Source organism: Bacillus sp. FSL M8-0266 (assembly GCF_038613425.1).
Taxonomy (GTDB): Bacteria; Bacillota; Bacilli; order Bacillales; family Bacillaceae; genus Bacillus; species Bacillus pumilus.
This window is the reverse complement of record NZ_CP152015.1, coordinates 3,278,965-3,509,650: the sequence shown is the minus strand read 5'-3', so window position 1 is coordinate 3,509,650 and position 230,686 is coordinate 3,278,965. Positions and strand designations below refer to the sequence as shown.

Annotated in this window: 227 protein-coding genes and 2 pseudogenes (2 of these 229 running past the window's edge); 161 read left to right on the top strand and 68 right to left on the bottom strand. The window is 41.5% G+C overall.

Features of this window, described 5'->3' with window-relative positions:
- Positions 1 to 446 carry the 5' portion of a YIP1 family protein gene (locus MKY83_RS18110; protein ID WP_260564464.1) on the bottom strand. 220 nt of this gene lie to the left of the window's left edge, so only the first 446 of its 666 coding nucleotides appear in the window; the start codon lies at positions 444 to 446; the stop codon falls past the left edge of the window.
- Positions 447 to 630: 184 nt separating this feature from the next.
- On the opposite strand from MKY83_RS18110, the gene MKY83_RS18105 reads away from it, so the two are divergent.
- From MKY83_RS18105 to MKY83_RS18050, 12 genes are all read left to right on the top strand, one after another.
- Positions 631 to 1,401, top strand: a complete 771-nt coding sequence (locus MKY83_RS18105) for a glycosyltransferase family 2 protein (RefSeq protein WP_065098076.1) — start codon at positions 631 to 633, stop codon at positions 1,399 to 1,401.
- 6 nt (positions 1,402 to 1,407) lie between these two features.
- Positions 1,408 to 2,820 (top strand): CDP-glycerol glycerophosphotransferase family protein, encoded by a 1,413-nt coding sequence (locus tag MKY83_RS18100; RefSeq protein ID WP_342487546.1) that lies wholly within the window; start codon positions 1,408 to 1,410, stop codon positions 2,818 to 2,820.
- Positions 2,821 to 2,841: 21 nt separating this feature from the next.
- Positions 2,842 to 4,020: a DegT/DnrJ/EryC1/StrS family aminotransferase gene (locus tag MKY83_RS18095; protein ID WP_342487545.1), complete on the top strand. Its 1,179-nt coding sequence runs from the start codon at positions 2,842 to 2,844 to the stop codon at positions 4,018 to 4,020.
- On the top strand, positions 4,017 to 4,892 hold the full coding sequence (locus MKY83_RS18090; RefSeq protein WP_268453498.1) for a GNAT family N-acetyltransferase: 876 nt from the start codon (positions 4,017 to 4,019) through the stop codon (positions 4,890 to 4,892). Before MKY83_RS18095 ends, MKY83_RS18090 begins: the two co-directional genes overlap by 4 nt.
- 1 nt (position 4,893) lies before the next feature.
- Complete coding sequence (locus tag MKY83_RS18085; protein WP_342487543.1) at positions 4,894 to 6,018, top strand: N-acetylneuraminate synthase family protein; 1,125 nt, start codon at positions 4,894 to 4,896, stop codon at positions 6,016 to 6,018.
- A complete protein-coding gene (locus tag MKY83_RS18080) occupies positions 6,008 to 6,748 on the top strand; it encodes a glycosyltransferase family protein (protein ID WP_065097809.1) in 741 nt (246 codons plus the stop codon). Before MKY83_RS18085 ends, MKY83_RS18080 begins: the two co-directional genes overlap by 11 nt.
- Positions 6,745 to 7,773 (top strand): glycosyltransferase, encoded by a 1,029-nt coding sequence (locus MKY83_RS18075; RefSeq protein ID WP_342487542.1) that lies wholly within the window; start codon positions 6,745 to 6,747, stop codon positions 7,771 to 7,773. Before MKY83_RS18080 ends, MKY83_RS18075 begins: the two co-directional genes overlap by 4 nt.
- Positions 7,774 to 7,775: 2 nt before the next feature.
- The gene (locus tag MKY83_RS18070; protein WP_113767837.1) at positions 7,776 to 8,516 is read left to right on the top strand and encodes a sugar phosphate nucleotidyltransferase; all 741 of its coding nucleotides are present in this window, start codon (positions 7,776 to 7,778) and stop codon (positions 8,514 to 8,516) included.
- Complete coding sequence (rfbB, locus tag MKY83_RS18065; RefSeq protein WP_065097812.1) at positions 8,513 to 9,478, top strand: dTDP-glucose 4,6-dehydratase; 966 nt, start codon at positions 8,513 to 8,515, stop codon at positions 9,476 to 9,478. Before MKY83_RS18070 ends, rfbB begins: the two co-directional genes overlap by 4 nt.
- 3 nt (positions 9,479 to 9,481) lie before the next feature.
- Entirely contained in the window at positions 9,482 to 10,336 is an 855-nt protein-coding gene (rfbD, locus tag MKY83_RS18060; RefSeq protein ID WP_113767836.1) for a dTDP-4-dehydrorhamnose reductase, read from the top strand.
- A complete protein-coding gene (locus tag MKY83_RS18055; RefSeq protein WP_003215275.1) occupies positions 10,329 to 10,784 on the top strand; it encodes a dTDP-4-dehydrorhamnose 3,5-epimerase family protein in 456 nt (151 codons plus the stop codon). Before rfbD ends, MKY83_RS18055 begins: the two co-directional genes overlap by 8 nt.
- A gap of 102 nt (positions 10,785 to 10,886) precedes the next feature.
- Positions 10,887 to 11,678: an SDR family oxidoreductase gene (locus MKY83_RS18050; RefSeq protein WP_269199666.1), complete on the top strand. Its 792-nt coding sequence runs from the start codon at positions 10,887 to 10,889 to the stop codon at positions 11,676 to 11,678.
- A 14-nt stretch (positions 11,679 to 11,692) separates the two neighbouring features.
- Here the strand turns inward: MKY83_RS18050 and MKY83_RS18045 are convergent, their stop codons facing one another.
- The 6 genes from MKY83_RS18045 to MKY83_RS18020 form a co-directional block, all read right to left on the bottom strand.
- Complete coding sequence (locus MKY83_RS18045; RefSeq protein WP_065098078.1) at positions 11,693 to 12,886, bottom strand: aminotransferase class I/II-fold pyridoxal phosphate-dependent enzyme; 1,194 nt, start codon at positions 12,884 to 12,886, stop codon at positions 11,693 to 11,695.
- Between the two features lie 18 nt (positions 12,887 to 12,904).
- Positions 12,905 to 14,326: an ATP-grasp domain-containing protein gene (locus MKY83_RS18040; protein WP_342487541.1), complete on the bottom strand. Its 1,422-nt coding sequence runs from the start codon at positions 14,324 to 14,326 to the stop codon at positions 12,905 to 12,907.
- Between the two features lie 15 nt (positions 14,327 to 14,341).
- On the bottom strand, positions 14,342 to 15,103 hold the full coding sequence (locus MKY83_RS18035; RefSeq protein ID WP_050944484.1) for a glucose 1-dehydrogenase: 762 nt from the start codon (positions 15,101 to 15,103) through the stop codon (positions 14,342 to 14,344).
- On the bottom strand, positions 15,100 to 15,807 hold the full coding sequence (locus MKY83_RS18030; protein ID WP_342487539.1) for a cupin domain-containing protein: 708 nt from the start codon (positions 15,805 to 15,807) through the stop codon (positions 15,100 to 15,102). The genes MKY83_RS18035 and MKY83_RS18030 overlap by 4 nt, the downstream gene beginning before the upstream one ends.
- 1 nt (position 15,808) lies before the next feature.
- A complete protein-coding gene (locus MKY83_RS18025; RefSeq protein WP_003215386.1) occupies positions 15,809 to 16,411 on the bottom strand; it encodes a hypothetical protein in 603 nt (200 codons plus the stop codon).
- Between the two features lie 149 nt (positions 16,412 to 16,560).
- Positions 16,561 to 17,793, bottom strand: coding sequence for an MFS transporter (locus tag MKY83_RS18020; protein WP_050944482.1), 1,233 nt, complete (start codon positions 17,791 to 17,793; stop codon positions 16,561 to 16,563).
- Between the two features lie 145 nt (positions 17,794 to 17,938).
- Between MKY83_RS18020 and MKY83_RS18015 the strand changes: the two genes are divergently transcribed.
- Together MKY83_RS18015 and MKY83_RS18010 are read left to right on the top strand one after the other, a co-directional pair.
- On the top strand, positions 17,939 to 18,418 hold the full coding sequence (locus MKY83_RS18015; protein WP_185107670.1) for an Lrp/AsnC family transcriptional regulator: 480 nt from the start codon (positions 17,939 to 17,941) through the stop codon (positions 18,416 to 18,418).
- Positions 18,419 to 18,705: 287 nt separating this feature from the next.
- Positions 18,706 to 19,675, top strand: a pseudogene (locus MKY83_RS18010) (alpha/beta hydrolase family protein).
- A gap of 632 nt (positions 19,676 to 20,307) precedes the next feature.
- Here the strand turns inward: MKY83_RS18010 and hemQ are convergent.
- Entirely contained in the window at positions 20,308 to 21,078 is a 771-nt protein-coding gene (gene hemQ / locus MKY83_RS18005) for a hydrogen peroxide-dependent heme synthase (RefSeq protein WP_185107676.1), read from the bottom strand.
- Positions 21,079 to 21,318: 240 nt separating this feature from the next.
- On the opposite strand from hemQ, the gene pta reads away from it, so the two are divergent.
- The 11 genes from pta to MKY83_RS17950 all read left to right on the top strand — a co-directional run bounded on the left by pta (position 21,319) and on the right by MKY83_RS17950 (position 30,295).
- The gene (gene pta, locus MKY83_RS18000) at positions 21,319 to 22,290 is read left to right on the top strand and encodes a phosphate acetyltransferase (protein ID WP_003215086.1); all 972 of its coding nucleotides are present in this window, start codon (positions 21,319 to 21,321) and stop codon (positions 22,288 to 22,290) included.
- Between the two features lie 133 nt (positions 22,291 to 22,423).
- The gene (locus MKY83_RS17995; protein ID WP_268453531.1) at positions 22,424 to 23,275 is read left to right on the top strand and encodes a MurR/RpiR family transcriptional regulator; all 852 of its coding nucleotides are present in this window, start codon (positions 22,424 to 22,426) and stop codon (positions 23,273 to 23,275) included.
- Positions 23,276 to 23,417: 142 nt separating this feature from the next.
- Positions 23,418 to 24,089, top strand: a complete 672-nt coding sequence (locus MKY83_RS17990; RefSeq protein WP_342487537.1) for an RraA family protein — start codon at positions 23,418 to 23,420, stop codon at positions 24,087 to 24,089.
- Positions 24,090 to 24,100: 11 nt separating this feature from the next.
- Positions 24,101 to 24,976: a prephenate dehydrogenase/arogenate dehydrogenase family protein gene (locus tag MKY83_RS17985; protein ID WP_268485356.1), complete on the top strand. Its 876-nt coding sequence runs from the start codon at positions 24,101 to 24,103 to the stop codon at positions 24,974 to 24,976.
- Positions 24,977 to 25,021: 45 nt separating this feature from the next.
- Positions 25,022 to 26,356, top strand: coding sequence for a TRAP transporter large permease subunit (locus MKY83_RS17980; RefSeq protein WP_278177002.1), 1,335 nt, complete (start codon positions 25,022 to 25,024; stop codon positions 26,354 to 26,356).
- Positions 26,357 to 26,369: 13 nt separating this feature from the next.
- Complete coding sequence (locus MKY83_RS17975; RefSeq protein WP_126740941.1) at positions 26,370 to 26,636, top strand: hypothetical protein; 267 nt, start codon at positions 26,370 to 26,372, stop codon at positions 26,634 to 26,636.
- Between the two features lie 174 nt (positions 26,637 to 26,810).
- Positions 26,811 to 27,221, top strand: coding sequence for a DUF5082 family protein (locus tag MKY83_RS17970; RefSeq protein WP_283924015.1), 411 nt, complete (start codon positions 26,811 to 26,813; stop codon positions 27,219 to 27,221).
- Positions 27,214 to 27,492, top strand: coding sequence for a YwqI/YxiC family protein (locus MKY83_RS17965; protein ID WP_185107688.1), 279 nt, complete (start codon positions 27,214 to 27,216; stop codon positions 27,490 to 27,492). The genes MKY83_RS17970 and MKY83_RS17965 overlap by 8 nt, the downstream gene beginning before the upstream one ends.
- Before the next feature lie 11 nt (positions 27,493 to 27,503).
- Positions 27,504 to 29,294 carry a T7SS effector LXG polymorphic toxin gene (locus MKY83_RS17960; protein WP_342487536.1) on the top strand — a complete coding sequence of 597 codons (1,791 nt, stop codon included), beginning with the start codon at positions 27,504 to 27,506 and terminating at the stop codon, positions 29,292 to 29,294.
- Complete coding sequence (locus MKY83_RS17955; protein WP_340913372.1) at positions 29,294 to 29,737, top strand: SMI1/KNR4 family protein; 444 nt, start codon at positions 29,294 to 29,296, stop codon at positions 29,735 to 29,737. Before MKY83_RS17960 ends, MKY83_RS17955 begins: the two co-directional genes overlap by 1 nt.
- A 162-nt stretch (positions 29,738 to 29,899) precedes the next feature.
- Positions 29,900 to 30,295, top strand: a complete 396-nt coding sequence (locus tag MKY83_RS17950) for an SMI1/KNR4 family protein (RefSeq protein WP_340913369.1) — start codon at positions 29,900 to 29,902, stop codon at positions 30,293 to 30,295.
- Between the two features lie 194 nt (positions 30,296 to 30,489).
- Here MKY83_RS17950 and MKY83_RS17945 read toward each other — a convergent pair whose 3' ends face one another.
- Positions 30,490 to 31,365, bottom strand: coding sequence for a fumarylacetoacetate hydrolase family protein (locus MKY83_RS17945; protein ID WP_340913365.1), 876 nt, complete (start codon positions 31,363 to 31,365; stop codon positions 30,490 to 30,492).
- Positions 31,362 to 32,087 (bottom strand): hypothetical protein, encoded by a 726-nt coding sequence (locus MKY83_RS17940; RefSeq protein ID WP_340913362.1) that lies wholly within the window; start codon positions 32,085 to 32,087, stop codon positions 31,362 to 31,364. The genes MKY83_RS17945 and MKY83_RS17940 overlap by 4 nt, the downstream gene beginning before the upstream one ends.
- Before the next feature lie 151 nt (positions 32,088 to 32,238).
- Between MKY83_RS17940 and MKY83_RS17935 the strand changes: the two genes are divergently transcribed.
- From MKY83_RS17935 to MKY83_RS17905, 7 genes are all read left to right on the top strand, one after another.
- A complete protein-coding gene (locus MKY83_RS17935) occupies positions 32,239 to 33,105 on the top strand; it encodes a LysR family transcriptional regulator (protein WP_342487535.1) in 867 nt (288 codons plus the stop codon).
- Positions 33,106 to 33,291: 186 nt separating this feature from the next.
- The gene (locus tag MKY83_RS17930; protein ID WP_340913358.1) at positions 33,292 to 35,157 is read left to right on the top strand and encodes a beta-glucoside-specific PTS transporter subunit IIABC; all 1,866 of its coding nucleotides are present in this window, start codon (positions 33,292 to 33,294) and stop codon (positions 35,155 to 35,157) included.
- Positions 35,158 to 35,182: 25 nt separating this feature from the next.
- Positions 35,183 to 36,592 carry a glycoside hydrolase family 1 protein gene (locus MKY83_RS17925; RefSeq protein ID WP_340913356.1) on the top strand — a complete coding sequence of 470 codons (1,410 nt, stop codon included), beginning with the start codon at positions 35,183 to 35,185 and terminating at the stop codon, positions 36,590 to 36,592.
- A gap of 164 nt (positions 36,593 to 36,756) precedes the next feature.
- Complete coding sequence (locus MKY83_RS17920; RefSeq protein ID WP_342487534.1) at positions 36,757 to 37,602, top strand: lipoate--protein ligase family protein; 846 nt, start codon at positions 36,757 to 36,759, stop codon at positions 37,600 to 37,602.
- Positions 37,603 to 37,642: 40 nt separating this feature from the next.
- On the top strand, positions 37,643 to 38,128 hold the full coding sequence (locus tag MKY83_RS17915; protein ID WP_268453547.1) for a tetratricopeptide repeat protein: 486 nt from the start codon (positions 37,643 to 37,645) through the stop codon (positions 38,126 to 38,128).
- A gap of 118 nt (positions 38,129 to 38,246) precedes the next feature.
- Positions 38,247 to 40,523: a glycosyltransferase gene (locus tag MKY83_RS17910; RefSeq protein WP_342487533.1), complete on the top strand. Its 2,277-nt coding sequence runs from the start codon at positions 38,247 to 38,249 to the stop codon at positions 40,521 to 40,523.
- Positions 40,520 to 40,753, top strand: a complete 234-nt coding sequence (locus MKY83_RS17905; RefSeq protein ID WP_113767824.1) for a DUF5970 family protein — start codon at positions 40,520 to 40,522, stop codon at positions 40,751 to 40,753. The genes MKY83_RS17910 and MKY83_RS17905 overlap by 4 nt, the downstream gene beginning before the upstream one ends.
- Positions 40,754 to 40,787: 34 nt before the next feature.
- Here the strand turns inward: MKY83_RS17905 and MKY83_RS17900 are convergent, their stop codons facing one another.
- Positions 40,788 to 41,588, bottom strand: coding sequence for an RsfA family transcriptional regulator (locus MKY83_RS17900; RefSeq protein ID WP_034660339.1), 801 nt, complete (start codon positions 41,586 to 41,588; stop codon positions 40,788 to 40,790).
- Positions 41,589 to 41,826: 238 nt separating this feature from the next.
- Between MKY83_RS17900 and MKY83_RS17895 the strand changes: the two genes are divergently transcribed.
- The 4 genes from MKY83_RS17895 (at position 41,827) to MKY83_RS17880 (ending at position 45,089) form a co-directional block, all read left to right on the top strand.
- Positions 41,827 to 42,048, top strand: a complete 222-nt coding sequence (locus MKY83_RS17895; protein ID WP_003215259.1) for a DUF1450 domain-containing protein — start codon at positions 41,827 to 41,829, stop codon at positions 42,046 to 42,048.
- A gap of 170 nt (positions 42,049 to 42,218) precedes the next feature.
- Positions 42,219 to 43,520, top strand: coding sequence for an HD domain-containing protein (locus tag MKY83_RS17890; RefSeq protein WP_007497716.1), 1,302 nt, complete (start codon positions 42,219 to 42,221; stop codon positions 43,518 to 43,520).
- A gap of 30 nt (positions 43,521 to 43,550) precedes the next feature.
- On the top strand, positions 43,551 to 44,051 hold the full coding sequence (locus tag MKY83_RS17885; protein WP_106029513.1) for a YwgA family protein: 501 nt from the start codon (positions 43,551 to 43,553) through the stop codon (positions 44,049 to 44,051).
- 225 nt (positions 44,052 to 44,276) lie between these two features.
- Positions 44,277 to 45,089, top strand: a complete 813-nt coding sequence (locus MKY83_RS17880; RefSeq protein WP_003215273.1) for a zinc-dependent metalloprotease — start codon at positions 44,277 to 44,279, stop codon at positions 45,087 to 45,089.
- A 49-nt stretch (positions 45,090 to 45,138) separates the two neighbouring features.
- On the opposite strand, the gene MKY83_RS17875 is transcribed toward MKY83_RS17880, so the two are convergent.
- Positions 45,139 to 45,324: a 2-hydroxymuconate tautomerase gene (locus MKY83_RS17875; RefSeq protein ID WP_003214939.1), complete on the bottom strand. Its 186-nt coding sequence runs from the start codon at positions 45,322 to 45,324 to the stop codon at positions 45,139 to 45,141.
- Between the two features lie 113 nt (positions 45,325 to 45,437).
- On the opposite strand from MKY83_RS17875, the gene MKY83_RS17870 reads away from it, so the two are divergent.
- Together MKY83_RS17870 and MKY83_RS17865 are read left to right on the top strand one after the other, a co-directional pair.
- Positions 45,438 to 46,094 carry a site-2 protease family protein gene (locus MKY83_RS17870; RefSeq protein ID WP_223251196.1) on the top strand — a complete coding sequence of 219 codons (657 nt, stop codon included), beginning with the start codon at positions 45,438 to 45,440 and terminating at the stop codon, positions 46,092 to 46,094.
- 12 nt (positions 46,095 to 46,106) lie between these two features.
- The gene (locus MKY83_RS17865; protein WP_065097836.1) at positions 46,107 to 46,625 is read left to right on the top strand and encodes a YwhD family protein; all 519 of its coding nucleotides are present in this window, start codon (positions 46,107 to 46,109) and stop codon (positions 46,623 to 46,625) included.
- Positions 46,626 to 46,749: 124 nt separating this feature from the next.
- On the opposite strand, the gene MKY83_RS17860 is transcribed toward MKY83_RS17865, so the two are convergent.
- Positions 46,750 to 48,819: a transglycosylase domain-containing protein gene (locus MKY83_RS17860; RefSeq protein WP_065097837.1), complete on the bottom strand. Its 2,070-nt coding sequence runs from the start codon at positions 48,817 to 48,819 to the stop codon at positions 46,750 to 46,752.
- 224 nt (positions 48,820 to 49,043) lie between these two features.
- Here MKY83_RS17860 and speE point away from each other — a divergent pair, with 224 nt between their 5' ends.
- The 5 genes from speE to argS all read left to right on the top strand — a co-directional run bounded on the left by speE (position 49,044) and on the right by argS (position 53,459).
- A complete protein-coding gene (gene speE / locus MKY83_RS17855; protein WP_003214614.1) occupies positions 49,044 to 49,874 on the top strand; it encodes a spermidine synthase in 831 nt (276 codons plus the stop codon).
- Between the two features lie 69 nt (positions 49,875 to 49,943).
- Positions 49,944 to 50,816, top strand: a complete 873-nt coding sequence (speB, locus tag MKY83_RS17850; protein ID WP_065097838.1) for an agmatinase — start codon at positions 49,944 to 49,946, stop codon at positions 50,814 to 50,816.
- A gap of 78 nt (positions 50,817 to 50,894) precedes the next feature.
- Positions 50,895 to 51,242, top strand: coding sequence for a hypothetical protein (locus MKY83_RS17845; protein ID WP_044140187.1), 348 nt, complete (start codon positions 50,895 to 50,897; stop codon positions 51,240 to 51,242).
- A gap of 124 nt (positions 51,243 to 51,366) precedes the next feature.
- Complete coding sequence (locus tag MKY83_RS17840) at positions 51,367 to 51,789, top strand: DUF1934 family protein (protein ID WP_044140186.1); 423 nt, start codon at positions 51,367 to 51,369, stop codon at positions 51,787 to 51,789.
- Entirely contained in the window at positions 51,786 to 53,459 is a 1,674-nt protein-coding gene (argS, locus tag MKY83_RS17835; RefSeq protein WP_044140185.1) for an arginine--tRNA ligase, read from the top strand. The genes MKY83_RS17840 and argS overlap by 4 nt, the downstream gene beginning before the upstream one ends.
- Before the next feature lie 48 nt (positions 53,460 to 53,507).
- On the opposite strand, the gene MKY83_RS17830 is transcribed toward argS, so the two are convergent.
- Together MKY83_RS17830 and MKY83_RS17825 are read right to left on the bottom strand one after the other, a co-directional pair.
- Entirely contained in the window at positions 53,508 to 53,825 is a 318-nt protein-coding gene (locus MKY83_RS17830; RefSeq protein ID WP_065097839.1) for a hypothetical protein, read from the bottom strand.
- A gap of 536 nt (positions 53,826 to 54,361) precedes the next feature.
- Positions 54,362 to 55,333: a S66 peptidase family protein gene (locus MKY83_RS17825; protein ID WP_342487530.1), complete on the bottom strand. Its 972-nt coding sequence runs from the start codon at positions 55,331 to 55,333 to the stop codon at positions 54,362 to 54,364.
- 156 nt (positions 55,334 to 55,489) lie between these two features.
- On the opposite strand from MKY83_RS17825, the gene cls (MKY83_RS17820) reads away from it, so the two are divergent.
- The 3 genes from cls (MKY83_RS17820) to MKY83_RS17810 all read left to right on the top strand — a co-directional run bounded on the left by cls (MKY83_RS17820) (position 55,490) and on the right by MKY83_RS17810 (position 59,884).
- Positions 55,490 to 56,992 (top strand): cardiolipin synthase, encoded by a 1,503-nt coding sequence (gene cls / locus MKY83_RS17820; RefSeq protein WP_342487529.1) that lies wholly within the window; start codon positions 55,490 to 55,492, stop codon positions 56,990 to 56,992.
- Positions 56,993 to 57,097: 105 nt separating this feature from the next.
- Positions 57,098 to 58,813 (top strand): ABC transporter ATP-binding protein, encoded by a 1,716-nt coding sequence (locus MKY83_RS17815; RefSeq protein ID WP_034620332.1) that lies wholly within the window; start codon positions 57,098 to 57,100, stop codon positions 58,811 to 58,813.
- Between the two features lie 72 nt (positions 58,814 to 58,885).
- Positions 58,886 to 59,884, top strand: a complete 999-nt coding sequence (locus MKY83_RS17810) for a S66 peptidase family protein (protein WP_265208920.1) — start codon at positions 58,886 to 58,888, stop codon at positions 59,882 to 59,884.
- Between the two features lie 30 nt (positions 59,885 to 59,914).
- Here the strand turns inward: MKY83_RS17810 and MKY83_RS17805 are convergent, their stop codons facing one another.
- From MKY83_RS17805 to cls (MKY83_RS17795), 3 genes are all read right to left on the bottom strand, one after another.
- A complete protein-coding gene (locus MKY83_RS17805; protein ID WP_113767816.1) occupies positions 59,915 to 60,169 on the bottom strand; it encodes a general stress protein in 255 nt (84 codons plus the stop codon).
- A gap of 73 nt (positions 60,170 to 60,242) precedes the next feature.
- On the bottom strand, positions 60,243 to 61,205 hold the full coding sequence (uvsE, locus tag MKY83_RS17800; RefSeq protein ID WP_065097844.1) for a UV DNA damage repair endonuclease UvsE: 963 nt from the start codon (positions 61,203 to 61,205) through the stop codon (positions 60,243 to 60,245).
- 12 nt (positions 61,206 to 61,217) lie between these two features.
- Positions 61,218 to 62,414, bottom strand: coding sequence for a cardiolipin synthase (cls, locus tag MKY83_RS17795; protein WP_065097845.1), 1,197 nt, complete (start codon positions 62,412 to 62,414; stop codon positions 61,218 to 61,220).
- A gap of 143 nt (positions 62,415 to 62,557) precedes the next feature.
- Here cls (MKY83_RS17795) and MKY83_RS17790 point away from each other — a divergent pair, with 143 nt between their 5' ends.
- From MKY83_RS17790 to pyrG, 14 genes are all read left to right on the top strand, one after another.
- Positions 62,558 to 64,669, top strand: coding sequence for a heterodisulfide reductase-related iron-sulfur binding cluster (locus MKY83_RS17790; RefSeq protein WP_065097846.1), 2,112 nt, complete (start codon positions 62,558 to 62,560; stop codon positions 64,667 to 64,669).
- Positions 64,670 to 64,771: 102 nt separating this feature from the next.
- Positions 64,772 to 65,947, top strand: a complete 1,176-nt coding sequence (locus MKY83_RS17785; RefSeq protein ID WP_065097847.1) for an acetyl-CoA C-acetyltransferase — start codon at positions 64,772 to 64,774, stop codon at positions 65,945 to 65,947.
- Between the two features lie 19 nt (positions 65,948 to 65,966).
- Positions 65,967 to 66,830 (top strand): 3-hydroxybutyryl-CoA dehydrogenase, encoded by an 864-nt coding sequence (locus MKY83_RS17780; protein ID WP_265208914.1) that lies wholly within the window; start codon positions 65,967 to 65,969, stop codon positions 66,828 to 66,830.
- Positions 66,831 to 66,841: 11 nt separating this feature from the next.
- Entirely contained in the window at positions 66,842 to 67,954 is a 1,113-nt protein-coding gene (locus tag MKY83_RS17775) for an acyl-CoA dehydrogenase family protein (protein ID WP_065097848.1), read from the top strand.
- 16 nt (positions 67,955 to 67,970) lie between these two features.
- Complete coding sequence (locus MKY83_RS17770; protein WP_065097849.1) at positions 67,971 to 69,113, top strand: acyl-CoA dehydrogenase; 1,143 nt, start codon at positions 67,971 to 67,973, stop codon at positions 69,111 to 69,113.
- A gap of 346 nt (positions 69,114 to 69,459) precedes the next feature.
- Positions 69,460 to 69,651, top strand: a complete 192-nt coding sequence (locus tag MKY83_RS17765) for a hypothetical protein (protein ID WP_034620267.1) — start codon at positions 69,460 to 69,462, stop codon at positions 69,649 to 69,651.
- A 1,071-nt stretch (positions 69,652 to 70,722) separates the two neighbouring features.
- Positions 70,723 to 71,013, top strand: a complete 291-nt coding sequence (locus MKY83_RS17760) for an uberolysin/carnocyclin family circular bacteriocin (RefSeq protein ID WP_003214902.1) — start codon at positions 70,723 to 70,725, stop codon at positions 71,011 to 71,013.
- Between the two features lie 158 nt (positions 71,014 to 71,171).
- Entirely contained in the window at positions 71,172 to 71,351 is a 180-nt protein-coding gene (locus MKY83_RS17755) for a hypothetical protein (RefSeq protein WP_126741250.1), read from the top strand.
- Positions 71,352 to 72,046: 695 nt separating this feature from the next.
- Entirely contained in the window at positions 72,047 to 72,493 is a 447-nt protein-coding gene (locus MKY83_RS17750) for a hypothetical protein (RefSeq protein ID WP_223250666.1), read from the top strand.
- Between the two features lie 13 nt (positions 72,494 to 72,506).
- Positions 72,507 to 73,037: a stage II sporulation protein M gene (locus MKY83_RS17745; protein WP_065097851.1), complete on the top strand. Its 531-nt coding sequence runs from the start codon at positions 72,507 to 72,509 to the stop codon at positions 73,035 to 73,037.
- A 30-nt stretch (positions 73,038 to 73,067) separates the two neighbouring features.
- The gene (locus MKY83_RS17740; RefSeq protein WP_058013461.1) at positions 73,068 to 73,682 is read left to right on the top strand and encodes an ATP-binding cassette domain-containing protein; all 615 of its coding nucleotides are present in this window, start codon (positions 73,068 to 73,070) and stop codon (positions 73,680 to 73,682) included.
- On the top strand, positions 73,661 to 74,164 hold the full coding sequence (locus MKY83_RS17735; RefSeq protein WP_113767807.1) for a hypothetical protein: 504 nt from the start codon (positions 73,661 to 73,663) through the stop codon (positions 74,162 to 74,164). Before MKY83_RS17740 ends, MKY83_RS17735 begins: the two co-directional genes overlap by 22 nt.
- A gap of 489 nt (positions 74,165 to 74,653) precedes the next feature.
- A complete protein-coding gene (gene rpoE / locus MKY83_RS17730; RefSeq protein ID WP_065097853.1) occupies positions 74,654 to 75,193 on the top strand; it encodes a DNA-directed RNA polymerase subunit delta in 540 nt (179 codons plus the stop codon).
- 238 nt (positions 75,194 to 75,431) lie between these two features.
- On the top strand, positions 75,432 to 77,039 hold the full coding sequence (gene pyrG / locus MKY83_RS17725; protein ID WP_185107712.1) for a CTP synthase (glutamine hydrolyzing): 1,608 nt from the start codon (positions 75,432 to 75,434) through the stop codon (positions 77,037 to 77,039).
- A 42-nt stretch (positions 77,040 to 77,081) separates the two neighbouring features.
- On the opposite strand, the gene MKY83_RS17720 is transcribed toward pyrG, so the two are convergent.
- Positions 77,082 to 77,612 (bottom strand): DUF2529 domain-containing protein, encoded by a 531-nt coding sequence (locus tag MKY83_RS17720; RefSeq protein ID WP_342487528.1) that lies wholly within the window; start codon positions 77,610 to 77,612, stop codon positions 77,082 to 77,084.
- Between the two features lie 180 nt (positions 77,613 to 77,792).
- Here MKY83_RS17720 and MKY83_RS17715 point away from each other — a divergent pair, with 180 nt between their 5' ends.
- From MKY83_RS17715 to MKY83_RS17670, 10 genes are all read left to right on the top strand, one after another.
- A complete protein-coding gene (locus tag MKY83_RS17715) occupies positions 77,793 to 78,167 on the top strand; it encodes a response regulator (RefSeq protein ID WP_003214681.1) in 375 nt (124 codons plus the stop codon).
- A gap of 178 nt (positions 78,168 to 78,345) precedes the next feature.
- Positions 78,346 to 79,203: a class II fructose-bisphosphate aldolase gene (locus MKY83_RS17710; protein WP_003214879.1), complete on the top strand. Its 858-nt coding sequence runs from the start codon at positions 78,346 to 78,348 to the stop codon at positions 79,201 to 79,203.
- A 112-nt stretch (positions 79,204 to 79,315) separates the two neighbouring features.
- Positions 79,316 to 79,954 (top strand): fructose-6-phosphate aldolase, encoded by a 639-nt coding sequence (gene fsa / locus MKY83_RS17705; RefSeq protein WP_003215343.1) that lies wholly within the window; start codon positions 79,316 to 79,318, stop codon positions 79,952 to 79,954.
- A 247-nt stretch (positions 79,955 to 80,201) separates the two neighbouring features.
- The gene (locus MKY83_RS17700; RefSeq protein WP_003214820.1) at positions 80,202 to 81,491 is read left to right on the top strand and encodes a UDP-N-acetylglucosamine 1-carboxyvinyltransferase; all 1,290 of its coding nucleotides are present in this window, start codon (positions 80,202 to 80,204) and stop codon (positions 81,489 to 81,491) included.
- A 32-nt stretch (positions 81,492 to 81,523) separates the two neighbouring features.
- Positions 81,524 to 82,489, top strand: coding sequence for a class II fructose-bisphosphatase (gene glpX, locus MKY83_RS17695; RefSeq protein WP_065097854.1), 966 nt, complete (start codon positions 81,524 to 81,526; stop codon positions 82,487 to 82,489).
- A gap of 364 nt (positions 82,490 to 82,853) precedes the next feature.
- On the top strand, positions 82,854 to 84,137 hold the full coding sequence (rho, locus tag MKY83_RS17690; protein WP_003215202.1) for a transcription termination factor Rho: 1,284 nt from the start codon (positions 82,854 to 82,856) through the stop codon (positions 84,135 to 84,137).
- A 130-nt stretch (positions 84,138 to 84,267) separates the two neighbouring features.
- Complete coding sequence (gene rpmE, locus MKY83_RS17685) at positions 84,268 to 84,468, top strand: 50S ribosomal protein L31 (protein ID WP_003215407.1); 201 nt, start codon at positions 84,268 to 84,270, stop codon at positions 84,466 to 84,468.
- Positions 84,469 to 84,555: 87 nt separating this feature from the next.
- Positions 84,556 to 85,158 (top strand): thymidine kinase, encoded by a 603-nt coding sequence (locus MKY83_RS17680; RefSeq protein WP_342487527.1) that lies wholly within the window; start codon positions 84,556 to 84,558, stop codon positions 85,156 to 85,158.
- A gap of 279 nt (positions 85,159 to 85,437) precedes the next feature.
- Positions 85,438 to 87,138, top strand: a complete 1,701-nt coding sequence (gene malS, locus MKY83_RS17675; RefSeq protein WP_342487526.1) for an oxaloacetate-decarboxylating malate dehydrogenase — start codon at positions 85,438 to 85,440, stop codon at positions 87,136 to 87,138.
- Between the two features lie 88 nt (positions 87,139 to 87,226).
- Positions 87,227 to 88,183 (top strand): AEC family transporter, encoded by a 957-nt coding sequence (locus tag MKY83_RS17670; protein WP_113767802.1) that lies wholly within the window; start codon positions 87,227 to 87,229, stop codon positions 88,181 to 88,183.
- 35 nt (positions 88,184 to 88,218) lie between these two features.
- On the opposite strand, the gene racA is transcribed toward MKY83_RS17670, so the two are convergent.
- Positions 88,219 to 88,767 carry a chromosome-anchoring protein RacA gene (racA, locus tag MKY83_RS17665; protein WP_113767801.1) on the bottom strand — a complete coding sequence of 183 codons (549 nt, stop codon included), beginning with the start codon at positions 88,765 to 88,767 and terminating at the stop codon, positions 88,219 to 88,221.
- Positions 88,768 to 88,977: 210 nt separating this feature from the next.
- Here racA and prfA point away from each other — a divergent pair, with 210 nt between their 5' ends.
- From prfA to MKY83_RS17560, 21 genes are all read left to right on the top strand, one after another.
- On the top strand, positions 88,978 to 90,045 hold the full coding sequence (gene prfA / locus MKY83_RS17660; protein ID WP_044140158.1) for a peptide chain release factor 1: 1,068 nt from the start codon (positions 88,978 to 88,980) through the stop codon (positions 90,043 to 90,045).
- Positions 90,035 to 90,919 (top strand): peptide chain release factor N(5)-glutamine methyltransferase, encoded by an 885-nt coding sequence (gene prmC / locus MKY83_RS17655; RefSeq protein ID WP_342487525.1) that lies wholly within the window; start codon positions 90,035 to 90,037, stop codon positions 90,917 to 90,919. Before prfA ends, prmC begins: the two co-directional genes overlap by 11 nt.
- 142 nt (positions 90,920 to 91,061) lie before the next feature.
- Entirely contained in the window at positions 91,062 to 91,541 is a 480-nt protein-coding gene (locus MKY83_RS17650) for a hypothetical protein (protein WP_340913879.1), read from the top strand.
- A gap of 121 nt (positions 91,542 to 91,662) precedes the next feature.
- On the top strand, positions 91,663 to 92,319 hold the full coding sequence (gene spoIIR, locus MKY83_RS17645; RefSeq protein WP_265208903.1) for a stage II sporulation protein R: 657 nt from the start codon (positions 91,663 to 91,665) through the stop codon (positions 92,317 to 92,319).
- 63 nt (positions 92,320 to 92,382) lie between these two features.
- Positions 92,383 to 92,826, top strand: a complete 444-nt coding sequence (locus tag MKY83_RS17640; protein WP_003215151.1) for a hypothetical protein — start codon at positions 92,383 to 92,385, stop codon at positions 92,824 to 92,826.
- 161 nt (positions 92,827 to 92,987) lie between these two features.
- Complete coding sequence (locus MKY83_RS17635) at positions 92,988 to 94,040, top strand: L-threonylcarbamoyladenylate synthase (RefSeq protein ID WP_340962013.1); 1,053 nt, start codon at positions 92,988 to 92,990, stop codon at positions 94,038 to 94,040.
- A gap of 60 nt (positions 94,041 to 94,100) precedes the next feature.
- A complete protein-coding gene (locus MKY83_RS17630) occupies positions 94,101 to 94,655 on the top strand; it encodes a manganese efflux pump MntP family protein (protein WP_335351373.1) in 555 nt (184 codons plus the stop codon).
- A gap of 63 nt (positions 94,656 to 94,718) precedes the next feature.
- Positions 94,719 to 95,177, top strand: coding sequence for a low molecular weight protein arginine phosphatase (locus MKY83_RS17625; RefSeq protein WP_340962008.1), 459 nt, complete (start codon positions 94,719 to 94,721; stop codon positions 95,175 to 95,177).
- 140 nt (positions 95,178 to 95,317) lie between these two features.
- On the top strand, positions 95,318 to 95,767 hold the full coding sequence (gene rpiB, locus MKY83_RS17620; protein WP_044140151.1) for a ribose 5-phosphate isomerase B: 450 nt from the start codon (positions 95,318 to 95,320) through the stop codon (positions 95,765 to 95,767).
- 12 nt (positions 95,768 to 95,779) lie between these two features.
- Entirely contained in the window at positions 95,780 to 96,319 is a 540-nt protein-coding gene (locus tag MKY83_RS17615; protein WP_340962006.1) for a TIGR01440 family protein, read from the top strand.
- 177 nt (positions 96,320 to 96,496) lie between these two features.
- Positions 96,497 to 97,744, top strand: coding sequence for a serine hydroxymethyltransferase (gene glyA, locus MKY83_RS17610; RefSeq protein WP_065097863.1), 1,248 nt, complete (start codon positions 96,497 to 96,499; stop codon positions 97,742 to 97,744).
- A gap of 146 nt (positions 97,745 to 97,890) precedes the next feature.
- Positions 97,891 to 98,520, top strand: a complete 630-nt coding sequence (gene upp, locus MKY83_RS17605) for a uracil phosphoribosyltransferase (protein ID WP_003214553.1) — start codon at positions 97,891 to 97,893, stop codon at positions 98,518 to 98,520.
- A 496-nt stretch (positions 98,521 to 99,016) separates the two neighbouring features.
- Positions 99,017 to 99,400 (top strand): ATP synthase subunit I, encoded by a 384-nt coding sequence (locus MKY83_RS17600; protein WP_003215321.1) that lies wholly within the window; start codon positions 99,017 to 99,019, stop codon positions 99,398 to 99,400.
- Positions 99,401 to 99,407: 7 nt separating this feature from the next.
- A complete protein-coding gene (gene atpB / locus MKY83_RS17595; RefSeq protein WP_065097864.1) occupies positions 99,408 to 100,142 on the top strand; it encodes a F0F1 ATP synthase subunit A in 735 nt (244 codons plus the stop codon).
- Between the two features lie 48 nt (positions 100,143 to 100,190).
- Positions 100,191 to 100,403: a F0F1 ATP synthase subunit C gene (gene atpE / locus MKY83_RS17590; RefSeq protein ID WP_003214968.1), complete on the top strand. Its 213-nt coding sequence runs from the start codon at positions 100,191 to 100,193 to the stop codon at positions 100,401 to 100,403.
- 120 nt (positions 100,404 to 100,523) lie between these two features.
- Positions 100,524 to 101,045: a F0F1 ATP synthase subunit B gene (atpF, locus tag MKY83_RS17585; protein ID WP_065097865.1), complete on the top strand. Its 522-nt coding sequence runs from the start codon at positions 100,524 to 100,526 to the stop codon at positions 101,043 to 101,045.
- The gene (locus MKY83_RS17580; protein ID WP_034660287.1) at positions 101,042 to 101,587 is read left to right on the top strand and encodes a F0F1 ATP synthase subunit delta; all 546 of its coding nucleotides are present in this window, start codon (positions 101,042 to 101,044) and stop codon (positions 101,585 to 101,587) included. Before atpF ends, MKY83_RS17580 begins: the two co-directional genes overlap by 4 nt.
- Positions 101,588 to 101,603: 16 nt before the next feature.
- A complete protein-coding gene (atpA, locus tag MKY83_RS17575; RefSeq protein ID WP_034660286.1) occupies positions 101,604 to 103,112 on the top strand; it encodes a F0F1 ATP synthase subunit alpha in 1,509 nt (502 codons plus the stop codon).
- Between the two features lie 88 nt (positions 103,113 to 103,200).
- Positions 103,201 to 104,067: a F0F1 ATP synthase subunit gamma gene (locus MKY83_RS17570; RefSeq protein WP_044140144.1), complete on the top strand. Its 867-nt coding sequence runs from the start codon at positions 103,201 to 103,203 to the stop codon at positions 104,065 to 104,067.
- 24 nt (positions 104,068 to 104,091) lie between these two features.
- Positions 104,092 to 105,513 (top strand): F0F1 ATP synthase subunit beta, encoded by a 1,422-nt coding sequence (atpD, locus tag MKY83_RS17565; RefSeq protein WP_034660283.1) that lies wholly within the window; start codon positions 104,092 to 104,094, stop codon positions 105,511 to 105,513.
- Between the two features lie 24 nt (positions 105,514 to 105,537).
- Positions 105,538 to 105,933, top strand: a complete 396-nt coding sequence (locus MKY83_RS17560) for a F0F1 ATP synthase subunit epsilon (RefSeq protein WP_044140142.1) — start codon at positions 105,538 to 105,540, stop codon at positions 105,931 to 105,933.
- Positions 105,934 to 105,974: 41 nt separating this feature from the next.
- Here MKY83_RS17560 and MKY83_RS17555 read toward each other — a convergent pair whose 3' ends face one another.
- The gene (locus MKY83_RS17555) at positions 105,975 to 106,448 is read right to left on the bottom strand and encodes a hypothetical protein (protein ID WP_268453588.1); all 474 of its coding nucleotides are present in this window, start codon (positions 106,446 to 106,448) and stop codon (positions 105,975 to 105,977) included.
- 170 nt (positions 106,449 to 106,618) lie between these two features.
- Here MKY83_RS17555 and MKY83_RS17550 point away from each other — a divergent pair, with 170 nt between their 5' ends.
- The 6 genes from MKY83_RS17550 to MKY83_RS17525 all read left to right on the top strand — a co-directional run bounded on the left by MKY83_RS17550 (position 106,619) and on the right by MKY83_RS17525 (position 112,117).
- Positions 106,619 to 106,849, top strand: coding sequence for a DUF1146 family protein (locus tag MKY83_RS17550; RefSeq protein ID WP_044140141.1), 231 nt, complete (start codon positions 106,619 to 106,621; stop codon positions 106,847 to 106,849).
- 128 nt (positions 106,850 to 106,977) lie between these two features.
- Positions 106,978 to 107,712 carry a YwmB family TATA-box binding protein gene (locus MKY83_RS17545; RefSeq protein ID WP_044140140.1) on the top strand — a complete coding sequence of 245 codons (735 nt, stop codon included), beginning with the start codon at positions 106,978 to 106,980 and terminating at the stop codon, positions 107,710 to 107,712.
- A 32-nt stretch (positions 107,713 to 107,744) separates the two neighbouring features.
- Positions 107,745 to 109,052, top strand: coding sequence for a UDP-N-acetylglucosamine 1-carboxyvinyltransferase (murA, locus tag MKY83_RS17540; protein ID WP_044140139.1), 1,308 nt, complete (start codon positions 107,745 to 107,747; stop codon positions 109,050 to 109,052).
- A 255-nt stretch (positions 109,053 to 109,307) separates the two neighbouring features.
- The gene (gene spoIID / locus MKY83_RS17535) at positions 109,308 to 110,333 is read left to right on the top strand and encodes a stage II sporulation protein D (RefSeq protein ID WP_342487524.1); all 1,026 of its coding nucleotides are present in this window, start codon (positions 109,308 to 109,310) and stop codon (positions 110,331 to 110,333) included.
- Between the two features lie 325 nt (positions 110,334 to 110,658).
- Positions 110,659 to 111,357 carry a VWA domain-containing protein gene (locus MKY83_RS17530; protein WP_080772972.1) on the top strand — a complete coding sequence of 233 codons (699 nt, stop codon included), beginning with the start codon at positions 110,659 to 110,661 and terminating at the stop codon, positions 111,355 to 111,357.
- Positions 111,358 to 111,439: 82 nt separating this feature from the next.
- Positions 111,440 to 112,117: a VWA domain-containing protein gene (locus MKY83_RS17525; RefSeq protein ID WP_065097868.1), complete on the top strand. Its 678-nt coding sequence runs from the start codon at positions 111,440 to 111,442 to the stop codon at positions 112,115 to 112,117.
- 52 nt (positions 112,118 to 112,169) lie between these two features.
- Here the strand turns inward: MKY83_RS17525 and MKY83_RS17520 are convergent, their stop codons facing one another.
- Together MKY83_RS17520 and MKY83_RS17515 are read right to left on the bottom strand one after the other, a co-directional pair.
- Positions 112,170 to 114,518, bottom strand: coding sequence for an FdhF/YdeP family oxidoreductase (locus MKY83_RS17520; RefSeq protein WP_113767793.1), 2,349 nt, complete (start codon positions 114,516 to 114,518; stop codon positions 112,170 to 112,172).
- 82 nt (positions 114,519 to 114,600) lie between these two features.
- Positions 114,601 to 115,866, bottom strand: coding sequence for an OFA family MFS transporter (locus tag MKY83_RS17515; RefSeq protein ID WP_106067003.1), 1,266 nt, complete (start codon positions 115,864 to 115,866; stop codon positions 114,601 to 114,603).
- Positions 115,867 to 116,000: 134 nt separating this feature from the next.
- Here MKY83_RS17515 and fdhD point away from each other — a divergent pair, with 134 nt between their 5' ends.
- Both fdhD and moaA read left to right on the top strand, forming a co-directional pair.
- Positions 116,001 to 116,789 carry a formate dehydrogenase accessory sulfurtransferase FdhD gene (gene fdhD, locus MKY83_RS17510; RefSeq protein WP_185107723.1) on the top strand — a complete coding sequence of 263 codons (789 nt, stop codon included), beginning with the start codon at positions 116,001 to 116,003 and terminating at the stop codon, positions 116,787 to 116,789.
- A 10-nt stretch (positions 116,790 to 116,799) separates the two neighbouring features.
- On the top strand, positions 116,800 to 117,807 hold the full coding sequence (gene moaA, locus MKY83_RS17505; RefSeq protein ID WP_065097872.1) for a GTP 3',8-cyclase MoaA: 1,008 nt from the start codon (positions 116,800 to 116,802) through the stop codon (positions 117,805 to 117,807).
- Between the two features lie 253 nt (positions 117,808 to 118,060).
- Here moaA and rpsN read toward each other — a convergent pair whose 3' ends face one another.
- The 4 genes from rpsN to MKY83_RS17485 form a co-directional block, all read right to left on the bottom strand.
- Positions 118,061 to 118,330: a 30S ribosomal protein S14 gene (rpsN, locus tag MKY83_RS17500; RefSeq protein WP_106067004.1), complete on the bottom strand. Its 270-nt coding sequence runs from the start codon at positions 118,328 to 118,330 to the stop codon at positions 118,061 to 118,063.
- A gap of 16 nt (positions 118,331 to 118,346) precedes the next feature.
- Positions 118,347 to 119,543 (bottom strand): GTP-binding protein, encoded by a 1,197-nt coding sequence (locus MKY83_RS17495; RefSeq protein WP_113767791.1) that lies wholly within the window; start codon positions 119,541 to 119,543, stop codon positions 118,347 to 118,349.
- An 80-nt stretch (positions 119,544 to 119,623) separates the two neighbouring features.
- Positions 119,624 to 119,773 (bottom strand): 50S ribosomal protein L33, encoded by a 150-nt coding sequence (rpmG, locus tag MKY83_RS17490; RefSeq protein WP_003214771.1) that lies wholly within the window; start codon positions 119,771 to 119,773, stop codon positions 119,624 to 119,626.
- A gap of 143 nt (positions 119,774 to 119,916) precedes the next feature.
- Complete coding sequence (locus MKY83_RS17485) at positions 119,917 to 120,339, bottom strand: DUF5362 family protein (protein ID WP_044140130.1); 423 nt, start codon at positions 120,337 to 120,339, stop codon at positions 119,917 to 119,919.
- 299 nt (positions 120,340 to 120,638) lie between these two features.
- Between MKY83_RS17485 and MKY83_RS17480 the strand changes: the two genes are divergently transcribed.
- Positions 120,639 to 120,833 (top strand): hypothetical protein, encoded by a 195-nt coding sequence (locus tag MKY83_RS17480; protein WP_003215165.1) that lies wholly within the window; start codon positions 120,639 to 120,641, stop codon positions 120,831 to 120,833.
- A 33-nt stretch (positions 120,834 to 120,866) separates the two neighbouring features.
- Positions 120,867 to 121,268: a hypothetical protein gene (locus tag MKY83_RS17475; RefSeq protein ID WP_185107725.1), complete on the top strand. Its 402-nt coding sequence runs from the start codon at positions 120,867 to 120,869 to the stop codon at positions 121,266 to 121,268.
- A 48-nt stretch (positions 121,269 to 121,316) separates the two neighbouring features.
- Here MKY83_RS17475 and MKY83_RS17470 read toward each other — a convergent pair whose 3' ends face one another.
- On the bottom strand, positions 121,317 to 121,826 hold the full coding sequence (locus MKY83_RS17470) for a thiol:disulfide interchange protein (protein ID WP_126741268.1): 510 nt from the start codon (positions 121,824 to 121,826) through the stop codon (positions 121,317 to 121,319).
- 98 nt (positions 121,827 to 121,924) lie between these two features.
- On the opposite strand from MKY83_RS17470, the gene MKY83_RS17465 reads away from it, so the two are divergent.
- From MKY83_RS17465 to MKY83_RS17455, 3 genes are read left to right on the top strand one after another with little or no spacing between them, the layout of a single operon-like run.
- Positions 121,925 to 123,724: an ABC transporter ATP-binding protein gene (locus MKY83_RS17465; protein ID WP_065097878.1), complete on the top strand. Its 1,800-nt coding sequence runs from the start codon at positions 121,925 to 121,927 to the stop codon at positions 123,722 to 123,724.
- 1 nt (position 123,725) lies between these two features.
- Positions 123,726 to 124,283 carry a MauE/DoxX family redox-associated membrane protein gene (locus tag MKY83_RS17460; protein ID WP_065097879.1) on the top strand — a complete coding sequence of 186 codons (558 nt, stop codon included), beginning with the start codon at positions 123,726 to 123,728 and terminating at the stop codon, positions 124,281 to 124,283.
- Positions 124,280 to 124,810: a thioredoxin fold domain-containing protein gene (locus MKY83_RS17455; RefSeq protein WP_106067008.1), complete on the top strand. Its 531-nt coding sequence runs from the start codon at positions 124,280 to 124,282 to the stop codon at positions 124,808 to 124,810. Before MKY83_RS17460 ends, MKY83_RS17455 begins: the two co-directional genes overlap by 4 nt.
- A 32-nt stretch (positions 124,811 to 124,842) precedes the next feature.
- Here MKY83_RS17455 and MKY83_RS17450 read toward each other — a convergent pair whose 3' ends face one another.
- Entirely contained in the window at positions 124,843 to 125,352 is a 510-nt protein-coding gene (locus MKY83_RS17450; RefSeq protein WP_065097881.1) for a GNAT family N-acetyltransferase, read from the bottom strand.
- Positions 125,353 to 125,468: 116 nt separating this feature from the next.
- On the opposite strand from MKY83_RS17450, the gene MKY83_RS17445 reads away from it, so the two are divergent.
- Complete coding sequence (locus MKY83_RS17445) at positions 125,469 to 126,365, top strand: peptidoglycan DD-metalloendopeptidase family protein (RefSeq protein WP_003214850.1); 897 nt, start codon at positions 125,469 to 125,471, stop codon at positions 126,363 to 126,365.
- Between the two features lie 80 nt (positions 126,366 to 126,445).
- Here MKY83_RS17445 and MKY83_RS17440 read toward each other — a convergent pair whose 3' ends face one another.
- The 5 genes from MKY83_RS17440 to MKY83_RS17420 all read right to left on the bottom strand — a co-directional run bounded on the left by MKY83_RS17440 (position 126,446) and on the right by MKY83_RS17420 (position 130,570).
- Positions 126,446 to 126,793, bottom strand: coding sequence for a P-II family nitrogen regulator (locus MKY83_RS17440; protein WP_335351368.1), 348 nt, complete (start codon positions 126,791 to 126,793; stop codon positions 126,446 to 126,448).
- Between the two features lie 18 nt (positions 126,794 to 126,811).
- Positions 126,812 to 128,020, bottom strand: coding sequence for an ammonium transporter (locus tag MKY83_RS17435; RefSeq protein ID WP_044140123.1), 1,209 nt, complete (start codon positions 128,018 to 128,020; stop codon positions 126,812 to 126,814).
- 193 nt (positions 128,021 to 128,213) lie between these two features.
- On the bottom strand, positions 128,214 to 128,954 hold the full coding sequence (locus tag MKY83_RS17430; RefSeq protein WP_113767789.1) for an amino acid ABC transporter ATP-binding protein: 741 nt from the start codon (positions 128,952 to 128,954) through the stop codon (positions 128,214 to 128,216).
- A gap of 10 nt (positions 128,955 to 128,964) precedes the next feature.
- A complete protein-coding gene (locus MKY83_RS17425) occupies positions 128,965 to 129,642 on the bottom strand; it encodes an amino acid ABC transporter permease (RefSeq protein WP_080772963.1) in 678 nt (225 codons plus the stop codon).
- A gap of 40 nt (positions 129,643 to 129,682) precedes the next feature.
- Positions 129,683 to 130,570 (bottom strand): transporter substrate-binding domain-containing protein, encoded by an 888-nt coding sequence (locus MKY83_RS17420; RefSeq protein WP_044140120.1) that lies wholly within the window; start codon positions 130,568 to 130,570, stop codon positions 129,683 to 129,685.
- Between the two features lie 168 nt (positions 130,571 to 130,738).
- Between MKY83_RS17420 and MKY83_RS17415 the strand changes: the two genes are divergently transcribed.
- Positions 130,739 to 132,127 (top strand): MFS transporter, encoded by a 1,389-nt coding sequence (locus MKY83_RS17415; protein WP_044140118.1) that lies wholly within the window; start codon positions 130,739 to 130,741, stop codon positions 132,125 to 132,127.
- A 37-nt stretch (positions 132,128 to 132,164) separates the two neighbouring features.
- Here the strand turns inward: MKY83_RS17415 and MKY83_RS17410 are convergent, their stop codons facing one another.
- The 3 genes from MKY83_RS17410 to MKY83_RS17400 all read right to left on the bottom strand — a co-directional run bounded on the left by MKY83_RS17410 (position 132,165) and on the right by MKY83_RS17400 (position 134,485).
- Positions 132,165 to 132,764, bottom strand: coding sequence for an undecaprenyl-diphosphatase (locus MKY83_RS17410; protein WP_044140370.1), 600 nt, complete (start codon positions 132,762 to 132,764; stop codon positions 132,165 to 132,167).
- Positions 132,765 to 132,868: 104 nt separating this feature from the next.
- Positions 132,869 to 134,056 (bottom strand): MFS transporter, encoded by a 1,188-nt coding sequence (locus tag MKY83_RS17405; RefSeq protein ID WP_044140116.1) that lies wholly within the window; start codon positions 134,054 to 134,056, stop codon positions 132,869 to 132,871.
- 15 nt (positions 134,057 to 134,071) lie between these two features.
- Positions 134,072 to 134,485: a MarR family transcriptional regulator gene (locus tag MKY83_RS17400; RefSeq protein ID WP_044140115.1), complete on the bottom strand. Its 414-nt coding sequence runs from the start codon at positions 134,483 to 134,485 to the stop codon at positions 134,072 to 134,074.
- A gap of 338 nt (positions 134,486 to 134,823) precedes the next feature.
- Between MKY83_RS17400 and spoIIID the strand changes: the two genes are divergently transcribed.
- From spoIIID to MKY83_RS17380, 4 genes are all read left to right on the top strand, one after another.
- Positions 134,824 to 135,102, top strand: a complete 279-nt coding sequence (gene spoIIID, locus MKY83_RS17395) for a sporulation transcriptional regulator SpoIIID (protein WP_008343327.1) — start codon at positions 134,824 to 134,826, stop codon at positions 135,100 to 135,102.
- A gap of 184 nt (positions 135,103 to 135,286) precedes the next feature.
- A complete protein-coding gene (gene mbl, locus MKY83_RS17390; RefSeq protein WP_012011515.1) occupies positions 135,287 to 136,288 on the top strand; it encodes a cell shape-determining protein Mbl in 1,002 nt (333 codons plus the stop codon).
- Between the two features lie 124 nt (positions 136,289 to 136,412).
- Positions 136,413 to 137,252: a flagellar hook-basal body protein gene (locus MKY83_RS17385; RefSeq protein ID WP_106067013.1), complete on the top strand. Its 840-nt coding sequence runs from the start codon at positions 136,413 to 136,415 to the stop codon at positions 137,250 to 137,252.
- A gap of 30 nt (positions 137,253 to 137,282) precedes the next feature.
- The gene (locus MKY83_RS17380) at positions 137,283 to 138,101 is read left to right on the top strand and encodes a flagellar hook-basal body protein (protein WP_003215031.1); all 819 of its coding nucleotides are present in this window, start codon (positions 137,283 to 137,285) and stop codon (positions 138,099 to 138,101) included.
- A gap of 14 nt (positions 138,102 to 138,115) precedes the next feature.
- Here MKY83_RS17380 and MKY83_RS17375 read toward each other — a convergent pair whose 3' ends face one another.
- Positions 138,116 to 139,171, bottom strand: coding sequence for a tetratricopeptide repeat protein (locus MKY83_RS17375; protein WP_065097884.1), 1,056 nt, complete (start codon positions 139,169 to 139,171; stop codon positions 138,116 to 138,118).
- A 218-nt stretch (positions 139,172 to 139,389) separates the two neighbouring features.
- Between MKY83_RS17375 and fabZ the strand changes: the two genes are divergently transcribed.
- Positions 139,390 to 139,824, top strand: a complete 435-nt coding sequence (fabZ, locus tag MKY83_RS17370; protein ID WP_012011512.1) for a 3-hydroxyacyl-ACP dehydratase FabZ — start codon at positions 139,390 to 139,392, stop codon at positions 139,822 to 139,824.
- Between the two features lie 125 nt (positions 139,825 to 139,949).
- Positions 139,950 to 140,345: a large conductance mechanosensitive channel protein MscL gene (gene mscL, locus MKY83_RS17365; RefSeq protein WP_044140111.1), complete on the top strand. Its 396-nt coding sequence runs from the start codon at positions 139,950 to 139,952 to the stop codon at positions 140,343 to 140,345.
- A gap of 221 nt (positions 140,346 to 140,566) precedes the next feature.
- Here mscL and MKY83_RS17360 read toward each other — a convergent pair whose 3' ends face one another.
- The gene (locus tag MKY83_RS17360; protein ID WP_003215215.1) at positions 140,567 to 140,977 is read right to left on the bottom strand and encodes a YwpF-like family protein; all 411 of its coding nucleotides are present in this window, start codon (positions 140,975 to 140,977) and stop codon (positions 140,567 to 140,569) included.
- Between the two features lie 117 nt (positions 140,978 to 141,094).
- Here MKY83_RS17360 and MKY83_RS17355 point away from each other — a divergent pair, with 117 nt between their 5' ends.
- The 3 genes from MKY83_RS17355 (at position 141,095) to MKY83_RS17345 (ending at position 143,627) form a co-directional block, all read left to right on the top strand.
- On the top strand, positions 141,095 to 141,451 hold the full coding sequence (locus MKY83_RS17355) for a hypothetical protein (RefSeq protein WP_065097885.1): 357 nt from the start codon (positions 141,095 to 141,097) through the stop codon (positions 141,449 to 141,451).
- A 373-nt stretch (positions 141,452 to 141,824) separates the two neighbouring features.
- The gene (locus MKY83_RS17350) at positions 141,825 to 142,685 is read left to right on the top strand and encodes a Cof-type HAD-IIB family hydrolase (RefSeq protein WP_044140369.1); all 861 of its coding nucleotides are present in this window, start codon (positions 141,825 to 141,827) and stop codon (positions 142,683 to 142,685) included.
- A gap of 153 nt (positions 142,686 to 142,838) precedes the next feature.
- Positions 142,839 to 143,627: an STAS domain-containing protein gene (locus tag MKY83_RS17345; RefSeq protein ID WP_106066110.1), complete on the top strand. Its 789-nt coding sequence runs from the start codon at positions 142,839 to 142,841 to the stop codon at positions 143,625 to 143,627.
- A 69-nt stretch (positions 143,628 to 143,696) separates the two neighbouring features.
- Here MKY83_RS17345 and MKY83_RS17340 read toward each other — a convergent pair whose 3' ends face one another.
- Together MKY83_RS17340 and MKY83_RS17335 are read right to left on the bottom strand one after the other, a co-directional pair.
- Complete coding sequence (locus tag MKY83_RS17340) at positions 143,697 to 146,474, bottom strand: DEAD/DEAH box helicase (protein WP_342487521.1); 2,778 nt, start codon at positions 146,472 to 146,474, stop codon at positions 143,697 to 143,699.
- Complete coding sequence (locus MKY83_RS17335; RefSeq protein ID WP_113767787.1) at positions 146,461 to 148,068, bottom strand: SWIM zinc finger family protein; 1,608 nt, start codon at positions 148,066 to 148,068, stop codon at positions 146,461 to 146,463. The genes MKY83_RS17340 and MKY83_RS17335 overlap by 14 nt, the downstream gene beginning before the upstream one ends.
- Positions 148,069 to 148,254: 186 nt before the next feature.
- On the opposite strand from MKY83_RS17335, the gene MKY83_RS17330 reads away from it, so the two are divergent.
- Positions 148,255 to 148,398, top strand: a complete 144-nt coding sequence (locus MKY83_RS17330; RefSeq protein WP_003214884.1) for a hypothetical protein — start codon at positions 148,255 to 148,257, stop codon at positions 148,396 to 148,398.
- Between the two features lie 116 nt (positions 148,399 to 148,514).
- Complete coding sequence (locus MKY83_RS17325) at positions 148,515 to 149,834, top strand: UDP-glucose/GDP-mannose dehydrogenase family protein (protein WP_106067018.1); 1,320 nt, start codon at positions 148,515 to 148,517, stop codon at positions 149,832 to 149,834.
- Between the two features lie 239 nt (positions 149,835 to 150,073).
- On the opposite strand, the gene MKY83_RS17320 is transcribed toward MKY83_RS17325, so the two are convergent.
- The 5 genes from MKY83_RS17320 to alsS all read right to left on the bottom strand — a co-directional run bounded on the left by MKY83_RS17320 (position 150,074) and on the right by alsS (position 154,339).
- A complete protein-coding gene (locus tag MKY83_RS17320) occupies positions 150,074 to 150,607 on the bottom strand; it encodes a chromate transporter (RefSeq protein ID WP_106067059.1) in 534 nt (177 codons plus the stop codon).
- Positions 150,607 to 151,197 (bottom strand): chromate transporter, encoded by a 591-nt coding sequence (locus MKY83_RS17315; RefSeq protein ID WP_192878362.1) that lies wholly within the window; start codon positions 151,195 to 151,197, stop codon positions 150,607 to 150,609. Before MKY83_RS17315 ends, MKY83_RS17320 begins: the two co-directional genes overlap by 1 nt.
- 7 nt (positions 151,198 to 151,204) lie before the next feature.
- The gene (locus MKY83_RS17310) at positions 151,205 to 151,681 is read right to left on the bottom strand and encodes an Lrp/AsnC family transcriptional regulator (RefSeq protein ID WP_044140105.1); all 477 of its coding nucleotides are present in this window, start codon (positions 151,679 to 151,681) and stop codon (positions 151,205 to 151,207) included.
- Positions 151,682 to 151,832: 151 nt separating this feature from the next.
- Positions 151,833 to 152,603 carry an acetolactate decarboxylase gene (gene budA, locus MKY83_RS17305; protein ID WP_319610148.1) on the bottom strand — a complete coding sequence of 257 codons (771 nt, stop codon included), beginning with the start codon at positions 152,601 to 152,603 and terminating at the stop codon, positions 151,833 to 151,835.
- A 38-nt stretch (positions 152,604 to 152,641) separates the two neighbouring features.
- Positions 152,642 to 154,339, bottom strand: coding sequence for an acetolactate synthase AlsS (gene alsS, locus MKY83_RS17300; protein WP_065097892.1), 1,698 nt, complete (start codon positions 154,337 to 154,339; stop codon positions 152,642 to 152,644).
- 150 nt (positions 154,340 to 154,489) lie between these two features.
- On the opposite strand from alsS, the gene alsR reads away from it, so the two are divergent.
- Positions 154,490 to 155,386: an acetoin biosynthesis transcriptional regulator AlsR gene (alsR, locus tag MKY83_RS17295; RefSeq protein ID WP_342487520.1), complete on the top strand. Its 897-nt coding sequence runs from the start codon at positions 154,490 to 154,492 to the stop codon at positions 155,384 to 155,386.
- Positions 155,387 to 155,436: 50 nt separating this feature from the next.
- Positions 155,437 to 156,054: a flavin reductase family protein gene (locus tag MKY83_RS17290; protein WP_003214878.1), complete on the top strand. Its 618-nt coding sequence runs from the start codon at positions 155,437 to 155,439 to the stop codon at positions 156,052 to 156,054.
- Between the two features lie 74 nt (positions 156,055 to 156,128).
- Here the strand turns inward: MKY83_RS17290 and rbsB are convergent, their stop codons facing one another.
- From rbsB to MKY83_RS17245, 9 genes are all read right to left on the bottom strand, one after another.
- Positions 156,129 to 157,046, bottom strand: coding sequence for a ribose ABC transporter substrate-binding protein RbsB (gene rbsB / locus MKY83_RS17285; RefSeq protein WP_012011498.1), 918 nt, complete (start codon positions 157,044 to 157,046; stop codon positions 156,129 to 156,131).
- Positions 157,047 to 157,059: 13 nt separating this feature from the next.
- Positions 157,060 to 158,013 carry a ribose ABC transporter permease RbsC gene (gene rbsC, locus MKY83_RS17280; protein WP_044140093.1) on the bottom strand — a complete coding sequence of 318 codons (954 nt, stop codon included), beginning with the start codon at positions 158,011 to 158,013 and terminating at the stop codon, positions 157,060 to 157,062.
- A 1-nt stretch (position 158,014) separates the two neighbouring features.
- Positions 158,015 to 159,496, bottom strand: a complete 1,482-nt coding sequence (locus tag MKY83_RS17275) for a sugar ABC transporter ATP-binding protein (protein ID WP_106067022.1) — start codon at positions 159,494 to 159,496, stop codon at positions 158,015 to 158,017.
- A gap of 15 nt (positions 159,497 to 159,511) precedes the next feature.
- The gene (rbsD, locus tag MKY83_RS17270; protein ID WP_065097896.1) at positions 159,512 to 159,904 is read right to left on the bottom strand and encodes a D-ribose pyranase; all 393 of its coding nucleotides are present in this window, start codon (positions 159,902 to 159,904) and stop codon (positions 159,512 to 159,514) included.
- Positions 159,901 to 160,779, bottom strand: a complete 879-nt coding sequence (gene rbsK, locus MKY83_RS17265; protein WP_106067023.1) for a ribokinase — start codon at positions 160,777 to 160,779, stop codon at positions 159,901 to 159,903. Before rbsK ends, rbsD begins: the two co-directional genes overlap by 4 nt.
- Positions 160,776 to 161,762 carry a LacI family DNA-binding transcriptional regulator gene (locus MKY83_RS17260; RefSeq protein ID WP_044140089.1) on the bottom strand — a complete coding sequence of 329 codons (987 nt, stop codon included), beginning with the start codon at positions 161,760 to 161,762 and terminating at the stop codon, positions 160,776 to 160,778. The genes rbsK and MKY83_RS17260 overlap by 4 nt, the downstream gene beginning before the upstream one ends.
- 117 nt (positions 161,763 to 161,879) lie before the next feature.
- Positions 161,880 to 163,022 carry a Ger(x)C family spore germination protein gene (locus MKY83_RS17255; protein ID WP_113767783.1) on the bottom strand — a complete coding sequence of 381 codons (1,143 nt, stop codon included), beginning with the start codon at positions 163,020 to 163,022 and terminating at the stop codon, positions 161,880 to 161,882.
- Entirely contained in the window at positions 163,012 to 164,109 is a 1,098-nt protein-coding gene (locus MKY83_RS17250) for an endospore germination permease (protein ID WP_342487519.1), read from the bottom strand. The genes MKY83_RS17255 and MKY83_RS17250 overlap by 11 nt, the downstream gene beginning before the upstream one ends.
- Positions 164,099 to 165,580: a spore germination protein gene (locus tag MKY83_RS17245; RefSeq protein WP_342487518.1), complete on the bottom strand. Its 1,482-nt coding sequence runs from the start codon at positions 165,578 to 165,580 to the stop codon at positions 164,099 to 164,101. Before MKY83_RS17245 ends, MKY83_RS17250 begins: the two co-directional genes overlap by 11 nt.
- Positions 165,581 to 166,327: 747 nt before the next feature.
- On the opposite strand from MKY83_RS17245, the gene pgsB reads away from it, so the two are divergent.
- The 5 genes from pgsB to MKY83_RS17220 all read left to right on the top strand — a co-directional run bounded on the left by pgsB (position 166,328) and on the right by MKY83_RS17220 (position 170,657).
- Positions 166,328 to 167,509, top strand: coding sequence for a poly-gamma-glutamate synthase PgsB (pgsB, locus tag MKY83_RS17240; protein ID WP_012011489.1), 1,182 nt, complete (start codon positions 166,328 to 166,330; stop codon positions 167,507 to 167,509).
- A gap of 15 nt (positions 167,510 to 167,524) precedes the next feature.
- A complete protein-coding gene (gene pgsC, locus MKY83_RS17235; protein WP_012011488.1) occupies positions 167,525 to 167,974 on the top strand; it encodes a poly-gamma-glutamate biosynthesis protein PgsC in 450 nt (149 codons plus the stop codon).
- Positions 167,975 to 167,992: 18 nt separating this feature from the next.
- Entirely contained in the window at positions 167,993 to 169,159 is a 1,167-nt protein-coding gene (locus tag MKY83_RS17230) for a CapA family protein (RefSeq protein ID WP_342487517.1), read from the top strand.
- Entirely contained in the window at positions 169,156 to 169,326 is a 171-nt protein-coding gene (locus tag MKY83_RS17225) for a hypothetical protein (protein WP_003213661.1), read from the top strand. Before MKY83_RS17230 ends, MKY83_RS17225 begins: the two co-directional genes overlap by 4 nt.
- A gap of 107 nt (positions 169,327 to 169,433) precedes the next feature.
- Positions 169,434 to 170,657, top strand: coding sequence for a C40 family peptidase (locus MKY83_RS17220; protein WP_217012651.1), 1,224 nt, complete (start codon positions 169,434 to 169,436; stop codon positions 170,655 to 170,657).
- A gap of 56 nt (positions 170,658 to 170,713) precedes the next feature.
- Here the strand turns inward: MKY83_RS17220 and MKY83_RS17215 are convergent, their stop codons facing one another.
- The gene (locus MKY83_RS17215) at positions 170,714 to 171,595 is read right to left on the bottom strand and encodes a Cof-type HAD-IIB family hydrolase (protein WP_342487516.1); all 882 of its coding nucleotides are present in this window, start codon (positions 171,593 to 171,595) and stop codon (positions 170,714 to 170,716) included.
- Positions 171,596 to 171,985: 390 nt separating this feature from the next.
- Positions 171,986 to 172,951, bottom strand: coding sequence for an LCP family protein (locus MKY83_RS17210; RefSeq protein WP_044140082.1), 966 nt, complete (start codon positions 172,949 to 172,951; stop codon positions 171,986 to 171,988).
- 271 nt (positions 172,952 to 173,222) lie between these two features.
- On the opposite strand from MKY83_RS17210, the gene MKY83_RS17205 reads away from it, so the two are divergent.
- Together MKY83_RS17205 and MKY83_RS17200 are read left to right on the top strand one after the other, a co-directional pair.
- On the top strand, positions 173,223 to 174,587 hold the full coding sequence (locus MKY83_RS17205) for a sugar porter family MFS transporter (protein WP_095117897.1): 1,365 nt from the start codon (positions 173,223 to 173,225) through the stop codon (positions 174,585 to 174,587).
- 137 nt (positions 174,588 to 174,724) lie between these two features.
- Complete coding sequence (locus MKY83_RS17200; protein ID WP_342487515.1) at positions 174,725 to 176,122, top strand: bifunctional glycosyltransferase family 2 protein/class I SAM-dependent methyltransferase; 1,398 nt, start codon at positions 174,725 to 174,727, stop codon at positions 176,120 to 176,122.
- Positions 176,123 to 176,135: 13 nt separating this feature from the next.
- Here MKY83_RS17200 and MKY83_RS17195 read toward each other — a convergent pair whose 3' ends face one another.
- From MKY83_RS17195 to kduI, 5 genes are all read right to left on the bottom strand, one after another.
- Positions 176,136 to 177,281, bottom strand: coding sequence for a Ger(x)C family spore germination protein (locus tag MKY83_RS17195; protein ID WP_106067030.1), 1,146 nt, complete (start codon positions 177,279 to 177,281; stop codon positions 176,136 to 176,138).
- Positions 177,278 to 178,378 carry a GerAB/ArcD/ProY family transporter gene (locus MKY83_RS17190; RefSeq protein WP_113767778.1) on the bottom strand — a complete coding sequence of 367 codons (1,101 nt, stop codon included), beginning with the start codon at positions 178,376 to 178,378 and terminating at the stop codon, positions 177,278 to 177,280. The genes MKY83_RS17195 and MKY83_RS17190 overlap by 4 nt, the downstream gene beginning before the upstream one ends.
- Before the next feature lie 3 nt (positions 178,379 to 178,381).
- Positions 178,382 to 179,848: a spore germination protein gene (locus MKY83_RS17185; protein ID WP_113767777.1), complete on the bottom strand. Its 1,467-nt coding sequence runs from the start codon at positions 179,846 to 179,848 to the stop codon at positions 178,382 to 178,384.
- A 105-nt stretch (positions 179,849 to 179,953) separates the two neighbouring features.
- The gene (gene kduD, locus MKY83_RS17180; RefSeq protein ID WP_113767776.1) at positions 179,954 to 180,727 is read right to left on the bottom strand and encodes a 2-dehydro-3-deoxy-D-gluconate 5-dehydrogenase KduD; all 774 of its coding nucleotides are present in this window, start codon (positions 180,725 to 180,727) and stop codon (positions 179,954 to 179,956) included.
- Between the two features lie 4 nt (positions 180,728 to 180,731).
- Positions 180,732 to 181,559, bottom strand: a complete 828-nt coding sequence (gene kduI, locus MKY83_RS17175; RefSeq protein WP_106067034.1) for a 5-dehydro-4-deoxy-D-glucuronate isomerase — start codon at positions 181,557 to 181,559, stop codon at positions 180,732 to 180,734.
- A gap of 262 nt (positions 181,560 to 181,821) precedes the next feature.
- On the opposite strand from kduI, the gene MKY83_RS17170 reads away from it, so the two are divergent.
- The 12 genes and pseudogenes from MKY83_RS17170 (at position 181,822) to MKY83_RS17115 (ending at position 195,721) form a co-directional block, all read left to right on the top strand.
- A complete protein-coding gene (locus MKY83_RS17170; RefSeq protein WP_106067035.1) occupies positions 181,822 to 182,832 on the top strand; it encodes a LacI family DNA-binding transcriptional regulator in 1,011 nt (336 codons plus the stop codon).
- A gap of 86 nt (positions 182,833 to 182,918) precedes the next feature.
- Positions 182,919 to 183,935 carry a sugar kinase gene (locus MKY83_RS17165; protein WP_113767775.1) on the top strand — a complete coding sequence of 339 codons (1,017 nt, stop codon included), beginning with the start codon at positions 182,919 to 182,921 and terminating at the stop codon, positions 183,933 to 183,935.
- On the top strand, positions 183,907 to 184,506 hold the full coding sequence (locus MKY83_RS17160; RefSeq protein ID WP_106067037.1) for a bifunctional 4-hydroxy-2-oxoglutarate aldolase/2-dehydro-3-deoxy-phosphogluconate aldolase: 600 nt from the start codon (positions 183,907 to 183,909) through the stop codon (positions 184,504 to 184,506). Before MKY83_RS17165 ends, MKY83_RS17160 begins: the two co-directional genes overlap by 29 nt.
- Before the next feature lie 89 nt (positions 184,507 to 184,595).
- A pseudogene (locus MKY83_RS17155) lies at positions 184,596 to 184,736 on the top strand (GNAT family N-acetyltransferase); the annotation flags it as partial.
- Positions 184,737 to 184,803: 67 nt separating this feature from the next.
- Positions 184,804 to 185,805 (top strand): sugar-binding protein, encoded by a 1,002-nt coding sequence (locus MKY83_RS17150; protein WP_044140070.1) that lies wholly within the window; start codon positions 184,804 to 184,806, stop codon positions 185,803 to 185,805.
- Complete coding sequence (locus tag MKY83_RS17145; RefSeq protein WP_342487514.1) at positions 185,802 to 187,244, top strand: histidine kinase; 1,443 nt, start codon at positions 185,802 to 185,804, stop codon at positions 187,242 to 187,244. Before MKY83_RS17150 ends, MKY83_RS17145 begins: the two co-directional genes overlap by 4 nt.
- Complete coding sequence (locus tag MKY83_RS17140; protein WP_065097913.1) at positions 187,238 to 188,656, top strand: response regulator; 1,419 nt, start codon at positions 187,238 to 187,240, stop codon at positions 188,654 to 188,656. The genes MKY83_RS17145 and MKY83_RS17140 overlap by 7 nt, the downstream gene beginning before the upstream one ends.
- 102 nt (positions 188,657 to 188,758) lie before the next feature.
- A complete protein-coding gene (locus MKY83_RS17135) occupies positions 188,759 to 190,024 on the top strand; it encodes an ABC transporter substrate-binding protein (RefSeq protein WP_342487513.1) in 1,266 nt (421 codons plus the stop codon).
- A 55-nt stretch (positions 190,025 to 190,079) separates the two neighbouring features.
- On the top strand, positions 190,080 to 191,051 hold the full coding sequence (locus MKY83_RS17130; RefSeq protein WP_342487512.1) for a sugar ABC transporter permease: 972 nt from the start codon (positions 190,080 to 190,082) through the stop codon (positions 191,049 to 191,051).
- Positions 191,048 to 191,869 carry a carbohydrate ABC transporter permease gene (locus tag MKY83_RS17125; RefSeq protein ID WP_342487511.1) on the top strand — a complete coding sequence of 274 codons (822 nt, stop codon included), beginning with the start codon at positions 191,048 to 191,050 and terminating at the stop codon, positions 191,867 to 191,869. The genes MKY83_RS17130 and MKY83_RS17125 overlap by 4 nt, the downstream gene beginning before the upstream one ends.
- Before the next feature lie 146 nt (positions 191,870 to 192,015).
- Positions 192,016 to 192,966, top strand: a complete 951-nt coding sequence (gene manA / locus MKY83_RS17120; protein WP_106067041.1) for a mannose-6-phosphate isomerase, class I — start codon at positions 192,016 to 192,018, stop codon at positions 192,964 to 192,966.
- A gap of 124 nt (positions 192,967 to 193,090) precedes the next feature.
- Entirely contained in the window at positions 193,091 to 195,721 is a 2,631-nt protein-coding gene (locus MKY83_RS17115) for a glucosaminidase domain-containing protein (RefSeq protein ID WP_106067061.1), read from the top strand.
- 17 nt (positions 195,722 to 195,738) lie between these two features.
- Here the strand turns inward: MKY83_RS17115 and MKY83_RS17110 are convergent, their stop codons facing one another.
- Together MKY83_RS17110 and MKY83_RS17105 are read right to left on the bottom strand one after the other, a co-directional pair.
- The gene (locus MKY83_RS17110; RefSeq protein WP_106067042.1) at positions 195,739 to 196,926 is read right to left on the bottom strand and encodes a CDP-glycerol glycerophosphotransferase family protein; all 1,188 of its coding nucleotides are present in this window, start codon (positions 196,924 to 196,926) and stop codon (positions 195,739 to 195,741) included.
- Between the two features lie 11 nt (positions 196,927 to 196,937).
- Entirely contained in the window at positions 196,938 to 197,708 is a 771-nt protein-coding gene (locus tag MKY83_RS17105; RefSeq protein WP_044140062.1) for a WecB/TagA/CpsF family glycosyltransferase, read from the bottom strand.
- A gap of 371 nt (positions 197,709 to 198,079) precedes the next feature.
- Between MKY83_RS17105 and tagD the strand changes: the two genes are divergently transcribed.
- The 6 genes from tagD (at position 198,080) to tagH (ending at position 207,509) form a co-directional block, all read left to right on the top strand.
- Complete coding sequence (gene tagD / locus MKY83_RS17100; protein ID WP_008343212.1) at positions 198,080 to 198,469, top strand: glycerol-3-phosphate cytidylyltransferase; 390 nt, start codon at positions 198,080 to 198,082, stop codon at positions 198,467 to 198,469.
- A 90-nt stretch (positions 198,470 to 198,559) separates the two neighbouring features.
- The gene (locus MKY83_RS17095) at positions 198,560 to 200,026 is read left to right on the top strand and encodes an alpha-glucosyltransferase N-terminal domain-containing protein (protein ID WP_106067043.1); all 1,467 of its coding nucleotides are present in this window, start codon (positions 198,560 to 198,562) and stop codon (positions 200,024 to 200,026) included.
- A 48-nt stretch (positions 200,027 to 200,074) separates the two neighbouring features.
- Positions 200,075 to 202,336 carry a CDP-glycerol glycerophosphotransferase family protein gene (locus tag MKY83_RS17090; protein WP_342487509.1) on the top strand — a complete coding sequence of 754 codons (2,262 nt, stop codon included), beginning with the start codon at positions 200,075 to 200,077 and terminating at the stop codon, positions 202,334 to 202,336.
- 181 nt (positions 202,337 to 202,517) lie between these two features.
- Positions 202,518 to 204,884, top strand: a complete 2,367-nt coding sequence (locus tag MKY83_RS17085) for a CDP-glycerol glycerophosphotransferase family protein (protein WP_342487508.1) — start codon at positions 202,518 to 202,520, stop codon at positions 204,882 to 204,884.
- 173 nt (positions 204,885 to 205,057) lie between these two features.
- Positions 205,058 to 205,885 carry an ABC transporter permease gene (locus MKY83_RS17080; protein WP_065097920.1) on the top strand — a complete coding sequence of 276 codons (828 nt, stop codon included), beginning with the start codon at positions 205,058 to 205,060 and terminating at the stop codon, positions 205,883 to 205,885.
- Positions 205,886 to 205,904: 19 nt separating this feature from the next.
- Positions 205,905 to 207,509: a teichoic acids export ABC transporter ATP-binding subunit TagH gene (gene tagH / locus MKY83_RS17075; RefSeq protein ID WP_185107769.1), complete on the top strand. Its 1,605-nt coding sequence runs from the start codon at positions 205,905 to 205,907 to the stop codon at positions 207,507 to 207,509.
- A 224-nt stretch (positions 207,510 to 207,733) separates the two neighbouring features.
- On the opposite strand, the gene galU is transcribed toward tagH, so the two are convergent.
- Positions 207,734 to 208,615, bottom strand: coding sequence for a UTP--glucose-1-phosphate uridylyltransferase GalU (gene galU, locus MKY83_RS17070; RefSeq protein ID WP_034660174.1), 882 nt, complete (start codon positions 208,613 to 208,615; stop codon positions 207,734 to 207,736).
- Positions 208,616 to 208,884: 269 nt separating this feature from the next.
- Between galU and wecB the strand changes: the two genes are divergently transcribed.
- Positions 208,885 to 210,024 (top strand): UDP-N-acetylglucosamine 2-epimerase (non-hydrolyzing), encoded by a 1,140-nt coding sequence (wecB, locus tag MKY83_RS17065; RefSeq protein ID WP_342487507.1) that lies wholly within the window; start codon positions 208,885 to 208,887, stop codon positions 210,022 to 210,024.
- Between the two features lie 83 nt (positions 210,025 to 210,107).
- Here the strand turns inward: wecB and MKY83_RS17060 are convergent, their stop codons facing one another.
- Positions 210,108 to 211,028 (bottom strand): LytR family transcriptional regulator, encoded by a 921-nt coding sequence (locus MKY83_RS17060; protein ID WP_065097923.1) that lies wholly within the window; start codon positions 211,026 to 211,028, stop codon positions 210,108 to 210,110.
- A gap of 182 nt (positions 211,029 to 211,210) precedes the next feature.
- On the opposite strand from MKY83_RS17060, the gene MKY83_RS17055 reads away from it, so the two are divergent.
- The 14 genes from MKY83_RS17055 (at position 211,211) to MKY83_RS16990 (ending at position 227,303) form a co-directional block, all read left to right on the top strand.
- Positions 211,211 to 211,534 (top strand): hypothetical protein, encoded by a 324-nt coding sequence (locus tag MKY83_RS17055; RefSeq protein WP_003212891.1) that lies wholly within the window; start codon positions 211,211 to 211,213, stop codon positions 211,532 to 211,534.
- A gap of 24 nt (positions 211,535 to 211,558) precedes the next feature.
- On the top strand, positions 211,559 to 213,667 hold the full coding sequence (locus tag MKY83_RS17050) for a SpoIID/LytB domain-containing protein (protein ID WP_340961924.1): 2,109 nt from the start codon (positions 211,559 to 211,561) through the stop codon (positions 213,665 to 213,667).
- Between the two features lie 23 nt (positions 213,668 to 213,690).
- Positions 213,691 to 215,181: an N-acetylmuramoyl-L-alanine amidase gene (locus MKY83_RS17045; RefSeq protein WP_044140362.1), complete on the top strand. Its 1,491-nt coding sequence runs from the start codon at positions 213,691 to 213,693 to the stop codon at positions 215,179 to 215,181.
- Positions 215,182 to 215,412: 231 nt separating this feature from the next.
- On the top strand, positions 215,413 to 215,991 hold the full coding sequence (locus MKY83_RS17040; RefSeq protein WP_113767767.1) for a hypothetical protein: 579 nt from the start codon (positions 215,413 to 215,415) through the stop codon (positions 215,989 to 215,991).
- A 199-nt stretch (positions 215,992 to 216,190) separates the two neighbouring features.
- Positions 216,191 to 216,850: an exopolysaccharide biosynthesis polyprenyl glycosylphosphotransferase gene (locus MKY83_RS17035; protein WP_003213432.1), complete on the top strand. Its 660-nt coding sequence runs from the start codon at positions 216,191 to 216,193 to the stop codon at positions 216,848 to 216,850.
- A gap of 18 nt (positions 216,851 to 216,868) precedes the next feature.
- Positions 216,869 to 218,320 (top strand): MOP flippase family protein, encoded by a 1,452-nt coding sequence (locus MKY83_RS17030; protein ID WP_265208603.1) that lies wholly within the window; start codon positions 216,869 to 216,871, stop codon positions 218,318 to 218,320.
- Entirely contained in the window at positions 218,317 to 219,501 is a 1,185-nt protein-coding gene (locus MKY83_RS17025) for a glycosyltransferase (protein WP_342487506.1), read from the top strand. Before MKY83_RS17030 ends, MKY83_RS17025 begins: the two co-directional genes overlap by 4 nt.
- 79 nt (positions 219,502 to 219,580) lie before the next feature.
- Complete coding sequence (locus MKY83_RS17020; protein WP_003212916.1) at positions 219,581 to 220,918, top strand: UDP-glucose/GDP-mannose dehydrogenase family protein; 1,338 nt, start codon at positions 219,581 to 219,583, stop codon at positions 220,916 to 220,918.
- A gap of 14 nt (positions 220,919 to 220,932) precedes the next feature.
- Positions 220,933 to 221,862 (top strand): NAD-dependent epimerase/dehydratase family protein, encoded by a 930-nt coding sequence (locus MKY83_RS17015; RefSeq protein ID WP_003212787.1) that lies wholly within the window; start codon positions 220,933 to 220,935, stop codon positions 221,860 to 221,862.
- A 39-nt stretch (positions 221,863 to 221,901) separates the two neighbouring features.
- Positions 221,902 to 223,359 (top strand): O-antigen ligase family protein, encoded by a 1,458-nt coding sequence (locus MKY83_RS17010; protein ID WP_342487505.1) that lies wholly within the window; start codon positions 221,902 to 221,904, stop codon positions 223,357 to 223,359.
- Positions 223,360 to 223,431: 72 nt separating this feature from the next.
- Positions 223,432 to 224,109, top strand: coding sequence for a sulfur relay protein TusF (locus tag MKY83_RS17005; RefSeq protein ID WP_065097929.1), 678 nt, complete (start codon positions 223,432 to 223,434; stop codon positions 224,107 to 224,109).
- Positions 224,110 to 224,132: 23 nt separating this feature from the next.
- Positions 224,133 to 224,888, top strand: coding sequence for a glycosyltransferase family 2 protein (locus tag MKY83_RS17000; protein ID WP_044140043.1), 756 nt, complete (start codon positions 224,133 to 224,135; stop codon positions 224,886 to 224,888).
- Between the two features lie 19 nt (positions 224,889 to 224,907).
- A complete protein-coding gene (locus tag MKY83_RS16995; RefSeq protein ID WP_342488696.1) occupies positions 224,908 to 226,104 on the top strand; it encodes a glycosyltransferase in 1,197 nt (398 codons plus the stop codon).
- 131 nt (positions 226,105 to 226,235) lie between these two features.
- On the top strand, positions 226,236 to 227,303 hold the full coding sequence (locus tag MKY83_RS16990; RefSeq protein ID WP_126741304.1) for an MraY family glycosyltransferase: 1,068 nt from the start codon (positions 226,236 to 226,238) through the stop codon (positions 227,301 to 227,303).
- Positions 227,304 to 227,339: 36 nt separating this feature from the next.
- Here the strand turns inward: MKY83_RS16990 and MKY83_RS16985 are convergent, their stop codons facing one another.
- Together MKY83_RS16985 and MKY83_RS16980 are read right to left on the bottom strand one after the other, a co-directional pair.
- On the bottom strand, positions 227,340 to 228,428 hold the full coding sequence (locus tag MKY83_RS16985) for an LCP family protein (protein WP_217012105.1): 1,089 nt from the start codon (positions 228,426 to 228,428) through the stop codon (positions 227,340 to 227,342).
- Positions 228,413 to 229,081, bottom strand: coding sequence for a YigZ family protein (locus tag MKY83_RS16980; RefSeq protein WP_003212936.1), 669 nt, complete (start codon positions 229,079 to 229,081; stop codon positions 228,413 to 228,415). The genes MKY83_RS16985 and MKY83_RS16980 overlap by 16 nt, the downstream gene beginning before the upstream one ends.
- Positions 229,082 to 229,302: 221 nt before the next feature.
- Between MKY83_RS16980 and MKY83_RS16975 the strand changes: the two genes are divergently transcribed.
- Together MKY83_RS16975 and degU are read left to right on the top strand one after the other, a co-directional pair.
- Positions 229,303 to 230,478: a sensor histidine kinase gene (locus MKY83_RS16975; protein ID WP_003213166.1), complete on the top strand. Its 1,176-nt coding sequence runs from the start codon at positions 229,303 to 229,305 to the stop codon at positions 230,476 to 230,478.
- Between the two features lie 64 nt (positions 230,479 to 230,542).
- Positions 230,543 to 230,686: the beginning of a two-component system response regulator DegU gene (gene degU, locus MKY83_RS16970; protein ID WP_008348273.1), read on the top strand. It continues 546 nt past the right edge of the window; 144 of the gene's 690 nt are visible here — the first part of the coding sequence; its start codon is at positions 230,543 to 230,545; its stop codon lies off the right edge, out of view.

The window sequence follows — 230,686 nt, the reverse complement described above, 5'->3', positions numbered from 1 at the left end:
AAATAGGGTGAGATTTTGACAAACGTATACGGACCGAGCATTCCAATCGTGAAAATCCAACTGAGTGCAAATAAAGCAGAAGGGAAAAAGACCGACAGCGTGCAGGCTTTCAGTACATCTCGATACGCGGTTTGACTGCCGAAAAAAAGACGACCTAACCACTTTAGGATGAGTACACCGAAAAATAGACCGAGATTGCCTGCGAGAATACCATATCCCGCACCTTGTAACAGAATAAAAGGAAATGGAATATGATTGCCCATATACTCGCTAAAATACCCTTCGTAGACCCAGCCTGTACCAGCGATACTTGCAAGGAGCATCATCAGCCAAATGGGAATAGAGGAATGTTGATATGAGCGAATAATCGTTTTTGTCGCCACGAAAATTTTGAAAAATCGAAAAAAACCTTTTACTTCCTCTTGTTGGGAGTGATCATTCTTCATAGCTTCCAATGTTCTTTACTCCTTTAATACATATAAATGATTACTTATATTACCAAAAAGTTCGCGTTTTTCAAAGATAGATCATTAAAAAGATACAATTTTATAAAAAATAGGTCACTCTACAGTCTCTTTAAGAGGAGACACATATGATAAACATAGTTTGAAAGAGACCGAGGTGAAAACTTTGACAAAAGTAACTGTCATTATGACGAGCTTCAACAAGGCGGCTTACGTCGGCAGATCGATTGAAGCGATTTTGCAGCAGACGCTGTCAGATTTTGAACTATTTATCATGGACGATGGTTCAAACGAAAAAACCCTTGCCGCGATTGAGCCCTTTCGCAAAGATCCCCGTGTTCATTTTATCCAAAGTGGTGTCAAATCGCTGGAGGAGAGAACAGCGAAAACCCGATACGCCGTCCTCATTAATCAAGCATTAGAACTAGCAAAGGGCGAGTATATTTCCTATGCCACAGATGACAATGTCTATGCCCCGGACCGTTTAGAGAAGCTCACACATTATCTAGATGCTCGACCAAGTGAAGATATTGTCTATTCTGCATCGAAAGTAATCTATTTAAATAGCAATAAAGAGCCAGTAAAGGAAACGATTCGACCTGCGCAAACGGTGCAATGGAATGCACCTTGTGCCATAGATCATTGCTCGGTCGTTCATCGTGCTTCTATTTTAACAAAAATTCATACTGAATTTGGGTCTTACTGGGACGAGAGTCCGCATTTTTATCGAATAGGGGATGCCCGGTTCTTTTTTCGATTAAATCATTTTTATCCGTTCTATCCCTATGATGAAGTTTTAGATACAAATTACATCACAGAACAGTCGATTCACTATCAATTGGCGGAAGAAGAGAAAAGTGCCTTTATTCAAGCACTTCCTGAGCAGTCTACCTGCTGGGAGCTCCGCCATATATTAAAACAAAGACATGGGAGGTGACCTTAAGTGTCGCACTATATTCATCATTATTGGCAGGTGTACTTTGAGTATGTGAATCTTATGAAGGATTTGTCCTATCAACAAATTCCCCTTGGGTTGATCAGCAATTTCTATCAATATATCAGTCCTGAGGTAAGGGAACGTATGGAGGATGAAGCATTCGGTCAAGAATTGACAACCGATTGTCCGTTGCCGGAAGAGATTCAGCCATTTTTTGATCAACATAAGCAGCAGATCAAGCGTATTGCTTATCGTCCGGCGAATGGAAAGGTCCTGCTTCACTTTGAACATCTGCGTTTTACTGAACAAAATTACATGCGGTTCCATCCGAGTCAAACGGTGGTGCTTGCTCGCTGGAAGAAGGCAGATTATTTCGGTTTACCGGTCATCAGCAAGCCGGAATTAGCAGGAGAGGTTAATAAAGAAGCCCATGCTGAATATATTGAGAAAGCAAATGCTCTCCTTAAACCTTACGCAAAGCATCCGGTCTTTGGCAATGTCTTTTTTAGAGAAAAGCTTCGGAAGGACATTGTGCAATTTATTGATGTGATTGACCAGACAGAAGTGCTATTTCAGATGGAGCCAATTGCAGCCATCATTGTGGGGACAACGGAGGATGCTTACAGCCGCGTACTTGCACTGCAAACTGTGAAACGCCAGCTCACGAGTATCTGTCTTCAGCACGGCGCACTGATGGGAGACGAAGCCTTTTTGCCGATTTTCACGACGTGCCACGGGGTGTTTGGAAAGTATGAAAAAGACTGGTATGTAGACAAAGGCTGTCAGCTGGAACAGGTGGAGATCACAGGTCATCCGAGGTTTGATTTGGTGAAGGATCGAACGCCGCTTCAGCAGGAACTCATCTTTCGTAAATTGAACTTCAATCCTGCCAAAAAGACCGTGCTTGTGGCAACGCAGCCGTTTTCAGAAGCCTTCTATGGTGATGTGCTTAAAACGATTGCAAAACGGAAAGACATTCAGTTGATCATGAAGCCGCATCCGTGGGAAATTGCCCGCAACCGATTAAATGAGTATGTGTCCATTGAACGAGCAGGAAATCATGTGAGATTGATTAAAAAAGAGATCGACTTGTATGACCTATTGCCATATATGGATATGGTCATTACGCTCACATCAACCGTCGGTCTTGAAGCGATGCTCTTTGAAAAGAGTGTGCTGATCGGGAAAATGACAGAAGGCAGAAGATACCCTTATTACGAGTCGCTTGGCAGCTATCATATGAAAAACCCTGTTGAACTGGCTGAGAAAGCCATTCGTATTTTGTCGGATGATCAAGAGATGAAGCTGGCAAAGAGGCAAGGAGTTGAGTTCATTAAACAACATTATCCGCATGCGCGATCGACCGATGTTCTGCTTTCTCTGCTTCAAACAAAAACAGGTGTGGATTTTCAGAGATGAAGATAGGGGTGTGCAAGCGATATGGAAAAAAAGAGAGAACAATTTCTTCCTTATGCCCTGCCGTTGATTGAGCAGGAAGAAATTGACGAAGTCATTGGAACATTAAAATCCGGCTGGCTGTCAACCGGACCAAAAGTCAGACAGTTTGAAGAAGAGTTTCGGCAGCTGACCGGTGCAAAACATGCGATCGCTGTCAATTCATGTACGGCTGCTTTATTTTTAGCCTTAAAAGCTAAAGGGATTGGGAATGGGGATGAGGTGATCACAACGCCTCTGACATTCTGCGCAACAGCCAATACGATCATTCATACAGGGGCAGCACCTGTATTTGTCGATATTGACCCAGCGACACTCAACCTCGATGTAGAGAAACTAGAAGCGGCGATTACACCACACACAAAAGCGATTGTCCCTGTTCATTTTGCTGGTCAATCGTGCGATATGGAACGGATTTTAGCCATTGCCAAAAAGTACGATCTCTTTGTGCTTGAGGATGCCGCTCATGCTCTGCATACAACGTATCACGGGCAGCCGATTGGTTCGATTGGTGATGCGACTGCCTTTAGTTTTTATGCGACGAAAAATATAGCGACCGGAGAAGGTGGCATGCTGACGACAAATGATGATGCACTTGCCGCTCGGATCAGAAGACTAGCACTCCATGGGATGAGCAAGGGAGCATGGAATCGTTATGGAGAAAAAGGAACGTGGTACTACGAGGTCGAGGAACCTGGCTATAAAATGAACATGTTTGATGTGCAGGCATCGTTAGGGCTTGTTCAGCTAAGCCGTTTAGATGATATGCAGGCACGGAGAGAACAAATTGCGAAAGCATACAATCAAGCATTTCAAAAGGAAGCAGGGCTGATCCTGCCGCCAGTCCATCATGAGGGAAGACATGCATGGCATTTATATGTACTGCAAGTGGACCCGAAAGAAGCATTCATCACACGCAATGAGCTGATTGATCAGCTGCAAAAGGACTATAAAATCGGCACGAGTGTTCACTTTATCCCTGTTCATGTGCATCCATACTATCAACAAACCTACCACTATTCACCAGAGGATTTCCCTGAGTCACTCGCGTACTACAAGCGAACCCTCTCACTGCCTCTTTATCCCAGTATGACAGATGAAGATGTGCAGGATGTCATCACTGCGGTGCTGTCTATTTTAAAAGAACAGAAGGCATCTTCATGAAGACCGTTCATGCACTAGACGATCAGGTGCTGTCCGCTTGGATTGAGAAATACGGTCAACAAATTGAACAAATGAAAGGCTTCAAACAGTTTGGTCTTGTCAGTGGCGCCCAGCTCAAAGCAGTGCTGTTATACGACTGGTCAAAATGGGAAAGCGGTATATTTGATCAGCATATTTTTCATGTGAAGTTTGCGGAAGCTGAGTCAGCATCTGCTTTTCAGGAATTGATGGAGCGCTTCATCAATTGGATGAGAACAGAAAAATGCGATTTTTTCTTTTTACGTCTTGAAGCGGCGGATGTTGAAAAAAACCGCATCGTCCAAAAGCTGTCACATGTGTACTATGTGGGCGGTCTCACTCGTCTTGAAGCGCCGCCTGTTCACTTGGAAATGCCATCAACAGTTGAAGATGTGATCATCAGTCTGCCGAATGAAAAGGAATACGATGAGGCGGTGTCACTCGCTTATCAGGCTTTTGTGAAAAGCCGGTATGCCCTCGATCCATTTTTAGACCAGAACGTCGTCCAGCATTTCTATCAAGAATGGATGAGAAATAATGTTCTCGGACGTGCAGATATCAATATCGTAGCAAAGGTGAACGATGAAGTCGTGGGCTTGATACAAGGGATGACCAAGGGCGATGAGCTGGCGCTTGAGCTGTTTGCGATTAGACCGGATGTACAAGGAAAAGGGATCGGGAAAAAGCTGTTTATTGAGATGATGAAGGTCTCTTATGAGAGAGGGCATCGTTTTATTTCTGCCGGAACGCAGCTGCATAACACAACCGCCATTCAGCTGTATGAAAAGATGGGCTTTAGAACAACAAATGCCTTCTTGTATTACCATGTATGGCCGAAAAAAGGAGAGAGGTAAGATGGCGCATTTCTACATTGGAGATCGCAAAGTGGGGGATGGTGCGCCTGTCTTTATCATTGCAGAGGCAGGCATTAACCATGATGGAAAGCTGGATCAGGCGCTTGCTTTAATTGATGTGGCAAAAGAAGCAGGTGCCGATGCAGTGAAGTTTCAAATGTTCCAAGCTGATCGGATGTATCAAAAGGAACCAGGTTTATACGAAACAGCCAAGGGAGAAGAGGTGTCCATTTTTTCCTTAGTGGAACAAATGGAACTGCCGCCAGAATGGCTCCCGGTATTATTAACCCGCTGTGAGGAAAAAGGGCTAATATTTTTAAGCACAGTGTGTGATGAAGAATCGGCGGATTTATTAAATCAAACCGATCCGAAAGCTTTCAAACTGGCATCCTATGAAATCAATCATTTGCCTCTTTTGCGACATACAGCTTCTTTTCAAAAGCCCATCATTTTCTCAACTGCCGGGGCCACTATTGCAGATGTTCATGAAGCATATGAGGCGATTACAAGCGTGCAAAACGATCAGGTTGCCATCATGCATTGCGTCGCAAAGTATCCAGCACCTAGAGCTTACACGAATCTTCGTGTGCTCCAAACCTTAGCTTCCGCTTTTCCTGAGGCAGTCATCGGTTTTTCCGATCATAGTGAGCATCCTACTGAAGCCCCTGTTGCTGCTGTGAAGCTTGGGGCAGCCATGATTGAAAAGCATTTTACGATAGATAAGACGCTGCCTGGCGCCGATCATTCCTTTGCGCTCGATCCCGAAGAATTAAAGGAAATGGTTCAGCATATTCGAGCGGCGGAAAAGGACCGAAATCAATCAGAAACAGACGCTTATTCTGTGTCAGAGGAGCTCCTTGGCAGTTCTTTTAAAACGACAACAGCCATTGAAGGGCAGATTCGTGAATTTGCGTATCGAGGGATTTTTACGACAAAAGATATTGCAAAGGGCGAGACATTGACCGAAGAAAATCTAGCCGTATTACGTCCAGGACAAAAAAGCCAAGGTCTGCATCCGCGGTACATGGAGATTTTAATTGGCGTCAAGGCTGTCAGAGACATTCCAGCCCATACAGGGGTTTCGTGGAAAGATGTGCTCATGCAGGAGTCTACAAATGATCAATGATGTGCTCTTTGTCATACAGGCTAGAATGGGCTCAACAAGACTGCCAAAAAAGGTGATGAAACCAATCGGTGGTATGGCGTTGATCGATTTTATCGTTGAACGGGTAAAGCAATCAACTTATTATAATCACAAAACGCAGAACCTCATGATCGCCACAACAGTCGAAGCAGAAGATGATCTATTGGCTCATTATTGTTTATCAAAGGGCTATAAGGTATTTCGTGGCAGTGAGATGGATGTATTGCAGCGATTCGCAAAGATAGCTCAACATTTTGAACCACAAACCATTGTACGTTTAACGGGAGATAATCCATTTATAGATCCAGCGCTTTTGTCGAAAATGCTTGAAGAACATAGACAGAAGAAGGCTGATTACACGTATACGACCGGAACACCACTCGGTATTTCCGGGGAAATGATCAACGCAACTATTTTACGTAAAATCGACAATTTCCCCCTTACGCAGCCGGAGCGTGAGCATGTCACGCTGTATATCCGAAAGCACCCTGAGCAATTTCAACTGCAATTATTCACACCGCCCAAAGAACTCGCATATCCTGCTTATCGATTCACGATTGATACAGAAGAAGATTATGTATTTGCCACCCGTTTACTTGAAAAAGCCGGTGGGTCTAATGCAGTGCCTACAGCTGAGCTCATCACCATTTGTGAACAAGATCCTAATATGGTTCGGTTGAATCAATTTGTGAGACAGAAGGATGCTGAATGAATAAAAAAATCATGATTGTTGTGTACGGTGGTTTTTTAAGAGGAATGGGGCATATCGTTAGAATGAAACGTCTGGCAAAGGAACTGATTCAAGAAGGAAACGACTTATATTTCTATACAAATGAACAGATTTGTGTAGAAATGCTCTCGCATCCAGCATGGCACGTTCATTTGGTGCAGGAATCAAACGTATTCCTTCAAATGGATCAGGACATAAAAGAGCTAAATCCTAATCTTCTGCTAATCGATGTCCTTGATTGTGACCTTCAGTTCCTTCGATCGATCAAAGCGTCCTCCAGAAATGCAAAACTGGTCTTATTTGAAGAAGAAAGAACAGAAGCTTGCCAGCTTGCTGATGCTGTCGTAAACGGCATTTATGGTGGACTAGATGAAAAGCACCTGCAAGTAAATGGAACGGACTACTTTTATGGAACACCTTATTTATTGTTAGATCACGAGATCAGCAAATTAAAAGACACATATGAGGTTCGCAAAGAATGTAAGAAGGTGGTGATCAGCCTTGGGGGCAGTGATCCAGGCGGATTATTATTAAAGGCTGTATCAGCCCTTCTCGAAGCAGGCCATTTACACATTCTAGCGGTTACAGGAAAAGCCTCTCGCATCGAAGAAGAAATCGAGGCTGCACATATTCAATTCATTCGTCATACGGATCAATTACCTACCCGTCTTGCAGAAGCCGATCTAGCGATTGTTGCTGGCGGGATGACGTTATATGAGGCCGTTTGTATCGGGGTGCCCAGCATTGTCCTTTCACAAGTAGACCACCAAGCAGTGACAGCCACTCGTTTTGCACAAAGGGGAGCCTGTCACCATCTTGGATTAGGTAGCCTTGTGGATGAAAAGGATATATGGCGTGCTGTTCGAAGGCTGTCCGGCAGCTACTTTCTCCGCAGGAGCATTCATCTCAATGGACGGTCACTCATTGATGGAAAAGGAACCGAACGAGTGAAAAACATTCTTATATACCTCATGAATCATCACCAAAAAGAACATAAGGATGTGTAGATGTGAAGGGAGTTATTTTAGCAGGAGGAAAGGGATCACGACTGGCACCTTTAACAAAGATTTTCAATAAGCATTTATTGCCGGTTGGCCCATATCCGATGATTTATTGTTCATTGTTCAAATTGAAAGAAGCGGGAATTTTAGAAGTAATGGTCATATCACAAGCAGAACAAATCCCGCTGTTTCAAAAGCTGCTTGAAGGCGATCAGGAACTGGGGATGAACATCGTGTATCAGGTCCAGCCAGAAGCTTCTGGAATTTCAGACGGCTTATCCTACGCAAAGCCCTTTGTAGAAGGGGAAAAGTTTGTGCTCATGCTTGGTGATAATGTATTTGAGGATTCGCTAACCCCTTTTGTTGAAGCCTTTCAGCAGCAAGAAAGTGGTGCGAAGGTTCTGTTGAAAGAAGTGGCAGATCCAAAGCGGTTTGGCATTGCAGAAATTGATGCCACCCACCACCGAATTGTATCAATTGAGGAAAAACCGGAGTATCCGCGTTCATCCTACTGCGTCACGGGCATCTATTTTTATGATCAAGAAGTCTTTCAATATATTGAGAAAATCTCGCCGTCAGATCGAGGCGAATTAGAGATTACAGATGTAAACAATCTCTATATCTCAAATAGCCAGCTGACCTATGATATGTTAAAAGGGTGGTGGATTGATGCAGGAACACATGAATCTCTCCACCAAGCATCGACGAAAATGTTTGAAACGATGAAGAAAAAAGAGGGATACGAATGACGAAGTCTTATTTCATTACAGGCGGAGCGGGATTTATTGGACTGAATTTTGTGAAGCTGCTGCTTCAGGAGACAGATGTCCGGCTCACTGTTTTTGACAAGTTAACATATGCTAGTCATCCAGAGGAGATGGATGAATTATTAAAGCTGTCTCATTTTCGTTTTATTCAAGGGGATATCACCCTTCAACATGAGCTGGATCAAGCGTTTGATGAAGTCTATGATGCTATCATTCATTTTGCAGCGGAATCCCATGTTGATCGCAGTATTGAATCGGCAGAGCCCTTTATTCAAACCAATGTCCTCGGTACCTATCGTATGCTGGAGGCAGTCTTAAAGGGCAAGGCGAAAAAACTTATTCATATTTCAACAGACGAAGTATATGGAGATTTGGAACTGAATGATCCGGCTTTCACAGAACAAACACCACTTTCACCGAATAATCCTTATTCAGCAAGCAAGGCAAGCTCAGACCTGCTTGTAAAATCTTATATCCACACTCACCAATTACCCGCAATGATCACACGATGCAGCAACAACTACGGACCGCATCAGCATGAAGAGAAATTAATACCGACGATTATTAGAAAAGCAATCAATGGAGAAAAAATCCCGATTTATGGAGATGGCCAGCAGATTCGCGATTGGCTGTATGTAGAGGATCATGCGAGAGCTGTAAAGCAGGTCCTTGAAAACGGAACAGCTGGGCAGGTGTACAATATCGGCGGTGGCAACGAGAAAACGAATCTCGATTTGACCAAAACCATTCTGACGCAGCTCGGGATCAGTCATGACCGTATTGCGTTTGTTGAAGACCGTAAAGGACATGACAGACGGTATGCGATTGACGCCAGTAAGCTAAAACGGGAGCTTGGCTGGACGCAGGAGACGTCATTTGAAGCAGGTATTGAAAAAACGATCAATTGGTATCGTGCCAAATATGATCAGAGCGAAGAAGGGTGACCGATGAAAGTTTTAATCACCGGTGCAGGCGGGCAACTAGGGAAGGAATTGAGCAGACAGCTTAAGGAGAAAGACATCACCGTCATTTCCTTAACGAGGAGCATGCTCAATATCGCAGATCAGCAAGCAGTCAGACATGCGATGAGACACTTTCGTCCTAATATTGTTGTCAGTGCAGCAGCATATACCTCAGTAGATCAGTGTGAAACAGAAACGGAAAAGGCGTATCTTGTTAATGGCATTGGCGCCTACTATACAGCGCTGGAGGCAAAGAACGTAGGGGCTGATGTGTTACATGTCAGTACAGATTATGTGTTTGACGGGCAAGCAGACACGCCTTACCAAGTCGATGCACAGCCAGATCCTCACACCATTTATGGAAAAAGTAAAAAGCTTGGTGAGGAATTGATTCATCTTGTATCAGACGAAGTGAAAATCATCCGTACATCGTGGCTATACGGACATGAGGGACATAATTTTGTGAATACCATCCTTCGGCTCGCAGAAACAAAGGATCATTTGCGCATCGTGAATGACCAAATAGGCTCACCTACTTATACAAAAGATGTCGCAGAGGCCATCATTCATTTATTTGATCAACAGGCAGGAATTTATCATGTCAGTAACCGAGAAAGCTGTTCCTGGTTTGACTTTGCGTCAGAAATTGTGACAAAAAGCGGCCTGTCTACGACCATTGAGCCAATTTCCACAGAAGAGTACGGCTTCCAAACACCTCGTCCAGCCTATTCTGTGTTAGACCTTCAAGCGATTGAAGCCACAGGTTGGAAGCCGAGACATTGGAAGGATGCGCTTCACGAATTTTTGCAGAAAGAAGGGAGATGGCATCAGCATGATTGATGGTGTACAAACGAAAAAACTCATGAAACATTGTGATGATCGCGGCTTTTTTGCAGAGCTCATTCGAGATGATGAGCCCATGCTGCAACGTTTTGGGCAGGCATCGTGGTCGAAAAGCTTTCCAGGTGTGATCAAAGCCTTTCATTATCATGAAAAGCAAGATGATGTTTGGTTTTTCCCAGCAGGTCATGCTCAGGTCGTTTTATACGATTTGCGTGAGGACTCTCCTACAAAGGGTCAAACCGATGTGTATTATATGGGGGAAGACAATCCAATGCTCCTCCTCATCCCAAAGGGTGTCGCACATGGCTACCGGGTACTAGGCGAGACGCCGCTGCAAATTGTCTATTTCACGACAGAATCCTATGACCCGAAAAACCCAGATGAAAAGAGAATCGCTTGGAATGACGAGACAATCGGATTTGATTGGGAAACGACATTTAAATAAAGAACAAAGGCCTTTCGCAGGAGAAAGGTCTTTTTTTGTTGAAATACATTCTATAAGTGTCATTTTATGTATTTTTCTAAGTTAAGCAGAAAAGGGATGTGGATGAGTTTGTCTAAAAGAATTGCATTTGTAACAGGGGCAAGTACAGGGATTGGAAAGGCAATCGCCATAAAGCTTGCCGCCCAGGACCATGTAAAGGTCATCATCAATTCTAGAAATCAATCCTTACTAGAAGATGCGCGGCAGCATATTGAGCGTATGGCAGAAACAAAGGAGCCGGTGTCTCTTTTCTGTGGTGATATGTCGCATGAAGGAGTGCGAGCTGAGGCCTTTGCGGCAATAGATCAAGAGTTTGGCAGACTGGATGTGTTGATTAATAACATTCCAGGAGGGAAGCCAGATACTTTTAATTCATGTGAAAGTGAGCAGATGCTGGCAGCATTTTCTCAGAAAGCCCTAGCGTACATTGATATGATGAAACGTGCGGCAGCGATGATGAAAAGACATGAATATGGCCGGATCATTCAAATTGTCGGGAACCTTTGGAAGGAACCTGGTGATCAAATGTTTACGAACAGTATGATGAATGCAGCGATTATCAATGCTAGTAAAAATGCAGCCACACAGCTTGCGCCTTCAGGGATCACAGTGAATTGTTTAAACCCAGGATTTATTGCTACAGATCGATATGAACAGTTTATCGAAAACATGATGCGTGAGCAGTCATTATCACGGGAAGAAGCTGTACAGGCTGTTGCGTCAGGGATCCCGATGCAAAGAGTAGGTTCAGCGAGTGAAATGGCTTCATTGGCGGCATTTATCGCATCAGAGGAAGCCTCCTATGTCACCGGACAGCAAATATCTGTCGATGGTGGTTCGATGAAAAGTATATAAATATGAAAAACCCGCTATATGCGGGTTTTTTGTTGAAAACGAATCGGCAGTATATGCAGCCGATCGATAAAAAGGGCAAGCTGTTCAATTGGCGCCACCATTGAGATGCGGACATGATGTCTTCCATGTGTTCCAAACACACCCCCAGGCGTCACGACGACATTTGCATGCTCGAGTAAATAGTCGGCAAATGCATGAGAATCCTCGAAATCATCAGGAATCGGTGCCCACAAATAAAAGGCGCCGGCTGGACGTTCAATGGTCCAGCCAAGCTGCTTCTCCGCTTGACGGATGAAGAAAGCCATTCGTTCAATGTAGACTTCTTTCAATGATTGAATATGACAGTCATCACTTTGTAAAGCGACGGTGGCGGCATGTTGAAATCCACCATACATACTGACAAACACATGATCCTGGAAGGCGTTAATGGCATGAATGATGTCCTCATTGCCTACAGCAAAAGCGACTCTCCATCCTGCCATATTGAATGTTTTGGATAAAGAATATAATTCCACTCCTACGTTTTTCCCAAGAGGAGCCTTTAGAAAGCTCACTGGTTTTTGCTCATAATGAAAGGAACCATAAGCAAAATCATGAATCACATGCAGATCGTGAGCGGACGCAAATTCTGCAGCCTCTTCAAAAAAAGCTTCATTCGCCACAGCACCAGTTGGGTTATTCGGATAATTTAAGAAAAGCACCTTTGCCTTTTTTAACACGTCTGGATCAATTGAAGAGAAATTCGGCAAATAGCCATTTTTCTTTTCAAGCTGGATGCAATGTGGCTTTGCGTCCGCCATCAAGATACCTGAATGATATTCTGGGTATCCCGGATCGGGGACGAGGGCAATATTCCCTGGATCAAGCAGGCACTGACTCATCACATAAAGCCCTGTTTTTCCTCCATTGAAAAGGGCAATTTCCTTCTTCCGGTCAACCTCAATGCCGAATTCCTTTCTGTAGAAATCTGCAATGGCTTGCTTGAAAAAGTCAAAGCCTCTAAAAGGTGCATATTGCTGAAATTGCAAAGAGCCTGCTGCCTCTTGAAGGGCATTCACAATGTGCGCCGGAGTAGGAAGATCAGGATTTCCCTGACCAAGGTTCACAATGTTCGCTCCGTGTTGTGTTTTATGCGCAATTTTCTCAAATACGGTTCCAAATTTTTGTTCTGGCAGCCGTTCAATCATGTTAGATGGTAAGATCTTCACCACGACATCCTCTCTTTCTTATCCCTTCACTAATTCATCCATTAACTGAATGGCTGCCTGCTTTTGAATGTTACGGATGGAGGCGGCAACATCCTGAGAAGACGACCCTTTTAATTCAAGAGACACGATGCCATTAAATGCTTCAAATAAAGATAGATCTACAAAGGTTCCTTTAGGTGGGACAGATTCGCTGATGATGACAGTATCTCCAACTAAAGTGTCCTGCGGAATATGCACATGATCAATGGTGATGTGTGTGGCCTCAGGCGGAATGTGTCCGCTCTCTTTGAAATGCTGAGGGTATAAATGACAGTCTGCTACATAATGCGTATGTCCAGAAAGTAGTTCTTTTGGCAAATTAGCTTTTTTTCCATCGACTAATACATCAATCAGCAACTTAGCCATATCCACCCCAAAGACCTTTTTGATATTCGGAATCATATTCCAGCCAGCAAATCTAGCTGCTGATTCGATCAGTCCGGTTTCTCGATGTTTCATAAGCTTGATTTCTGTATGAGTGGCACAGTTTTCAAGACCTAATCCTTCATTTGCTTTCCTCGCTGCCTCAATGATGATTTGCTGGGCTTCATTGTCTAGGATCGACGGAGTGATATGAGCCGTTTCTGTAAAGCCGATTTGAGGGGTCTTATCATGAATGACAAAAGGGATATATTCACCCTCAACAACTAATCCTTCTACACTGACATAATCAGAATAGCCGTCGTCTTGATACCAATCCTCGTAAGCCCCCTCTAAGTACGTTTCAGCGACAAACGGTGCTTCATACGTCACAGCGTTTGGAACGGGAATGGTTTGCAAATAGGATTGTACGTTTAAAAAGAGATCATCACTGCCGGATCGGTCATGAAAAAGGGTCACGCCAATGGAGCTTGCTAAATATGTAGGCTTTAAAATAAGCGGTGTACCAATATGTTCAATGGCTTGCTGAAAATCAGCTAAAGTCGTGACAGGCTGAGTTTTTACTGCTTTGACCCCAGCTGCGTTGAATGCAGCCCTCATTTGGCTTTTATCACGCGCTAATTCAGCTGCCTTTACCCCAGCGCCGCGCAGCCCAAGTCGCTCAGCGGCTTTTGCCATTGGTGCAATGAATAATTCATTATTGGTGGTGATCGCATCCGCTTTGAAAAAGGAAGCGACGCGAACTAGGTCGTCCACCACCTCTTCCTCGGATTTTAGATAATCATCATGTGCCCAGTAAATCGAATCTGGGTGTTCAAAAGAAGGGTTTTTGTCAAAATAATCTCGATCTTTGATGACCGCAATAGAGTATTTTTCGATTAGCTCAGTGTGTCCCTTTGTAATAGCAAAAGGTCTCAGGATATAAGAAACGATATGATACGATGCAGCCACGCTTTCGTAAAACATATGGGGCGGGCATCCTCCTAGATCAGCAATGACAAGTACGGTTTTTTTACTCAATGAAAGCACTCCTTTTTATCTAGCGGTGTAACCGCCATCTGCTGTGACAACACTTCCAGTCATATAGCTGGATAGATCAGAGGCGAGAAACAGCATGACGCTCGCAATTTCTTCGGGTTTTCCGAGACGAAGTAATGGGTTCACCTTTGCTTTTTCCTTTTTAACAACCTCAAGGCTTTCTGAATGATTGTCTGAAAAGGATTTTTCATTTAATGGTGTATCAATAATGCCTGGGGCGATACAGTTCACTCTGATTTGATGGGCGGCATAGTCGACCGCCATCGATTTGGTGAGCTGGATGACACCGCCCTTTGTTGCGTTATAGGCAGGGATGTCAGGCCAGCCGACAAGACCCCCGACAGATCCGGTATTGATAATACTTCCGCTTTTCTTTTCAAGCATATGCGGCAAAGCATGCTTACTCATGAGAAATACACCCGTCAGGTTGACCTGTACAATGTGATTCCAATCCTCCAGCGTCATCTCGTGAACGGGAGAGACAATTTCAATGCCTGCATTGTTAATCAGCACATCGATTGTCCCAAACTGGGTCAGCACAGACTGAACGGTTTTTTGACAGTCAGACTCATTCGTAATATCTGTTTTGAAAAACGCAACATGCTCGTGCGCCAATGATTCGACGAGCTGTTTGCCGCTTTTTTCATTGATGTCAGCCACTGCGACTTTTGCTCCGTGCTCAAGGAAAAGCTTGACTGCGGCAAGCCCAATTCCCGATGCACCTCCTGTAATCAGGACGACTTTTCCGTCGAGGTTCATTTCTTCACCTTAGACGTTTTTGGCTTCAACCGATTATAGCGGGGAGGGAAGAAGAGATTAATAGACTTTGATGCTTCCGGCTTTGGATTTATCGCACCGTGGTCTTCCCTAGGGTCACAAAAGTAGGTAGTACCAAATTCCATTTTCTCTGTAAAGCCTTCAATCGTCATATCATAACCTCCGCTAATGCAAATGCCGATTTGTTCATTCTGGTGTTTGTGAAAAGGCATTTCTCCGCCATTTCCAGGAATGTTGGCTATCATGAGCTCCATCCAATCCTCAACAAAAAAGGTCACTTCCATGCCAGGAAGTAAATCTCGTGTTTTGAAAATGTCTAAGAAATAAGTAGGAGGCGCCGTGTATTCTTCGCCATCTTTTAATCTCTTAATATCAATAGCAATCACTTCTTCATCTGTCAGGTTAGAAGCGCCGTGAGGGACAAAAGGTGGTGCGATATACGCTGATTCTAAAGGGGTAAGCAATTGGGTCGATGGGCCGACTGTCATTTGAAGCTCGCCTTTTAATACGATGCCGATTTGTGCTTCGGGATGCTCGTGAGGTTTAATGATCGTGTGAGGAGGGATGTATGAGATGAGCACTTCCGTATCACCTCTGACCGTGGAATATTGTGTGACACCATTCTCCCATTCTATTTTTTTGGCTTGTGGAAAATATCGTTCTTGCGTTTTTTGTTCAGTTTGCATATTATATCTCTCCTTTTCCGAATATGGACCAGCTCATAGGAATACTTTTAAACGTTCGAACGAAGGTGAGGCCATATGTGGCTCTGGCTACCTCATTGGTTAAAGCGAAATCAAATTCGCCGTCTCTTACTTTTTGTGCGGCAGTACTTGTCGAATTGACTAGCTCAAATTCAGCATTTTGGTGAATGAAATATTGAATCAAATTGACAGGTGCAGGGTGAGAGACAATTTTTAAATGGTGGAGCATTTGTTCTTGAAATGGAAAATCTGGTCTGACAGCCAAGCCATACATGGGTGTGTCACATCTGAAAATTTGTAAGAGCTGCAGGTCAGGTCTCATGTAGAAGTGTTTGATTCCTTCGTATGCGTGTGGAACGAGAGTGTATTGGAGTGCGTGAGAGAGAGTATGTTCAATGCAAGTTTCGAATGTGTCATAAAGGGATAGTTTCGTATGAGTGCCGAGAGTAGTGGTGGAATGAGAGATGAAGTGTTTTGCTGCGTATTCACTGCTTGTCCCCTTAGGGCCTAGTGTATTGACTGTAAACATCTTAGGTGAAACGATGGGCTCTTCTTTGAAATGAAAAACATCATTCTTTAAGATCATGTTTACCATCCAATCTTTTTCAAATTTTTACTAGATTATAAAAAATAAAATTGGCAATTGTCAACAAAATTTATAAAAAATGTATTTTATGATGATATTAAAAATTGATCTAAAAAACTGCACATACCTAGATGTGCAGTGAATTGAACTTACGTTTCAAATGTGTTTTTATGTTTCTGCTGTAAGGTTCGTTCACGTTTATAGCTGACGAAGCTAATAAGAAAACCAACAAGCGTAACGAGAGCACATACAAGCCCTACCGTATGATAGCCGAAATGGACATAGACAGGTCCCATAAGAGCGGAACCAAGCATAACGGCAAGATTGGACGCAAGGCTGTAAAAAGCCATCACTTTGCCTCGGTGGGTTTGGGAGCAGTCACTTAGAACAGTGCTCAAAAGCGTGACAGATAAACTTTGCATGGCACCCCAAATAAATAGGGCAAAAATCAGCAATGTCCATGAGAAAGGAGCATAAGGAAGTAAGGCGAGAACGAGCGTAATGCCGCCCAGCACAAAGAAAAGAGAACGAGTTTTGCCAAACCAGTCTGCTAATTTCCCTGTAAATACACTCATGGAAAAACCGACACCGTAAGCCATGATCAGAAGTCCTGCCGTCGATTGCCCTCCAGAAAACAAACTTTGTAGATACGCTCCTAAAAACGAGTACATGCCATAAAATCCAAGCATATTACAAAATGTCACGGTCAAATAGGCGGGGACACGATCAATTTTCAAAGCTCCCCATAAAGAGCCAGCTTTCTCCCTAGCTTGAGGTGTTCCTGTATTCGCTGTGGCGGTTTGTTTACGAGATTCAAGGATGACGAGCAGCAGGACAATGAGACTCATGATGGCGAAAATCCAAAAGGTCCATCGCCAGTTTAAACTCTGCCCGATGAAGGCGCCAATTGGTACACCAAGGACAAGAGAAAGAGACCAACTCGACACAATGAGCCCCATCACTTTGCCTCGATATTCATAAGGAACCCGGTCACCCACAAGCGCATAGGCTGTTGGCACAAATACACCGGTCGCCAGCCCAGAAATAGCACGGCCTGCAAAAAATACGGCCAGATTCGGGGCAGCCGCACACATTACGGTGCCAATCAAAAAGAAAGAAAGCCCGATAATCAGGCATAGCTCCCTTGAATACCGGTCCCCTAAAGGAACAAGCAGCGGGGCTCCAACCAGCACAGCTAACCCATAAATGCTGATGGAAAGGGCGAGAATATCAAGAGAGTGCTGAAAAGAGTTTGATAAATCAGGCAGCAGTGGTGAAATCACCAGTTCTTCCGATCCCGCCGCAAAGACGCCAAGTGTGAGCGCAATGGCAAGTGTGATGGGAAATGTTTTAGAAGCCTGGCTGTCTAAAGATTCTTTCATCAGGTGATCCCTCCAAACTTGCTTTTTCATTCAATTCCGTTAAAATAAATTCTACCATTATTTAGTTTTATTTTACATTTCGCATCATAAGTATTATCATAAAATACTTTTCAAATGGAACGATTTTTGGATAGGAGAGGTACGAATGAAAATCACCGGTGTTGATGTGCATATTTTAAATGAATTGAAAGAAGATGCCCGCTTATCTATGAGGGAATTGTCCAAGCGGGTCAATTTATCCGCACCTGCGGTAGCAGAAAGAGTGCGTAAATTAGAAGATGCAGGGATTATCGAAGGGTATTCGGTTCAGGTTAACTATAAAAAATTAGGGCTTATGATTGACTGCCTGCTGGAAGTCACAGTGCTAAACGGGGAGTATCAACGTTTTGTGGCTTTTATGAATCAGCATCCACGCGCTTTTTTTGCTTATCGAGTGGCAGGGCAGTCATGCTTTTTCATTAAGCTGTCTGTCGCTTCCCTTGAAGAAATTGAAGCCTTTATTCAGGCAGTGTCTGGGTTTACCAAAACAGTATCTCATATCGTCTTATCAGGGCACTCTTTTTCTCATCCCATTCAGGAACGTGTGAAACCAATAGAAGAGCCAGAAGTGACCGTGGTGAAATAAAAAGTTTCAGATTGTTGACACAGGGCTAAAATGATCTTTATTTTAGCCCTGTGTCTTCTTTTTGATATATATGCATCGACAAGGTCTTTTATGATTTCCCTTATATTTGTCTTTTTATTGTTTATCTTTATATTAATTGTTACTTTAATCTATCTTGTTTATTACACATCATTGGCTTACTAATTAGCTTTCATTCATCAATTTATTTAATTTGTTTCCAAAAAAATAACCTTTTTTTGCTAAAATATTCGTATAGTAATAATTTGAGATTAAAGGAGTCAATTCTTTTGAAGCTTTTAAAAGTAATAGATTACGCAGCATTAATGGATATGCACAGAACAAGAAGCAAAGAAAGTCACTATAATAATTTGCCTATTGACGTAGGTAATAGAGATCATTTTTTTGGTGCTCAGCCAATTGATTTAGAATTTCACATCGATAACCATACAGCAAACTTAAAAAGTGGAATATTTTCTTTTAATTCAAGCATCAAATCTGGTGAAGATAAGAATGACAAGGTTTCTGGGGAAGTGTTTTTACGAAAAGAGTCAAAGTACAAGCCCAATATAATCTTCGTACATGGATGGCGCATGGATTCATACGACAGAATTAAGAAGATTTATCACGATAAAATCGTTAAAAATTATGATTGGAATATGTATTACTACACGCTGCCTTATCATTTCGATAGGGAACCACAAAATTCAACATATTCAGGTGAACACATGATTAGCGCCAATATAAGTCGAACAGTGCATTCTTCCCAGCAAGCTATTGTTGAACTTAGAGGGCTGATTAAATGGATCAAGATAAAATGAAGGTGGGGAAATAATCGTAGTTGGCATTAGTTTAGGAGGGTGGCTAACAAACTTATTAGCAACAGTCGAAAAAGACGTGAATATTGTTGTATCAGCTTTTTATGCGAACAATATTGCGCATTCCATTTGGAATACTCTTCCTGGTAAGTATATACGCAGAGATCTGGAGGAACATGGAACAACGTATGAAGAACTCGACAAAGCTTGGGACATTATGAACCCTAGTAAAGCAAAACTTCTCGTAGACAAAGAAAATGTACTCTTAATATCAGGAAAATATGATATGTATATCGACATAAACGATGCTGATACTCTGTGGAATAGCTGGAATCAACCTAAAAGGCACGTATACAGTTGTGGGCATGCTGGAATTGTTCTATCTAGAAATAGAATAGCAGCTGACACACTTCAATTTATTGAAAGTAGGCTAAAGAAATAAAATGATGTTCATCCTAACTGCATTGTTGTGGACCATGAGTTTAGTTTTGTTTCTTACTTATCCTGAAAATGAAAAAACAAGATGGGGCAGCTTTATTGGATTTTTGGTGGCTTTGGTGGTTTAAGTGTAATTTTGTCGTATTACTTGGATGGTTCATCTAGCCATCTACAGCTAATCCATTACATCATCGCTAGGACACTATGGAACAGCATATGCAATTATGATTTTCGACCTTGTGTTCTCAGAAATAATCACAAGTAAAAAGCGAAGTTTCATTTGGAAAATAATTTTGTTCATACCCGTAATCATTATGCAGATTTACTTTACGGAATTTCCTCAATGGCAAACACATCATGTAGTTCTTTCTTTATGGGTCGTACCATATGTCTTTATTTCAATAGGTTTGATGGTTTATGCAGCATATACAGAAAAGAGTATAACAAGCAAAAGACAAAAGGTTTATACATGTCTAGTTGTTGTTCCAACACTTGATGACACATTCAGTCATGCCAATCGAAAACGCACCGAGCGTTAATGCAAAAATAGCGATAGGGAAGTTTTTCATGATGTGATCACCCTTCTAAAAAAATACATAAAAAGGCTTCGGAAAGATCCGAAGCCTTAAGAGTTTATCATACATGAAAATAAGACGCCAGCTGCTCGTTTGCTAATCGGTTTCCGACAAAGAAGGAACCAAATTCGCCGTAGCGTGCACTGACTTCATCAAAGCGCATTTCATAAACCAATTTTTTGAATTGAAGCACATCGTCAGAGAAAAGAGTGACGCCCCACTCATAATCATCAAAACCGACGGAGCCTGTAATGATCTGCTTTACTTTACCAGCATAGCTGCGGCCGATTAAGCCATGGCTTCTCATGAGTGATTTACGCTCATCCATAGAGAGCATGTACCAGTTGTCGTTGCCGGAACGTCTTTTATCCATTGGATAGAAGCATACGTATTGAGAAGAAGGGAGCTCTGGGTATAGACGCGCACGTACATGCGGGTTCTCGTAAGGATCTCCGCCATCTCCGCCTCCTGCTAAGTAGTTGCTGAGTTCAACAACTGAAACGTACGAATAAGCTGGGATCGTAAATTCTGCTAGTCGTGTCTTGTTGAATTCAAGTTCAATTTCACCCAGTTCTTCCATGGTTGGACGCAAAATCATGAGCATAATATCTGCTTTTTGGCCGACAATACTATAGATTGTTTGGCTTCCAGCCTTATCGTGCTCAGCTATTTTCCATTTTTCTAATAGACCTGTGAATTCATGAAGAATCGCTTGGCGCTCATCACTTGTCAGCAGCTTCCAAGCTGTCCAGTCAAAGGTTCTAAAATCATGCAGTGCATACCAGCCGTCTAGTGTTTGAGCTGCTTCATTGGTTGTATGTTGTTCGCTCATTTATTTCACTCCTATTTACAGTTTTCCATCTGTTCCAACTATAACATAGTTTGTCCAAATGAAGATGTGATCAAAACTTGAACGACGAAGTCAGCTTTTATGGAAATTGATTAAATTAGTTTGAAAAATAAGAATTTAATTTGTAAGCGCTATAATGTAAGTTGGTAGTTTGAATTTAAGTAGAAGAAGAGTATGCTTAAAAGAGAACGCTTTTTTTGTAAAATCAAGGAGGGTATATAAGTGGCAGATATTTTTTCAACAGTTCAGGAAAAGGTTGCAGGTAAAGGAGTCAAGATCGTTTTTCCTGAGGGAATGGACGAACGCATTCTAACAGCCGTTCAAAAACTAGCAGATGGCAAAGTCTTGCAGCCAATTGTTGTAGGTAAAACACAAGAAGTTGAAGCAAAAGCAAAAGAATTAGGTCTTACACTTGATGGTGTTGACGTGTATGATCCTCATACATATGAAGGTTTTGAAGAGCTTGTACAAGCTTTCGTAGAAAGACGTAAAGGCAAAGCAACAGAAGAGCAAGCAAGAAAAGCATTACTAGATGAAAACTACTTCGGTACGATGCTTGTGTACAAAGGTCTTGCAGACGGACTTGTGAGCGGTGCAGCACACTCAACTGCTGACACAGTACGCCCAGCACTTCAAATCATTAAAACAAAAGAAGGCGTAAAGAAAACATCTGGCGTCTTCATCATGGCTCGCGGCGAAGAGCAATATGTGTTTGCTGATTGTGCAATCAACATTGCACCAGACAGCCAAGATCTAGCTGAAATTGCAATCGAAAGTGCTAACACAGCCAAAATGTTCGACATCGAACCACGTGTGGCAATGCTTAGCTTCTCTACAAAAGGCTCAGCAAAATCAGACGAAACAGAAAAAGTATCTGAAGCAGTTCGTATTGCTAAAGAAAAGGCACCTGAGCTTGTACTTGATGGAGAATTCCAATTCGATGCAGCTTTCGTTCCTTCAGTAGCAGCGAAAAAAGCACCAGATTCCGTGATTAAAGGCGATGCTAGCGTATTTGTTTTCCCTAGCCTAGAAGCTGGAAACATCGGCTACAAAATTGCACAGCGCTTAGGTAACTTTGAAGCTGTAGGTCCAATCTTGCAAGGCTTAAACCAGCCAGTAAACGACCTTTCAAGAGGCTGTAATGCCGAAGACGTTTACAACCTTGCACTTATCACAGCAGCTCAAGCACTATAAAATAGCATCTCGGCTAAAACAGTCAGCGCGATAGATTCGTGCTGGCTGTTTTTTTATTTTGGACAAATGTGTACAATATAGAAAGAAAACAATCTGAACGTAGATAAAGCCGATAGGATGGGCAGGTGCTAAAATGGAGGATTTAATACATAAGCTTCAGCATAAGGTCGCGTTTTTAACTGATGCACAGAGGAGAATTGCAGATTATATCGTACAACATCCAATGGAGGTTGCGTTTTTAACTGTCGATAAATTAGCGTCAAAAGTCGGGACGAGTACAGCAACCATCATGCGATTCTCTGCTGCTGTGGGGTATTCTGGTTTTTCTGAGTTTCAAAAAGAGCTCCAATCAGCTATGAAGCATAAAGCCGACCCTCAAACAAGACTTGAGGCGAATCTCAAGCATTCAAATAAGAGTAAGCTCCTGCATAACCATGTAGAACTGCAATTTCAAAATATCCAGTACGCATTGGACAATATCACGGAAGAAACCTTTCAGCAAATTGTTGGGAAAATAGCCAACGCGCGCCACGTTTTGTGTACAAGTGTACGAAGTGGAAGACCTGTTGGCGAGTACCTGTCATTAGGAATCAATCGGCTATTGGGGAATTGCCAGTATATTGATGCAGATCAAAGTGACTGGGTGGATGATTTGGTTCATTTCAACTCGGATGATTTCATTATAGCTGTCAGCTATCCGCGCTATGCAAAGCGTATGAAGGATTTGATGGAAGCAGCGAAGTCTTATGGAGTGGAAGTCCTTTTAATTACAGACAGTTACAGCTCTCCACTAACCAAATATGCACAACATGTATTACCGTGTTCCTCAGCAAGTGTAGGCTCTCATAACTCTGTCGTATCTGCTATCTTTATCGTCGATTTCATCTTAAGTGCATTAGCGATGAATGATCCTGAAAGAACAAAACCACGTTTAGATCAAATCAATCATATGTTAACGAAAATGAGTTATCACACAACACAATAGTCGTGTGGGGACTCATTTTTTATTTTTTGAAAGCGCTTTACTAATTAAAAATGAGATGGTATGATCATATCACAAAAGTAATGTATATTACTTTAAATGAATTAAATGTAATGAATATAACTCAAAGGGGATGATGGAAACAATGAGTACTGTTCATTTCGTGTCAAATGATCTTATAGCTAGGGCAAGAAAGCTTAACTCGACCTTGCTGTCAGACGTGATGGAATGCACCGGCGCGATGGATCATCAAATCAAACCAGTTGCGAGAGGCATGAATGTAGTCGGCACAGCTTTTACCGTGAGCTTACGGCCAGGAGATAATCTGTTTCTTCACCAAGCGATTTATTCTGCACAAGTAGGCGATGTACTCATCGTTGATGGGAAAGATCATAGGGGTCACGCATATTTAGGAGAATTGATGGCTAGTTCAGCAAAAGCTGTTGGAATAGAAGGAATCGTAATCGACGGTCTTGTCCGCGATAAAGTCGCTTTAGAGGAATTAGCTTTTCCAATCTATAGTAAGGGGTTCACGCCGAATGGACCTTTTAAGGATGGTCCTGGTGAATTGAATGAAATCATCTCGTGTGGAGGGGTCAAAGTATCACCAGGTGACTTGGTCGTTGCAGATGATGATGGAGTAGTGATTGTCCCGAAAGAGAAAGCAGAAGAGATGCTGTCACTAGCTGAAGAGAAACTAGCGTATGAAAACCACAGATTAAAGACCATTCAACATTATATGAGCGAAGGAAAGCAGGATATCAGTCTCTTAGCGCCTGCATGGCTAGAGGGCAGAATGAAAAAATTCCAGGGATAGGGGAATCTGTGATGAAGATAGGCTTTATCGGTTATGGAGAAGCTGCATATGAGCTGTCAACGGGATTGAAAACAGAAGGATTAGATCATTTTTATGCGTATGATGTACTATTACAGAATGAGAAACTTGCTGGAACAATGAAAGAAAAAGCAGCCCGCACAGGCGTCGAATTAACAAGTAATGTGAGTGAAGTCATTGGAAAATCTGATATTGTTATTGCGGCTGTGCCAGCGAATAAAACCTTAGAAGTGGCTCAATCCGTATTAGATAGTTTGAAAAAAAATCAAGTATATGTGGATGTGTCGGCATCAACTCCAGATATCAAAAAACAAGTGGCAAACGAAATTGAAAAGCAAGAAGCTCTATTTGTAGATGTTGCCATGCTAGGATCTCTTCCAGTTAACAAACACAAGGTTCCAATCACTGCTAGCGGCAGTGGAACAGATCGATTCATTGAATTAACGAAAGAATACGGTATGAATATTACAAAAATCAGTGATCAGCCAGGAGATGCCTCAGCTTTAAAGTTAATAAGAAGCATTTATATGAAAGGGATTGTCGGTTTACTCATTGAATTTTTGGAAATTTCTAAAAAATATAATGTCGAAGATCAAGTGATTTCTTCACTAAGCGAAACGCTGGACAGCAAAAGTTTTGAAGAGACGATGAATCGTCTTGTGACAGGAAGTGCATTACATGCAAAAAGACGAGCGGTCGAACTACTTGGCTCTATTGAAATACTGGATTCAGCTCATATTGATGCGAGCATGTCCCGGGCAGCACAACAGAAGCTAGAGAGATTAGCAGATTTTCAATTCGTTGAACGGTTTAATGGGGAAAAACCAGCCAGCTGGGAAGAAGTCATTGACGTGATGCAGCAAGGGTGATGTTTGTAGGCGCTTTATTAAAATAAGGGGAGGCGAAGAAACGACATGGGTTTTATTGCATTGATTGTATTCATAGCCGTCATCATTATATGGAATGTCATCGTGAAACGAAATATGGGAGAAGCCATGCTATTAGGCTTTATTGCAACCACTTTGTTTGGCGGAATGGATGCATTAAGACTTTTCTGGGATGGTTTAATATTTGCATCCACATATGAGGTGCTTTATGCAGCCGTTGCGTTTGTGTTCATGGCCTATTTAATCGAAAAGCTGGAATTAATTCACGCACTCTTGCGCATCCTGAATTCGGTTGTCGGCAAGCTTCCTGGTGGAGCGGCTTATATGAGTACATTAGGTTCAGCAGTGTTAGGTGCTCTTTCAGGTTCAAATTCTGCAAACACAGCTGCCACTGGCTCTATCACGGCCTCTTGGATGATTAAATCAGGCTGGAGCCGAACCCATACGGCCACGATTCTAGCCGGGAATGGCGGACTTGGAGCCGCGCTGCCTCCGAACTCTTCCATGTTTATCATGCTGGGCTTTGCACCAGTTGCAGCCCTTGTATCTGAGGGTGATTTATATATTGCTCTTTTAATAGGAGGGCTGTATCAAGTCGTATACCGATTTATTCTTGTGTATATTCTGGTGAGAAAAAATAAAATCCAAGCGATGCCGCCAGATGATATTGTTCCCTTTAGAGAAGCTGTGAAACAGGGATGGAAATCGATTTTTATTTTTTTCGGTGCCTTGATCCCGATTATCATGACGATTGGTCCACTTGCAAACTACTTAAAAAGTAATCCAAACATTGGACCAGAGGCAATGGATCAAATTTCTTTAATTACGTGGATTCCGATTCTCATGATGCTGATTAGTTTAACAATTGGAAGAAAAAAGGCGTCTGCTTTAGATTGGTCTAAGTTTTTCAAATCGGCCATTCCTAAGTTTACAACGATCGGAGCATTGATGCTGTTTGCTGTTGCTGCTAGTCAGGTGCTTGCTGAATTAGGACTTGCAGAAGATTTGACGCAAATCACATCAGTACTTGCCATTCCGAAGTGGCTCATGGTGCTCATTGTTGGTGTTCTTGTCACGCTGGTAGCTGGACCATTATCTTCAACTGCCACATTAACAGCTGTTGGACTTGTCTCATTTTCAGCTTTAATCTCAGTCGGAGTAGATCCAGTTGTCGCTGTTGTCGCCATTCTTGCCTTTTCATCAACAGAAGGCGCTTCCCCGCCGGCATCAGGATCAATTTTTATCGCTTCTGGTCTTGCAGGAGCCCGTCCGGAGAAGACATTTATACCACTCATTCTTTACTATATGCTTCCGATTGTAGGAATTGGCTGGCTCATCGGAATGGGAATACTTCCAGTATAGAAAGGAGAAACACATGAGAGCATTGATGGAATGTTTATTTAAAGTGCTGCTTGTCCTTTTCTTAACGTCAGGTACCCTGTTGGTATTCGGTCAAATACTAGGGATTCTCTTGCAAAATGGAGATTTGATCATAGCAAGTACGAACCTATTCAAAAATCCAACACTGGTGTTAAGCGCTTTTTTTAGTCTTGTCGGTTTCTCTCTTCATTATATTCCTGAAAAGAAAGACACGTCATTTAGCGATCAACCATCAGCATCAGCTGGTGATTCGGTCAAATAAGCGTCAAAAGCTGGATTCAGTTGGTGGATTCAGCTTTTTTGCGCGTGTGAATTAGGTATAAAAACCCAATACCTACGATTCATTTTTCGTTGAATTCGTTTTCAATCATATGCCTCTTGTGCTAGGAAATGGTAACATAACGGAGGACTATTTGAGGGATAGAGGTGTTTGACGATGTCTGGAGCTATCATCGGTTATACAACAGCCTTGTATTCGTTAAAGGCAGACATATCCATAAAAAAAGAACAAATCATAGAACTGAGCATGTGTCGAAAAGAAATAAAAGAAGCAAAGTCTGCTCTGGCAGATGCTAACAAGAAAATGACTTATCCAGATCTGACATCACATACATGGTTTGGCCATCTTGCAGATACGTTTGATGACATTCGAGACGAGGTGGCATCCGCCAGTCAAGAGATAAAAGGTGTACAGCTGATTAATCTAGTGAATCGAATTGATGAGAAAATCAGTGACTTAAAATCAGAGATTCATACGTTAGAACATGAGATCCATTCTGTTGAAAGAAAAATAGAGAAAGTAAAGCAGAAACAATTGGAAGAAAAAAGAGGGAAGTCACATGAGTAGAGAAATCAAAATAGATGCCAGTGAAATCAAACGAGTTTTACAACATGCAAAACAATCAGGCGCTCAAATGAATGCAAAACTTCCAACATCCATCAAAGGGAGAAACCAGCTCATAGCAGCAGACACATTAGAAAAAATCAATCAACAGTTGAACGAATTAAGTACATCCTACATAGGCATTCTTCAGAAACAGCTTGTACAAACAGAACAAGCGGTGAACACCATGATCGAAACGGACAAGGCGCTTGCCTCCAGCAGTAAAAGAAAATAAAGGAGAACGCAATGAAAACCCTTGACGCTTTTGCGCTAATAAACGGAATGGACCAAACGCTGAATACATTAAAGCAGCAATCACAACAAATCAGCTCCATAGAAAAACAAATCCATCAGATCATCTCACTTGATGGCGCACTAAAGGGAGAGGCGGGACAAGCCATCCGCTCCTTTTATACAGAATGTCATATTCCCTTCCTGCAATTCTTTCAGGTCATCATTGAGGAATACAGCACTGCGCTGAAAAGCACAAAACAGGCGCTTCATGCTCTTGAACCAAATCAACACGGCTTGATCTCACAATCATTTATTGAACACGAACTAGATCAAGGACTAAAAAAAGCCGAGCGCACGATATCTGAGATTGTAACAGATGTAAACCATGCCATCGCCAGAATTGGTCATATTGTTCATTTGCCAAATGTAGACGAATCAGCTTTTCAGCAGCGCTATCAAAAAGCATGGCTCGAGACCTCAAGAACCATTGGTCTGCTTCATGCATTTGACAGAGAGCAGACAAGCGCTTTACAAGAAACAAAAAGCTCCCTTCAAACAATGAAGCAATTCATCAACACGTTAAGCACCATGTTCACCGGCCCAAAAATCGACATCACCACCTATCAAAAAGGGTCTATTTTCAAAGATGGAAAAGAAGAAAAAATAAGCAGTAACGTCGGTGGATTGAATGACAAAATAGACAATCCGAAAGACAATAATCCGATGATGATCATGCTGAAGAAGCTGAGAGAGAAAGAACGGACGGATGTGGAGACGGTTGTTCTGGATGACACACATAAATACATCAACAAACAAGTCACAGTCAACGACCCATCCCTTACGACATTGCAAAGGGAAGCCGTGAACGGGAAAAACAAGATTCATAGAGACATCAGGGTCATAAATGGTAAACTATACAACGTCAAAGGCATTAAAAAATTAAAAGAATTCGATATCGCAGATGAAGTTGTCACCGACTCATCCGATATTGATTTTATTGGCGGTCGATACACCGTTTACGCCAATAAACAAATCATCCGAACGTATATCACAAACGGTGAAATAAGAATAGAAGAAGTAGACAAAATCCCAGAAAGCCGGAGCCGAGGCAACGCGAAGCGCATATTAGACGGTGAAGTTGTCTCAACAACCGAAAACATCATCCTAGAATACAGCGGAATCTACGACGGTTATCGAGCCGTAACCGGCAAAGACCCCGAAACCAGCCAAAACATCAGCAGAACAGAACAAGCTCTGTCCGCAGCTTCAATTATCCCAATCGCGAAAATAGTGAAGGTAGGGAAATATGTCTTTAAGATAGATCAAGGGAAGAGTGCGGTGAAGAGGATTACTACTAGTACAGGGAGTAAGATAGATTCTGATACAATAAAAAAATATGTTAGAGATATAGAAGGACGAACAGGTAGAGAGTTACCTAAAAACCAAATAGATAATTTGAAAGCAGCATTAAGAAATAAAGAGTATAGCAAAATGTCACCCATAGAAACGGCTAAGCATCGGGCGAAATTTGATAGTGTGAAAAATAAAGTAATCAAAGAGTGGGAAAGAAATACTGGACAAAAGTGGCCAGTGTATAATGAAAATATTATTTCAGGAAAAACTGGTAAAGTAATTAGAAAAAAAGGAGATAAGTATGATGCTCACCATATAATTGAAAATACTTTTGGAGGAGAGCATGAGTGGTGGAATATGCATCCTGCAAAATTTCCAAATGAGCATCAAGCAGGTATACATGGAGCAGGTTCACCAGCAAATACATTATTTAAAGGAGTTAAAAAATAATGGGATATGAAATTATTAAGAAAAACGAAGAAAATAGTTTTTTTTTAGTAACTGAAAAAGAAATCTTAGATGTTGAAAAGGAACTTGATTTAAAGTTTCCTAAGGAGTTAATTAGTTTTTATATAGAGGTAGGTTACGGTTTTATTAATGGGTCTGAGTTTAACACTAATCGCATTATGGACCCTTATTCTGTAAGAGACTTTCGATTAAGGGCTAATGATTTTGAATTCTATCCTGACATTGAAATCTATGATGAATTTGAGAATAACAAATTAATCTTTTTTGAAGCAAATGAGACAGCTTTAATGTCAATTGAATTGAATGAAAAGGATAGAAGCGCAATATATTATTATGATATACAAATTGCTAATTCTTTAGAGGAGTTTTTAACCAAAATACAAGAGGATGATAAATATTATCTAGATTTACTAGCAGACTATTAAAAGCCTTTCAAGATTTACTTTGCCTTCGATCAACTAATATATGAGAATTGGACAAGGGGAAATTCATAAATTGGAATATAATTGTGGATTGAGTGACCTGTTAAGTAAATCTAAAGATAAAGCAAAACTTCATAAACATAGCACTTATCTAGGAGGATCCAAATGGTCGATTTACCCCAAATCCCAGGCCTAATCATCAACAATCCAGAAACTGATATAAACATCAAAAAGGCAGAATCCCAACTAAACATGGTGCTACCCGATGCTTATAAAAACTTGCTGAAACAGACAAATGGATGTTCCATTGGTGGCGATGTTCTACTATACGGCACTGAGGACATTACGGAACGCAATGCAACGTGGGAGGTTCAACGGTATGCAGGAGGCTATATAGCGATTGGTGACGATGGTGGAGGGCAAGTATTTCTCATGCGTCAGACCAAAGAAGAGAAACTCGTGTGGGTTGTAGATGCTGGTGTAATGGTCCCTCAGCATGCAGAGTTAATCACTGAAGACTTGCTGACGTGGATGAGTGAAGGGGGTATCGTTGAAGCTTAATCAACAGGAGAGTGAGCGTATTGTCTGGAGCTCATGAACCAATTCCTGTCTCGGGGTTGTGAGACCTTCTGTTTTGATCTGAATTGGAGATAGTATATTGAAGATGGTGGGCGGCTATGTGACTTTTCATGTCATATAGCTTTTTATCAAATTGTAAAAGGTGGCCTTAGACATTTCTAGGCCACCTGCACACATCAAACTAATTTATTTTTTAACTGTCCAATTTGTCCAATTGTTACTTCCATTTCATCTCCAGCTTTAAGCCAATTCTGTTTATCAGGTGTATATCCCAAGATAACACCCTCTGGCGTACCTGAGAAAATAACATCCCCTGGTTTAAGCGTCATATACTTAGAAATGTAGCTAATGAGAGTGGCACAGCTGAAAATCATATTTTTTGTATTACTTGATTGTCTCACTTCACCATTAATTTTGCATTCAATTGATAGATTTGTTGGGTCTACCTCATCACTTGTCACCAGATAAGGACCGATCGGTGCAAATGCGTCAAGTGTTTTTCCAAGAAGCCATTGACCAGATTTCATTTGAAGGTCGCGTGCAGATACATCATTACCGACACAATATCCATAAATATATGACAGCGCTTCTTCTTCTGAGACATCCCGAGCTTCTTTACCAACAATCATCACCAATTCTGCTTCATAGTCATATTTCTCAGCAGTTTTAGGCAGTGGAATCTCTTGTTGATGTCCCGCTAACGTATTGTTAAATTTGCTAAACAGAACTGGAGAGTCTGGAATCGCCATATCTGCTTCTTCCACGTGAGGCATGTAGTTTAGGCCGACACATAGAATTTTTTCAGGGTTGATGACTACTGAATCAAATGTAATGTCCTGTTCTTTTACAAGATAGAGAGATGGGTCACTAATTGCTTCAAGAACATGATGAAGTTGTTCTCTGCCTTGTTCACCAGAGCGAATTAATGTATCAATTGACTCTGGAAGCGGAAGACCTTTTTGTTTTGCAGCTTCATTTACATTTATAATCCCATCTTCTGATTTGTAGCCAATGAATCGTTCATTATTTTTTATAAAATGACCTAGTTTCATTTAATTTCCTCCTTATTTGTACTGCAAGTACATCCAGCAGACATATGAGCAACCGCAGCATTTAATAGTTGTTTGACCACTAACACTTCTGATTTGTTACGAGGGGTATATATCATGAGATAAGTATCTGGCAGATTTAATTTAACCCCTGCTAGAGGGTGACGTTCTCCCCAGCCTTGTTCGATTACTTTTTTTGCATCACTTGGACTGAACACCATATGCATAGATCCGTCAGAAGGATGTATGTGTGCAATTTCTCCTTCGGTTTCCTTGGCAAGTGTTACCCCAGCATTTTTGTTAATGAGTGTAATCGCATCATTTCTTTTTTCAAAGAAACTTTTCTCATAGTGAACACATTGAGTATGTGATTGAACATATTCATTAAATACTTCATCAAGCAGTTCCCTTGTTCCTGGTTCGCTGTCCAATTGGTCCAATTGTCTATGTGGTACAGGATGTTTCCCGATTTTTGGACGAGGGCCTTTGCGCTTTTCTACTTCACCTAAACGAACAGAATCTTCTCTAGTATTCAATCTGTCATTATAGATATCTGTTTTGATAGGGTTCCGTTTATAAAAGCGGTAGTAAGTTACTAGCAACCAACCATAAACGTTATAAGGAACTCCACCTTTTCCAAGCTTTTTCCACTCTTCGTAATCTTTCTTTCCTAATAAGGTTACACCAATTATCAAAGGAACGTATTTAAAAAAAGATTTAAGCAACACAACACCTCCATGTTTTTATCACGGCGTATTAATTAAAGATAAGTTGAATTATAATGGGAATAAAATGGCTTGAGAAATGAATCTTTATTATTATTCCATAACTGATATGTTATGATCTTAATAAATTAGGGGACAGAGGTGATCATATATGACAATCACGCAATTATATATCTTTCTTAAGGTAGTGGAAGAGAAAAATTTCACAAAAGCTAGTGAAATCCTACATATAAGTCAGCCTGCAGTCAGTCATGCGATTTCTGGTCTTGAGCGAACCCTTGGTGTTTCTTTATTTATAAGAGATAAGAAGAAGGGGCTCGAAATAGGCAGGAAAGTCGTTCCCTACGCAAAAGAATTGATTAAACAATATGAGTCCATTGAACATGAAGTGAGATTGTTCACCGAAAATAAAGCCGACGTGATACATATTAGTGGTTTCCCAAGTATCACCTCCGTATATATGCCAAAATTAATTTCGTATTTTAAAGAGCATGACCCATCCATTCAATTGTCTTTTACAGAAGGCAGTGTTAATAAAATAAAAGAATTGGTTATGGATGGTTCTGTTGATTTTGGAATCACCATCATCACTGAAGAAGACCATCAATCGATCTTTCTATTCGAGGAAGAGATGGTGATTGTTGCTCCCACTCCTCATCCTTTGGAAGAAGGTGAGGAAGTGAAAATGGAAGAAGTAGTTGATGAGCAAATCATACTTTGTGGTCATGGATTTGAAAAATCAACGATTGAAGCATTTCGGCAGCATCACTTAGAACTGAACATTAGCCATATTGTTGATAGTGTCAACACTGCCTTGAGCATGGTGAAAGGTGGGTTAGGCATTGCCATCCTGTCTCGAAAATCCTTTGAATATTTACCAGAAACACTTCAAACCATCTCCTTTACCCCTACGCTTCATAGGAAAATTGGGATTATTTATTCAAAAGATAAACCTCTCCGAAAATCTGTACAACTTTGTATAAAAGAAATTGGTAAATTTAATCAACTTAGTGAATAAGCCCATAACTTATAGGTTATGGGCTTATTCATATATTGTATTTTCTTTATAAAAATAAGTTTTTTATAATCAATGTATGTTAACGCTTTCTGATTCTAAAGAGAGGTAGAAATCGATAGGAAAGTATGGGTTATTTAGGTAATATTAACTATTTTTATCATTTTGAATAGTAAAGGGGATCTTTTTATGGATCATAAAAAGTTGGCTGCACAGATACTAGAACGAGTTGGTGGTCAGGAAAATATTCAATCCTTTTATCATTGTTCCACCCGGCTGAGACTACGTTTAAAAGATAATCGTAAGGCTTCTAAAGATCAGGTATCTTCACTTGAAGGTGTCATTCAAGTGGTTCAGGGGGGCGGAGAATTTCAAGTTGTGATTGGTAGTTCAGTATCAGAAGTACATGACGAGTTAAATCAATTGACCACAGGAGATTTTCAAGAAGAAACGACTCCACATCAAGAACAACGAAAAGGATTTAAAAACCGTTTCAATCAAGCTGTTGATATTATTTCAGGTATATTTACACCAATCATAGGGGCTTTAGCTGGAGCAGGTATTATTAAAGGAATTCTTGTCATTCTTAGTACAACAGGCGTACTCAATAATCAAGAAGGTTCATATAGAATTTTAAATGCAGCAGCAGACAGTGTTTTTTATTTTCTACCAATTGTGATAGCGCTTACGGCATCAAGGAAGTTTAAAGCTGATACGATCATATCTGTTATCATCGGAGCAGCTCTACTATATCCAGACCTTGTAACATTAATGGCAAGTGGGGAATCAATCACATTTTTTACAGTTCCAGTTCTGCCAGGTGTTTATTCTTCAACGGTTATTCCTATTATTATAGCTATATGGGTTCTTTCTAAATTAGAAAAGTTCCTAAAGCGAGTGACGCCAGATGTAATCAAAATATTAGTTGTTCCGGCTTTAAGTTTAGCCATTATTGTTCCTCTCACTTTGATCGTATTTGGTCCTGTTGGTAATTATCTTGGATACCTACTATCTAGTTCTTATGCCTTTATGTATCACTTAAGCCCTGCTGTTGCTGGCGCCTTTTTGGGTGGAACGTGGGCGATCCTGGTTATTTTTGGACTTCACAAAGTTTTAGTACCGGTTGGAATTAATGATATTGCACGATCTGGTCAAACAACAATCTTTGTGTTTTCAGCTGCGGCAAATTTTGCACAAGCTGGGGCAGCTTTAGGTATCTTTTTTAAATTAAAAGATAAAAAACAAAAATCGTTAGCTGGTACAGCCTCTTTAACGGCTCTATTTGGTATTACAGAACCTGCGATTTATGGTTTCACACTTAAATATAAAAAACCTATGATTGCTGCCGTGATAGGAGGTGCAATAGGCGGTATTATAACGGGTATTGCTGGATCAAGAGCAATCGCTGCCGCATCTCCAGGTTTAATGACTCTTCCTATATTCTTCGGGGATGGTTTCATTGGGCTGTTAATCGGTATCACTGTTGCTTTCCTTATCTCTTTGCTGTTAACCATTCTTTTTGGTTTCGAAGAACAGGGAGGCCGTGCTGAAGTGAATCAGCAGAAAGAGTCAAAAACAACTAGTCATCATGAAAGTACAGAAAAGGAAACACTTGTGGCTCCGCTGTCTGGAAGTTTAATTTCTCTTGAAAAGGTGAATGATCCAGTCTTCTCTTCCAAGTCTATGGGTGATGGATTTGCTATTATTCCTTCTGAAGGTAAACTATATGCGCCTGTTGAGGGGGTTGTTGCAACAGTTTTTCCAACTGGTCATGCCATCGGATTACGAAGTCATAATGGGGCTGAAATATTGATGCATGTTGGTATTGAGACGGTTAACTTACAGGGAAAACATTTCTCAGTTAAGGTAAAACCTGAGCAGGAGGTGCAGAAAGGTGATGTGCTGCTAGAATTTGATTTGGAAGAAATCATCAAAGCAGGATACGACAGCACCACTCCTATTGTTATAACGAATAGTCAAGAGATTTCTAGAACAATGAGAATCAGCAATAAAACGAATATAGCGGTCGGAGAAGAAGTAATGACCTTGAGTTGAATAATAAAAAGGAGCATATGATGATATGAAGAAATTGAATGAATTTCCAAAAGAATTCCTCTGGGGAGCGTCTACATCTGCCTTTCAAGTGGAGGGAGCGTATAATGAAGATGGAAAAGGTTTATCCATTGCTGATATGCAATCATTAGAGTCATCAACGACAAAAGCTGACACAAAAGTAGCAAGTGACTTTTATCATCGTATGGTTGAAGATGTCGCTTTAATGGTTGAATTAGGCTTAAAATCATATCGTTTTTCCATCGCATGGACAAGAATCTTTCCTAATGGAAATGATGAAGAGCCTAATCAATTAGGTCTAAATTTTTACAAGAAACTAATTAATGAATTGGTTAAAAATGGAATTGAACCTATACCGACAATGTATCATTTTGATTTACCTCAAGCACTGATTGACCAATATGATGGCTGGCATTCCTATCAATGTGTAGAAGACTTTGAAAGGTATGCACGTATTCTTCTAACCGAATTAGGAGAGAAAGTAAATTACTGGCTAGTCATAAATGAACAGAATTTGATGCTTAGAAAAGAAAAACTTATTGGAATTAAGGAAAAAGATCCTTTAAAACGTGAACAAATTCGGCACCAAATGAATCATCATATGTTTGTAGCAACACACCGTGCTATCGCCGCCTGTCGTGAAATTTGTCCGCACGCAAAAGTTGGGCCGGCATTTGCTTATCTTCCTTCTTATCCTGCAACTAGTAAACCAGAGGACGTTTTGGCAGCTCGTGATGCAGATAACCTTTACAATCATTATTTAGCAGATGTTCATGTGTTTGGAGAGTATCCGAAGTATTATTGGGACTATTTATGTGAACATAATTGGCAGCCGGATATCAAAGAAGGGGACATGGAAGTCATTAAGGCGAACAAACCCGACTTTTTGGCTTTTAATTATTATTTAACATTTGCAGCTGAATATTGTCCGCAAGATGTGGAAAATACCGATTATGTTAATATCTTAAATCTTGTTGTACCGGGCCGTTTCAGATATGTAAAAAATCCTTATCTAGATGCCACTGAGTATGGTTGGCAAATTGATCCGAAGGGGTTCCGGTTCGCTTTTAACACGTTATACGACAGGTATAGACTTCCATTGATGGTGACAGAAAATGGGATGGGAACAGCTGATGTACTAGAAGACGATTCAAAAGTTAGAGATGACTATCGAATTCAATATTTGAAGGACCATTTGTCTCAGATGAAACTAGCGATTAAAGACGGTGTTCCTATTATCGGCTACCATGTGTGGACTTTACTTGATGTCGTTAGTACAGGAAGCGGGTTTAAAAAGCGATACGGTTTGATTTATATTAACCGTGATGAAACAGATCTTAAAGATTTAAGAAGAATAAAAAAAGACAGTTTTTATTGGTATCAACAAAATATAGAGACCAATGGTGCCAACCTTTAACATAAGTTCAGAGACTTCTGCCCTTGGCAGGAGTCTTTTTAGTCATGAATGATAGTTTCAACTGTGAACCGACCTTTTTCCACATCACCAAGTCTCTCTCATTCTCCCTCCATTCATCCCATGTTATAATAAACACAGTTTATGAACGAGAGGATATGCAGGACATGAAAAATGAACCTATTGAGTTACTGACACAGCCGAAATGGCGAATCATAGATCAATCGAGCCTTGGTCTTTATGTGGACCCGAAGCAATCCTTTGCGATGGATGATACGCTTTGTGCGTCGGTCGGGAAGGGACTCTCACCAGCGACTGCGCGTTCTTGGGTGCATCACAATACAATTGTGCTTGGAATTCAGGATACAAGGCTTCCATTTCTTCAAGATGGTGTGAAGCTGCTTGAGGAAGAGGGCTATCGTGTGATTGTGCGCAATTCAGGCGGTCTTGCTGTGGTGCTGGATGAAGGTGTCTTAAATGTGTCGTTAATCTTTGCGGAACAAAAGAAGGGCATTGATATTGACCGCGGGTATGATGCGATGGTGGAATTGGTCCGCCGGATGCTGTCTAAGTATGAGGTGGACATTGAAGCCTATGAGATTGTCGGCTCTTATTGTCCTGGCAGTTATGATCTAAGCATCAATGGAAAGAAATTTGCAGGCATTTCTCAGCGTAGATTACGCGGTGGAGTTGCTGTGCAAATTTATTTGTGTGCAGATGGAAGCGGGCGGGAACGTGCCGACTTAATCCGCCGTTTTTATGACGCCGCCTTAAAAGACAAACGAGAAGAAGTGAAGGCAGTATTTCCTGATATACAACCTGATACGATGGCGTCTTTATCAGAATTAACTGGAGAACCAATTGATTGTGCGCTTCTTATGCGTCTTTTACTAGAAGAGCTTCAAACGCTCAGTGATCAGCTGACAGCGTCAGGACTAAACGCAGAAGAACAGCTTGAATTTGAAAAAAACATGACGCGGATGATTGAGCGGAATGAAAAGGTGTTTTCGTAAACATCAGTCTTTTAATCTTAAAAAGCATAGAGGTGAAGTGATGGAAACAAAGCTTGAGAAAGCCATTGAACTTCGAAAAAGTGGACACCATCTAGAATCAAATGAAATGCTCACTCATCTTGTAGAGGAGTATCCAGACGATGCCTCTATTCATTATCAATGTGCATGGAGTTATGATTTGTTAGGAGAGGAAAGGCAAGCTGTCTTTTTTTATGAAAAGGCCATCGAGTTAGGGTTGTCTTCAGGGGAACTGGAAGATGCTTTACTAGGGTTAGGAAGTACATACAGAACCTTAGGAGAATATGAAAAGTCCAAGCAGATATTCCTAAAAGGGATAGAAGCTTATCCTGATAACAAGGCCATTCAAACGTTCTATGCCATGACTTTGTATAATTTGAAGGAACATAAGAAAGCAATGGAAGTATTACTGAACTGTTTAACTGAAACGACAACAGATCCTACTATTTTGAATTATCGAAAAGCTATTGATTTTTATTCAAATCAGTTAGATAAATTGTGGAAATAAACCATTTACGATAGTCAAATAGAAATGGAGGGGGGCACTGTAATGAAAGAATCCCCTCCTTCGTTATGTAGTTTTATATGCGATAGTCTTTTATGACGTAAGAAAGAAGGAAAATGTATTGTCATTATTCACCACGTATTACCCGATGTTTATGCTTTGTGTTTTATCTGTGCTGTATGTAATATATCGTATTCAGCCGGTGGCCACTACTGTTAAAAAAATCATCATTGTGCTCTGTGTGTTAACAAATGCCGCCTATATTTGCTGGCGTCTTTTCTTTACACTGCCGCATGAAGGTACTTTTAATATTGTGATGGGTATTTTGCTTGTTGCCTGTGAATGCATTGGGTTTTTACAGCTGCTTGTGTTTTATACACTTGTTTGGAAGCCTTCCAATCGGAAACAAGTCATGATCAGTGATCTTGACAGGCTGCCAACAGTTGATATATTCATAGCTACATATAATGAACCAATTGAAGTGCTGAAACGCACTGTTGCAGGTTGTGTGAATCTCTCTTATCCAAAGGACAAAGTCCACATCTATTTATGTGATGATGGCAAGCGGGAGTCTGTAGAGCAGCTTGCTTCTGAGTTTGGTGTTCATTATCTGACAAGAACAGATAACAAGTTTGCGAAGGCGGGTAACTTAAACCATGCGATGTCTCAAACGAATGGAGAGCTGATTCTCACACTTGATGCGGATATGGTCCCCCTTCCTTCGTTTTTAGAAAAAACAGTGCCTTACTTTCATGATGGCGCGACGGCGTTTGTTCAAGTTCCACAGGCGTTTTATAACGAAGATCCTTTCCAATATAATATGTTCTCGAACGATCGAATTCCAAATGAGCAGGACTTCTTCATGCAAACCCTCCAAGCTGGTAAGGATCGGTTTAATGCTGTGATGTATGTCGGTAGTAATACTGTCTTTAGAAGAATCGCCTTAGATGAAATTGGCGGATTTGCTACTGGGGTGATTACAGAAGACATGGCGACAGGAATGCTTCTCCAAGGAAAGTTCAAATCTGTATCTGTCGGAGAAGTATTAGCCGTCGGTCTGGCACCTGAAAGCTGGCTTGATTTGTTAAAGCAGAGAGATCGGTGGTCGAGAGGGAACATTCAGTGTGCCCGTAAGTTTAATCCTTTGAAGGTTCGCGGCTTAACGCTTATGCAGCGAGTTCTTTATTTAGATGGTATTGTGTATTGGTTTAACGGTTTGTTTAAAATGATTTACATTCTCACGCCGATTTTGTTTTTATTGTTTGGTATTCAAAGTTTCTGGGCAGATTTCCAGTCCATTTTCATGTTCTGGCTACCGGCGTTCTTTAGTTCCTATTTAGCATTTAAACTAGTGTCGAATCAAAAAAGAAGCATGTTTTGGAGTCATATTTATGAAAGCTCTATGGCATTCCACTTAGCTGGTGTGGCTTTAAGTGAGCTGTTTTTCAAAAAGAGAGTGGAATTTCTTGTCACACCAAAGGGAATTCAAACGGACAAAAGACACTTTCATTTGAAAACGATGATTCCCCATTTGATCTTTTTGCTGCTCTCATTGCTTGTCCTAGTGAAAATAGGATACGATGTGAAGGTAAATGGGACGATGAATGCTGATCTTACGTTGATTAATATATTTTGGGTGATGTATAACGGTGCAGGTCTATTCATGGCACTGCTTGTGGCGTTTGATCGTCCGCGTTATCGAAAATCAGAGCGGTTTGTCATTGAAAAAGAGGGACAGCTCCGTTCTGATCATCAAGATGAGTCGATTGCTTGTTTTCTACTAGATATGAGTGATTCAGGTGCGCGTCTATCCATTCCACTTGATCAAGCTCCTTCTCTCTATCAAGGACAAACGCAATTGTTCTTTTCAGAGGATGAAAGTGTGGCGTGTGACGTGGTCTGGAGCTATCCAGAGGAAGACAAGCTGATGGTTGGTGTTGCTTTTACTGACACACAAAAATCAGAGTATCTATCACTGATCCGCTTCCTATTCACACGAGAGCATGTATCGATAACGGATCGTGAGAAAAAATCCTATGCTGTTCGGACGTTTCTCCGTTTTGTAAGAGAAAGTGCCAAAGTGCCAAAGGCTATACGGCGCAAATGGGTGAGAAAACCTTTAAAAGGTGTGACAGGCACGTTATCATATGAGGACAGATTAGAAGAGAAGGTGCCGTTGGTCATACATGATATTAGTGTATCTGGGTGCAAAATCGAGTCTGAAGCTGTCATTGAATTACATGAGAAAGTGCGGATCACCATTGACACAGAATCTCTGACAGATCAGCCGGCGATTGCCGTTTGGACTTCAAAAAGACGCGGCCGCACAATTGTCGGACTCAAATTTGTTCAACCTGAAATCAAGCAGATAGAAGAAAGAGAGGGAGTGGTTTCTTGAAATCCAAAAACGGCAGTTACCTCTATTTACTATGGCTTCCTGTTATCATGGGAGCCGGCTACGGCATTTCGCTTTTGGTGCCGTTTCTTCAGCCTGTACTGACACTTGGCATCGCAGGTCTTTATATTTTTATATTTGGTGATTTTCAGGTGAGACAAGTCAGGTATATTTTTATGTTTGTCTTTTTGATTAATGTCCTATTTAGTGTGATGCTATTTTTGGGCATTTAAAAAAGTGCTTCCCGCAGATGGGGAGCACTTTTTGTTATTCTGCCATTTTTTCGAGGTTGCCGTTCCGGTCCATTTTAAAGGTTGGAGCGGCAGTGTCGTCCTCTTCAAACAAAACTAGTTTTCTTGCACGGTTCATGATTTTGACGAGTGTTTCATAATCTTCTTGAATGGTGAGTTGATCCTTTTCAAGCTTTTTCACTTCTGCTTCTAGCTGTGTGACTTTATGTGAAAGTTCGTTGTTTTCTCGTTTTAACCGGCTGTTTTCCATGCGTAAGGCAGACGATTGCTGTCCATCGCCTTCATAGCGGCGCAAGAAATCAATGACATCTTCGATGGTTAAATCCTGTTGCTGCCTAAAAGGATTGGCTTCTGGCTTTTTCTCTACGACATGAGAAGCCTGTGACAATAAATGTGATAAACTAGCTAACTCTTCATTGTAGCTTTGGTCTACAAACTGGAGCTGCTCGGCTGTTTCAGATGCTGGTGCAAACGTTTCCTCCTGCGCTGGTTCCAGCTCCTGTGAGAATTCCTCTTGCGTGACTGTTTCTTCTACTTGCGGCTGATATAGTAATCGTTTCTTTGCAGGCTGGCCATTGCCAAGTGCGCGCATCCGTTGTTTTCTTTGTTTTTTGGCAAGGGCTAACGCTTTTTCATATTGATGCCTCACAACAGCATTCCATCTAAAACCGCATGCCGCTGAGGTACGGTTCAGCTTGTCTCCTACTTCTTCAAACGCATTCAGCTGTGTGCTGCCCTCTCTGACGTGACGTAAGACGGTTTCTGCCAAAAGAAGATCATCTTCCTCTGACCAAGCATCTTGTCTTTGTTTTGACATGTTTAAACCCCCATATGATTTGATGGTATTAGATTAGCCAAGTTCAAGAAAGTTTATACAAGTTTGCTAAAAGGATAGTGGAAAATACTAGCTTTTATGTGAGCATGCTTCGGCGTTTACAATGCGTCTTGCAAGTCCAGCCGCTTCGATGTACAATGTTGGGTGGTATATTAAGACTCTTGGTTGTCCAACTGTTTCATATAAAATGAAGTTCATCATTGAAAGGAAGCGTAAGACCATGGCTAATGAGTTTCGCGTATGTGACGATTGCGATGCGACGAACCTAAAGACGTTGCTGCCTCGACTCAAATCGGTTGACCCTGATGCAAAAATTGAAATTGGCTGTCAATCCTATTGTGGTCCAGGACGAAAAAAGGCTTTTGCGTTTGTGAACAATCGCCCATTATCCGCACCAACAGAAGATGAGTTACTCGAAAAGGTTCAAAAAAAAGTCAAATAAATGTCACTGAATGTGTTCAGTCGACCTAAAAAGAGGTCCGTCCCTGTCAGGTCGGGCTTTTTACGTCCATGCAATCGTTGAGAACACATTCACGAGCAAATTCAAGGATGTTTTCGGGAAAAGTTACCCGATATAATAGAAACACGTCTTAAAAAAAGAGGGACGAAACGATGGCGTATCCAAAAGGGAAATTATCTGAGGAAAAGGTATTTAAAGATCCTGTGCACCGTTATGTTCATGTACGGGACGCATTAATATGGGACTTAATAGGAACAAGAGAATTTCAGCGCCTGCGCCGAATTAAACAGCTAGGAACCACTTATTTGACGTTTCATGGTGCAGAACACAGCCGTTTCAATCATTCACTCGGCGTATATGAGATTGTGAGACGGATTGTGGATGATGTATTCAAAGGACGGCCGGAATGGGATGAGGGAGAACGCGAGCTTGTCCTGAGTGCGGCCTTGCTTCATGACCTCGGACATGGACCATTTTCTCATTCCTTTGAAAAGGTCTTCCACTTAGATCATGAATCGTTTACAAGAGATATTATTTTAGGGCAAACCGAAGTCAATGAAGTGCTTCGCCGGGTGAGTGATGATTTCCCGAAGCATGTGGCGGAAGTGATTGCCAAGACGTATCAAAACAAACAGGTGGTCAGTTTGATCTCAAGTCAAATTGATGCCGACCGTATGGACTATTTGCAGCGTGATGCCTACTATACAGGCGTCAGTTACGGCCATTTTGATATGGAGCGTATTTTGCGCGTGATGCGTCCGAGAGAAGATCAGATTGTGATGAAGCAGAGCGGGATGCATGCGGTCGAGGATTATATTATGAGCCGCTATCAAATGTACTGGCAAGTCTATTTCCACCCAGTGACACGCAGTGCGGAAGTCATTTTAACGAAAATTCTCCACCGTGCAAAAGAGCTGCATGAAACGGGCTATATTTTCACGCATGCACCTGTTCATTTTTATTCGATTTTCGAGGGGAATGTCACCACAGAGGACTATATTAAACTGGATGAATCCATTGTCTTATTTTATTTTCAGGCGTGGGAAGACGAAGAAGATCACGTGCTGGCTGATTTGTGCCGCCGTTTTATGAACCGCCGATTGTTCCAATATACAGAGTTTAATCCGAATGAAGAAATGACGAAATATTTCAAGCTGACCGCCTTGTTCAAGGAGGCAGGCATTGATCCTGACTATTATTTAGTCGTCGACTCTTCCTCTGACTTGCCATACGACTTCTACAGACCAGGGGAGGAAGAAGAGAGACTGCCGATCCACCTTTTGACGCAAAGCGGTCATATTAAAGAGCTGTCGAGACAGTCAGATATTGTTGATGCCATTTCCGGTAAACGAAGAACCGATCATAAACTTTATTTCCCGATGGACTTAATTGTAGATATGTCGGAAAAAGCTGAAGAAAAGAAGGCGATCATGAAGCTGCTTGGATTGGGATAAGGAAGTACTGAAAAAGGAGATGTCGGGAATTTGTTGAAAGAGCATGCAAAGTTGATGAAGGTATTCTCTGAATCCGGGGAAATCGTTGGACGGAAGAAGCTGCAAAAGATGATTTACATAGCAAAAAAGCTAGATTTGCCTTTTTACGAGAAATACGATTTTCACTTTTATGGCCCCTATTCAGAGGAGTTGACGCTCAGAATTGAAGAGCTGTGCAACCTTGGATTCTTGGACGAAATGAAGGAAAAAAAAGGCGGATACTATCAATATCGCTATTCGCTGACGGACAATGGGAAAGAGTTTCTCGATCAGTGTGAAGTGGACATGCCTGACCTCAAAGTGCTGACGAAGCAGATGAACGAGCAGTCGTCTCGTTTCCTAGAGCTCGTCTCTACGATTTTATACTTTGATGATCTGCCAGAAGATGAGGTAAAGGAAAAGGTCTTCACCATTAAAAGCAAGCAGCGCTATACGGACGAAGAATTTGAGGATGCACTTGCTTATATTGATCAGTTGAAGGAATTGAACTAGTTTCGCAAAAGCCCAGCATTTAGGGCTTTTTTTTGTTTTGTAAGACCCAGACCAAAAGCGCTATTTTTCGATGAAATGTGTGCTGAAGGATCCGGAAAATTAGTGAATATGACGTATTTCGACTTTCTTCCTGTGTATCTAATTCCCTGTTTTTGACTGAATAGAAGGAAAAAAGTGAATTTTCAGTGAATATATAACTTTGTGAAAATCAAAGGAGGGATAGGAATGAAAAAGCGTTCAGTCTTTTTGTCATTTTTATTGGTAGGTAGTTTGTTACCGGGAGTAAGTTCAGCTTCAGCACCAGTCGCAAGTACTGGTCATGGGCATGATCATGGTCATGCGCCATTCGAAACACATATTGGTGAGGGGTTGCCAAAGGCAAACGATTTTAAAGATTTGACGAAAGCACCTCCAATTGAACGAGATGTGACAACAAAGGTATTAGATGAGTCTGGTAAGCAGGTAGGCTCTAGAACCTTTAAGGCGAATACAGGAGATTCTATTTCAACAAAGGCAAGTACAGGCAGTCAAAAAGTAACGGTCTATGCTGTAGCAGATGCGCAGTATCGTGCGAAATATAGTGACTGGCAGACGAGAATTGTCAGCATCATCGAGCAAGCGGACGTCACCTTTAACCGTGATCATGATGTGGACTTTGTCGTACAAGCAGTAGGATCTTGGACATCTTCTGGATCAAATGCAGAGCAAATCTTATCTAACCTTTCGCGCAGCTTTGATGGCAGAGGATACGATTTTGTCACTGGATTTACAGCAAATCCAAACTTTGATGCGGGCGGAATCGCTTATGTATACAATAGTGCACCGCGCGGAAGTGCATTCGCCGTCAACCTTGATCAAGGAACAGCGAATACAGCAAAAGCGGCTACGCATGAATACGGCCATAACTTTGGCTTACCGCATGACCCTCAAGGCAGCGGCATTGTCTGCTTAATGAATTATGATTATTCCTACACAGTCGATTTCTTTGATGCGGCTCATAAAAATCAAGTGAACCGTAACAAAGCGTGGTACAGATAAAATAAGAGAAAAAAGGACAAACACCTATGTGCTTGTCCTTTTTTTATGCTTACAGGTCGCTCATTCGCTTTCCTGCTACGGCATAGTGTTCTTTTTTCATTTCTTCAATAATAACAGAGACTTTTTCTGCACCTGCGCCTGTTGTTTCAACAACAGCATCAGTGACTTTCTCCACAAGAGCTCTTTTCTGCTCGTCTGTTCTTCCTTCAAGCATTTGTACGGTGACAATCGGCAATGCGAAAACCTCCTTTTTCCTTTCATGCTACGCTTCCCTTTAGTTTAAGGGACTTCTTATAGTATACTGAATGAAGTAAATCATTGTATAGAAAGAAAGAGGGATTCATGCCTTTGAACCAATTTCTTGTGTATCCATTAGAACTCATCCCATATGTCGCCATTACGCTTGTTGTTGCATTTACGATGCACGAGCTGGCGCATGCATATGTTGCGTATCGTTTCGGCGACCCGACAGCTAAGAACCAAGGGAGACTCACATTAAATCCACTGAAGCATCTTGATGTATTTGGGACGATTTTGATCTTTGTGGCTGGGTTTGGCTGGGCGAGACCTGTGCCGGTCAATCGTTACCATTTCAAAAACCCGCGCTTAGCAGGAATCTGCGTCTCGATTGCTGGCCCTTTAAGTAACTTAGTGTTGGCGTTTCTAGGCTTTTTCGTGTACGTGCTTCTTCAGAAATTTGGCGGGGAGTCGCTCATGCGCTTTGAGCCGGGAGTTGATCATTTCTTCCGGATATTTATTAACTTGAACGTCATTTTGTTCCTATTTAACTTATTGCCACTTCCGCCGCTGGATGGGTATCGTATTATTGAGGACGTCGTCAGCCCCCGTATCCGGGCGAAAATGACGCAATTCGAACAATATGGGATCATTATTTTTCTCATATTCGTGATCACGCCGCTAGGACAGTTTGTTTTTGGTCCATTGATCGGAATGCGGGATCAAATCATTCAATGGTTTAATCTTATTTTGAAGCCGCTGCTTTAGGAGGTTTAATGAATGGAAGGTAAAAAGAAGAAACCAATTGGTTTTAACATCATTAAAAAAACAGATGCAACCGACGGACACGGAGGCTTTGGAGCGGGTGCGCTCAGCCTAGATAACATTTCGCCGGTGATCATTGACGTAGAGGAAAAGGAAGCTGTCATTGATATTGGTGCGATGCATGCAAGAAGTGCCGTCGAAAAAGGCATTAAATTTTTGAAAACAAAAGAAGAGGTACCGAACGGAAAGCCGTATTGGCTCGTATGGGTGACCATTGACCGCAGAGAAGAAGGCCCTTATTATGCGGGTGTGACGGCTTGCGAAATGACCGTCGACCGTTCAATCCGCCGCGGGTATAAGTCGCTTCCAGAGCATGTGAATTTCATGGATAAATCAATGAAGCGAAATATCGTCGTCAGTCATATGGATGATGTATCGAAAAAGGTGCTGGCTGATTTCTTGAAGAGTCATAATGAAGCACTATGGGAAGCATCTACAGATGAATTAAAAGAAGGATTGGCTGTCCCTGAATAATTGTGAAATTTTTGTGAAGAATGGCGAATTGCTACCAATTCCAGCTGATTTTTGAGTAAACTGGTGTTAAAGCTAGGACATGGAGAATCCCGAGATGCAGATCTCGGGGTTTTTCATGTCCTTTTTAACGTTTCAGCCACTTTTCCCACCATTTCTTTGGCTTTTGATCTTGAACCGGATCTTGCTCAGAAGATTTATTCTCAGCGCCGTAGCACACACCTGTCGGCTCTGTTCCTTCTATAAAATAGGTGAATACCTTTGATTCACATCCTGGGCCTGCGAGATCGCCGGTTTTTGGATTGATATACACACCTTTTACGCCGTCTGGCGGCATGAAGGAGGACGCTGGCTGTTTGGAGAGGGCTGATTCCATAAAGGATGCCCATATCTTTTTTGCATAGGCTGTTTCTTCGACCGAGTCAATGGTACGCCCTTTATCATAGCCCGTCCACACACCTGTGACGAGCTGGGGAGAAAAGCCGATCATCCAGCTGTCGGCTCCTGTCGTTCCCGATTTTCCTCCGTATGTTCGCGTGAGATCCTTCATAATGGTGCGGCCTGTGACACTCGTATAGCCGTTTAGCTGATCATTGAACATTCCTGACATCATGTCGGTGGTGACAAAGGCTGCCTTTTCATCTAAGACTTGCTCTCGTTTTTGTTTTTCTTCAAAAAGCACGTTGCCTTTAGCATCCGTTACTTTTGTAATAAAGGTGGGTTTGACTCGTTTTCCGCCATTGACAAGCATTGCGTAAGCATTGGTCATTTCAATTGGTTTGATAGGAGACGTGCCTAGGGCAAGTGATGGCACTTGATCTAGTTTTTCGTTGATGCCAAATGTTTTGCCAGCACGTACAAGCTGCTCCATTCCTAAAAATAGATGGGTTTTCACGGCATAAATATTATCAGACAGCGCCAAGGCTTGAAGCATCGTAATGCCGTCATTGGCGTAATAGCCATGATAATTGCTTGGTGAATAAGCAGCGCCGCTTCCTTGATCATCGAGCTCAAAAACCGTTTCTTCACTGCGCATGACGGTTGCTGGTGTAAACCCATTTTGCAAGGCAATGTAATAGAGAAGAGGCTTCATTGTTGAACCGGGCTGTCTTTTCGCTTGTGTCACCCGGTTGAATGGACTTTTCTCATAATCTCTTCCCCCAATGAGGGCGAGTACATGACCAGTTTGGGGATGGATAGCGGTAAAGCCGATTTGGATGTCTGATTTCGAATAGATTGTGCTTTTTAACGTCTTCTCAGCAATTTTCTGTAACTCTGGATTTAAAGTCGTTTGGATATGAAGGCCATAGGTTTCGATCTGTTCCTCAGTTAACCCCAAGCTTTGTTTCAACTCACGAATCACATCATCATAAAAATACGGGGCTTGCTTTGCTTGCAGCTGCTTCTTTTGCAAAGGGCGATAGGACAGTTTTTCTTTCGCGGCTTCAGCGGCTGCCTTTTTCGTAATCATGCCGTCCTCTTGCATGTGCCTCAAAATCATATTCTTTCTTGCGCCGGCTTTCTCTTCATTCACATAAGGGGAGTAGAGAGAAGGGCCCTTTGGGATACCGGCAAGTAAGGCAGATTCAGCGAGGGTTAAATTCTTCGCTTCTTTCCCGAAATACAGACGGGACGCTGCTTCCACGCCATAAGCTCCATGACCATAATAAATGGTGTTCAAGTATCCTTCTAAAATCTCATCTTTTGTATAGTTTTGCTCTAAGCGAATCGTGTAAAAGGCTTCATTCCACTTCCGCTTCCACGTTTTATCATGATCTAAATACAGATTTCGTGCATATTGCTGGGTGATCGTGCTGGCGCCTTGTACCTTAGCCATGGCACGAATATCAGCCACTGCAGCACCCGCCATCCGTTTCACATCAAAGCCATGATGCTCATAAAAGGTTTTATCCTCAACAGCTACAGCTGCCTGCCTGATATAAGGGGACATGTCCTTTAAGGGCACCCAATATCTCTTTTCTCCAAAGCTGGATTCTCCAAGCTTTGAACCATCGGCTGCATAAATGGTCGTAGATTGGGGAACTTGAACAGAAGGGGCGCCTTGCCATTTGGCTATTAAAAGAATCGTCAAAAAGACAGTGCCTGCAAATAGAAAAGCGAGCAAACCAATAAAAAAACAGGCTCGAATCGTTTTCACGGTCATGCGGATTTTTTTATTACTCATGATTGTGTCCATGCAAAGCCCCCATTTTGACGGTTTTTTATCAGTATGGAACAAAGAAAACCGTTTTAAACAAATGATTGAAAGAGCGTGCATTAAAATTGAAGAGAAGTCATGCGGTTCTTTACAATTTGATATGAATCCACTATACTTTTTTCTTGGACAATCGATATAGTCATAGCCGTTAAAGGCGCTAACAATAGATGTTTGTTTATTATTGGATGAGAGGAAGATGGACAATGAGCGAACTTTGGTATACAGAGAAGCAAACGAAGAATTTTGGTATTACTTTGAAGGTGAACAAAACCCTTCACACAGAACAAACAGATTTTCAGCATTTAGAAATGGTGGAAACAGAAGAGTTTGGCAATATGCTGTTTTTAGACGGTATGGTGATGACGTCTGAGAAAGATGAGTTTGTATACCACGAAATGGTGGCACATGTTCCTCTTTTCACTCATCCAAACCCAGAAAATGTTCTTGTCGTAGGTGGAGGAGACGGCGGTGTCATTCGTGAAATCCTGAAGCATCCAAGTGTGAAAAAAGCGACACTTGTTGATATTGATGGCAAAGTCATCGAATACTCGAAAAAATTCCTTCCTTCGATTGCTGGGAAACTAGACGATCCTCGTGTAGATGTCAAAGTTGGAGACGGCTTTATGCATATTGCTGAAGCTGACAATGAGTACGATGTTATCATGGTGGACTCAACTGAACCAGTTGGACCAGCTGTGAACCTGTTCTCTAAAGGATTTTACGCAGGAATTTCAAAAGCACTCAAAGAAGACGGTATTTTCGTGGCACAAACGGACAATCCTTGGTTCACACCTGAGCTGATTACAAATGTACAGCGTGATGTGAAAGAGATTTTCCCAATCACGAAGCTTTACACAGCAAATATTCCAACGTATCCAAGTGGTCTTTGGACATTTACCATCGGTTCAAAAAAATATGATCCACTTGCTGTAGAAGACAGCCGTTTCTTTGATATTGACACGAAATATTACACAAAAGAATTACACAAAGCGGCATTCGTTCTGCCGAAATTTGTGAGCGACTTAATCAAATAAATCAAGCGAAGAGGAAATGCGCAAATAACAGTTTGCGCATTTTTTGAAGCGTAAAAGGAGGAATCTTGCATGAGATTCGAAGAGGCTTATTCAGGAAAAGTATTTATTGGAAGTCATCCGACATGGGAAGATGCAAAAGTCATTTTATATGGTATGCCGATGGATTGGACCGTCAGTTATAGACCAGGCTCACGTTTTGGCCCAAACCGTATTCGTGAAGTTTCGATTGGATTAGAGGAATACAGCCCTTATTTAGATCGTGAACTACACGAGGTGCCATTCTTTGATGCCGGTGACATTCCGCTTCCTTTTGGAAATGCTCAGAAAAGCTTGGACTTAATTGAAGAGTATGTCGACAGCATTTTAGAAAAAGGGAAGTTTCCATTAGGAATGGGCGGCGAGCATCTTGTGTCTTGGCCGGTTTTCCGTGCGATGCATAAGAAATATCCTGATTTGGCGATTATCCATATGGACGCACATACGGATCTTCGTGAGGAATACGAGGGTGAGCCTCTGTCTCATTCAACACCGATTCGTAAAGTAGCAGGACTCATTGGACCTGAGAATGTGTTCTCTTTTGGGATTCGTTCTGGGATGAAGGAAGAATTTGAATGGGCAAAAGAAGCGGGCATGCACATTTCTAAATTTGAAGTGTTGGAGCCGTTGAAGCAAGTATTGCCAAAGCTGAAGGGGCGTCCAGTTTATGTGACGATCGACATTGATGTACTCGATCCAGCTCATGCACCTGGTACAGGCACGGTAGATGCTGGCGGTATTACATCAAAAGAGCTGCTTGCATCCATTCATGCCATTGCAGGATCTGAGGTTCAAGTAGTCGGTGCAGACCTTGTAGAGGTAGCACCTGTATACGATCATTCCGACCAAACAGCGAATACAGCGAGCAAGCTTTTACGCGAAATGCTGCTTGGATTTGTGAAATAACACCTTGATAGAGGAGCTTGTCATCTCATGTGGACAAGCTCTTTTTTTACATGGATCAAAAAATAAAGGAGGCAGTTCATGTTTTCTTCTATATTGATGGTGCTTCTCGCTTTTTGTGTGTTAGCGGCGGGTTTTCTCACGCTGAAACGAGAGCTCGCAGCAGAGCCCCCCGTTTTTGCTTCGAAAAAGGAAGCAAAGGAAGAGATGTTGGGGTTGTTTCAGGATCGAGGCTTTTTCTATTTGACGGCCATTGCGTTATTCATGCAGGTGATATTTAAGCGAGCACAGATCGTGCCATTTGATTTTTTTCAGGTATTTTTGGCAAGTTCAGGCGTTCAAGCTCTTTTTTATTTAATCAAAAGAAAAGACATGGGCGTAAAGGCTGTGTTGGTGGTATTAGTGAGTTTCCTGTTTCTTTTTTTCTAAAGGGATAGCGTAAGATCAAAAACGAAGTTTAATCGCAGTGAAGAAGAGAAATGATGGTATGATAGGCGATCATGAATATGGTATACTATTTTAGTTAAACGGGTCTTAGCAAAGGAAGTGCAAAATGACACAAAACCAAATTTCAATTCATGTAAAGTCAGTGATGAAACCAGAGACGGAGCCGGCTGAAACGATCGAATTCCGCACGACTGGAACGTATCAAGAAAAGAATGACAAAACGTATCTCACTTACCATGAAGAACATGAAATGGGTCAAGTAAAAACCGTTGTGAAAATGAGTGAAAAAGAAATTTTTGTCATGAGATCAGGGGCCATTCAAATGAAGCAGCGCTTTCTCATTGGGGAAACGACCGTCACACATTACACGATGCCATTCGGTACACTACAGCTTGATGTACACACACATGGCATTGATCTCGATGTGAACAAGGGACTGCTGCACATTACGTACGATATGCTGACAGGGGAAGATCAAAAGCATTTACATACATTATCGATTTCGTATAAGGAGGATTTACGTTCATGAATATCGCAGAACAGGTCAAAGATGCGTTAAAAGAAGAAATCATTGCGGCAGTCGTCAAAGCAGGACTTGCTGATGAAAGCCAGGTACCAGATGTCCTTTTAGAAGTGCCGAAAGACAAAACTCACGGTGATTACTCCACCAACATGGCGATGCAGCTTGCCCGCATTGCAAAAAAAGCACCTCGCCAAATCGCAGAGGACATTGTCAAAGCGTTTGATAAAGGGAAAGCTTCTATTGAAAAACTGGATATCGCAGGTCCAGGGTTCATTAACTTTTATATGAACAATCAGTATTTAACAAAGCTCATTCCAGCTGTCCTTGAAGCAAAAGAGGCATATGGTGAAACGAATACAGGCGGCGGCCAAAAGGTGCAAGTTGAATTCGTCTCAGCCAACCCAACAGGTGACCTTCACCTTGGACATGCCCGCGGAGCAGCTGTAGGTGATTCTCTTTGCAACATCCTTGATAAAGCAGGGTTCGAAGTGAGCCGTGAATACTATATCAACGATGCAGGCAATCAGATCAATAACCTTGCTTTATCTGTAGAGGTACGTTACTTTGAGGCGCTCGGTCTTGAAAAAGAGATGCCTGAAGACGGCTATAGAGGAGAAGACATCAAAGGCATCGGGCAAAAGCTGGCAGATGAATTTGGTGACCGTTTCGTGCATGAGCCAGAAGAAGAGCGTATGAAGTTCTTCCGTGAATACGGCTTAAAATACGAATTAGAGAAATTACGTGTAGACCTTGAGAATTTCCGTGTCCCATTTGATGTATGGTATTCAGAAACCTCTTTATATGAAAACGGAAAAATCGAACCAGCGCTGGAAACCCTTCGCGCTAAAGGCTATGTCTTTGAAGAAGACGGCGCAACGTGGCTGCGTTCAACTGATTTTGGCGATGACAAGGACCGCGTGCTCATTAAAAAAGACGGCAGCTTCACTTACTTGCTTCCAGATATCGCATACCATAAAGACAAATTGGACAGAGGCTTTGATCAGCTCATTAACATTTGGGGAGCGGACCATCACGGCTATATCCCTCGAATGAAAGCGGCGATCCAAGCACTTGGATATCCTGCTGGCAAGCTTGAAGTAGAAATCATTCAGCTCGTTCACCTATACAAAAACGGTGAAAAGATGAAGATGAGTAAACGTACAGGAAAAGCTGTCACCATGCGTGATCTGATTGAAGAAGTAGGTCTAGATGCCACTCGTTATTTCTTCGCGATGAGAAGTGCGGCAACACATATGGACTTTGACCTAGACTTAGCGATATCTACGTCTAACGATAACCCTGTGTACTACGCACAATATGCGCATGCGAGAATTTGCAGCATGCTGCGTCAAGGGGAAGAAAAAGGCTACGAGCCAAACCTTGAAAAAGCAGATTTCTCTCACATTCAATCGGAAAAAGAGTACGATCTTCTCAAAATCATTGGCAGCTTCCCAGAAGTTGTAGCAGAAGCAGCTGAAAAGCGTATTCCGCACCGTGTAACGAACTATATTTATGACCTTGCATCAGCCCTTCACAGCTTCTACAATGCCGAGAAGGTCATTGATGTAGAAAACGAAACAAAAACAACAGCACGTCTTTCACTCATGAAAGCAACACAAATTACGCTTGCGAATGCATTAAAACTAATTGGCGTATCGGCTCCGGAAAAGATGTAAGAACACGAAGAAACCCGCTCGGAACGAGAGTGGGTTTCTTCGTGTTTTTCATCCAGCTTTTAGATCACTTTTATTTCTCTGAAAAATCTCAATTTCATAATCCTCTAATGCTTGTTTAGGAAGTTTCTTTTCTAAGATAGATTGCAAACTTGTCATATCTTTTGAAGTATCGATGCCGATGGAAATTGTGGGATCTGTCTTGATCATTTGATAGTTAAACAATGCATGCTCTTCCCATAATGAGTCCAATACGTGGATGACCTTTTCATCTAATTCCTCTTCAGAAAGGGTGAGAGTTTTTGAAGTGAAGCTTAATCCAACAATACAAAGAGTAATAAAAAACAAACCAATCAAACGTTTTATCATTATATCTCCTTTATATAGTTAGTATATTCCTTAAATAGATCATAACATCCAATTGGGCTTGTTTGAATTGTTTAAAAGAAACCAGTTCATAAAGGGTCTTTTGAATTGATGATAATCAAACAAGGTTCCTTATAGTTATTTAAATGGCGCCATTCAGAATCTGTTAAATAAAAACATCCGCTATCTACTAGAGACAGCGGATGTTGAACATTACCCAAGCGTATTAATAATGTTAGAAATAGAATCGAATAATTGACTAAGTACATCAGAAAACATAGAGTGCATCCTCCCTTCGGTAAGCATGTAGTATGTGTGCGTTAATTAGAATTATCCAAGTGTATTAATAATGTTAGAGATAGAATCGAATAATTGGTTAAGTACATCAGAGAACATGTTTTTGCCTCCTCTCTTTTCTTTTTACATCTACTTAACGAAGGGGTTGGAGGGTTGGATCACTTTTTCTAAAAAATTTTTAAAAAAGATGGTGGCATAGAAAAAAGCACCACATATTCGGGTGCTTTTTTAGCCTTTATTAGTTATGAATGAATGCGCAGCTTCACGTCTCCATCTTTACACGCTAGCTTTACATTTCCACCAATCGGTAAGGTGAAAACCGGCTGCGTATGTCCAATATCGACATCGTAAATCACTGGAATGTGTTTGAGCATTGGGTGCTTATCTAGAATGAATCTTAAATGTTCTTCTGTCATCTCGGATTTCTTCTGAAAGCGTCCGATGATCAGTCCTTTGATTGATTCTGCATGCTGCAAGAGGGATGTGAGGTCTCTGGCGAACATTTCAGGGAAAACCAAATCATCATCCTCCACAAATAAGATGGCATCCTTGATATGAGGCATAAACGACGTCCCTTGCAGTAAATTCAGTGTACAAAGGTTACCGCCATACAAGGTGCCTTCAGCTGTTCCTTCCTGATATATTCCCCATTTTGTCGGATGAAATTGCCTGTTCGCTTGATCAAGATACCATGCATCATCACTCCACTTTGTCGAAGGGATCACATCAAAAGACTCACCGTCATTCATCAAGCAGGCTTGAAACATAGCGGTCTGTTCCTCTTGTCCTTGCTCCATTTGGAAGCTGGAGAAATGAGGGCCTGAGTATGTCACCATCTCACATTTTGCAGTAATAGCGCTTGCGAGTGCGGTAATATCACTGTAGCCGCAAAGAACTTTAGGGTGCTGACGAATCAAGTCGTAATCAATATAAGGCAAGAGTTCATTGCAATTGAAGCCTCCAATGGCTGTCAAAATACCGTCGACTTCATCATCTGTGAACGCCTTATGCAAATCAGACAAGCGGTGTTCAATAGATGAAGAGGAATGAAGATCACATTCAAACGCGTGTAGTCCAAAAGAGACGGTGAAGCCTAACATCTCTAAACGCTTTTTTGCTTGAGCGATTCCTTCTTCTGATAAAATGCTGGCACTTCGGCTTGGGGCAATGACGCGAATATGGCTGCCCTTTTTTAAAGGAGAGGGTGTATACATAAACAAATCTTCCTTTCCATCACATATTTATCCATTATATCGGATCAAATGGTCCAAGTCTGTAAAAGCTAGAAGAAAGGCATAGGTCGTGCGTTTCATACAAGCTGTGCAAAGGGTATGGAAGAGAAAAGACAGAAACGAATGAGGGCGGAGAATGTGAAAAAGAGGAGACTGGAATTTTTATTTTTATATTTTATGATATTCGGGGCATATGTGGTGTATTGGTGGCCGGTTCCAGCGTGGAGTGTTCAGTTGTACGCAGCGGTTTATATCGCCATTATTTTATTTAGTATCATCTCACTCATGCTAGAGAACCGTACATCACAGCACACACTCTTATGGATGTATGTGCTAATCTTTTTCCCGATCATTGGCTATATGTTTTATTTGTTCTCAGGACAGCTCTATGTGAAAGGTCATTTATTCAAATCAAAGAGAATGTACAACCGTGAAAAACTACGCAGAATATCTGAGCTTGAAAGCAAGCCGGATGAATCGCGTCTAACCGAAAATCAGCGGACTTTTTTTCATTACACAGAAAAAGCAACAGGCATGCATGTGAACACAAATAGTGATATGGACATTTTAAAAAATGGGGAGGAGACGTTTCCCCGTATTTTTGAAGAATTAAAAAAGGCAAAATCGTTCATCCATATAGAATACTACATGTTCAAATCAGATTTCCTCGGGCACCGGATGATGGAGATTCTGATAGAAAAAGTGAAAGAAGGGGTAGAGGTTCGCTTCATCTATGATGCGGCTGGCAGCATTCGCTTCTCCCGAAAAGATATTAAACGTTTGAAGCAGGCAGGAGTCAAGGTTGCTCCATTTCTGCCTTTAAAATATGGTTTCTTTAATCAAAAATTCAATTTCCGAAATCACCGCAAAATCGTGATCATTGATGGGAAGACAGGATTTGTCGGCGGGTTAAATGTCGGAAAAGAATATGTCGGACGTGATGAAAATATCGGTTTTTGGCGTGATACGCATACCATGTTAAAGGGTGAGGCTGTCCAAACCCTTCACTCTATTTTTATGCTCGACTGGGAGTATGTATCAGATGAAGTATTAATTGATGATCCGAAATATCATACGCCGCAACCTGTTACGGGAGAGGATGTCATTCAGGTTGTACCAACTGGACCCGATATGAAAGAAAGTATGAGTGATTTATATGATGCACTCATCTCAAATGCGAAACAATTTGTCTGGATTGCGACACCTTATTTTGTCCCTAATGAATCCCTTCGTACAGCATTGAAAATTGCTGCTACAAGAGGGGTGGATGTCCGGGTGATGGTACCGGAGATCAATGACGGCTTTCTCACACAATACGCCACACGATCCTATTTTTCTGAGCTTCTAAAAGAGGGCATCAAGGTGTATCACTATCAAAAGGGCTTCATGCATCAAAAAGTAATGATCGCAGATGGAGAACTTGCCTCTGTCGGCACTGCAAATGTGGATATGAGAAGCTTTCAGCTCAATTTTGAGGTCAATGTCTTTACAGCCGCGAAAAAGCCCATTGAGCAGCTGATGGCACACTATGAGGAGGATATGATGGAATGTGAGCAGATGGGACCTGTTCATTTTTATAAAAGAGGCTTAAAAGAACGATTAAAGGAATCATTTGCTCGGTTGTTTTCTGGCGTTCTATGAGGATTTCTAGTCAAAGAAATCATTTCCTAATCTAGTATTTTGAAGAGGATTCCTCTATAATTGAAAATGATTATCAATTATAGAGGAAATGAGGTTCTTTTACATATGCTAAAACGCTTTTTCGCCTATTACAGGCCCTATCGAGGTCTGTTCTTTTTAGATTTCTTTTGCGCTGTCGCCGTTGGATTAATGGAACTGGGTTTCCCGCTTATCGTGAACTACTTTATTGATACATTGTTGCCAACAGGGAACTGGACAGTCATTGTCTGGACCGCATTTGCGCTGTTTGTCATTTATGCCCTCAGCTCGGTTATGCAATTTATTGTGTCGTATTGGGGGCATATGCTTGGCATCAATATTGAAACAGATATGAGGAAGAAGCTGTTTGATCACTTTCAGCGCCTATCCTTTAAATTCTTTGACAACAACAAAACGGGTAAGCTCATGTCACGGATGACAAACGACCTCATGTACATTGGAGAAGTGGCGCATCATGGTCCTGAAGATTTGTTTATAGCGATTATGACGATTCTTGGTGCCTTTGCAGTCATGCTGATGATTAACTGGCAGCTGGCCATTTTAACCTTCCTGATCATGCCGGTCATCATCTGGCTTGCCCTTCATTTTAATAAGAAAATGACGCATGCGATTACACAGCTGAACAATGACATTGGAGACTTTCATGCAAGGGTTGAAAACAATATCGGCGGCATTCGTCTTGTTCAAGCCTTTGCCAATGAACATTTCGAGAAAAAACGTTTTGCTGAAAACAACAACCGTTTTCGAAAGGCGAAGCTTCTTTCCTATAAAATTATGTCGGTCAATGGATCGATCAGTTACATTCTCACACGTCTTGTGACACTGTTTGTCCTTCTCGCAGGTACATGGTTTGTCCTGCAAGGTCAATTAACGGCAGGTGGCTTTATCGCGTTTGTTCTGATCACAAATGTTTTATTTAGACCGATTGATAAAATCAACACGGTCATTGAAATGTATCCGAAAGGCATTGCGGGCTTTAAAAGCTATGTCGATTTGCTAGAAACAGAGCCGGATGTGAAGGATACAGAGGGAGCACGTGATGTACACGGATTGAAAGGTGAAATTGAATATCGAAACGTAACATTTGGCTACGATGAACACAGTCATGTGCTGAAGAATATCGATTTAAAAATTAAACAAGGAGAAACGGTTGCGTTTGTCGGGCCTTCAGGAGCGGGGAAATCAACCATTTGCAGTCTGCTGCCTCGCTTTTATGATGTGGATGAAGGGGAGATCACGATTGATGGTATAAGCACAAAGTCGATGACATTGTCATCTTTAAGGCAGCAGATCGGTATTGTGCAGCAGGATGTCTTTTTATTCTCAGGTACCATTCGTGAAAACATTGCGTACGGCAACTTAGAAGCCAGCGATGCAGAGATTTGGGAGGCTGTAAGAAGTGCGCATTTAGAGGAACTCGTACAGCGTTTCCCAGAAGGGTTAAATACCGTCATAGGTGAGCGCGGCGTCAAACTGTCAGGCGGTCAAAAGCAGCGTCTGTCGATTGCGCGGATGTTCCTGAAAAACCCGTCCATTCTCATTCTAGATGAAGCCACGTCAGCACTTGATACAGAAACAGAAAAAGCCATACAGGATGCACTGAGTGAACTAGCTGTCGGCAGGACAACGCTCGTCATAGCCCACCGCCTTGCAACAATTAAACACGCCGATCGTATCATTGTCGTAACAGAGGAAGGCATTGAAGAACAAGGCCGCCACCAAGATTTAATTCAAATGGGCGGCGTATATAGCAGACTGCACGAAGCGCAGTTTGGTCATTAAAGATTAAGCCCTTTTGATAAGGGGCTTTTTTTGTTAGGATAGAAAAAACTCGTGTAGGAAGGATCTGATGGAATGAAGAGGCTTCGGCGATTACAAAAAGGCGATAAGATCGGTATTTTTTCACCTTCAAGTCCAGCATCAGCGACCTCGCCTCTTAGGTATGAGCGGGCGAAGAAGTGGCTTGAGCAAAAAGGATTCATTGTGGTACCAGGATCATTAACAGGGAAAGAGGATCACTACCGTTCAGGTACAATTCAAGAACGAGCGGATGAGCTGAATGAGCTAATGGCTAGGGAAGACTTGGCGTGCGTCATGTCAATGATTGGCGGGACAAATTCAAATAGCTTGCTCCCTTATCTTGATTTTGAGCTGCTGAATCAATATCCGAAGATCATGATCGGTTATTCAGATGCGACAGCGATTCTTTTAGCCGCTTACGAAAAAACGGGACTGCCTGTATTCTACGGACCGGCGCTTGTCCCATCTTTTGGAGAGTTTGAACCGTTCGTCGCTTATACGTATCAGTCGTTCGAAGACATCCTGATGCATCCTCAACCCATTCCTTATCAGATCAAAAAACCACCTTTTTGGACGGATGAACGAATCAATTGGGAAGAAAAGACGCGTGATAAAGAGCAGCGTCCGAACGATTGGCTGTGCGTCATAGAAGGACGGGCAGAAGGCAGGTTGATCGGCGGGAACCTGAATGCAATGTACGGCATATGGGGCAGTGAGTTCATGCCAGCGATCCAAACAGGAGACATTCTCCTCATTGAAGATTGCATGAAAACCGCTTCGGTTGTAGAAAAAAACTTCTCTTTATTGAAAGTAAATGGAGTGTTTGAGCGAGTATCAGGTATTCTTTTGGGAAAACATGAGCTGTTTGATGATGAGGGAACGGGAAAAGAACCTTACGAGATTTTACTTGAGGTGCTTGGAGAGACAAAGAGACCGCTCATCGCAGATTTTGACTGTGCCCATACGCACCCGATGCTTACGATGCCAATCGGGGCACAAGTGAAAATGGATGCAGCTTCAAAACAAGTGTGGTTGACGAAAGAGTGGATCTAACAAAAAGAGCGGCCTGAGGGCTGCTCCTTTTTATGAAACATGCTCTTTTTCAAAAGGCTGCAAGAGATCTTGCGCTTTTTTCCCCTCTACGACAATTAAGTAGTCAGACTCTAAATGAGTGAGCCTGAAGGTTTCAAGCTCTACGATGTTCTTGATGTTGCACATTGTTTTTTTAGAATACACATATAGACGATGTTGAGCCTGGTGGCATTTTTCATAAAGAGAAATAAGCTTATGTAAATTCAATGCTTTCGCAGCGATTTGGATTGAATAGATTTGAGACATCTTCATATCCTCCTGTTAATAACTTTCTCACAATAGCTTTGTTACCCCTGTTTGAACAGAGATAAACCTTTATCTATGATTTCCACTCAATGGTTCCTCCGCCGGTTCGCTTGTTGCCTCTTATCGCAGACAGCTCTTCGACAAGTCGGAGCAGTGCCTGATCCTTTAACTTCGCCTCAATCATAAAATCTATATCACGCCCATACGGTTTTAATGCATGAAAAAGCGGTAAGACAAAGGACATATCTACACCATCTGCATGACTGCGTATGGCTTTTTCTGATTTCGGTGAGGATAAATGGATTTTAGGCGGAATGCCAGTGCTCGTCCAAGTGTTGAACATTCTTGGCAGGATGTCTTCAAGCACGGCATCATCATCTTTATTGGCCACGTGATGATGATAATCAAAAACAAATGGAATACCGTGCTTTTCACATACATCAAGGGTTTCTAACGACGTATACGTTTTGTCATCATTCTCAAGCGTCATCCTCGCCTTGATATGCGCTGGTAGCTGTTTGATATTGTCATCAAAACGTTGAAGCGCCGAATCTTTATCACCGTACGCACCGCCCACATGAATGTTCATATAGCCTTCCTTCACGAGCTTCATCGCCTCAAACATTTGATAATGGTACGTCATATCAATCACGGCATTTTCTGTGATTGAAGGCTTGGGGCTAGTAAACAAGGTGAATTGATTGGGGTGAAAGCTCACTCGCAGTTCATGCCGTTTCACCAACTCGCCAATTTCAAGAAACTCCTTTTGAAAAGGTGTCACAAAGTCCCAGCGTACCTCGGGATGGGTCGCAAGCGGGACGATCGAACTCGAAAAACGGTAAAGCGGGATATCATGGGCAATGGCAAAGTAAAGCGTTCTTAATGTATTCACGAGATTGGCCTTTGTTGTTCGTAATAAAGCCTCTTCTCTCTCTTCCTTTGAGAGCTTGCTGTATCTTGCAAAGGTCAGCGACTTGGCAGGAGAAGCCTCCCACAAGGTGACGGCATTGGATACATAACCGAATCGATAACGCATAGGTCAGCTCCTTTATAAAAAGTACGAGAACATGGCGCCAACCCATTCCAGCGGACGTGACAAAAGCGGACGCTGTGTCAATTTCTCCTCTGTCATAAGCTCAGACACTTCTATGTGCTCGCGAATTTTTTCTTCTACGTGTGCAGTAAAGTCGACATCATCAATGGCGACGTCAACTTCTTCGTTTAAAAACAAGCTGCGTTTATCAAAATTTGCCGTACTGATCATACAGCGTCTCTGGTCAATTAGAATGGCTTTCGCATGATAAAATCCTTTATAAAAACGATAAACAAGGCAGCCAGAGGCAATGAGGTCCTTCAAATAATGAAATCCAGCCTCTTTGACGAGTGGATGATCTGCTTTCATTGGGATGATGATTTCAACCGTGACGCCTCGCTTTCGTGCATCAAGCAGTGCACTCAGAAGAGGAGCAGATGGAATAAAGTAAGGCGTACAGATGATGATCTGTTTCCTCGCCTGCTGAATATCTTTGAGGAACAAAGCTTCTAAAGAAAAACCAGCAGTCGCGCGTGTTGTGCATTGTAGTGTTCCCGGTTCCAAAGCAGGAAAAACCTCATATTGCAGCTGATGAATGCCAGATGTCCGGTATAAATCATTCAAAAACACATGCTGGAGATCTGCGACAACTTGCCCTGTCATGCGCAAATGATAATCTTTCCAAATGCCAAACCGACCCTTTTTTCCAACATATTCATCACCAATATTAAAACCGCCAATATAGCCAATCTTTCCATCAATTACCGTGATTTTACGATGATTTCTCATGTTTAACCGATAAATCAAAAAAGGGAAACGAGGCTTATTTAAAAAGTAAAATTGGATGCCGCTTTTCTCCAGCATATCAATGGACTTTTGATCAAACGGATAGGACCCTAATCGATCGGTCAGTAAAAAGACTGAAACCCCTTGTTCCGCTTTTGTTTTCAAAGCTTGTAACACCCTTTGACCAATCTTGTCGTTCTTTACAATAAAGAACATCATATGAATAGAAGAAGAGGCGTGCTGAATATCGGTGATCAGCTGTTCAAAGAGTGGTTCGCCATCATGATAAAAGGCGGCATCACCGCTTGTTTGATCAAAAGATCGTTCAAAAGCGCGGGTGGAAAAATATTTCTTTCCCATATAAAGGTCTAACAATATGAGACAAACGATGACAATGAGTACGAGTAGGATGATCAATGCGATCATGAAGCTTCCTCCTTTTTTGCATATTTCAATAGTGTACCCAAACGTGTAAAAAATATTGACTGAATACTCATTCATTATTTATGATAGAGGTACAACATGGAAACGGAACAAAGTGGGTTTTGGGGAATGAAAGGGGGAGCAAGATGAATAGCCTTTTAATCATGAACATGATCGCATTTGCGGCGGTGACCGCTTACGCTGTGTATTTGTTTATTTATCTCATTCGAACACGAGCAGCGTACATTCGTCTTGGTAAAAAAGAAGAGTTCCAACAAGACGTGAAAAAACGCTTAGAGCGTGTTTGGGTCAATGTATTTGGGCAAAAGAAGCTGTTAAAGGACAAGAAGAGCGGCATCATTCATGTGCTGTTTTTCTACGGATTTATCCTTGTACAGTTCGGAGCCTTTGATTTTATTATGAAGGGACTCGTTCCAGGCAGCGGACTCCCTTTAGGTCCGCTTTACGGTGTCTTTACCTTTTTCCAAGAGGTGGTCACACTTCTCATTTTAGTAGCTGTTGTTTGGGCGTTCCATAGAAGGTATGTGGAGAAGCTTGTCCGTTTAAAGCGTGGCTTTAAATCCGGTCTAGTGCTTTTATTTATTGGCGGCTTGATGCTGACCGTTTTACTTGGGAACGGGATGAATATCATCTGGCATGGACACTCTTTATCACCAACGGAGCCAATCGCATCCAGTGTTGCTTTCTTGCTGGGCGGTATTTCACCTCTTGCGGCAACGGTCGTTTTTTATGTCGCATGGTGGGTGCATCTCCTGATTTTGCTGACATTCTTAGTGTATGTCCCGCAGTCAAAGCATGCTCACCTCATTGCAGGACCGGTGAACGTATTTGCCAGCAGATTAGACCCGCCAGGCAAGCTGCAAAAAATTGATTTTGAAGATGAGACACAAGAGACCTTCGGTGTGGGAAAAATTGAAGACTTCCGTCAGTCACAGCTGATCGACCTTTACGCTTGTGTGGAATGCGGGCGCTGCACAAATATGTGCCCAGCAACAGGTACAGGGAAAATGCTGTCTCCAATGGATTTGATTTTAAGGCTAAGAGATCATTTAACCAATAAAGGGGCCGCCATTACATCAAAGACGCCTTGGGTTCCGCAGCTTGCCTTCAGGCAGACAACAGGAAATCAGCTGGCGCTTCAGGCGAGAGGAGCAGGTGCAGAGGAATCGGCTGCTAGCTCGATGTATCATCCTTCTCTTATTGGTGAAGTCATTACAGAGGAAGAAATTTGGGCATGTACGACGTGCCGAAACTGTGAAGACCAATGCCCTGTCATGAATGAACACGTCGACAAAATTATTGATATGCGTAGATATCTTGTGCTGACTGAAGGGAAAATGGATGCAGATGCACAGCGTGCCATGACAAGTATAGAGCGCCAAGGGAACCCGTGGGGATTGAACCGGAAAGAAAGAGAAAATTGGCGTGAATTGAGAGAAGATGTGCACGTGCCGACAGTAAAAGAGCTGAAAAAAGCAGACCAAACCTTCGAATATTTATTCTGGGTTAGTTCAATGGGGGCATACGACAATCGAAGCCAAAAGATTGCGCTTGCCTTTGCAAAGCTTCTCAACGAAGCAGGTGTGTCCTTTGCCATCCTAGGCAATAAAGAAAAAAACTCAGGTGATACACCAAGAAGGCTTGGAAACGAATTTTTATTCCAAGAGCTTGCCGCAAAAAACATTGAAGAATTTCAGAAAAACGGTGTCACAAAGATCGTTACGATTGATCCGCACGCCTACAATTTATTTAAAAATGAGTATCCAGACTTCGGGCTTGAGGCAGAAGTGTACCATCATACAGAATTACTGGCAGAGCTAGTGAAAGAAGGAAAAATAACGCCTGTACATGAAGTGAACGAGGTGATTACCTTCCACGACTCTTGCTACCTAGGCAGATATAACGAAGTGTATGATCCGCCGAGAGACATTTTAAAAGCCATCCCTGGTGTGACGCTGAGAGAAATGGAACGGCATCGTGAAACTGGTATGTGCTGCGGTGCAGGCGGGGGCTTAATGTGGATGGAAGAAGAGACGGGTACCCGGATTAATACTGCCCGAACGGAGCAGGCGTTACAAGTGCAGCCGTCCATCATTAGCTCAGGGTGTCCTTATTGCTTAACGATGCTGGGAGATGGGACGAAAGCGAAAGAAGTAGAAGAGCAGGTAGGTACATTTGATGTCGCAGAGCTTCTTGAAAAATCAGTGTTTGGCGAGGCTGGAAAGCAGGTTTCGTAAACAAAACAGGCCGATGAATAGAATGTTCATCGGCTTATAAATGGCGCTGTACATCTGCTGTTCAGATAATATGTAAGCGGTAACAAAAGGGAGGGGACATACATGAGTAAGACAGTCATTGTATCTGGAGCAAGAACACCATTTGGAAAACTAGGCGGTGCTTTCAGCGGATTGACTGCCGCAGAACTAGGCGGAGTGGCAATCAAGGCTGCGCTGGAAAGAGTGCCGGGTTCACATCATGTGGATGAGGTCATCATGGGAAGTGTTTTGCAGGGAGGACAAGGTCAGCTTCCTTCAAGGCAAGCAGCAAGACATGCTGATCTTCCGTGGTCCGTTCCGACGCAAACCATCAATAAAGTCTGTGCATCAGGAATGCGCAGTGTGAGCACAGCAGATCAAATCATCCGAGCTGGAGATGCGGAGGTCATCGTAGCGGGCGGTATGGAATCCATGTCACACGCCCCTTATTTGCTAAAAAAAGCGCGATGGGGCTACAAAATGGGAGATGGTGCGGTACAAGATGCGATGATTTTAGATGGATTAACCTGTTCGTTTACAGGCGTTCATATGGGTGAGTATGGGAGCATGGCTGCGAAGGAGCTCGGTATCACGCGGGAAGAGCAAGACCTTTGGGCATTAAGAAGTCATGAACGAGCGATCGAAGCGCAGAAAAACGGCTTTTTTCAGCATGAAATCACTCCCGTCACCGTCAAGACGAAAACGGGAGAGCGGCTGATGACAGAAGATGAATCCCCGCGTCGTGATACGTCATATGAACGGCTATCAAAGCTCATGCCTGTTTTTGATCAAACGGGTACCATTACCGCTGGAAATGCACCAGGTGTCAATGATGGAGCAAGTGCGCTTCTTTTAATGAAAGACACATATGCAAAGCAGCATGACGTCAAGCCATTGGCAATCGTGCTTGGTCATACGCAGGTAGCTGTAGAGGCAAAGGATTTTCCGAAAACACCAGCCTTTGCTATCGAGAAAATTTTACAGAAAACAGGCAAGCGCCTAGAGAATATCGATCTATTTGAAATCAATGAGGCCTTCTCAGCTGTGGCGCTGGCATGTGAAAAAATAACCGGGCTTGACCGGCGGAAAATGAATATCAACGGTGGTGCAGTTGCGCTTGGTCATCCCATTGGGGCAAGCGGAACACGTATCATATTGACCTTGATTCATGCATTAAAACAAAGAGGCGGCGGTATTGGCATTGCGGCGATTTGCAGTGGAGGCGGTCAAGGAGATGCCATCATGATAAAGGTAGATTAAAAGGGAGGCGTTCATCGTCATGAGTACAGAAGAAACCGTCATGGTCGTTGGAGCTGGTCAAATGGGATCAGGCATTGCCCAAGTTTTTGCTCAGTCTGGCTACACAGTCCTGCTGCATGATGCATCTGAAAAGCAGATTCATCGAGCCATTTCCTCCATGACCAAACAACTGACGAAACGAGCAGAAAAAGGAAAGCTAGCCCATCAGGCAGTCCGAGATATTACGCAGCGGCTTGCCGTATCTACAGATTTAAAGGACGTGCAGCAGGCTCATTTAGTGATTGAAGCTGTATCTGAACAAATGAGTGTGAAAAAACAAATCTTTGAAACACTCGATCAAATTGCAGAGGCGAAGACGATATTTGCAACAAACACATCTTCCTTGTCGATCACTGAATTAGCAGCTGTTACGGGGAGACCGGAGCAAGTGATTGGCATGCATTTTATGAATCCGGTGCCTGTCATGAAACTCGTTGAGGTCATTCGAGCGCTGCAAACGAGTGACGACACGTATCAACTCGTTTGTGAAACAGCAAAGACATTAAACAAAACCCCAATTGAAGTGGAAGACTTCCCAGGGTTTGTATCAAACCGCATATTGATGCCAATGATCAATGAAGCTATTTACACCCTTTATGAAGGCGTGGCAGATGCAGAAAGTATTGACGGTGTCATGACGCTTGGAATGAATCACCCAATGGGGCCGCTTCGTCTCGCTGATTTCATCGGACTAGATACATGTTTATTTATTATGAATACCCTTCATGAGGGACTTGGGGATAGCAAATACCGACCTTGTCCTCTTTTGAAAAAATACGTGAATGCAGGCTGGCTGGGCAAAAAGACAAAGAGAGGTTTTTACACATACCACGACCACTCATAGGGGGAGTCAAAATGGATGTTTTGCTTACGGATCAACAGCGACTCTGGAGAGAACAGGCAGCAGAATTTGCAAGACAGCGTGTATTCCCTGAAGTGGAAGCCATGGAACAAGGTCAGTTCCCAAGAACACTTTTAGCAGAAATGGGACGAAAAGGCTTTCTGGGGATTCCAATACCAGCTTCGTATCAAGGCTTAGGAGCAGATTTTACAACGTATATCATCGCCATTCATGAATTATCCAAAGTGAGTGCGACCATCGGTGTCATTGTGTCCGTTCATACATCTGTTGTGACGATGCCTATTTTGGCTTTTGGAACGAATGAGCAAAAAGAATCCTATGTTCCGCTGCTTGCATCCGGGCAGAAACTGGGAGCATTTTGCCTGACTGAACCGAAGGCAGGCTCAGATGCCTCCAATATTCAGTTAAGAGCAGAGCGGGCGGGCGACCATTATGTGTTAAATGGTACAAAAATGTTTATCACAAGCGGCGGGGAAGCAGAACTGTATCTTGTCTTTGCCGTGACAGATCCTGCTTCTGCGAAAAAAAATATATCGGCATTCATTGTCGAGAAAGATACACCCGGATTTACGATCGGAAAAGATGAGAAAAAGATGGGACTGCATGGGTCAAAAACCGTTACGCTTCATTTTGATGCTGTGCGGATTCCAAAACAGCAGCTGCTCGGTGCAGAAGGAGAGGGCTTTCACATAGCCATGTCTAGTTTAAATGCGGGGAGAATTGGTATCGCGGCTCAAAGCCTCGGTATAGCTGAAGCCGCATTAACTGAGGCAGTGACTTATTTAAAGCAGCACCCGGCAGGTCTAGAAACGACCATTCGGCTGGGTGATTTAGCAGCGAAGCTTGAAGCTGCCAAGCTATTAGTCTATCAAGCGGCTTTTTATAAAGAGACGAATCGTCCGGTGACAAAGGAAGCATCCATGGCAAAGCTATTTACGTCAAAAACGGCGGTTGAGATCAGTACAGAAGCGATCCATTTACTCGGCATGGACGGTTATACGAATCGCTATCAAGCAGAACGTTACTTTCGTGATGCGAAAGTTTGTGAGATCTATGAAGGAACAAGTGAAATTCAAAGGCTGGTCATTTGTAAACAGCTAATATGAAACGAGGTGGCTCATGATGCAGTTTCAATTAAGTGATGAACATGAAATGATTCAAAAAATGGTGAGGGATTTTGCGAAAAATGAAGTAGAGCCAACAGCAGCAGAGCGGGACGAGACAGAAACGTATGATCCAGCTATTTTTCGCCAAATGGCGGAGCTCGGTTTAACGGGCATTCCTTGGCCGGAAGAGGTAGGCGGGATCGGTAGTGATTATTTAGCCTACGTCATCGCAGTGGAGGAGCTTTCAAGAGTGTGCGCCTCTACAGGCGTCACCCTCTCCGCCCACACCTCTCTCGCCTCGTGGCCTATCTATACTTTCGGAACAGATGAACAAAAAGAGACCTATTTAAAGCCGCTTGCAGAAGGACAGAAGGTAGGGGCATATGCACTCACTGAGAGCGGTTCGGGTTCAGATGCCGGCGGAATGAAGACAACGGCAGTAAAAGCAGGCAGTGAATACGTCCTGAACGGTGCGAAAATCTTTATTACAAATGGAGGCATTGCAGATTATTATATTGTGTTTGCTGTGACAGACCAAGAAGCTACATCTCGAAATACGACCGCCTTTATTGTAGAAAAAGAGACACCGGGCTTCTCTGTTGGCAAAAAGGAAAGCAAACTGGGCATTCGCTCATCGCCAACGACCGAAATTCGATTTGAAGATTGCCGGATTCATGAAAGAAACCGGCTCGGACAAGAAGGAGAAGGTTTTAAAATAGCTATGATGACCCTCGATGGCGGAAGAAACGGTATTGCTGCACAGGCTGTTGGGATTGCACAAGGCGCTCTTGATGCGGCAGTCGATTATGCGAAGGAGCGAAAGCAATTCGGCAAACCAATCATTCAGCATCAAGGAATTGCTTTTAAGCTCGCAGATATGGCAACCGCAATTGAAGCATCTAGGCTGCTCACTTATCAGGCAGCATGGCTCGAAACGAAAGGGCTCCCGTATGGAAAGGAATCAGCTATGTCCAAGCTCTTTGCTGGAGATACAGCCATGAAGGTAACAACAGAAGCCGTCCAAATCTTCGGCGGCTACGGGTATACAAAAGATTACCCAGTCGAACGATACATGCGTGATGCGAAAATCACCCAAATTTATGAAGGCACACAGGAAATCCAGCGCCTAGTCATCTCGCGCAAACTGCTAGATATGTAGAAACAAAGCAAAGACCACCTGATGTGAGGTGGTCTGTTTTGGTTCATGAAGCATTAATCACTAGCATCATCCAAAGTTTTTTTATTTTAGGATTGTAAAAGGATAGTGTCGGCAACAGGAAACAGCTTTAACGTATGAGTGATTTGTAACTGGTGAAGTAGTGAGTATTGGTACATGTGAATTCGCAATATACCTACTAAAGAATTAGACCTCAAGAATGATATAGCTATAACCCACATACAAGGTAATAGTCAGGTTTTCCTGAATTTAAGATGATTTCCAGTATCGATCCATATTATATTAGCATTATGTTAAAATTAAGAAAATAAAAATATGGGAGGTTATTATGACCACAACTACTACCATTTTAGCAATTGTGACTTTGGTGATATGGATCATGGTTTCCGCAGAACTTTCGAAGTCTTCAAAGAAAGATCACAATGAAAAAGAAAATAGCCGTAGAAAATTAATTGTTTTAATGCTTGCAGGCATCATATTGACCATAGCAGTAGTCATCTCATTACTTCAGAATCTCTAGCCTTAAAATAAACGATAAAAGTGTATCGTTATGAAAGCATATTTCAATGCTTGAGAACTAGATAACAAGTTCATCTCATTCACTAATGTGTTTAGACTTTGCAGAAATGTCAGGGTTCAGCCTCATTTCTAACGTGATGGTTATGATTCTGCCTACATAAAGGAGCAATGCTTTTTTTGCCCGAATATCTGGATCTAAAGAAAATACAGAAATGACTATACAGACGATTCATGCAAAAAGCAGCCATTATTTTTCATCATACGTTCAAAGATTTGAATAATGGGTATCTATTTTGATATCAAATCGAAGTCGAGACAACTCCATATGAGTGTCTCGATTTCTTTTGGAATTGAGGAAATTGATTCAATTTAACTAGGTAATTTAATCCATTTTCTTCTTTTTCGACTCTGATTTGTAGGGACTTATGTTGTGTTTTAGAGAATAGTATGTTTATCACATTTTCTAAATGTTACAATTTTTCAAAAGCTATGATAGGAACTGAAATGTATAAAGATACTGATATATTTCCAAAAATGAATCGCTCCCTAATACAGGATACGGTTCTTCTCTCCTTAGGGTCAATGTGTATAACTTACTTCCCATTCCATTCATCATTTCTCTTGAATTCAAAATAAAATCAACTCTTTTTCCACATCTATAACATGATCTTTCAGTGATTTTTTGAACTTGGTCTCTGTCTTTAACGAAGGTGAGCTCCGATTGTTGAAGAATATCTCAGTAATAATCAAAGTACTACAGGAAACGAGCATCTCTTAAAAAATTCATCATAAAAGTTTACCTGTCTCTAAAAAGAAGGCATTGAAGATTTGAAACGAATTGATTTTTTGATAGTGTTTATCAGAAATTCTGACTAGATTTAAATGAATCAGAGCATTTTATGCTATTACATAAGTGCCCGGTAAAAATGGAAAATGAACGTAAATCCTGATAAAAACTGATTACAAATACCGTTAATTAAATAAATATTACAAATTTTCCAAAAAAATATTGAAATGTAATTTACTTCTTGCTAGACTAAAGAAGTAGTAAATAATCGAAGGAGGTCATATTATGACGAAAGCAACAGATTCTAAGTTTTATGCTTTATTATCGCTGTCACTTCTTGCGGTAACATTAGTAGCTTTAGTGATTGGTAATGGTTCTTTGATTGCAGCAAATCTGGGTGTTAGTACTGCAACTGCGGCAACAGTAGTGAATTTCTTAGATACTTGGTCCTCAGTAGCAACTGTCATTACAATCGTTGGTGTTTTCACTGGCGTAGGCACAATTAGTTCAGGTGTAGCTGCTGCTATCTTGGCTATTCTTAAAAAAGAAGGAAAAGCGAAAGCTGCTGCTTTTTAATCTAAAAAAAAATCATCTCAATCTTTATTGAGATGATTTTTTTTCAAAAGTGTATTGATATCAGATGAAACAACGTTCAATAGACAGGGACTTAAAAACTAATTTAACGTTTTATGCCCATCCGGCTTGTAATAAAACATTAATTAGGAGGAAATTTTATGATAAAAGCAAAAAATCTTGGCTCATTCTCACTATTGTTATTTGCAGATACAGTCGCATCTTTAGTCGTTGGAAATGGTTCAAAGATAGTAGCCAATCTAGGTGTTAGTACTGAGGCTGCCGCTGCTATTTTGTTTGTACTTAAAAAACAAGGAAAAGCCAAGGCTGCTGCTTTTTAAAATGACTTATGCATAAAACAAATAAACTATTTAAAATATATGATCAAAGTATAATGGGGTACCTCAATTATATTGGGATGATTCTTTTTTCTTTCATTGTGATGGTAGCGTTGATTTTCTATCGGGGTGAGATTCCCGGCACTTACCTAAACAGCTTTGTTTTTATTTCAATATACATTGTAGCTACAGCTAATATTAATCGTTGTGTATTACCGTATAGAAGACAGCAGCCAGGCGTGGTCTTTGTCTCTAAACAATTGTTGTTGAAACATTTATTCTTTACGATTAAAAAAGGATATTCAGTTCAATTACTTTTGGCTTGTTTCATCGCTTTAACCTTTTTGTTAGTAGAAAATCAATATTTCATTATGATACTAGCACTTATTGTCGTGATGCTTTCTTTTGCATCTCAATTATTGTCAGGTCTATTCAATATCATCAACAGAATACTCCTTTTGTTGCAATTTTGGTATATCATAACGTCCGTTTTTGAAGCAGTGATGATACTGCAAATAGTACAGTCTCTTCTTATTTACATTTACATAAGTAATTCTCATAGAATACCTTTGACAACTGGACTTTCCTTCCTAAAAAGTGCGAATAAGCAATATAGGTCTGGAAATATTCTGTATTTATTTTTGTCATATATCACTAGTAATAAAATATTGATCATTTTAATAGGTGCCTTAGTATCAATGCTTACTTATTTCGCCCAATCCTTTTTAACGAAAATAGAAAATCTGCCTGCGCTCATTTTAGTCTATATTAACTTTATTACGATCTTAGAAATCTTAATAGGGTCGAAAAAGGAAGAGATTGTGCTTGATAGGGCAAGAATCGAGACGTTGCAATCCTCTTTGATTGTGAGTCCGTACGAGAGATTTAAATCCAGTACGATATATTTACTATGTCTTGTACTGATTTTTGTCAGTGTGTGTGGAATAGTCGGAGTAATGATCAACACGTCCGATATCTCAATCATTCTTAAAAATACGTTATCGTTGCCTTTAATCATCTTTATTGGGGTCGTATATTTCAGAAAAACAGAGCTATTAATCAACGATTATGAACATAAGTTATTGAAGCTGTCCTTGCCTATTTTATTACTCATATGCATTACTATTTTCACGATTACTTCATGAAAAGAGGAGGAAAATGATACATAAAAGATTGAAGTATTTTCTGTGGTACTACTCTATCTACTGTATATTGCTGATAGGTACAGGGATTTATCTAGGGAATATAGTCAACAAAGATTTATTTGAAGCCGCACCACCAACTTCGGGTCAGGAATTTATGTCTGTAGTCCTGACACATAACTTAACGAACTTTGCAATGTATTTACTGGGTTTCTTGTTGTCGCCGTTATTTCAAATAATGGATTTTGGAGGTTCGTCCTTCGTCATTACGATGGGTTTTAGAACGCTAGGAGCACAAGAAGCTTTAGGTAAACTAATTCCTCATGGGCTATTAGAATTTCCAAATATGTTGTTTTATCAAGGAATCAGCCAGTATGTGCTTTTCACACTAATTTATACGAAATCAATTAAAGCTGCTTTAGGTGTCATGAAAAAAATGATTCCTTATTATCTACTATCGTTAGTCATCCTAATAATAGCTGCTTTTATTGAAGGGTATGATTCTTTATTATTTTCTATCATGATCAATCATAGATGGTTTTATTGAAGACTCTATACGACAGAGAAGGGGATTCAAGTGGGATTAGAATTTGTAGAATGTACGAAGAAGTTCAAAAACAATACCATACTAGATAAAGTGAATTTTTCAATTCCAACAGGTCTCTTTCATTTAGTGGGGAGAAATGGTGCAGGTAAAAGCACTCTCCTTAAAATGATAGCTGGTTTAGATAAGAGATACTCTGGAGATATTGAGGCAAACAAAGAATCGACTCTTTATTTAAATGTGGATCCTATTGGCATTCACCCATTTACAATTAGAGAAAATCTAGAGATTCTGTGGAATACGTTTAAAATTGTGCCGACTGAAGAACAAATGGGGAAAGTGAATGAATTTTTCGATGGTAACCTAGATGGTTCGTATAGCAGAGCATCTACGGGTATGAAAGCGAAGGTAGGATTATCTTTATTATTCGTAAAAGATTGGGAAACCATTCTAATTGATGAAACCATGTCATCTCTAGATTCAGAAAGTATAGAGATGCTATCTGAGAGGCTAGTGAATCTCTCTATTAAAAAAATTTCAACCATCATATATGTTTCCCATAGCATGGTGAATAAACGCTTAAACGATCATTCAAGCATTGTGAGTATAGGGGATGGGAGGCTATTATGGAACAACGTCCAAGAATAACATCATTGATATCATTGGTCATTTTTATTATGGCCAATTATTATTTCGTTACTTTTGCTATTGAGTTGAATGGCTACATTTCGCAACTAGATGATTTAAGAGCTTTGTTAGAGGATATGTCCTATGAAACGATGCTGAATCTCATTGTTGTCATTACAACAATTCTAACCACCATCAGCCTATTAGTTCAGTATCTCATCGCAAAATTCCTATTAATCATCTTTGCTCCAGAGGTTAAGGGTCATCTGTTTTATGCTCTAATTCCTAAGATTATCATTATGTTTATTAATGTAATATGTATGGGGATCTTGCAAATACAAAGCTTATGGCTGTACCTCTTCACGGCACTCATAGGAGCAGTGTTGATCTTGTTCTTTTTTCAATACAAAAAAGCGAACTGGAAAGCTTCGATTCTCTTTGCGGCACCATTTATTATAGATGCTTTCATTTCCTTAGGAAAAGAAATAGTCGCTGTACTGTAATGAATAATAAATAGAGCATGAACTCTTGCGAAAAGAAGTAACGGTATTCGCATAAAAGTGAATTCAAGGTTACTTGAGAAAAAAGGTGTTATACAATTTTTTTCATTATAGGTACACGCCAACTGAACCCGTTGGTGTGTACCTTTTTATACGCTTTATAAAAAATGGACAATCACTTCGTTCGAATGATAGCCAAAATTTATTCATTCACCATTGCTGCCTGATTGTTCCCATTTTTTCGTTTGGAATGAATAAAACGGTTTACAAAATGCAGGCCGGACACAAAAGCTAGACCCATTTCACCTAAATGATGAACCATTAGTTGCTCCCCTTGAGAAAAAATCAAAAATTAACATGATTAAAGGTGGCATAAACTCCCCTAATTTGTTTATAATGAGAGGTATGGTTTGTCGTAAAAATAAGGGATAAACACTTATTATTTCACTGATAAATGGATACATACATGTAATAGAAAGGGAGTGTCTGACCTTGAGTTTGAAAGAATACTCACAGGAGCAGCTCAAGCACATGTCTTTAGTTGAACTTGCTTATGAAATTTTCAGAGACAGTAAAACACCGATTACGTTTTCCGAGTTAATAGATGAAATGGTCCGTTTACAAGGAATACAAAAATCTGATCTTGATGATCGCCTTGCTCAATTTTATACAGACTTAAATATAGATGGCCGCTTTATTTCGTTAGGTGATCAGAGATGGGGACTTCGCAGCTGGTATCCAGTTGATCAAGTCGAAGAAGAAGTTCAGCCAGCTGTGAAAACAAAAGCGAAAAAGAAAAAAACAAAAGCAGCTGTCGTTGAAGAAGACTTCGATGAAATTGAAGAGGAAGAGGAAATCGAAGAGCTTGAAGAAGAACTTGATCTTGTTGAAGACGACGATGATCTCGACCTAGACGATGATGAGGAAATCGAGGAAGATATAGAAGACTTCGACGAAGACGATGACGAAGATGATGATGGCTTAACAGAAATTGACGAAGACGATTTAGACGATAATAAGGAAGAGAAATAACCCTCACAAACCGGTCCTCAAAACAGGATAAAACCGTCTTGACTTTCGAGAGCGAACTATGTAGTATGTATTTTGGGCTCTCTAAAAAGAGTACGTAAAGATACGTTCATTTACGCTCCCTTTCATTTATTTGAAAGGGAGCTTTCTTATTTTTCAAGAGATTTAGGGATACACTCTAAAAAGGATGAAGCTGTGCATGTCTAGTCATGCAAGGGTAAAAAAGAGAGGAGCATACGAAATGACAAAGTATATTTTTGTAACAGGAGGAGTTGTTTCCTCACTTGGAAAAGGGATCACGGCTGCCTCGTTAGGCCGCCTTCTGAAAAATAGAGGGATGGATGTCACCATTCAAAAATTCGATCCATATATCAACGTAGACCCAGGGACGATGAGTCCATATCAGCACGGTGAGGTCTTCGTCACAGATGACGGTGCTGAAACAGACCTTGACTTAGGTCACTATGAGCGCTTCATTGATATTAACTTAAATAAGTACAGCAACGTTACAACTGGTAAAATCTACTCTACTGTTCTGAAGAAAGAGCGTCGCGGCGACTATCTAGGCGGAACTGTACAGGTTATTCCCCATATTACAAATGAAATCAAAGACCGCGTGTACCGTGCCGGAAAAGAAACAGGTGCAGATGTGGTCATTACAGAAATCGGAGGAACAGTAGGAGACATCGAATCCCTTCCTTTCCTTGAAGCGATTCGTCAAATGAAGAGTGACATTGGTCGTGAAAACGTGATGTACATTCATTGTACGCTTGTTCCTTACATCCGAGCAGCAGGTGAACTGAAAACAAAGCCAACACAGCACAGTGTAAAAGAACTTCGCAGCCTTGGTATTCAGCCAAACGTTATTGTGGTTAGAACTGAAATGCCAATGACCCAAGACATGAAGGACAAAATTGCGTTATTCTGTGATATTGATACAAAAGCTGTTATCGAATGTCAGGATGCAGACACGCTGTACTCTATTCCGCTTGATTTACAAAAACAAGGACTAGACAAGCTTGTATGTGAACATATGAAACTTGACTGTCAAGATGCAGACATGACGGAGTGGACAGCGCTAGTCGATAAAGTGCAAAACCTCTCAAAACAAGTCACAATTGGTTTAGTAGGAAAATATGTTGAACTGCAAGATGCCTACATTTCTGTCGTTGAATCACTTCGCCATGCTGGTTATGCATTTGATTCAGACGTTCAAATCAAATGGATCAATGCAGAAGAAGTGACAGCAGAAAATATGGCTGATTTCGCGCAAGATGTCGACGGCATCATCGTTCCTGGAGGCTTCGGAGACCGCGGAGTGGAAGGGAAAATCATTGCTACACAATATGCCCGTGAAAACAAAGTGCCTTTCTTTGGAATTTGCTTAGGAATGCAAGTTGCGTCAATCGAATATGCACGAAACGTACTAGGTCTTGAGGGAGCTCATTCAGCGGAAATTGATCCTGAAACAGCGTTCCCAATCATTGACCTTCTTCCAGAACAGAAGGATGTAGATGATCTAGGCGGAACACTTCGTCTTGGTCTGTATCCATGTAAATTAGATGAAGACTCCAAAGCATTTGCTGCATACAATGATGAAGTGGTCTACGAACGCCACCGCCATCGCTATGAGTTTAATAATGAATTCAGGCAGCAAATGGAAGCTGCAGGATTTGTCTTCTCTGGTACAAGCCCAGACGGACGTCTTGTTGAAATTATCGAGCTGAAGGATCATCCTTGGTTCCTTGCTTCTCAGTTCCACCCAGAATTCGTCTCAAGACCGACAAGACCTCAGCCATTATTTAGAGATTTCGTTGGTGCTTCACTGCAAGCATCTGAATCAAAATAAAACAAAAAGACTGCCGAGAATATCATCTTCTCGGCAGTCTTTTTATTCATATTCCTCAACGATTTCTTTCACAGTAAACGATAGAGCGTGGTAGACGTATAAGCATGTCATTAAAGCAGGATAACCGAACCTTGTTCCGTCATCAGCAGGCACAAGCGGTTTCTTGAGCTGGAAATCAATGTGGACATCACAATGCTCTTCAATCATGGACGACTCCTTTTGTGCCGGCCCGACACCGACAACGGGCGTCCCTTGCGCGTGAAGCTCTTTTACAAGAGATTGAATCTCTTCGTCTTCTGGGTCTGAATAAAATAGCAGCACTCTATCGCTTGGATGAAGCAAGCTGCGCTCCGTTTGATCAAGCGGCAGCACTTTCGCACATGGAAATGGCTCCTTGCTTTCAGTTGCCTCTATGGCTACAGCAGCCAGTTCATTCTTCCCATGAAAATAAACAGCATGTCCACTGACAACGGCTTGTGTAAGAAGGCGTGCACCATCCTCGATCGCTTCAGCCTGCTTTTCTCCAATACGTGAAAAAATACCTGATAACTGGGTCGTGAAAATTTTTAACAAGACTGATTTCCTCCTTCGGTCAGATCATTTTATAATAGAATATAAAGAGAATATTAGGAAAAATGCTCAGAAAATGTCGTAAAGTAAACTATTATAAATAAAGGAAATGTGAAAATCAAACAGAATTATTTAACAACAGCTCTTTTTATGGCGAAAAATGAAAGCAATGGGGTGTAACAGATGAATGAGAAAATTTTAATTGTCGATGATCAATATGGTATTAGAATATTATTGAATGAAGTGTTTCATAAAGAAGGTTATCAAACCTTCCAAGCAGCCAATGGACTTCAGGCGTTAGATATTGTGAAAAATCATAGACCAAACCTTGTGCTGCTTGATATGAAGATTCCCGGAATGGATGGAATTGAAATTTTAAAACGCATGAAATTAATTGATGAAGACATCCGCGTCATCATTATGACAGCCTATGGCGAATTAGACATGATCCAAGAATCCAAAGAACTCGGTGCTTTGACGCACTTTGCAAAACCTTTTGATATTGATGAGATCCGAGATGCTGTCAAAGAATACTTGCCGCTCGAAACAAATGGGTAGTTGGAAATGATTGAATCGAGTCATTCTGTTGCCGATTTGTCGAATAATTGGTATCCTAGATAAGAAGAAGAAAGCGATCTGACTTTGAAAGTTTACATATGGCGAGAAATTCTGGTCATGCTAGGGTGGAGAGCTTTTTTTAGTAAGCAAATTAGCTACATAGGGAGGATTTTTCATCATGCCTTTAGTTTCAATGACAGAAATGTTGAAAGACGCAAAGGAAAAAGGTTACGCTGTTGGACAGTTTAACTTAAATAATTTAGAATTCACGCAAGCGATTTTACAAGCTGCTGAAGAAGAGAAATCTCCAGTTATCTTAGGAGTATCTGAAGGAGCAGGACGCTACATGGGCGGCTTCAAAACAGTTGTCGCAATGGTTAAAGCGTTAATCGAAGAATATAATGTAACAGTTCCTGTTGCGATTCATTTAGATCACGGTTCAAGCTTTGAATCTTGTGCAAAAGCGATCCATGCAGGATTTACTTCTGTCATGATCGACGCTTCTCACCATCCATTCGATGAGAACGTAGCAACAACTGCGAAAGTAGTTGAGCTTGCACATTTCCACGGTGTATCTGTAGAAGCTGAGCTTGGAACTGTTGGCGGACAAGAAGACGACGTCATCGCTGAGGGCGTTATTTATGCTGATCCAAAAGAGTGCCAAGAGCTTGTAGAACGCACTGGTATTGACTGCCTTGCACCTGCATTAGGTTCAGTACATGGTCCATACAAAGGTGAACCAAATCTTGGTTTCACTGAAATGGAAGAAATTGGTAAAATGACAGGTCTTCCACTTGTTCTTCATGGCGGAACAGGTATCCCAACAGCTGACATCAAGCGCTCAATTTCACTTGGTACAGCAAAAATCAATGTAAACACTGAAAACCAAATTGCTTCTGCGAAAGCAGTACGCGAAACACTTGCTGCAAAAACAGAAGAGTATGATCCACGTAAATATCTTGGACCAGCTCGTGACGCAATTAAAGCGACTGTTATCGGCAAAATGCGTGAATTTGGTTCTTCTAACCAAGCATAATTTGATGAGAACCGAAAGCCGCCTGAGTCACAGGCGGTTTTCTCCATATCTTGAGAAAGCGCAATCAAAATTTACATTTCAGACAATTTATTGATAGGAGAGTGGCACGGTTATGTTATTTTTCGTAGATACAGCGAATATCGCAGACATCAAAGAGGCGCACGAGCTTGGCATTTTAGCAGGCGTCACAACAAACCCTAGTTTAGTAGCGAAAGAAAAGGACGTATCATTCCACGACCGTCTTCGCGAAATCACTGACGTGGTATCAGGTTCTGTCAGTGCAGAAGTCATTTCCCTCAAAGCAGAAGAAATGATTGAAGAAGGAAAAGAGCTTGCTGCCATTGCACCAAATATCACGGTTAAAATCCCAATGACAACAGATGGTCTTAAAGCTGTCAAAGCGTTAACAGACCTTGGAATTAAAACAAACGTCACTTTGATTTTTAGTGCAAACCAGGCACTTCTTGCAGCTAGAGCTGGTGCGACGTATGTCTCTCCATTCCTCGGCCGCTTAGATGACATTGGCCAAAATGGTCTCGATCTCATCAGTGAAGTGAAAACCATTTTTGATGTTCATGGCTTAGATACACAAATCATTGCTGCATCCATTCGTCATCCGCAGCACGTGACAGAAGCTGCACTTAGAGGTGCTCATATCGGCACAATGCCGCTGAAAGTCATCAAGCAGCTGACGAAACACCCATTAACGGATGCGGGCATTGAGCAATTTTTAGCTGACTGGAATAAATAAGTGATTGTGGCAGGCGGGATTGTCTCCTGCTTGCCGCAGTTTTCCTTAAAAACGCTAAGAAATGTTTTGTGCAAAGAAGAGAACATCACAGCCTCGCAAAGCTTCGATTATTTTTCTTCCGACAAATTTCGTTTAACCTGTATTCTTTCTCTTGATATTGGCTAAATTTTGGACAAGACCTTTTAAAGCGCGACATCCACAAACAGTATAACTCCAACAGTGATCTTCTTTAAGAAGGGAGACAAATATGGAAAAGTTAAACATTGCCGGCGGTGACCCCTTACGCGGGACCGTACATATTAGTGGTGCGAAAAATAGTGCAGTGGCACTGATTCCTGCCACGATTCTCGCTGATTCTCCAGTAACGATTGAGGGCCTTCCGCATATTTCAGATATTGACACATTACGAGATCTGTTAGAAGAGATTGGCGGAAAGGTCACATTTGAAAAAGGTGAAATGGTCGTCAATCCTGCTTCCATGATCAGTATGCCGCTTCCTAATGGGAAAGTGAAGAAACTGCGTGCGTCTTATTATTTAATGGGCGCTATGCTGGGAAGATTCAAGCAGGCTGTCATTGGGCTGCCAGGAGGGTGCCACTTAGGACCTAGGCCGATCGATCAGCATATTAAAGGCTTTGAAGCACTCGGAGCCGAGGTGACAAACGAGCAGGGTGCCATTTATTTGCGCGCTGAAAAATTAGTCGGAGCCCGTATTTACCTTGATGTGGTCAGTGTAGGTGCGACCATCAATATCATGCTGGCAGCCGTACTGGCTGAAGGAAAAACGGTGATTGAAAATGCCGCAAAAGAACCCGAAATTATTGATGTAGCGACACTGCTTGCAAGCATGGGGGCCAAAATCAAAGGTGCGGGTACTGATGTGATTCGAATCGAAGGTGTAGAATCTCTTCATGGCTGTAAGCATTCCATCATCCCTGACCGTATAGAAGCAGGCACATTTTTAATTGCTGGTGCTGCGATGGGAGATGAAGTTGTACTTGATAATGTGATCCCAACTCATTTAGAATCAATTACGGCGAAACTTAGAGAGATGGGGTTCACCATTGAAACAAGCAACGATCAGATGCTGATCGTTGGCAGAAACGAAGGACTCAAGCCTGTCGATATCAAAACCCTTGTGTATCCGGGCTTTCCGACGGACCTTCAGCAGCCGATGACGGCGCTGTTAACAAAGGCGAAAGGCACGAGTGTGGTCACAGATACGATCTACTCAGCCCGCTTTAAGCACATTGACGAATTACGCCGAATGGGGGCAAACATGAAGGTCGAAGGAAGATCTGCCATTATCACTGGACAAACGCAGCTTCAAGGGGCAAAGGTGAAAGCAAGTGACCTGCGTGCAGGTGCTTGTCTCGTCGTTGCAGGGCTAATGGCAGACGGTGTGACCGAAATCACAGGGCTTGAACATATAGACAGAGGATATAGTTTGCTTGAGAAGAAGCTTGAAGGCTTGGGTGCAACCATCTGGCGTGAAAAGCTGAGTGACCAAGAAATAGAAGAACTTCAAAATTCATAAGGCTTTGACTGTGAGAGGAGATTTGGACAAAAATGGAAAGAAGTTTATCGATGGAACTAGTACGGGTGACAGAAGCAGCCGCATTAAAATCTGCTCGTTGGATGGGAAGAGGATTAAAAGACGAAGCGGATGATGCTGCAACAAGTGCAATGCGTGATGTATTTGATACCATTCCGATGAAAGGAACAGTGGTCATTGGCGAGGGGGAAATGGACGAAGCACCAATGCTTTACATTGGGGAAAAGCTTGGGAACGGATACGGACCTCGCGTGGATGTAGCTGTTGATCCATTAGAAGGAACAAATATTGTGGCAAGCGGCGGCTGGAATGCCTTAGCTGTTATTGCGGTTGCAGATCATGGCAATTTGCTGAATGCACCTGATATGTACATGGATAAGATCGCAGTAGGTCCAGAAGCGGTAGGCTGCATCGACATTGAAGCGCCTGTCATTGACAATCTTCGTGCTGTAGCAAAAGCAAAAAACAAAGATATTGAAGATGTGGTTGCAACGATTTTAAACAGAGATCGACATGAGAAAATCATTGCTGAACTGAGAGAAGCAGGAGCAAGAATCAAACTGATCGATGATGGTGACGTTGCAGGAGCCATTAATACAGCATTTGATCATACAGGTGTTGATATTCTATTTGGTTCAGGCGGAGCGCCAGAAGGTGTCCTTTCTGCTGTTGCGTTAAAGGCACTTGGTGGTGAAATCCACGGAAAGCTTCTTCCTCAAAGTGAAGAAGAACTGAGACGCTGTGTGAAAATGGGGCTGGATGTTGGCAAAGTTTTAAGAATGGAAGACCTCGTGAAAGGCGACGACGCCATTTTTGCAGCGACTGGTGTAACAGACGGTGAGCTATTAAAAGGTGTTCAATTCAAAGGCTCTGTTGGAACAACACATAGTGTTGTTATGCGTGCGAAATCAGGTACAGTTCGTTTTGTAGACGGTAGACATAGCTTAAAGAAAAAACCGAATCTTGTCATTCGTCCGTAATCTGAAAGCGGGTATTCATTACCCGCTTTTCATATAGGTGTCAAATGTATATCATTTTCTTTTTAAAGTTGAATATTCTCTGCAAATGAGGTAAAACTAAAGAGTGCTGCGAAATTTTCTGCGAATTTACTTCTTTTAAGCTTCAACAAGTTTAAATACTGCCGCATCATGACGATATACTCATTATCCTTCTCTATGTTGACAAAGCTCGAGTTCACATTGTTCCTATCTTTACGATAAAACGAGTGGGAGCGTTACCATGAGAGCGAGGTCATTCCAACAAAAACGGAATTAAAAGCTAATCAAATACAATGGTCATGCATTTGTAATGAAATACATTGACTAGAAAAGTGTGGTGTCCATATTGAAAGATGTTTCGATTTCATCTTTGGAAAATATGAAATTAAAAGAGCTGTATGAGTTAGCAAAAAAGTACAAAATCTCTTATTACAGCAAACTAACAAAAAAAGAATTAATCTTTGCCATCTTAAAGGCGAACGCTGAGCAAGAGGATCTCTTATTTATGGAAGGGGTTCTTGAAATTATTCAGTCTGAGGGATTTGGTTTCTTAAGACCAATTAACTACTCCCCAAGTTCTGAAGACATTTATATTTCAGCTTCACAAATCAGACGCTTTGATTTACGAAACGGAGATAAGGTGTCTGGAAAGGTACGACCTCCAAAAGAGAATGAACGCTACTATGGCCTCCTTCATGTCGAAGCGGTAAATGGGGACGACCCAGAATCAGCTAAGGAACGTGTTCACTTTCCTGCACTCACGCCGCTATTCCCTGATCGTCAAATGATTCTTGAAACACAGCCTAATCACCTGTCTACTAGAATTATGGATATGATGGCGCCAGTTGGGTTTGGGCAGCGTGGTTTAATTGTTGCACCGCCTAAGGCTGGGAAAACCATTTTGCTCAAAGAAATTGCCAACAGCATTTCTGAAAATCACCCAGAGTCAGAGCTGATTGTCCTTTTGATAGACGAACGCCCGGAGGAAGTAACAGATATCGAACGTTCTGTTGCAGGGGATGTTGTTAGTTCAACCTTTGACGAAGTACCGGAAAACCACATTAAAGTAGCAGAGCTTGTATTAGAGCGTGCGATGCGTCTTGTTGAACATAAGAAAGATGTCATCATCTTAATGGACAGCATCACAAGGCTTGCTCGTGCATACAACCTTGTCATCCCGCCAAGCGGCCGAACGCTTTCCGGCGGTATTGATCCAGCGGCTTTCCACCGTCCAAAACGCTTCTTTGGTGCTGCGCGTAACATTGAAGAAGGCGGAAGCTTGACGATTTTAGCCACTGCGCTTGTTGATACGGGATCACGTATGGATGATGTGATTTATGAGGAATTTAAGGGGACGGGGAACATGGAGCTTCATTTGGACCGCTCTCTTGCAGAAAGAAGAATTTTCCCAGCGATCGACATTCGTCGTTCTGGTACGAGAAAAGAAGAACTGCTTGTACCAAAAGAGCATCTTGATCGTTTATGGGCGATGAGGAAATCGATGTCAGATACACCTGACTTTGCTGAGAAATTCATGCGCAAAATGAGAAAAACAAAGACAAACCAAGAGTTTTTTGATATTTTAACGCAAGAATGGAAACAAGCGAACATGTCTGCATCAAGAAGATAGTTTGTTGAAAAAATACATTTGCAATCATAGACTCACACTGTTATAATTTCATCATGTGCGTTTCAGAATTTATTCTGAGATATTAACTCTGTTTCCGAATTGGATTCAGGGCGGAAGGAGATGACAGTAGATGAAAACAGGAATTCATCCTAACTACAAAAAAGCTACAGTCAAATGCGCTTGTGGAAATGAGTTTGAAACTGGATCAGTAAAAGAAGAGGTACGCATCGAGATTTGCTCTGAATGCCATCCTTTCTATACAGGCCGTCAAAAATTCGCTTCTGCTGATGGACGTGTTGACCGCTTTAACAAAAAATACGGTCTTAAGTAATAATAGATACAATAAACAGGCAGGAATCCGTTCTTGCCTGTTTTTTTACGTGGATTGATGGAACTTTAAAACGGGGGAGAAGACCTTATGTATGTGATGAAACAAAGCGGTTGGCTTGAAGTCATCTGCGGAAGTATGTTTTCTGGAAAGTCGGAAGAATTGATTCGGAGAGCCAAAAGGGCCACCTTTGCCAAACAAGAAGTAAAAATATTCAAACCAGCGATTGATAACCGGTATAGTACAAGCTCAGTTGTTTCACATAACGGTTCATCGGTCGATGGGATTGCAGTAGCCTCACCAAAAGACATAATAACGCACATATCAGAAAGAACCGATGTCATTGGCATAGATGAGGTGCAATTTTTTGATGAGACAATCATTAACATTGTCACTCAATTGGCTGATAAAGGTTACCGAGTCATTGTTGCAGGCCTTGATCAAGACTTCAGAGGAGAGCCATTTGGTGTTGTTCCGCATTTAATGGCATGTGCAGAGCTTGTAACAAAACTTCAAGCAGTTTGTTCGGTATGCGGCTCCCCAGCGAGTAGAACACAACGCTTGATCGACGGTAAACCCGCATCCTATGATGATCCCATTATTTTAGTAGGTGCGCAGGAATCATACGAAGCACGATGCAGACATCACCATGAAGTATCAAGACTTGACGTTGGTACAACACTTGACAATTAAAAAAATAGCAAATGCCGCTGTGTTTCGTTTTTCGAGATTTTGGCTGAACACCCATCATTTGTACTTAAATAAATTAAATAACGCTACGAAAAAATTATCTAATTTTCAACGCTTGCGTTTTAGTATAAGCAGGCATAAAATGACTAACTGTAGTGTAAAGCATTTTAACGAAAAGTTCGATTTCTTGTCATAATTTTTTTGATTAAGGATTATTCTCCTTAATCGTTCTTTAAATTAATAGTTCACTTTATTTATATTTTAGAAAGAGGGTAGTTTTTGATGAACAACGTGAAGAAAACAAAAGAAGGGTACCTCGAAACCACTTTGACAGGTAAAGATGTATTATCGATTCCAACGTTGAACAAAGGCGTTGCTTTCTCTGAAGAAGAAAGACAAGAGCTTGGACTAGAAGGCTTACTTCCTCCAACTGTTCTCACTTTAGAACAACAAGCGGAGAGAGCGTACAAGCAATTTCTAGCACAGCCAGATCGTCTTCGTCAAAACGTATACTTAAGTGATTTGCAAAACCGTAACGAAGTATTGTTCTATAAGCTTATATCAGACAAGCTTCGTGAAATGCTTCCTGTTGTGTACACACCAACTGTTGGAGAAGCGATTCAAGAATACAGCCATGAATACAGAAGACCTCATGGTGTCTATCTTTCAATCAACAACATTGACGGCATTGAGAAAGCATTTGAAAACTTACATGCCACAGCAGGAGATATCGACCTTATCGTAGCAACTGACTCTGAGAGCATTCTTGGAATTGGTGACTGGGGTGTCGGTGGTATCAACATCGCAATTGGTAAATTAGCTGTTTACACGGCTGCTGCAGGTATTGATCCAAGCCGCGTGATTCCAGTCGTATTAGATGTTGGAACAAACAATGAAAAATTATTGAATGATCCATTATACATCGGAAACCATCACAAACGTGTACAAGGTGAAAAATACGATGAATTCATTGATGCATATGTAAAAGCAGCGCTTAAATTCTTCCCGAAAGCATTACTTCACTGGGAAGACCTTGGAAACAAAAACGCGCGTAACATCATGAAAAAATACAATGATAACATCCTAACGTTCAATGATGATATTCAAGGTACTGGTGCCATTACTTTAGCGGGTGTACTTGCAGCTGTCAAGAAAACTGGTACACAATTGAAAGATCACCGTATTGTGATTTTCGGAGCAGGATCAGCTGGTATCGGAATCGCAGATCAAGTGCGTGACACAATGGTACTTGAAGGTCTGACTGAAGAAGAAGCAAACAATGCATTCTGGACATTAGACTACAGAGGGTTGTTAACAGATCAATTTGAAGATGAAGTGCTTAATTTCCAAAAACCATACCTTCGTTCTTCTGATGAAGTAGAAGGCTGGGCTCGTGATGAAAAAGGGCAAATCTCATTTGCTGAAACTGTTCGCAGGGTGAAGCCAACGATTCTAATTGGTACATCAGGTCAAGGCGGCGCATTCACTGAAGAAATCATTAAAGAAATGGCAGCTCATACAGAGCGTCCAGTGATCATGCCAATGTCTAACCCAACACCACTTGCTGAGGCAGTGCCAGAGGATCTGTTTAAATGGACAGACGGCCGTGTACTGATTGCAACAGGAAGTCCGTTCGAAAACGTTGAGTATAACGGAATTGAACATGAAATTGGACAATCAAACAATGCGTTCGTTTTCCCTGGACTTGGTCTTGGCTCAATCGTAACGGAATCTAAAATCATCACAAAAGGCATGTTCGTTGCTTCTGCGGATGCGATTGCTGAAATGGTTGATCATGATAAACCAGGTGCTGGTCTTCTTCCAAGCATTGATAAATTGCAAGAAGTTTCTATCAAAGTGGCCATTGAAGTGGCAAAAGCAGCAATTAAAGATGGTGTCGCAAGAAGAACGCCTGAAGACATTGAACAAGCTGTGAAAGATGCAATGTGGATTCCTGAATATAAAAAAATTGTAAGAGCATAATAAATTGTGTAACGCGGCATTGTTTAGGGTAATTTAAACAATGCCGCAATAAATAGAAACTTGTAAGGATTTAAGGAGGAAGAGTAAGGTGGACTTTTTAAATATTTTGATCCTCCTAGCACCGATTTTTTTCGTTATCGCGCTGGGTTGGTTCGCAGGACACTTCGGTAGCTATGACGCTAAATCTGCGAAAGGTGTAAGTACACTTGTGACAAAGTATGCTTTGCCAGCGCACTTTATCGCCAGCATTCTGTCAACACCAAAAGATAAATTCTATAGTCAAATTCCATTTTTCGTTGCATTGATTTTAGGAATCGTTGGTTTTTATATCATTATCCTTCTTGTTACGAAATTTGCTTTTAAATACGATTTAACAAATTCATCTATTTTCTCGTTAAACTCAGCTCAACCGACCTTTGCATTTATGGGTATTCCAGTCCTAGGCAGTTTATTTGGGGCTCAAGAAGTTGCAATTCCGATTGCAATTACCGGAATAGTTGTAAATGCAATGCTTGATCCAATTGCGATTATTGTGTCAACTGTCGGTGAAAAAACAAAAGGAAAAGCCAAAAATGGCGAAAGTTTCCTTAAAATGACGACGAAAGCCATTTTGCACGGTTTATCAGAGCCGCTTGCACTTGCACCGCTAGCAAGTATCATTCTTGTTCTTTTAGGATTTAAACTTCCTGCAATTGGACATGAAATGTTAGAGGAAATTGGAAGTGTTACATCAGGGGTTGCGCTATTTGCAGTCGGTGTCACTGTTGGTATCCGTAAAATTAAATTAAGCCTACCAGCATTCAGTATCGCATTGCTAAAAGTAGCTGTACAACCATTGCTTATGTATTTTATCGCCATTTTCATGGGTCTTTCGGCTGATGAAATTACAAAAGCTGTATTACTTGTTGCCTTCCCAGGTTCAGCTGTTGCAGCCATGATCGCAACCCGATTTGAAAAACAAGAAGCAGAAACTGCATCCGCATTTGTGATCAGTGCAATCATGTCATTAATTTCATTACCGATCATTATTGCACTTACCTCATAAATAAAGTAGAAAGGCTGCCTAACGAGGCAGCCTTTTTAGCGAAATGAATGAAACATAGGGAAGAGCGCACGCTTTTTTTTGATGTCAGTGTGCGTGATTTCCTTTTTTTCTTCTATTTGAGAGGGTTGTTTCAAGCTCCCAGCAAGATGCTCAAGTTTAGTGGTGAGATCTTCAATTTCTCTACGGTGCTGGAGCAGCTGATATGATACACCTTCATCTGCTTTTTTAGCCAGTTTCCGTTCGAGTTCTTGCAGTCGTTTTTCTACATCAGTGCTGTGTAATTGCTGCTCAATGAGCTGATTCACTTGCTTTTCTAATGCTTCAATCCGCTTTGTGGAGGCATCAGTTTCTGCAGCAGGCGATAACTGTTGAACGGTTTCCGCGTGGATTGGCAATCGAATGTCTTGAAGGATCACACCCTCACTCATTTGGTGTTTGACTTTTTTGAGAAGCTGTACAATATCTTCATGAAATTCATAATGTCCAAGTTCATTCCGGGCGACAGGGATGTTGAGCTGTTTGACCCAACGCTGAATCGTTTTTGAAGAAACGCCAATTTCTTTTGCAACCTCATTTGTATTCAAACCAAATGCCCTCCCTTTTTTCAATTATAAGTACCATTCTCTTCAAGAAGGACCTGTTCCTTCACGTTAGACAAAACAAGTAACCAATCGCCAAAGATCGTGTTTTCTAGCGAAAAATTGCAGAAAATCAATTGTTTTGGAAATTTTTTTGACTGTCATACCCCGCTATACTATAATTAGACTGTTACGCACAAAACAGAGGTGAAGACCATGTTAGACCGTTTAAAATCAATTGAAGAACGCTATGAAAAGCTAAATGAATATTTAAGTGACCCTGAAGTGGTGAACGACCCTAAGAAGCTTCGTGAATATTCAAAGGAACAATCTGATATTCAAGAAACTGTTGAGGTATATAGACAATATCGTGCGGCATACGACCAGTTGAGCGAAGCGAAAGCAATGCTGGAAGAAAAGCTGGATGCCGAGATGCGCGACATGGTCAAAGAAGAAATTTCAGAGCTCACAGAGGAAACGGAACGCTTAGAAGACGAGCTGAAAATCTTGCTGATCCCGAAAGATCCGAATGACAACAAAAACGTTATTGTGGAGGTTCGTGGTGCAGCAGGAGGAGAAGAGGCCGCGCTTTTTGCTGGAAACCTTTACCGTATGTACAGTCGTTATGCTGAAATGCAGGGCTGGAAAACAGAAGTAATGGAAGCGAGTGTGACTGGAACTGGCGGTTATAAAGAGATTATCTTTATGATCAGCGGGAAAGGCGCATATTCCAAACTAAAGTTTGAAAACGGTGCACACCGCGTGCAGCGTGTTCCGGAAACGGAATCAGGCGGACGGATTCATACATCAACAGCGACAGTTGCTGTCTTGCCCGAGGCTGAAGAAGTTGAAATTGATATCCACGAAAAAGACATCCGTGTAGATACTTTCACATCAAGCGGACCTGGCGGACAAAGTGTTAACACAACCATGTCTGCTGTTCGATTAACTCACCTACCAACAGGCGTGGTTGTATCCTGTCAGGATGAGAAATCACAAATCAAAAACAAAGAAAAAGCCATGAAAGTGTTACGTGCAAGAATTTATGATAAATTCCAGCGTGAAGCACAGGCTGAATATGATCAAACGCGTAAATCTGCTGTTGGAACAGGGGATCGTTCAGAGCGTATCCGTACGTACAACTTCCCACAAAACCGTGTAACAGACCACCGCATCGGATTAACGATTCAAAAGCTTGATCAAATTTTAGAAGGAAAACTTGACGAGATCATAGATGCATTAATTATGGAAGACCAAGCAAGAAAGCTTCAAAATGCAAAATAATCAGCGAACCAATTTTGAAGCCCTTAAATGGGCTTCTTCTTTGTTAACGGAAGCCGGTAGAGACCAAAACGCAGCAGAGCTCCTTTTGATGCATGTACTGGGCATAAGCAGAAGTGAACTTCTTGCATGTTTTCATGATCAGCTGCCAGAGGAGCAAGATCGGTTGTTCAGCGAGTTTGTCACGCAGCACAAGAAAGGCGTGCCTGTTCAGCATCTAACAGGTATTGAATTCTTTTACGGCCGTCCATTCGAGGTGAACAAACATGTTCTCATTCCTCGCCCTGAAACGGAAGAGGTCGTTTTGGCGGCGCTGAATTTGATGAGTGACATCTTCCCGCACGATCAGCCGCTCAAAGCAGTAGACGTTGGCACCGGAAGCGGGGCAATTGCGATTACGCTCGCTCTTGAAAAAGAAACACTATCTGTCACAGCAACGGATATTTCACATGAAGCACTTGCGGTAGCAAAGCGGAATCAACAAGCGCTAGGTGCAGACGTCCATTTTTTACAAGGGGACTTACTCGAACCTATCAAAGATCAGGGCATCAAAGTGGATCTGTTTATTTCCAATCCACCTTATATTGCGGCAGAAGAAATGGACAGCTTGTCAGAGGTGGTTACGAAGCATGAACCAGTAAATGCGCTGACAGATGGACGTGATGGTCTGTGGTTTTATAAGCGTCTCATTCGTGATCTTCACCATGTACTTCATAAACAGGCGGTCGTTGTCTTTGAAATTGGACATACGCAAGGGCAAGATGTAAAAGCACTTCTCTTGCAGTCATTTCCCGCGGCAGATGTCCGCATCGTCAAGGATATTAATGGGAAAGACCGAGCTGTTTGCGCACACATTCAAAACGGAAAGTCCGGCTGAATAAAGTCGGACTATTTTATTATGTAAAGATGAAACTTATGGTAAAAGAGAAACGTATATATAGAAGAATGAACATTCTGATCATGATTTTTTTACATAAATTTGTTTTGAAGGAGCGAATGGTGTGAACAGAAGGTATGCGATGGTGTTGGTCATCGTCAGTGTACTATTGATTGTGAGTGCTTGTGGCAAACCGAGCTTTAAAAAAGAAGCAGCAGCATTTGGAGAAAGCTATAAAAAAGCACAATACACAGTGAATCGAACAGATGACCTAACTGATATGAAGGAGAAGCTGAAGTCTTATTTAACCGAGCATGAATATCAAGAATATACACAAGACAGCATGTTCCCAAGCGTGTTAGAAGCAGCAAAGGATCAAGATTGTCAAATTAAGCTGAAGAAAATTACGTTTACGCCTTCAGATGAAAGCGATGACAGAATTGAATTTAACTATGAAATGATAATTCAATTTATTAATCAAAACGGAAAAGTCAAAAAAGAAATCAAGAAAAAAGGAGCAATGACTGTCATCAAAACAGATGCAGGGTTAAAAATCAGCCGAGATTGGGATGGAAGACTGTACCCTTCCGATTACCAATCCTCACTCCAAAGCCGTTCTTAATGGAACGGTTTTTTTCATTTGACTCATAATCTATTAAAAAAATCATTTTTCCTGTTTATGAGATGGGTTTCCTGGACACAATGTTTGTAGCGAAGAGAAAAAGCGGGGGGGGGAACACATCATGTTTAAAAGTAAAATGATGATTTGTCTTTATATGTTTCTATTATTATGCGGTGCTTTTGCAAACCTTGGCAGAGAGGAGACAGCGGCTGCTTCTGCAAATCAGCCTGTTGTGATACCAGACGAAGCCATTCGATTACGCATTTTAGCAAATAGTGATCGTTCAGCAGATCAGGATGTGAAAAGAAGCATTCGAGACGAAGTCAATGCTAATATGACAGAATGGGTCAAAGACCTTACATCCATTGAAGAAGCAAGACGTGTGATTCGGTCCAAGCTGCCAGAAATCAATCGTATTGCCAAAGCGAAATTGAAGGAGCAGCACATTGATCAATCCGTATCAGTCAGTTTTCAAAAAGTCTCATTTCCAACAAAGCTCTATGGAAATTTCGTCTATCCTGCAGGGAAATATGAAGCCATTTTAATTACGCTTGGAGAAGGGGATGGAGCCAATTGGTGGTGTGTGTTATTCCCGCCGCTCTGCTTTATCGATTTTTCAAATGGAGAAGCCATCGCATCGCCAGAGGGGGATGAGGATTCCGAAGTGACAGCACAGCAAACAGATGAGTCTGTGAATGAAGTGGTCAAAGAAGAGAAAGAAGAGACGGGTGAAGTGAAATTCTTTTTATTCGAATGGGTCTCTAGTCTTTTCTCCTAAAAAAGGTATAAATCTGTTTTTGCCTCATAGAGTTGAAGTAAGAGATCAAAAAGAGGTGAAAGCATGTTTTATCAATTAAGAATAGCCACAGAAGAAGATGCCCCAGCGATCAATGCTTTTCTTGAAAAGGGACAAGCGAAAGGCGGCGTCACGCTTGCAGAGCGTACGACATTTGTTGTCATGGAAGATGCAGAAGGTCAGCTGGCAGGGTGTTTAGGTCTTGAACAGCTTAGTGAACAAGAGGGCTTGCTCCGGTCTCTTGTCATATCAGATAAACTAGGTCAAGGACACATCGTGTCTTTGTTCCAAAGTGTTCAAACGCTCGGAGGGAAAATAGGTGTGGATACGTTTTATGTCGTTGCCAACCACTCCTCTTCGCATGACTTTTTGGCATTGATGGGCTTCACGGCTTTAGAGGATATTCCAGAAAGCATGTGGGTATCTGCACATGCAAAAGAGATCTTAGCGAAAGAACAGGCTGTGGTTCTTCAAAAAAAAGCCAGTTAATCACAATATATTGAACTTATACACATACTTATCCACTGTTAAACAAGCGTTATCCACAAATTGTGGACAACGCTTGTTTTATTGATCATCATCTTTTATACTTTCAAAAGGATAATTGAGATATATCAACAGTTTTATCTTTTTTAAAAGGAGTTTGTATGATGTTAAATACAAAAAGGTGGTCTGTGGATTTAGAAAAGGATTTATCCACATACTATCCACAAATTGAACAGGCAGCGTTGTTATTGCAGCAAAACGAAGTGGTCGCTTTTCCGACAGAGACAGTGTATGGACTAGGGGCTAATGCGAAAGACACAGAAGCTGTCATGAAAATATATGAAGCGAAAGGGCGTCCAAGTGATAATCCATTGATTGTCCACATTGCGGAGATTGAGCAGCTTCATGAATTTGCACAAATAGAAAGCGAAAAAGCAAAGGCATTGATGGATGCCTTTTGGCCGGGTGCTTTAACCATTGTTCTTCCGTGTAAGCCGGGCGCTTTATCAAAGCAGGTCACGGCAGGTTTATCCACGGTCGGTGTGAGAATGCCTGACCATCCGATTGCGCTGGAGCTTATCCGAACGGCTTGCCTGCCGATTGCCGCACCAAGTGCCAACCGTTCAGGCAAACCATCACCAACACAAGCTGACCATGTAGCGAGTGATCTCGATGGAAGAATCGCTGGGATTGTCGATGGTGGTTCAACTGGTATTGGCGTTGAGTCAACGGTTGTATCCTGTGTCGACGAGATTCCAGTCATCCTAAGGCCGGGCGGAATTACAAAAGAAGCTTTAGAAGAGGTAGTAGGAACGGTCAGTATTGACCCAGGGCTGACAAAAAAGGACGAGGCGCCTGTATCGCCAGGGATGAAATACACACACTATGCCCCTGAAGCTAAAATGTACCTCTTTTTTGGAAGTGATGAAGAGATGCAGCTTCACATTCAAACATACCAAGCAGCAGGTTTAAAAGTTGGTGTGCTGACAACAGAAGAAAAGAAATCGTTGTTTGCGGCAGATGTTGTTTTCAGCTGTGGATGGAGAGAAAAACCTGAAACGATAGCGGCGAACTTATATCGTGTACTGAGACAATTTGATGAGACAGATGTAGATGTTATTGTTTCAGAAGCCTTTTCAGAACAGGGGGTTGGTTCAGCAATTATGAACCGTCTGCAAAAAGCGGCAGGAGGCCGAATCCTCTCTTCATTCAAATAGTTCTAACCCTTCTTGGACAAACATAGGTTAAAGGAGAATGTGTGTCCAAGGGGGATTTACATGTACGAACTAGCTGGCGAATTGCTGACGCTCAGCATCATGGCTTTTGCACTGGGGATGGATGCTTTTTCGGTTGGACTTGGCATGGGAATGATTCAGCTGAGGTTCCGCCAGATCATTTATATTGGACTTGTCATTGGGATATTTCATATGTTTATGCCGCTTTTTGGTATGTTAACAGGTCAGCTCTTATCAGGCTGGCTCGGTCTCCTTGCCACCTATATCGGCGGGGCGCTGCTTTTGGTGCTCGGGCTGCAAATGATCATTGCGTCTATTCGCAAAGAAGATAAACCATTTATCGCACCTGTGGGCACTGGTCTTGTTCTTTTTGCAACAAGTGTCAGCTTAGATAGTTTTTCCGTTGGTTTAAGCCTTGGAATTTACGGTTCTCGCGTGTGGATGACCATTTTATTGTTTGGTTTTTTTAGTATGATCCTCACATGGCTTGGGTTATTTCTCGGTAAACAAGTTCGATCATGGGTGGGATCATATAGCGGGGCGCTTGGCGGAATCATTTTACTAGCCTTTGGTATCAAATTATTATTTCCGCTCTAGTCAGTCTCCTTACATAACATGTAGAATGAAATGCTATATAATAGAAGAAAAGGAGGGCGAAAGATGAAAATCTTATTTGTTTGTACGGGAAATACATGCAGAAGTCCGATGGCTCAAGCCCTTTTTGCTTCAATTGCACATGATAAAGGTTTAGAGGTCACTGTTAAATCAGCGGGCATTTTTGCCTCAGATGCTGGGAAGGCTTCTCCTCAAGCGGTCGAAGCGTTATTTGAGAAAAGCATTCCGCTGAATCACTCTTCAGCAAAACTGACAGAGGATCTTCTGCGAGAAGCTGATTACGTTTTCACCATGACCATGCAGCATAAACAGTTGATTATGGATCAATATGCACATGTAAAAGACAAGATCTTCACTCTAAAGGAATTCGCGACAGGAACAGAAGGCGATGTTTCCGATCCATTTGGAGGAAGCCTGTCTGTTTATCAGGAAACACGTGATGAACTTGAAGCATTGCTCCATCAGCTGGCTGAGAAATTGAAAAAGGATCGGACATCCTCATAATGGACAACCTGTAAAACCGTTGCAACAACGGTTTTTCTGCTTTTATTTGCAAATGACTAAGCAGAGGTTAAAATATAACTGTAAATAAAAAATAAATGTAAGGCTTAACAGATCAACTCACCCTTAGGAGGAATTGCCCGATGAAAGTAGCTATTGCATCCGATCACGGCGGAACGAATATTCGTGAAGAAATCAAACAACTGATGGATGAATTGAAGATTGAATACATTGATATGGGTTGTGAATGTGGATCAGGTTCTGTAGACTACCCAGATTATGCTTTTCCTGTAGCCAATATGGTGGTAAACGGAGAAGTTGACCGCGGCATTTTAATTTGCGGGACAGGCATCGGTATGAGTATCTCGGCAAACAAAGTAAAAGGAATTCGCTGTGCGCTGGCGCATGATACATTTAGTGCGAAAGCGACTAGAGAACATAATGATACAAACGTCCTTGCAATGGGAGAACGAGTCATTGGACCTGGATTAGCACGTGAGATTGCACATATTTGGCTGACAACAGAATTTACGGCAGGACGACATGCTGTACGGATTGGTAAGATTGCTGATTACGAAGAAAAGCACCTATAAGGAGCGCTTAACATGAACATTGGTCAAGATTGGCTTGAAATGTTAAAAGAGTTTCATCAAATGGTCGAACTGCGTGCTGGGCAAATCTTAGTGTTCGGCTGCAGTACATCAGAAGTGGCTGGTGAGCATATTGGGACAGCAGGAAATGAGCAAATAGCTGCGTCCATTTATCAAGAATTGGATCAGCTAAGACGAGAGACCGGTATTGACCTCGCTTTCCAGTGCTGTGAGCATTTGAATCGTGCTCTTGTTGTGGAAGAAGAAGTGGCTTTCCGGCTTAACCTAGAGATTGTGGCGGCAGTACCTGTCCGAAAGGCGGGTGGTTCGATGGCGGCTCATGCGTATCAGCACATGGAACATCCTGTGTTAGTTGAATCCATCGAGGCGCATGCTGGAATCGATATCGGTGATACATTAATTGGGATGCATCTAAAGAGAGTCGCTGTACCTGTTCGCCTTAGTCGTCATCAATTAGGACATGCACATGTGACGTTTGCGAAAACGCGTCCGAAGCTGATTGGCGGAGAACGAGCGGTTTATACAAGATCTTAGCTTAGATATATTTCTAATATAATGTTGAATGATGAAGGCGCTTCACCACTTGAACATTCGGTTTTTCGCAAAAAAAGAAGTCAATTTCCCAAAAAAACTTTTACATTTCACTCAAAAACCGTGTACAATGAGATGGTGAAAACATCGAATGGAAATAGATTGGAGAGGATTTCGCTGATGAAACATTTACCTGAGCAAGACGCACAAGTATTCAAGGCAATTCAACTAGAGCGGAAACGCCAGCAAGACAAAATTGAATTAATTGCATCAGAAAACTTTGTAAGCGAAGCAGTCATGGAAGCGCAGGGCTCTGTATTAACAAACAAATATGCAGAGGGCTACCCTGGTAAACGCTACTATGGCGGTTGTGAACATGTAGACGTTGTAGAAGATATCGCACGTGACCGCGCAAAAGAAATTTTTGGCGCTGAGTATGTGAACGTACAGCCTCACTCAGGTGCTCAAGCGAACATGGCCGTATACTTTACCATTCTTGAGCATGGCGATACAGTGCTAGGTATGAACTTATCACATGGCGGGCATTTAACACACGGAAGCCCTGTTAACTTTAGTGGTGTACAGTACAACTTTGTAGAATATGGTGTTGATAAAGAAACGCAGCATATCGACTATCAAGATGTACTTGAAAAAGCACGTGAACATAAGCCAAAGCTAATTGTTGCGGGTGCAAGTGCATACCCACGTCAAATTGATTTCAAAAAGTTCCGTGAGATTGCGGATGAAGTCGGTGCTTACTTTATGGTCGACATGGCTCACATTGCAGGTCTTGTTGCAGTAGGTCTTCATCCAAATCCAGTTCCTTATGCAGATTTTGTGACAACGACAACTCACAAAACATTGCGTGGACCTCGCGGCGGAATGATTTTATGCCGTGAAGAGTTTGGTAAAAAGATCGACAAATCGATCTTCCCTGGTATTCAAGGTGGACCACTGATGCATGTCATCTCTGCAAAAGCTGTTTCTTTCGGTGAAGTATTGAACGGAGATTTTAAAACGTATGCACAAAATGTCATTGACAATGCGAAGCAGCTAGCTGAAACCCTTTTATCAGAAGATATTCAGCTTGTGTCCGGTGGAACGGATAATCATCTTGTTCTTATCGACTTGCGTTCTCTTGGCATTACAGGAAAAATTGCAGAAAATGTTCTTGATGAAATCGGTATTACAGTGAACAAAAATGCGATTCCTTATGATCCAGAAAAACCTTTTGTCACAAGTGGTGTACGTGTTGGTACAGCAGCAGTGACAAGCCGCGGTTTCGATCAAGAGGCGATGAAAGAAGTAGGTTCCATTATTGCGCTTGCTCTAAAACATCATGAAAATGAAGCGAAATTAGAAGAAGCGAAAAAGCGTGTATCTGATCTAACTGCCCGCTTTCCTCTATATAACGAATTAGATTATTAAAAGCAGACCCATTTGCCTATTTTTGGCATGTGGGTTTTTTTTGTAGGATTTGCGAATCATATTGAAAGATGATGTCTTTTTATGTAGAATTGTAGGAAGTGTGCAAAGTTCACCGGAAGATGACAGAAAAGGAGTTGTAGCAAGCAATGGCAAAGGTTTATGTATTTGATCACCCGCTTATTCAACACAAACTTACATATATTCGTGACGTTCATACAGGAACAAAAGAATTTAGAGAGCTAGTGGATGAAGTCGCAACATTAATGGCATTTGAAATCACAAGAGATTTACCGCTTGAAGAGGTAGATGTAGAAACACCTGTACAAGTAGCGAAATCAAACGTGATCTCAGGGAAGAAACTCGGTGTTGTGCCAATTTTAAGAGCAGGTCTTGGAATGGTGGACGGGATTTTGAAACTCATTCCAGCTGCTAAAGTGGGACATGTCGGTTTATACCGTGATCCGAAAACATTAAAGCCTGTTGAATATTATGTGAAGCTTCCATCTGATGTGGAAGAGCGTGAATTTATCGTAGTAGATCCAATGCTTGCAACTGGAGGTTCAGCAGTCGAAGCATTGAACAGCTTGAAAAAACGCGGGGCAAAAAACATTCGCTTCATGTGTCTGATTGCTGCTCCTGAAGGTGTAGAAGAAATGCAAAAGCATCATCCTGATGTTGATATCTACATTGCAGCATTAGATGAGAAATTAAACGAAAAAGGTTACATTATCCCAGGCCTTGGTGATGCTGGTGACCGTATGTATGGAACGAAATAACATGTTTTAATAAAAGCCCACATGCAAACGTGCATGTGGGCTTTTTGAAATATATGACAAACGGGTGATATCGTTCTTAGAAAAATCAATGTATACTGAACATTAGCTGTTTTTTTCAATGAATGTCACGTGTCTCCTAAAGTTTGATGAAATTGTGAACATTTTGTGTGCTCTATCATTATAGAAAAGTTTTTTAACTTTCAACGGATTGACACATCATAGACGCTATTGTATGCTAAACGAGGGTATTATGGTAAGGTTTTCATAGTCTATAGCACTCTACTAATCCTCATTGTGAACCCTTTAATTATCAGGGTTTGTATCAGCGAATGAAGCAACATCCCATAGATCTTTAGATTTCAAGTCTGATTGTGCAATTAGACCGATGGGTGATTGATTTTTTTCGAACAGGACTGCTTATCATAAGCGTCTTCTACGCAGTTTTCATCACCAATTATCACCTTTTTTACAATATTTTTCATCGGGAGTCAGATGAATGAACGATCCAAACGCGATTTTCCGCAGACAGAGTAAATACATGTTCTATCTATTGGCAATTTTTGTGTTTGGCTATGCCATGCCTGGTTTTAAACCACTGTTTCTTGGTTTGATTATCGGCACAATTTTTGCTTTCTTTAATTTATTCCTACTTATACGGAGAATGCATGCTTTTGATCGAGCGGTTAAAAAAGGAAAATCCATTCGTTCAATGGGAAGTACAGCCAGGTGGGCCAACGCAATTCTCGCTGTAGCGATTGCTTGGCGTTACCCTAATGAAGTTCATCTGGCAGGTGTTGTTATAGGATTAATGACAATATATCCTGTCATTATGATAGATTCCTTCATTCAACTTAAACGTTCTACTATGGAAGAGAGGTGAATACTCTTTGGGTCACAGTTCAAAAACGACAGAATTTTTAGGGTTAACGTTCAACTTATCTAATGTTCTCATGATTACGATTGCTAGTATCATCGTTCTTCTCATAGCGGTGCTGACTACTCGTGTTCTGTCTATTCGTCCGACAAAGGCGCAGAACTTCATGGAATGGATTGTTGATTTTGTTCGAAATATCATAGGTAGTTCGATGGACATGAAAACAGGAGCCCCATTTCTAGCGCTAGGCGTTACATTACTCATGTACATATTTGTTTCAAACATGCTAGGACTGCCATTTGCGATTACGGTCGATCACAACTTGTGGTGGAAATCACCAACAGCAGACCCTGCAATCACAATGACACTAGCGATTATGGTCATGGGATTGACACATTATTACGGTGTCAAGGCAAAAGGAGTCAAGGAATATACGAAAGACTACTTTAGACCAATTCCGCTTTTAGTACCATTGAAACTTATTGAAGAATTTGCAAACACGCTAACACTTGGTTTGCGTCTTTATGGAAACATTTTTGCTGGAGAGATTCTTCTTGGTTTGCTTGCAGGACTTGCGACCAATTTCTACACGCAAAACATTGCGCTTGGTATCGTTGGTACATTAGGTGCCATCGTGCCGATGATTGTATGGCAGGCATTTAGTTTGTTTGTCGGTACAATCCAAGCATTTATCTTCACCATGCTGACAATGGTGTACATTTCTCATAAAGTCAGCGACGAACACTAAAAAATTGAGAGTCCAAAAAGGACGTTATTTTAAAGGAGGAGCTTTTTAATGAATTTAATAGCAGCAGCAATTGCAATCGGTTTGGGAGCACTAGGAGCAGGTATTGGTAACGGTCTAATCGTATCTAAAACAGTTGAAGGAATCGCTCGTCAGCCAGAAGCTGGTAGAGAACTAAGAACTCTTATGTTCATCGGGGTTGCTTTAGTTGAGGCACTTCCAATTATCGCTGTCGTTATCGCATTCTTGGCATTCTTTGGTTAATATGTGAGAAGCGTTCTAATATGAAATTTAATGGCGAAGATCAGATTAGTTCGAAACTTCGCCATTCCTTTATGTTTTGTTTCTTAACATATTATTTAAAGAAGGGAGTTGCCGTACTAAATGTCTCAGTTACCAGTGGTTTTAGGAGCAGGTGGCTTAAGTTTCAACGCTGGGGATATGATATTCCAGTTGATCGCTATGCTCATCTTGCTTGCACTTTTAAAGAAATTTGCGCTTAAGCCTTTATTAGGGATTATGAAACAGCGTGAAGATTATATAGGAAATGAAATTTCAAGTGCTGAACAAAAGCACGTTCAAGCTGAAAAGCTTCTTGAAGAACAACGTGCCTTATTGAAAGAAGCACGCGAAGAATCACATACACTCATCGAAAATGCGAAAAAGATTGGTGAGAAGCAAAAAGAAGAGATCATTCAAGCAGCACGTCAAGAGTCAGAGCGCTTGAAAGAGTCTGCTAGAACTGAAATCGTGAAAGAAAAAGAACAAGCTGTGGCTGCACTGCGCGAGCAGGTTGCATCACTATCTGTACTTATTGCATCTAAAGTGATTGAAAGAGAACTTGATGAGCAAGCACAAGAGAAATTGATTCAAGAGTATCTTAAAGAGGCAGGCGAAAGCCGATGAGCGTGACTATTGTCTCTAAGCGTTACGCTTCTGCTCTTTTTGACATCGTTCTTGCTTCTTCGGCAGTAGACGAAACTGAAAAAGAGCTGAATGAGATCAAAAAAGTTCTAAAGGCTGACCAAGAATTGAATGACTTTCTTGTTCATCCAAAGATTACGGCAGACAAAAAGAAACATTTGATTGCAGAAGCTTTCAAAGGTGTTTCGACACATGTATTGCACACAATGTATTTATTGATTGACCGCGGGCGCACGAATATTTTCTCTGAAATGACGTCTGAGTTTGTGAAACTGGCAAACCGAACGAAACAAATAGACGATGCGGTCGTGTATTCAGTGAAACCGCTGAGCGGCGCTGAAATTCAATCTTTATCTGAAGTATTTGCCAAAAAAGCCGGAGTCACATCACTGCGTGTTGAAAATGTGATTGACAAGGATCTAATAGGCGGAGTGAAAATCCGTATCGGAAACCGCATTTATGACGGCAGTGTCAGCGGAAAGCTTTCCCGCATTGAACGTCAGCTTGCAGGCGAAAATCGTTAGAAGGGGTGAAACCTTAGTGAGTATCAAAGCTGAAGAGATTAGCGCGCTGATAAAGCAGCAAATCCAAAACTATCAATCTGAAATTGAAGTAAAAGATGTCGGTACAGTCATTCAAGTAGGGGACGGTATCGCGCGTGTACATGGCCTTGACAACATTATGGCAGGAGAGCTGGTTGAGTTCTCTAACGGTGTAATGGGTATGGCTCAAAACCTTGAGGAGTCTAACGTAGGTATCGTTATTTTAGGACCTTACAAAGATATCCGCGAAGGTGATGATGTAAAACGTACAGGTCGTATCATGGAGGTTCCAGTAGGTGAAGAGTTAATCGGACGTATTGTGAACCCACTTGGTCAGCCTGTTGATGGACTAGGTCCAATTTTAACAAGCAAAACTCGTCCAATCGAAAGTGAAGCACCAGGCGTTATGGATCGTAAATCTGTACATGAGCCGCTTCAAACAGGGATTAAAGCAATTGATGCCTTGATTCCAATCGGACGTGGACAGCGTGAATTGATCATTGGTGACCGTCAAACAGGTAAAACATCTGTTGCAATTGATACGATCCTAAACCAAAAAGATCAAGACATGATCTGTATTTATGTAGCGATCGGACAAAAGGAATCAACGGTTCGTGGTGTTGTTGAAACACTTCGTAAGCATGGTGCGCTTGATTACACAATTGTAGTCACAGCTTCTGCATCACAGCCAGCTCCGCTACTTTACCTTGCTCCTTATGCAGGTGTAACGATGGGTGAGGAATTCATGTATAACGGCAAGCACGTACTTGTTGTATATGATGACCTTTCTAAACAAGCGGCAGCTTACCGTGAGCTTTCATTATTGCTTCGTCGTCCTCCAGGTCGTGAGGCATTCCCTGGTGATGTTTTCTATCTTCACTCTCGCTTATTAGAGCGTGCAGCGAAGCTTAGTGACGAAAAGGGTGGCGGTTCTATCACAGCATTGCCTTTCGTAGAAACGCAAGCTGGCGATATCTCTGCATATATCCCAACAAACGTTATTTCAATCACAGATGGACAGATTTTCTTACAATCTGACCTCTTCTTCTCAGGCGTACGTCCAGCAGTAAACGCAGGATTGTCTGTATCCCGTGTAGGTGGTTCTGCACAAATCAAAGCGATGAAAAAGGTAGCAGGTACACTTCGTCTGGATCTTGCTTCTTATCGTGAGCTTGAAGCATTCGCTCAATTTGGATCTGATCTAGACCAAGCGACTCAAGCAAAATTAAACCGTGGTGCTAGAACAGTTGAAGTCTTAAAACAAGACTTGAACAAACCGCTTAAAGTTGAAAAACAAGTAGCGATTCTTTATGCACTTACAAGAGGATACTTAGACGATGTCGCGATTGCTGATGTCAAACGTTTCGAAGCTGAATTATTCATGTACATTGAAGAAAACCATAAAGACTTGTTTGACACGATCTCTCAAACAGGAAACATGCCTGCTGATGAAGAGTGGAATACAGCAATCGAAGGCTTTAAACGTACGTTTGCACCAAGCAACTAATTAGTAATCTTTCCGAGAGAAAAAGATTCTCTTTTTCTCTCTTTTCACGTAAATGAACACGGATTCCTGAAAAAAGGTGGTGAAATCTTTGGCCTCATTACGCGATATAAAGTCAAGGATCACGTCAACGAAAAAATCGAGTCAGATCACAAAAGCGATGCAAATGGTATCAGCTGCGAAACTGAATCGTGCTGAAAACAATGCGAAGTCTTTTGTTCCTTACATGGAGAAAATCCAGGAAGTCGTTGCTGCAATCGCAACTGGAACAAGTGCTAAGCACCCAATGCTTCTTTCAAGACCTGTCAAGAAAGCAGGGTATCTCGTCATTACATCTGATCGAGGACTTGCAGGACCTTTTAACAGCTCGATTTTGCGTGCCGCTTACCAAACCATTCAATCTCGTCATCAATCCGCTGATGAATATACGGTGATTGTGATTGGTAAAATCGGACGCGACTTCTTCAAAAAGCGCGGTATTCCAGTTATTTCTGAAGTCACAGGGCTTGGAGACGAAGTAGCGTTTGCTGATATTAAAGAATTAGCAAGCAGTACAGTTCAAATGTTCTCTGATGAAGCGTTTGACGAACTTTACATGTTCTACAACCACTTTGTCAGTGCCATTTCACAAGAAGTAACAGAGAAGAAATTATTGCCGCTAACGGACATTTCGGCCGCAGCGACACCCAATAAACGTTCCGCATCTTATGAGTTTGAGCCTTCTGAAGAAGAAATTCTTGAAGTTCTCCTTCCTCAATATGCAGAGAGTTTGATTTTCGGTGCGCTTCTTGACAGTAAAGCAAGTGAACATGCTGCAAGGATGACAGCAATGAAGAGTGCAACAGACAACGCAAAGGAATTGATCGACAGCCTGACACTCTCTTACAACCGTGCTCGTCAAGCAGCGATTACACAAGAGATTACAGAAATTGTCGGCGGAGCAGCTGCCTTAGAATAGAAATAATTGTCAGGAGGGAATGCAATGAAAACAGGACGCATCAGTCAGATCATGGGACCAGTCGTAGACGTTCATTTTGAAGACGGTCACTTGCCTGAGATTTATAATGCGATCAGAGTTTCGCATAAAGCGGAAAGTGAAAGTGAAGTTACTATCGACTTAACTTTAGAAGTAGCACTACATTTAGGTGATAATACAGTCAGAACCATCGCAATGGCATCAACAGATGGTGTGAAGCGCGGTATGGAAGCTGTAGACCTTGGAAAACCAATTTCAGTACCAGTTGGTAACGTAACACTTGGACGTGTATTCAACGTACTGGGAGATAATATTGACTTAGATGAGCCACTTGGTGTGGAAGCTCAAAGAGATCCAATCCACAGACAAGCGCCTTCTTTTGATCAACTTTCTACAGAAGTTGAAATTCTTGAAACGGGTATTAAAGTTGTTGACCTTCTTGCTCCTTACATCAAGGGCGGAAAGATCGGTCTATTCGGTGGAGCCGGTGTAGGTAAAACCGTTCTGATTCAAGAATTGATCAACAACATCGCACAAGAACATGGCGGTATTTCTGTATTCGCTGGTGTTGGAGAGCGTACACGTGAAGGAAACGACCTTTACTACGAAATGAAAGATTCTGGCGTTATCGAAAAAACAGCCATGGTCTTCGGTCAAATGAACGAGCCACCAGGTGCACGTATGCGTGTTGCCCTAACTGGTTTGACAATGGCAGAGCATTTCCGTGATGAACTAGGTCAAGACGTATTGTTCTTCATCGATAACATCTATCGTTTTACACAAGCAGGTTCTGAAGTATCAGCCCTTCTTGGACGTATGCCTTCAGCGGTAGGTTATCAGCCGACACTTGCAACAGAAATGGGTCAGCTGCAAGAGCGTATCACGTCTACAAACGTAGGATCGGTTACATCGATTCAAGCGATCTATGTACCTGCGGATGACTATACGGATCCAGCTCCAGCAACAACGTTCGCTCACCTTGATGCAACGACAAACCTTGAGCGTAAGCTGACTGAAATGGGTATTTACCCAGCGGTTGATCCTCTTGCTTCAACATCTCGTGCACTTGCACCTGAGATCGTTGGCGAAGAGCACTATGCCATCGCACGTGAAGTGCAGCAAACATTGCAGCGTTATAAAGAACTACAAGATATCATTGCCATTTTAGGTATGGATGAATTATCAGAGGACGATAAGCTTGTGGTACACAGAGCGCGTCGTGTTCAATTCTTCCTATCTCAAAACTTCCACGTAGCAGAGCAGTTCACTGGCCAAAAAGGTTCTTACGTGCCATTGAAGGAAACTGTTAAAGGCTTCAAGGAAATCTTATCTGGTAAATACGATCACCTTCCAGAAGATGCATTCCGCTTAGTTGGACGCATTGAAGAAGTGGTTGAAAAAGCCAAAGAGATGGGTGTAGAGGCCTAATCTGGTCCTTAGGAGGGTAAAAGCATGAAGACCGTTCAAGTCAATATCGTTACTCCCGACGGCCCAGTGTATCAAGCGGATGTGGAAATGGTCAGTGTCAGAGCAGAAAGCGGTGAGCTTGGTATTTTAGCTGGCCACGTTCCAATGGTTGCTCCGCTAAAAATCGGTGCAGTTCGCTTAAAACATAGTGGATCAACTGAATTGGTTGCAGTAAGTGGCGGATTTGTTGAAGTTCGCCCTGAACAAGTAACCATTCTTGCTCAGGCCGCTGAAACATCAGATAAAGTTGATGTCGATCGTGCTAAATCAGCGAAACAGCGTGCTGAAGAGCATTTGAACCACCCGAATGAAAGTGATATACGCCGGGCGGAACTCGCATTAAAACGGGCGTTAAACCGTTTAAATGTAGCAGGGAAATAAAACAGAAAATCCTTCTTATCACAATGATAAGAAGGATTTTTTTAAAGTGACATGAGGGATTGGTACATTGACACATATGGATGAGAATCCTGTTTTTCAAGATATAAGTGCTCGCAAAACTGCGTACTATGCCACGTTTTATTGTGCCGTCGCAAACCCAGCGTATATTGATGCGGAGAGTCCATATAAGGCCGTATCACCCAGTCAGCATCTGAATGATGACGAAGAACAACCTCTCCCATATACACACTCATCATCGCTTCTAATGCATCTATTGGCATTTTCCACTCGGCAAACAGCTGCTTGGTAAATGCATCAAAGTAAAGTGATTCTAACTGATTCAGGCTTTCCACAGAGTAATCCAAAGAAATGTTATGAAAATGACACAATTGCGCTAATTCTTCTAGCTGTGTCTGTCTATAATCAAAGTAGAAAGCAATGGCCTCCCATTCATGATCAAATGAGGGAACCAGTTCTCCGTACAAATCAACAAAGTCAGGAAAAGAATCTTTCAATATGTTCAGCTCCTTCCACACGCAGTATATCATCTCCTTGGCACCAGGATAAGAGGGGATTTACTCTAAATGTAGCTCTTTTTTCCAAATGATTCATCTTTCCGATTTTCGAGGATATAATGAAAGGGAGTTTTCCTTTACAGAAATAAATAAAAGGAGGATTCAACTGTATGGAAGACGTAGGACAACAAGCAATTGTTAGTATTGTGATCCACCTGTTTTTTATTGCGGTTACATGGTGGGCATTGCTTGCCGTAAATATTGACCCACTGATTAAAAAAGGGAAAATCATTCAGGCAAGATTGCTGATGATGCTCATTACCATTGCTATTGCATCTGCAGTCAGCAATTTCTTCCTTGATTACTTAAATTTCTCCAGACAAATACCTTATATGTTCTAACGTAAAAGGTTTGGTCACTACCTTATGCGGGAACTTAAAAAGAAGTGTCAAAAGTATGGCCTTTGATGACTTTTCCACGTATGCATAGACCTCCTTGCGGCAACACTTGTAGCAAGGGGGAATGACAAGTGAGAAAGTATGTAAAAGGTTGGCCATTATTTGCGTTTATTCTTTTTTTTGTTCTGATGATTCAAGGTGTTCGTGCGGAAGAATCTTCTCCGCTCGTCCAAATAGCAGAAGGTCTAAAAAACCAGCAAATTGAAGTAGATGGATGGACTCTTCACGCCAAAACAAATGTAGACATTTCATCCGAACAATTTTCAAAAAAAGTGAAACGTTTCAAAGACGAACTACGACAGTATGAGTGGACCGAAAAAGAAGAAGAACATGTCACCAAAGTCACAGGAATTTACAAAGATGAAAAAAATGATACATTATCGAAAATTTTACTCGTAAAGACCGACACAAAATCCAATCAAAAGTCGTATTTATTATATGAGCAAAAAGGTGCTCGCCCACTGAATACCTGGGAGCATACATATGATCAGTTCGTACGTCATGCAAAAAGCATATTACAAGAGAAATTTGTAATTTTTACTTGTCTCGATGGTCATGTAAATGGTATGATGGATGTTGTTTTGCAAAAAAAGGCTGAAATGTTAGCAAATGAATTTCAAGCAAAACCAGTTGAGTATCTCGTTGAGTCTAATTTTGTGTCGCTTTCCGCTTACACAGATAAGTGGGAACAGTTCATTATGACTTCAAATGATAAAATGAATGTTCAAATTGCCATCAGAAGTTCGGAAATGAACGAAAATCATACGATTACGGTTGGCACACCAATCGTAACGACTGAATATTAATATAGAGAATTTGGGACGCGGAGGGGAAGACCTTGGAAAAAATCATCGTCCGCGGCGGTCAAAAGTTAAACGGCACAGTTAAAGTAGAAGGAGCAAAAAATGCCGTTTTACCAGTTATCGCTGCATCTTTGTTAGCAAGTACAGAAAAAAGCGTAATTTGTGATGTACCTACGCTCTCCGATGTATATACAATCAATGAAGTGTTACGTCATTTAGGAGCAGAAGTACATTTTGAAAATAACGAAGTATCAGTGGATGCATCTCATGCACTAGAAACTGAGGCTCCGTTTGAGTATGTCCGTAAAATGCGAGCGTCTGTGCTCGTCATGGGACCACTTTTAGCAAGAACAGGTCATGCAAGAGTTGCATTACCTGGAGGGTGTGCGATTGGTTCAAGACCAATTGACCAGCATTTAAAAGGCTTTGAAGCAATGGGAGCTAAAATTCAAGTAGGAAATGGTTTCATCGAGGCTGAAGTTAAAGGCCGTTTAAAAGGTGCGAAAATCTATTTGGATTTCCCAAGTGTTGGCGCAACTGAAAACATCATTATGGCAGCAGCATTAGCTGAAGGAACAACGATTTTAGAAAACGTAGCAAAAGAACCTGAAATTGTTGATTTGGCAAACTACATCAATGCCATGGGTGGTAAGGTTCGCGGAGCTGGTACTGGTACAATCAAAATCGAAGGTGTGGAAACACTTTACGGTGCAAAACACAACATCATCCCTGACAGAATTGAAGCAGGTACTTTCATGGTGGCAGCAGCCATTACAGAAGGAAATGTTCTTGTGAAAGGCGCAGTGCCAGAGCACATGACATCACTTGTAGCAAAAATGGAAGAAATGGGTATTCAGATCATTGAAGAAGAAGAAGGTTTAAGAGTCATTGGACCATCTGAGCTCAAGCCAATCGATCTAAAAACAATGCCACATCCTGGTTTCCCAACGGATATGCAATCTCAGATGATGGCGCTATTGCTTCGTGCGAACGGAACAAGCATGATCACAGAAACGGTATTTGAAAACCGCTTTATGCATGCAGAAGAATTCCGTCGTATGAATGGTGATATTAAAATTGAGGGTCGCTCTGTCATTATCAACGGGCCGGTTCAACTTCAAGGTGCTGAAGTGTCAGCGACTGATTTAAGAGCAGGAGCAGCACTTGTACTTGCTGGATTAGTAGCAGAAGGTCATACACGTGTCACTGAGTTGAAGCATATCGATCGTGGTTATGTGAACTTCCACCAGAAGCTTGCAGCAATCGGTGCAGATATTGAAAGAGTAAATGATGAAACAGCAGATGTGACACAAGAACAAGTTGTATCAGATCTGAACGCGTAATCATAAAGAAATCAGTGTGTCCATTGGGGCATGCTGATTTTTTTTTAGAATCATAGATGATTTATTTTCAAAGCTTATCATTAGTGTATCCAACCATCTTAAATTTTATTCATAAAGACGAACAGTAAAATCAGTTGATAAAGAGCCTCTTATCTTTATCAAAAGACTTGTCCACTGAATGAAAGAAGCTGTCATATTAGCTTGTCCCCGCCCATAAGATAAAAGAGATCCAATGACAAATGGGGGCAGCCAAATATGAAACCAATGATATGGACAATCGCAGGAATATGCATCATTATTTTAATGATTCCAACTTTACTTGTGTTGCCGACGTTTCAAGGGAAACCGGAGGCAAGCCAGCATGTATCAGCGGAGCCATCAGTTAAAAAAGAAGTGAAGGGTACAGTCAAATTGAAGCAATCAGCCGTCGCTATCCCCGTCTATCGTTCAGCTCATCAGCAGGTAGAAAACATCCCCTTAGAAGAGTATGTGATCGGTGTCGTAGCATCTGAAATGCCAGCTGATTTTGAGATGGAAGCACTTAAGGCACAGGCACTCGCCGCAAGAACGTATATCGTCAGACAAATGATCATCGATAAGACCGTCAAATCACCAAAGGGCTCTCTTGTAGATGATACCCAAATGTTCCAAGTTTATAAAAACAAGCAGGAACTCAAGAAAATTTGGGGAAAAGCGTACAATTGGAAGTTAAAAAAAGTCACAGAAGCTGTCGCTAGCACACAAGGAAAAGTGTTGACCTACGACGAAAAACCAATTGATGCCTCATTCTTTTCAACAAGTAACGGGAAAACGGAAAATGCCGAAGCTTATTGGAAAAATGAAATCCCCTATTTGAAAAGTGTCTCAAGTAAATGGGACGAAAAATCGCCAAAATTTCAAAACAAGAAAACCATCTCAGTGAATGAATTTCAGCAAAAATTAGGTGTGACGCTCACTCAGCAGGCTCAGGTAGGACAGATTGTAGAACGGACACCTGGAAACCAAGTGGCGAAAGCCGTAATAAACGGTAAAACACTGTCAGGTAGAGATATTCGAGAGTCATTAGGGCTTCACTCAGCGGACTTTACATGGGAACGACAGGGCCAGCAAATTATCATCACGACAAAAGGGTATGGCCATGGTGTTGGAATGAGTCAGTACGGTGCGCATTATATGGCACAGTCAGGCAAAAAAGTAGATGCTATCGTGAAACATTATTATAAAGGGATTCAAATTGAATCAGCTGATCGTTTTCTTAACACGTATATGGCTAAAAAATAAAGCAAAGGTGCCTCAAAATGGGGGCATCTTTTTTGTGTGTTCCAAGAGGTTTGAACAGAATGTGTCAATTTGCGACTTAAGACGCACCTCAGGAAAACTTAAACATTTACGTCCCGACAAGAACCGATGGCCGATACAAAGCCCCTCGAAAGAAGGAGAAAACAAAAGAAAAAATGATGTGTTGGGTGAATATATCTAGATAACTGACAGATTTTTAGTGATTTTGATGAAAGAGAAAAAGGGACCGAGTCCTATACCATTCCAAGACAGAATATTTTACGATTAAGATGTTTCAATTTAATACATAGGGAGGAAGGAAAAAATGATGTTGAAAAAAGTATTTACACTCGTAACCTTAGCTGTATTGACATTATCTATGTCAATCTCTTCACCAGTATTTGCAAAAGCATCTACAGTCAAAAAACAAAACAAAGATGTAAGAGTCACCATCTTACTTGATGCAAGTGGAAGCATGGCAAGAAAAGTAGAGGGAGAACGCAAATTTGACCTCGCAAAACAAGAGGTATTTAAATTTGCTCAGTCACTTCCAAAAGACGCTAAAATTCGTATGAGCTTGTTTGGCTCTGAAGGAAACAACAAAAATTCAGGTAAAGCTCAATCATGTGAAGTCATTAGAGGCGTTTATGGCGTACAGCCTTACGAAAAAGAAAGCTTTGAAAACTCTTTAAACGGACTTGGACCAAATGGCTGGACACCGATTGCTCGTGCTCTTGAACATGCAAAGCAAGCGGATGAACAGCTTAATAATGGAACAAAACATATTGTGTACCTCATCACTGATGGCGAAGAAACTTGTGGCGGGGATCCAGTAAAAGTAGCAAAAGAATTGCATAACTCAAAAGGCTCGACTGTTGTTAATGTCATTGGATTAGACTTTAACGATGGCTATGAAGGTCAATTAAAGCAAGTAGCCAAAGCTGGTAAAGGCCATTACTACCAAGCAAGCACTGGTAAAGAAATGGGTTCTATCTTGTCAGCAGAATCATTAAAACTACACGAATAACTTGCTGAACAAAAGGGAAACGATTGATGTATGCTTTCGTTTCTCTTTTTCTGTACAAATGTAAAAAGGGAGGTTTTTATGAATGAAACGCAATATTGTATTAACCATTTTGGCTAGTCTTGTCCTGCTTCTTTCTTCACCAGCTCATGCTGTGACAAAAAAACAGGAGCCGGCTCATGTGGTGATATTACTCGATTTAAGCGGCAGCATGGCGCAATCAATTGAAGGCGAAAAGAAAATCGATATCGCCAAACGTTCTATTCAAAGCTTCGCAAGTATTTTATCAGATGATACACAAGTCCTTCTTCGTGTATTTGGTCATGAAGGAACCAATAAAAATGCTGGAAAAGCAATTTCTTGTGGAAGCTCTGAAGCCGTTTATGGATTTGGATCATATGAGTCCTCAACATTTCAGCAAGCACTGAATGTGTATAAGCCAACTGGATGGACACCACTTGCAAAAGCATTAACAGATACGAAGCAAGATTTTGAAGATCACCAGGCTGAAGGGAAAAACATTGTCTATGTCGTCAGTGATGGTAAAGAAACTTGTGGAGGAAGCCCTTCACAAGCAGCAAAGGAATTACATGAAGGCGGAATTGACACCATTGTTAATATCATCGGCTTTGACGTGAATGAAAAAGAAGCCAAAAGTCTAAAGTCTGTTGCAAAAGCAGGCGGTGGACAATATCAACCGGCTGCAAATGCCGAAGAATTGAATCACATTCTACAAAATGCAGCGAGCGCTTTTGGTCAGTAGGATATGAATGGGAGCTGGGGATTGTTTTCCCCAGCTGTTTTTTAGTTTAAGATCAATTCAAAGTGGTTTCTAATTCATCAATTCGTTTCTCCACGTAGTGCTGGTCTTTTCTTGCATGAAAGGTTTCAGCTTTTTCTAATATAGCCACCGTATTATATTCGGGAATCTGTGAGTAGCTCTCATACACACCCTTTGGAATTAAAACGTTCCCTTCAGGCCAGTAAACAGCGATATTGCCACGTTTCAACTCCCCGAATTGAGCGACTCCTTGGTAGGATCCATATTGATTAAACAAAACAACTGGATCACCTTCTTTGACATAAAGCTCTTTAGCATCTTCGTCATTCATCAAGATAGAATGACGCTTCCCACCATTAAAGGCATCCTTTTCACTATAGATCATCGAGTTGAATTGCTTTCCTCTTCTTGTCGTGATATTAAAATGTCCCTCGGTTTTTCGGTATTGAGGCAGCTGGGCAGGAAGAAGATGTCCTTTGCCGTCCGGTGTTGGACACTCTCCGTCTTCACATAGCCAGGCACCTCCCCATTGAAAAACGTCTCCTTTATGACGTAAATGCTGGATGCCATCATAGTTTCGATTTGCGATCGCAATCTCACGGCGAATGTCTTCAGCCGTTTCGAAATGAATCAGCTCAGCATCTTGTGGGCGTACTCTTTTTGCAAGATCAATATAAATATCCCATTCTGCTCTGGCTTCCTCAATCCGAGGTCCTTCAATTTCTGGACTGAAATATACCATGCGTTCCGTACTAGTTGATGTACCGCCGCCTGGCTGTTCATATCTTGTCATAGCAGGCAGAACAATGACCGTCTCTTCTGCCTCTACTAGCGTAGAGGTATTCAAAATGATATCTTGATGGACACGGAGTTCAAGCTCAGATAATGCTTTTTCGATCGCATCTGGATTTGGCATCGTTTCTAAAAAGTTCCCGCCGCTCGTAAACAGCATTTTGAGTTTTTGCGGATGTTCTTTTGGGAGAGCCATTTTCTCAAAGGATTGCCCAATGGTGTCACCATGCCATTTCGGAATGTCAAACCCCCAAATCTTTTCGACTCTTTCAATATTCTCTTCATCAAAATCACTGCCAGGCAAAACAAATGGGTCAGCACCCATTTCACCAGAACCTTGAACACCGCTATGCCCGCGAATTGGCATGACACCACAATGTTTCCTGCCAATAAATCCACGTAACATAGCAAGGTTAGCGACCTGTGATATATTATCCGTTGCAAAGCGGTGCTGGGTAAGACCCATGCTCCAAATAAAAACGCCTGAATTGGCATTGGCAAGAAGGATGGCAAATTCCTTCATTCTTTCTTTTGATAAGCCTGATGATGCCTCAAGGTCTTCCCATTTCAACTGTGCGACATGCTGCTGTAAATCCTGTATGCCGGTAGTATGAGCTTGAATAAATTCATGATCAAGAGCGGAATGGGGCGCGTGTTGCTCCATGTCAAACCAATGTTTGATGACACCGTTCATAAACGCAATATCGCCGCCTATATTGACTTGATAGAAATCATCTGCGATTTTTGTGCCGAATAAAGCACTTTCTGGAATAGAGGGAACCCAGTACTTTTCCATGGCAGGTTCTTTGTATGGATTGATGACAATAATTTTGGTTCCTTTCTTTTTCGCCGCATACATATATTTAGTGGAAACGGGCTGATTGTTTGCTGCGACAGATCCCCAAAAAATTAAGACATCTGTTCCGATCCAATCGTTGTAATTACAGCTGGAGGCTCCTATGCCAAGAGATCGCTTAAGAGCGGTTTTGCTCGGTGAATGACAAATGCGAGACGCATTATCAATATGATTTGTCCCGATAAAGCGAGCTGCCTTCGCAGCGGTATAATAGACTTCATTTGTAATTCCTCTAGCTGTTAAATAGAAAGCGAGCTGCCGTTTATCAATTGATTTGATTTTAGCTGCGATTTGATCTAATGCATCATCCCAAGAAATACGCATAAAGGCATTGTCACCTTTTTTTCGAATCAGTGGATAAGGGATACGGCCAAGTTTGCGGAGATTAGTGCTGTCCATTTGTTTGAGTTGTTGAATGTCTTCAAACCATTTTGGATCAATAGCTGGCATTGTATTAAGACGAAGTACATTTAGTCTTGTGGTGCATATATGAGGTCCTGCGAGCGTTTGGTCATATAACCCTGAAACACCAAGGGCACAGCCGTCACACACGCCTTGCGTTAAAATACGATATGCATAGGGGAGATTATCCTTGTTCTCCCAAGCCACTTTCATCGTATCTCGAATGTGTTTCGGCTTTACTTTTCCAAGTCCCATAGGCGCAAAAGAGGCCCATAGCTTTGGTGAGGGTTTTTTATTAAGCTTAATAGGCCCCTTATGTTTTGTTTTCCCCATGATATCATCACCCTCCTATTACTTTATAAAGCGTTTTCATATCTAAAAATTACCTTTAGATTGTGATTCTGTCAAATTCAAATTAAGGTCGGGATGAGACAGAAGCAGCAGCAGTAAGGTTTGTTTCTCTAAGCTGCTGAATATCCTTCCGTATGAGAAGAGATATGATAAAAGCGATGAAAAATAAGCCAGAGAACACCATCAGACTCTGCGTGTAGTTACCTGTTATATCCCGGATAAAGGATGAAAATAAAGGTCCTGCTAAACCAGCAGCTGCCCAGGCTGTCAAAATATAACCGTGTATGGCACCAAGTTGTTTCGTGCCAAATAAATCCCCAATATAGGCTGGAATTGAGGCAAACCCTCCTCCATAGCACGTATAAATGATTGCCATCACGATTGAAAAAACGAGTGGTTCTTTTAAGTAGGGAAGTAAAGGAAAAGCAATGAGCTGGATACTAAAGAAGATTGTATACGTATTCGGCCTTCCGATATAATCTGAGAAGGAAGCCCAGCCAATCCGTCCTAAACCATTAAAAGCACCTAAAATGCCAACAAGGGTAGCTGCAGCACCTGCAGTGAATCCAACACTTTCTTGAGCAAGAGGCGATGCTACTGAAATAATGGCAATTCCGCATGTGATATTAATAAAGAGCATGAGCCACAAATAATAAAAACGTCGTGTTTTGATCGCTTCATTTGCTGTAAGCTGTGATAAATCCTGAGGAATTTTTCTTTGATTTGTTTTTAACACATCAAATTGTTTGATGTCATCAGGTGTTGGTGGTGATAAATAAAGAGATGAAATCACCATGATCATAAAATAGGAAATTCCAAGAATGTAAAAGGTATTTGCGATATCTACTTTTTCAATGAGATATTGGATAATTGGGCTGCAAATAAGAGACGCAAATCCAAAACCCATAATAGCTAAGCCGGTTGCAAGTCCTCTTCGGTCCGGAAACCATTTCACTAAAGTTGATACAGGTGCAATGTAGCCTACCCCTAATCCTATCCCAGCGAGTACACCATAAAATAAATAGAGGAGAGGGAGTGAGGACATGTGGACAGCGAATCCTGACCCTGTCATCCCGATACCGAAGAAAATGGCTGAGAAGAGCCCTGATGCCCTTGGACCATATCTTTCAACGAAATGCCCCATGAAAGCAGCAGATAATCCTAAAAATAAAATAGCAATACTGAAGGTCAGGCTTATTTCTGTGAGTGACCAATGAAAGGCCTGATGTAAAGGATTCGTAAAAACACTCCAAGCATAAACAGACCCAATAGACAAATGAATTCCTACAGCACTTGTTGCGATGAGCCAGCGATTTTTCGATTTGTTCATTTTGTTCCCCCCATATAAAGCAATCAAAAAGTTTGATAAGATAGAAATATGTTACATTTTTATGACTTTTTAAAATAATATCACAATTTGATTGGTTCATATAACTAAATTTGTGCTGAAAGGAAGGTCATACAATGAATCCTTCTGTTAAAAAGAAACGAGTCATACACCAATACCGTGAAGGTCAATTTACTTGCAAAACAGATGAAGTTGTAGAAGAATTTCCTTTAACTGTGATCGTGAATGGAGAGGAATTTGTAACACTTGTTTGTTCACCAGATCATTTGAAAGAATTGGTGATCGGTTTTTTAGCTTCAGAAGGAGTCATTCGATTTGAAAATGAGATTAAAAGGTTTACAATAGATGAAAGTATGGGCTTTGCCTATGTTGATTTAGTTCACTCAACCCGATTTCAGTCATCAGATTTTACAAAGCGGGTGATTGGTTCTTGCTGTGGGAAAGGGAGACATTTTTATTTTCTCCAAGATGTGAAAACAGCAAAAACAGCCATTGATCGAATCAACATTTCTGCTGATACTTGTATACGTCTAATGAAATGTTTACAAGAAGAAAGTCAATTGTTTCAACATACTGGTGGTGTGCATAATGCTGGACTGTGTGATACAGAAAAGCTATTCATCACTAGAACTGATATAGGAAGACATAATGCATTAGATAAAATCTATGGATACTGTTTACTTCATCAAATTCCACTTAGAGATAAAATTCTTGTGTTTAGCGGCCGGATATCGTCAGAAGTTCTATTGAAGGCAGCAAAACTAGGAGTGTCGATCGTCATCTCAAAATCAGCACCTACTGAGCTGGCGCTTAATATGGCAGAAGAATTAAATATCACGACAGTTGGATTTGTCAGAGGAGAATCTTTTAATATCTACACTCACCATCAGCGTATAACAGAATAGGAGGCAAAGTATGGACAGTATATTGGATAGGAGACATCGACCATTGCGCGATTTAAGAATATCAGTAACAGATCGCTGTAACTTTAGATGTACGTACTGTATGCCTGCTGAAATTTTTGGACCAGATTATCCTTTTTTGAATAAAGAAGAACTGCTTAGTTTCGAAGAAATTGAACAGCTTGCTACCCTTTTTGCAAAGGACCTAGGTGTGGTAAAAATACGCATCACGGGTGGTGAACCTTTAATGCGAAAAGATTTACCTATCTTAATAGAAAAGCTCTCAAAAATTCCAGGAATCGAAGATATTGCTATGACAACTAATGGAACGCTTTTACCTGTATATGCTGATAAGTTAAAGAAAGCAGGTCTTCAAAGAGTCACCATTAGTTTGGATTCATTAAATCCTGACCGTTTTAAGCAAATGAACGGAAGGAATATTTCTATCCAAAAAGTGTTTGATGGGATTGAAGCTGCAAAAAAAGCTGGACTTGCTATTAAGATCAATATGGTTGTTCAAAAAGGTGTGAATGATCAGGATGTTTTACCAATGGCAGCTTACTTTAAAAAAGAAGGACATGTTCTCAGATTTATCGAGTTTATGGATGTCGGAAATACGAACAAATGGAATCTAGAGCATGTCATGACAAAGAAAGAGATCATTGGTCTAATTGATTCAACATTTCCCATCAAACCAGAACCTCCTCAATATCCAGGTGAAGTAGCCAACCGATTCTTTTACCAAGATGGTTCAGGAGAGATAGGCATTATTTCTTCTGTTTCAGATGCTTTTTGTGGAACATGTAATAGAGCGAGACTTTCTGCTCGCGGTGAATTGTTTACATGTCTTTTTGCATCATCGGGTTTTGATCTGAAGCGGGTGATTCGCTCAACAAAAGATAATGAAGATATAAAGAATATATTGAAGGAACTATGGTCGAATAGAGATGATCAATATTCAGCTGAGAGAGAGCAGAAGAAAGATCAGAAAAAAGTTGAAATGTCATACATCGGTGGGTAGTGACAACAAAGTATCATGATCATGATTTTTTGAAAAGTAGAGAAAATGTCATAATCATTGTTGAAAATCCTTTTATAGAAATAGGTCTATTCATCTTAGAATCCTGTCATGATCAAAAACCAGCAGAAACTCTGCTGGTTTTTAAAATGTTATTTTGTGGCTCAAAAAGGTTGGGATATGCTTAGAAAATAGATTTTTCAACATTTTTTACTGATTTACTTTTATGGGAGCTGTGATAAGATCAACTCAATCTTTACCAGCTTGATTTTTTCACTCCTGGAATTTGGCCCTGATAGGCAAGCTCACGAAAAGCAATTCTAGACATTTTAAATTTTCGTAAGTAACCTCTAGGACGACCGGTTAACTCACAGCGGTTTTTTAAGCGAGAAGGGGAAGAGTCTCTAGGTAATTTCCGTAAAGCTTCATATTCACCTTTTTCTTTCAACTCTTTTCTTAATTCTGCATATTTCAATACAAGCTGCTGCCGCTTTTTTTCTTTAGCTATTTTAGATTTCTTTGCCACTTAAAACCCTCCTGGCTTAATGTTGGATTTTCCATTGAAAGGGGTCTTCAAACGTAGTCCATTCTTGATCAAATTCCTCAGGTGTGAGTAAGCATTGATCAAGTGTGCGAATGATATCTGCTTTAGGTAAATCTACGCCAATAAACACAAGTTTTGTATGCCTGTCACCAAATTCTGCGTCCCACTCATCAAGAAGCTCTGGTTCTTGCTTTAATATCTGTGCTTTTTCTTGCTCAGGCAAGGCAGCAATCCAGTAGGCAATTGGTTCAATCGCAACAGATTTTCCAGCCTGTGAAATTAAAATGGTTAAATCATGATGTGTGGCAAGCCATGTAAATCCTTTAGCGCGAACTATTTGCTTTGGCATCTGATCTAACCAATTATTTAACCTGCCAGTATGGAAGGGAAGTCTTCTTTCATAAACAAAGGAGGAGATTTGGTATTCTTCTGTTTCTGGCGTATGCTGAGAATGCCCAGCGTTGATTTCTTTAATCCATCCAGCAGAAGCACTGGACTTTTCAAAATCGAATAAACCAGTATTTAAAATGTCACTTGGCTTTACTTGCCCTTTTGAGGTTCTGATGATAGATGCTTCTGGTTGAAGTGTGGTCAGCACGTGCTCAAGTCGGTCTAATTCTGAGTTTGATACTAGATCACACTTATTGATAATCAACACGTCGCAAAATTCAATTTGATCAATAAGTAAATCGGAAATTTCTCGTTCGTCATCATCGGAAACGGCTTGTTTACGGTCTAATAGACTTTCTCCTGACTGGAAGTCGGTCCAGAAACGGTTCGCATCTACAACAGTGACCATCGTGTCTAGCCGGCAAAAGCGCGTCAAATCTATCCCCATTTCTTCATCAATATAAGAGAAAGTTTGCGCGACTGGAATAGGTTCACTAATACCTGTTGACTCAATGACAATATAATCAATATGACCAGTCTTACATAGGCGCTCTACTTCGGTTAACAAATCTTCTCTTAGTGTGCAGCAAATACAACCATTAGATAATTCAACTAGCTTCTCATCTGATCGAGAGAGCTCACCGCCTTGTTTGATTAGTTCTGCATCAATATTGATTTCGCTCATGTCATTAACAATAACAGCTACTTTTAACCCTTTACGATTTTGTAGTACATGATTTAATATCGTTGTTTTTCCAGCTCCTAAAAAACCGCTTAATACTGTAACGGGTATTCGTTTATTCATTTCCTTCTGTCCCTTTGCCAATGCTCATGTTAATTTCCGCCTCTCTTAAAAAGTAATGATTACGATTTGAAACCTAAAAATTATTTTGTTTCTCTATGAAGGGTATATTTCTTTAACCGAGGAGAATATTTTTTTAACTCCAGTCGGTCCGGATTCGTTCTTTTATTCTTTGTTGTGATATAGTTTCTGTCACCAGTTTCAGTACAGGCTAAGGTAATTTTTACACGCATCAGTAATAGGACCCTCCTTTAATTCGTAATTATTACGATTTGTATTTTAAAATGATCAAGATAGAATGTCAAGCTTAGAAGGGTAAAACAATGCCAAATATCAAACAAAAGGGGTATCATATGTTCATTGATACCCCCCTCCATTAATAAAAGTCACCAAGCTCTTCTTCGTATTCGCCTTCGTAGTGCTGAATGTCACTAGGAATTTCTTGAAGAAATGCTAGACCGCCTAATATCAGCATCAGGATAATGGCGATGAATGAGAGAATGGCTGCGACAATACTTGATATGGCAAATAGCGTCTGCATTTTCATCATCTTAGCATATTGTTCTAATAACTCTTCATAAGAATTATCAGGAGCTTGAATTAATTGTTCAGCTGCGTTTACAGATTTTTGTACATGGATTCCCATCATAATGAGGAAGACGCCAAGGGCAGCAGGAAGAACAAGCCAAAAACCAATAAGAATAGCTAGGCCGCCTGAAATATAGAGAAATATACTACCAACTTTTCCCCACTTTGTGATCGAATGAAGAGATTGAATGATTTTCTCAGTTTGTTGCAATGGTGTTCACTCCTTTATGTATTCACTCTTTATCATACTTGAGCAGGTAGTACTTTAGGAAGAGTGAATGTAGGACAATTAAAAAATATTTCTATCTTCACTTTACTATTTATGGATAAATAAATTATCTTCAAATAAGAAAAAAGTAACATTTACTATGAATTTTAACGTCGATTTATGTCATAAATAAGATTAGTAGTTAAAAATAATTAGTAAAATTATCAAAATATGTTGTTAGTTGTCTTGTAATTGGTTATTATTGTGTTGTATTACCATAAAAATTGGAAGGTGGAATTCATATGTTAGATCGTTTCTTAAACAAAATGACCAATGTTCAACCTGCAGCTTCAAGATGTATTTTGCAAAAATTAGTCACTTCATGCAAATCAGCGCCAACTTGTTTCCTTCAAGGTGTTGGAACTTTCCGTTACTACGTGGATCGTGATACAGGTGAGATTTGTACTAGCCAAGAACGCATTAGATGTGGCTGCTAAATTCAAGGATTTTATTTAATAGGATGTGAACGCATGAGCATATCTTCGATTTCATTCTTAACAAATGCTATGCAGACGTCAAACAGTCGTCAAGCGAGTCAAACATCCAATTCTTTTTTAAACCAAGCAGCGAAAATTGTTCAAGGCGACCATTCTCCAGAAGAGAGAAAGGCATTATTTCAACAACTGACTCTAGTTCAGCAAGGAAAAGATTTAGAGCTTCATGTGTCTAAATTAAAGGAACTAGAGAAAGAGGTTCAAAAAGAATCGTCTTCTTCGTCCGTTACTGTGAATCAGCATGGTGACCAAGTAGATATTTCAAATGAGGCTCGCAGTGAGTTTGAACAAGCTGAGGAACAAGCCACAGCTTCAAGTGAAGCGAGTGAAATCGCCGCAAGGGAAAAGGATCAGGATATACAGGCAGATTCAAACTAATAAAAAAATGAGGCGTGTGTTTTTTATCTTCACATGCCTCATTTATGTTTATTTTGCAGAAAACCTTGAATAAAGACCATCCGGAAAAGGGGCTGCATATGAGATTGTTTCATCTTCTTCTACCATGATGTAATATGGAAACTCTTCAATATGAAAGACGCCTATCATTTGTTCGTCCACTGAGATAATTCGCATGTTGGTTTGGTTATCACGATATAATTCTTGATCCTCTTCTTTCCCATTCTTTAGCAAAATACTAAAAGAAATGTCTAATTGACGCTGCTTTTTCGTTTCTAGGAATTGTTCCAGTGATGGGATGCAATGCGGACATGCTGTGTCAGTGAATATAAGCAACTGCTGCTTGTGATTGGTTTGCAGTAGATCATTTATTTGAATAGGTGATGTTTTTTCAAGTAGCGGATGAACAAATTTTTGTCCAACATGCTGGATCGGTAAGATGATTAATTCCATCTGGTGTTTTAAATAGATCATGATTCCGATCGTCAATAAAAGGCTGCAAAGAATAAGAGTTAGCTGTAAAAGTAAGATTGAAGTCATCGTATATCGTCCTCTCAGAATGAAGTTACGCAGAGCTATCATAATATAAATATCAAAAATATGTCAATTATACTAAATGGTGTAAGGTGGAGCGTTTGATGAGTACAGTGAACCATTGTTTATATGCAATCTCCTATACTTGGAAAAGAAGTCGATCATATCTTCTATTAACTTTATTAATCCAAGTGATCGTTGGCTTTATGCCTTTGGCTAGTGTCTGGATTATTCAAACATTGATTAATGAAATTATTTTATTCATGACTTCTTCAGGAGATATTCAAAAGGTCTTAAGGTTATTTGGGTTGCAAATGGTCATTGTGATTTTAGGATATGGGCTTCAATTCATTCTTCAGCTTAGTCAGCAGAAAGCGACAAATCTGATTGGTTTGCATTTGAAGGGTGAATTGCTTCAAAAAGCGATCAGGCTTCCATATATTACATTTGAACACCCGTCTTTTTATAATGAAAGTCAACGTGTGATGAACAGTCATCAGCATGTTCTGAGTATGGTTAGAAGTATTTTTACAATCATGAGCGCATTGATTACTGTTGTATCACTTCTCATTTATATGATTGGTATCCATTGGGGCTTGGCGGTCATTCTGATCTTATGTACTCTGCCTGTCTTGTGGATTGAGCTTTTCTTTGGAGGTGCACGGTATCAATTAAACCGCATGTTAACGGCCAATGATCGAAGAGAAATGTATGTGTCTGATCTTGTTGCGCAGCGAGATTCATTGAAGGAAATCCGTTTATATGGAATTGGAAATTATCTTCTTCAAAAATGGCAAGGTCATTATGTAAAAAGTGCAGATGAAAAATATAAATTACTAAAACGTCAGGTTCGCTGGGAGATGGCAGGCGGATTGCTTATGACATTTGCCTATGTGTGCTGTGGTCTTTTTATTGTCTTTCTTATCTTTCAAAAGAAATTAGCTGCGGGTACGTTTGTTGCTGTGCTCCAAGCTGTGCAAAATATTCAAAGTGGTTTTCAGGATTTGACGAGGGAATGTTCTAGTTTATATGAAACGAGTCTCTATATTGATGAAATGAGAACTTTTCAAAAGAGAGAAGAAGAAATTGATGAGCAGACAGAGGAAACGGCATCGCTTCGTAGGATTGAATGTATTCAGTCCATTACGCTAGAAAATCTCTCTTTTACCTATCCGAATATGAAAACGCCTGCTATTGAACATATACATTTTCATATCGATAAAGGTGAACGCATTGCATTGGTGGGGGATAACGGATCAGGTAAGACGACCTTGATTAAATGCTTGACCGGTTTATATGATCCAGACAAGCCGAATATGCAAAGGGTCAATGGTGAATCGATATCGACCGTTTATAAAAAATCATATCATGCGAGAATGGCCGTCCTTTTTCAAGATTTTATGAAGTACGAATTCACTGTGAAAGAAAACATTGGATTTGGCCGTATCGACGAAATAGATAAGGAAGAGCGCATGATCTCAGCTGCACGGCAAGCAGGCATAGAGAAAAGAATTCATCAAATGGAAGAAACATACGATGCGCAGCTTGGCCGGTTTTTTGAAGAAGGTCATGAACTATCTGGGGGACAATGGCAAAAGCTTGCGATGGCGAGAACCTTTTTTAGAGAAAGTGATTTTATCATTTTAGATGAACCGACTTCTGCTCTCGATCCGCTATCGGAGATTTCACTCATTCGAAAGCTATTCGATCATACTCAGGATCAAGGGGTCTTGTTTATCACCCACCGTATGGGAGCGGCCCGCTTAGCAGACCGGATTATCGTGATGAAAGATGGTGCTTTCGTTGAAGAGGGGAACCATGAAGAACTGATGGCGCTAGATGGAGAGTACAAAAGACTTTACGAGGCACAATCCCAACTATTTCAACAAAAGGAGATGGCGTAAGGTGAGTGTCTTTTATTTTATAGGTGTCTATTTATTAGGAATCATCTTTGCAGGTTCATGGCTTGATAAAGTGAGAAAACAAACAGCGCATATTCAGCAGATGAATGCTTATCGACTGCTGCCTCTTGCGCTCACGGCGCCTATGTTTTATTTGTTTTTGACTGTTGAATTGGCTTGTACGGGTTTATTGTTCGTGTGGAACATGTCTCTTGTACCTGCGATTGGTCTTACAGCACTTTTATGTATCTATACTGGAGCGGTCACCTTCAATTTATTGAGAGGACATCGTCACATTTCATGCGGCTGTGGAGGTTTGCTTGAAAATGACCGCCTTCACTGGGGAATTGTGATTCGTAATGTGTCGATGCTGGCTCTTGTGATTGGGTTGTTTTATGTACATCCCTATGTAGAAACAATTCCGTGGCCATTTCATATTATTTGTTTTCTGATTGCAGTGGCTGTCTGTTTGATTATAGCAGTGGGGAAAACAATCATGATGTTCAAAAGAAAATGGATGAATCAATTTGAATCGTTTATAGAAGGAGACCAAGTGAAATGACTGATATTCTACTAATTATTGTGTTATTCATTGTCATTGCTCAGCTGGCGGTCGTGTTTTTGCTTGCCCGCTTTATCGGAAAATTTATGAGTAAAATTAAATCCCTTGATGGGATTGAATTAAAGGAAGCGGATGTTGGTGATGCTGCGCCGTTATTTCGAAGCTATACACATTTAGGAGATAAGGTTATTTTAAAGGAGTATTTACAGAACGGAAGAGCCGTGATGCTGTTATTTGTAAATACCACTTGTATGACATGCAAAAGCATTTTGTCTGATATGCGTCAGCACATTTCTAGCGATGATACTCAATTCATTTTCATCAATGGAGATGAACAAGGAGATGATGCATTGCTTCTTCAATTGCTGCCTGATCAAGCTGTGTATGTGCGCTCTTCGCAAATCATGGAGCTGTATGGGGTAACTGTGGTTCCGCAAGCGATTCTGATAGATGAACATGGCATCATCCTCCAAAGAAAGGCTGTTCAAAATGCGAAACAGTTTGAACAGTTGTTACACGCATCATAAAAAGGCGTCTCTTTGTTGGAGAGACGCTCGTTTTATAATTCTTTTCCTAGAATGTCTAAATCGTACCTGCTGCCGTCCATTTCTGCGATGCGTGGCAAGTGACCCCATGTTTCAAAGCCGTGCTTTTTAAATAATCGAATGCTGGCTTCGTTGTGCCCGAAAATAAAGGCGAGTAATGTTCGAATGCCTAGTGAAGGTGCCAACTCAATGGCCTCTTGTAAAAAAAGTGATCCTAAGCCTTGCCCTCGATAGTCTTGGTTTAAGTAAATACTCATTTCAACGGTCCCGTTGTATGCAGGTCTTCCATAAAACGTTTCAAAGCTGAGCCAGCCGTAAATATGTCCATCCTCATCTGTTTTCACATAGAGAGGTCTTTTCTCTGAATGATTCAAAAACCATTGCCGGCGGTCTTCAACTGAAACTGGTTCTGTATCGGCGGTTACTTCTCTTGAAGCAATAGTCGAATTGTAAATATCAACGATTGCTTTGAGGTCATCTTCTGTTGCTATACGGTTGAAAGTTTTCACATTAAAGTCCCCCATCTTTTTTTCATTCATCATACATATTATTGATGCGATTGCGCAAAATAAAAAGAAAAATGATTTCGTGTGTATATATTTTTTGAAAAGTGTTCAGAATGTTGCTGAGGTGATGAAAAATGAGAGAGGAAGAAAAGAAACGTACTTCCAAAATCACAAAAGTTCAGCAATTTTTCCGTAAGCGCTGGGTATTCCCTGCAATTTACTTGGTCAGCGCAGCGGTCGTGTTAACAGCCGTTCTTTGGTATCAAGCTGTATCAAAAGATGTGAAAGACCAACTATCTGATGGAAATCAAACAGGGCAAGAACAGCGTGATGATGCCGTTGAAGTTGGAAAGCCAATTGAAAATGTTGCCATGCCAGTCCAGAATTCTGATAATGTTTCTGTCGTGAAAAAGTTCTATGAAGCAGATGCTGATCAAAAAGAAAAAGAAGCAGCACTTGTAAACTATAATAACACCTATACCTTGAGCAAAGGTATTGATCTTGCAGATAAAGATGGCAAAGTGTTTGATGTCACAGCTGCTCTTAGTGGAACAGTGGTTCAAGCGAAAAAAGATCCAGTTCTCGGTCACGTCGTTGAAATTGAACATGAAGATGGATTATCGACTGTTTATCAATCGTTGTCACAAGTGAGTGTTAAAGAAGGCGATGAAGTGAAGCAGAATGATGTCATCGGTGCTTCTGGTAAAAATCTTTATGGTGCTGAAAGCGGCAACCATGTGCATTTTGAAATTCGTATGGAAGGTTTAGCGCTTAATCCACTTAGCTTCATTGACAAGCCTGTTTCGACTATTGAAAAGGCCGCGCAAGAAGTGACGGAAGAAGCAAAAGAACCTGCTCAGCCAAAAGCTGATGAAAAAACGAAGGAACCTGCTGCTGAAGATAAGGCCAAAGAGCCTGCTGGAGAAAAATCTGAAGAAAAGTCTGATGAGAAGGGGAAATCCTCTGATCAAGAAAAGTCTTCTGATTCCTCTAAAGACAGCAGTCAATCTGAAGAAACAAAACAATCTTAAGTCTTGAAACCTCTGTATATGAATCATGCAGAGGTTTTTTTCTGTCTTTAAAAAATCCCCCGCACTCGGCGGGGGATGGTTTAGAGTGCGGCAGGTCCTTCTTCACCTGTCCGAATGTTGATTGTATTTTCTATCTCATATATAAAAATTTTCCCATCCCCTGGTTCGCCTGTACGAAGTACCTTTTGAGCTGTTTCAACGACCTGTTCGACAGGTACTTCGCTTAGGACGATTTCAATCTTTAATCGTTCGTACACATTATTTTCCTTTTTGACGCCGCGGTATAGCTCTGTATGTCCCTTTTGTAAACCGCAGCCGTGTACATTCGAAAAGGTAATGGAAGTGACACCAATCTTTCCAAGCTCCACCTTTAATGTTTCAAAATTGGCTGGACGTGTGACAATCTCCACTTTATACATTTTGCTCATAGAGACACCCCTTTTTCATTAATCTTGATAAGCTTTTTCCCCATGCATGGTTAAATCAAGACCCACTGATTCTTCTTCTTCAGTTGCGCGAATTTTAAAGAAGAGATTGACCACTTTGATGATCACGTATGTCACAACAGCTACAAAGGCATAGGTGGCTACAATAGCAACAACTTGCTTCCAAAGTAAGCTGGGATCTCCGTAAAATAAGCCATTGGCTCCGCCGTCATTGACAGAGGTTGTTGCGAAAAGCCCTGTTGCAATTCCTCCCCAAGTCCCGCCAATTCCGTGAAGCCCGAATGCATCTAGTGCATCATCATAGCCAAATTTGGCTTTGAGTGAGAAGACTCCCCAGAAACACACGATGCCGCCGATGATTCCGATGATAATAGAAGCAAAAGGTGTGACAAAACCTGCGGCAGGTGTAATTGCCACAAGACCTGCGATGGCTCCAGAAATCGCGCCGAGCATGGTCGGTTTTTTGTTGATCATCCACTCGACTAACAGCCAGCCAATGATTCCCGCAGCAGCAGCTGTATTGGTGTTAATAAAGGCATACATTGCGACACTGTCTAAGGTAAGAGCACTTCCAACGTTAAAGCCAAACCATCCAAACCAAATGACAGCTCCGCCAAGAAGGGTATAAATCAAATTGTGAGGAGAAGAGCTTGCTGCTTCTTTACGCTTCCCGAGCACAATCGCTACGACTAGACCTGCAACACCTGATGAAATGTGAACCACGTTTCCTCCAGCGAAGTCGAGTGCACCCATTTCGCCAATCCAACCGCCGCCCCATACCCAGTGTGCGACTGGCGCGTATACAAATGTGACCCAAAGGAGTGTAAACACGACGACCGCTGAGTAACGAATTCGTTCAGCAAAGGCACCTGAGATGATGGCTGTTGTTAAGACGGCAAAGGTCATTTGGAACATCATGAACAATGAATGTGGAATGGTCTCACTGTAGGAACCAGGTTCAAAGCCAACGCCTTTTAGTCCAATCCAGTCTAAGCCTCCAATCCATGCATTGCCTGGCGCAAAAGCCAAGGAATAGCCGAACATGATCCATACGATAGAGACGATCGCTAGTGAAGTTAAGCTGTGCATGGTTGTACTTAAGACGTTTTTACTTCTCACGAGTCCTCCGTAGAATAAGGCTAAACCCGGTGTCATTAACCACACAAGTAGTGCGCAGAAGAACATAAATACTGTATCACCCATTTGCATGCTGCATTCCCCCTGAATCATTCAGAATTAATTGATTTCTTAATTCTTCATTATAGAGAGAAAAGTCATATATAACATATTTGTGTAAGTTAATCTTACATGGTTTTTGGTTATATTCAATATAAATGGATGAAAAGTTCGTGAAATATGAGAAAAAACGTGCATTGAGCACGAAAAACAAAGGGCGTTTGACCTATAAAATGGAACTGAGAAACAACTTGGTTCGTTCCTCTTGAGGAGAATCGAACAATTTTGATGGCGTGCCTTCTTCGACGATACGGCCTTCGTGCATATAGACGACACGATCGGCGACTTCTTTTGCAAAGCCCATTTCATGTGTGACGATAACCATCGTCATGCCTTCTTTTGCGAGACTTTTCATTGTTTGCAGTACCTCGCCTACAAGCTCTGGATCGAGGGCGGACGTAGGTTCGTCAAATAACATGACATCTGGTTTCATGGCAAGAGCTCTTGCAATAGCCACACGCTGCTTTTGACCGCCTGATAGTTTAGAAGGATATACGTTGGCTTTATCCGCAAGTCCGACCTTTTCTAACAGGACGTTGGCTTCTGATACAGCTTGAGTCTTTTTTGTTTTTTTTACCATAACAGGCGCCTCGATGATGTTTTCAAGCACAGTTTTATGCGGAAAGAGGTTAAAATGCTGAAACACCATGCCTATTTTTTGCCGCATCTCGTTTAATTGATCGCGTTTTGGATGAACAGGGCTGCCATCAATGATGATTTCTCCATCATTTTTGATTTCTAAAAAGTTCATACAGCGGAGCAAGGTGCTTTTTCCAGAGCCGCTGGCTCCAATTAAGACGACTACATCATTTTCATAAACAGTGAGGTCGATATCCTTTAAAACATGCAGTTCTCCGAAGTGTTTGTTTAGTTTTTCAACACGAATGAGTTCCTTTGATTCTGTCATGTTTCTCCTCCTAATGGTCACTGACTGATAGTTTCTTCTCAAAGGTTTGGACAGCGAACGTTAACAGCAGGACAAGAACTAAGTAATAGACGGCTACAACAAGTAAATAGGTCATATTGTCAAAGCTGTTTGAGCCTTGGGTCGTGGCGACGTTAAATAGTTCATTGACGCTAATAAAGGCGGCGAGTGATGAATCTTTTAAGCCGATAATGAACTGGTTGCCAAGAGGGGGGAGGGCGCGTCGCATCGCTTGCGGGAGAATGATGCGTCTCATTGTTAGAAAACGTCCCATGCCAAGAGAGCGTCCTGCCTCTTTTTGCCCCTGATCGATCGATTGGATGGCGCCTCTGAATATTTCTGCTATATACGCTCCATTATGAAAGGCGAGCGCAATGGAAGCGGCCCAGAAGTCGGGGATATTTAATTCTGTCAGTCCAAAATATAGGATGAAAATTTGAACAATCAGTGGTGTGCCGCGTACAAGGAAGATATAGGCGTTGGCGATATAACCGAAGACAGTCACGCGTGATATTTTCAATAAAGCAAAGAAGAGCCCGATGAACATGCCAATAAAGATGCTGATCACAGTGAGCTGTAACGTGAGTAGCATTCCTTCTAAAAAAATACCTCTTGAATCAATCAGCGTCTGAAAAAAATGTGATAGGCTAGGCAAAACAATCATCTCCATTTGAAGAAAGTGCGCCTAAAAAAGGCGCACAATCGTGGTTTTAATTTTGTTTGACCGTGATGTCTTCATCAAAGTATTTCTCGCTAATTTGTTTTAATGTTCCGTCCTTTTTTAATGCGTCAATCGCATCGTTGATCTCTTTTATGAGCTGTTCATTTTCTTTAGATACAGCAATTGCCTGCTCGCTTTGTCCGAGTCTTTCCTGCGCTTCGATCTTTAATTTTTTCTTCATGGCTTCTGCACCTGTGGCGAAATCCGTCACGACTGCATCGTGTTTTCCGTTGGCTAGTGCTTCTAAAGCGACTACATCACTGTCGTAATATTTTGGTTCCTGCCCGCTATGTTCCTTTGCAATATCAGCGTAGGACGAGCCTTTTGAAACAGCAATTTCTTTACCTTTTAAATCATCAGCATGTTGAATGTCTGCTTCAGGTCTTGTGAAAATTTGCGGACCAGAGTAGTAGTAGGGCTTAGAAAGAAGGACGTGTTTTTTTCGTTCCTCATTGATGGTATGACTTGCAACTGCCGCATCAAATTTTCCTGATTTCACACCTTCGACAATGCCTGCGAACTTATATTTCTTCTGTATAGGCTCAAGGCCTAGTTTGTCACTGATCGCATTGCCTACATCGATATCAAAGCCTGACATCTGATTCCCATCCATGTAACTGAACGGGTGAAATTCACCTGATGCTGCAAATATAAATTTTCCATCCTCCAAAATTGGCGACCCTTTCGCTGTAGAATTACGTTTATCTCCGTTCCCATTTGTTTCATTTGAACCACACGAAGACAGAAGTAATACTGCAACCGAGAAAAGGGCTGGGACCCAAAACCGTCTTTTCTTAATAATAAGCTTCTCCTCCTTTTCAGCCGTTCTCCATATAAGGAGAAAGTAGGCTTTTAAATATGTGTAGCATCTTACCATTTGTTCCTCATATTCTCAATTTTATATGTGTTTTTCCAACACTCGCCCTTTTTAAAATGTATGTCTTGCTTTTCCAAGAGAGAACTTGAATTGATCAGGGTAAAAAAGGGAAATGAATCTCATAATAACGGAAGGAAACATGCCAGAACATAAAGAGGGGGTCGGTGTATGAAGAAGTGGAGGGACAACCGAAAAGTCTTTTTAACTGCTATTGCCTTTGGGACGATGTTAAATCCGTTGAATTCCTCAATGATTTCTTTGGCCTTGCATCAAATCCAACATGAATTCGGTTTGTCATTTACGACTGTATCTTGGCTTATTTCGTCTTTTTATTTAGCTAGTGCGGTGACGCAGCCGGTGAGCGGCCGGATTGGGGATCATGTGATGAGCCGGAGAACATTATTTTTATTCGGACTGGGTCTTGTGGCGGTCTCAGCCATCTGTGCGCCGTTTGCCCCGACGTTTGCGGTGCTGATTGTGATCCGGCTATTGCAGGCAATTGGGAGCAGTGCCATTTATCCTTCTGGTGTCGGACTCATTCGGGATCATATTCAAGACAAGCAGGCATCGGCGTTAGCGGTATTGTCCATTTTTGCTTCAGCGATGACGGCGCTTGGACCGACACTTGGCGGCTTTTTGATGACAATCGGTGGCTGGCCGGCTATTTTTTTAGTGAATCTGCCTTTTATTTTGATCAGCTTCTTTCTTGGACTATCTTTGTTTCCAAAGGAGCAGAAAAAGAGAAAGCTACGTATAGGTGAAACGATACGGAAGCTCGATCTGCCAGGCATGCTGCTTTTTACAGTTTGTATTGTCCTTCTGCTTTCGTTTTTATTATCACTAGGTCATGGCATTCAATATGTACAGGGGATTCTTTGTCTCGTGAGTGCAGGCGCTTTTATTTGGTGGGAGTATCAGGTGGATGAACCGTTTATTCAAATTCGGATGTTCAGACAGGAGCAGCGGCTTTCACTCGTGTATGTGCAATTTATCATTTTAAATATCTTTTTCTATTGTCTTTTCTTTGGTTTGCCGAGCTATTTCCAAGATGAATTAGGCTGGCGTGTGGAAATGACGGGTCTTTTTATGCTTTGCATGTCTGGGGTGAGCATCATTATCTCTCCGCTGACGGGAAAGTGGGTGGACCGCGGGGATGAACGCCATCCCGTATTAGCCAGTGCGGTATTAATGCTGGCTGGGGCGTCTGCGATGACCTTCTTTTTTATTCCGGCACCATTATGGGGGAAAGGGCTGGTTCTAGCGCTGCTTGGACTTAGTTACGGGATTGGAAATGTTGCGCTGCAAGCTGCCATGCTCAAGGCAAGCCCTCAGCATATGATTGGCACGTCCTCTGGGCTTTTTCAAACATGCCGCTACCTTGGTTCCATTCTGTCATCTGCTGTTCTCGGTATGCTGTTTGGGGATGAAATTGCTGGTCCTCATTTTGAGCAGTTAGGCTGGACGTTGATCATGATTTCCCTTATCGGCATCGGTGTCAGTCTTTATTTTTCGAACAAGGTCAGAGGAGGACATTCAATAAAAAAAGCGGCGCGATAAGTGGAAGAAGATTCTTCATCACGTTATCGCAAGCCGCTTAAGAGTTAGACAGGTCAGAGCCCTGATCCTTTTGCTTCCTTCTGAATATTTTCCCTACAATTGTCTCATAGAAAGTGACGATGCGATCAATTGGAGAGTCAAAGAACTTCCATAATTTATTCATGATAAACACGACCACAATCGATACGATCAAGCTGCCTAAAACATCTAATGGATAATGGTGACCGACCCAGATGCGGGAGAATCCTGTGAGTAATCCAAAGACGAGCAAGATGTTGCCAAGCTTTTTATTACGAGATCGAATGGCAAGTGAAAGAGCCAGTGCACCTGTTGTATGGTCACTTGGGAAGGAAGCGTCTGCTGAGTGCGGAATGAGTGTGTCGACTTTATGCGCCACAAACGGTCGCTCCTCATAATGAAACAGTGTAATCGCAAAATTGACGATAAGTGCCGCGATGCCCGTTACACCGGAAAAGAAGACATGCTTCTTAAATTTGTGATTACCTAAAAACCAGCAAATCAATAAGACAAGGGCGTACACAAGAATGGCCTTTTTCGTAATGAAAATCATGGCCTGATCTAAAAACTCAGAATGATGAGCCATCCCGTGTATCACTTTAAACAGTTCGTAATTCAAAACATCACCTATACCTTCGCTTAATGCCAACTATTTGTCAAATAATCGTTTATTTGAAACATCCTATATTTTAGCATGTTTCCGTTGAAGTTTAAAATAGAATCCTATTCTGATAGGGAGACCTTCTGTGCTTTTGCTTCTTGGGGCTTTCGTTCGCTCCAATAAAAAACAATCATACTGAGCAAGACAACAATACCTGCAATGAGATATACATTTGAAAAGTCTGTGAAACTGACAAGAAGACCAAATACAAATGAGCCAGCAGCAATACCCGTATCATATAAAGTGAAGAAAGTAGCCGTCGCATAGCCTGTACGGTGAGCTGGTGAGTGCTGAATGGCAAGTGTTTGTAAACATGGTACTAGCGATCCATAGCCAAGTCCAATGACACCACCTGATAGAAGAAGCATTGTAGCTGAATGTGTAGCTGTCAGCATCCATAAACCAATCGCAAAAAGAGCAATCGAAGGATAGATCACAATGTGAGGTCCTACTCGGTCAAAAAGTCTTCCTGTAAATGGACGTGATCCAAGCATCGCTGCCGCAAACACAATAAAGAAATAACTGCTTGCCCCCATCAAGTGAAGGGAATTGGCATAGACTGAAATAAATGAAATGATCGGCGAATAACAGAATGAAATAATGATGCCGACCGCCGCTGTTTTTAATGCACCTTTTTCAAACAGATGAGAAAAAGTAAATCGGAAGACGACACTACCCCCATCTTCAAGCTCTGGCTGTCTGATCAGCATCGTAAAAGCGGCACCAATGGTAACGATAATGGAAAAAAGAAGGAATAAGGAATGGAATCCTACTTTACCTACTTGATTGAGTGCGATAAATGGACCGATAACCACAGCGAGGTTCATGGACATGACAAAGTAGCCGAGTCCTTCCCCGCGTTTATGTTTTGGAATCATATCTGCCGCAATGGCACTGGTTACTGTCGTCAAAATGCTAAAAAAGATGCCTTGCACGAAACGCAGCATGAGAAGCGTTTGGAATTGATCAATTGAGATGTATAAATAAGTGAGTAAGGCAAATGCCGTTGAGGAGAAAATCGCCATCCGTTTTTTACCGAATTTCTCAATAATGGCTCCAGAAAACGGTCTTGTCACAATGGCGGACAATAAGAAGACCGTCACAAGGAGACCGCCCTGTGATTCTGTTCCATTTAGTTCATCCATTGTGTAAATAGGCAGCAAGGTTAAAAGGGCATAAAAAGAGGTGAACGTAAATAAATTCACCAGGACAATCATGATAAAGTCTCTCGTCCAAATGCGTTCGTTCATGATGTATGTCACTTCCTATTCAGTTGATAATTTGTGTAAAAGTGTATGGAGGAGTTGTTTTTCTTCGTGGGTGAAATCTGAAAGACATTCTTCTTCAAATTGTTCCATCGTACGTTTGATTTCTTCAAATCGGGCCTTAGCATCATCTGTCATCACGATCAGATTTTCACGTTTGTCTTTTCCTTGTACACGTTGCACCCAGCCATTTGCTTCTAGACGGGTTACGGTTCGGGTAATGGTTGGGGCTTCGACGTTCAAATATGTCCAAATGTCTTTTTGGGTTTTCGGGCCGAATGTATCCAAACAAAAAAGTACAGTCCATTGGGACATGTACAAGTCATAAGCAGCAAGCGCTTCGTTCGCCTTTTTAGACAGCAGGCGTGCGCTTTGGTGTATTTGATGTAAACACTCTCTATTTAACGTATCCATATGCTCACCTTTATTCAATATTTAGCTAGGTAAATAAAATCACCTTTTCTATTTTACGTGCTCGACCCATTCTTGTAAAGTGAAAATTTTCGCCACTCGAAATGATTGCATTTTCTGATAAATCCCTTGTCCTATCTTCATTTTTAGCATATTCCCTATGCAATGCTAATACACTGTTACAAACCTGACAAAGAGAGTGTTTGAGGTGAGGGATCGTGTTTGGCATTTACTACCTAATGGATGAGAAATTAAGACGAACAAGCGCCTCTGAAAATGGATAATATTGATACGAATCTCATTTCACACTTCTCACATCCATTTTAGGGAGGTCGAGTGGTGTGCACGATTACATCAAAGAGCGAACAATCAAGATAGGAAAGTATATCGTGGAGACAAAGAAAACCGTTCGTGTAATTGCGAAAGAATTTGGAGTCTCTAAAAGTACTGTACACAAGGATCTAACAGAAAGACTGCCAGAAATTAATCCAGATCTGGCTAATGAAGTGAAGGAGATACTGGATTATCATAAATCAATCCGCCACTTGCGAGGGGGAGAAGCCACTAAATTAAAGTATAAAAAAGAAGAAATTTTAGAAGGCGAGCCTGTGAAACAATAAGCTTAGTTCTTTGTTCATAAACATGATATATATATCTTCCTCATATCGGTAGTTTCTAACCACAAAATTTGTAAAGACTTTTGTAAAGAAATATCTTTTTTTCTGCAAATTATGATAGAATATATAATTAGGGCAGAATGTGGTATTTGCTATGGAAACAGATTTTCAAGGAGGATATATATAGATGTTTGCTAGGGATATTGGAATTGATCTTGGTACTGCCAATGTACTGATTCATGTCAAAGGAAAAGGAATTGTGTTAAATGAACCATCTGTTGTAGCTCTTGACAAAAACAGCGGGAAAGTTTTGGCTGTTGGAGAAGAGGCTAGACGTATGGTTGGACGTACGCCTGGGAATATTGTTGCGATTCGTCCATTAAAAGATGGCGTAATTGCTGATTTTGAAGTAACTGAAGCGATGCTCAAGCATTTTATTAACTCATTAAATGTGAAAGGGCTATTCTCTAAGCCGCGTATGCTCATCTGCTGCCCAACAAACATTACATCTGTTGAGCAGAAGGCGATCAAAGAAGCTGCTGAAAAAAGCGGCGGTAAGCATGTATTTCTTGAAGAAGAGCCAAAAGTAGCAGCTATTGGTGCTGGTATGGATATTTTTCAGCCAAGTGGAAACATGGTCGTAGATATTGGAGGCGGAACGACAGATATCGCTGTCATCTCAATGGGTGACATTGTAACCGCCTCTTCTATTAAAATGGCTGGAGACAAATTTGATCTGGAAATTCTCAACTACATTAAAAAAGAGTACAAGCTGTTGATCGGTGAACGCACGGCTGAGGATATTAAGATCCAAGTTGCAACGGTATTCCCAGACGCACGTCACGAAGAGATTTCAATTCGTGGACGAGACATGGTGACAGGATTACCAAGAACGATTACCGTCACAAGCAAAGAAGTAGAAGAAGCATTGCGTGAATCTGTATCTGCGATTGTTCAGGCTGCGAAGCAAGTTCTTGAGAGAACACCGCCTGAATTATCAGCTGATATTATTGATCGCGGCGTCATCATTACAGGTGGCGGAGCTCTTCTAAACGGGCTTGATCAATTGCTTGCAGAAGAGCTGAAAGTACCAGTTTTCGTTGCTGAGAATCCGATGGATTGTGTAGCTGTTGGTACTGGCGTCATGCTTGATAATATGGACAAGCTGCCAAAGCGTAAACTCAGCTAATGATGTCCCTCATTCTTTTTCGAAAGAATGGGGGATTTTTATTAAAGAACCCTGCAAATATGCCGATATATTTCATAGAAGATTGTGTTTAGGTCATGTGAAAGAATTTTAATGAGGTGAGCACGTGTTAAAAGGACTATATACCGCAACATCTGCCATGATCGCTCAAGAGCGGCGGACAGAAATGCTTTCAAATAATATCGCAAATGCGAATACGCCAGGATATAAAGCGGATGAGGGGACCATGCGGGCATTTCCAGAAATGCTGCTAAGCCGAATGGAGTCAGGACGTTTCCAAACTTCCTCAGGCAAAGGTTTTAGTGTTCCGCAGCAAACGCCGATTGGCGGCATTAATACGGGGACCTATATGCAGGAACTGATCCCTCAATTTACACAAGGAACTTTAAAAACAACAGATCAAACAACGGATGTCGCACTAGTCGAAAATAATGTGCCGATCAACCCGGAGACCAATCAGAAATCAGCGCTCTTTTATGCGGTCAATACCCCAGAAGGCGTTCGTTATACGAAAAGCAGCTCGATTACAATGAACGCACAAAATCAGTTGACTATCAATGGAAGTGCCCTTCTTTCTGTCACAGGTCAGCCAATTACGGTTCAGAGTGAGAATTTCAAAGTGAATGCAGATGGAACTGTGAGTGAAAATGGACAAAATCTCGGGCAAATTGATGTACGTGTTGCGATGGATACAAGGAATTTAGCGAGAGAAGGAAATGATTTATACCGTACAGCTGATAACCAGCCCCTGCCAAGCGCAGTCAATAACGGTCAAATGTCCTATACGTTAAGTCAAGGTGTATCGGAGCTATCGAACGTGGATGTGACGAAATCATATACAGAAATGACAACCGCCTATCGAGCATTTGAAACAAACCAAAAAGTGGTTCAGGCGTATGATAAAAGCTTAGAAAAAGCAGTGAATGAAATCGGCAGAGTGTACTAATCAAGAAATGAAAAAGAAAGGAGGATTCTCATGCTTAGAACGATGATCAATGCAGCTGTATCAATGAACGAAGTACAAAAGCAGCTTGATATTATCAGTAATAACATCGCGAACAGTGAAACAACAGGGTACCGTGCGAAAAATACCCGTTTCTCAGAGCTGATCAGACAACAGTTCAACCAAGTGGATGAAAAAAATGCGCAGGTGGCAAACAGTCGTCTGACACCTGATGGGCTAAGGCTTGGTACGGGTACGATGGTCAATGCGTCCATTAACTCGCTGCAAGGCTCGATTAAAGAAACAGGTCGTGATCTTGATGTTGCATTTGGAGCGCCATCTCAGTATATGCAGGTCAATGTCGGCGGTAATATTCGTTATACAAGAGACGGTTCTCTTTACTTACAGCCAGGCAATAATCGTAATCAAGTGCAGCTTGTCACTAGCGAAGGCCATCCGATTCTTGATGAAAACGGAAATGAAATCGTCTTAAATGCGAATTTCCGTGATATTTCAATTGATAAAAATGGACGTCTAACAGCCATTTCAAGAGACAATCAACCGAATCAGCAAGTGAATTTAGGGGTTGTACAAGTCAATAACTCTTCAGCACTTGTCTCTGAAGGAGATAATTTGTTCTCAGTTGACGGTACTTATCAAGGTGCATTAACGGCACTAAATGGAGCAAACCGCCAAGCGATTCAGCTTCAGCAAGGTGCACTTGAAACGTCGAATGTGGACATGTCTAAAGAATTAACGGATCTCATGACAACACAGCGCTCCTATCAGATGAATTCAAGAACGATTACGATGGGTGATCAAATGCTTGGATTAGTGAATACAATTCGATAACGAGCAGGCTGACATCAGCCTCTCATGATAAAAAAGGCGGCTCGCTCAAAGTCGCCCTTTTTTTTATAAAAATCTGAGACATCGGCAAGCAGATCCTCAAGATCAATCCAAGCTTCTTTTCGTTCAAGGCATGTGACGAGCCTTGCAATCTGCTCATCTGCCTTTGGCGTTTGGCTGTAGAGAAGAAATAAGATTTGGAACTTGATTCTTAATATATCAAATTGTGAAGCAACGGCTTCTTTTAATCCTTTTTGAATATACTTCATTCCTTCATCGGTTAAATTTTCTTTATAACAGGAACGCACAGTTTCATAGAGGCACGATACATAGGAGTGTGCGGACTTCCGGTATGCTGGGAGATGAAGTGCTTTTTTAAAGTATTCCAGCGCTTTCTTGTGACGGTTTTGTCTCGACTGAATAAAGCCAGCGTCATAATAAACGATACCGAGCAGTTCTTGATCATCAATGATTTTCACGTATTCGATGATCTCAATAAAAAGAGCTTCTGCTTCTTCATATTTTTTTTGATCGCTAAAGTTAAGTGCGAGGACAATTTTGCACCGATAAATGCTATGGATATCCCCGTGCTTTGCAAAGATATCCATGGCTTTTTCAACATGACGAATCGATAACAACGAATAGCGGTTGTTATAATAAACACCACTTGTACGAAAATGGAACTCGGCTTCCTCTAGCTCATCGTCTAGCAGCGGCAGTTTTTCTTCTGCTTTTTCAAGATAATGAATGGCATCATTTTGATCGCTTTTTAAAGATTCGTATAAACCGAGAAAGAAGTTAAAATAATATTGCAGTTGATCGTTCATTTGGTCTTTGTACTGCATCAGTTCATGTTTAATTTTTTCTAAGTCCTCTGTCTGATTCATCCAGAGCTGATGCCGAAAAAGCATCAGCTGATAATGTAAATAGAGTTCCTGTTTTTTTGATATTTTACGTTGATGTTTTAATAGAGTTATTTTGATTTCTTCAGCCTTCGAAAAATGTCGATGCTTTAGCATTGTATACCACGAATGGAGAAGTTTTTTAATGGATTTATCACTTATAAAATTCATTTTTTCCCTCTTATTCAATCAATGATGTAATATATATTACCATATTTGTGAAAAAACAATGAGTGTAGTGTGGATTATATTTGATGACAATAGGTAATAGTAGATTCTATTTTTTACCATATATGTGGAGCGGACGTTGAAAAATACGAGCATTCATAATATACTTCTATAGGAATCAAATGAAGATCATCGATATAGAAAAAAGGAGAGATCAAGATATGCTTGATGCTCAGCAAATTCAAGACATTATTCCACACCGTTATCCATTCTTATTGGTCGACCGTATTTTAGAGGTTGAAGGAGAGAAGAGAGCGGTTGGGATTAAAAATGTCACAGTGAACGAAGAATTTTTTAATGGTCATTTCCCAGGATACCCAGTCATGCCGGGTGTGCTTATTGTAGAAGCACTTGCGCAGGTGTTTGGGGTCATTATGTTAGGCAAAGAAGAAAACAAAGGGAAAATTGGTTTGTTTGCAGGAATTGACGGATGCCGTTTCAAAAGACAGGTGAAGCCTGGCGATCAGCTTCGTTTAGAGGTAGAAGTGACGCGCCTTAGGGGTCCAGTTGCAAAAGGAAAAGCAGTAGCCACAGTAGATGGCGAAGTGGCATGTGAAGCAGAACTCACATTTTCTATCGGTCCTAAAGTATCATGATTTGCCTGGCGGTTCATCAAGGATGAATCGCTTTTTATATGGAAACAACTAGTCTGAACGGATCAGGACTTGCATTTTTGACAAAAAAACGTCATATTAGACAAAAAAGATGAAGGTGATAAAAGATGCTGAAAGAATTTAGAGAATTTGCAGTCAAGGGAAATGTCATTGACTTGGCTGTAGGTGTCATCATTGGGGGAGCATTTGGCAAAATTGTCACTTCTCTTGTGAATGATTTGATCATGCCGCTCGTCGGTATTATTATTGGCGGACATGATTTTAGCGGTCTATCTATTAAGATCGGATCTGCTCAAATTTTATATGGAAGCTTCATACAAACAGTGATTGATTTCTTGATTATCTCGTTTTCCATTTTTATCTTTATTCGTTATTTGAATAAATTAAAACGGAAAAAGGTAGAGGAAGAAGAGGTTGTAGAAACGCCGGATCAAACGGAAGTTTTACTAACTGAAATTAGAGATCTCTTGAAAAATCAAAGCCAATCGAAAGATGTGCAATAAAAAAAGAGCGGCTAACTCCGCTCTCAGCGTGTAGGCAAACCCTCGCATTCGTTGTCAGGTCTGTGCTCTGGTGCTCACGAATATTCAATTCGTTCCGCTCCAGTGCCCGCCCTTTCTGGACTGCAAAGGTTTTCTATCACGCTGAAAGGAAGACAAAGGGCTAAAATAAGATTCATTTTAGCCCTTCGTCAACTATCTAAGAGCGGCTAATCCCGCTCTTTTTATGTGTTTTGTTTAAATGCATCCAGCAGTTTTTCTCCGGAAAGCCCCTCTTTGACGAGGTCTTTAAGTACTTCTTCGGTTTCTGTTCTGTAACGATTTGTAATCATCTTACCATCGAGCAGCACAGAAATGTTTTCTTCTAAAGCAACAATGTTTTTGACTTGGACAGATAGATGAACAGGGCGGTTGTTTTCTTTTGTGATCGTCACAAGAATCTTCACTTCAGTGTGCTGCTGAAAGAGCACCTCAAACACCTGTCTATGTTTCTTTGGAATGAGTGCCTCGATCATCCAGTGATTTTCGCCATCTTCTTTATTAATGATTAAACCATCACGAAGGGGAATGCTGGACATTTTATCTTGCTTTGGATCAAGTTCGATTTTTAAATCAATCAGCCTAAAGGTTTTCATATTTTTCACCTCACAAGCGTTCATTATTCGTAAGTATCATTATAGCATACAACATCTGTATAAATGAAACCGCTGCCTGCTTAAAGCGAGCTGCATATGAGTGAAAGGAGATGTTTTATGGAGTCTTATCAATTGCGAAACATACATATTGGCGAGGAGAAGGCAAAGAGCACAATGCGCGTTTATTCGTGGGGAGACATTCTTTCATTTTGTGATGTGTACATGGAAGAAGGTGAGTCACTCACGTTTCAATACGTCACCGAGGATCAAATGGACTACTTTGAATTTCAATTGTCGATTCATGACGGACAGCTTTGTTTTTATTGGTTTGCGTGGGACGGATCTGATTATATTCACATGCCTTCTAGTAATTGGATTCATTCAGACGTTTTTTATCAATTTATGAAAAATAAGTTTTTCATTAAACAAAACAAGATGATGTATTATACTCAAGCGGTAAAAAGCAGAAATTAAAGAGGTAATAGAGAATTTGAGGGGGGGATTTTGTCATTTTCAGGTTTTGTCACATACAACCTTTCTCGGTAGACTAAGGGCAGTTGAAAGGAAAGGAGGTACGGTCTGAATCAAAAGGTAACGTCTAGCATCTGACAGCCCCCCTCTAGCTAAAGCTGATAGACGCTGCCTTGAGCATAAGAACACTGCGTAATAGAACCATCGCTTCTTTGTATAGGTCATGTGTCCTCTTAAATCCCCTTGTGTGTATCCGGTCATGTAGCGTGGCCGGGTACCCTTTTATTCAATGATAAACCGATCACCTCTTGATGATGGATTTTATCAGCGGTATGATAGCCAAAATGGAGACAAAAAGGAGAGAACGATGACAAACATTCAATTGATTGCAACGGATTTAGACGGAACGTTATTGAATAGTGAGCATAAAGTGAGTCGGGAAAATGAGCAGGCATTAAAGGAAGCAGTGGCGAATGGATTGGAAGTTGTCGTTTCAACAGGAAGAGCGTATTTTGATGTGAGGTCTATTTTTGATGGGCTTGGGATGAATACATGGGTGATTAGTGCCAATGGAGCTGTAATTCATGATCCGGCTGGACAAGTATATCATTCAGCTACTTTACAAGAAGAAAAGGCCAAACGCATATTGAAATGGCTTGAAGAACGTGATTATTATTATGAAGTTTTTACAAACGAAGCCATTTTCACACCGAATCGTGGTAGAGAGCTTCTTGCGATTGAAATGGATCGCTTAAAAAGTGCAAATCCAGAAGCGGACTTGAGTGTTTTAAAACAAGCGGCAGAAGTTCAATACAGTCAGTCGGGTTTTTCTTATATTGATACATATAAAGAGTTGTTTCGTGAGGATCGAAAGCTTTCATTCTACAACATCTTAGGTTTCTCTTTCTTTGAAGACAGATTGAAGGCAGGTTGGAATATGTTTGGTGATGATTCAGATGTCACAATGGTCAGTTCAGCCGATCATAACTTTGAAATTGGTTCAAAGGATGCATCTAAAGGCCAGGCATTAACAAGGCTGGCAGAACGACTTGGTATTCCTTTAAGCCAGACAGCGGCTGTAGGAGACAGTTTAAATGACGAATCGATGCTTCGAGCAGCTGGTGTTGGGGTTGCGATGGGCAATGCGAGACAGGATATGAAAGAAATCGCTGATCATGTCACGTTAACAAATGATGAACATGGTGTGGCGTATATGATTCGGCACCTGTTGAAATAGATGCATCGAATGTCGTTGTATAATCCACATAGGATAAAGCGCATTCTACAAAAGAGGAATTCAGAACTACTTCTATTTACACATGATGTGGAACATCATATAATTTAATGATGAACATAACCCGCTTGTAAGGAAATTAAGGAGAGTAAACGAATGGCGCTGGAATCTTATAAGTCCGAAAATCTGCATTTAATCAAGGAAGCCTTAGATTATACTCAAGTTGGCCTGACGGTTACGGACCCGTCTTTACCTGATAATCCTTTAATATATGTGAACAAGGGCTTTTTAGATATGACAGGCTATCAAGAACCCGAAGTATTGGGGAAGAATTGTCGTTTCCTTCAAGGAAATGAAACAGAGCCAATCTCTCTCCAACAAATTAGAACAGCTATTGAGAACAAAGAGGCTGTCACTGTTCAGCTGAAAAATTATAAAAAATCTGGACAGATGTTTTGGAATGAGTTAAGTGTAGCTCCTCTTTGGATTGACGAAAATGAAGGGAAACGTCTTTATTTCGTTGGTCTGCAAAAAGATGTCACGAAAGAGAAGGAACAGCAGGAGCTTCTTGAGCAATCAATTGATGAAGTGCTGAACATTTCTGTTCCCATTGTTCCTGTGAAAGATGGTATTTCTGTGTTACCGATCATTGGTACGTTAACAGCGCCAAGATTTGACAAGATTATCTCCACAGTCTCCACCTATATCTCTCAATCCAAGGACGATTATTTTATTGTCGATCTGTCTGGTTTATTAGAAGTCGATTCATTTGTGGCAGATGCGATCTTTAAGCTGAATGATTTGATTTTAATGACAGGTACGGAACTCATCGTGACAGGAATTAAACCGAACCTTGCGATGAAAATGGGAGAAATGAGAGAAGACTTCCGTGAATTGAATACGTATATGAACGTGAAATCTGCATTGAAAAAACTGCACATTTAACCTATGTTCATATGAAATGAAAAAAGAGGACTTTTCATCATGTTGAGAAAAGTCCTCTTTTTGCTTGGATTAAGATGATTGAGCGGCGGCACTTAATGTGAATAAATCTTCTAGTTCGTTTGTCGATAGCTCTGTAATCCAGCTTTCACTTTGGATAATTTGATCATTTAACGTTTGCTTTGTTTCGAGCATTTGATCGATTTTTTCCTCGATTGTGCCCGTTGTGATCATCTTATGGACGTGAACAAATCGTTTTTGTCCGATCCGATAAGCACGGTCGGTCGCTTGGTTTTCCACAGCAGGATTCCACCATCTGTCGTAGTGAATGACATGGTTTGCGGCGGTTAGGTTAAGTCCTGTTCCTCCTGCTTTTAAAGAGAGAATTAAGATGTTGAATTCTTTCTTCTGGAAGCGGTCCACCATTTTATCCCGCTCCTGTTTGGACAGACTGCCATTTAAAAATTGAACTGGTTCTCCAAACATCTTTTCCGCCAGCTGCTTGATCATGTTCCCCATTCCAATATACTGCGTAAAGATGAGGCAGCTTTCTCCTTGCTCGTGTATTGCTTTTAACAGCTCTGCGAGTTTATCCATTTTTAATGAACGTTTCAGCAGTTTCACATCGGTTCCACTCTCTTTTAAATAGAGAGCCGGGTGATCGCAAATCTGTTTGAGTCTGCCGAGCATACTTAAAATAATGGCTTTCCGCTGCATTCCTGTTAACGAAGCCATGTGTTCGAATGTATCCTTCACGAGCTGTTCATATAAAGAAGCCTGCTCAGCAGATAGCGGAATGAATTCTTTTTCTTCGAGTTTCTCAGGCAGGTTCAGGGCGACCTCTTCATCTTGCTTTGTTCGTCTTAATAGGAAAGGCTTAATCAGCTGCTGCAGCTGTTCAATTCTTTTTTCATCACGATCTTTTTCAATCGGCAGAACGAATTTCTTATGAAAGCTCGTCAAGCTGCCGAGATATCCTTTGTTGACGAAGTCAAAAATGGACCAAAGCTCTGTCAAACGGTTTTCCATAGGTGTCCCGCTAAGGGCAATGTGATGCTGCCCTTTGAGCTGTCTGATCGCTCTCGATTGTTTCGTATGGGCATTCTTAATGTTTTGGGCTTCGTCTAAACAAATCGTATCCCACTTTGCTGACGTTAATTCATCACGATCAGAATGTGAGAGTCCATAAGACGTCAGGACAATATCTGTTGACTCGTATGCCTTTGTAAAGTGTTCCCCTTGAGGACGCGATGGTCCGTAATGCAAGGCAACATTCAAGTGTGGTGCGAAGATTTCAAGCTCTCGCTGCCAGTTTCCTAAAACAGAGGTCGGAGCAATGATGAGAGATGGAGCGGAATTTTGCTCCTGCTCCTTCAAATATGTGAAATACGCAATCATTTGAATCGTTTTTCCAAGCCCCATATCGTCTGCTAAACAAGCCCCAAATCCATGAGATCTTAAGAATAACAGCCAGTTGACACCATGCTGCTGATACGGCCTGAGTGTGCCTTTGAAGGACTCACTCATTTCGTAGGAAGGCAGCTCATGCGTATCATTTAACTGATGGACAAGCCCTCTTAATTGAGACGAAAGTTCAAATTGAATATGTGCAAATGCTGAGCTGTCTAGCAGCTCTGGAATCGATTCAGAGGATGCTTCTTGATCTGCCAGTTCACGTGACAAAATATCAGACATGTGCAGCCCTTCATTTTCGGCACGCTCCATCCATTTTTTCATTTGCTGTATGAAGGTTGGATCGATTTTGATCCATTGTCCACGAATATTGACAAGGCGCCGTTTACTTTGGACAAGCTCGTTGAACTCATCTTCTGTCAGCTCGATGCCGTTTGTAGCGAAGCGCCAATTAAAGTCCATCAAGGCATCCATTCCGACATGTGACTCGCCTCTTGGGGTAGAGGAAATCCTTGCTTTTAGCATCATGGTGCTTTCTTTGACAATTTGCCACCACGATGGGAGTAGGATCTCAATGCCCATATTCACAAGTGTTTCACTTGCTTCAGATAGAAAGAGCCATGCTTCGTCTTCTGACATGAGCGTGGTGCCAGATGTGAAAGAGAGCCAAGGAACAATTTGACCGAATCGCTCCAGCTCTCTTGAGATTTTATCTTGATACGGATGCCAAGACCTTTTCAATGAACGGATGCCTTCAAAAAAAAGAAGGTCGCTGTTTTTCTTATCACGCAAAAACAATTCGATTTTCCAATCATCTCCGTCGAAATCCGGTTCATTTAAACGCAAGCCGACAGTGAAAGGTGTGTCGTCATCAATCCAGCCAATCGTTTCCAAGAAATCCTGCTCATCTAAAAAATGTCCTTGGAAGGATGAGAGCGCAGGCGATTGTTCTGTCATGCGGTTCCATTTGTGCTGTAAGGCATCATCATATTGAATATAATCCTGTACGGCAAAGGAGAACCACTCAGCCGTATAGCCATCTAATAGTCCTTCTTTGTCTTTAAAACGAAGCACACCTTTTGTCCACGCCTCGTAATCGGGAATGAAATCTTCATCCTCGATGAATTCATAAATGGTGGAGGCTGTCTTCATCAGTGGTTCCGTTTCATCGGTTAGTGTCACATGACTAAAGGTATTAAACGAATTTTTTCCTAGCAGTTCGACGGTCATCCAAGGGCTTAGCAGGAAGGCAGGTGTGCCAATAAAGCTTACATCTTCTAAAAATGTTCCGTAAAAAGACGATTCGTGCCATTGGAAAAGCTGCCTCTTCATTTCATTAAGCGGAACAGGGTGTCCGTCCTCTGCTTGCGCTGAAATGGTGAAAGAGAAATCTTCTGTTTGTTCTGCATGAATGACAATTTGTTTATGGCGTGTCATCAATTAATTTTCCTTTCTTCATTTCCTCTTGGAACGCACGCAGCCGTTTCGTTGAATCCTGTAGCTGCTTTACATATCTTTCCCAAATCGCAGTTTTTTTCGTTTTATGATAAAGCGTGCGCAGTTTTTTTAGCATTTTCACAGATTCTCGATAAGCACTTCGATTCTTTTGATCGAGAAGCTGTGAGATTTCACGGTGATATGATGGAATGAGCGCTTCAGGCTCCTCTTTTGCAATTTGTTTGATCAGATCCTTCTCCAGTTCACTGATGGAGAAACCAACAAGGCTGTGAATCTCAATCCATTCTGCATAACGCTGCTGTGCATATAAGAACTGACTATATTCAGTAAACGCATAGGGCATGCAGATTTGGAGGTAGCGTTCATATAAATGATGATCCTTTGTCTGCTTAAAGTATGCGTCTAAATAGAAGAAGAAATCACTAACGGCTCCTCGTAGTTCTCTGTAGGAAAGGTCGAGCTGGCAATATTCTTCTAAAATATAGGTGATCTCATGATACCAGAGCTTGAGCCGCTTCCAGTCCTTGCGGTTTGTCAGGTCCTTCAGCCAATTGAGCACATTTGGCAGCATATCTGCATTGAGCAGCTTTAATTGTTGAAAAAGGCTATCGTCTTCTTTCATTAAATAATCCATGTGCATCAGTCCGATGGCGCGTTCAACCGTTTGCTCTTGCTGCTGAGCATTCTTTAGTAATTCTGTTTCTTTTTTAACCCATTTCCCTCTATTTAATATGGTGCCCCAAATCTCCATAAAGACCGCTACTCGTTCATGCTGGAAAGGTCCGTTTATTTGAAGAATTGTCCGAACGGCAGTTGGTGTGTTTTCAAGAAACGGATCGAGGGAAAAGGAAAGGGCGTATGTCTTCAAGTGATCCACTGAATCGAAAATGGTGTTCATGAGTTGTTCTACATATGGATTCATGGAATAAAAGTCCTTCTCGGCATCAAGCTGGCCAAGGTCGATTAATTCATGAATCCTTAACCACACATCGATTGACGTATGAATCGCATACAAACTCTTGAATTCAGGAGAATGAGGTGCGTGTTTTTTTAGGATCGATAAATAGCCGTAATACAAATGCTGCGGTGTTTGCTGGTGCTTTGGTGTCCGTTTCAGCCAGAGGTTAAATTCCTCTTGGAAAAAATTCAACCAGCTTTGTAGTGATTGTTCGTCTGGGCGCTTCACTTGGAAGTGCTGACGAATCAATTCTTTGCTGCGCTGTAATTCATCCTTTTCTGACCAATTTTCTGTAAATCCAGTCACACTCTCCACTTGAGCGTATAGCGAAAAGAAGACAGCGAGAATGTGTTTACAAAGTCCATCTGCCGGACATGAGCAGCTGCTTCTCACAGGAAACAGCACATGAAGATGGACTCTTGCTGCCACGACATCATGTACATAAGCTGACCATTCCGTATCAGATTCTTGCTTGAGACGATATACACTGTCCTGTCTATAAGTAATCAATGCTTTTTTGATGAGTTGTTTGTTTTCATCTGTTGCAGGAAGAAGTTCTTTGATCTGTTCGGCTGTTTGTTTGATTTCTTCCTCGTTGATGTTGTGCTGAAGCATTTGATCCGCTCCTAACCAAGTAAAAGATTCCAATTCTTTTATTATAGCTCAATGGTGATTTATAAAAAAGTTTTTCATGAAAATGGTCATAAATTTCAAAAGCTGTCGAATGATGTATTAGAGTATTGCATAAACCAACCATACAACATATAATAATGAAATTAGTGGAATCGAAAGGATACAGACATGGATAATAAGGGTTTGAATCAAGAAGAGTTTTTAAAAATTTTGATGTACGCTCATGATATTGGTGAGAATTCAAATGATGTCACCACAAAAGAAATGCTTGAAAATCTGATTGCTCATATTCGAAATGGTCTTGTTTCATAAAAGTGACCCCCTGCTAGTGATGGCAGGGGGTTTTTGTATGCTTTTATGAATGGAACGAAAGCTCCCGGCATACGATGTCATTACAAGCATAAGGCGTATGGGGAGCTGATGGTGTCATGAATATTGCAATTGCAGGCTGTGGATATGTGGGACTGGTCACAGGTGTGTGTTTAGCGGAGTCAGGGCACAATGTAGCGTGTATTGATATTGACCGGAGAAAGGTCATGCAGCTGAAACAGGGACATCCACCAATGTATGAGCCGGGATTAAAAGAACTGCTGAAGCGCAATCTTGAGCAAGGACGAATTCAATTTCACATAAATGGAGCGGCAGCCTATCCGCGGGCTGATGTGTTAATGATTGCGGTCGGCACCCCGCAGCAGGCAGATGGCCAAGCTGATTTACAATATGTGTTTCAAGCTGCAAAGGAAATGGGCACAAAAGCGAAATCAGGTGCGGTTCTTGTGGTGAAAAGTACGGTGCCTGTTGGAACGGGTGATCAAATCGAACAGATGATTCATCAAGAATTAGGACGGAATGAGCCATTATCGATTGCATCTAACCCAGAGTTTTTACGAGAAGGCTCTGCCATTTCAGATACATTGAGGGCAGATCGGCTTGTCGTTGGGGCTGAAACAAAAGGTGTATTAGATCGGCTCGAGGAGATGTATGCTGATTTCCATTTGCCAGTGGTCAAGACAGACCGAAAAAGTGCAGAAATGATCAAGTATGCATCAAATGCTTTCCTTGCGACCAAAATCAGCTTTATGAATGAGATTGCCTCCATTTGTGAAAAAACAGGTGCTGATGTTGAATGGGTAGCGCAGGGAATGGGGCTCGATCAGCGGATCGGTTCTTCATTTCTCAAGGCGGGGATTGGCTACGGGGGCTCTTGTTTTCCAAAGGATACAAATGCACTTGTCCAAATCGCAGGGCATGTGTCGCATGATTTTGAGCTGCTAAAGGCTGTCATCAAAGTAAACAATGAGCAGCGAGCGGGTTTTATCCGAAGTATTCAAGAGAGACTGGGGGCAAATCTTGAAGGAAAGCGAATTGCACTTCTTGGCCTTGCTTTTAAACCGAATACAGACGATATGAGGGAGGCGCCGTCGGTTCCAATCGCTCATGAACTCCATCAATTAGGCGCGGAGCTTGTGGCGTATGATCCTGTTGCCGCACGCCATGCCGCTCGTGAGCTACCTGAAAAAGTCGTGTTTGCTCATACGATTGAAGAAGCGATAAAGGATGTCCATGCAGCTTGTATATTAACAGAGTGGACAGAGATTCAGACGTTTCCGCTCACGTCCTATAAGGAATGGATGAGACAGCCGCTTATTTTCGATGGGCGAAACTGCCATACGCTTGAAGCGGCAGAACAAGCAGGAGTCGAATATCATTCGATTGGGCGCAGACCGGTTTCTCCAATCTATATGTAAAAGAAAACCGATAACAGGTCATGTTATCGGTTTCAGCGTGTAGACAAACCCTCGCATTCGCCCGCAGGTCTGCGCGCTGGTGCTCACGAATGTTCAATTCGCTCCGCAAAAGTAGCTGCCCTTCCTAGACTGCAAAGGTTTTCTATCACGCTGAAAAGAAGACAAAGGGCTAAAATCAAGATCATTTTAGCCCTTTGTCAACAATCTAAAACCGATAACAGGTCATGTTATCGGTTTTTTTAATGCGGCAGGATGAATCCGCCATATAAAAAGGCAGCCACAATGAGAAAGGCGGGGTGCATTTTGAATTTAGTCATAAAGAAAAAGGAGATCGCGGCAATGGCGAGCGACTGCGCCCAGCCAATGGCTTTTACTGCATCTCCTCCGATTTCCCATGTTAATAAAAGCATCATCATCGCAATGACAGGCTGGACGGATAAGGTCATGCCTTTGACGACAGGGGATTGACGAAAGCGGTCAATCAGCTTGAGCAATAAAATCAATCCAATGGCTGATGGCAGTACAGTTGCAAGCAGTGCCACAATAAAGCCTGGCCAGCCCATGACGTCATAGCCGACATATGCCGCGATTTTCGTCGCAATTGGTCCTGGCAGTGCATTGGCTAAAGCAAGCATATTGGAAAATCCTTCGTTTGTCATCCAATGAAAATGGTTGACGATTTCTTCATAATTCAGCGGAATTGATGCAGGTCCTCCGCCATATCCTAATAGATTGGACAAGAAGAATGCCCAGAATAAAAAGAGAATCAGCATCATGAAGACACTCCTTTCTCTTTATTTGGTCGGTTCCAGCGTTGTTTCAGTTTGAAATGAAAAGCGCCATAGCATAAAAAGATGATAACAATGATTCCTGGATGAATGGACAGCACCTGCAGCCCGATAAAGGCCACAAGGAACAGAGCGATCCCGAAGATCATTCCGAAGCCTTTCAGCGTTTTTTGTCCAAACTCGTATGCCATGATCCCGAGCAGCACGGCAATGACTGGTGTCACGACGCCAATCATATTTTGAATGATTTGTGAGGAGCTTAAGACGCTGACAAGTGTGACGAGTGCCACCATGGCGAGACATGTCGGTAAAATATGGGCAACTGTTGAGACAATTGCGCCGGATACGCCCTTCAATCGATAGCCGAGATATGCTGACATTTTGGTCGCGATCGGACCTGGTAATGCGTTGGCGATGGCGAGTGTTTCTCCAAATTCGTCATCATTGATCCATTGATATTTCACTACCGCTTCATGGCGAATGAGTGGTATGACGGAAGGACCTCCGCCAAAACCGAGAATACCGGTTCGCACCATAGCGATGATGAGTTCGATATATGATTGCAAGTGCTTCAACTCCTGTCTACAATTTCATGCCCATTCGGCTTTTGTATCGTTTAATGAGCATTTGGCAGTCCACACTCACGACGCCTTCTAGCGGGTACAGTTTTTTTGTCAAGAATGTCTCCATTTCCTGTTCATTTTGAAAAATGCCATGCATATGTAGCTTGCTTGGCCCTGTCATGTGATAAAGGCTTGTGACAGCTGTTTCCTGCTCAAGCTGAAGGGCGACGGCTTCTAAAAATTTCGGCTCAACCTCTACATTAAAGAAGACAGAAACATGAATGCCGATCTTAGCAGGATTGATGACCGTTGTGAATCGTTCGATGACACCTGCTTCAATTAGCTGCTGAATACGGGCTTGCACAGCAACACGTGAAAGACCGACTTGTTTCCCGAGATCTGTATAGGACATACGCCCGTCCTCATGTAATAGGGATAAAATTTGTTTATCTCGTTCGTCTAATGTTAGGTTCGGAATGCTATAGTCGTTTGCCACCGTATGACCACCTTTCTTTTGTTGATATTTTAACATATTTTATTACGAATAGAATGAGCGAATCTCAATTGTATAACGAAATGAAATATAATGAGGTGATAAGTGTTCTTTTTGCATAAAAATACACCCCGGAAGCCGGGGTGTATTTATTTTATTGATCTGGGCTGCTTTCTGCACTGGCAATTTGCTGTGCGAGGTCAGCTCGATCAATGTCTGCTTGGAAGAATTCCTGCGTATTTGGCAGATGTAAATTCATATGACGTTTTTGAGAAATTCGGATGGTCACTTGATCAACGGTGTAATCAAATACGTGTCCGCCGACACTTCGATCGTCATCAATGAAATGAAGATGGTATCCACTCACCGCAATGCCATGTGCGTACTGTGGTGTACGGAAACCGGCGATCGTTCCTTGAATATCCTCGAAATCGAAGATGGGCTGTGACTTGACAGCTTCCACCATCGGAACGTAAGGTTTTTCCTGTTTTTCAACTGTACGGGTTTGAACCTTTTTGAATGATCCATCAATGCGGATTGCATAAAACACATTCTTACTCGGTAAAATGCGGTCGATTTCTTCTTCTAGCTCTTTGCTCGTCATGGGTGCATCAATTCGATGAACGATATCTGTTTCAAAGAATGCTAGAGAGCAGAAGGGTGAATAATCTTGATCTGTTACCGGTGTCGCTGTTCCATCTGAGCGCAGTCGATAAAATGCGCCGTCAAAGCCGATCAGCTCTCCATCTAATTGATTGAATGTACCAATGCCGAAATCACCGTGCTCGGGAATTTGTGAAAGGGAGAAATCTCCATCATATACGGCTTCCAGCAAAGAGGTCATCGTCGATACTTGATAGACCTCTTGCTGTTTGTCATGTTGTCTTGTGTCGCTTTGTTGATTCATTGGGTGCATCATACCCATATCCGCTCACTCCTTTGGTGTAATGTATGGACATCTTATCAGACGTTCAATGTGTGTTTTTCACGAAAGACTTCTGGCCATTTTTGACTGGCGAGGTCTGGGTTGTCTTGATAGTCAATCGGAATATCAATAATAACGGGTCCTTCTATGTTTATACCCTTTTGGAGGACAGTTGAAAGCTCTTCAGGTGAGTTAACCCGTAATCCAGTCGCTCCAAAGCTTTCCGCATATTTCACTAAGTCGATCTGTCCGAATTCAACGCAGGATGTGCGGTCATATTTCATTTCCTGCTGAAATGCCACCATGTCGTATGTGCTGTCATTCCAAACAAGGTGAACAAGATTTGTTTTCATGCGGACGGCTGTTTCTAGCTCCATTGCAGAGAAGAGAAAACCGCCATCACCAGAGACCGAAATGATCTTTTCATCTGGATTCAATATGGAAGCCGCAATGGCCCATGGTAATGCGACGCCTAATGTTTGCATTCCGTTGCTCACGAGGAATGTGTTCGGCTCATAGACGCGGAAGTGACGCGACATCCAAATCGCGTGAGACCCGATATCACATGTGACCTTCGTGTCATCAGGAATCAGGCGTCTTAATGTATGAATGACATCCAGCGGGTGAGATAGATGACTTTCTCTTTCTGGTGCTTTTTCAATGTCGCTTAACAGCTCCTGCAATTCAGTGACGAATTCAATTTGTTCTTTGCATAGAGAAAGTGGAACACTGTCATGGGCTAAATGTTTAACGGTTTCAGCTATATTGCCAACAAGCTCAAGCGCCGGCTCATAAAAATGGTCAATATCTGCCTGGATGTCATCGACATGGATGATCTGTCGCTGCTTCGGCTGAATATTCCAATGCTTCGGATCGTATTCAATTGGATCAAAGCCGATGGTTAAAAGGACATCTGCTTGTTCAATGAGAAGATCCCCCGGCTGATTTCGGAATAAACCGATTCTGCCTACATATTGAGACTCAAGCTCTCTTGAGAGAACGCCGGCTCCTTGGTACGTTTCGACAAATGGAATTCCAAGTGTTTTCAATAATGTTCTTGTAGCCTTTGCAGCAGCTGGACGACTTGCTTTCATTCCCACAATGGCAACAGGTAAGTGTGCATTTTGAATTTTGGCGATAGCCGAGCTGATGAGAGCATCCGGTGCAGGACCTAGTTCTGGAGAAGGGTGAGCAGACACTGGTATTTGTGTGGTGTGTTCGGTCACGACATCTTGTGGAAAGCTGATAAATGCTGCTCCAGCCTGCCCCTTTTGTGCCGCGCGAAAAGCATTTGTTAAGGCTTCGGGTATATTATGAACGTCTTGTACTTCAACACTGTATTTTGTGACTGGTTTGAATAATGCCGCATTGTCGAGTGATTGATGTGTTCGTTTCAGCCGATCCGCACGAATGACGTTTCCAGCGATTGCGACAACAGGATCACCTTCTGTATTGGCTGTTAATAGACCTGTTGCTAAATTAGATGCGCCAGGACCTGATGTGACGAGACAAACACCTGGTTTGCCGGTTAAGCGGCCGACAGCAGCTGCCATAAAGGCGGCATTTTGTTCGTGTCTGCATAGGACAAGCTCTGGACCTCTGTCTTTTAATACATCAAATACGGCGTCAATTTTGGCACCTGGAATTGCAAAAACATGGGTCACACCTTGAGCAATCAGCGTATCAACAATCAATTCTGCTCCTCGTCTTGTTAGGGGTTGTGCTTGAGAATTCATTTACCCCGCACTCCTTTCGGCAAGTAAAATTTTTTATGAAAATATATTTTCATGATATGATTTACTATACATTTCAAAATGGAAAATTTCCAATATCTGTTTAACGTGGTTTTAATATGTTTCACGAATAAGTGTGCGAGGGGTGAAAGGATGGAACTGAGACATTTGCAATACTTTGTCACAGTAGCAGAGGAGCTGCATTTTGGCAGAGCAGCCGCACGATTGAATATGACACAGCCTCCACTTAGTCAGCAAATTAAGCAATTTGAAGAAGAATTGGGGTTTCCTTTGTTTCACCGGTCGAAGCGAGTGGTGGAGCTAACAGCTGCTGGAAAGGTCTTTTTACATGAGGTGCGGGGTGTGCTGCATCAGCTTGATAAAGCCGTTGATCATGCCCGGCATACAGCAAGAGGAGAGCTGGGAAAAATCATCATAGGGTTTGTTGGAACAGCGACGTATGATATTCTGCCGCCAGTTGTACGCGAATTCAGAGAGCTGTATCCCTCTGTCAGTATTGAGCTGGAGCAGCTTTCTGTTCCGCAGCAGCTAGGAGCGCTTTTAAATGGGGAGATTGATATCGGTTTTTTACATCCTACATCTCCTCATGAAGAACTGGTCAGCCGTTTGATGAAGCAAAGTGAATGTATTTTTGCGATTCCGAAAAATCATCCGCTGGCGAAAAAAGAGGCGGTCACGATCGAAGATATTCGTCATGAGCCGATTATTTCTTTATCACAGGAATCATGGCCGTCCCTTTATCAACACTTTGTCCTGCTATGTGAAAAGTACGGGTTTTCTCCTAATATTGTGCAGGAAGCGGCGGAATATCAAATGGTGATTGGCCTAGTCACAGCTGGTGTCGGTATCGCAGTTATTCCAAAATCAGCCCGGCGTTTATTTAATCTAGATGTTGTGTATCGGTCCATGGAAGGTGAACAGCTTCTGGCAGAATGGACGATTTCCTATAGACGAGAAAATCATAATCCGGCTTTATTTCATCTTGTCCACCATATCCTGCATCGCACCGAGCCTGAATCAGAGGCATAGAAAAAGAGGTATGGTATGATGTCGATACACCAAAAGGAGGCGTGTCTGAATTGATTACGTTGCAAATGGATCAGCTATCAAGAAAAGAAGCATATAAATTATTATCGGGTTCTATTGTTCCACGACCGATTGCGTTTATTACAAGTCTGTCTAAAGACGATGTTGTCAATGCCGCACCATTTAGTTTCTTTAATGTCATCAGCGGACACCCGCCGCTCCTCGCAGTTTCTATCGGACGACGCGAAGGTCAGATGAAAGACACAGCGCAGCATATGATTGACAGAGGAGAATTTGTAGTCCATGTGAGTGATGAAGCGATAATAGAAGATATTAATGAAACAGCTGCTACGCTGCCACAGGATGAGAGTGAGCTGGATCGAACCGGTCTTCATCAAGTAAAGAGTCATGTCGTGTCAGTGCCGGGCATTCAGGAAGCGCGTATTCGCTTTGAATGTCAGCTTGAAAAGCATCTTACCTTTCAAAATGATGAAGGGGAGATCACGGTCGATCATATCATTGGCCGGGTTGTGTGTGCGCATTTAGATGAGGCTGTTTATGATGCGGAAAAAGGATATGTTTCGACTCATGAACTAAAGCCAGTCGCACGTTTAGCGGGAAATGATTATGCCCATTTAGGGACGTCATTTGTGCTAAAAAGACCAGAATGAAATGAAAAGAAGACAAAGGACTAAAGCCCTTTGTCAATAATCTGTACCCCCGAGGGAAATCGGGGGTTTTGTGTTTATTTTTTCTGTTCTAGTTTCAGTGGAGCTGCGATGTTCTTTTCTACTTTCTTCCCTTTTAAGACGTCGCTTGCAGCGCCGACTGCCAGTTTCCCGATCAGCTCTGGCTGCTGGGCGACTGTTGCGGATAGTTTTCCTGCTTTGATTGAGTTGAGAGCATCTTCATTTCCGTCAAAGCCAACGACGAGAATATCTTTTCCAGAGCTTTGAATCGCCTCTAAAGCGCCAAGTGCCATTTCATCATTGTGGGCAAAAACGGCTTTGATGTCAGGGTTTCCTTGAAGGAGGTTTTCCATGACGTTCAATCCTTTTGTTCGGTCGAAGTCAGCCGCTTGTTTTGCAGTCACTTTTAGATCTTTATCTGCTATTTGATGGAATCCTTTTCCGCGCTCACGTGTAGCGGAAGCGCCTGGTACACCTTCTAATTCAGCGACTTTTGCTCCTTTACCAACCTTGTCGATAATAAAGTTAGCTGCCATTTCGCCGCCTTTGACGTTATCTGAAGCAACCAGTGCTTCTACTTTTCCGCTTTCAGCTGAGCGGTCTAATGTGATGACAGGAATATCAGAAGCATTCGCTGATTCAACAGCAGTCGATATAGCAGACGAATCAGCTGGGTTGATGAGTAATGCGTCGACCCCTTGCTGAATTAAATCTTCTACGTCACTTGTTTGTTTCGCTGAATCATTTTGTGCATCTGCAATGACGACTTCGATGCCAAGCTTTTTCGCTTCTTTCGTCACCCCGTTTTTGAGAGAAACGAAGAATGGGTTGTTTAAAGTTGAGATCGAGAGACCGATTTTGATGTCTTTTTTCTTCCCATCTTTTGTTGATTTGGCCCACTCTGGCGGTTCTAGCGAGCAGGCAGAAAGCATGAATAATGAGAGAGTCAGAATGAGAATGAGATATTTTTTCATAGCAGCTGCCTCCTTAAGCAGATTTCTTTCTGTCTAGTAGGACTGCAATCAAGATGACAATCCCTTTCACAACAGATTGATAGAATGATGATACACCAAGTAAGTTCATACCGTTGTTCAGGACACCGATGATGAGCACCCCGATCAGTGTGCCGACAATTCGTCCTCTTCCGCCAGACAGGCTTGTCCCGCCAAGTACAACAGCAGCAATCGCATCAAGCTCATAGGACGTACCAGCTGTTGGCTGAGCTGAGTTTAGGCGAGAGGTTAAAATGGCACCTGCTAAAGCAGACATGAAACCTGCCAATGAATAAATCATAATTTTTACGCGTGGTACTTTGATTCCTGAAATGAACGCAGCTTTTTCATTTCCGCCGATGGCATACGTTCTTCTGCCGAAAGGAGTTTTATGAAGAAGCACCCAAAGTACGATAAAGGTGAGAAGCATCGTGATCGCTGGAACAGGAATGCCTAAGAAATACCCGCGGCCGAATAACTGAAAGGCATAGTTAGAACCGAGTCCTGTAATCGGGTTTCCATCTGTATAAACAAGTGTTAACCCTCTGAAAATCGTCATCGTGGCAAGTGTTGCGATAAAAGGAGCCATTTTTCCTTTTGTGATTAAAAGACCGTTGACCATCCCAAGAATAGCGCCGATGATACAGCCAACGATAATAGCTAAAATCGGGTCCATACCAGACACGATAAATCCGGCAGTCAGTGCACTAGAAAGTGCTAAAATGGCCCCGACAGACAAATCAATTCCTCCGGTTAAAATAACAAACGTCATACCAAAGGCAATGAGGGCATTAATGGAGATTTGTCTCAGTAAGTTTAAGATGTTTAATGGCTCTAAAAAGGCCGGGTTTAAAATAGAAACAATGGCAACAAGGATGATGAGCCCTAAGAATGGCCCAAGCTTTTGCATGATGTTGTCAAATCGTCCATTTGAAGTAAGTGGTTTCATGTTACTTCCCTCCTGTAGCTAGTGTCATAATTCGTTCTTGTGTTGCGTCTGCTTTATTTAATTCGCCGCTGATGGTTCCTTCATGAATGACAAGCACTCGATCGCTCATCCCTAGAACTTCTGGGAGCTCAGAGGAGACCATTAAAATGGCGACACCTCGATCAGTCAGTTCATTCATTAACTGGTAGATTTCTCGTTTCGCTCCGACGTCGACACCTCTTGTCGGTTCATCTAAAATCAAGACCTTTGGCTGGATGCCGATCCATTTGGCGATGACGACTTTTTGCTGATTTCCACCAGAGAGACTTCGAGCAGAGATTTCAGAGGAAGCCGTTTTAATCGTCAATCTTTTGATGAGCAGGTCAACAAAATCCTGTTCGTTTTTCTTATCGATCAGTCCTTTTGGAGAGAAGCTTTCTAAGTTTGGCAGACCAATGTTTTCTCGAATGGATGCATCCAGCATAAGTCCTTCATCTTTGCGATCCTCTGTGATAAAGCCGATGCCAAGCTTGACGGCATCACTTGGTTTTTTAATGATAGCCTTTTTTCCATGAACCCAGATTTCACCTTGATCAAGAGGATCAAGACCAAACAGCGATCGCATCATTTCGGTCCTGCCAGCGCCCATTAAGCCTGCAACACCGACGATTTCTCCAGCTTTAACGGAGAAATTGATATCTTGAAATTGTCCTTTTCTTGTCGCTTGCTTCACCTCAAGGATAGTATCTCCTAGAGAAGGCGTTCTCTCAGGGTATCGATCTGTTAATTCGCGGCCGACCATTTTTTTGACCACCTCATGGAAATTCGTTTCAGGTATGGCTTTCGTATCGACCGTTTTCCCATCGCGCATGATGGTAATCCGGTCACAAATCGCAAAGATTTCCTCCATACGGTGAGAAATATAGACGATGGATACGCCTTCCTTTTTGAGAGATTCAATGACCTGAAAGAGCTTTTCAATCTCACGGTCCGTTAGAGCTGCTGTTGGCTCATCCATGATGATGACCTTCGCTTCCGTCATTAATGCCTTTGCAATCTCAATCATCTGTTTTTGTCCAACAGAGCAGCTGCCTGCCTCTTGATCAAGCGAGAGGTTCACAGACAATCGGTCCAGCTGGCTTTGGGCAAGAACCTTCATTTTCTTTGTGTCTAGCAATCCAAATTTCGTATTGATTTCTTTCCCGATGAATAGGTTTTCCAAGACGGTCATATCTGGCCATATGTTGAGCTCTTGATGAATAAAGGCGATACCGTGTTGTTCCGCTTCCTTCGGATTTTTGAAAGCGGTTTCTTTCCCGTCGATATGAATCGTTCCCTGGTCTAATGAATAAAGACCTGTGAGCAGGTTCATTAAAGTTGATTTTCCTGCGCCATTTTCACCCATGAGCGCGTGAACCTCACCTGTGACGAGGTCAAAGGAGACCCCGGAAAGAACGGTGTTTTTTCCAAAGGCCTTATGGATGTTATGCATCTCAATGTTCATATCTGGCTCCTCCTTTTAAAAGATGACACCGGCATGAAGAATGCAGTTTGCGTATGGGGTGGCTTCACCCGTGCGAATGACTGCTTTTGCCTGTTTGGTCATGTCTTTGAACGTCTCGTGGTCTACATCATGTAATGGGTGTGAGAACGCTTTCTTTAGAAATAGATGATCTCGCTCATTGGCTTCTTTGATTTCACTAGCTACAGTAATGTGTTCAACCGCCATTTCTTGAAGAAGGAGGGAGGTGACCTCCTGAAAGGACGGTGTGCCGATTGATAGTGCCAGGTCGATTTTGACTGGACCTTCTGGAATAGGCAGGCCGCAGTCTGCGATGACGATTGTATCTGTATGACCAAGGTCAGCAAGTACCTTGGCGATATGACTATTTAAGATGCCGTTTTTTTTCATTTTTTTCTCTCCAGTTCTTCTCTTGTTGGCATGCCGCCTTGTGCACCGAACTTGGTGACAGACATTGATGCTGCAAGGTTAGCGAATGCAAGTGCGTCATAGAGAGAGTTGCCTTCTGTTAAGGCGACAGCCAAGGCTCCGTTAAAGGTATCGCCTGCTCCTGTTGTATCAACTGCTTCGACTGGAAAGCCTGGGACGAGCACTTCTTTCAATCCGTCAAAATATCGAACCCCATTTTTCCCTTCTGTAATCAGTAATTTGTTAGGGTATTGACGCAAGGCGTCTTCAATTGGGAGTCCATTAAACATGAGAACAGCCTCGTGCTCATTCGGTGTAATATAGGCAGCCTGGTCTAAAACTTGCTGCGATACTTTGCGGGCAGGTGCAGGGTTTAAAATCACAGGGATTTCTTTTTCACTGCAAATGGCGCAGACAGCTTCGACCGTTTCTTCAGGTATTTCCTGCTGAATGAGCACTATTCCAATATCATCTATTGTAGAAAGTGCTTCTCTCACATAGTCAGGAGTGACCTCGTCATTTGCCCCTTTGACCACGACAATGCTGTTATCACCTTCTGCTAAAATGATATGAGCCGTGCCGCTTTCCATTTCGGTAACCGGTTTCATATATGAGGTGCGGACCCCTTGATCTTGTAGATTGCTGAGAATATCTTGACCATAAGCGTCATCACCGACTCGGCCGACCATGTATACATCAGCACCGAGTCTGGCACTGGCGACTGCTTGATTGGCGCCTTTTCCGCCTGGGACGGTTTTAAATGATTCGCCTAACACTGTTTCACCGGCATTTGGTCGTTTATTCGAAGTGACGACTAAATCCATTGAACAGCTTCCTACTACGACAATATGACTCATTGTGAATCCACCTTTCTTGTGGTCTCTCGTTCAATAAAAGAGACGGGCATTTGGATAACTGGTTGATCTATAGGTTGTTTCTGAATCGCTTTGATTAACAGCTGTGCCGCTTCTTTTCCCATCTCATAGGCAGGCTGCCTAATCGTCGATAGGGAAGGGAAGAGCAGCTCGCTTTGCGGAATATCATCAAACCCAATGATTTGAACATCCTCTGGAACGGCTTTTCCGATCCGAAGTGCTTCGTGAATGACCGCTGTTGCGACGATGTCGTTACTGGCAATGATGCCATCTGTTTCAGGGTACAGCTGGAAAAGAGCCTTGGCACTCTTACGGGCTTCTTGAAAAGAAAATGAAGCATTAGACATCACATGGAAGTCGACACCCTTTTCGGTCAGTACATCGAGTGCACCCTTGAATCTCTGCCTCGCTGTTTGAAGGTGGGCAGGTCCTTTCAGCAGTGTGATCTGCCGGCTGCCGCGCCTGATTAATTCCATTGCAGCCATTTTCCCGCCAGCTGCAGTATCTGCAGATACAGAAGGTGCATGTGGAACGGTTCGATCTAAGAACACAACCGGCAATTCATCATCATTGTATATATCTGATTCAGGTTCGTTTGTGACAGCGATGACACCGACTACTTGATTTTGTTTAAATGTTTGTAAATAAGCCAATTCCTTTTCTCGATCTTCATCACTGTTTCCGAATAATAACCGAAAACCTTGCGCATGAATCTCATCCTCTACGCCTCTAGCAAGCTGAGGAAAGAAGGGGTTTGTGATATCAGGCAAGATCAAACCGATTAAGCGGGATTCTCTTTTGAAAAGGGATCTAGCCACTTCATTGGGAAAGTAGTTCAGCTCCTGCATCGCTTGTGTCACGCGGATTTTCGTATCTGAATGGACATACCCAGTATCGTTCAATACGCGTGAAACAGTGGCAACAGACACTTGTGCAGCTTTTGCAACATCTTTAATTGTAGCCAATGGAGTGCCTCCCTTCGTGAATGTGTAACCGTTTACACAAATAGATTATCATGAAAGCTTTTAAATGACAATCTTAAAAAAATAAAAAAAGAAAAGAAAGATGACATCTTCCTTTTCTTAACTAATAATCCCTGTTTCTGTAATATTCACTTTGATTTTTGGGATAATTTTTACATTTGGATAATCCGTAACCCAGTTCATTTTCATGAATTCATCATAGTGTCTTACCCGATATTTTCTGCCTAGGCTAAGGACGTCAGAGTTTGCTTCTTGCAGGGAGGCCACGACTTTTTCTGCTTCTTTTGTCAAAATTGCGGAAAGCCTTTTGTTGAGCATTTTAATTTTTTTATCTGTGTCTAGATTATCTTTCGGGTATTCAAGGACAGAGGTCGTGAATTCATACTCAAGAGAAAAGGTTAAGTTTCGATGGTCAGGATTGATAATGTTGATGTCTCTCTTTGAATCTGTCACTTGAATGGTGATGTAATTGTTCTCCTTTGATTTCATATCACTTCTTACTTTTTTAGTGAAGTTCGCATATTTACCCATATTCTCGTCCATGACATTGAGAAGAATGGCATCTTGTCCGTACAGCTCACCTTTCTTTTTCTCATTATCAAATAGGGCTACGCCTTTTACACTCGTTAGTTTTTTCTCTTGATCATAGTAGAGTAACGGCAGTGTGAAATCCTCTCCGGTTTGCAGCATTTTGGAACGAATGCTTTGCATGTTTTTAGGTGCTACTTGGGAGGATTGAGATGCAGTGGTGATGAGGTTATTTAAATAATCGCTCACAATGACCTTTTCCTTGAGGAGCTGGTTGATTAATTCCACACAGGTTCCCCCCTGTACCACTGCAAGATTGGCGAGCAAAGGACTTTTTGGATCTCGATAGAACATATCTAAATAGGGGAGAAGGCTATTTTGAGCAAATTCATCACCGATTAGCATGACTCGCATTTTTGATATATCAATTTTTTGATCGACAATTCGGCTGAAGTTGGTTCTTGCTTTTCTTAATGTAGGAGCTTCAGTTGTAAGAACAGTGGTTAAATAGCTGCCTGTATTTCCTTGCGCCATGCTTTGAGACTGCTGCACTTTACGATAGGTGATGGAGAACTTCGCATTGTCGTCTTCTCCTTGATCAACCGTAGACGTTAACACAAGAGAGATATTTTTTAATAAGTTTTGATCCCAGCAGCCAGGCATGAAGATAAGCGATATACACATGAGGAGCGTCAGCGAAAACTTATGACGCATGCGATTTCACCTTCCCTTTAAGATGTTTGATAAAAATGATGATGGCCATAATGATCGGCAGTGTGTAAATAACTGAAATTTGAGCAATGGTCGTAAAGTCGTTAAAGCGCTGTATTCTAAAGTTATCGTTTGCGAGAAAACAGCAAGCCGCGTAGATGAAAATGGCAAAATAACAGACATATTTTTTATGCTCTTTTTTATTAAGTAGGCTCGCTAGGCCATTGGCACAGAAGTGAAGGTAATTGCTGAGTGTGGCAAGAATGACAAACACCCAGAAACTTAGAAAAATTAAATCTGTTCGTTCAATGATTCCGAATGTAATGGTCTTTAATAGATAAAGCACAGGATTTGGAATGATATCAAGCTCAATCGGGCTGAAGAACATAAAACAAATCAATGTAATAAATAGGTAGAAAAGCGTCGTGCATATATTTGAAATCGTCATGACCTTATACCGTTCTTTGATGGAACCTTTCATGAATGGAGAGATGATGAGAATCATTTCAAAGCCGTTCATCGAGAGCACCACATCTTTCAATCCAAGCTGGAACTGAGACAAATCCGTCTGGAAGAAAGGCATGAGGTAGTCAATATTGGTTCCTTTTAACGAATAGAACATGAGTAAAGACAACATGAGCAAAAAGGGGGTTAAGATAAAGTTAAATCTGACGACCGCTGTGATTTTTTCTTTTGCGATGTAGATGATAGAGATCGTCAGCAATAAATTAATGACCCAGTTTGGCGTAAGTGGCAGTACCCATATACCAAGTATTCTGGTGAAAATTGAGAGAACAACAATGCAGATCGAGGCAAAATAAACTGTATAAAGCCCGATTAAAATATGCCCTATCCACTTCCCATAGACTTTGATTAATGCTTGGAAGAACGATATGTCAGGATATTTTTGAATGATATAAATGAAAATGGTATTGATGATTTGAATAAATACGCCGGCTAAGATAATCGCCATCCAGCCATCGTGCCCCATATCTTTCATCAGCAAATGGGGAAGCGCTAAAATCCCAACACCAATTTGAGATTGGATGAGAAAAAAGATCGCTTGAGGTGGAGATATTTTATTTTTCATTTTTCTTTTCCCATCCTCTCAAATTTTCAATTTGTTTTTTCTTTTGCGGTTTTAAATAAACAGGGCGCTGTTTGTACATCCACATGGGAAGTCGAATCAAGGTATCTTTTAAATCCTGCCAGTTAAAGGGGGCAACTGGTGATAAGTACGGTACCCCTAATGATTCTAGGCGGCATAAATTCATGAGGACGATGGCCAGGCCAAATGAAATGCCGATAAAGCCAAACATTGAAGCCATGAACATGAGCGGAAAACGCAGCATCCTGATGGTAGACGTCATTTCAAACGAAGGAAGGACAAAGGAAGCGACAGCGGTCACAGCGACCACAATGACAAGAACATTTGAGATGAGTCCTGCTTGTACAACGGCATCCCCAATGACCAAACCTCCTACGATCCCAATGGTTTGCCCGATTGGTTTTGGCAGACGCACCCCGGCTTCCCGTATGAGTTCAATAGTAATTTCCATCAGCATGGCTTCGATTAAAGGAGGGAAGGGAATCCCAATAATAGAATTCTTCATGGTCACGGCGAGTTCATCAGGGACCACCTCATAATGAAACCCAATCACGGCGATATAAAAAGATGGCAGTATGACTGCGATGATGCAGGCGAGATAACGCAAAATACGGATAAATGTAGCTGGAATCCAGCGGCTATTATAATCATCTGGTGATTGAAAGAAACTAAAAAAGGTGACAGGAAGAATAATTGCCATAGGGCTCCCGTCCATCAGCACTACAATACGACCTTCAAGAATGGCAGATCTCACCTTATCAGGACGTTCTGTATCAATCAGCTGCGGAAAAATAGAAAATGAATCATCTTCGATCGCCTCAACAATAGAACCAGGACTAATCAGCGTGTCTACTTTAATAGAAGAGATCCGTCTGTTTACCTCTTCTACCTTTTCCTGATTCGCTACATCAGAAATATAAACAATCGCAAGCTTTGTTTCCGATTTTGTACCGACCTTATGGTACTGAATGGCGAGCTTCCGATCATTTAAGTGAGAACGCAGTAAATATATATTCGTATCCAAACTTTCCACAAATCCATCATGAGCACCCGCAATGATGCTTTCTGAAGAAGGCTCAGAAATAGAGCGAAGCGGCGGCTGCCCGACAGCAAATAATTTGATCTGCGAGGAATTTTCATCAAGAAAGGCAATGCTTCCTGCAATAATACTGTCAGTGATCAGAGTCAAGTCGCCTGTTTCAAGCGTACTAAGAGACTTTGTATAATCTTGTTTTCCAGGAGGACCTAACAAGTTACCGATAATAAAGTTGTTCAGTTTGCCTTCATCAATTCTTGTTTTAATAAAAAACAGGACAGATTTCGTTTCATTCACCATTAACTCTCGGTATTCAAAATCGCCGCTTTGCTGAAATGTTTTTTTCAGAATCCGGATTTTTTCCTCGAAGCTGCCTGATAAAAAATGCAACCGTGTTTGCTCATTGCTGTTTGGCATCTTTAGCCTCCTCTCACAGATTTTTTAACCTTAGTGTAAGCGGGGAAGCTGATTTTATTCGTCGCCTTTGGGGAAAGCATGACATGAATTGACAACTTTCAACTAAAATCATATTAAAAATGTTAAGAAATGATGAATCTTGATAAAAACAAATGAATAATGTTTCATTGTGTAGGTCATAAGGAGCGAATATCGTAAAGAGCAGGCATTTCGAAATGATCAATAGTTGACATCTTATCCCAATTTTTTGTGACCCGAAAATAAGCATATGACTTGATTTTTTATGAGGTGACCTTTGTCATAGGTCAACGTGTAGCGTTCTGACCGATGAAGATGACTTTCTAACCTGTTCCTTCAAAAATCGAAAACATTCCAAAACACGCACTATTCATTTAAAGCGCTGATACGACTGATGTTATAGAGTTTAAAGGGCTTTAAAACATTGATTCAAAATACATCTTAACAATTGTCAAAAAATTTAGGGAGAAAAGGACAAAAGATTTTTCGATGCTTGATGGTAACGCTTACTCTTGATTGAAGCCGAAATTCAGGCTGATTTTTGTCCGTCTTTTGGCCTTTTCATTTAAAGAGGAGCTAGGTCAATCCACCTTCTGATTAGAGGATTTTGGCATACGAGGAAGTGAAAGATTATGTTACATAATACCGATTGTGATTTTATGCTGAACCTATATACTGTTGATTGAATTTACATATCACACTCATAAAAAAAGGAGATGTAGATAAGCGATGTGGTTAATCGTTATAGCCTGTGTCATCATGTTAGGGATTGGCTTTATTGAAAAGAAGCGTCACCAGAAAAATATCGATGCCCTACCGGTGCGCGTCAATATTAATGGTATTCGCGGAAAGTCTACCGTTACAAGATTGACAACCGGTATCTTAATGGAGGCAGGTTATAAAACTGTCGGCAAAACAACGGGAACAGATGCAAGAATGATTTATTGGGATACGCCAGAGGAGAAACCGATTAAAAGGAAACCGCAAGGACCGAATATCGGTGAGCAGAAGGAAGTTATGAGAGAAACCGTTGAAAGAGGAGCAAATGCCATCGTCAGTGAATGTATGGCGGTAAATCCAGATTACCAAATCATCTTTCAGGAAGAGCTGCTTCAAGCGAATATTGGCGTGATCGTAAACGTTCTTGAAGATCATATGGACGTCATGGGGCCGACACTTGATGAAATAGCAGAAGCCTTTACAGCGACAATTCCTTACAATGGACACTTGGTTATTACGGATAGTGAATATACGGATTTCTTTAAAGAGATTGCGAAAAAACGCAATACAGAAGTCATTGTTGCAGATAATTCCAAGATTTCTGATGAGTATTTACGGAAATTTGAGTACATGGTCTTCCCAGATAATGCTTCACTTGCACTTGGTGTTGCACAGGCATTAGGAATTGATGAAGATACGGCATTCCGAGGAATGTTAAATGCGCCACCTGATCCAGGAGCGATGAGAATTCTTCCATTAATGGATGCGAAAACACCTGGACACTTTGTAAATGGTTTTGCGGCAAATGACGCATCATCTACATTGAACATTTGGAAGCGTGTGAAAGAAATTGGATATCCAACAGATGAACCGATTATTATCATGAACTGCCGTGCGGATCGTGTAGATCGAACGATCCAGTTTGCGGAGGATGTACTTCCTTATATTGAAGCAAGTGATCTCGTCTTAATTGGTGAAACAACAGATCCAATTGTAAAGGCATATGAGGATGGAAAAATTCCGGCTGACCACTTACACAACCTTGAATATCAATCTACAGAAGAAATTATGAACATGCTTGAGAAAAAGCTTCATAATCGAGTGGTTTATGGAGTCGGCAATATTCATGGTGCCGCTGAACCGTTAATCGAAAAAATTCAAGAATACAAAATTAAGCAGCTTGTCAGCTAGGAGGAAATATAGAAAATGTTCGGATCAGATCTTTATATCTCGTTAATTTTAGGTGTTCTACTTAGTTTAATCTTTGCAGAAAAAACAGGAATCGTACCAGCTGGACTTGTTGTCCCAGGTTATCTGGCGCTTGTATTTAACCAGCCAGTCTTCATTTTAGTTGTCTTATCTGTCAGCTTGCTTACGTATGTCATCGTTCGCTTTGGTCTATCGAAATTTATGATTTTATACGGACGCAGAAAGTTTGCTGCGATGCTGATTACAGGGATTGCCTTAAAGCTAGTCTTTGATTTCTTCTATCCAGTGGTCCCATTTGAAATAGCAGAATTCCGCGGAATCGGTATTATCGTTCCTGGATTGATTGCAAATACGATTCAAAAGCAAGGTCTTACGATTACCCTTGGAAGCACGTTACTTCTAAGTGGTGCAACATTTGCCATCATGTATGTTTACTATCTATTTTAAGATAAGGTGTGTCCAATGATGAATAAAAAATTGAGCTTTCAGGAAAAGCTGCTGAAAATCACAAAGAACCAAAAGAAAAAAACGAATAAACATGTACTGATTGCTTTACCGATCGTCATTGCTTGTACATTTCTATTTACGTTTATCGGGCAAGCAAAAGTGCCAACTGTACAAAAGAATCCAGAAAACATCCTGATCGCTTCGTTTGTCGGTGACATTATGTTTGGAAGAAACGTAGAGAAAGTAACAGACCGTTATGGAAAACAGCATCTCTTTCGCTATGCCAAACCATACTTTGATGTGTCAGATTATGTGACTGGTAACTTTGAGCATCCAGTCGCATCAGACCGGGAACAAGCGGCGCAAAAGAATATTCATTTAAAAACAGATGAGGATTCTGTCAAAGCGTTGAAGGATTTGAATTTCTCTGTATTAAACTTTGCGAATAACCATGCGGCAGACTATGGTGAAAAAGGGCTAAACAAAACGATTGATGCCTTTAAACAAGCTGACATGGATTATACAGGCGCAGGCCATAACCTTCAGGATGCGAAGCAGAACATTTCGTATAAAGAAGTAAATGGTGTCAAAATCGCTACACTTGGTTTTACTGATGTGTATGGGAAAGATTTTAAAGCAACGAATCGCCAGGCGGGTATCTTGCCAGCCGATCCATCTATCTTTATTCCGATGATTTCGCAGGCTGCTGAAAAGGCAGATATCGTCGTTGTTCATGCTCACTGGGGACAGGAGTACAACAATGAGGTAAACGATAGACAAAGAGAATTGGCAAGAGCGATGTCTAAGGCAGGTGCTGATATCATTATCGGTGCTCATCCGCACGTTCTTGAGCCAATGGAAGTCTATAACGGCACGGCGATCTTCTATAGCTTAGGAAACTTTATTTTTGACCAAGGCTGGTCAAGAACACGTGATTCTGCACTTGTTCAGTATCATCTGAATGAAGATGGAAAAGCGACATTTGAAGTTGTCCCAATGTACATCAAAGAAGCAACACCTGCTCCGGTTAAAGCAGGATCATTTGAATCAAAATCCATTATCCGTATGCTGACAAATGGTACGAATGCGGATTGGAAAGAAAAAGACGGACACATTTTCTTTGAAGTAGATCACGCTGATAAAGTTAAACACTTAAAAGAAAACGGAGGGAAAGAGAAGAAATGAAATTCCTAAAAGCAAGCTGGCCGTTTGTTGCATTAATTTTAGTCTTTGTCTTTATGTCTGCTTTTAAATTTAGTGACAGCCTCACAGATCATGAAAAACAAAAGATCTCGGTTGAAATGCAGAAAATCGAACAACAAAAACAGTCAAAAACGGAAGCAAGTAAATAACTCTAACGAGCATAGAGGGCACGCATTGCGTGCTCTTTTTTGTCGAAAAAAGGTGTAAAAAGTTAGGTGTCATGCCGAAACTATAGAAGAAAGGAGGGAGAAAGATCATGAAATGGAAAGGAATAGTGATTGCTGGATGCGCGCTCGTAGGGCTGATGTTCATGTCTCAATCAGAAATATCTGCTCAAACAGTGTCTCCTTTGCAGCAAGCGGAAAAGCTGATTGGAACACCTTATCATAAAGGAGGAACCGATCCAAAAACGGGCTTTGACGCATCAGGGTTTACGCAATATGTGTACAAGACATCAGGAGTATTTGATTTACCGCGGAAGGTAATCGACCAGTATCAGATTGGAAAAAAGGTATCATGGGACAAAGCCCAGCCAGGTGACCTTGTATATTTTCGCAGCCTTGAAGAAACAAAGGATATCCCGACACATGTAGCGTTGTACGCTGGTAACGATCAGGTCATTCACATCACGCTTAGTCAAGGTGTCGTGAAAACAGACGTCAGCAAAAGCAAATACTGGACGGATCGATTTTATGCAGTCAAACGACTTCCCGGCACACCGGCAATCTCGGATAATCGTCTTGTGAAAGATGCGATGAAATATTTAGGTATTCCTTATGTATTTGGTGCAGCAGACCCTAAGATTGGCTTTGATTGTTCAGGCTTTTTACAATATGTATTTGAAAAATCACTAGGGATTTATTTGCCTCGAAGTGCTGAACAGCAGTGGATGGCTGGAGAAAAAGTAGCATTAGATGATATACGTCCTGGGGATTTTGTCTTTTTTAGCAACACATATAAGCCAGGCATTTCTCATGTAGGGATGTATATTGGGGGCGACCGTTTTATTCATGCGAGCCGTTCGGAAAGTGTCACGATTTCTTATTTGTCTGAATCGTATTGGCGCGAAAAATGGACAGGTGCGAAACGATTAACGGAGCTGAAATTAGCAAAAGAAGACCCGATTGTCTCAAAAGCCGCTACGTATATTGGAGAAGTTCCTTATGTCAAAGGTGGGACGAATCCAAAGCAAGGCTTTGACACAGCAGGGTTCACACAGTATGTGTATCGAGAAGTACTTGGTATTGAGCTGCCTCGTTATGCGTCAGGTCAAGTCAAGGCAGGTACGCCTGTGAAACGGTCGGAGCTGAAGCCGGGAGATCTCGTTTTCTTTAGTGGAACGTCATTGATACCGGCCATTTATGCAGGATCAAATCAAGTCATTCATATGACCGTCTCAAATGGTGTCGTGCTTACGAATATGAAAACAAGTACGTACTGGAAGGATAAGTATGAGACGGCAGTTCGAATTAAAAAATAAAGAAAAAGCCCGATCTACGTTCGTATCGGACTTTTAGACTTCTCTCTAGGCGCTGATCAGACAAGCGTCTTTTTTTCGTGGAATTGATTTTGTAAAAGCAGATCAATAAAGTAAGCAACACCGTCTTCATGATTACCTTTTGTAATGTAGGTGCTCTTTTCTTTAATGACATCGACTGCATTCCCCATTGCAATGCGGTGGCCTGCTTCCTCAAACATGGATAGATCGTTGGGGCTGTCGCCGATCGCATAAATATGTGAGCGGTCTACGCCATAATGAGCTGCGAGCTTTTTGAGGGCATGTCCTTTTCCAGACTCCTTTGGAAGAACCTCAATGATATGTTTTCCAGAAGAGGTCAATGAAAGCTCAGGCATTTCCGCGAGGAGATCTCGTGCTTCCTGTAGTTTATTCATATCAAACGAGAAGCAGAGTAATTTATAGGTCGCTTCATTCAACTCAAAAATCTGACGAATATCATTCACTGGTTTGATGCCAAATTGTTTGAATTGAGTCATTGCCCCTTCCCATAAATCAGCTACATCTTCATTTGGATTCGCGCTTTTGATCACATCGAATTCTGCTTTCAGCTTCTCTTTTCCATCAAAAGGAGAGAGGAGCGCATCGTCCGTGTAGACCTCAAAGTAAATGTTTCGTTCTACTAATGCCTGAGCCGCTCGTTTTCCTGCTTCTTGGTCAAGTGTGATACGGCTGAAAAGTTCGTAACCTTCTGTATGAACGGTTCCGCCGTTTGCTGCAATAATAGGGATATCCAAATCGCCAAGCAGTTCCTTCACATCAAAAGTCGCCCGCCCTGTACAGATGGTGACAATATATCCCGCTTCCTTCGCGCGGATCAATGCCTCCCTGTTTTGAGCAGATATTTCACTTTTTGTATTTAAAAGTGTACCGTCTAAATCAATCGCAATCATTTTTTTCATCGCTGTCAAATCCTCCTTCATGCATGCAATAGCCTCTTCAAAGTATGTACGATTTCGTTCCTTCTCATGAGCAATACGATGCTTGTTCCTCTCTATCAAGGCTAAACAAAAATGATCGAATGATCAAGGAAATAAGCCAAAGGGGAAAAATCTGCATCATCGTCAGCAAGTAAAAAAGCGCCCCTTAGGGACGCTTTCAGCGTGTAGACAAAGCCTCGCATTCGGTGTCAGTCCTGTGCGCCGATGCTCACGAATATTAAATTCGCTCCGCTTCTGTGCTCGTCCTTCCTAGAGTTCTATCGCGCTGAAAAGAAGACAAAGAGCTAAAATAAAAACCATTTTAGCCCTTTGTCAACAATCAAAAAGCGCCCTTTGGGGACGCTTTCTGTTTTATGATAATTCAAGCTGCTTCTTCAATTCAGTCTTCACTTCGTTTAGCTGGTTTTGATCCAATTGGTAATAATAAACCCCGTTTGGCTGGTAATCAGAGCCTTTAAGCTGAATGGTATCAACCGATTTCAATGACGTCAGAAGTGGGAAAAGCCCGACTAGCTCTTTCATTGAAAGGTTGGTCGCGACATTATCACCAAGCGTATCAATGATATTGTCATATGACGGAATTGATGTTAACGATTTTGATTTATCAAAAATGGCTTTTAATACTTCCATTTGACGCTGCCCGCGCATTAAATCACTATCTGCTTTTCTAGTTCTCACATATGCGAGAGCTTGATCACCGTCTAGCGTATGAGTTCCTGTTTGAAGCTGTACCTTTCCCTTTGTATCTTTTAGAACCTGTTTGACCACATATTCATCCTTGACGTTAATAGAGACCCCATTTAGTTCATTGACGATCTCTTTAAATGCTTTGAAATTACTTTGGATCATAAAATCAACCGGAATATCTAGTAAATCTTCGACTGTACTCAAGGTTAAATCTGCACCGCCAAATGCGTGTGCATGTGTAATTTTGTCATAGCCATGCCCTGGAATATTTACATATGAGTCCCTTGGAATGCTTAATAATTTCACGGTTTTACTTGTACGATTGACGGTTGCTAAGACCATCGCATCGCTTCGTGCTTGTTTCACTGTTTCGCCCGGTCTGCTGTCAATACCAAGCAGCAAGACAGAAAAGCTGTCTTTACCAGGATCAAATGCTTCAATCCGTTTGACAGATTGAGCGCCGCGATCTAAAGATACTTGTGCTTTTTTTGCAGCGCTTGTCACTTTATAGTAGGCATAGCCTGTGACAGAAGCGGTTGTCAGTAAAAGGATACCGACTATAAATAGAGTGACTTTCACCCATGGTTTTAAACGCTTTTTTCCTTTGCGTTTGCTTCTTGATTGATCCATATATTTTAAACCCTCGCTATGATTTTTATAGTAAAGATGTCCCTCTTTTTACTTACAAACTAAAACAAATATACCTTAAAACGGGATATAGTGCGATGTTTTTTTCACTAACGCTTAATTGACGTTTCCTTATCGTAAAAAGTTTCAATGATACGCAAATGAAATATATTTGTCATAAAACATCGAAATGTTTGAAGTGACAGAAAGTGAGGAAAATGATTTTCCATAGAGAAACATCCAGTACATACAGAACAAAAGAGGGGTTATGAACATGAAAAATCGGAATGGATGGCTTTATTTTTTCGGCGCACTTGGCGGCGCCTTATATGGCTATGATACAGGTGTCATTTCTGGCGCCATCTTATTTATGAAAGAGGATTTAGGGTTAAACGCATTTACAGAGGGGCTTGTTGTCAGCTCGATTTTAATCGGAGCGATGCTCGGTTCCTCTTTATCTGGAAAGCTGACAGATCAATTTGGGCGGAAAAAAGCCATCATCGCCGCAGCGATTTTGTTTATTATCGGCGGATTTGGTACAGCCCTTGCTCCGAATACGGAAGTGATGGTCTTATTCCGAATTGTGCTAGGACTTGCTGTCGGGTGCTCGACCACGATTGTTCCATTATATTTATCTGAACTTGCTCCAAAGGAATCGAGAGGTGCACTGTCCTCATTAAATCAGCTCATGATCACATTTGGTATTCTTCTCGCCTATATTGTGAATTACGCTTTAGCGGATGCAGAAGCATGGCGCCTGATGCTTGGAATTGCGGTCGTGCCTTCTGTGCTTTTATTATGTGGGATTATGTTTATGCCAGAAAGCCCCCGCTGGCTGTTTGTCCATGGACAGGCAGACCGTGCGAAAGAGATATTATCTAAACTCAGAAAGAGTAAGCAAGAAGTGGAAGAAGAAATTTCAGACATTCAACAGGCGGAAAGTGAAGAAAAAGGCGGTTTTAAGGAATTATTTGAGCCATGGGTACGCCCAGCATTAATCGCTGGTGTCGGTCTTGCCTTTCTGCAGCAGTTTATCGGTACCAATACGATTATTTACTATGCACCAAAAACATTCACAAGTGTTGGCTTTGGTAATTCAGCGGCCATTTTAGGAACCGTCGGAATTGGGGCAGTGAACGTCGTCATGACGTTTGTGGCGATTAAAATCATTGACCGTGTAGGGCGTAAAGCGCTGCTCTTATTTGGGAATGCTGGCATGGTCCTAAGTTTAATTGTCCTGTCAGTGGTCAATCGATTTTTCGAGGGGTCAACAGCTGCAGGATGGACAACCATTATTTGTTTAGGACTCTTCATCGTCATCTTTGCTGTCAGCTGGGGTCCAGTCGTTTGGGTGATGCTTCCTGAGCTGTTCCCAGTACATGTCCGAGGAATCGGTACGGGCGTCTCTACCTTCCTCCTTCATACAGGGAATTTAATCATCTCGCTTACATTCCCAACTTTACTTAGCGCGATGGGTATCAGTAATCTCTTCCTCATTTATGCGGTCATTGGCGTAGGTGCCTTCTTATTTGTGAAATATATGGTGGCTGAAACGAAAGGGAAAAGTCTTGAAGAAATTGAAGAAGATTTAAAAAAGAGGAACCGTGCCGTCACAGGTGAAGAAGGAAAAACGGTGTGAACAATGACCAGCTGCACACATGCAGCTGGTTTTTCTTTGTTAAACAAACGTTTAATTAAGAAAGGACAATCTCTCATCTTCTGAACGTGCTGCATATGACATACATATGGAACAGACGGGCGAAAGGTGGAAATGAGATGAAAGGGAAAACGAGCATTGTCATCCTGACATACAATGAACTGCATTTAACGAAAAAATGTATCGACAGCATTAAGCAGCATACCCGAAGTGACCAATATGAACTCATCATCGTTGATAATGCGTCAACCGACGGGACGAAGGAATATGTGAGAGAGTTGAAAGATGTGATTTTCATAGAAAATGCAGAAAATCGAGGCTTTGCAAAGGGCTGTAATCAAGGAGCGAAAAAAGCGACAGGAGATAGCATTCTCTTTTTAAATAACGATACGATCGTGACGGAAAACTGGCTTTCTCCATTAAGAGAGGCGTTATTTGCATCAGAACGTATTGGGATGGTAGGACCAGTCTCCAATTATGTGAGTGGTCCTCAAATGGTCGAGCCATCGTATACAGATGTGAAGGAGCTCCCAGCTTTTGCGAAGAATTATACGGCTGCGAAAAAAGGTCAGAGAACTTATGTACATCGGCTTGTGGGATTTTGTCTGCTTGTGAAAAGAGAGCTTATTGAAGAGGTGGGTTTATTTGATGAACGGTTCGTGTATGGATCATTTGAGGATGACGACCTTTGTTTGAGATCCTTGCTCAAGGGATATCAGCTGCAAATCGTTCACGATTCATTTGTGCATCATCACGGTCATGCAACCTTTCGAGCAAATCAAGAAACGAACATCTCTACACTGTTTGCAGAGAACAGGCTTCGGTTTTTAGATAAATGGGGCATTGACCTCAATCTGATGGCTCCTCATCCGTACTTTGCGGCTCTGCTGCCTGAAGACGCTGTTTGTGTACTGGATGCGGGATGCGGCGCAGGAGCAACAGGGCTTGAACTAATGAATCGGCAGTCTGTTGACATGTACGGAGTAGAGGCTAATCCATTAAAAGCAGCCATCGCAAAGGCATATTACAAAGAAGTCATCGAGGCAAAAGCAGATAAGTACCCGTGGTTAGAGAAAGAGGCTTTTTTTGATGCGATCATTTTTTCGGATGTTTTAGAGCATGTGTCAGATCCTTGGCACATCATTGAACAAGCACACGCATCTTTAAAGCCAGGCGGCGTGATCATTTGTTGCCTGCCCAACATGATGCATGCAGAGGTGCTTCTCCCGTTAATGACAGGGAATTTTACGTATCAAGATGTAGGAATTTTAGACCGAGGTCACCTGAGGTTCTTCACACCAAATACAATGCGTGCGCTTTTCCCAGACCATTTGTTTGAACGGATGATCGAGCAGAGGATCAATGTTCCGATTAATCAAAACGTCCAATTGTTTTTTGACGAGGTGGCGAGAGTAGGAGTGTCACTTGGCTTTCAAACAAAAGCGTTGACTGATCAAGTGACTCTATATCAGCTTTTACTTGTCGTGCGTAAAAAAGGCGGCTCCCCTTCGGGATAACCGCCTTTTTGCTTTACCATTTAAAGCTTTTTGTTGCACCTTCTGCACCAAAGTTCAAGATGCTGACTTTGACATCGTAATCAATGGCTGCTTCTTGGAAGAGCCTATCCCACTCGGTACCATGCCGATCCCAATAGTCAGGATATTTCATACGGAACTGCTTGTTAAACAATATGGGATCAACGCCCACTTCTTTTTGCACATGATGGACCGCTTTTTGAATGCGTTCTTTAATTTTATGAGCAAAGATCCGCTCAAATCGTTTGATATACTGCTCATCGAATGAGTTTTCAGGAGGATATTGATCCTCAGACAATTTTCCATTAGTTTGTACGCTAATTTTAAAGGATACCTTTCCATTTTTCAGATAGGGCTCGACCTTCGTCTTTGCTTTTTTGATTTCATACGTTATCGGATAACCTTTGTAGGTGGCAGGTACAACGCCACCTGAAATTCGGTCCATCACCCAGTTTAAAGATTGGACATCCTTCGCAGGGATGAAACCGATCAGCTTACGTGTTTTTCCGTGAATGATGCCTGCTCCATCATAAATAAGTTCACCGTCTATCGCATCTACACTTTGCACAAGGAAGCTAACGCCCATCTGAAAGTAATCAGACGCCCGGCCAATACGTGTTGGCGGTGCGATCTTTCCGTTAAAGCTTCGATTTTTGGATGTTTCGAAGATATGCTCAACTGGGACCTTTTGCTGTGATTTCAATTTTTGGTTGATGATTTTTGACGCATCTCCTCGTGTCACGAGGAGATAGCTGCTTCGCCGAACCTCATCATCTCGAATAAAATGATTGAGTGTTCCTTGAATATCGTGTTGCTCCGCCTGGGTTTTACCAAACAAAAAGATTTTCAGGTGATCACTATAGATCGGCGGGTCCTTCAAGGCGACATTACTGACAGCCTCCAGCACATTTTTTCCCTTCGAGACAACATTCACATAGCCGGGAGAATCGGCTTCTTGTGTTCCGCCTGTTTTCGGTACAAGGTTTTGGTAGGTCAGCTTAACGCCATCCTCATCTTCCTCATCAATACCAACACCGCGTACAAACGATAGTTTTTCAATATCCTTTAAATCCCAGCATCCTGCTGATAGAAGGAAAAGACAGCAGGACAAAAAGATGAACATTACACGTCTTCCTCTCATGCAGAACGACCTCCCCATTTTTTGCGTATCATCAGCAGAACAGCTGTAATAAAAGGAATGGCTAAAACCGCGAACAATGCGTAGCCGAGTAAAGTAGAGTAGTAAAAGACTTCATTGATATTTCTCGGAAATAAAGAGAGGGCAGAGGTAATCAAAAACAGCAGCCATAGCAGTCTCGTTACATTGGTCGTCTTAAAGACCGTGTGACAGCCTTTAATCGCAAATTGGAAAAAGCCAAGCATACAAATAAACTGCTGGCACGTCCAGATCGTCAGCAAAAAAATGTCAAATCTTTCAATGAAGACCCCTTCAAGTTCTAGTGCTTGAATGAGGGAGACAGTGGGCCAGGTGAGGGATTTCGTTTCTCCAACGGTCATGGAACCAATCACAATAAAGAGCGTGAGAGAGTAGATAAGTGAGGTAATTCCGACCCCGATCGCAGCGGCCCATTTCGCCTTCGACCATTTGTCTTTATAAATAAGTGGTACAACAAACAAAATGACCTCAAAGCCTGTAAATTGAATAAATGTTTGAGAGAACAAATTACTGAAATCTTTAAACCCGTGTGCCATGACAGGACGTAAATAATCAAAATCGAATATTTTCAGACAAAACAGCATGAGCCCGATGTAAATGATCAAGGCGATGGGATAAATGTACGTGACCAATTTGACGACTGGGAAAATACCGCTTTTCAAATGATAGATCGCCACGAGAAGAAAAATCATCACAATTACTGCCATGGGAGTCGATTCCAGCAGGAAAAATTGGACCACTTCCCCGAGTACACGCGCTTCAAAGCCGACAATGCCTAGTAAATAGGCAATCAGCATTAAATTAAAGAACGTGCCAATGATGGCACCGGCTCCTTTTCTATTTGAGTCAAAAATGGTATCCGGCGCATTTTTTTCAGCAATCCATCCTAACAAAAAAGCAATGAAAGCAAAGATGACTCCCTGTATTAATACAATGATCCAGCCATCAGGGAATCCTGAATTGGCAGAACTGCGAGGAATGGTTAAAATTCCAGCGCCTATCATTGTAGAGCTGCACAGAATGGTGACTTGTAACAATGATAGCTTCTCAGCTCTGTACATCGTTTAATCTCCTTGTCTTTTGAGATTTTTTATTTTTGCTGTTTTCGGTCTCGATTTAAATAGCCCAATTGGTAAACGTACGTACGTATCCTTTAAATCTGAAAACGGTGAAGACAAAACAGGTGTGAAATAGTCAAAACCAAAGGTCTTTAATTGCATCAGGTGACAAAGCACAAATAAATAACACATGATTAAGCCATATAACCCCAACATCGCTGAACTGAAAATAGCCATAAACCGCAAGATACGCAGCGGGAAACTAAAGTCATAGGACGGTGCCGTAAAGTCAGCTAGTGCGGTCAGCGACACAATAATCACCATTAAGGCACTGACGATATTGGCTTGGACAGCCGCCTGACCAATGATGACGCCGCCAATGAGCCCAATTGTCTGCCCGATGGCTCTAGGAAGCCGAAGTCCAGCTTCTCGCAGCAGCTCTATCGTAAAAGACATAAGAATCGCCTCAACAACAGGAGGGAACGGAACATTCTGCCGGCTGCCTGCGATGGTGAGCGCCATCCGTGTGGGTAATAAGCCTGGATGATAAGAAACAAGTGCAATGTAAAGCCCGGGTAAAAAAATCGTGAGCAACACGGCGATATAACGGAGTAAACGTAAAAGAGTCGCGCTAGTCCATCTCTGATAATAATCTTCAGGTGATTGCATCAAGGCTGTAAAGGTCATCGGTAAAATGAGCGCAAAAGGAGTGCCATCGAGTAAAATTGACACTTTTCCTTCAAGCACAGATGCAATCACCCGGTCAGGACGTTCTGTATTTTGAATCTGCGGGAAAATGGAGATGTGGCTGTCCTCAATTAGCTGTTCAATATAGCCGGTTTCAGGGATGTCATCCATTTTGATTTCGGTCATGCGTGATAAAACATCTTCTACTAATTTAGGGTCAACAATATCACGAACGTACACAAGGGCTGCGGACTTTTTATTGCGAGTACCTACATTCACCTTTTGAATGACGAGGTTTGGGTCATTTGCCCGCTCGCGGATTAAAGCCGTGTTTTTTTCAAGATTTTCAATAAAGCCGATCCGAGGCCCTCTTACAAGGACTTCCGATTGCGGCTCTTCTACTTCTCTAAATTGAAAAAGGTTCGTTTGGAGCACAAGTGCTTGAGCCGCGCCATCTACAAATAAAATAGCCCTGCCGTTATATAACTGCTCGATGGCAAGGTTCATATCCTCGAGCACGTCATTTTGGATGCCAAAGAACGTTTTAGACAGGGCTGGAAGCGTACTAGAATCAACCTCGGTGATATCCAGTTCCTTTTGCATGGGTGAAATGATTTGTTTGGAAAGCATCTCAAATTCTGTGAGTCCTTCAACGTACATGAGACATGCAGAGATAGCAGAAGGGCCAAATGAAAATGAGTGGAACACGATATCATCACTTTTCCCGGCAAAGCTTTTGACGCGCTTGATGACGGACGCTATATCTTGTTCAATACGACTTTTCATAATACCTCACCCTCATGTCATGTTTTTTATAGAGTGACTCGGATGGTGGAGAATTATGCAAATAGAAAAAAGAGAATCCCTGCAAATAGGAATTCTCTCGTCTGTTTATCTCGCAAGCCAACCGCCATCAACTGCTAAAATATGACCGTTCAAATAATCAGAGGCTGGTGAGCTAAGGAAAACAGCCGCACCGGCTAGATCCTCAGGCTTTCCCCAGCGCCCAGCAGGAATTCGTTTGAGAATCTCTTCATTTCGATTCTCATCGTCCCGAATGGCTTGCGTGTTATTGGTCGCAATGTAACCAGGAGCGATCGCATTCACTTGTATATGCTGGTTCGCCCATTCGTTTGCAAAAGCTTTCGTCAGCCCTGCGACTGCGTGTTTACTTGCTGTATAAGCGGGGACAAAGACGCCGCCTTGAAACGATAGAAGGGAGGCGATATTGACGATTTTCCCTTGCCTATTTTTCAGCATCTGTCGCCCAACCCTTTGGGTGAGGAAAAAGAGACTATTGATATTCACATCCATGACCGTATGCCAATCTTCCTCCGAATAATGAGCGGCCTGCTCTCTTTTAATGGTGCCAGCATTATTGATTAAAATATCGATCGTATGCTTTTGTAACATGGCATCGACAGCCTGCTTTGCAGTTTGAGGGTCGGAAAAGTCAACCTGAACCGCATGAAACGAGCGGCCCGCCTGTTCGACTAGTGTTTTCGTTTCCTCAAGCGGTGTGTGGTGGTATGTGCCGATAATATCTGCGCCTGACCTGGCAAGCGCCACAGCAATGCCCTGCCCAATGCCGGTTCCAGGACCTGTCACAAGGGCTGTTTTGCCTTCAAGAGAAAAGAGGGACGCTACATAGGATGCTGTCGTCATCACATTACCTCAGCTGGTCCATTGGGACAAAGTCCATATCTTTAAACGTATAGTTCTCGCCCGCCATCGCCCAAATAAATGAATAATTCGATGTACCCGAGCCTGAATGAATGGACCAGGCAGGAGAAATGACCGCTTCCTCATTGGCCACAACGAGGTGTCTTGTTTCAGATGGCTCCCCCATAAAATGAAAGACACGAGCATCTTCTTCGATATCAAGATATAAGTACACTTCCATACGCCGATCATGAATATGAGCGGGCATCGTATTCCACGTGTTATTGGTTTCAAGCTGAGTGATTCCCATCATGAGCTGACAGCTTTGGATACCGTTTGCGTGGATGACTTGATACAGGTTTCGTACGTTTGAAGCAGACGCTTCCCCTAAGTGATTCGGTGTTAATTCAGCGATGGCTGCTTTTTGCGTAGGGTACGCTTGATGAGCTGTGGCTGATACAAGATAGAACTTGGCTCCCTCGCCTGATGAACTAGCAAACTGTACATCTTCGTGTCCAAGCCCAATATATAAGAAATCTTTGTGCTCCAGTACAAAGGCTTCACCATCAACAGTGACTGTTCCTTGACCGCCGACATTTACAATGCCGATTTCTCGTCTTTCAAGGAAATATTCCGTACGTAGAAAGTCGCCCGCATCTAATTTGAGCGGCTCTGCAGATGGCATGACTCCGCCAATCACCACGCGGTCCTCATGTGAATAGTAGAGCTTTAATTCACCGCTGACGAATAGTGTAGGAATATGAAAATGACGACGAAGTTCCTCTGTTGTAAAACGTTTGACCTGCTCAGGGTGTACAGCATAACGATTTTCCATTTGAAATAAGCCTCCCTTTCCATCTGAAACAAAGTATGGGTATTTTATTTGGTATCGGTTTCAAGGGAAATTTTAGAGGAAAAAGAGAGTGCCGTCAACTGTTATTTTGAAATCGCTTTCTTTTTGTTTATTTAAATGGTTTTTTGTCATCTCCAATCAAAAAAATCTTCTGGAATTTAAGAAATTATGATATGCTCTTTTTAAGTTATTTGAAATCGGTTTCGAAACAAATGAGAAGATATTGATTGTGGGAGTTTTTTGAATGAAAGAGAAAAAGCAAACGAAAGTGACCATCAACGAAGTGGCCGCTTATGCAGGTGTTTCAAAATCAACTGTATCCAGATATATCAATGGCAGAACAAATGAAATTTCTACTGAAAAGGTCAAAAAAATTAAAAAAGCCATTGAGGAACTGCATTATCGTCCGAGTCAGCTCGCTCAAGGTTTGAAAGTAAGAAAAAGCAAGGTCATTGGGTTTATTGTAGCCGACATTACGAATCCATTCTCTGTAGCGACACTTCGCGGAGTCGAAGAAATTTGTGATGAATATGGATACAGCATCATGGTATGCAACACAGATAACCGGCCAGAAAAAGAACGAGAAATGCTCCTCAAGCTGAATGCGCATTATATTGAAGGGCTCATCATCAATACGACAGGCAAGAACAATGACATTTTGCAGGATTTTAAGAAAGACGGTGTGCCGATTGTTCTTGTTGACCGGAAATTATCTGAACTAAAAGTCGACACAGTGACAACGAATAACCGTGATATCACGATCCAGTTGCTTCAACAAATGTATGAGAGAGGCTATGAACACATCGCCTTCTTTACTGAGCCGGTCGATGGGATCAGTCCTCGTGAAGAACGAAAAGAAGCATATGAACAGACAGCCATGAGTAAACATAAGAAGCCTATCATTGCAGAAATTGATTTGAAACAAAAGGAACAACTGAGAGAAGAGCTTGTCCATTTTGTCCAATTAAGCCAGCAGAAAAAAGCAATTTTAGCAGCCAATGGATTACTTATGCTGAAGCTGATCAGTGAGCTTGTAGAACTCGGGTTAAAGATTCCAGAAGATATAGGCATCGCAGGCTTTGATGATACAGAATGGTATAAGCTGATTGGGCCTGGAATCACAACGGTTGCCCAGCCATCTCATGAAATGGGGAAAGCCGCCATGCAAAAAATCAAGACTCGGCTTGAAGGGGATGAAAGTGCGCCCCAAACCATTCAGCTTGATGGAGAAATCATCGTAAGAAAATCCTTATAAACAACAGACAGAGAAGAGTATACATACGTGCATGCTCTCTCTTTTTCAACTAATTTGAAACCGGTACCGAGAAAGGGGAGAAATGAGTGAAAGCATTGGATGCGGTCACATTTGGGGAATCAATGGCGATGTTTTACGCAAAAGAAGCCGGAGAGCTTCATCAAGTGCATACATTTCAAAAGGCGCTTGCTGGTGCCGAAAGTAACGTAGCAGTCGGTTTGGCGAGGCTAGGTTTTGATGTGGGATGGATGAGCAAAGTCGGAGCAGATTCACTTGGCACATTTATTTTAGAAGAGCTTCAAAAAGAAGGAGTCGATACAAGAGCAGTGATCCGTTCAAATGATGGGTCTCAAACAGGGATTTTACTTAAATCCAAAGTGATAGATGGAGACCCTGATGTCACGTATTATCGTAAAGGCTCTGCTGCGAGCACAATGAGTCCAAGCGACTTTCCCGCGAATTATTTCAAACAGGCAGGACATCTCCATATGACAGGTATTCCGCCTGCATTATCCAGTGAAATGAGAGCGTTTTCTTTTCATGCTCTTCAAAAAATGAAAGAAGCAGGCAAAACCATTTCATTTGATCCAAACCTTCGGCTGCAGCTATGGGAAGAGGAGGAAGATATGATCCATACAGTGAATCAGATGGCTTTTCAAGTGGATTGGTTTTTTCCGGGGCTTGCAGAAGGGCAAAGGCTCACAGGCTGTCACGAGCCGGAAGAGATTGCAGATGTTTATTTGCAAAAAGGCGTCAAGCTTGTGGTCATTAAGCTCGGTGCAGAAGGTGCTTTTTATAAAAGTACATCCAGTCAGGGGATTGTGAGCGGCTTTTATGTGTCAGATGTCGTGGATACAGTCGGTGCCGGTGATGGGTTTGCCGTGGGGGTTATCAGCGGGTTACTGGACGGTTTATCATATGAAAAATCTGTGACAAGAGGCAATGCTGTAGGGGCTCTTGCGGTGATGTCTCCAGGCGATAAGGACGGCCTGCCTACTCGGGAAGAGCTTCAGGCCTTTATGAAAGAAGCCAAGCGATATCACAGACGGGAATATATGAAGGAGGATGAAGGATATGGGAAAGTCAGCAAGTTTGAGCGTTAAAGAACGTCTCGCGGCTTGTAAGCTGATCGCAGTGGTGAGAGCGGAGAGCGAAGCAGAAGGCATTGAGATCATTGAGCGTTTAAAGAAAAAAGGCGTTCGTGCCATTGAAGTGACGTATACCACGCCCAATGCTGAACACATCATCGCATCCTTTCAGCATGAGCAAGATCTGATTGTAGGAGCAGGCACAATCACCACCCTTCAGCAGGCGCAATCAGCCATTGACGCAGGCTCACAATTTATTGTCAGTCCAGGGTATCTCCCTGTCATTGGAGAGCATCTCTCATTTCACGACACACTCTATGTACCAGGTGTCCTCACCCCAAGTGAAATCATGCAGGCAAAAGCAGCTGGATACTGCTTGCTCAAACTTTTTCCAAGCGGCTCCTTCGGTTTATCCTATATGAAAAACTTACAAGGCCCATTTCCAGACATTGAATTTATTCCAACGGGGGGAATTCATCCAGCTGATGTGCCAAAATGGCTGAAAGCAGGCGCAGTGGCAGTAGGGGTCGGAAGTCAGCTTGAAAGCAGTACGGCAGAAGAATTACAAGCGGTTCTTTCTTCATAAATAGGCGCTATCAAATGAACAACTGGCAGATGAATGCCGGTTGTTTGTTCGTTTATCTGACATAACAGCAGGTGAATGCTGACTCTTCACGTGTCAGCTTAGAGACAGGTGCGATGTCTTTTTTCGAGCCAGCAAGAAAACTATATGAGAGTGTTGGGTTTTATATTTGTCCGCCTTTCGGTTCATATCAAGAAGATCCAAACAGTTTATTTATGACAAAGGAATTATAGAGGTCGAGAGAGTATGCTTATAAGCAGCTCTTTTTTTATGCGCAATTTTTGAAAGGGGGAGGATGTGGTGAAAGTATCAAAGTGGATCGGGGTGAGTGCCTTTCTCACTTTTTGTGTCGTATCTGTCATTTTTTTAACATCATTAGGTCAAGATTTATTTAAAATTGAAAGCGCTTCCGAAAAAGCGTCGACAACCTATCAATATCACTTTGTCCTTGTACCGGAGGAACTTGATAATGAATATTGGCAGCTGGTACAAAAGGGAGCTGCTGATGCGGCAGCCGCTCATCGCGTGTATTTAGAATATTTGGGTCCGAAGCAAGCCGATATAGACGACCATTTGAAAACCATTGATATGGCAATCGCAGGGCATGTCGATGGCATTATGACACAGGGACTTGATGCGAAGAAATACAAACCGCTTTTTCAGAAGGCGAGGGATAAAGGCATTGATGTTGTCACCGTTGATACGGATGCAGAGGGGAGCAAGCGTCAAGTGTATGTAGGCACAGACAATTATTATTCTGGCTTTATCGCAGGACAGGCACTCATTGCAGATACAAAAGGCGAACAGTATGTAGGAATTGTCACAGGCAGGCTTGATGCCGTTCATCAAAAGCAGCGCGTCAAAGGGTTTCGAGACGCCGTCGCCGTTGAAAAACGCATTCATATTGCTGGAATAGAAGAATCAGCCATTACCAAATCAGGGGCCTCCGGTGCCGCGTATAAACTATTAAACGATCATGCGAAGCTAACTGCATTTTACGGTACGAGTGCATTAGATGGTGCAGGTATCATTCAAGCAACAGCGCAATATCAATCGTCTACAGATGTCTATGTACTCGCATTTGATACGTTACCAGATACGATTCAGGCGCTCGATGATGGAGAGATTGATGCAGTCGTTGTTCAGCACCCTTATGAAATGGGCTACCAAGCAGTGGAATCGCTTGTGCGTTTGCAGAAAGGTGAAAAAGAAGAACCGCTTCAGTACACAGGAACGAGTGTGATTCGGCGCGAGGATCTGCCGCTGCAGCAAACAGACAGAAGGCAGGGGGTCCAGCCGTGAGAAGGATTCGAAGTAAGTTGCTACTGGCATTTTTAATCCTTGTGTTTGTTGGTAACGTGGCCGCTTTTTTCGTCTATTGGAGCAGCTCGAATATCACATCAGAATATAGCAGAAGCTTTCGTTCTTTTCTCCTGCTTAATGATATATCGACAGAGGCAAAAACGATGTATGAAAAGGTCAATGCGTATGCGATTGAAAAGGATCAGCAGTTTGCCAAAGAATATCTAGCTTCAAAACAAATAATGAAATCCTACGACCAGGCATTGCGAAAAGATGCCGGGCTTCATGCGGCAATTCCTTCTATTGAAAAATATCAATATATGATGCGGACGCTCATCAATGAAAGTGATGCGACCATGACACATGTAAAAGAAGGGAAAATCAAAGAATATGCAGCAAGTGTAAGGGAGGTGAGAACCGTCTCCTCCTACATACAAGAGCAAACGATGACCCTGCTTGATGATGAATTGTCTGAGTATCAAGTACTCTATCAATCTCTGCAAAAAAGACACCAAACCTATGCGCTCTTTACCTTATGTTTGTTTACGCTGTCCATTGGGGTCGCCTTATGGATGGCGTATATGATTGCTGGCGGGATATCAAGACCGATCGTCCATCTCTCTCGAAGCGTAAAGGAAGTATCCGAAGGGAACTTTGATGGAGCGAACTTGCATGTCACCTCAAAGGATGAAATTTCTGTATTAAATGAGGCTTTTCAGCGAATGCGTCAAGAGATGAAAATGATGATTGAAGAGATGAAACAAAAGGCAGCCTTAGATCAAAAAATCAAAGACATGAAGCTGAAAACGCTGCAAAACCAAATGAACCCACATTTTTTATTTAATACATTAAACATCGTCTCACGCATGGCTTACTTAGAATCAGCGGATGCCACATCGAGGTTGATCCAATCCGTTTCCACTCTCATGCGTTATTCGCTGTCAGCTCTCAGTGCATCCGTTACGCTCGAACAAGAAGTAAAAGTGGTCAAAGAATATTTTCATATACAAGAAACAAGATTTGCCGATCGTATCACATGCAAAACGACCATAGATGAATCGTGTTTATCTGTACATATCCCAAGTCTCACCTTACAGCCGCTTGTTGAAAATGCCTTTATTCATGGCGTTGAACCGAAGGAGGAAGGCGGGCTTGTCGAGCTCTCGATCTATCAAGAAGGCGGCTATGTGATGATTCGGATTCGGGACAATGGGATGGGAATCAATGAACAAGAGAAAAGGAGATTGCTATCAGAAAAAGAAGAGGAAGATCCAAACATCTTGAGTAAAGGGCACTCGACAGGGATCGGTCTTCGAAATGTGATGTCAAGGCTGCATTTGTTTTACGGGGTAAAAGATGCCCTTCAAATTGACTCAAAGCCAAACGAAGGCACCACCATTCAATTGGCTATTCCGATGAAGGAGGGACCTGCATGCTGAACGTGCTGATTGTGGATGATGAAAAAATAGAACGACTAGCGATGCGGAAGTTCATGACGGATTGGCTTCCAGAGTGTCATATCGCAGGAGAAGCTGAAAATGGAAAAAAGGCGGTTGAATTCGTGCGGACTGAGCCCGTTCATCTTGTGCTCATGGATATTCAGATGCCTGGAATGGATGGACTCATAGCGATCAAGCAAATCAAAGCGATCAGTCCTCATACAAAATTTATTATGCTGACAGCCTACGATACGTTCGATTATGCCAAGCAAGCGATGCAAGAAGGGGTGAAGCAATATCTCGTCAAACCGGCTGACAAAGATGAAACCATCACCGCCATTCGAACGGTTGCGGCAGAGATTCAGCAGGAGGCGTCTCAGCGGCAGGCGGTGGCGGCCGGGCAGCAGTCAAAGTGGCTTGAAGCTCATGTCATAAACGGTCAATCCTATACCTCTACGGAGTTTCAACAACTGTTTCATGAATTCGAAGCAGGTCTTGTCATCGCTGTGCAGCGGACAATCGGGGATCAGCTGTTGATGGATTTACAGACATCTCCCCTTTTTCATACGGTACCGATTCAGGTGAGTGGTGAGTTGTTTACATGTCTCATTTATCGTCACCAAGCGCCTGGTCATTTAAAGGCAGATGTCCTACAGGCGATTCGAACTGCCACCACAAACGATCAGCCTTTACCTGTCGTTGGCATAGGACACCCGGTCTCAAATCCGCTTTATCTTCAGAAAAGTGCAGCAGAGGCGAAGCTTGCCTATTATCAGCGAAAAAAGAGCCCCGGCGTTGTTCGTTATGGTTTTTACCAAACAGAAGAACAGTCTCATCCATTGATCCATCTGCCGGAGCTTGCAGACGATATGATGCAGGCAATGGAAGAAGGGAGAAGAGAGGATGCGCTCGCTTTATTCGATGCCTTTGAGCTAGAGGGGGCGACCCTTTCACAACTAAAAGAGCTGCTGATTTTATTTAAATCACGGCTACGAACAGACTGGCCAATATTAACGATCAGCACCGCAGTTGAATGCCGTCAGTGCTGTGAATATTTATTTGACGTGTACGAAGCAAGAAACCAGACTGTGAATGATATCGAGCGGGCAAAGCGATACATCAAAACGCATTTTTGTGAACAGATCACGCTGGAGCAGACTGCCGCCTATGTTGATTTAAGTCCAACCTATTTCACAAAACGGTTTAAAGACGAGACAGGGCTGACATTTAAAGAGTATGTGACCACCTGCCGGCTGGATAAAATCAAACAGCTTCTCAAAGACAGCTCGCTTAGTTTAAAAGAAATTACTTATCAGGCAGGATATACAGACCCCAATTACGTCAGCCGTGTGTTTAAGAAGATGGTGGGTTGTTCACCGAAGGAATATCGAAAACAGACCGTAAAAAAATGAAGAATTTCATAAAAAAGTGAAGAAGTTTGCCTAAAAAAAAGCAAGGATCTGCCATTATACTTATTATGATAACGCTTACAAAATAGGGATGGGGGATCAATCATGAAGGTTAAATTAGGCTTTACGCTGTTAGTGCTTTGTATGCTTATCGTCACTGCCTGTAGTTCATCGACGAGCTCAGGTGCGAAAAAAGAGGGCGGAGCAGAGAAGCTCGATATTTTTTCTTGGTGGACTGGAGCAGGTGAAGAGGACGGACTGAAAGCACTTATTCAATTGTTTGAAGAGAAAAATAAAGATATCCCAATTGAAAATGCAGCCGTCGCAGGTGGTGCTGGTACAAATGCAAAGGCTGTTCTGACTAGCCGAATGCAAGGAAATGACCCGCCAGCTACATTCCAAGTACATGGCGGAGCGGAGCTGAATGAGAGCTGGGTCGCAGCAGGCAAAATGGAGCCGCTGGACGATCTATATGAAAAAGAAGGCTGGAAGGACAAATTTCCGGAATCACTCATCGACCTTGTCAGCAAAGATGGGAAAATCTATTCAGTACCAGTGAATATTCATAGGGGCAATGTGCTTTGGTATAACAAGAAGGTATTTGATGATGCAGGCTTAGAGCCGCCAACGACCTTTGATGAATTTTTCAAAACAGCAGATGCATTAAAGAAAAAAGGCATTACACCGCTTGCACTTGGTGATAAAGAGCCTTGGGCAGCGACGCATTTGTTTGAGAGTGTGCTTCTCGGCGTTTTAGGCGCTGATGGATATCAAAAACTTTGGGCTGGCGACATGAAAATGGATGACGCAAAAGTGAAGGAAGCGGCAGACATCTTTGGACGTATGCTTGAATATGTCAATGATGACCACAGCTCACGTAACTGGCAGGATGCCTCGCAGCTCGTAGCAAAAGGGGAAGCTGCAATGAATGTCATGGGCGACTGGGCGAAGGGGTACTTTGTGAATGATCTGGAGTTGAAGGTGAATGAAGACTTTGGATACGTGGCGACTCCTGAAACAGAGGGAAGCTTTATGGTGATCACCGATACATTTGGACTGCCAAAGGGCGTGAAACAGCCAGAAAACGTGAAGAAATTCTTATCTGTCTTAGGATCTGTGGAAGGACAGGATGCATTTAATCCGCTGAAGGGATCGATTCCGGCACGTGTGGATGCAGATGTTTCTAAATATGATGAATACGGAAAATCGGCGATGAAGGCATTTAAAGAATCAAAGCTGGCGCCGTCTCTCGCGCATGGTTCAGCTGCTGAAGAAGGGTTTGTGACAAAAGCGAATCAAGCCGTCAATATCTTCGTCACACAAAAAGATAGCAGCCAGTTTGTTTCATCTTTAAAAGATTCAATGAAATAAAGACGAGGAGGCGGCGACTAAGCACCGCCTCTTTTTTAAAAAGGAGTGTAGCTTCATGCGTATGGATACATCGCCGATCACAAAAGCAGCAACACCTAAAGTCAAACGTGTTCAGAAAAAATGGAGTGGGGATCAGCTGCTTGCGCTTCTATTTTTAGCCCCGTCGGCTGTGTTGTTATTCATCTTTGTTTACGGCTTTATTGGCTGGACAGGGTATGTGTCATTATCAAATTGGACCTCGCTTGTTCCTGATTTCTCTTTCGCAGGGCTTCAAAACTATATGATGCTGTTTCAAGATTTCCGCTTTCAGTCTGATCTTCGGAACACGGTCTTTTTTACTCTATTCTTTATTGGAGCCGTTATTGCCTCTGGGCTCGCACTTGCGATTTTACTAGATCAGAAGATCAAGGGTGAATCTCTATTTCGGAATTTATTTTTCTTTCCAATGGCCCTTTCCTTCGTTGTGACAGGGGTCGTCTGGCAATGGATTTTAAACCCGTCCACTGGGGTGAATCTATTTTTAAAGACGCTTGGTATCCAGCCTAAGTGGTACACGGATACGAACATTTTAGCCGGATTTGTCTGGGGGAAAATTGAGTTTGGTATCCCTGCGGCAATGATTGCCGTCGTGATTGCAGCTGTTTGGCAGATGACTGGATTTTCTCTAGCGATGTATTTGGCTGGTTTTAGAGGCATTCCAGAGGAAGTAAGAGAGGCTGCTAGAATGGATGGCGCAACCGAGTGGCAGATTTACCGGAAGATTATTTTTCCTCTATTAAAACCGATTACTGCAAGTGTCATTATCATCATGGCTCATATTTCATTAAAGATTTTCGATTTGATTTACTCGATGACAGGACCGGGTGCAAACTTTGTCACAGATGTTCCGGGTGTTTACATGTTTGAAATGACCTTTAGAGGAAACCATTATGCAGGCGGTGCCGCCATCGCGATTGTTATGCTGATCTCTGTTGCGGTCTTTATCGTGCCATATCTCCTGTCGAGCCGAAAGGGGGCGTCATCATGACAGCTAGATGGTTTGTCCGTCCAGTCTTTTATGCTTTATTGATTTTGTTCAGTCTCTTTTTTCTGATGCCAGTCTATGTCATGCTCGTCACAAGCTTGAAGCCATTAAGTGAAGTGACCCTTGAGAAAATGTGGGCGCTGCCGTCAACACTCGATTTTTCAAGCTATCAAATCGCATTTGAAAAGCTAGCGCCCAATTTAATGAATTCTCTTTATCTAGTCATTCCGGCTACCTTATTGTCAGCTGTCTTAGGGGCGATGAATGGCTATGTCCTATCAAAATGGCGTTTCAAAGGGTCAGAAGGGGTCTTTACACTGATGCTGTTTGGAATGTTTATTCCATATCAAAGTATCCTCATTCCACTCATTCAATTTTTACGCGAAGTCGGATTGTATAATTCGATTCCAGGTTTGGTGCTTGTCCATGTCGTATATGGACTCCCAATCACAACGCTCATGTTTCGAAACTTCTATGTGAGCATTCCTGATGAAATGATTGAATCGGCAAAAATGGACGGTGCAGGATTTATCGGGATTTTCAGACATATGATTCTTCCGCTTTCGATCACAGGATTTGTTGTGGTCGCGATTTGGCAGTTCACAAATGTATGGAATGAGTTCTTATTTGCAGTCACGATGACCACTGCAGAGCATCAGCCAGTGATGGTTGCCTTGCAAAATCTATCTGGCAGTCAAATTGTGCAATGGAACGTCCAAATGGCAGGGGCGATATTGGCCGCACTGCCGACACTTTTGGTTTATATTCTGCTCGGAAAATACTTTGTCAAAGGGCTTCTCGCAGGCTCTGTCAAAGGATGAAATATTTTTGTGTTATCGTTTTCATTTGGTGTACTGAAAGGATTGACTTCTCTTTAGATAGCGTCATAATAAAAGTTGAGACTTGCTAGTTTTCATCAAGTTTGGCAAGGATTATCAAAGGGTAGCAAAGGGAGGAGTCATCCTGAATGAAGCAGTCACCAATTTTTTTACTGCCTGAATTGAAGGAGAGAATATGGGGAGGTACAGCCTTAAGAGATCAATTTGGCTATGATATTCCTTCTGATCAAACGGGAGAATGCTGGGCAATTTCTGCTCATCCAAACGGACCAAGTGTCGTGCAAGACGGTCCATATAAAGGGAAAACGCTGATCGAACTATGGGACAATCACAGAGAATTGTTCGGGGGAATAAAAGGCGATCGATTCCCGCTGTTAACCAAAATTTTAGATGCAAACCAAGACTTGTCCGTTCAAGTTCATCCAGATGATGATTATGCGGAAAGACATGAAAATGGCGAGCTTGGAAAAACAGAATGCTGGTATATCATTGACTGCAAAGAAGGAGCAGAAATGATCTATGGGCACAATGCAAGAACACGAACTGAGCTTGTGACCATGATGAACAGTGGAGATTGGGAAGGTCTTTTGCGTCGTGTGAAGATTAAGCCTGGTGATTTTTATTATGTGCCAAGCGGTACCATTCATGCGCTGTGCGAAGGAACGCTTGTCCTCGAAACGCAGCAAAGCTCAGATACAACCTATCGAGTATATGATTATGAACGAAAAGATCAGAATGGCAATGAACGTGAACTTCATTTTGCGCAAGCCATTGATGTCACAACGGTTCCCCATGTAGATGGTTATGCAGATGAATCAGTTGAAACACGCCGTGGGCTGACCATTCGAACTTTTGTTGAAGCAGAGTATTTCTCTGTGTATAAATGGGAAATTGATCAAGCAGTAGAGCTTTCGCAAGATTATCCATTTTTGCTGTGCAGTGTAATTAGCGGGGAAGGGGCTCTAACGCATGATGGACATACATATCCACTGCCTAAAGGGGCTCATTTTATCCTGCCAGCTGAAACAGGGAGCTTCTCAATTGAAGGAACTTGTGAACTGATTGTATCGCATATATAAAGGAAAAGAGGACTTCGACGGGGTCCTCTATTTTTCTATTGCATAAATGACTTGAAAGAGTACTTGTTTTTGTCGATAAAGAGATTAGTAGACTATTATGCAAAGTAAGAGAGGGACAGTGAACGTGAAAAAAACCATCAAGATTATGTTACTCGCAGCTGCCTTTGGTATGACAATACAGACGGGCAAAGAAGCGCAAGCAGCCTCCTATGTCGATCAATCCATTTATACGATGAACACCTCAAAGGTATTTACAACAGAATCAGAAGTAAAAAAAGCAGTGGAAACATTGAAGAAGGACAAAAAGTGGACAGCCACTTATCAAACCTCAGGAAACACGTCGACCTATCAGCTCACTGCCTCAGGATATGAGTCACAAGCAGCAGCGAGTGCAAGTGCAGCTGCATTAAAAAAAGAGACGGGCATGAGCGGTACAGTGTCGCCAGTAGGTGACCGGCTTCCTTTACAAAAGGTCGTATCTGACCCCGTCAATGATCAAGCTCAGGCGAAAAAGCTCTCGCTCGAGCTAACGAAAACATCAGGACTTAATAGCACCTATGAAGTCATCAATCAAAGCAGACCTTCTTATCAGGTCATTTCAGGAACCATTGATTCTGAAACGAAAGTCAAAAGTATTCAAACCGAATTACAAAAGCAGGCCGGTGTCACCAGTACATACCAAACTGAAAACAAAGCTGGCACTGTGTATCAGTTGATTTCAGGCGGTATCGTTGGACAAAGTAAAGCGAATACGATCCTACAAGGCTTTCAAAAGGAGTCTGGTTTAAAAGCGGTGCTTCAAACGGTGACAGCAGGCAAGCCATATTACATCGTCACATCAGCTGCACAAGTGAGCCAGTCAAAAGCACAGACGCTTCTTACCCAGCTCCAAAGAGAAGCAAAGATCAGCGGGAAGATTCAAAAGACAGGCGCTTTAAAAAATGTGTATCGCTTGGAATCAGGCTATTTCAAAGACAACAAACAAGCATCCTCAGCTGCGGCCCAGATTAAGAAACAAACCGGCGCTACAGGGACTGTGCAGCGAGTGGGAAAAACAAAAAATTATATCGTGAAGCTCAATCAACTGAACGATACAGCATACGGAAAAACGGTGGCCTTTTTCAAGAAAAAGAAATGGCGCTACACATCAAAAAAGATCTCTTCTACACAGCCATATCAAGTAGTGACTGGAAACCTATTGGGAGATGATCAAGCGAAAAAAGCAGCAGCTTTCTTCCAAAAGAAAAAGGTATCAGCGACAACGAAAAAAACAGGTAAAGCATCTGACAGCACGTATCGACTTGTCGTCAATCAATCAGCGGACCAAGCGAAAATAAATAAAGGTGCCGCATATTTAAAAACGCAGAAGGTGACAAGCAGCATCACAACAAGTAAGGGACAAGCTGTCAGCAAAACGTATAGTCTCAAGACAACACCTGTATATGAGCAAAGTAAAGTCAAGCAGGCTCAAGAAATTATCAAGAAAAATGGCGTTGCCAGCAGTACAAAAACGCTGACAGAAGCGGTTAAACAATACCGGATCACGACAGAGCCGACGGTGAATCAGACAAAACTGAATCAAGCGCTAAGCTATTTAACGAAACAAAAAATGAAAGCAGCTGCTCAAAAAACAGGCGCAGCTGATTATGCTCAATATCAGATCAAAACCGGTGCCATCTCAACAGCCGCATTGCGCGATCAAGGCATGGCATTTTTCAAAAAACGGAATGAACCAGCTGCTTATCAAACAACAACGAAGCCAACCTACAAAATCAACATTACGCAGCAATTCACAGGATTACCAACTGTAAATGCAGCGATTGCTTTTGTGAAAAGTCAATATGGCTGGACAGCTACAGCTGTAAAAATCAAAAATGGCCCAATGGTCATGCAAACGAACTACAACCTCACTGTCAATGAGATGGTGAACAAGCAAATGAAGGTGTCACCACAGACCGATGGCGCAGCCTATGTATATGCACCATATGTCGACACGGCGACGTCAACTGTGAATACGGACGGCTTAAATGTTCGTTCGACACCTGATTCGAGCTCTGCAAGCAACATCGTGGCACAGCTGAATAAAGGAGCAAAAGTGAAACAGCTTGGGAAAGAAGGAAACTGGATCAAGATCAGCCTTGGCTGGAGAAATGCAAGTGCAGCAGAGGTGCAAAAATATGTAGACCCAGCCAATATTGCGGAGGGCACTCAATCTTATTTTCAATTTCTGAAACTCTCTGAAGCTGCGAATCTCAATCCGGCAGAAGTGAATTCAAAGATTCTAGCAGGCAAAGGGATTCTTGCAGGTAAAGGACAAGCCTTTATTACTGCAGCGAAAACGTATCATATCAACGAAATTTATCTCATTTCTCACGCGTTGCTTGAAACAGGTAACGGAGGTTCTATTTTAGCGAATGGTACGATGTTTAATGGAAAGAAAGTATATAATATGTATGGCATTGGCGCATACGACAGCAATCCGAATTACCTCGGTGCGAAATATGCGTATGAACAGCAATGGTTCACGCCAGAGGCAGCCATTATTGGCGGGGCAAAATTCATTGGCAACAGCTATATCAATCACGCCACATACAAACAAGATACGATTTATAAAATGCGCTGGTCTAGTGCAGCGACTCATCAATATGCAACAGATATTGGCTGGGCATATAAGCAAGTCACTCGTATGTATAGCTTGTATAACTTACTTGATAACTATACGCTGTATTACGATATCCCGGTTTATAACAAATAAAAAAACGTCCGTGCTTCCTAATGAGAAGCCGGACGTTTTTTGTGTAAGAGCTGCTGTTCAATAAAGGATAAGAGTTGCTCACTAGACCTTCCCTTTGAATATTGATTCCATTCCTCGGCGAAGGTTTTGATTCGTTTTAGTTGATCTGATTCATTTAGATGAAGCAGCTCCTTCAAGAGCATGTCTTGAGTGACGCAAGCCTTCCCAGGAATGATGTCCTCATACCGATCGACTAAACCGCGTTTCTCTCGATAAGTGTCTAAGTCATAAGTGAAGAATAAAACAGGCTTTTCAAGCAGCGCATATTCAAACACAATCGATGAGTAATCTGTGATCAGGACATCGCATGCACAAAGCAATGGATAAAGCGGCTGATCGGACACATCAAATACCCATTTATCGTCTGTTTCCGCCTTCGCTAAATGTTTGACCGCAGGATGAAGCTTGACGAGCAGAATATAATCGCCGTTTAGCTCTGTTTGCAATTGCTCCTTTGAAAAAGGCAGGACAAGCCCGTCCATTGCAAAGTCTCGATAGGTCGGTGCATAAAGCAGGATCTTTTTCCCTTTAGGAAATTCGTTTGGCTTCAAGGAAGACGGGCGCTGATCATAGTACACATCCGTCATCGGGACCCCAGTTGGTAAAAAACGTTCATCATTGACTCCAAACGAAGACTTAAAAATCTCGTGCATATGATCTGAGCCTGTAACGATATAATCGAAAGATGCATAGACTCGTTTGAACCGTTTGATGTCACGACGACTTCGTTCCGAATTGGAAGCATCTTCAAGACCGAATTTTTTCAACGCCCCATTAGCATGCCATACTTGAATACAGGTGGTAGAAGGACGTTTTCTGAGTACGCTTGTCATGAGAAAGTAGTTATCTGTCACGACAACCTTGCTTTTAAACATCGTATAAATACATTGAATGAGATGGAGAGGATTTTTTTCATGAAAATAGCGAAATGACAGATGAGACTCGTCCTTTTCTATCGCAGAAGCATGCTTCGTATAGAGGACAGTAAGCTTCATCGTCATGTTCGCCTGTTGTTGATAAGTATCAATAAGAGCAGCTGCATTCTCTTGAAATGAAACGAGCAGCGTCACCTGGTTTTCCCGTGGTTTGACGCCGCTCATCAGCCATCCAATGAAAGAAACGAAAGCTGCATAGCATGAAATGATCATTGAGCGTATATTTATCATTGGTCAGTCTCTCACAGCTGCTTCGTCTGATCCTTTACTTGCTCAGGATAGTAACGTTTTTTCCCTTTGTTTTCTTTCAATACGGCAAAAGCGTATTTAGGAATATTCAGCATTCGTTTCCATCTCCATGGATTCACAACAAGTCTGTACAGCCATTCTGTATTTGTTTTAATCATCCAGCGTGGTGCACGCTTCACCGTTCCGCTAAATACATCAAAGCTTCCGCCTAAACCGATGCAAACAGCCTGCGGGAATAAATGACGGTATTCATAAATAAAGTTCTCCTGATTTGGATATCCTAAAGCAACGAACACCATATCTGCTTTCGAGCGAGCGATTTGCTTTGCTACGAAACGTTTATCGGCTTGATAACCGTCACAGCTGCCTGCAATGACCACATTTGGATATTCCGTATCAATTCGCTGTTTAACAGCCTCAAGCACTTCTTTTTTTGCCCCATATAAAAAGATACTTTTAGACTGCTTGTTTGCTAGATCAAGCATAGACATGAAGACATCAAAGCCAGCAATTCTTGACTTCAGCGGACTTTGTGTCAAACGTGACATCAAGACGACGCCTACACCATCCGGCAGCACATAATCCGCAGAAGAGACAACTTGATGATACGCATGATCCTTCATAACAGCATAGCCAATCTCTGGATTGACAGTCGCAATCATGGCGCCTCTTCTTTGAGAAATATGATGGTGATTCATATAGCTAATAAATTCATCTAGGTCGCCGTTTACATAAGAAAGGTTAGAGACCACTTCTGTTTGCATTGTTTAGACCTCCTTTTTCATCTTGTTATCTATGAACGTTCATTGTAAATTCATTCTTCGTCTACACATCATTTTATCACAGATGCTCCATGAAATATTAACAATAACTTTACAAACCTTTAAATTTCATGACATTTTCATCAATTCATAATGAGGCTGATGCGAGAAACATTGATTCTTCGGACTTTTCCTTCTGCGCCCAATAAATTGGAAATAGTTTGTCTTTACATCTGCTTAACGTTTGATGGGCGCTGTGATATAATGAGGTTCCGAAGAGCGAAAAAACACGAACGAAGATTATAGGATTACGGATAAACATTACTGCATGAAAGCAGTTGAATAAGGAATGAAGAAAGGAGTTCATGTTTGCAATGAAGAAAGTTATTACTTACGGTACATTTGATTTATTACACTGGGGGCATATTAAGCTGCTCGAACGTGCAAAGCAGCTTGGAGATTACTTAGTGGTGGCCATTTCGACAGATGAGTTTAACTTACAAAAATCAAAAAAGGCTTATCACAGCTACGAGCATAGAAAGCTGATTTTAGAAACGATTCGTTATGTAGATGAAGTCATTCCAGAAAATAGCTGGGATCAAAAAGTCCGTGACGTGCAAGAGCACGATATTGATGTGTTTGTCATGGGAGATGACTGGGAAGGTAAATTCGATTTCTTAAAAGAGCATTGCGAAGTCGTGTACTTGAAAAGAACAGAAGGCATCTCGACCACACAAATTAAGGAAGAAATTGCTGGACTTTAATAGATCGAAAAAAAGTACTTCTTATCTTTTGGTGAGAAGTGCTTTTTCATGTAAAATACAAGTTATCATTATTTTTAAGGAGAGCTTCCTTTGTTTCAAAATTGGATGAAGAAAAAAGTTGAACACACATTGGATCAACCTGAACAACATGAAACAATGACATCAGTTGACATGCCTGATATGGACTACTACTTTATCATGGGTGATGTACCAAAACAGGATGAGCGCTTAACGAAGTCTTTAAAAGCGAGATTAAAGCCATTGGCTGACAAACATAAACGTAATGCCATTTTAACTTTGAATTATGATGCAAATGTGAAAGAACATATTCATAGCTTGGAGGAGACCTTTCTTCACCAAGTTGACATCTTGAATGTATTTGAGCACTATATTCTACCGGAAAGCGGAAGTAAAAGGCGTTACTCGGAATTTATCATCGGTACATCTTTTCAATCGATCAATGAAGCAGTGATGCCAGCAGAAGAATCAACAGTTCAGGTGACGAGATATGAACTGCCATCTTCCCCTATTTGTTATATTGATCAATATAATGAAGAGCAGCAATTAGTAAAGAGGGAAGAGTACAATTGGCAGGGCGTTTTGTGCAGAGTACAAAGCTTTGTTCCTCATACAGGTGCCCTATACTTGGAAGAACTAATCAATGACGATGGCAATATCTATATGGAGATCATCTACTCTGGAGATACAAAAAAGAATCCAGTTCGGCATATTAATTGGTATAAAAAAACAGGAATTCAAACTTTTACAAAGAAGACAGATATAAAGCAACGATGGTTATCTAGTATTCAAACACAAAATGACCGTTTGAAACTGATGATTACAGAAGACCGGGATCAAGACCGTCACCTGTTTAAAATCGATCAGCCCGAAACAACGTATTATGCTGCATTTGTACATGACGCACATTATGAAGAAGATCCGCATCAACTCTATTCTCATTACGGAGAATTATTTAAACAAATAAGAAAACAGCAAGTGGATGCCGTCTTCTTTGGAGATACTAAGCATAAGGTAGATGTTGAGAAGGTATTGGGAGAACAAGCCTATTTTTATCTTGTGCCTTCTGATGAAATGTCTCTTTGGAATACAACACTTCATCATATGCTCGAAAATCGTGAGCGTAAAGATGAACTGAGAAGGATCGTGGACCGTATGAAATGGGTTTTGCGTGATCTAAGCGCTGAACATCATGTTCTTCATCTTCAGCTTGAGCTGAAGGACGAAATGAGTCATGCGGATCATGTGCAAATCGATTTCGCAGGATATGATCGAGTGAATGGAGCTGAAATCATATCTCAAACAATCGATGAAAACCATCAAGTCAGCTTCCCAATTGGGCATTTTCAAACAAAGAAAAATATTGAAACCAATCAAACAAAATACGTTGATTTTTACATTCGTTTTAAAACAGAAGAACTTCAGGAAGTTTTGCAGCGTCTAGAAGTAGAGGAAGAGCTGCTCACCAATAAACCATCGTCAATCGATGGGTGGTCGTATCAAACGAAACAAGGAAACTATTCTTGGAAAGTAAAATAATGTGACAACACAGCGGTAAGATTTCTGAACAGAGGAGATTAACGATTAATGATTGAAGAGGGAATTCATAAGAAGAGTGTCGTTGAAGGGTTAAAAAATCATCATGAGAAACTAGAAATGCTTATTCGCATCGACGATGACATGCCATTAACAGATAGAGAATTTTATTTGTTTATGAGGGAAAGGGTATCCAAACAAGAGCTTTTCCTTCCGCTTGTTCATCAAGAAGACAATCTATTCAAATTGGTATTGAGTGAATCATCGCTTCCGCTTGCATTAGAGCAGGGTCAGACATACAACCTGTATGTGACGGACTATCTGAGTGCAAACAAAGAAGAGGATGAGGACGAGCTTGAGGATTCGGCCTATGATTCTGATTCGGAAGAAGAGGAAGAAGAACTTAAAGAAACGGATAATGCCGAAGTAGAAGAGAAGTCGCCATACTATAAACGCCGTTTAAAAATGGAAATAGAGAAGCCAGAGCTGACTTTTTTAGAAAATAAAGGCGCGATGCTGAATGTCATCCCATATCGTACGGATAAAGGAAATGCATCGTTTAAAATCAAGCGTGAGCTAAAGGTTGTGAAATTCAATCATATCGAGCTCAACAAAGATTGTACGTTATCTTTATCTGGTTATGCAGGCATTCTCAGTGCAGAGCATCCTTATGAGATCAAGGAAGTAAAGCTTCTAGTGAAGAGAAATGGCGAAGAGCCAATTGAGCATCGTTTTCCGGTAAATATGACTCCAATAAAAGAGGAAGTGGTCAAATACCGTGATGATCAACAAGTACCACAGCTTTATCAATTTCTAGCAGAAGTTCCTTTAGAGGAATTGTCCTATTCGTTAAACAAACGTTTTGTATATCGCTTCTATTTTGAATTTATTTGCGATGTAGGTGGAGTAGAGGAGACTTTAACGACCACTTCTTTAGTCCTTGGAGATCGCTCGAACAAACTCAAAGGACTTGTTCAAATTCATAAAAGAAACGATGTCCCGATTCGATATGAGGTGTATCGAAAGAAAAAAAGACAAACGCTTGGCATTCGAATTAATGATTATACAATGAAAACACGTGCGAAGTACTATGTCAAAAGCAAGTGGAAGAAGTTCAAAAAGCAAATCGGCAAAATAAAAAAAGTCCGTAACCGCCTTGTGACAAGTACCTTCCAAACGACCTTTCAGCTGGCGAGCAAGCTGTCTGTGAAAAAGAAAACCGTTATGTTTGAAAGCTTTAATGGAAAACAATTTAGCTGTAACCCGCGTGGGATCTATGAGTATATGAAAGAAAATCATCCTGAATATACATTGATCTGGAGCGTGAAAAAAGGGCACGAAGCACCGTTTAAGGAAAAGGATATTTACTATATCAATCGTCTGTCATTGAAATGGATTTTTGCGATGGCAAGAGCTGAGTATTGGGTCGTCAACAGCCGTTTGCCGCTGTGGATTCCAAAACCAGAGCATACAACATACTTGCAGACATGGCACGGTACGCCGTTAAAACGACTGGCGATGGATATGGACGAGGTGCATATGCCTGGAACAAACACGAAAAAATACAAAAAGAATTTCACGAAGGAAGCGTCGAATTGGGATTACCTCATTTCTCCAAATGCTTACTCGACTGAAATCTTTACACGTGCCTTCCAATTTCAAAAGACCATGATTGAGTCAGGATATCCGAGAAATGACTTCCTTCACAATCAAAACAATGAAGAAACGATGAGAGCACTCAAACAAAAAATGAACCTGCCGCTTGATAAAAAATTAATCTTATATGCTCCGACATGGAGAGACGATCAATTTTATAAAAAAGGGCAGTACAAATTTGATTTAGACCTTGATTTGCATGAGCTGAGAGCCGCTGTCGGAGATGAATATATTATCATTCTGCGTATGCACTATCTAGTCGCTGAAAACTTTGATTTAGGACCATATGAAGGCTTTGCCTATGACTTCTCTCATTACGAAGATATTAGAGATCTTTATATGATTTCTGATCTGCTCATCACTGACTACTCATCTGTATTCTTTGATTATGCAAACCTCAAACGTCCGATGCTATTCTATGTGCCAGACATCGAAACATATCGTGACAAGCTGAGAGGCTTCTACTTTGACTTTGAACAAGAAGCACCTGGACCTCTTGTGAAAGAAACAGCGAGCGTCATTGACTGGGTAAGAGAAACAGAACAGCCAACCTTTTCTTTGCCAGCTTCATTCGCACCGTTTTATGAAAAATTCTGCTATTTAGAGAGCGGAGAGTCTTCGAAGCGTGTGGTGGAAGTAGTGTTTTCTGAAAAATAGTTTAAAAAGTACCGTTCTTCACCTTTGAACGGTACTTTTTTGTGTTTTTTATTCCAATGTACACATATTTAAAAGTTGTGGTAAAAATAAAAAAACATAGAATTTTAACAGTAAACATGCTAAATTTAGATAAGATTATCCGGTAATGTAAATTTGCTGAAAATAATATAGAGGTGCTTCAATGTACAAACTTTATCATAATTTTATAGAAATTCTTAATTTAGATGAACATAAGTTAGTTATATATATTGATAACATAGAGAAGTTGTGCACTTTTGAATTTAAAGAGTTAAATGTAAATGAGTCAAAGTGGATTTGTGAAATTGATGTAAGGGATCAGATGATTTTTGAATCCACAATAGACAATTCTAATGAAATGATCTATCTCTATGCAAAGGATCATAACCTGTATATTGTCAAAGAATGCTCAGACATGATCCAATCAGATCAAGTACTTCCTATTGAAATTAACAATCAATTTGAGGATATTTATGTCAAGCAATTAGGGTTAGATCGCTACGGCTTATACAGCGGCGAAAAGGAATTGTTATTATTTTCAGGGCTGCTGAATGTAGATGAGATCAATCGTAATTATAAAATAGATTTGCCCATCGAAGAGGCAAATAGACGATTTGAGGATATCTCCTTTATTCAATACAGTGCTTTCCACTTTGTGATTACCTATGACTGTCAGAATAAAGAACTAAATGTAAGGAAAATTTTGTTTGATGTGATGCAGGAACATAAAGATATTCAAGTGACTGTGAATAATCGTAATCAAATCAAAATTTTAAATAAAGTGACGGATCAAAAGAAAATCATCAACTTTAGACTCGTCCCTAGATATCAGCCGCTAAAAGTTTTTGGTAAAGATACCTTAGACCAGTTCAAAGATGACAATATTCTTAATATCTTAGTGATTAATAAGCAAAGATATTACATCTATGTCAGAACGAATGGCGTATACTTAGTGAGAGGAAACCCATATCTCGTTACTAAACATACGTCGAGATTACGCATCTTTAGTTTGTTTAATAGTTTTTATGTTTTTGGAAGATTGACGCATTATGCGTATAATTCAGACCAAAAATATGAATATCTTTACATTAGAAACTCTGAGCATCAGCTGGCGAAATTTATAAGACCATTTAGAAAGATTAAATTCTTGAAAAGATATGGTTTCTTTAAAATCTCGTTAAATGATCTTGATTTAGACAGCAGAATCCACAATAACTTGTTTGTAGGAAATGATCACCGAATTATCCATAGTTTAAGGTTGAAAAAGAAGGATAAGAAGGTCAAAACATATATCACGAAAAAGAATGGGGACAAGCTACAAGTCCTAAGAACCAATCTATTTGGAAATGTGACATCAACTATTATTCCTTATTCACAGGAATATTCTTTATTTAGTAAAGTGAAAATAAAAATAGCGAGTATCCTATCATCATTCTATAAAGACAAAAAGTATCGTGTGAATTTGTTTTTTGAGAAAAAGAGTGATAAAGCAGATGAATCAGCTATTAGAGTGTATGACTATGTACAGGAAAATTGTCAAACAGACTCAAAAAATTACTTTATTCTTAATAAGAAATCAAGCGCATATCCAGCATTGAAAACGAAATATGGAAAGGGTATCATACCGAAATATAGTCTCAGACATTATTTAAGTATATTTAATGCCAGTTATTTTATATCAAGTGAATTATCTAACCATGTTCTAAATGATAGGTTGTATATTGACCATCTCAGAGAGAGAATCATGAGTGTCCCACTCGTCTTTTTACAGCATGGCATTATGTTTGCTAAACCAGTTGATAATCCAATGGCCTTTGGGTTTCATAAAGACAAGAATCAATACAATATTTATAAATCAGTCATCAGCTCTGAATTAGAGGCCGGTGAATTTTATAAAATGAACTATGATCGTGAGGATTTGATTTTGACAGGTCTGGCAACCTTTGATCATGCCAAATTAGTAGACGGTGCAGATAAGATCGCCTTTATGCCAACTTACCGATATTGGGAAGAGGGGCTTATTTATACGAATAGAATTGAAGAAACATCTTACTATAGAGTTCTAATCAAAATCATCAAAAGCTTTGAAGAAGCAGGTCTTCTTGATCGTCTGTTAATTGTACCGCATAACAAATTTTCACAGTACGTTTATCAAAATCTGCCTCAGTATAAACATATTATTTCTGATAACCCATCGGAAGCGCTAAAAGTGTCAAAAGTGTTTATTACTGATTATTCATCTGCTATTTATGATGCACAATATAGAGGTGCCTATCCTATTTTTTATTGGGAAGAAAAAGATTACTTGATTAGACAGTATAAAGCGATTCCTCCTGTAAATGATGAAAATGCACCAGGACCGATAGCATATAATACACAAGAGCTGATTCGAATCGTGAAACATGCGATCGATCGTCAGTATGTTGTGGAAGAGGAATATAAAGAAAAATATCTGAAAATCAACAGCTTTAACGATAATCAGAATACGAAAAGAATTACGGATTTCTTAAAAGAGCACCAAATTATCTAATATGTGATGCCCCCCCTGAATCAACGATTGAAAGGATTCAGGGGGTTTTTGTCTTCTAGTTTGACGTGCATGACTTTTGTTATAAGATGAAATGTGCATCGTTATCTGTTACAATTATGAGCGGTGCTTTTTAAAAAAGTAATCCCAAAAACTTATATCTAAGGAAGATTAGAATGAACGCAATGTTGACGATATTAAAGGAGCAAATTAGCTCATTTCCGCTGATTATGCGACTTGCTGTTTATGAAACAAAATCAAAATATCAGATGAATTATTTAGGTGTTTTATGGCAGTTTTTAAATCCATTGATTCAAATGCTGGCTTACTGGTTTGTTTTTGGTCTGGGAATTCGCGGAGGGCAGCCAATTGTCATTGGAGGGATGGAAGTTCCATTTATCATTTGGATGCTTGCTGGATTAATCCCTTGGTTCTTCATTAGTCCGACGATACTTGATGGATCAAACAGTGTGTTTAAACGCATTAATATGGTATCGAAAATGAATTTCCCGATTAGTGCGCTGCCGTCTGTAGTGATTATGTCCAATTTGTTCAGCTACTTTGTCATGATGGGTGTCTATCTGATTGTGCTGATTTCCTATGGCATATATCCTGATGCGCACTGGCTACAATATATATACTATTTTATTTGTATGATCGCGTTTATGTTTTCGTTTAGTTTGTTTAATTCCACGATTAGCGTACTCGTGAGAGACTATCAATTTCTTTTACAATCAGTGACACGTTTACTTTTCTTTTTGCTGCCGATTTTTTGGAATATCTCAGAGAAGCTCACTGGAGACAAAGCATGGATCGGGGATATACTAAAATTGAATCCTCTTTTCTACATTATTGATGGTTTTAGAAATAGCTTGTTAAAGGGAGAATGGTTCTTCCATGATGTGAAATATACGCTTTATTTTTGGCTGATCACGCTTCTTCTTTTAACAGTCGGTTCATTGCTTCATATGAAATTTAGGGATAAATTTGTCGATTTTCTTTAAAAAGTAAGGAGATTATACGATGAAACTAAAGGTTTCGTTTCGAAACGTATCCAAGCAATACGTCCTATATAAAAAGCAGTCAGATAAGATTAAAGGGCTGTTTTTTCCTAATAAAAATGAAAAAGGTTTCTTTGCTGTTCGTGATGTGTCCTTTGATGTATATGAAGGCGAGACGATTGGTTTTGTAGGGATCAACGGATCTGGAAAATCAACGATGTCGAATCTTCTTGCGAAAATCATCCCACCGACAAGTGGTGAAGTTGATATGGACGGCCAGCCTTCGTTAATTGCCATTGCGGCAGGGCTAAACAACCAATTAAGCGGGAAAGACAACATTCGCCTCAAGTGCTTGATGATGGGGCTGACGAATAAAGAGATAGACGAACTATATGAAAAAATCGTAGAGTTTGCGGATATTGGTGACTTTATTGATCAGCCTGTGAAAAGCTATTCAAGCGGAATGAAGTCACGTCTTGGCTTCGCCATTTCAGCGCATATCGATCCAGATATCTTGATTATTGATGAAGCGTTGTCTGTTGGTGACCAAACCTTCTATCAAAAATGCGTGGATCGAATCACAGAATTTAAGGAACAAGGGAAGACGATCTTTTTTGTCAGCCATTCCATTAGCCAAATTCAAAAAATCTGTGACCGAGTGGCTTGGATGCATTATGGTGAGCTTCGTATGTTTGATGAGACGAAGAAGGTCGTGAAAGAGTATAAGGAGTTTGTTGAATGGTTTAACAAGCTTTCTAAAAAAGAAAAAAAAGAATATCAATTGAAACACAAAGAAGGTCGCAAAGGCGTACAAAAAAAGACAGAGAAGGTGTCTCGATATGATGAGAACGGAAAACGACGTTCCTTTTTTGGGCCAGCCTTTCAAGTGACGATAATAGCTGTTTTAACGATTTTACTTGCCTTATCGATGTTTTCGGATCTTCCGCTTCGTACACTGGCGACGTTTGGCGCCATCCCAGCAGATAAGACAGAATCGCCTCAGTCAAAGAACCAGCTAACGAAAGGGGCGCCTGATATGAAAAAGGTGGATCGACAGACGCTTGTCACGGCAGATCCACTCACGGTGTACAAAGATCAAGCCATGAAAAAGAAGGCAGGTGTCACTTTGCCATTCGGGCAAGAGATACAAGCTGTCGCTGAAAATAAACAAACCGTTCAAATCAAAACAGCATCAGAGACGTATTTTGTCAAACCTGAAGGGCTTCAACCTGCAGAGGAATTAAAGTCTTTATCCATTGGACCTGGACAGTTCAACTCGTATGTATCGCCCGCATCTGCTGGCTCGTATGAGTATTTACTTTCTTTCCTTGGAAAAGAGGAATCTGTGCTTAAGCAAAAAATGCAAACGCTGAGCTCGATCAAAAGTGATCAAGGCGGTACGATTGAGCGATTGACCACAGAGAAAACTGACTATGTCATTCAAAATGGTCAAGCAAATGCTATTGTCTTTCATGAGGTGATGCCGATCTCTCCTTCGACACTTGGACTGACAGAACAGAAGGTTTGGATGAATGAGAAACAAACAAAATTCGTAGTAAAGGGCGAAAGCAATCTGTTTGTCATTGATAATGAAGAGCATACACTGACGATTTCAGTGATGAAATAAAAAGCTGCCGATTCCGGCAGCTTTCAGCATGTAGACAAACCCTCGCATTCGGTGTCAGTCCTGCGTGCTGGTGCTCACGAATGTCAAATTCGCTCCGCGCCAGTGCTCGTCCTTCCTAGACTTCAAAGGTTTTCTATCACGCTGAAAAGAAGACAAAGGGCTAAAATAAAGATCATTTTAGCCCTTTGTCAACAATCTGAAGCTACCGATTCCGGCAGCTTTTTTTAATTCACTTCTTCTTTTTCGAGAAGCTGTTTCATAAATGGAATGAGTTTCTTTTTCAGATCCTCATCTTGAAGGGCAAACTCGAGAGTCGTCTCGATGAAGCCTTGCTTCTCACCAACATCGTATCGTTTTCCTTCGAAATCATAGGCGAATACACGCTGGATATCATTCAGCTTTTGGATGGCATCTGTCAGTTGAATTTCCCCGCCTGCACCAATTTCTTGCTGATCAAGGTACATAAAGATCTCTGGCGTGAAAATGTAACGTCCTAAGATGGCTAGATTGGATGGTGCTGTACCTTGCGGCGGCTTTTCCACAAAGTTTTTCACTTGGTAGCGGCGTCCTTCTTGTGTAAGAGGGTCGATGATCCCGTAGCGATGCGTATCGCTGTCTGCTACCTGCTGAACACCGATCACAGATGAAAGGGTCTTTTCGTATTCATCCATCAGCTGGCGAAGCCCAGGTGTTTCGGCTTGAACAATATCATCACCTAATAAAACGGCGAATGGCTCGTCACCGATAAAATTGCGTGCGCACCAAACAGCGTGTCCAAGTCCTTTAGGTTCCTTTTGACGTATGTAATGAATGTCAGCAATGTTAGAGGATTTTCTCACCTTTTCTAGAAGCTCGCTCTTCCCTTTTTCCTCTAGGTTGCGCTCTAGCTCTGGTGCAAAATCAAAATGATCCTCAATGGCTCTTTTTCCTTTTCCAGTGACGATAATAATGTCTTCAATTCCTGATTCAACAGCTTCTTCAATAATATATTGAATGGTTGGTTTATCAACGATTGGCAGCATTTCTTTAGGCATAGCTTTTGTTGCAGGGAGGAAACGTGTCCCAAGACCTGCAGCTGGTATAATGGCTTTACGTACTTTTTTCAATGAACTTTGCACCTTCCTTACATAGATAACCGATTTAATCACTCAATGTTTGTTCTTGGTCGTCTGTTTAAAGTGTAACTTACAAATCATAGGAAAGACAAATAATTTCACTAAAATGAATTTTAGATAATTCATATTTTATATGTTAAATGTAAAGGAAAGAGAAATTTAACGTTAATTCAATGTAAATTTCTTTTTTTATACCATTAAATTTATCCTCCAAATTGTGTATAATTGAAAGTACTATACTAGGAAAGAGGATTAAACAAGTGAAAAAACTAAATGTAATGACTATTTTCGGTACTAGACCTGAAGCGATCAAAATGGCACCACTTGTCCTTGAATTAAATAAACATCCACAGATAAATTCGATTGTCACTGTGACAGCCCAGCACAGAGAAATGCTTGATCAAGTTCTTGAGGCTTTTTCAATTACGCCAGATCATGATTTAAACATCATGAAGCAGCGCCAGACATTATCTGAAATCACATCAAATGCACTGTTAAAGCTAGACCAATTATTCCAAGAAGAAAAACCTGATATTGTCCTTGTCCATGGGGATACTACAACAACCTTTGCAGGAAGCCTGGCAGCATTTTATCACCAAATTTCAGTTGGGCACGTCGAAGCAGGATTGAGAACACACAATAAGTATTCGCCTTTCCCAGAGGAATTGAACCGTCAAATGACAGGCACTATTGCCGATATTCATTTCTCTCCTACAGAGGAAGCGAAGCAGAATCTTTTAATTGAAAATAAAAAAGAAGAGACCATTTGTGTGACAGGGAATACAGCGATTGATGCCCTGCAAACTACAGTTACTGAGCATTATCAGCACCCTATTTTAGAGAAAATAGGCACGGATAAAATGATTTTGTTAACGGCCCACCGCAGAGAGAATCTCGGCCAGCCGATGAAAAATATGTTTAGAGCCATTAGACGTGTTGTAGAAGAGTTTGAAGATGTTCAGGTCGTTTATCCTGTTCATTTAAACCCTGCCGTACGTGATGCAGCTCAGACAGAATTTAGCGGTCTCGATCGTGTACACTTAATTGAACCGCTTGAAGTCGTTGATTTCCATAACTTTGCTGCCGCTTCGCACTTTATCTTAACGGATTCTGGCGGTGTACAAGAGGAGGCGCCTTCTCTAGGGAGGCCAGTTTTAGTGCTCCGTGATACAACAGAACGTCCAGAAGGCGTGAAAGCCGGCACACTTAAGCTTGCAGGTACGGATGAAGAGACCATTTACAAAATGGCTAAAGAGCTGCTAGTAGATCAGAAGGAGTATGACAGCATGTCGAAGGCGTCTAACCCTTATGGTGACGGACAAGCATCGAGACGAATTGTCGAGGAGCTCCTCCATCGATTTGGATTAAGTGAAGAAAAACCTGCCCCATTTAAATCATAAAAAAAGAAGACAAAGAGCTAAAATAAAAACCATTTTAGCCCTTTGTCAACAATCTGAGACTACATTCATGTAGTCTTCTTTTTTTACTGCTCCAAACTGTCCTTCAATTCCTTCTTCACTTTAGCCAAACTGCTATCATCAAGCTGATAATAATAGATATTATTGATGCGTGCTCCTGTACCTTTCAGCTCGTGTTGCTTCACATGCTGTCTTGCGTCACGGTAGTCATTCATCATCGTCCACATGTCATCAAAGGACATGTTGGTCTTCATATTGTTTTCCACGACTTTGAACATATCGCCGAACTTCGTAATAGATGAAATGTTTGCCCCTTTAGCAATGATGCCTTCAATGACTTGACGCTGCCTTTGCTGACGTCCGAAGTCACCCTTTGGATCTTGTTTTCTCATTCTTGTGTAGGCAAGGGCTTGATCGCCATTTAGATTAATTTCTCCTGTACCAAATGAATGACCATCATAGCTGAAAGCAAATGTGCTGTTCACTGTAATACCGCCAACTGTATCGACAATATCCTTAAAGCTTTCCATATTGACTTTCACGAAGTAATCAACAGGTACATCAAGCAATTCCTCTACAGTATCAGCTGCCATTTGTGTGCCGCCGAATGCATAGGAGTGGTTAATTTTATCCATTGTGCCTTTTCCGACAATTTTCGTATACGTATCACGCGGGATACTCACCATCTCAGTCGTTTTGGTTTTTGGGTTAACGGTCATGTATATTAATGTATCCGCACGGCCTCGGTCATTTTTTCTTTCGTCAACACCCATGACTAAAATAGAAATCGGGTCTTTCTTATTTAAATCGACATCTTTGTCACGCTTATCTGACTTCTTTAAATTCTCCTGAATGCCTGCCACGGTTGATGCTGCTGTATTCCAAAGATGATATGCATATCCGCCAGTTGCTAATACGAATAAGCCAATAATCGATAAAACAATCCAAAGAACCTTTTTCTTCTTTCGTTTTCTTTCAGCTCTCATAATGTCCCTCACCTTTTCTATGATTCTTCCATGATTATAGGTTTACGAATCTTGATAAACAAGTTATTTTTTTACTCTGAACCTAGATATAGACGTTGCAACAAAAAAAAGGTTTCAAAAAACCTTAAATTTACCTTAAAATATTAAGTTATAAGACGATACAAAGACATGAGGTGAAAAAAATGAAGAAAATCGTCGTTTTACCGTTCTTAATACTACTACTTGGTATCGTGCTCACAGCATGTGGAACGGCTGAGCAGTCCTCGGGAGAAAACAACACAAGCAGTTCAACTCCTCAGGTGCTGGAAGAAAAAGCTGAATTTATTGGAATGGCTGATGCACATACAGTCGAAGTGAAAAAAGTGAATACGACCTTAAGCTATGAATTTACGGATAATTTTAAAGATGTGTTAAATGAATTCAAACCAGGAGACAAAGTAGAAATCTCTTACTTTATCAATGACAGTGGTCAAAAGGAAATTCAAAAGATTGAAAAACAGAAGTAAAAAAGATGGGCGGGATGAACAAAATTGAAGAAAACAGGCGTTACACTTATTGTTCTCATGACAATGACTCTACTAATCGCACCCTTTCAGTCTGCCATGGCTAGCTCAACAATTTCAGTGAAATTGTCTAATTATATCGGAAATAAAAAAACGATGGATCTATCCACAGCTGGAGAATACAAGCTGTCAGGATCGAATGTGGCTGTCACGAAAAGATATGATGGCAAAAATCGATACGAAGTTGCCAATAGCATCGCGTCTGCCGGCTGGAAGAATCCATCAACAGTTGTCATTGTGAGCCGTGATGCATTTGATCATGCCATTTCTGTATCACCGTTAGCTTACAAACTAGGCGCACCCATTTTGTATACAAACATTGAAAAACTAACAAAAACAACTGAAAACCAGCTGAAGAAAATGAAGCCGGATAACATCCTGATCGTTGGTAACACGAAAAGTATTTCAACAGCTGCTGAGAAATCTATTAAAAAGTATGGGAAAGTCAGACGTATTAGTGGAAAAGACAAGTTTGAAATCTCCCAAAAAATCGCTAAAGAAATGGGTAACTATAAGCAAGCTGTCGTTGTCGGTGGAAACTCATTTATGAATGGGATTGCGATTGCATCCTATGCTTCGAGAAAGGGATATCCAATCCTGTTAACAAAAAAGGATTCCATTCCGTCTTACAAGCTGCCAAGCAAAGTCATCATCATCGGTAGTACGAAAAGTACGGGACAAAAAGTAGAGAATCAAATTAAAAAAACGTCACAGGTAACAAGAATCAGTGGTGCCAATCGCTATGAACTCTCTGTGAATATAATGAAGAAATTAAATATCAATGCAGATAAAGTTTATTTGGCAAAAGCCTCTAGCTATATTTATGCTATGCCGCTGTCTCAATTGGCTGCAAAGTCTAATAGTACTGTTGTGTATGTGAAACCGGATTCTGTCACAGCGTCACTAAAAAAACTGCTGAAAGAAAAGGGTACATATGCTTATCACCTTGCTGGTAGCACAAGTGCGATTAAAGATAGCTTGAAGAACTCATTAGCCAAACAAGTCTATCTGAAAAAAAATCAAAACTACCAATTGAATATTTCTAACGGAAAAATTTCATTAAAAGGCATAAAGACGTATAACAATGTAAGAGTTGTTCCTGAGAAATATTCAACGAAAAATATCCTTCAAATTGCAGGGAAGCCGTACTTAGGCAGCGTCAACTTTGCAATTGAATCAGGTTATATCAGGCCGACTCTCGAAAATATCCCATTTGAAGACTATCTAAAAGGCGTGGTACCAAATGAAATGCCTGCAAGCTGGCATGTTGAAGCGCTAAAAGCACAGGCAGTGGCCGCTAGAACGTATTCAGTGAAAAGTATTGGAAAAGTCGTACCTGATACAACTGCCTTCCAAGTATATGGAGGATATAACTGGTACACGAATTCGACAAAAGCTGTCGATGCCACAAAAGGGAAAGTACTGAAATACAACAATCAGCTCATTTCAGCCACCTATTATTCTAGTAATGGCGGATATACAGAGGCAAGTGAAGAAGTGTGGGCAAATGCACTGCCGTACTTAGTGGCCAAAAAGGATACAAAAGATCCGGTCAATGCATGGACATTAAAACTCTCTAAAAAACAGCTAGGCACAACATTGACTGCTAGCACAGTAGCATCTCAGTGGTCTAAGGCAAAAGAGACAAATGCAACGGATCTTGCTGGTCTCAAATCATGGCTGCTCAAAAACAAAGAAACAGCTGCATCTGATATGAAGATTGCATCCATCTCAAGCCTGACGTTCTCAGGAAAAACAAAAGGCCAACGTGCGAAGACGGTATCAATCAAGCTGACATATCATTTGAAAAATAAAACAGGCACATATGCAGTAAACAAAAGTACAACGGCAAGTATGAAGATGACCGAGTTTAGATCCATCATGGGCGCAACAAAGGTGAAAAGCACATTTGCGTCAGTCAAAAACAATACAAATGACTTTACGATTTCAGGAAAAGGATATGGTCACGGCATTGGCATGAGCCAATACGGTGCCAAAGCTAGAGCAGAATCTGGAAACTCATATTCTTCCATACTTTCGTTCTACTATCCAGGTACAAAACTAACAAACTATTAAAGGGTTAAAGGAGGACATAGATGATGCGCTCAATCATGAAAACAGCCATCCTCAGCCTCATCGCCATTTTCGTTATTGTTCCAACAGCTTCAGCAGATAATTCAGTCTCACGAATTGATGGCGGAAGCAGATATGCTGTAGCAGCAAACGTAGCGAAAAAGGGATGGGGAACTGCAAGTACAGTCGTAATAGTAGGGAAAACTGCGTATGCAGATGCAACAGCAGGGATTCCACTTGCACACCAAAAAAATGGACCAGTTCTTTATACAAACAGTAAGAGTCTTTCAGGTGATACGAAAAAAGCCCTAAAGGCTTTAAAAACAAAGACAGTGATCGTTTTAGGCAGTACATCAAGTGTGTCAAATAACGTAATCAATGAAGTGAAGAAAATGGGCATCTCTACACAACGTATTTCAGGAAAAAATCGATATGAGCTATCTGCAAATATCGCAAAGAAAATGAAAAAGCCAGCAGGCGTCGTTGTCGTTGAAGGTTCCTTCTACGCTCATGGGATTGCAATTGCACCGGTAGCAGCACAAAAAGGTTTCCCGATTCTCTACACAGATAAAAAGGGACTTCGTTCTGAAATCGCATCTGTTGCAAAAGCAAGCAATGTCAAACAAACCATTGTAGTCGGCGGAGAAAATTACGTCACAAAAGCAGCTTATAATCAATTGAAATCTCCAACACGAATTAAAGGCTCCACTCGTTATGACGTTGCCGCTAATATTGTGAAAAAGTATAATATGAGCACGAACAATACCTATGTAGGAAGAGGGTTTGGCTACGCCACTTCATCTTCTGCTGCAGGGATCGCAGCGAAGCAAAACAAAGCATTGCTTCTAACGAATGAAAAAACATTACCAAAAGTAACAAGAGCAACCATTAGCAGTAAAAAAATCACCAAATTTACTGTCGTAGGCAGTGCAAATACGGTGACACCAACTGTCGTGAATCAATTGAAAAACCCTGTCGTCGGGAAAAAAGTATTCATTGACCCAGGTCATGGCGCACATGATTCAGGAGCTGTAGGCTACGGGTTATATGAAAAGAACTTGAATTTAGATGTAGCCAAGCGTTTAAATACGAAATTAAACAACGCGGGTGCACTTGTTACCATGTCAAGAACATCAGACACATTTGACAGTCTTCAAACACGAGTGAGCAAAGGTGCGTCAGCAAATGCAGATATCTTCATCAGTGTCCATGCAAACTCAAATGATAACAGCAGTGCAAACGGAACAGAAACGTATTATGACAAAACATATGCGTCTGCAAACAGCTTGAAGCTTGCGCAAAACATTCAGCCGAAAATGGTCAGTGCACTTGGTACAAGAGACCGTGGTGTGAAAACAGCTGGATTCTACGTGATTAAATATTCTAAAATGCCGAGTGTTCTTTTAGAAACTGGTTTTGTGTCAAGTCCAGTTGATTCAAACATCTTGAAATCGGCTACGTATAAAGATCGTTTAGCGTCAGGCATTTCAAGCGGTGTGTCAGGTTACTTTAGATAAGAAAATACAAACATGAGGGGTGCCTCAGATACTCCTCTTAGGCTGCTCGAGAACGTCTCTCGGCAGCCTTTTTTCAAAAGTCTATGAAGTGATCGGGTCATCAATAGTGTGTCAAGTTAAAAATACATTTCATTTCTAGTTATCTTTGTTATAATTGAAACATAAAAGGTGAATGGTTTACGCGTGAATCTAAGCGACAGCCAATCGACAAATCATGAAGAGGTGACAATTTTGAAAAAATTAATCACAATGCCGTTTCTAGTATTGCTTCTAGGTGTACTACTCACAGCATGCGGCACAACAAATCAATCAAGCGACAACAATAAGGATGACAGCAAAAAGGAAACAACCGAAGCAGCTGATCAAAAGAAAGAAAATGCTTCAGAGAAAAAGGAAAAAACAGAAGATCAGTCATCAAATGAAAAAGCAGATGATCAAAGCAAAGAAACAGTTGCTCCAAAAGAAGAGCAATCTGGTCAATCTGATGAAGACGCAAAAGACAGCTCAAGTAAAGAAATCACAAAAGAAGAACCTACTAAGGAACAATCAAAAGCTGAATCTAAAACAAAGAAAGAATCAACAACAAATAAGAAAAATGAAGTCACCAAGGAAGGCACATATGTCGGCTTGGCTGATGGACATACCATTGCTGTGAACATTGATGGCAAAGAAGTCGCTATTCAATTCGGAAATACGTTTTCTAAACAAGTGAACAGCTTAAAAGAAGAATCAAAAGTGAAAGTCACTTATACAAAAGATGCAAACGGAACCCTTCGATTAAAAACGATCGAATCTGTTAAAGCAAAATAAAGAAAAGACCCGGAGACCCGCAGAATTGCGGGTCTTTTTTACGTTGAAAAGGGCATAACTTGATATAAGTGCACATTCTTAACACAGTTTTACAAGACTTAACAGCGCATTTACATTTGCTTAATGTTGCTCTGCTAAACTGACTTTCATAGAACATCTCTTTACACAACAACTACTTTGAATGGTGAGGTGCAGGTCAGTGAGTGCAGAGAAAGCGATGAATCTTTATAGAGAATATGAAGTGAGACGAAACCACTCTTTTGCTTTAACAGAACATATGGTTCGTTATTTATTTGCAAAACGTTTCATAGATTTAATGTTCTCGTTCATCGGATTGATGTTGAGTACGCCAATCATTTTGCTGTTTGCTCTTTTGATTAAGCTGGAAACACCGGGACCAGCCTTTTATATGCAGGAGAGGGTCGGGAAAGACGGTGTTTACTTTAAATTATGGAAGCTCAGATCGATGAGAACCGATGCTGAAAGCGGAGGAGCGAAATGGGCACAAAAAAACGACCCACGTATCACCAAAGTGGGAGCCTTCATTCGTAAAACAAGAATCGATGAACTCCCTCAATTCATCAACGTGTTAAAAGGAGAAATGAGTATCGTAGGTCCGCGTCCGGAAAGACCGATGTTTACCGCAGAATTTAATCGGACGATTCCAGGTTTTACGAAAAGATTAACGGTCAAGCCGGGACTGACAGGTCTTGCACAAGTAAATGGAGGATATGAAATGAGTCCAAGTGAAAAATTAACACACGACTTACATTATATTCAAAACTTGACATTTTCTCTCGACACGAAGATTATGGTAAAAACGTTAAAAGTCATCATGACGGGTGACGGAGCCAGATAAGTAAAGTAGGGAAGAGAAATGGCAAGTATGAAAAAACGCATGATAGGCGGGGCAAAATGGACAAGCTTGTCCGCATTCATCATTACGATCATCCAAATTGCACAGTTCGCCTTTTTAGGGAATGTGATGTCACTGAAGGAGTTTGGACTCGTTGGCATGATCACAACTGTCACAATATTTACGCAGATTTTACTTGATCTAGGGATCGGGGCAGCGATCATCCAAAAGGAACAAACAACAGAACGTCAATTATCCACATTATATTGGATCAACTTACTCACTGGAGTTGTCTTATTCTGTTTACTCATTCTAGTTAGCCCAATGATTGCCGCCTTTTATAACCGGCCAGAGCTGGAGGGGTTGCTGAAACTATTATCAATCATGTTTTTGATTGCTCCTATTGGCCAGCAATACCAATACATGATGCAAAAGGACCTAGCCTTTAAAACATTAAGTGCCATTGAAGCCGTTGCAACCATGATATCGCTGATTGTTTTACTCGCTTTGGCCTTCTTCATCAATCCGATTGTTGCCTATGTCATTTCTCAAGTGCTGCTGCAATCAGGAAAAGGGCTTATGTATGCCGCAACTTATTGGAAGAAGTGGCGCCCAGCACCTGTTTTTGCATTAGGAGAAGTGAAAGAATTTTTCTCATTTGGTGCATTCCAGCTCGCATCCAGACTAGTCAATCGAGCAGGATCGAACATAGACATGATTTTAATCGGCCGGTTTCTTGGAGCAGAAGCGTTAGGTATTTATAGCTTGGCGTATCAAATCGTGACGATCCCCGTGCTGAAGATTAACCCAATCGTGACGAGAGTGGCTTTCCCGGTTTTCGCAAAAAGTCAGCGTGATCACTCCATGCTGCGAGAGGGCTTCCTTAGTATGACGAATATGCTCGCATTGATTAGCTTTCCGTTATTAATCGGTCTTGCTGCCGTATCAGATAGCTTTATAGAGGTAGTGTTTGGCGAGAAATGGCTCGTAGCTGTTCCGGTTCTTAATATATTGTGCATTGTCGGACTTCTGCGTGTGCTGATGAATCCAAACGGGTCAATACTTCTTGCAAAGGGGAGAGCGGACTTAGCCTTTTATTGGGATACGGGGATGCTTCTTGTGTATGGATGCGCCTTATATGTAGGTGTCAGCACAGGCAGTCTGCTCACAGTAGCTTGGGTTTACTCAGGTGTCAGCCTGCTCAACTTCATTGTCGGCAGATGGCTCATGGCGTATGTCATTCAGCTAGATATGAAGGTTTATTTGAAATCACTTGGCAAGCCTGCTGCTATGACGCTATTGATGGCCGCCTGTGCGGTAGCCCTCCATCAAGGGATGAAGCTGACGTCAGCCGACATTTTACTTCAATTAGGATTGACGATTTGTGTCAGCGCAGCATTGTATGGCTTGCTGCTCATCAAAATGTATCCGCAAGTTGCAGGCAAATTATTGAGAAGAGGTCGTTCGTCATGAAGGTGCTATGGCTGACAAGTGTATATCCTAGTGAAACACATCCAAGTGAAGGCGTATTCCATGAAACGCAAGTGCAGGAGCTGCTCAAACAAGGAGTACAAGTGACCGTCATATGTCCCAACCCGGTCAATCCACCGGTTTTGCGGATGCTGAAGGCGTCCTATCGGCAGAAAAAAGATCTGCCCGAGCAGGAAGTGAGAAACGGAGTGACCGTATACAGGCCGCCCTATACAGCGCTCCCTGGACAGCTGAAATGGGCACAGCCGAGTAAACGAATAGCTTCTACTGTTCTCAGCGCCATGCAGCGTTATCAGCTGTCACCAGATTTTATCCATGCGCACTTTGCGATGCCATCTGGCGGAGCGGCGGCTGTGATTCAGAAAAAAACGCAAATTCCTTATCTTTTGACCTTACATGGCAGTGATGTGAACGTGTATCCGAGCTATAGCAAAGGGGCACATGCAGCCTTTGAAACGGCGGTGAAACAGGCATCTGCTGTTCTGACGGTGAGCGAGGAGCTTGCTAAAAAGACACATGACATGACAAAGGTAGAAGCGAAATGCCTCCCGCTCGGTATTCCGCTCCAGTCATTTTCTAAAACGAAAGAAGATCAACAAGGCATCAGGAAAAAGTTAGGCTTACCCCTTCACGACAAGCTCGTTGTCTTCGTCGGACGATTAGTCAAAGAGAAGGGCTTACTTGAATTAGCTGATGCTGTCAGCGGCTTGGATGGTGTGAAAGCAGTTTTTGTTGGAAAAGGCCCCCTTGCAAAGGAGCTCACAGAACGTGCTGGAGCATCCATTCTACTCCCAGGGCAGGTGCCGAATGATCAGGTGAAAGACTATTTAATAGCAGCCGATTTGTTTGCACTCCCATCCTATAGTGAAGGAATGCCAACCGTTGTTCTGGAGGCGCTCGCTTTAAAAGCACCTGTCATTGCGACAAGAGTCGGTGGTCTCCCAACCTTATTTTCTAGCTATCAACACCTCCTCGTTGATCCGCATTCGGCAAATCAGTTAAAAGAGGCCATTCACGCCTACCTTTATGAAAACAGATGGAATGAGCAAGTGAAAAACGATCTTTATCAAATCGTTCATACAGAATATTCATCAGCAAATAATACGAAGCAGCTCATACAGCAATATGAAAAGGTGCTTCATCAATCAAGATCCATCGTTTAAACAAGATGAAATGTGCAAAGAATGATAGATAGATAAACAGCTTGGAACGGACAATATGCTTTTACTGAGAGGATGAACAATGTTGAAGAAAATTGCTGTGATTGGAACAGGGTATGTCGGGTTAGTATCGGGTACTTGTTTTGCTGATATCGGAAATCGTGTCATCTGCTGTGACATCGATGAATCAAAAATCAACAGCTTAAAAAGTGGTGTCGTTCCCATTTATGAACCGGGTTTAAAGGAATTGATTGAAAAAAATACGGAAGAAGGAAGACTGTTTTTTACAACCAATATTCCTGCTGCTATCCGGGAATCAGAAATTATCTATATTGCTGTAGGGACTCCGATGACAGCACAGGGGGAAGCAGATTTAACGTACGTGAAAGCTGTCGCTCAAACAATTGGTGAACATCTAAATGGCTATAAAATCATCGTCAATAAAAGCACAGTGCCCGTTGGAACAGGCCGGCTCGTTCAAGCCATTGTTGAAAAAGCATCGCGCAGTAAATACCCTTTTGATGTCGTATCCAATCCAGAGTTCCTCAGAGAAGGCTCTGCCATCCAAGACACGATGAATATGGAGCGGGCAGTAATCGGCTCGACAAGCACCCATGCGTCAACCATCATCAAAAGATTGCATGATCCGTTTCAAACAGAGGTTGTGGAGACCAACTTAGAAAGTGCTGAAATGATTAAGTATGCTGCAAATGCCATGCTTGCCACAAAAATCTCATTCATCAATGACATTGCAAATATTTGCGAGCGGGTGGGCGCTGATGTTGAAAAAGTTAGCGAAGGCGTTGGATTAGACAGCCGCATCGGGCATAAATTTTTAAAAGCGGGCATTGGATTTGGGGGTTCTTGTTTCCCGAAAGACACGATGGCTCTTCTCAAAATTGCCGAAACAGCCGGATACCGGTTCAAGCTGATCGAGTCCGTGATTGAAACGAACAATCACCAAAGAGCGCACCTTGTCAGCAAACTGATGAGTGTATTCGGTGATATTAGAGGTAAAACCATCTCTGTTTTAGGTCTCGCATTCAAACCGAATACGAATGATATGCGTTCTGCGCCTGCATTAGACATTATCCCAATGCTGAGAGAGCTAGGTGCTTTTGTGAAGGCCTATGATCCGATTGCTTATGTAGAAGCAGAACGAGAGCTTGGCCCGCAGGCTGTCTTCAGTAATGACCTGTATGAAACAGTAAAAGATACGGATGCTTGCCTCATCCTAACAGAATGGGATGACGTACAGAAGATGGATAAAGATCAAATCAAGCAGCTGCTTCGTTCACCGATTGTAATTGATGGAAGGAATTTGTTTGATCCAGCAGAAATGAAAGAGAGAGGATTTATTTACCAGTCTATCGGCCGCCCAGGCGTATGGGAAGCAGAATTGGTATCAAAGGCACAATAACAGGGGGAGCTTGGATGAAGAAAGTATTGGTTACTGGGGGAAGCGGATTTATTGGATCACACACGGTAGAGGCTTTACTAGAAAAAGGCTACGAGCCCATCGTTCTTGATAACTTTTCAACTGGATCTCGGGAAAATATTGATCACCTTTCCGTTCAATGCATTGAGGCAGATGTCACAAAATCAGAAACGGTCGATTTGATCAAACAAATAAGACCGGATTATATCATTCACCTTGCAGCACAGGTGAGTGTCGCCGTTTCCGTTCAGAATTTCGTTTATGACGAAGAGGTCAATATCAAAGGGTCTCTGAATGTCATGAAAGCAGCTGCTGAAACGGGGGTGGAGAAAGTGGTATTTGCCTCATCGGCAGCTGTCTATGGAGATCCAGTGTATTTGCCAGTAGACACCGCTCACCGGCTAAAGCCTGGTTCGCCTTATGGTTTATCGAAACTCACAGTAGAGCGATACTTAGAAATGGCAAAATCACTGTATGATGTGGACTATTGTATTCTTCGGTATAGCAATGTTTATGGTCCGCGACAAGATGCACTTGGCGAAGGCGGGGTTGTCTCTATTTTCTCTGATAAGTTTGCAAAGGATGAGGCTCCTTTCATTTTTGGAGATGGGGAACAAACAAGAGATTTCATCTATGTAGGTGATCTAGCAGCAGCGAATGTCGCGGCTTTAACAGCTCAATCAAACGTTTGTTTAAATATTTCATGTGGTGTTTCGATCACTGTGAATGAGCTATTTCAAACGATGAAGCGAGTGACGAGGTCGCATCTTGAACCAATTTATAAGCCGCAGCGTGCAGGAGATATTGTGCATAGTACATTGGCAAATGAGGAAACGAAACAAGTCTTAGCGTGGGAGCCTGTTGTGAGTTTACAGGAAGGTTTGGCTCGTACCATTTCCTACTATGAACAGGAAGTCAAGGCTTAATCCCTCAAATCGGATGGGTTGCTTAGGAGGAAAATGGGTATGAGTGTGAAACAAACAGCATGGCAAATCATGATTGGATGTATTTTGTTTGCAGCAGGGATCGGGCTTGTGCAAATGGCATCCGCGCAGCCCGTCGGGTTAAAGAAGATGGTAGCTGTTCCGATTATACTTCTGATCCTGTCGGCTGCTCTCGTGTTGATGAAGCTGTACATGAATGGTGAGCAAATCTTCATGGCAGCCATCTATCTTTTGATTACATTGACCTTTCTCAACAACGCGTTCTTTTCTATTAGTGCAGGGTTCTTTAGTCTTTTTCTCTACCGTATCATGCTCATCGCCACCTTTACTTTATTCATATGGCGGATGAGAGATAAGGGGACGTACATATCGCAGTGGCAGCAGATTCGTGTCAAAGGACTTCTTGGTTTTTTCGCTGCATGGTTTCTTTACGGGCTCATCTCACTGCTTTGGGCTCATTCGGTCACATACGGCCTGAAATATATGTCCCTTCTTGCAATGGGGATGGGATTTGTCTTTCTAGTCGTCATGTATATTCAGCGAATGGATCAAGTGGTGACTTTTTATAGCATTTGGCTTGTTATGACTGTGTTTGTAATGGGGATTGGGTTCTATAATCACTTTACATTGAACCATTTACCGAATACCTCATTATATCTAGGGCCAGTGTATAAACAGCACTATCCTACATCTGTCTTTTTTAATCAGAATGACTTTGCAACGTTTTTATCGATTAGTTTCTTTTTATATCTAGCATGCATGCGTCAAATGAAAAACGGTTATATCAAAGCGTTTGGATTATTAGGTGCAATCGCAGCGCTGTATCTCATTTTGTTAACCGAATCCCGCGCTAGTCTGCTTGGGATATTTGCAGGAGTGGCGATCTATGTGTGGTTGCTGCTGCCGCGTTTTCTCAAAAAGTTGTCAATCGTTGCAGCAAGCGGACTTGTCGTCATCGGTATCGCTGTCTTTTCAGCCAAGATTTATTCGATTTTTTATGACTTGTTTCTCGCTTCTCAGGTCGCGCATTCTTTTAGTGAACCACTCCCGTCTAACATCGCGAGAGCAAATTTAATCAAAAATGCTTGGCACTTCTTTACGAATTCATACGGATTCGGAGTTGGAGCGGGGAATGTGTCTTACTACTTAGCTCACTTTTCGATCTTTGACACAGACCAGGTCGTAGAAGTGCACAATTGGCTGCTGGAATTGATGACGAACTTCGGATTTGCAGTCATGCTGGGCTATATCTCAGTATACGCCTATCTCATGTTCACACTGTACAAACAATACCAATGGGCTGACACAAGATCGGCAAAAATGATCATTGAGGGGTTGTTTGCAGCCATGCTGAGCTTTCTCGTTTCAAGTATCAGTCCTAGCTCCGTCTCGAATTTATATTTCCACTGGGTATTTTTAGGACTGGTGATCGCAGCGGTGAATATGCTGAAAAACAAACAACGACTCAAGCTGTGGTAAACCGTGTGTGATGCTTTGTTTGTATGGCTACACTAGTGAAAGAGCAAATACGTCAATGTTGGGAGAATGAACATGTCTGGTTTCATATCAAGGATAGGGAAGCGAATCAAAAAGTACATCGTATGGCTCATACTGCTGCCTGTCGTATTAGGCGTTTTTGGTTTCTTTTTTGCTAAAGGAACTACGCAGCAGTCTAGTTACACAGCTGCTGTTACCCTCACTCTCGGTAAATATGATGATGGGGTGTATAACAATATGGCAGAAGTGACATCTCTATTAAAAAGCGATGCATTTCTAAACGAAGCACTCAGTGATGTGAAAGAAGAAGAAAGACAGGATGTGAAAACCCGTCTCATCCTTACCAATCAATCGGATACACAATTACAGCTGTCTTTCACGGATGCCGATAAGGGTCGTGCTTTGGCTGTCGTGAAGCAGGTGTCAGATACATTTCTCAAGCAAGATAAAGCGTTATTTACAAAAAGGCAGCAGGTGATTGAAAGTAGATTAGCTGCTCTTGAAGACGAATCGGTCAGCAATGATTCCAAAGTCGATAAAGAACGATTCTTATATGAATTGGAGTCAACAAAGCTTGGAATGAAGCAGGCAAAAATTGTTGATCCTGCCCAAGTACTTGATGAAGGCAATAAAGGCATGTCAGCTAAAAAACGTGCACTTCTTGGGCTTGTCATTGGCTTTAGTATCTCGCTCATGTTTGTGGTCTTACCCGAAGTGTTCAAAGAATCTTAATGATGAACTGGAGATGAGTCTAGGTGAACAATCAACCGTTAGTATCCATCATTACACCTGCGTATAATGCGGAACGTTATTTAACGGATACAGTTCATTCCGTCCTTGCCCAAACCTATTCCAATTGGGAGCTGATCATTGCAGATGATTGTTCTACAGATGGAACTAGAAAGCTATTAGGGGATTTAAGTCAAGCGGACGACAGAATCAACGTCATTTATTTAGAGGAAAATGGGGGAGCTGCCATTGCTAGAAACGCAGCCATCAAACAGGCAAAAGGACGCTTTATCGCTTTTTTAGACAGCGATGATATGTGGAAAGAGACGAAGCTCGAAAAACAGGTAGACTTCATGCTGACAAATGATTACGCCTTTACATTTACGGCATATGACATCATTGCAGAAAACGGAGAATCATTAGAAAAAACCGTCACTGCGCCAGCGAGATTAGACTATAATGAAGCCCTGAAAAACACCATTATCGGCTGTTTAACGGTCATGCTTGATCTTCAAAAGGTAGGACATGTGGAAATGCCGAACATTCGCACAAGGCAGGATTTAGCTACTTGGCTGTCTATATTAAAAAGAGGATTTACAGCCTATGGTATGAGTGAACCGCTCAGTGAATATCGCATCGTTGGGAACTCCATCTCTAGTAACAAGTGGAAAGCAGCGAAAAAAACGTGGTTTGTCTACAGAGAAATTGAGCAGCTTCATTTTGTCAAAGCGTCTTGGTGTTTTATGCACTATGCGACAAATGCTGTGAAGAAGCGCTTATAAACAGAAGGGAAAAAAGGTGATAAAGGTGAAAGCAGACTCGATCATACATGTTGTCGTAGCGACGGGAGAATGGGGACAGGACGGACTGAGGTACAGACGGCATCGGCTGGCCGAATTTCTAGCATCTGATCCAGAAACAAAAGAGGTCATCTGGGTATGCCCGTCATCATCTCGTCATACAGCTCCCTTTCAGCCCATAACAGATCGAATGAAGCAATTGACCATTCCTGATGTGCTCAAGAGCAAATTATTTCGCTTTGGTCGATATCAAGACATGTTCTATATTCATAAATTATCCCCTCTTCTTGAACATTTGCGGCAGGAGAAAAAGAAGGGGATCGCCGTTTGTTTATGGTATACGTTTCCGGGCTTTCCGCTCTTATCTTCTTTATTTGAATGGAAACATATTGTCTATGATTGCAGTGACCTGTGGGGTGAGCCGATAAGCGGCAACCATAACATCCTTTCTTATATGAGGCAGCGTGTCATTGTCAAAGCAGAAAATCGAATCATTAAATATGCACACAGCATTACATGCTCTTCTCAATATTTACACGATCAAATCAAAAAACGTCTTATGGGAGAACCGAAAGATGTGTTTACGGTGGAAAATGGCGTCGAGTACGATGTGTTTGCGAAAAGCAATCTTCCGTGTAAAGAAGATGTGCTGGAAGGAAGAGAAGGGACTGTACTTGGTTTTATCGGAGGAATTAAGCCAAAGCTCGATTTTGACATGATAGCTGAAGCTGCTCGTATGCGGCCTGATTGGACATTTTTATTTGTCGGTCCGGATGGAACGAATGGAGATCCATCTTTTCAGCATGCACTCAAACTGCCTAATGTGATTTGGACAGGTGCTGTTGCTCCAGAAGAAGTGCCTGCTTATATGAAGCTGATTGATGTAGGTATGATGCCATATAAACAATCCCCTTACAATCAAGCGGTGTTCCCTCTCAAGCTTTATGAATTTTTAGCCGCTGGAATACCGGTTGTCGGTTTAAATCTCCCATCAACGGAAAGGCTAAAAGAGAAGGATGTGTATGAATATTTAGAGGGCGATGATCCTGCGCTCTTCGTAGAAGCCTGCCTGAAAGTGATCAGCAAAAAAGACGACACGAGCTATAGACATCTAAGACAAAGCCGAGCGAAGAAAAAAGATTGGCACGCGCTGTTCACAAACATGGTGGAGCTAACGAATATTAAAGAAAACGCATAATTCATTCGGGATTGTGCGTTTTTACTTGTTTCATCACCGGGGAAGGTTGTGATCATCCTCTATTCAATTGTATAATGGAAAGAGCGGCCAATATACAAAATACAGATTTCAATTTAGAAGGAGACTGACCTATGGATTACGAACGCGCCTTATTAGCGTTTTTTGTCTCTCTGGCTACAGTTTTAATTGTGACACCAATCGTCAAAAAGTTTGCAATTAAGATTGGTGCAGTGGACCAGCCGAATAAACGAAAAGTTCATGATAAAGTAATGCCTCGAATGGGTGGTTTGGCAATTTTTATTGGAGTAGCGGCTGGAGCATTAGCAGGCGGGCTGTTTCTACATAATAAAATTACAGCAATTTCAGTTGGTGCCGTACTCATCGTCATTTTAGGTATATTTGATGATAAATATAATTTAAGTGCAAGATTTAAATTTCTCGTACAAGTCCTTGTTGCTTGTTTGATTGTGAGCACGGGCTTAAAAATGGACTTCTTCTCTGTTCCTTTTTTAACAGATCGAATTGAGTTAGGCTGGATGGCATATCCCCTCACCGTGCTATGGATTGTGGGCATCACAAATGCCATTAATTTAATTGACGGCCTTGATGGACTAGCTGCCGGTATTTCTGTCATCGGTTTATCAACGATTGCAGTGATGGCATTTTCTGCTGATAAGATTCTGATTCTTTCTTTATCTCTTGTCGTCATTGGCAGTACGATCGGCTTTCTCTTTTACAACTTTCATCCGGCGAAGATTTTTATGGGAGATACCGGTTCGTTATTTTTAGGCTATATGATCTCGGTGCTGTCACTTTTAGGGCTATACAAAAGTGTCACTTTGTTTAGTGTTGTTGTTCCTGTGATCATTCTAGGTGTTCCTATATTTGATACGACCTTTGCAATCATTAGACGCATATTAAACAAACAGCCGATTTCATCACCGGACAAATCTCATATTCATCATAGACTAATGGCCTTTGGCTTGTCCCATCGCATGGCTGTCATCGTGATTTACATGATTGGCTTAGTCTTTAGCTTAAGTGCGATTTTGCTGACAAGCGCGACCATTTGGTTATCGCTGATCATTATCTTTTTACTGGTGATGTTTATGCAAGTGATTGCGGAAGTCACGGGTTTGGTCAACGAAGAGTATAAACCATTTACGAAATTCTATAAACGAATGGTGAAAAGACAATAAAAAACAGCCCGTTCCTAGGGAACTGGGCTGTTTTTATTATTGTCCTGATGTGCTGGAAGGATTAGTTGTATCACTTGATCCTGTTTCACTAGAGGATGGATTGGTTTGTGAATCTGTTTCAGTCGAAGATTCAGTAGGAAGCTTTAAATGCGTCCGTAATTCATTTTGTACGTTAGCTAGATTGGTTTGATCTGGCTCAAAGTAATACGTTCGATTTGGTCCTAAATAAAGATCTGACCCTTTAATAGAAAGTGTTTCTGTGTCGTCTCCCTTAAACCCGCTGTAGATTTGCTGAAGCGCAAGACCTTCTGTGATACGGAAGTTGGTCGTAATGTGATCACTGACTTCTTTTGCGATATTATCGACGTTCGCAATGTTATTTGCCTTCGACATTTGATCAATCATTGCACGTAAAATTTGTTTCTGACGATCATTACGTCCAAAATCACCGCGTGGATCTTGTTTTCTCATCCGAGCGTAAGCAAGTGCTTCTTCCCCGTTTAAATGCATGTTGCCTTTTTTGAAGTAAATCTTTTTCGATTTTTTCACATCACTTTTTTCATTGAAGTCAAATGGAACATTGATATTAATTCCGCCGACTTCATCAATGACATCCTTGAATCCGTCAAAATCAACGGTGGCATATTTATCAATTGGAATATGCAAGAATTGTTCGACAGTTTCAATCGTCTCGTCTTTTCCGCCTTTAGCAAATGCTGCATTGATCTTTTCTTTACTTCCTGTCGTGTCACTTGCAAGCTGTACGCGTGTGTCACGAGGGATACTAACCATTTTCATCGTTTTGTCTTGAGGGTTAATCGTTGCAACAATAAGTGAATCTGAACGGCCATGATCACCATCTGTGGCATAATCCTCAATTCCGACAAAAAGTACAGAGAAGGGTTTCTTTTTAATATCAATGACCGCATCACGAAGCTTCGATTTCTCTCCGCGGTTTAGTTCGTCATATGTTTTGTCAGCGGCTTGAAGTGTATTGACTATTTTATAGACTGCAAATCCGCCCATGCATATGATAAGAAGCAAAAATAAGACCAGGATACGTTTGAAAATTTTCTTCTTCTTACTCTTTTTCTTTCGTACACGCACTTTTACTCGTTGTGCCATTCATCTGTCTCCTTTATCGGACCAATGTCCTTTTCTAAATAAATCAGTTCGCCTTCTTTTGTAACACTCTTTCCATTTGTCAGCTCAGTCATCCATTCAATGAACTGCTCTGTTTGTGTTTCTTCTACATACGTCTCAAAAATAACATCTTCTGCATAATGAATTTCTTTTAGCTGAAAAGATGAGGCTCTAAGCTCATTCTCTACCTTTCCAAGCCATGTATAATCTATTGTTGTGTGCATCGTACGCATTAAACAGCGCTCTACCATCCCAACATGGTTGATGGCTTCTGATACAGATTTTCCGTAGGCACGAATCAAACCACCGGCGCCTAGCTTAATACCGCCGAAATAACGAGTGACTACTACGACTGTATCTTTCAGCTTCCGTTTTTTTAACACTTCAAGCATTGGCACACCTGCTGTACCACTTGGTTCACCATCATCATTCGCTTTTTGAATCAGGTCATGTTCTCCAATGAGATAGGCAGAACAATTATGTGTGGCATTCCAATGTTGTTTTTTAATGGATTGTATAAATGCTTGTGCTTCTTCTTCTGAGACAGCACGCTGTATATGACAAATAAAACGTGATTTTTCAATGACGATCTCATGCTCGCCACGACTTTTTACTGTAAGATAGCGATGCAGCAAAAGACATACCCTCCTGAAAAGCAAATTGTAAGACTAGAGAAAATTTGCTTTGATTTTAGAATTTTACAGCGTATTTTGTTATGATGATAGGGGTAGAAAAAGGGTCGTCATAAAAACTTCATGATTTATACGCATTCTTTCATTATAATTCGACATAAAATGCAGATCAATGACATTTATAATAAAAAAAGATGACATCACTGTTACGGGAGGGAAAAGCCATGACAACACCTAAAATGGATCCGAAATTATTGGATTCAATCATCATGAAAATGCTAAGTACAGTTGATGGCAGCAAGGACGAAGTATTTAGGATAGGCGAACAGTCCCGTCAACAATATGAAAGCCTTGTAGAAGAGCTGAAGCAAATCAAGCAGCAAGTAAACGAAGTAATTGATTTTGGGGATAAACTAGAAGTCCATACGAGACATGCTAGAAATCGCTTATCTGAGGTCAGCAGAAATTTTAACAAATTTAGCGAAGAAGAAATACGCGAGGCCTACGAAAAAGCACATAATCTGCAAGTGGAACTCACCATGATCCAGCAGCGTGAAAAGCAGCTGAGAGAAAGAAGAGATGATCTAGAAAGACGATTGTTAAGCCTTCAAGATGTCATTGAACGCTCTGAAACGCTTGTGAGCCAGATCACAGTTGTTCTCAACTATCTCAATCAGGACTTACGCCAAGTTGGCGTGTTACTTGAAGATGCTCAGGCAAAACAAGATTTTGGACTTAGAATTATTGAAGCCCAAGAAGAAGAGCGCAAAAGGGTATCCCGTGAAATTCATGACGGTCCGGCCCAGATGCTGGCAAACGTAATGATGCGTTCCGAATTAATTGAACGGATTTTCAGAGACCGTGGGACAGAAGAAGGCTTTAAAGAAATTAGAAGTCTCAGACAGAATGTGCGAAATGCTCTGTACGAAGTGAGAAGAATCATTTATGATTTAAGACCAATGGCTTTAGATGATTTGGGTCTCATTCCGACGCTAAGAAAATATTTAAACACAATCGAAGAGTATGATGGAAAAACCAAGATCACGTTCCAATGCCTAGGGGATACAGAAAGCGAAAGAATTGCTTCACAATTTGAAGTGGCACTGTTTAGACTAGCCCAAGAAGCTGTCACAAATTCATTAAAGCATTCCGAAGCTGAAGAAATCTCTGTAAAAGTAGAAGTGACGAAAGACTTTGTCACGTTAATTATCAAAGACGATGGAAAAGGCTTTGATATGAAAGATGTGAAAACAAACAAAAACAAATCCTTCGGTTTACTTGGCATGAAAGAACGCGTAGACTTACTGGAAGGTAAAATGACCATAGACTCAAAAATAGGTCTAGGGACATTCATCATGATTCGCGTGCCATTAACATTGCAAAATAAAATTGTAAAATAGAGACAAAAGACATATTGACCATAAAGTTCAGGTGTAGAACAATAAATATGGGGAGGCGTAGCTTGTGACTAAAGTAAATATTGTAATTATTGATGATCACCAATTATTCCGTGAAGGTGTCAAACGGATTTTAGATTTTGAACCTACTTTTGAAGTAGTTGCAGAAGGAGACGACGGAGACGAAGCTGCACGTATCGTAGAACACTAT

Bases quoted from the DNA above. Each gene is read 5' to 3' on its own strand.
- MKY83_RS18095 (WP_342487545.1), top strand. From the start codon at position 2,842: ATGGAAAAAAAGAGAGAACAATTTCTTCCTTATGCCCTGCCGTTGATT.
- MKY83_RS18090 (WP_268453498.1), top strand. From the start codon at position 4,017: ATGAAGACCGTTCATGCACTAGACGATCAGGTGCTGTCCGCTTGGATT.
- MKY83_RS18085 (WP_342487543.1), top strand. From the start codon at position 4,894: ATGGCGCATTTCTACATTGGAGATCGCAAAGTGGGGGATGGTGCGCCT.
- MKY83_RS18080 (WP_065097809.1), top strand. From the start codon at position 6,008: ATGATCAATGATGTGCTCTTTGTCATACAGGCTAGAATGGGCTCAACA.
- MKY83_RS18075 (WP_342487542.1), top strand. From the start codon at position 6,745: ATGAATAAAAAAATCATGATTGTTGTGTACGGTGGTTTTTTAAGAGGA.
- rfbB (WP_065097812.1), top strand. From the start codon at position 8,513: ATGACGAAGTCTTATTTCATTACAGGCGGAGCGGGATTTATTGGACTG.
- rfbD (WP_113767836.1), top strand. From the start codon at position 9,482: ATGAAAGTTTTAATCACCGGTGCAGGCGGGCAACTAGGGAAGGAATTG.
- MKY83_RS18055 (WP_003215275.1), top strand. From the start codon at position 10,329: ATGATTGATGGTGTACAAACGAAAAAACTCATGAAACATTGTGATGAT.
- MKY83_RS18050 (WP_269199666.1), top strand. From the start codon at position 10,887: ATGAGTTTGTCTAAAAGAATTGCATTTGTAACAGGGGCAAGTACAGGG.
- MKY83_RS18035 (WP_050944484.1), bottom strand. From the start codon at position 15,103: ATGAACCTCGACGGAAAAGTCGTCCTGATTACAGGAGGTGCATCGGGA.
- MKY83_RS18030 (WP_342487539.1), bottom strand. From the start codon at position 15,807: ATGCAAACTGAACAAAAAACGCAAGAACGATATTTTCCACAAGCCAAA.
- MKY83_RS18025 (WP_003215386.1), bottom strand. From the start codon at position 16,411: ATGATCTTAAAGAATGATGTTTTTCATTTCAAAGAAGAGCCCATCGTT.
- MKY83_RS18020 (WP_050944482.1), bottom strand. From the start codon at position 17,793: ATGAAAGAATCTTTAGACAGCCAGGCTTCTAAAACATTTCCCATCACA.
- MKY83_RS18015 (WP_185107670.1), top strand. From the start codon at position 17,939: ATGAAAATCACCGGTGTTGATGTGCATATTTTAAATGAATTGAAAGAA.
- hemQ (WP_185107676.1), bottom strand. From the start codon at position 21,078: ATGAGCGAACAACATACAACCAATGAAGCAGCTCAAACACTAGACGGC.
- MKY83_RS17995 (WP_268453531.1), top strand. From the start codon at position 22,424: ATGGAGGATTTAATACATAAGCTTCAGCATAAGGTCGCGTTTTTAACT.
- MKY83_RS17990 (WP_342487537.1), top strand. From the start codon at position 23,418: ATGAGTACTGTTCATTTCGTGTCAAATGATCTTATAGCTAGGGCAAGA.
- MKY83_RS17985 (WP_268485356.1), top strand. From the start codon at position 24,101: ATGAAGATAGGCTTTATCGGTTATGGAGAAGCTGCATATGAGCTGTCA.
- MKY83_RS17980 (WP_278177002.1), top strand. From the start codon at position 25,022: ATGGGTTTTATTGCATTGATTGTATTCATAGCCGTCATCATTATATGG.
- MKY83_RS17975 (WP_126740941.1), top strand. From the start codon at position 26,370: ATGAGAGCATTGATGGAATGTTTATTTAAAGTGCTGCTTGTCCTTTTC.
- MKY83_RS17970 (WP_283924015.1), top strand. From the start codon at position 26,811: ATGTCTGGAGCTATCATCGGTTATACAACAGCCTTGTATTCGTTAAAG.
- MKY83_RS17965 (WP_185107688.1), top strand. From the start codon at position 27,214: ATGAGTAGAGAAATCAAAATAGATGCCAGTGAAATCAAACGAGTTTTA.
- MKY83_RS17960 (WP_342487536.1), top strand. From the start codon at position 27,504: ATGAAAACCCTTGACGCTTTTGCGCTAATAAACGGAATGGACCAAACG.
- MKY83_RS17955 (WP_340913372.1), top strand. From the start codon at position 29,294: ATGGGATATGAAATTATTAAGAAAAACGAAGAAAATAGTTTTTTTTTA.
- MKY83_RS17950 (WP_340913369.1), top strand. From the start codon at position 29,900: ATGGTCGATTTACCCCAAATCCCAGGCCTAATCATCAACAATCCAGAA.
- MKY83_RS17945 (WP_340913365.1), bottom strand. From the start codon at position 31,365: ATGAAACTAGGTCATTTTATAAAAAATAATGAACGATTCATTGGCTAC.
- MKY83_RS17935 (WP_342487535.1), top strand. From the start codon at position 32,239: ATGACAATCACGCAATTATATATCTTTCTTAAGGTAGTGGAAGAGAAA.
- MKY83_RS17930 (WP_340913358.1), top strand. From the start codon at position 33,292: ATGGATCATAAAAAGTTGGCTGCACAGATACTAGAACGAGTTGGTGGT.
- MKY83_RS17925 (WP_340913356.1), top strand. From the start codon at position 35,183: ATGAAGAAATTGAATGAATTTCCAAAAGAATTCCTCTGGGGAGCGTCT.
- MKY83_RS17920 (WP_342487534.1), top strand. From the start codon at position 36,757: ATGAAAAATGAACCTATTGAGTTACTGACACAGCCGAAATGGCGAATC.
- MKY83_RS17915 (WP_268453547.1), top strand. From the start codon at position 37,643: ATGGAAACAAAGCTTGAGAAAGCCATTGAACTTCGAAAAAGTGGACAC.
- MKY83_RS17900 (WP_034660339.1), bottom strand. From the start codon at position 41,588: ATGTCAAAACAAAGACAAGATGCTTGGTCAGAGGAAGATGATCTTCTT.
- MKY83_RS17895 (WP_003215259.1), top strand. From the start codon at position 41,827: ATGGCTAATGAGTTTCGCGTATGTGACGATTGCGATGCGACGAACCTA.
- MKY83_RS17890 (WP_007497716.1), top strand. From the start codon at position 42,219: ATGGCGTATCCAAAAGGGAAATTATCTGAGGAAAAGGTATTTAAAGAT.
- MKY83_RS17880 (WP_003215273.1), top strand. From the start codon at position 44,277: ATGAAAAAGCGTTCAGTCTTTTTGTCATTTTTATTGGTAGGTAGTTTG.
- MKY83_RS17865 (WP_065097836.1), top strand. From the start codon at position 46,107: ATGGAAGGTAAAAAGAAGAAACCAATTGGTTTTAACATCATTAAAAAA.
- MKY83_RS17860 (WP_065097837.1), bottom strand. From the start codon at position 48,819: ATGGACACAATCATGAGTAATAAAAAAATCCGCATGACCGTGAAAACG.
- speE (WP_003214614.1), top strand. From the start codon at position 49,044: ATGAGCGAACTTTGGTATACAGAGAAGCAAACGAAGAATTTTGGTATT.
- speB (WP_065097838.1), top strand. From the start codon at position 49,944: ATGAGATTCGAAGAGGCTTATTCAGGAAAAGTATTTATTGGAAGTCAT.
- MKY83_RS17845 (WP_044140187.1), top strand. From the start codon at position 50,895: ATGTTTTCTTCTATATTGATGGTGCTTCTCGCTTTTTGTGTGTTAGCG.
- MKY83_RS17840 (WP_044140186.1), top strand. From the start codon at position 51,367: ATGACACAAAACCAAATTTCAATTCATGTAAAGTCAGTGATGAAACCA.
- argS (WP_044140185.1), top strand. From the start codon at position 51,786: ATGAATATCGCAGAACAGGTCAAAGATGCGTTAAAAGAAGAAATCATT.
- MKY83_RS17830 (WP_065097839.1), bottom strand. From the start codon at position 53,825: ATGATAAAACGTTTGATTGGTTTGTTTTTTATTACTCTTTGTATTGTT.
- MKY83_RS17825 (WP_342487530.1), bottom strand. From the start codon at position 55,333: ATGTATACACCCTCTCCTTTAAAAAAGGGCAGCCATATTCGCGTCATT.
- MKY83_RS17815 (WP_034620332.1), top strand. From the start codon at position 57,098: ATGCTAAAACGCTTTTTCGCCTATTACAGGCCCTATCGAGGTCTGTTC.
- MKY83_RS17810 (WP_265208920.1), top strand. From the start codon at position 58,886: ATGAAGAGGCTTCGGCGATTACAAAAAGGCGATAAGATCGGTATTTTT.
- MKY83_RS17805 (WP_113767816.1), bottom strand. From the start codon at position 60,169: ATGTCTCAAATCTATTCAATCCAAATCGCTGCGAAAGCATTGAATTTA.
- uvsE (WP_065097844.1), bottom strand. From the start codon at position 61,205: ATGCGTTATCGATTCGGTTATGTATCCAATGCCGTCACCTTGTGGGAG.
- cls (WP_065097845.1), bottom strand. From the start codon at position 62,414: ATGATCGCATTGATCATCCTACTCGTACTCATTGTCATCGTTTGTCTC.
- MKY83_RS17790 (WP_065097846.1), top strand. From the start codon at position 62,558: ATGAATAGCCTTTTAATCATGAACATGATCGCATTTGCGGCGGTGACC.
- MKY83_RS17785 (WP_065097847.1), top strand. From the start codon at position 64,772: ATGAGTAAGACAGTCATTGTATCTGGAGCAAGAACACCATTTGGAAAA.
- MKY83_RS17780 (WP_265208914.1), top strand. From the start codon at position 65,967: ATGAGTACAGAAGAAACCGTCATGGTCGTTGGAGCTGGTCAAATGGGA.
- MKY83_RS17775 (WP_065097848.1), top strand. From the start codon at position 66,842: ATGGATGTTTTGCTTACGGATCAACAGCGACTCTGGAGAGAACAGGCA.
- MKY83_RS17770 (WP_065097849.1), top strand. From the start codon at position 67,971: ATGCAGTTTCAATTAAGTGATGAACATGAAATGATTCAAAAAATGGTG.
- MKY83_RS17765 (WP_034620267.1), top strand. From the start codon at position 69,460: ATGACCACAACTACTACCATTTTAGCAATTGTGACTTTGGTGATATGG.
- MKY83_RS17760 (WP_003214902.1), top strand. From the start codon at position 70,723: ATGACGAAAGCAACAGATTCTAAGTTTTATGCTTTATTATCGCTGTCA.
- MKY83_RS17755 (WP_126741250.1), top strand. From the start codon at position 71,172: ATGATAAAAGCAAAAAATCTTGGCTCATTCTCACTATTGTTATTTGCA.
- MKY83_RS17750 (WP_223250666.1), top strand. From the start codon at position 72,047: ATGCTTACTTATTTCGCCCAATCCTTTTTAACGAAAATAGAAAATCTG.
- MKY83_RS17745 (WP_065097851.1), top strand. From the start codon at position 72,507: ATGATACATAAAAGATTGAAGTATTTTCTGTGGTACTACTCTATCTAC.
- MKY83_RS17735 (WP_113767807.1), top strand. From the start codon at position 73,661: ATGGAACAACGTCCAAGAATAACATCATTGATATCATTGGTCATTTTT.
- pyrG (WP_185107712.1), top strand. From the start codon at position 75,432: ATGACAAAGTATATTTTTGTAACAGGAGGAGTTGTTTCCTCACTTGGA.
- MKY83_RS17715 (WP_003214681.1), top strand. From the start codon at position 77,793: ATGAATGAGAAAATTTTAATTGTCGATGATCAATATGGTATTAGAATA.
- MKY83_RS17710 (WP_003214879.1), top strand. From the start codon at position 78,346: ATGCCTTTAGTTTCAATGACAGAAATGTTGAAAGACGCAAAGGAAAAA.
- fsa (WP_003215343.1), top strand. From the start codon at position 79,316: ATGTTATTTTTCGTAGATACAGCGAATATCGCAGACATCAAAGAGGCG.
- MKY83_RS17700 (WP_003214820.1), top strand. From the start codon at position 80,202: ATGGAAAAGTTAAACATTGCCGGCGGTGACCCCTTACGCGGGACCGTA.
- glpX (WP_065097854.1), top strand. From the start codon at position 81,524: ATGGAAAGAAGTTTATCGATGGAACTAGTACGGGTGACAGAAGCAGCC.
- rpmE (WP_003215407.1), top strand. From the start codon at position 84,268: ATGAAAACAGGAATTCATCCTAACTACAAAAAAGCTACAGTCAAATGC.
- MKY83_RS17680 (WP_342487527.1), top strand. From the start codon at position 84,556: ATGTATGTGATGAAACAAAGCGGTTGGCTTGAAGTCATCTGCGGAAGT.
- malS (WP_342487526.1), top strand. From the start codon at position 85,438: ATGAACAACGTGAAGAAAACAAAAGAAGGGTACCTCGAAACCACTTTG.
- prfA (WP_044140158.1), top strand. From the start codon at position 88,978: ATGTTAGACCGTTTAAAATCAATTGAAGAACGCTATGAAAAGCTAAAT.
- prmC (WP_342487525.1), top strand. From the start codon at position 90,035: ATGCAAAATAATCAGCGAACCAATTTTGAAGCCCTTAAATGGGCTTCT.
- MKY83_RS17650 (WP_340913879.1), top strand. From the start codon at position 91,062: ATGGTGTTGGTCATCGTCAGTGTACTATTGATTGTGAGTGCTTGTGGC.
- spoIIR (WP_265208903.1), top strand. From the start codon at position 91,663: ATGTTTAAAAGTAAAATGATGATTTGTCTTTATATGTTTCTATTATTA.
- MKY83_RS17640 (WP_003215151.1), top strand. From the start codon at position 92,383: ATGTTTTATCAATTAAGAATAGCCACAGAAGAAGATGCCCCAGCGATC.
- MKY83_RS17635 (WP_340962013.1), top strand. From the start codon at position 92,988: ATGTTAAATACAAAAAGGTGGTCTGTGGATTTAGAAAAGGATTTATCC.
- MKY83_RS17630 (WP_335351373.1), top strand. From the start codon at position 94,101: ATGTACGAACTAGCTGGCGAATTGCTGACGCTCAGCATCATGGCTTTT.
- MKY83_RS17625 (WP_340962008.1), top strand. From the start codon at position 94,719: ATGAAAATCTTATTTGTTTGTACGGGAAATACATGCAGAAGTCCGATG.
- rpiB (WP_044140151.1), top strand. From the start codon at position 95,318: ATGAAAGTAGCTATTGCATCCGATCACGGCGGAACGAATATTCGTGAA.
- MKY83_RS17615 (WP_340962006.1), top strand. From the start codon at position 95,780: ATGAACATTGGTCAAGATTGGCTTGAAATGTTAAAAGAGTTTCATCAA.
- glyA (WP_065097863.1), top strand. From the start codon at position 96,497: ATGAAACATTTACCTGAGCAAGACGCACAAGTATTCAAGGCAATTCAA.
- upp (WP_003214553.1), top strand. From the start codon at position 97,891: ATGGCAAAGGTTTATGTATTTGATCACCCGCTTATTCAACACAAACTT.
- MKY83_RS17600 (WP_003215321.1), top strand. From the start codon at position 99,017: ATGAACGATCCAAACGCGATTTTCCGCAGACAGAGTAAATACATGTTC.
- atpE (WP_003214968.1), top strand. From the start codon at position 100,191: ATGAATTTAATAGCAGCAGCAATTGCAATCGGTTTGGGAGCACTAGGA.
- atpF (WP_065097865.1), top strand. From the start codon at position 100,524: ATGTCTCAGTTACCAGTGGTTTTAGGAGCAGGTGGCTTAAGTTTCAAC.
- MKY83_RS17580 (WP_034660287.1), top strand. From the start codon at position 101,042: ATGAGCGTGACTATTGTCTCTAAGCGTTACGCTTCTGCTCTTTTTGAC.
- atpD (WP_034660283.1), top strand. From the start codon at position 104,092: ATGAAAACAGGACGCATCAGTCAGATCATGGGACCAGTCGTAGACGTT.
- MKY83_RS17560 (WP_044140142.1), top strand. From the start codon at position 105,538: ATGAAGACCGTTCAAGTCAATATCGTTACTCCCGACGGCCCAGTGTAT.
- MKY83_RS17550 (WP_044140141.1), top strand. From the start codon at position 106,619: ATGGAAGACGTAGGACAACAAGCAATTGTTAGTATTGTGATCCACCTG.
- spoIID (WP_342487524.1), top strand. From the start codon at position 109,308: ATGAAACCAATGATATGGACAATCGCAGGAATATGCATCATTATTTTA.
- MKY83_RS17530 (WP_080772972.1), top strand. From the start codon at position 110,659: ATGTTGAAAAAAGTATTTACACTCGTAACCTTAGCTGTATTGACATTA.
- MKY83_RS17525 (WP_065097868.1), top strand. From the start codon at position 111,440: ATGAAACGCAATATTGTATTAACCATTTTGGCTAGTCTTGTCCTGCTT.
- MKY83_RS17520 (WP_113767793.1), bottom strand. From the start codon at position 114,518: ATGGGGAAAACAAAACATAAGGGGCCTATTAAGCTTAATAAAAAACCC.
- MKY83_RS17515 (WP_106067003.1), bottom strand. From the start codon at position 115,866: ATGAACAAATCGAAAAATCGCTGGCTCATCGCAACAAGTGCTGTAGGA.
- fdhD (WP_185107723.1), top strand. From the start codon at position 116,001: ATGAATCCTTCTGTTAAAAAGAAACGAGTCATACACCAATACCGTGAA.
- moaA (WP_065097872.1), top strand. From the start codon at position 116,800: ATGGACAGTATATTGGATAGGAGACATCGACCATTGCGCGATTTAAGA.
- MKY83_RS17495 (WP_113767791.1), bottom strand. From the start codon at position 119,543: ATGAATAAACGAATACCCGTTACAGTATTAAGCGGTTTTTTAGGAGCT.
- rpmG (WP_003214771.1), bottom strand. From the start codon at position 119,773: ATGCGTGTAAAAATTACCTTAGCCTGTACTGAAACTGGTGACAGAAAC.
- MKY83_RS17480 (WP_003215165.1), top strand. From the start codon at position 120,639: ATGTTAGATCGTTTCTTAAACAAAATGACCAATGTTCAACCTGCAGCT.
- MKY83_RS17475 (WP_185107725.1), top strand. From the start codon at position 120,867: ATGAGCATATCTTCGATTTCATTCTTAACAAATGCTATGCAGACGTCA.
- MKY83_RS17470 (WP_126741268.1), bottom strand. From the start codon at position 121,826: ATGACTTCAATCTTACTTTTACAGCTAACTCTTATTCTTTGCAGCCTT.
- MKY83_RS17465 (WP_065097878.1), top strand. From the start codon at position 121,925: ATGAGTACAGTGAACCATTGTTTATATGCAATCTCCTATACTTGGAAA.
- MKY83_RS17455 (WP_106067008.1), top strand. From the start codon at position 124,280: ATGACTGATATTCTACTAATTATTGTGTTATTCATTGTCATTGCTCAG.
- MKY83_RS17450 (WP_065097881.1), bottom strand. From the start codon at position 125,352: ATGGGGGACTTTAATGTGAAAACTTTCAACCGTATAGCAACAGAAGAT.
- MKY83_RS17445 (WP_003214850.1), top strand. From the start codon at position 125,469: ATGAGAGAGGAAGAAAAGAAACGTACTTCCAAAATCACAAAAGTTCAG.
- MKY83_RS17440 (WP_335351368.1), bottom strand. From the start codon at position 126,793: ATGAGCAAAATGTATAAAGTGGAGATTGTCACACGTCCAGCCAATTTT.
- MKY83_RS17435 (WP_044140123.1), bottom strand. From the start codon at position 128,020: ATGCAAATGGGTGATACAGTATTTATGTTCTTCTGCGCACTACTTGTG.
- MKY83_RS17430 (WP_113767789.1), bottom strand. From the start codon at position 128,954: ATGACAGAATCAAAGGAACTCATTCGTGTTGAAAAACTAAACAAACAC.
- MKY83_RS17425 (WP_080772963.1), bottom strand. From the start codon at position 129,642: ATGGAGATGATTGTTTTGCCTAGCCTATCACATTTTTTTCAGACGCTG.
- MKY83_RS17420 (WP_044140120.1), bottom strand. From the start codon at position 130,570: ATGGTAAGATGCTACACATATTTAAAAGCCTACTTTCTCCTTATATGG.
- MKY83_RS17415 (WP_044140118.1), top strand. From the start codon at position 130,739: ATGAAGAAGTGGAGGGACAACCGAAAAGTCTTTTTAACTGCTATTGCC.
- MKY83_RS17405 (WP_044140116.1), bottom strand. From the start codon at position 134,056: ATGAACGAACGCATTTGGACGAGAGACTTTATCATGATTGTCCTGGTG.
- MKY83_RS17400 (WP_044140115.1), bottom strand. From the start codon at position 134,485: ATGGATACGTTAAATAGAGAGTGTTTACATCAAATACACCAAAGCGCA.
- mbl (WP_012011515.1), top strand. From the start codon at position 135,287: ATGTTTGCTAGGGATATTGGAATTGATCTTGGTACTGCCAATGTACTG.
- MKY83_RS17380 (WP_003215031.1), top strand. From the start codon at position 137,283: ATGCTTAGAACGATGATCAATGCAGCTGTATCAATGAACGAAGTACAA.
- MKY83_RS17375 (WP_065097884.1), bottom strand. From the start codon at position 139,171: ATGAATTTTATAAGTGATAAATCCATTAAAAAACTTCTCCATTCGTGG.
- fabZ (WP_012011512.1), top strand. From the start codon at position 139,390: ATGCTTGATGCTCAGCAAATTCAAGACATTATTCCACACCGTTATCCA.
- mscL (WP_044140111.1), top strand. From the start codon at position 139,950: ATGCTGAAAGAATTTAGAGAATTTGCAGTCAAGGGAAATGTCATTGAC.
- MKY83_RS17360 (WP_003215215.1), bottom strand. From the start codon at position 140,977: ATGAAAACCTTTAGGCTGATTGATTTAAAAATCGAACTTGATCCAAAG.
- MKY83_RS17355 (WP_065097885.1), top strand. From the start codon at position 141,095: ATGGAGTCTTATCAATTGCGAAACATACATATTGGCGAGGAGAAGGCA.
- MKY83_RS17345 (WP_106066110.1), top strand. From the start codon at position 142,839: ATGGCGCTGGAATCTTATAAGTCCGAAAATCTGCATTTAATCAAGGAA.
- MKY83_RS17340 (WP_342487521.1), bottom strand. From the start codon at position 146,474: ATGACACGCCATAAACAAATTGTCATTCATGCAGAACAAACAGAAGAT.
- MKY83_RS17335 (WP_113767787.1), bottom strand. From the start codon at position 148,068: ATGCTTCAGCACAACATCAACGAGGAAGAAATCAAACAAACAGCCGAA.
- MKY83_RS17330 (WP_003214884.1), top strand. From the start codon at position 148,255: ATGGATAATAAGGGTTTGAATCAAGAAGAGTTTTTAAAAATTTTGATG.
- MKY83_RS17325 (WP_106067018.1), top strand. From the start codon at position 148,515: ATGAATATTGCAATTGCAGGCTGTGGATATGTGGGACTGGTCACAGGT.
- MKY83_RS17320 (WP_106067059.1), bottom strand. From the start codon at position 150,607: ATGCTGATTCTCTTTTTATTCTGGGCATTCTTCTTGTCCAATCTATTA.
- budA (WP_319610148.1), bottom strand. From the start codon at position 152,603: ATGGGTATGATGCACCCAATGAATCAACAAAGCGACACAAGACAACAT.
- alsS (WP_065097892.1), bottom strand. From the start codon at position 154,339: ATGAATTCTCAAGCACAACCCCTAACAAGACGAGGAGCAGAATTGATT.
- alsR (WP_342487520.1), top strand. From the start codon at position 154,490: ATGGAACTGAGACATTTGCAATACTTTGTCACAGTAGCAGAGGAGCTG.
- rbsB (WP_012011498.1), bottom strand. From the start codon at position 157,046: ATGAAAAAATATCTCATTCTCATTCTGACTCTCTCATTATTCATGCTT.
- rbsC (WP_044140093.1), bottom strand. From the start codon at position 158,013: ATGAAACCACTTACTTCAAATGGACGATTTGACAACATCATGCAAAAG.
- MKY83_RS17275 (WP_106067022.1), bottom strand. From the start codon at position 159,496: ATGAACATTGAGATGCATAACATCCATAAGGCCTTTGGAAAAAACACC.
- rbsD (WP_065097896.1), bottom strand. From the start codon at position 159,904: ATGAAAAAAAACGGCATCTTAAATAGTCATATCGCCAAGGTACTTGCT.
- rbsK (WP_106067023.1), bottom strand. From the start codon at position 160,779: ATGAGTCATATTGTCGTAGTAGGAAGCTGTTCAATGGATTTAGTCGTC.
- MKY83_RS17255 (WP_113767783.1), bottom strand. From the start codon at position 163,022: ATGCGTCATAAGTTTTCGCTGACGCTCCTCATGTGTATATCGCTTATC.
- MKY83_RS17250 (WP_342487519.1), bottom strand. From the start codon at position 164,109: ATGAAAAATAAAATATCTCCACCTCAAGCGATCTTTTTTCTCATCCAA.
- MKY83_RS17245 (WP_342487518.1), bottom strand. From the start codon at position 165,580: ATGCCAAACAGCAATGAGCAAACACGGTTGCATTTTTTATCAGGCAGC.
- pgsB (WP_012011489.1), top strand. From the start codon at position 166,328: ATGTGGTTAATCGTTATAGCCTGTGTCATCATGTTAGGGATTGGCTTT.
- pgsC (WP_012011488.1), top strand. From the start codon at position 167,525: ATGTTCGGATCAGATCTTTATATCTCGTTAATTTTAGGTGTTCTACTT.
- MKY83_RS17230 (WP_342487517.1), top strand. From the start codon at position 167,993: ATGAATAAAAAATTGAGCTTTCAGGAAAAGCTGCTGAAAATCACAAAG.
- MKY83_RS17225 (WP_003213661.1), top strand. From the start codon at position 169,156: ATGAAATTCCTAAAAGCAAGCTGGCCGTTTGTTGCATTAATTTTAGTC.
- MKY83_RS17220 (WP_217012651.1), top strand. From the start codon at position 169,434: ATGAAATGGAAAGGAATAGTGATTGCTGGATGCGCGCTCGTAGGGCTG.
- MKY83_RS17215 (WP_342487516.1), bottom strand. From the start codon at position 171,595: ATGAAAAAAATGATTGCGATTGATTTAGACGGTACACTTTTAAATACA.
- MKY83_RS17210 (WP_044140082.1), bottom strand. From the start codon at position 172,951: ATGGATCAATCAAGAAGCAAACGCAAAGGAAAAAAGCGTTTAAAACCA.
- MKY83_RS17205 (WP_095117897.1), top strand. From the start codon at position 173,223: ATGAAAAATCGGAATGGATGGCTTTATTTTTTCGGCGCACTTGGCGGC.
- MKY83_RS17200 (WP_342487515.1), top strand. From the start codon at position 174,725: ATGAAAGGGAAAACGAGCATTGTCATCCTGACATACAATGAACTGCAT.
- MKY83_RS17195 (WP_106067030.1), bottom strand. From the start codon at position 177,281: ATGAGAGGAAGACGTGTAATGTTCATCTTTTTGTCCTGCTGTCTTTTC.
- MKY83_RS17190 (WP_113767778.1), bottom strand. From the start codon at position 178,378: ATGTACAGAGCTGAGAAGCTATCATTGTTACAAGTCACCATTCTGTGC.
- MKY83_RS17185 (WP_113767777.1), bottom strand. From the start codon at position 179,848: ATGAAAAGTCGTATTGAACAAGATATAGCGTCCGTCATCAAGCGCGTC.
- kduD (WP_113767776.1), bottom strand. From the start codon at position 180,727: ATGACGACAGCATCCTATGTAGCGTCCCTCTTTTCTCTTGAAGGCAAA.
- kduI (WP_106067034.1), bottom strand. From the start codon at position 181,559: ATGGAAAATCGTTATGCTGTACACCCTGAGCAGGTCAAACGTTTTACA.
- MKY83_RS17170 (WP_106067035.1), top strand. From the start codon at position 181,822: ATGAAAGAGAAAAAGCAAACGAAAGTGACCATCAACGAAGTGGCCGCT.
- MKY83_RS17160 (WP_106067037.1), top strand. From the start codon at position 183,907: ATGGGAAAGTCAGCAAGTTTGAGCGTTAAAGAACGTCTCGCGGCTTGT.
- MKY83_RS17140 (WP_065097913.1), top strand. From the start codon at position 187,238: ATGCTGAACGTGCTGATTGTGGATGATGAAAAAATAGAACGACTAGCG.
- MKY83_RS17135 (WP_342487513.1), top strand. From the start codon at position 188,759: ATGAAGGTTAAATTAGGCTTTACGCTGTTAGTGCTTTGTATGCTTATC.
- MKY83_RS17130 (WP_342487512.1), top strand. From the start codon at position 190,080: ATGCGTATGGATACATCGCCGATCACAAAAGCAGCAACACCTAAAGTC.
- MKY83_RS17125 (WP_342487511.1), top strand. From the start codon at position 191,048: ATGACAGCTAGATGGTTTGTCCGTCCAGTCTTTTATGCTTTATTGATT.
- manA (WP_106067041.1), top strand. From the start codon at position 192,016: ATGAAGCAGTCACCAATTTTTTTACTGCCTGAATTGAAGGAGAGAATA.
- MKY83_RS17110 (WP_106067042.1), bottom strand. From the start codon at position 196,926: ATGATAAATATACGCTCAATGATCATTTCATGCTATGCAGCTTTCGTT.
- MKY83_RS17105 (WP_044140062.1), bottom strand. From the start codon at position 197,708: ATGCAAACAGAAGTGGTCTCTAACCTTTCTTATGTAAACGGCGACCTA.
- tagD (WP_008343212.1), top strand. From the start codon at position 198,080: ATGAAGAAAGTTATTACTTACGGTACATTTGATTTATTACACTGGGGG.
- MKY83_RS17090 (WP_342487509.1), top strand. From the start codon at position 200,075: ATGATTGAAGAGGGAATTCATAAGAAGAGTGTCGTTGAAGGGTTAAAA.
- MKY83_RS17085 (WP_342487508.1), top strand. From the start codon at position 202,518: ATGTACAAACTTTATCATAATTTTATAGAAATTCTTAATTTAGATGAA.
- MKY83_RS17080 (WP_065097920.1), top strand. From the start codon at position 205,058: ATGAACGCAATGTTGACGATATTAAAGGAGCAAATTAGCTCATTTCCG.
- tagH (WP_185107769.1), top strand. From the start codon at position 205,905: ATGAAACTAAAGGTTTCGTTTCGAAACGTATCCAAGCAATACGTCCTA.
- MKY83_RS17060 (WP_065097923.1), bottom strand. From the start codon at position 211,028: ATGAGAGCTGAAAGAAAACGAAAGAAGAAAAAGGTTCTTTGGATTGTT.
- MKY83_RS17055 (WP_003212891.1), top strand. From the start codon at position 211,211: ATGAAGAAAATCGTCGTTTTACCGTTCTTAATACTACTACTTGGTATC.
- MKY83_RS17045 (WP_044140362.1), top strand. From the start codon at position 213,691: ATGCGCTCAATCATGAAAACAGCCATCCTCAGCCTCATCGCCATTTTC.
- MKY83_RS17030 (WP_265208603.1), top strand. From the start codon at position 216,869: ATGGCAAGTATGAAAAAACGCATGATAGGCGGGGCAAAATGGACAAGC.
- MKY83_RS17025 (WP_342487506.1), top strand. From the start codon at position 218,317: ATGAAGGTGCTATGGCTGACAAGTGTATATCCTAGTGAAACACATCCA.
- MKY83_RS17020 (WP_003212916.1), top strand. From the start codon at position 219,581: ATGTTGAAGAAAATTGCTGTGATTGGAACAGGGTATGTCGGGTTAGTA.
- MKY83_RS17015 (WP_003212787.1), top strand. From the start codon at position 220,933: ATGAAGAAAGTATTGGTTACTGGGGGAAGCGGATTTATTGGATCACAC.
- MKY83_RS17010 (WP_342487505.1), top strand. From the start codon at position 221,902: ATGAGTGTGAAACAAACAGCATGGCAAATCATGATTGGATGTATTTTG.
- MKY83_RS17005 (WP_065097929.1), top strand. From the start codon at position 223,432: ATGTCTGGTTTCATATCAAGGATAGGGAAGCGAATCAAAAAGTACATC.
- MKY83_RS16990 (WP_126741304.1), top strand. From the start codon at position 226,236: ATGGATTACGAACGCGCCTTATTAGCGTTTTTTGTCTCTCTGGCTACA.
- MKY83_RS16985 (WP_217012105.1), bottom strand. From the start codon at position 228,428: ATGGCACAACGAGTAAAAGTGCGTGTACGAAAGAAAAAGAGTAAGAAG.
- MKY83_RS16975 (WP_003213166.1), top strand. From the start codon at position 229,303: ATGACAACACCTAAAATGGATCCGAAATTATTGGATTCAATCATCATG.